Consider the following 227,754-nt stretch of genomic DNA (forward strand, 5'->3'; position numbering starts at 1 on the left):
CGCCGTCGCGCCGAAACTGTGCATGGCTGCTGAGGGAAGACCCGACTTTGCTCGATCAGCAGACCGAACAATTCTTGGGCCATCTCTATGACTGCGCGCCGGAGCTCTTGAAGGCGGGTGACCTGGCCCGACGTTTCGCTGCACTGATACGCGGCGACGACGATGCCAGCCTCGAGCAATGGATTGAGGACGCCACGGACAGCGAACTGGCTTCACTTGCAGCAGGCATCGGCCGTGACATTGCGGCTGTTCGGGCCGCAATCACCCAGCCCTGGAGCACCAGTCCCGTCGAGAGACAGATTAACCGTCTCAAGACCATCAAGCGCCAGATGTATGGGCGCTCCGGGTAGTCAGTTGCGGTGCACGCGCACGGTCTGGCGGGACGGATTCACCGAGCAATTTCTGCTCGCAATGACCCCGAGCTGCCGATACCGCCTCGCCTGGATGGGGACGCCTGAGTTCGCCATGTCTTCTGGAGAGCCGGATGCGTAACGAAAGGCGCAAGTCCGGTTCGGGAAGAGGCGGTGAGAAACCGGTCGCCGAGAGGCGACACGGCGCTTGCCGCCTACTTTTATACGTCACCGTGTTCCGCGGTGATTTAGGGGAAGGGGCCTCGGTCGCCGAACTTCAGAACCTCAGTCGCACCAAGCGCGAGGCCAAACTAGACGATCGATTCCATGAATCCGGCTTGGAAGGAACAATCAGTTGCTTGGTGGATTCCTCGTTTGCGATTGGCGAAACGAGGAGCAGCATCATGGCAGGACAGCGGCGTGTGATCGAGTTGGCGATGAACGAGGAAGAGGTTGTGCAATTGGGCGCGATATCGCGCTCGCGCACGGAACGCACGAGCCGGGTGGCGCGCGCGCAAATGCTGCTCAACTATCGTGAAACGCCGTCGTTCTTCACGGTGGGGCGAAGGCTGGGGGTTCATCATCAGACAGTGCAACGCTGCGTCGAACGGGCGGTGGACTATGGCCCGCTGGCCGCACTTGATGACCGGCCGCGACCGGGGAAGGAGCCTGTGATCACGCCGGAGGCTAAGGCTTGGCTGGTATCGTTGGCCTGTGACAAGGCCAAGGACCACGGCTATCCGCACGAGTTGTGGACGACGCGGTTGCTGGCCCGCCATGCGCGCGAGCACGGCCCGACGGTTGGACACGCCTGTTTGGCCAGTCTGGTCCAGGGCACGGTGTGCAAGATCCTCGGCAAAGAGGAAATCAAGCCGCATAAGGTGCGCTATTATCTTGAGCAACGAGACGCCGAGTTCGAACAGAAGATGGCCGAGGTTCTGTGCGTCTATCGTGAAGTCGAGGTCCTGAAAAAAGCCTCTGCCAAGTCGAACAGGCGGCGCAAGCTGGTGGCGATCATCTCGTGCGATGAAAAGCCCGGAATCCAGGCCATCGCAACGACGGCGCCGGATTTGCCGCCCGTGCCTGGCGCCTACGCCACCTTCGCGCGCGACCATGGTACAAGCGCCATGGCACGCTCAGCCTGTTGGCCGGGATTGATTTGCTTACCGGCAAGGTCCATGCGCTCGTGCGAGATCGCCATCGCAGCCGCGAGTTCGTCGAATTGCTCAAGCTCCTCGATGCTGCCTACCCGGTCGGGACCGCAATCAAGTTGATCCTCGACGATCATTCCGCGCACATATCGAGAGAGACCAGAGCCTGGCTCGCTACTCGACCGGCCGGCCGCTTCGAACTCATCTTCACTCCTAAGCACGGCTCGTGGCTCAATCTTATTGAGGGCTTCTTCTCCAAGTTCGCTCGCTCGGTGCTGCGCCATATCCGGGTGACCTCGAAACATGAGCTCAAACAGCGCATCATGGCTGGTATCGACGAGGTCAATCGCCATCCCGTCATCCACACATGGTCCTACAAACTCGCCGAGGCCGCCTGATATGATTCGAACCAAAGAAACGCAGGACTAGATGCTATCAAGGACGCCTGTACGGCCTATATCCAAGGACCGATGGCGGCGGCCTTGACTGAATTGGTACCTGCCGCCGCAGAGCGCGGGACTGCCGCTCGGAGACTTTCAGGTACGAACTGACGACGATGACAAGCAGACTCTCCTGCTTTGATATCCGACCGCAACGCCTGTTGAGAGGTATGTCCGTCCGGCAGTGAAGATTGAGTCAGGCGCCAAGTCAAGTAAGCACTCGAGCTAAATCACCCCGATCGGGTTGATACCGGCGCTACTAACGTTTTCCTTATGTGATCGTCCCGAACGGTTCTTTTTCTTTCCAAAGGCCGCTTCGAATGATAGATTCGTCCCGATAGGGATGAATATGCAGACGATAACCGACAGCAAAACCCTCGGCCTTCGGATCCGGCAGGAACGCAAATCGCAGGGCCTCACACAGGAACAGCTCGCCGGCCTTACCGGCGTCGGCGTGCGTTTCGTGCGCGAACTGGAAGGGGGGAAGGAGACCTGCCAACTTGGTCGTGCACTCCAGGTGGCCAGCGCCCTCGGCCTCTTCCTGTCGGTCGGCCGCCGAAGGGATAGCGGGTCATGACTCATCTACTGGACGTATATTTCAGGGAGACCAAGGCCGGCATTCTCAGCCAGGACGAGGACGGCGCGCTGGGCTACGCCTATTACGCCGACTATCTCGCCGGGCAGCAGCCCCGCGTCATTTCCTTCTCGATGCCGCTGCGGGAAGAACCCTATGCCGACCGGGTCGCGCGTCCGTTCTTCTCGGGCCTTCTTCCGGACGAGGGCGCGCGGCAGCGTCTTGCCGGAGCGCTTGGCCTTTCGGCTGGCAATGCGTTCGGCCTGCTCAAGGTCATCGGCGGCGAATGCGCGGGCGCCTTGTCGTTGTATCCAGCTGGTGAAGCGCCGGCTCCTTCCGACGATGACGAGGCTCTCAGTGCAGAGCGACTCAAGGAAATCATCGGCAAGCTGCGGGAGCGGCCCCTGCTCGGGGGAGAGGAGGGCGTTCGTCTCTCACTGGCCGGCGCCCAGGACAAGCTCGCGGTGATCGTCGAAGGCGAGACGATCGGGCTAGCCAAGGGCGGCCGCCCAACCACCCATATTCTGAAGCCGGTCATCCAGGCGCTGGAAGGAACCGTCGAGAACGAGCTCTTCTGTCTGCGCCTGGCAGAGCGTCTCCAACTGCCGGTTCCAAGGGTCGAGATGCGCCGTGCCGGCGACACCGCGTTTCTTCTGATCCAGCGCTATGACCGTGCGCGGACTGACGGCGGACACATCGAACGATTGCACCAGGAGGATTTCTGCCAGGCGCTCAGCGTTCCACCCGAACTCAAATATGAAGAAGAGGGCGGTCCCGGTACCAAGAGCTCGCTGGACCTGATCGATCGGGCCTGCGCACGACCGGCGGCGGACCGGTTGCGCTTCATCCGGATGCTGATCTTTCATTATCTCCTGGGCAATGCCGATGCGCACGGAAAGATACGCGCTGCTCTATGACGGCGATACGCCGAATCTCGCCCCACTCTACGACGTGGTTTGCACCGCCGCCTATCCGCGGCTGGCCAAGAAGCTCGCCATGGCGATCGGCGGACGATCCGTTCCCGACACGATCCAACTGAAGCACTGGCTGACGCTCGTTCCCGAAACCCGGGGCGCGCAACGCCTTCTCATCCGCGATATCGCAACCATGGCCGGGCGCATTGGAGATGAGGCCGACGCTTTGCTCGCGCAGCTGGCGAATGTAGGGGCGGACCACGCCATTCTAAAATCCGTGCGCGCAGTCATCGCGACCCGGGCAACGCACCTTTTGCGGATGACCGAAGGTGGATGACGCCTGAGGGTCCACAGGTAACAGACCTTGCTTCGCTCAACCCTTGTCGGTCTCGGTGGCGGAAACTGGGAATGAATCCCGGTAGATCGATCAGGACGGCAACTTCTTCCTGCTGGGCGAGGAGCCTTAATGGTCTCACCCAAAGGATACATCCAAGCGCGGAACCGCGCGTGCCTACAGGGGCCATTGTCATCGATGCGGCGGCCACGGCTGCCTAATCGGCAACGGGCAGACCACACCTATTGGCGACAAAAATGAAAAGGATCGTCGAACTCAAGAAGGTTTGGCCCCGCCTATCCGAGCCCACATGACGGAGTTCGGCATCATTGCGGCGAAGGGCGCACAGAACGTCGATCGATTGAAGGAACAACTGGATCTGCTGCCGGAAGTGGCCCGGATGCCCGTGAGTTTGCTCTTCGATCAGTTGGCTGTTAGCGGTCGTCAGGAAGTGCGCATAAACGGTGCCATGTGCTGTTTGGGGTTTTCCTGTGAGAGAGGTAGGGACCTGCTGATTTCGTTTAATCGGTCGGGGCATTGAGGTTTTGGATCTCCTGCTGGATGTCGAGGGCGTAGCATAACCAGATCTTGTCGCGCAGTTCGGTGAGGAGCTCGAAGACGGCGAGCGCCTGGTCGGGTGTCAGTGCGACGGCGTCGCCGCACACTACCAGCCTTCTCGACCACCTCATGAATATGGACCAGGCTCCCGGCCCAAGGATGCCACGGGTAAAAAAGCTCGTGCTCCGCGATCCCGTGGGCGTTCTGTCGTCGTGTTGTACAACGAGGTGCGCCCGCATGGGGCGATCGGGCACAGGTCCCGATCTCGTTGCTCAATCACGATGGCGCCGCCAGCCCGCCATCGTGAGAAAGCCGGGAAACTCCACCTTCCGGCGGTCCAGAGAATGGTATCGGAGCAGGCGCAATTGCTGGCCGCCATGTACGGCGTCAAACGTGTCGTCGATGTCGAGCACAATCCGCTTCGGCACCTGCCGGAAGGAAGCGCAATAGAGATCGACCATCGCCCGCCCCATCGCGACCAGCTCCCGCACGCCGGGCAGGTTCTCCAGCCGGCAGATCGGCGACTGGGAGGCCAGATCCCGACCCGACGGCAGCGCATCCTGGGCCATCTTGAAGACCGGATCGGAGCGCAGCCGGTTGGCGTCATTGCCATCCTCATAGCCGGCGGCGATCATCTTCATGCGAAAGCCGATCATGTCCGCCAGGCTGTGGACGACCTGGTCCGGGCAGCGCGGATCATCGATGCAACGCGCCAGACGGTCGGCCACCCGCAGTCGTTTTTCCACCTCGGCCAGCACCAGAACGCCACAGTTGGAGGACAACATGCCGCCGTTGAAACGGGCGACGACGGACTTGCCGCCCACTGATGACAAACCGCTCAGCGGCAGGGTAAGATCATTCATGGCGGGTGTGGTCTCCGGGAAATGATTCGGATCGGCTTTAGCAACCAAATCCTACGTCATTTCAATGGCTTGCGCCACATCCGCCAACCACCCTGAATTTTCGGGCTAGATAGATCACGTGTTGTTGTTGGTGGGCGCCCCGGCAACCGCTTCATCTTGTCAACCAGCCGCTCCAGCGATCCCGCGCGTTCCAACTCCGCAAAGAAATGATGCGGCGTGACGCTACCCAGCCGGTGCCTCTCGGCCAGTTTCCACACATAGGGATAGTCGACCATGAAATTGGATCGAGGCGACGCCTTGGATGGTTCAGCGTTGGTCAGGATGCCGCCGCCCACGAGCCGATCGGGAAGGAATTGCCACCGAGAGCCATGCCGCCGATGCGTTGCCGGCCATGTTCTTCCACCGATCGGGCATACTGCAAACAACGTCCCATGTGAATGAAAAAGACCGTTCAGAACAACGCTACAGCACGGGCTCTCACGGCGGGAATCCGAAGTTGTGACTGCAGGGGGAAGCGCCTTAGGCTTGGGTGGCATGCTTGTCTCACGCCAGTGGATTGCGATGTGGTGTGCCCGTCCTGACTTCCTCTGGCGAGCCGGCCCACCGCGGGTTTGGTTACCACCCCTGTTTGACATTCTCCGTTGCCCAGCAGCGTACAATGCTTCCTACGCCCAACCTGGTCGCTGCAGCAAACCAGTGTCATTGAGGGATTCGAATAATCGCCTCAAAACCATCCTCGCGACCTGGGGCAGGCGAGGCAAATTCAAGGCTGCCCCCGACGTGCTTGATAACATGATTAGCGATGGGTAGACCACGGCCTGAGTCCGCCTGAGTCGTACGACGCTTATATCGCTCTGTTATTTCGTCAAGGTCTGGGAGGGGCACCACCGGTCCTGCGTTTACAATGGCGATAGTTCCGTTAGCTCGGACGGAAACTGTTGCCAGGGTATCGGGCAGTCCATGTGTGAGTGCGTTGTCGAGTAGGAAATGAAGCGCGAGGGAAACCGCAAGGGCGTCTTCAAATTTGCGCACCAAAGGGGGGCAGCCGTCGACGTCAAGGATTAGCCGTCCGGCAAACCACGGCTTTTTCAAGAGGTCATTAACCTTTGACCGAACCTTTGGGACAAGATCGACGTGGTCTAGGACCGATTCGGCCACGAAACTGTACCCGACGCCACGCACTGTCGCTATTCGCTCCCAGTCGATCTTTTTGCGGAGCCGGCTAACATAAACCTCCACGGTGTTGCTCTCAATCTCCGAACCCAAGGAAAAGAGTACGTCCTCGATCTTCGCCTTCGAAACTAACGTTCCGGGCCGGCGCAGAAGGCAGTTGAAAACTGTCCATTCGCATGCAGTCAGGTAGACCGGCTGCCCGTCGCGCTCGCAGCGCCGCTCGGCCGAGTTTATTGACAGCGTCCCGACACAATATGGCTCCGGGAACTTCCCATGACGACGCCCCACGGCATGAATGCGCGCGGAAAGTACGCCGAAATTGAACGGCTTGGCCAAATAGTCGGCGGCACCAGCGTTGAGCCCCTCGATTTCGTCCTGATCGCGGCCTGCCACGATGATGACCGGTGCCGAATCAGGCCGCTTCTTCATCTCCCGCAGGTAGTCGATGCCGTTGCCGTCTGGCAGCTCAATGTCGAGCAGAACAAGGTCGTAGGCGAACAGACTTGCTTTATCCCGCGCTTCGGACAGGTCCTTGGCCCAGTCGACCGCGTGGCCCATCGTATGTTCGCGTACATCGCGGACAAAGTCCTCGTTGTGTCCAATGAGCAAAATATACATGCCGAGCTCCATTAATATCGCAGGGTTCATGCCTAATGACGGAACCTGACGCTACGCTGAACCCCCGTGGCGCAAATGTCCGGCGGCTTTCAAGCTGCCGTCCGGGTGTAAGAAGCCCGTTACGGAACAACCAAAAAAGGCAAATTATGGACGCCATTCTTTTCTCGGCACTTTTTATTCATGTGACCACCGTTGGCGCTGCATCGGCCGTCGGCAAATCCGACGTTGGGATCGCCGAAAGGCGACCCTGCCAAGCGGTACTGACCAAGCGTGAAGCGGCCCGAAGGCAGATCGGGCGGCGGCGCGACGCTCAGCAATTCGCGCGCGAGTGCGAGGCTGACCTTGCGAGAGCCGCCGGCGAGCAAGCCGTAGTGCCGGACGCGGTGGAAGCCACGCGGCAGGATGTGGAGCAGGAATCTGCGGGCACAGAAGAAAAGCCCGCTGCCGGGAGGAGGTGGCAGCGGGCTTGATTTGAAATGCAGCGCGGGAGGAGGTGCACTGCATTCAGCGTCGGCATCGCATCTGGGAGGAGTAGATGGCCGACAGGAGGATCATATCGGTTGCCGAAAATATTGCAATGCACAAAACTGTGTATCGCACCTGCGAACACGTTACCTGGGCCGCGCATCAGGTGGCGGCTCAGCTCAGTCCGGAAATCGCAATACCGCCTCGTCGTGACATATTCGGCCTTCCTGTAGGCGGCTTCCAGCCCCGCGGGCCGCGGCAAGCGAGCTGGTGAGTTTTCTCGCTTTATAGAACGGCCGCTTGCCGTACGAGAGGGATGGCGGCTCCCAGTCGGGATCAGGCTGTCGGCGAAGCTGAAGCCCAGCGATACGGGTCTTCTCCCATCCGGGCGTCCATCCCTGCCGAAAGTTCCGGCACGACCGCCAGGAGAGATGGAGAATGTAACTGTGCTACAGGCCGTCAGACGATGGTACGAAAAGAGGAGTGCGATCCGGGCGCCGCTGGCGACGAGCCGCACAGGTGCTCATTCTTCTCGACAAGCGCACCGCGTACTACGAAGCGCAGCGTGGCGCGGTCCCGGGCTCATGACGATGCCCGCGAATTCGTCCATAGGGCGAAAGTTGGCGCCGAGATCGCCCACATCGCGCCAGAGGCAGAGGCGGAGATGGACGTCGACGTCGTGCGAGCGGTCGACGACGACGAGCTTGATCGGCACCGACCTGGGTCAACGCACAGGATCTGACTGCGCCCGTGGCCCCAGAGCAGGCTATGGAACACGCAGCAGTTTCTCATATCTCTTGATCAGCCGATCCCGCTTCAGACGCGAGAGCTTCTGGATCCAGAAGATTCCATCGAGTTGATCAATCTCATGTTGGTGGCAGACAGCTAGCAAGCCGTCGGCTTCTTCGACCTGCTCGACGCCGTCCAAATCCTGATAGCCTACGCGAACGAAAGCATGGCGTTCGATCTCCTCAGTGACGCCTGGCATCGAGACACTACCTTCCGTGTGCCGGATCATTTCGGCGGAGGCCCAAAGGATAGCCGGATTGACGTAAGTCCGGAGCCGCGCTGGGGACAGTTCGATTACGACCAGTCGCTTCAAAATGCCGATATGCGGGGCGGTGATCCCGATGCCAGGCGCCGCTGCATGGTGTCCGCCAGGTCGATGGCGAGGTTCCGCAATTCGTCATCGAAGTCTGTTACGGGCTCGGCGACAGCTCGAAGGCGACGGTCGGGAAATCTCACGATCGGCCGGACCGTCACATGTCACTCCTTCGCCTCAGCGATCATCGTGTCGGAAGTCTGGTGATCTTCAGGCCGATCTTGCGGCGTTTCGCCGGTGCTGGCGCCGGGGGGAACTACGGGCTCAGGCACTGCTCCCTTTCTTCCTAGCCCGCTTGCCTTCGCCAGTTGAGAGCGCGCTGCCGTGTAGTTAGGGGCAACCATCGGGTAGTCCGCAGGCAAGCCCCACTTTGCGCGGTATTCATCCGGCGTCATGTATTGTAGTGAGTACCGATGTGGCGCCTAAGCGATTTGAATTTCCTGCCGTCTTCCAGGCAGATGATGAAATCTGGCGTCACCGAGTTCTTGATCGGGACCGCTGGCGCGCGCCTTTCTTCCGGCTGTGCCGCCGGTGCTTCCCGCAGCTTGCTGACCGCTGCATAGGTATCGGCAGCCACGCGGCCGAGTTCGGACGCGTGGAAAGCGGATTGTTGCTGACATACGCGGCAACGATGTTCGCGGTCAGCTCCAGGAGCTCAGTTTCGGGCGCAGCAATCTCTTCAGGCATTTGCGAATTCTCGAGATATCTCGTTCGTTGCGATCCCAACCGCGATCTCGCTACAGGAAACTTGGCCGGCCGTACAGGACCGGAAGCCGTCGGTGACGATCCGCATTGTCTGGGGAGCGATGCAGGGGCCATGGACGAGGGATTGCGCGTTATTCGCACTGGCGCCCATGGCAGGTTCCAACCCCGCTCTTATCGGCTCATTTCCCTTGGTCCAATCCCGACCTTTCCGATCAACCCGCAAGGGGTCCGCTACGCGAGCGTGCGGCCTTGAGGCTGACGCCTCTGCGGTGATCGCGGTCCGTCCCGAACCCGACGGGCGCCTGTCGAGCGGGGAATTGGTCCCCGCCACAACGGGAGCCAGACCATGTCGCACAATCTCAGCCTCGCGCAGTCCCACGCGTTCGAGCTCGCCCGCACCCTGATGGTCCCGGTGACGCTGTTCCAGGTCGACGGCGAATACGGCGTCCTGCCGAGCGACGAACTCGACGACGCCGACGTCATCGTCCTCCACGAATACGACCCCTACCAGTTCGGCCCGGCTCATTGAGCCGGGTTGCCCCGAGCGGACGTATGCCGCTTGCGAGCGGCGGCCGCAAGGGAGGCTGCGCCGCGGCTGGCGATGCCGTGGCGCTACCGCGCCCTGATCGATTCATCAGTTGCCAGCCGCGCCCTCGCCCCCATCGCTCTTCGCGGGGGGCGAGGATGGTTCCGCAAAGGCTGCGGAAACGGAAAGGCAATCGAGGAAAGGGCCGGGGAGTGTGAAGGCGATCCGGCGGAAAAACGATGGAAAAGAGAGACGTCGAGGAATTGAGGGATCGTGTGCTCTGCGCGGCCGTGCTGGAGCGGGCCGGTTTCGCGATCGATCTGAAGGAAAGCACGCGCCGGGCGGTCAAATACCGGCGCGGTGACGATATCATTATCGTCATCCACGATGGCAAGGGCTGGTTCGATCCGCTGTCCGACGCTAAAGGCGACGTGTTTTCGCTCGTGGCGCATCTCGACGACATCGGGTTCGCGGAGGTGCTGCAGCGGGTTTCGGAACTGGTCGGCTTCGTGCCGAGCGAACCAGTCTGGACGCGCCAGCCCCGCGACCACGCGCCGGACATCGGCGTCACCGAGCGCTGGCGTTTTCGTCGCAAGCCCTGGCGAGGCTCCATGACCGGGCGGTATCTGCGCAACGAGCGGGACCTCCCGGAATCCGTCATCCGGGCGGCGATGCGGCAGGATCGGCTTCGCGAGGGACCGCGCGGCAGTGTATGGGCCGCTCATGTCGACGACGACGGTGTCGTCACCGGCTGGGAAGAACGCGGACCGGAATGGCGCGGATTCGCCACCGGCGGCGGGAAGGTACTGTTCCGCTTGGGGCCACGCGAGGCCATTCGCTTCTGCGTTACGGAGGCGGCGATCGACGCGATGAGCCTTGCCGCGATCGAAAGCCTGCGGCCCGACAGCCTCTATCTGAGCACCGGCGGCGGATGGGCGCCCGCGACCGAGACGGCCATACGGACGCTTGCGACCCGCCCGAATACGCAGCTTGTCGCCGCGACCGACAACAATGTGCAGGGCGAAGCCTATGCCGAACGCATCGAGGCGATCGCCGTCGCGGCGGCATGCGGCTTTGCGCGGTTGCGGCCGGTCACGGAAGACTGGAACGACGATCTGCAGGCGATGATGAAAGAAGAAGAGGAACGGAGAGGGAAGAAGAAACCCGACTGCCGCATGCCGCCTGCCGCGTCAAGGGTGAAGCTTCGCCCGCTGCGCGGCCCTTGACCCGGCCGGACGGAGAGGCGGCCGCGGGGGAGGGGTCATGAAGGGCTGAATTGACGGCGAAGTCGGAAGGATGAGCCGCGCTCCAGCCCGACGAGGCTGAAAGGAGCCCGCCATGCACCCCGTATCCCCGATCAGAAAGGTCTTTCAGGGCGTCGCCGACCGGCGCCAGATGTTCCGCATGTTCGACCGTCACGCGCAACGGCCCAACCGCTGGGACGCGAGCGCGCTCTATGCCGGCGAATGGTTCGAGACCGGCCAGGCAGACCACGACTATATGTTCGAGATCCTGCCGCCACTCTGGATGCGCGGCGACATGTTCGCGATGCGCGAATTCCTGACCGGTAGTGTCACCAGCGTCTTCTTCGCGCTGACGATCGACAGCCAGTTCCGTCATTTCCACGGCTATTGCGATCTTTCCGACAGGGGCTCACCCGAGCGGATGCGTGCCGCGATCGTCGACCGGGAATCGCGGCCGGTGAAGGCAATGACGCGGACCGAGCGCCTCGATCACATCTGGAGCGCGACCCATGATGATTATCGCGGCTATGCCGGGGAGCGCTGGCCGGAGCCTGCACGTGGCAAGCGGACCATCACCGTCTACGGCGGCAGCCGGGGCACGACGTTGAAGCTGCTCAACGATCTCACCGACGAAGAGATCTCGGCCAAGCTTCCGGTGCATCTGCGCTACCTCCCCGACGCGATCGCGGCGTGAGGGGGGCGGCCATGTTCACGTTTCCCATTCTCGGCGTTCGCAAGGTCATCGAACGCGGAAAGACCGATGCCGCCGCCAATGGCGGATTCCGCAACCCGTATTACGGCCTCAGGCCCGGCAAGCGAGATCCCCGGCGTTTGGCTGGTCGGAGACCAGGGGGTCTACATCATGTCGAACGGAAAACTCGCCGACGGTGACCGCCCGCTCGTGGTCTATTCCGACGAGTGCCATCCGGTCGGCAATCCGGACTGGTTCCATTACAAACACCGTCATTTCGGCGGTGACGACGGGATCGAATTCATCGACGCCGAGAGGCTCATTCCGCTGTTCGATCGGAACATCCGCCGCACTCATCTGCTCGTGCAGCTGACCGAGACCGAAGTCTCGCTGTCCCTGATCGCCCGCTAGCCCCTTCACACCCTCACCAGCCCTTCACGCGGCCGACAACGCCGTCCGCGTGATCGCGCTCGCCAAAATCCAAGGAGATTTTCCATGCCCCGACGACCCCTTCACTCTCGACCTCTTCGGAAACACTGCGCTGTCCTCGGGCCTCTGCGTCGGGGTAACGGCCTTTTCGACGTCCTCCGCCGATAGTCCGGTCGATGACGATCCGTCTCCCGTCTCACCAGCCCCGGCCATGCCGATCGGCGCGGCCGCATTGCCTGCTCGGGCGCATCAGGTCCATAAGGGCGAGAACTTCAAGCTGGCAGCGACCCGCGGCCTTGCCACATCCTGGCGGGACCGGGCTCGTGACAATCTCGCCGCCATACGGCGCGCGCGATATCGTCGACCAGCAGCGGTTTGCCACGCCCGAGGAACAAGCAGCGCTGATCCGGTTCACCGGCTTTGGAGCTTCAGCACTGGCGAACGGCGTGTTCCGCCGCCCCGGCGAGCAGACGTTTCGCCAGGGCTGGGAGAAGATAGCCGCCGATCTGGAGGAGGCGGTCGACAGCCGGGACTACGCCTCGCTGGCCCGCTGCACGCAGTACGCCCATTTCACACCGGAATACATCATCCGAGCGATCTGGGCCGGCTTGCGGCGGCTCGGCTTCCGTGGCGGCAGTGTGCTGGAGCCGGGCGTCGGCACAGGGCTCTTTCCGGCGTTGATGCCAGAGGCATTGCGCGCTGCCTCGCACGTCACCGGCATCGAGATCGATCCGGTCACGGCGCGGATCGCCTGCCTCCTTCAGCCGAACGCCCGAATCCTCAACCAGGATTTCGCGCGGGTCGACTTGGCCGAGCATTTCGATCTGGCGGTCGGCAATCCGCCGTTCTCGGACAGGATCGTCCGATCCGACCCCGCATACCGTTCGCACGGCTTCCGGCTACACGACTACTTCATCGCAAAGGCCGTCTCTCGGCTGAAGCCGGGCGCACTCGCCGCCTTCGTCACCTCCAATGGAACGATGGACAAGGCCGATGCCCGCGCCCGCAAGCACATCGCCACAATGGCGGATCTGGTCGCTGCCGTTCGCCTGCCGGAGGGCAGCTTTCGCGCCGATGCCGGGACGGATGTTGTCGTCGACATCCTGTTCTTCCGCAGGCGCAAGCACGGAGAGCCCGAAGGCGATGTGTCATGGCTCGACCTGGAGGACGTTCAGCCCGCCACCGAGGACGAGAGCGCAATCCGCGTGAACCGCTGGTTTGCGATGCATCCTGACATGGTGCTCGGCGAGCATGCCCGTCGCCGCGGGATCTACGGTCCCGACGAGACCTATGCCTGCCTGCCGCATGCCGGCACGGATCTCGATGCGGCACTGACAGCCGTCGTGCATCTCCTTCCGGAAGCCATCTATGACGGCGAACCGGAAGAGATCGGAGCAGACGCTGGCGAGCATGTTGAAGCGCCGGCCCGCAACGCTGCGGACGGCGCGACAATCCGCGAGGGCAGCTACTTCATCGGCCAGAACACCGCGCTGATGCAGATGGTCGACGGCGAGCCCGTCACCATCCAGATTCGGAAGGGCGCGACCGGCGACGGCATCCCGGAAAAGCATGTCCGCATCCTCCGCAAGCTGGTCCCGATCCGTGACGCCGTACGCGAGGTGCTGAAGGCCCAGGAGTTCGACCGGCCGTGGAAGCCGGCGCAGGTCAGGCTGCGCATCGCCTGGTCGAGCTTCGTGCGCGCGTTCGGACCGATCAACTTTACCACTGTCTCGACCGCGCAAGATGAGGAAACCGGCGACGTGCGCGAGACGCACCGCCGGCCCAACATCCAGCCGTTCCTGGACGATCCCGATTGCTGGCTGGTGGCCTCAATCGAGGACTACGACCTGGAGACCAACACGGCAAAGCCCGGACCCCTGTTTACCGAGCGCGTGATCGCGCCACCCCTGGTGCCGGGAGGCGACGGGAAGCATTTTCTCGCCACAGGATGGCGTATCGCCCGTCCGATCGCGGAATGGCGGCGCGACGATTTTTATGGTCATGCCGGCCAACTCGCGGACGAGGCTACCTTCAGGGCCAAGGTGCTGAAACAGGCGGAACACCGGTGCGAGAAATTCGCGCTCGGCCGGCGTGAAGAGCGACCATCGGCAAGCACACCTTGGGGTCGTCGCAGGGTGCGACGGTCTATGCCGACGGTGTCGTTCTTCACTCGGCGGCCGGCCATGGTGGGTTTCTTCTCTCGCCCGAGCGCAACCGCAAGGTTCATCGATCGCTGCGTGTCGACGGCGGCGCCTACGAGGAGGATGAGGCCTGGGCAATCGTGGCCTTAACCTTTCCGCACCTGTTCACCAGCTTCGAGCGGCGCTGCGCGAACAGGACGATGAAGGACAGCTTCCCGGACGCCTGGGAAACGATCGCAGGCAACGTGCTGGGAACCGGTGAATCCTGGAGGAAGGACGAGCGCTCCTTCTTCGACGAGCACGCCGACGATTGGATCGTCGTGTCGGCGATCCTTTCCGGTCATCAATCCGGTTTCACGGAGGTCATCGCGACCCCCGGTGGCAAGCGCGGGCATGGTACCGAGGAGCGACGCTTCCTTGTTCCTTCGGACGAATACCGGGTCGGCCCCTTCGGCTTCATCATCGGTCCGCAGCGGCACGCCGTCTACGGCGGACCGTCCAGCTTCGTCAGCTGGCAGGGAAGGGCGGTATGATGTTGTCCAGAGATCGTCGTGCTCAGCTCTTCCGTATGAGGATGCGCGCCGGCAGACCCAGCGTCAGCTGGACATGATCAACCGCCAGATCACCCGCCGCATGGCGGCCCTGATACGGCAATATCCCGTCATACTAGGTATCGGCGGGGGAGATCGCCTGATCCAGGTGCATTCCTCGAACGGTATCGCGCCAACCTCGCTGCCGTTACCGCTGAGCGCCAGCCGGAGATCGCCGCCTTGTCGCGCAAGCTGGCGCGGCAGGAAAGCGCCATGGCGATATTGCGGCAGCGACTTCAATCGGAGACGCTCTGTGCGTGATCCGAGATGCTGGCGCCAGCCGCTGCCAAAGGTCAAGCATGGATGCGGGGGTGGCAACATCCGTGTCGAGCGAGCGACCATCATCAGATCGACGGCGCCCGGCGTCAGTGCGGCAACCCATGGGACTTTATTGCGGCGCCAGCCGAACAGGCGCCTATCCTTCGGCATGCCGGTGCCCGTGATCATCCCCTTGCCGGTCTTCCCGTCGGGTTTGCTGCGGTCTGAACCGGCGGCTGGCCACTTCAAGGCCGCTGACGCGCCGCCGGAGCGGCCGGAACCCGCCGATCTCGGCAAGGCCGGCCCGCGTCCTTCACAAGGACCAGTGAAAGGACTGGCCCCCGCTTGTCCGCAAGCCGGCCTCGCTCGCCTGGCAGGTCCCGGACCCTGAAGTGTCCAGCTTCCGCCGGTTCCTTTTGACCGCACCCGCAGGAAAGACCGGCAAGGGCCGGAACACCTGAAGGGCATCGCTAGAAAGGTAAGCTCAATGTCCAGTTCAGCCCGCTCAAGCAAGGCCAAGGCCCGCGTCGTCCAGCTCCGCAAGGGCACGACCCTCGAAATGGTCCGGCTCTGCTGCCCGGACAGCAACCAGGCCTCTCTCATATCCGAAAGCTTCGGCCTTCCTGTCCTCGACAGCGACGGCATCCGGGACTTTCATGAGCGCAGCCTGATCGAAGGCGCTGATACCCTCTCCGAGGGGCTTTCCGAAAAAGCCATGCAGATCCACCTGCAAAGGATCGTCGGCTCCTATGTCGGTTCGGCCTTTGGAGCAGGCCAGTTCTACTCGAAGGCCGTTACCGAGGCCAAGGACGCCACGGCCAAGCTCGCCAATGACACTCGCGACGAGGACATTGACGGTCCGGTCGGCTTCAACAGCAAGGCCCAGCGCAAGCGCGAATTCGCCGCCGACATGGGCCTTCAGGCACACGCCCTGCGCATGGCGGCCGAGGGCGCCGTCGCCGCCTACGAGCACATCATCGGTGAAAGCTGGAAGCCCTACGAGCGCCAGACCGAGAACCCCGGCCAGACCGTCAACCGGCAGGCAGCCGATCTCCAGATGGCGGCGCTTGGCTAACCCCCAATGGGCGGAGCTTCGGCTCCGCCCGATCTTCCTCCCTTGAGGCTGGCGTCCTACTGGACGCCGGCCTCTTCGCGTGCGCCAGGGCATCTGAAGCCAAAGAAATGGAAACCGTCGTCGAGGCCGCGCCAATCGCGGCCGTCACGAATGTTGGTCCTGCTCCGGTCCTCGGCCCCCGAAACGGCTGCGCCATCCTCCACTGACGTTGCGGCCCGCATGCAACGCTTCCCCGCCTTCCGATTCCTCTTCTGCGGGTTCGCGGACCTGCGGTCCTGCGCTTGCGGACCTCGTGACGGCCGCGATTGGCGCGGCCTCGAATGGAGGTTCGGAAATGGACAGGAAAAACAACAAGACCCGCGTCGACATCTACGCGAAAATCACCGATCGCATCGTCTCGGATCTGGAAAAGGGAGTGCGCCCCTGGGTCAAGCCCTGGAGCGGTGCGAACACCACGGGGCGTATAACGCGCCCGCTCCGCCACAACGGACTGCCGTATCAGGGGATCAATACGCTGCTTCTCTGGTCGGAGGCGGTTGCGCGAAGCTTTGTTTCCCCGACCTGGATGACGTTCAAGCAGAGCGTCGAGCTCGGCGGTCATGTTCGCAAGGGCGAGACCGGCTCCATGGTCGTCTATGCCAACCGCTTCAACCGAACCGAAACCGATGCCCAGGGCGAAGAGGTCGAGCGCGGCATTCCCTTCCTCAAGGCCTATACGGTGTTCTGCGCCGACCAGATCGAGGGGCTTCCGGCACAATATTACGGCAATCCCGCTCCGGTAGCCGATCCGGTGGAGCGGATCGAAAACGCGGACACCTTCTTCGCGAACACCGGTGCTGTCATCCGGCACGGTGGGGATAAGGCCTGTTTCAATCCAGCTCTCGACATCGGCAGTTATCTAAACAGTCAAGCTGTCTCACCGGCTTTTCACTGATCCCTTTCCATCGACGCCGAGCCTGACGCCACCCGCAAGCGGTGGCGACCCGTGCGCTCGCGTCGCTCCGAAGGAGCTATCACGATGTCTTCCAAGATGCAGTCCGGAGCGCGTGCCGATGTTTACACGCGCATCACCGCCGAGATCATAGCGGCAATACAGCAAGGTGCAGGCGAGTGGCGTGCGCCGTGGTTCCACAACGGAACGAGTAGTGCCCGCCCGACCAATATCGCTTCCGGCAAGCGCTACCGTGGCATCAACACGGTGGCGCTCTGGGTCGCAGCCATGGCCGTTGGCTACGGCGACGGCCTGTGGGGAACCTACCGGCAATGGCAGGACGCCGGCGCGCAGGTGCGCAAGGGTGAACGCTCGACCACCGTCGTGCTGTGGAAGCAGATCGCTTCCTCCGAGTCGGCTGACGACGATGACAGTGATGATGGTGGCCACCGACGGATGTTTGCCCGGGCATTCTCGGTGTTCAACGTCGCGCAGGTGGATGGGTATGAGCAGCCGCCGACGGACGTCCTGCCGGAGAGCGAGCGTCTGGCGCATGCGGAGGCTTTCATCGGCAACCTCGGGATCAAGACCGTGTTCGGCGGTACGGAGGCTTACTATCTCCCGTCATCGGACACGGTATTCATGCCGGACTTCGCTTCTTTCCGCGACGCCGCGTCGTTCTATGGGGTGTGGCTGCATGAGAATGGCCACGCCTCAGGGATGAAGCACCGGCTTGACCGCGATCTCTCGGGCCGGTTCGGCTCGGCCGCTTATGCCGCCGAGGAATGCTGCGTCGAGATTGTCAGCGGGCTTGTCCTTGCCGATCTGGGCATCGCCCACCATCCGCGGTCCGATCATGCAGCGTATATTGCCTCGTGGATCGAAGTGCTGAGGGGCGATCCTCGCGCCATCTTCATTGCCGCCAGCAAGGCGCAGCAGGCCGCCGACTGGATGCACGCGCAGCAGCCGGAACGCCCTGAAGAGCATCAGGCTTCATCCGCCATCCCTGACAAGACGGATGCGGGCCAGCCTGCTTCTCCTGTTCTCGCTGGCGCGTTGTAACAAGGCGCGGACCTGAACATGCTGGGCGATCACGTTCTCCAGCTCACGCTGGACCCGCTCCGCGTCCATCTGCGGGGAGCGGGGCTCCTTCAATCGGGATGGTCTTGCAACCTCGCCCTCTCGCAGTTCCGCCAGTATTGCCGGAGCGCGGTTTGCGGTCGCCCGGCTGACACCGGCCTCCCGTGCCAGATTGGCGACCGTCAGTCGGCCATCCGTCCGGATCGCATCCCCCGAGACAAGCCGGGTGAGCGCTTGGCGAAGCGCTTGCTCGGTCGACGTGCTAACCGGCTTCACGACCGTTCCTCCAGAAGCGGCGCGATCAGCTTGCGCATTCGATCACGGTCCTGCCTGATCGTGGCTCGCTGCACGTTCGACAATCGCTTCTCTTCCAGCATGGCATCGGCATGTGCGATCGCAGCTTGCCACGCCGGCAGGTGACGACGTGCGATACAGGAGTTCGGGCAGCGGTCAGGGGCGCAGTTCGACAGGATGGGCTGGCTTGCCGAGCCTGTCGACCGGCCAAGGCAAAGCGCTGTCGCCGGCTCGAAGAAGCAGTCGTTCAGGTAGCCGACGTGCAGCGTGCGCGCGAGGTGAGCGAGCATCGCCTTCACACGTTTTCCATCTGCGATAACGCCAGGCAGGGAGCCGATCTCCTGTCTGACACGATCGATCTCGTGCGCAATGCGGGAAGCACCCGGACCAGCCAATCGCTCGCCGCGCTGCGCCGCTTCGTAATGCACAACGATGTCGTCGAGCTGTCCCAGGTGGTGTTCTTGCTCAACCTCCTGGCGGAAGCCGGACGCCGACGAACCGGCATAGCCGTCGAACATCGCTACCGAGGCATGCTTGTATTGGATCTTGCCGGCGACCACACCGAACGGGCGGTTTGCGATGTACCAGGCCACGGTTCGGCGGAACTGCCGGGTGTTGAAGATCCAGCTTCGTCCTTCCACGAGCGGAATTGCCGGTTCTTCCGGCGCGCCGAAGCGCTGGTCCAGATGCTCGCGATACCGATTGATCCGCTTGACCACATGCGGCACGCCGCGATCAAGCGCAACGGCGCGATGCAGAACGATCCAGATACCGTCGTCCTTGCGCCGTGGCCTATGCCTTGCCGCCAGGCGTTCGGCGATCTCCACAGCACGGCCGACGGGCTCGATCGTTACCCATTCCTCCGGCTCGCCGCGCTCTTGCCGGCCCTTGTAAACGATGCTGCGGATCGTCAGCCTTTCGATCATCCCGTCGACACTGCGCTTGCGCTGAAGGCAGCTGGGCCGCATAGCTTGGACTTCACTGTCGCGCATGCCAGTCAGATAGGCGCACAGGATGTAGGCAGCGGTTTGAAGTTGCCGCTCCTCGTGCGCAAGCGCAAAGGCGTCGAAGCGAGGCCGCCATGGTTGGCCGCTAACGGGATCGATGGCGATCGGCGTGTCCATCCCGCCTTGCTCGACGCCGAGTTCCTTCACGGCGTCGAGAAGCATGGCGTAGGCGGCTTTGTTGCCCGTAAGGTTCGTGGGGCTTACCCCGCTTTGTAATGCGATCAGTCGGATGTTCAGAACATGGCCGTCCAGCCGCTGGTCGAGCGCGATAGCACCGCAGATGCCACCCATGCGCTCGGGCTCGTTCCATACTGGGACGCCTCTTCGTTCTTGTCGCCGCCGGTGCACCCAGTCAGCCACACGGGCTTCCATCGGGCGCTTCCTGGCTTGCCGTATCGTCGCCCTATAATCCGCTTCGAGCCCGTCAAGTTCGGCGCGTGCCGCGATGATGTCGGTCGAGAACAGCTCGACATAGCGCAGCGACCATCGCAGCAGCGCACCGATCACCGGCTCGGGAATGCGGGGCGTCACGTTCTCATATGCTCGCCCGCCGCAGCCCGCCACCTTGAAGGCTGGCGTCCCGTTCCAGGGAACGAAGCGCAAACCCCCAAGGGTCAGGAAGCGAGCGAGCCGGTGCAGTTGCACGGCAGGTCTAAGGCAGGCGCCAACCCGGCTCGGCAATACGGAACGGTTCTTCTGGAGAGCGAGATAAGCGTCGAGCAGGTCCTGATCGATAAGGGCGGAATCGAAGCGGCCCTCCCGTTCCCGCACGAACGCCATGAACTGACGCAGGGTGGCAAGTGCTGCGCGCGCGCTCAACGGCCGCAGCCGCCCAGAGCGATCCGGAAGGCGTTCGTTGAGCCAGGCGTAGATGTATTCCTTGGCGGTCAGCCGTTCCGCCGGACAGGCAATGTCGGTGAAGTCGATCGTCCGGAACGCATTGCGCGCGGTCACATGGAAGATTGCCGGATCGAGATTCCACACGTCGTCGCCGAAGCGCGAGAGCGTCTGCGGGTCGGTCCCTTCCTTGAGCTTCATCGAGCAGAGCACGATGTCGTTCTGGCTGCGTATGGCCGAAGAGGCTGTCGCAGGGGCAAGGTTCGATGCCGTCATCGTGCCGTCGCCTCCACCGGCAGATAGAGGAGCGTCGACCCTTCTGCAGCGCTGCGTGTCCGTGCTGCTTCCACGATCGGCGGCGCAAAGGCCGGCAGGATCTGGTTCGTGATACGATGCCAGGGGCGGCCGAACTTGATCGACCACTCGTCGGCGTTGAGGGTGGCGCGCTGTTCGGCCATGAAGGACTGGAATGCAATGAGCGCCGGGAGCTTGCGTTCGGTGATCACGGCATTCTCGCATTCAAGGCACCCCCAGAACGGGGTCGGGCAGGGTTTGCCCGCTTCCGCGAACGGGCTTTCGTAAAAGCTGCCGCATCGAGCGAGCCACACATCCTGCTCGTCCGTTGCCGGACGTGGGTCTTGCCGCTCCGCGACAAGTTCTTTCCGCTCGCTCATAGCGATCCGCGGCTTCAGCGCAGCGTCGAGGGCATCGTGGAACGCGTCGGCCAGAGTCTGCTCGTGAACATGGCGCAGGGCCGGTATGTCCGCATAGTGGCGGGCCGCGACACCGATCGAATGGCCGACGGCGAACTGCTCGAGCTGGCCGTTCGTGCGTCGATACCACTCGGCCTTCTGGGTCTTCCGCAACCGCGACAATCTCAGTCGCAGCGGCACACCGTCGTCATCGACCAGTTGGTAGCGCTCGACGAAGGTGGCGATGCCTTGTCCGCCTTCTTCATTGGCTGGACGCAAGCCGTCGATGGTCCAGAGGACCCACAAGCGATCCGACCCGGTGTGTCGTCGGGCACGATCGGTGAACGCGATCGCCATTCTGACCAGCCCACCGGGCGTAGCGCTCGATCCATCCCGCACCCGAAGGCGCTTCCACTCCGAGCCGCGTGCCCGGCGCTTGTAATACTCGATCTCGACATAGCCTCTGGTGGGATTGCGCAGGCAGTCCGCCTTCAGGTGAATCAGACATTCCATCTCCATCCCGGTCTCCAGCGACAGCAGCGCCAGGAATGCCGCAAGGTCGATCGCCGTGAGGTGGAACCCCCGGTGTGGCGCCTCGATCCTGTGATCGACCTTTCGGTAAGCCGCGAGATTGATGAAGCGCCTGAAGGCGGGGTTTCGCGTCACAATCTGTCCGGATCGCATGATCTCGACGATGATGGCATCGTGGCGCGCGCGCAGGCGTGTACATGCGGCGACCTCCGGTGGAGGCGGCGGGACATCGTCACCGAGCGCGATGCGCTGGCGGGCGTCAGTGATCTGAGCCCGTGCTGCGGCACGCAGCGCTTCGGCGATCCGGCTGCTGTAGGCGTCGCGGGGCCGGCTGCCGCCACTATCGCCATGACCGAGATAGCGCAGGCGAGATACGACGTCCGGCGTCAGCACGCCGCGGCGATCCTCAACCGCGATGCGGAGCACGCTGATCAGCGCAGCCAGGAGGTGTCGCTGGGACAGCCGGTTCCCGGCATTCTGCTCAAGCCACGCTTCATAATCGTTGATCAGCTCGACAGTGATGTCGCCCAGTTCGCGGAGGGCAATCTCCCAGGCATCCAGGAACGACCAGAACCGGCGGAGATTGAGGACCGTGCGTTGTACCGTACGTCCTATCGGCGTTGGCCCCATCTGGCGGATACGTTCCCGCAGCAGCGGGGCGATCTCGGCAACGAAGGATGGGTGCGACCAGGAACTTAGATCGACAATGAACTCGCTGCCCGCATCGATACGCACGGAGAAGCGGCGCGGATCGGCCACGATGACGGCTGCGGCGGCGTTCTCATTCGGGGGAGCCGATCCGGGCGGGAACCTTGCCCGTCTTCCCCGGCTCATGGCGCCGGCTCCACGGCGGCAACATCCAGGCCAAGATTGCCCACCGCCGCGTCGACGATCTCCTGGCTGTCCGCAAGATGATCAAGATAGATATAGGTGCTTTCGATCCTGCTGTGCCCCATCAATCTCTGGAGCTTCAGCAGTGGATCGCCGATCATCCGGCGATAGGCGGAGCCGAGATGTCGTGATCGCTCGCTGACAACCCAGCCAACCTGCTCGCGCAGAAGCAGCGTCAGCATATGGACGGCAAAGCTGTGGCGAAGCGTGTGAGGGGTCACGTGCATGTCCGCGAAGCCGAAGCGACGGCATCTCTCACTGGCGCGTCCGAACACGGCTTCCCATGATGCCATCGGCATTGGCTCTCCGTCTTCCGTCAGCCAGAGCGCCAGCGGCACACCCTTCGCGGCATCGACGAGGCGCCGCCGCTCCGCAGGCGTCAACTGATCGACGCTTACCCTCACCGCGCGGTCGCCATCGTTCAGGCGAAGAGCCCGATGCTCGTATCCGGCCACTGGAATCGGGCTGTGCGTCCGGCGGATGCGACCGCTCCGCCGCGCGCGCCCGAGAGCGTTCTCCCGCTCGATCCGGGCGTAGTCCTGCAATTGCCCAATCAGTCGGATCGGCATGAGGAAGTCCCGGCCGCGCGAACCCTTCGCGGTCGCGGCGGCCAGTCGGGAGGCGAGAGATCGGGCCGTGGAATCAGGTCGCGTGTCCACTTCCGGCAGTTCGCTCAGCAGCAGGCTCGATGCTTCCTGCAGCCGCAAGCCGGTCGTGATCAGCAGTTCCGCGAACAGCGCATTACGCGCTCCGTTGCGGCCTCGCCATGTTGGGTCTTCCCGCCCATCGGGAAGCCTGCCGCGTAGCCCGACATCGCGGAACACCAGATAGCGCGGCAGGTCGAGGAAGCGCATGTCGCCATTGCGAGCTCCGCTCTCCTTGGCGCAGTTCACTGCCACGGCCATGACCGCACCCGACGTTGACGCGCGCGACCAGAGCTGCCGATAGGTGAACGGAGCGGCGGCAATGACCTTCTCTTCGGCAGCCCAATGATAAAGCTTGTCGAGCGCCGCGATCATCCGGTTCCAGGAAGAAGCGGATATGCGGAACGGAGGCTCGGACAGACGCCGGGCTTGGTGGAATGCGGCGATGTCATCGCGGTCGGCCGACCAGAGAGATTTGCCGCCCCGGCGCTCTTCGAGGAAGCGCATCCAGACTACGATATCCCGCGCATAGGCACGCAGACTGTTCAACGAACGCACACCCATGGTCGGGCACGATCGGAGGAAGCGGTTGAGGTGATGATCGTAGGTTCCGTCTCTTCCGAGAATAAACGGCATGCCTTCGACGAGGCCGATGCTATCCGCGGCAGTTATCTCGTCAGGGGCTAGCTCCTGTGTCACGCCCTCGACCGTCACGGACCGGCGCAGGGCGGAAGATCGGTGAAGAACAACTGCGGCAATGGACCTCCAGAGGGCACCGAAGTTTTTGCCGGGGCGGGCTCGAGTCCGCCCCGGCAAAAACTTCGCACCCGCATCACTCGACGATCTGCGTCTTTGGATGTCGACGATAGCCGCCAACTCTGACGCCTGTGAGACAGGTACGCAGAGTCTGGATAATGTGCAAATGCCTCCGTTCGAGAGTTTCCGGGACGCGCCGAGTTACTATGCGACCCTTGGGCACGAACTGACCCATTGGGTCGGCGCTGAGAAGCGGCTTGATCGCAATCTCTCACGATATCACAAGGATCGTTCCTTCAGGGCGCACGAGGAACTCGTGGCCGATCTGGGCGGCTGTTTTTTGGCGGCCGATCTCGGCATCGTTCCCGAGCTCGAGCCGAGGCCCGACCACGCAAGCTATCTTGCAAGCTGGCTTGAGATTCTCAGGAACGAGAAGCGTTTCATCTTCGCCGCGGCGGCCCATGCCCAGCGGGCGGTCAACTATCTGCATGATCTCCAGCCGCAGGGGACACTGGTCGAGCACGCTGCGTGATACTGCATCTCCAATCGCATGGCGCTGGGCCATCCAGAGCGCTTAAGGGCCACGCTGCGTTCGCAGCTAGGTGTGTATAGGCCGCCTGCGCCTTGCCACCGCATGGAAGCCGCCTGCATTCTTCGCCAGCGATGCCGCGATTAGTGTGTGGTCGTCGTAGCTAGAAACAGTCATTCAAGTGCATTACATTGTGGATTCGAGACAGGAGACAACCATGGCGACAAACGCACTCGTGCAGACACGTATCGATTCCAACATCAGGGACCGCGCGGCGTCCGTGCTTGAAGGCATGGGGCTGACGGTTTCCGACGTAGTACGCATCCTGCTGACGCGCACCGCCAATGAAGGTGCACTGCCGCTGGAACTGATCAGCAACAGCGAGGCTCATGATGCATGGTTTCGCGCCAAAGTGATGCAGGCACTCGAAGATACCCGGACCGATGTCACCGCTGAAGATGTAGAGACGCATTTTGCATCCCGACGCGCTGCCGCGCTACGCAAGGCAGGAACTACCCAGTCATGAGGCTGAAATGGTCAGCGTTTGCGCTTGCTGATCGCGACGACATCTTCACCCATATCGAAGCCGAAAGCCCGCGCGCGGCGGCTGCCGTTGACGAGCATATCGCGCAGGCGGTGCTCCGCCTGGTCGAGTTTCCCGAGAGTGGACGCCCTGGACGAGTGCCCGGCACGCGGGAGCTGGTCATCTCCCGAACGCCATATATTGCAGCCTACGTTCTAACCCATGATGCTATCCGTATCCTGCGTGTTCTCCATGGTGCGCAGATGTGGCCCGAGGACTTTTCGTCCGACTAGCTTCCGTGATGCAATCGCCTGCACGGTGACGCTGATCCCGACTGAAGCTGGCACCCGATACGCCGTTGCCAGCAGCGTTCTGCTGAACCGGCGCCATAGTCTCGGCTTCGGTTGAATGCCCCGGTCATGCTGACGAGTGACGTCGAGCGCTGACATTACTATCCTGCCAAGACGTCTCGAGTTCTGATGTCGGCGTTGGTGCTTGTGAGCACGACCCTGCCTACTGGGTCTGGGCAGATTCGCAGGCTGCCGTCGTCCGGACGGACAGTTGATCACACAAGTCGCCGTCTCATGGCGATGAGGCGGTGGTGGAACGCCCGTCTTCATTCCTGTTTCCGAAAGCACGTCCATCTGCGTCCTCGATGTGACTGGTCTGACCGAACGCCGATCCCGCAGCGCGGGCTCTCGATCTTGTCCCGGCAACGGCCTGCGCGACTTTCTTCCCCTGCCGGCTGCGCCGCCATTCCTCGCGATCCAAGAAAGTCGCTCCCGGCCGCCTTCCACTTCGTTCCAGCCCTAAGGACCACCCCATTTGCGCACGCGCAACGGGGACCCCGGTGGGTGCGGGTCGATCGCCTCCGTTCCACCGACCGTCATCGAGGTCGCGATGGGCGCGGCCCGACCAACAAAGGAATGAGACAAATGGCTACCATCGGCACCTTCACCTCCACCGGCAACGGCTTCACCGGCACGATCAAAACCCTCAACCTCAACGTCAAGGCCAAGCTGGTCCGCGTCGAGAACCCCTCGGACAAGGGCCCGCACTTCCGCATCTTCGCGGCGGCGAATGTCGAATTGGGCGCCGCCTGGCAGAAGGTCTCCGCAGAAGGCCGTGACTACCTCTCGGTCAAGCTGGACGACCCGAGCTTCCCCGCTCCGATCTACGCCACCCTGATCGAAGTTGACGGCGAGCAAGGCCTGCAGCTGATCTGGTCCCGATCAAACCGGGACTGAGGATCTCGCGCGAGGGCTCCGCCGCAAGGCGGGGCCTTCAGCCTTCTTCGGCAGGTGCACTTGAACGTCAGGCACGCATAGACTAAGTTGCATGGACTAAGTCATGGAGCCAGCAATGCGCACCGTCAATATCCACGAGGCCAAGACGCATCTGTCACGCCTTATCGACAAGGCGGCCAAGGGCGAATCTTTCATCATCGCCAAATCCGGCAAGCCGATGGTGAAGGTCGTCGCGATAGACGCTCCTGCGGCCGGCGAAACGCGTCGCGTCGGGTTTATGGCCGGGCAGTTTTCCGTTCCGGACGATTTTGATCGCATGGCCGGTGAGGAAATCGAGAAGCTGTTTGGCGGCGACGCATGAAACTTCTGCTCGATACCCATCTTCTGCTCTGGGCGGCGGGCGAGCCCGACAAGCTCCCGCCTGCCGCCCTCGCTGACATCGAGAGTGCCGACAACGACCTGACGTTCAGCGCTGCAAGTCTCTGGGAGATTGCGATCAAACGGGGTCTGGGCCGCGCTGATTTCACGGTCGATGCGCGTCTTTTGCGCAGGGCCCTGATCGACAACGGCTATTATGAGCTGCCAATCACAAGCGAGCATGCCATAGCCGTGGAGGGGCTTCCCCCCATCCACAAGGACCCCTTCGATCGGATCCTGATTGCTCAGTCGATCGTCGAGGGCATTACATTGCTGACCGTCGACGATCTGGTTGCACAATATCCCGCGCCTATCCGTCGCCTTTGATAACCTCCGGCCGGAGAGCGGGGGCTTCTTCCTGCCGCACCCGCGCCGTTCATCGCCCGCCCAAGTCCTTTATTGTGAAAACGCGCCGAACAGAGACCCCAAGCACTGGACGCCCAAATATCTGATCCACTGCTCTTTCCAGGATTTTCGACGGGCCACTTCCGGACCCCATGCCATTACCCGGTCGGCCTGACCAGTGACGTCGAGCGCTCACATTGCCACCCTGCCACGACGTCTCGGTTCTGGTGTCGGCGTTGGTGCTTGTGAGCACGACCCTGCCTACTGGGTCTGGGCAGATTCGCAGGCTGCCGTCGTCCGGACGGACAGTTGATCACACAAGTCGCCGTCTCATGGCGATGAGGCGGTGGTGGAACGCCCGTCTTCATTCCTGTTTCCGAAAGCACGTCCATCTGCGTCCTCGATGTGACTGGTCTGACCGAACGCCGATCCCGCAGCGCGGGCTCTCGATCTTGTCCCGGCAACGGCCTGCGCGACTTCTTCCCCTGCCGGCTGCGCCGCCATTCCTCGCGATCCAAGAAAGTCGCTCCCGGCCGCCTTCCACTTCGTTCCAGCCCTAAGGACCACCCCATTTGCGCACGCGCAACGGGGACCCCGGTGGGTGCGGGTCGATCGCCTCCGTTCCACCGACCGTCATCGAGGTCGCGATGGGCGCGGCCCGACCAACAAAGGAATGAGACAAATGGCTACCATCGGCACCTTCACCTCCACCGGCAACGGCTTCACCGGCACGATCAAAACCCTCAACCTCAACGTCAAGGCCAAGCTGGTCCGCGTCGAGAACCCCTCGGACAAGGGCCCGCACTTCCGCATCTTCGCGGCGGCGAATGTCGAATTGGGCGCCGCCTGGCAGAAGGTCTCCGCAGAAGGCCGTGACTACCTCTCGGTCAAGCTGGACGACCCGAGCTTCCCCGCTCCGATCTACGCCACCCTGATCGAAGTTGACGGCGAGCAAGGCCTGCAGCTGATCTGGTCCCGATCAAACCGGGACTGAGGATCTCGCGCGAGGGCTCCGCCGCAAGGCGGGGCCTTCAGCCTTCCACTGGCGAACTGGTCAACCGAAAGGACACCTACATGACGAGCACCATCGCGCATCAGCAAAAGCCCTTGGTTCCGTCGACATCGCCGTCTGGCCGGGCGGTGCGTGGACCGAACTGGTCGACGTCTGGAACGGCGATGCGGCTTCGTGTCCGATACCTCGAGCCGCTTGAGTATCTGCCGTCGCTGCTCTATATGATGCGTGATGATTGATGCGAACCAAGGAGGGCGATATGAGAACGACACTGGCGATCGATGACGACGTCCTGGTCGCGGCCAAGGCCATGGCCCGGCAGCAAGATCGCAGCGTGGGCGAGATCATCACCGATCTCGCCCGGCGCTCGCTGCGCCGCCCGCAGGCCGGCGGCGAGCGCAACGGGATTCCTCTGCTGTCGCCTCGGCCGGATGCCCCTCCTGTCACGCTTGAGACGGTCAACGCCTTACGTGACGAGCTGCCGTGACCTTCCTGCTCGATGTCAATGTGCTGATCGCGCTGATCGATCCTGGCCATGTCGCCCATGACGATGCACATGGCTGGTTCGAAGTGACCGGCTACGCCGCATGGGCTACCTGTCCCATCACCGAAAACGGCGTCCTGCGCATCGTCGGCAACCAAAAATATCCTAATTCTCCCGGCTCGCCTGCAGTCGTTGCGCAAATCGTTACCAAGTTGCGAGCCCTGCATGGGCACAGCTTCTGGCCCGACGATGTGAGCCTGGTTGGCTCCGGCGACATCGATGCTGCGAAAATCCTGACCTCGGCACAGGTCACCGACACTTATCTTCTTGCGCTCGCCAAGGCGCATGGTGGCCAACTTGCGAGCTTTGACCGCAAGCTGTCGGCGGCGGCCCTGAAGAGCGGGAAGTCTTCACTGCACCTGATCACCACAAGCTAGACCGCCGGGCTCTTTCTGTCAGGGTATCCCGGCAAGATCAGCCGTTGAGCGCGTCCTTGATGGCTTTTGCCGGCGTGAAGGACAGCTTCGTCGAGGCGGAGATCTTGATGGTCGCGCCCGTCGACGGGTTGCGGCCCTCGCGTTCAGGTGTGTCCTTCACCTTGAATTTGCCGAAACCGGGCAGGCTCGTCTCGGCACCGCTCGCGGCCGCATCGGCGATCGCCTTGAACACGCTGTCGACGATGCTCCTGGCCTGCATCTTCGTCAGACCGTTGTCGGCTGCAATCTTGTCAGCGATCTCATTTGCGGTCGTCATGGAACGTGCTCCTCGCGTTGTTGCTGGTCACTGTTTGGCACACAACAACACGGGGTTGGTAGTCCGCGCGTGCGCAACGCTTGAAAATTCCCGGAATACTGCGCGATCGGCCTGATTTCCTACGGAGCCATATATCCGCGCTTACGTTTGCGGCGCTCGAGCCGGGAGAACGCTTCGTCGGAATCCGCGCGCTCATCGAAGGTTTCCATCATCACCTGGCCGTTTGTGCCGATCCGGCCCCAGTTGCGGACCAGCGACGCGCCGCCGAACAATGTCGGCTGAATGGACAGCACATAGAACCGAGACATGTTGCGAGCCGGATCGATGCGGCGAAGATGAAGCGGTTCTGTCACAGGTTTCGGCATAGTTGGAATCTTCGCTTCCTTTGGAAGCAACGTCCAACGACTTCGACGAATCGATCACGCCTGACCGATTCATGCGGCTGATGCGCCCGGCTCAATACACCAGCTGCGCCGTGATTGTTCGCCTGAAATGTCGTGCTACGCCGATCGTGTCCAATGAGTGTTCCCAATCGGTTGCCGGCGCTTCGCAGTATTGATGGAACGCATCCGCTTGCGGTACTGTCAGCGATCGACGGCTCGCGTGTTCCCCAGCCCGAAGGGCCGCCGCCCAACTTGGTGGGCGGCGAAGCGGAGGGGCTGAACGCGCTATCCAAAACGCGCCGTAGAGAAGCCCCGGAGCTTTCACAGGGAGAGAAGTCCTTGCCCGATCGGGCAGGTCATTTCTTGTTCGGCCCGAACCTGTTTGTGCCAACTCGTTCAAGCATGTCGTTGCGCCGACAGTAGATCGCGCGGCCGCAGCGCAGCGGCGGGTTGCCGGCGGTGAAGACGATCTGCTCATCGGTGCGTATTTGTATAACTTCATGAGGGGATGATCAGCGGCCGTCGAGCGATCTTCTTCCTAACGCACTGATTTACCAACATAAGATCGTGTTCCATAATGTATATTATGCAACATCGGATTGTAGCGGCAATTTAGTAATGCGACATTTGAGCAAATTAGAGATGCGACATTTGTCGTGGCTCTGATCCCCTTCAGCCGCTAACATCAGGGAAAATCGCAACACAGAGACAACTTCAATCTACGCCTAAGGACCAACAGGCCGGGCGTCATTGGAGACGTTTGCCCTACAGAACTTTCGACAAGCTGCGCTCGGTTCACAGGTCGGAGATCGTCGAGAACAAACGCCTGGACGAAGCGCTTACGATGGTGGCCGAGATGCAGGCTGAGCAAGGGGTACCCTGCATCATCAGAAGCAATGCGCCAGAAATTCTCATGGACTGGCTGCGGAGCAAAAAGGCATCCGACGGGGCGGAGCCGGGACTGCCGCTTCCGGCTGCAGCCGCGACTTTGAGCGTTTCGGTCGCGGAGATGGTGGAGATGGTGCGCGACGGAAGAGCGCGAGTGGCGGGATTGAAGGATGGGCCGGGTTAAATTCGATTGCCTTGCAACCAGACCGAGTTCCCTGCCAACATTGATTCTCCGCGATGCGATGGCCAGCACTTGACCTTCGCTATTTTTGCTTTACCTAATGGGTTAAGGATTTTCTGGTGGATATTGAGTATGCAACCACGAAGCTGGAGAAACTCTGCATCAGCAGCAAGGCCTTGGTGAAGGAGTTCGGAACCGTTGTCGCTGGGGCATTTCAGAATCGCCATGCATTCCTCGCCGCAGCGCCGGCGCTGGCCGACGTCCCTACCGACAAGCCGTTCAGGCGGCACCTTCTGGAAGGTGACCGCAAAGGCCAGTGGTCCGTGGCCGTGAAGAACGGAATCTGCATCTGTCTGGTGCCGGATCACGACCCGGTACCAGAGCTGGAAAGCGGAGGCATCGACCTCAAGAAGGTCACCAAGGTAAAGATCGTTTACGTAGGGGATTACCACTGATGGCAACTGTAACGACCAAGAAACCGGACTACATCGTTTCCCCAGGCGCAATCCTGGACGAAATCCTGGAGGAACGCGGGATCGCCAAGCAAGCGTTCGCCGAACGATGCGGGCGGACGCCTAAGTTCATCAGCGAGATCATTTCAGGAAAAGCTCCGCTCACTGAGGAGACGGCGCTCCATTTCGGCAGAGTCCTCGACATGGAACCGCTGGTCTGGGTCAATCTCGAGAGCAATTACCGATTGAAGCTGGCGGAGCGCCAGGAGGAAGAAGAGTTCGTTCGGCAGTCGGCCTGGGCGAAGAAATTTCCGGTGAAGGACATGGTCCGATACCGGATGTTCGACACCCCAAGAAGCCCAGCGGAAACAGTTCGATGCATCCTGGATTTCTTCGGGGCGGCTTCGGTCGAGGCATGCAACGACATGCTCGCCAGCCGACGGGCTTCGGTTGCCTATCGGCGGTCGCAGTCTTTCCGCGGCCACCCCGAAGCTGTCATGGCATGGCTTCATTGGGGGGCGCGCATCGCCGCGGACATTCAATGCTCCGACTACGACCCCATGAGGTTCAAGGCTTGCCTGAAGCAAGCCCGCTCGTTGACATTGTCCGGACCCGAAGAGATTCAGACCCGTCTCGGCAAGCTATGCGCCGACGCGGGTGTCGCTCTCGTGTTCTCTCCGGAGTTGCCGGGCACGAGGCTGAGCGGCGCTGCCAGGTGGGCAGGAGACACGCCTATCATCCAGCTGAGCCTTCGGCACAAGTCTGACGATCACCTCTGGTTTACGTTCTTCCACGAGGCGGGACACATCCTGTTGCACGGCAAGAAAGGCCTGTTCATCGACGACGACAAAGGTGACATTGACGATCCTAAGGAAGCTGAAGCAAATGAATTTGCGGCGTCGAGTCTGATCCCCAAGCCAATGTGGAAATCGTTCGTTGCCAACCGATGCTTCGACGAGGCTTCCATCCGAGCATTTTCCGTGGAATGCGGCGTCGCGCCCGGCATTGCAGTCGGCCGCCTTCAATACGAGCGCGTGCTTCCCTACAACACGGCGCTGAACAGGTTGAAGCAGCGGTTCGAATGGAGCGCCTAAGCAGACCGGAAGCCGATGTCTCTATGGCTTTATCAGGTCCCGTCAGGGGCCAACGCTGAAGGGCCATCAGCAATCTAAGTCAGTGTTCGGGAGCGCCTGCGCGCTATCCCCCGGGGGTACTTACCGCCTGATGGTCACGTCAGCGACGGGAACAGACCCTGTCGGCCGTCCCCGTTCTCGCCAGCAAATGCCTGAACCCTTGCCAGAGACTCGATGCCGGATGGCGGATCGGTGTTCTCAACTACGATGAACTGTCCGATGTCCGCCAGCGACGACAGGTGTTCGTAGAACCGCCGGCCGAGCGGCGTTGCGACGATCTGCTTCTCATACGAATCCAGTTCGCCGTACTTTTCGTAGAGCAACGGCCCGCGGTAGGTCAGCAACGGAGAATCCAAGAACACGAACCCCGGGTGCGGAAGGGATTTCTGGCGGCAGTAGATCAGCACGGCGACCTTGAGCGCGGAGTGGTAGATGGCCCTCACGCCTTTGCCGTTCTGCCGTCTCTGGTGACCGTTGACCTGGATGTCGTCTAAATCGCTATTCCAGACCACGCCGTCGACACGCGGGTACTCCCACTTCCGGAGCACATCGGCAACCACCATTGACAGCTCGTGCCCGATGGTGGGGGCTATTCCCATGGTGATCCCTTCGGCGCGGCCGCTCGAGGTCTTCAGTTTCTTCACTTCGTCCAGCTGGCGCTGCAGCGCGTCACGGGCGGCGACGGCTTCGTTCCTGAGGCGCGCTTGATTGAACTTGGACTGTAGATCCAGGTAGCCGCGCCGCAAGGATGCCTCATGCGGCACCGCCGCTTTTATCTGGGCGTCGACATCGTCCAGCGTATCCTTCAGTCGGCGTTCCCGCCCGCGCAGCCGCTCGAGTTGCGCCGTCAGGTAGACAATCAATTCCCGAAGGTCCTTGATGTCGCGTTCGATCTTCGCGATCTCCACGACCGAGGCCTGATGCTGCCGCTCCAGTTCACCCTGTTCGTGAGGCCGATGCTGGTTGCCGGGTTCGGCTCCGCAGACCGGACACGGCTGGTCGTCGAAGCGAAGCAGGAAATAGCCTCCTTCCTCGATCGCCTTGAGCCGCCTGATGTCGGACATGAACGTTTTCTCCAGGTCGCCGTATCGCATCAGGGACGTGTCGATTTCGCTCGCTTCGTCGCGCACGTCGTCGATATCGATCATCAGGTTCCTGCGGTCCACGCGCAGCCTGTCAAGCTTTGTCTGCGCTTCCGCGAAGGTGTCGCCCAGCGACGAAAGGACTTCGTGCTCGACGTCGTCCGAGCCTTCGTCGTCGACGACATCGATCGGCGAACTCTCGGGAAATCTGGCGATGCGGGCCTCGGCCTCCGTGATCATGGTTTCCAGGAGTTCGGACTTGGCTGCCTTGGAGGTCCTCGCCTCGTTTGAATTCTGCACCCTGACGATCGAGGTATCGTCCATACCCGTCATGATGAACCGGAACAGGTTCTTGTCGGCCCCGGGCACCGACCGCGAGTGCTGCCTCAACGGACTTTCGTCCCCGAGCATGCTCGTTTCGTCGACAAGCAGATATGGCATGAAGTTCCGGATACTGAACGTGTCCTTCTTCCCCGCCTGGGTGACTGCGATCTTCGCGTTGTGAATTCCAAGATACCCGAGAAGCTTCTCGGAAAGCGACGTCGACCCCTTGCGGGCCTTGCCATGCTTTGTACCCAGTGCCTCGGACGGCATCGACGCCGCGGAAACTTCGTCCGATGCTCCTTCGACCCATTCGATGTCGCCGCCGCGCGTGGAGCGCCGCAGCGTAACGGGCCGCCCCTCTGGCTCGAGCACGAACGAAAGGAAGACGAGTTCGTATCCCTCTGACTGCTCGATGCCCGGAAATGGGTCCCCGCTCCCCAGCATGTAGTTGACGGCTTTCAGGATGAACGACTTTCCGGCGTTGGAGCTGCCATAAAACAGCGACACGGCGCGTCCGAAATCGACGGCCGCTGCCTCTTTGTCCTTTCCTGTGAAGCTGAGGCGCGTGAGGCGCATGGCGGGGGCGGAAGTCATTGAGCTGCTCCCGGTGTTTCACGCTGCTGGAATTCGACCACCCAACGTTCGATCTTCTGCCTCAGCCCAGCTAGAAAGCCGGAGTCCTCGTAGTGACGGGAGCGCAGCCAGCGCGCGCGTTCGACCAATTCCCGGTTGTACGGAGAGCTGAGCAGGTCGACGAAGCCGGGCGCGTCGTCGCCCGCGCGAAAACAAACCCCGCGCTTCGGGTCGGCGACGACTTCGATCAACCGAACACGGATCAGCATCTTGACGCCGTCGTCGATCCGGCGGCGTCGGACGTGATACTCCGTGAAACTCGACTTGTAGGTCGGATGCATGTCGTCCGGTCCCCCCGCCTGCGAAGAATGGACGACGAAGTAATCGAGCAGCCCGAGTTGTTCTCGATCAAGCTCCATCGGGCTGAACTCGTTCAGAACGACAACCGAACGCATCCCCGTTTCGAGGACACCGTTAAAAAGGTCTTGGGAACGCGAAGCGCTCATTTCTTTTTCCACCACGGCATCGATCGCTCGTTGGCAAACACGTGGCAGGTACCCTGCCTCACGCGTGTCGTCACGCGGCTGTGCCTGTCGAAGAGTCCCCGATTCTAGCGCTGCCGGCCGCATCCATCACAGCCCTAACTCGAGGCAGCCCCCCGCCCGAGTGGTACGCTTCATGAACTGCCGAACGGAGATTGTCCTGGTACTCGCCCACCACTTCGTGGCCGACCTTGCCGATGAAGAACCTTTCAAATTCCACGGCGTCGAAATAGCGTCGACGGTGCATCTGGAAGTCCTCGCCGTGCTCCTCGTGGGCGAGGATCGCCGCCGCATCCGCATAGACGCATCCGTCGTGCTCGGAATAGACCATCCTGAGCTGCTCGCCGTAATGCTCGGACCGCAGATCGACCATGTCAGGAACCATGCCAAGCGGGGCGTCGCCGGGATCGTCGCCGAAAGCCCTTGCCGCCGCGTAGACCACGTTCGGCAGCGTCATGATCTTGCCGCTCCCCCAGGCCTCCACGCCGTTGAAGTCAAAAGAGTCGACGAGCGTCCGGATGCCGTCGCCGAGCGCTATCTTCGTGCCTTTGACGATCTTCCTGGAACACTGTTCATCCCACCCCTCGATAAGGGCCACTTTCATCCGGCTTTTCTGGTCGAAGAGCACTCGCGCGGGTCCCGACAGGTTTCCTGGCACCACGAACACATATTTGGACGGTAGGATGAACGCCCCCTCGGAGGCGTGATAAAACATCTTGCCGAGCTCGAGCAGGACATAATCCGGGCCAAGCGGCCGACGGTACTGCTTGCACTGGAAATTGTGCCACTCGCCCTCGTGCCGGCGGTTGGTCAGAAAACCCGCGACGTCGCGTCCCTTGTCGCCGGAGCCTGCGTAGATTTCATGGTCCAGATAGATCTGCGTCTCGAGCGAGACCAGATGATGCACGAAAATCTCGAGTGTCGTGTCGGAGGCCGCCGAAAGGCGACGAAGGAATGCTTCGTCGAGCGGCATGTCAGCATTCCCCCCCTTTTCCCTTTCGCGGATTCCAACAGGGTCGCATCAGGGCGGTTTCGTCGCAAGGCTTCGGATGGAGACGCCACATGATGATTCCATGCAGCACACCTGTTTCGATCTTCCTAGCGAGAACGGCAAGCGCTGCTAAGAAATCTTCCGATCCACTACTACAAAAAACTTACCTAACTTATGCGTCAAAAATCATCTTTTGTTGAACTTATGAGTTAAATCTCACGCAACTTATGGATCGAAAACGATATCGGAGTCGCTGGGATTTAAGCGGCCTGAGAGTCAGCTTATGGGTCACGGGACAGTGTCCTTTGACTCATAAGTTGCGGTTTTGACCCATAAGTTGGCTCGCTTCCCTCCGCCTTATCAGGTTCGAGAACTTCACAAGTTAGGGTCTATTCGGGTTCCATAGCTTGGAAATCGTTGAACAACTCCGTCCAGCGGTCGACGAATTCCTTTTCGAATTTTTCAACCCCGCGTGACAGTGCGCGCTTCTTTGCCAGTCGCGCGACATCGACTTTCCAACCTTCAGGCAGCCCAATCTCTTGCGACGATGCCCAGGCTTCGATCTGCGGAACAATCGGCTTCCCGGGCTCCACGACGTCGGCGAATGCCTTGTCGGCTCCGCGTCCACGTTCCCAACGGTCAATCACCTCCGCAAGAAAGGCCGGCGGGAAGAGATCCTCGATTTCCGAATTCGCGAAGCCGACATATTTGTCGGTCGAAAGAACCCGCCCCTTCGCCTTTTGGTAGAGGCCGTTCTCCATATCCCGAGCCATCTTCCGCCCGGCGTCGTCGCCGTCAAAGATCATCACAGGAAGGATTTCGTCACGCCCTGTCAGGATGCTGGCGACGACCTTTGCGTTCTTGGCGCCGTGGGACGGCGGGAACACCAACTCCCGCTTCGGGCTGATCTTCTTGCCGCCGATTAGCAGCGCCTTGATGGTAGCCAGGTAATGCTGGTCTGAAGGCCCCTCCACTATTACCGGATGGCAGCCGAGCAGAATGCTCTCGGCGACGTTCATGTTCAGAGCCGAATAGATCGCGTACGTGGCCCCGTTCTTGCGCGGATCGTCGTTACCCCTTCGCAAGTCGGCCGAGGCTTTGGTCGAGCCATCGTCACCCACATAGACTTTACGGGCCCGGTCGAGTGAGTCTGCGTCGACAAGAAAGGGAGAATGCGTCGTGTAAACGATCTGATTGGTTCCAGAGAGGTTTTCGAAGAACGCCGAGAGGTCGCGTTGGGCCAGCGGATGCAGCGACAGCCCCGGCTCATCCAGCAGTAGAATTGCGTCGCGGTGGTCGCGGCTGCTTTCGACCAGGAATATCAGATAGAAGCTCAGAAACCACTGCAGGCCGCTGCTCCTGTCTTCGAGCTCAACCTTTTCTGGGCGCTTGCTGTCGCTCACCCAAATTCGGAAATGATCGCCATCCGCCTGGAACTCAAAGGCGTAATTTCCCTGTTTCCACCAGTCCCGGAACCTCTTGGTGAGATCGGTCCCCGCCGAATTCAGTAGGATCGTCCGGTCACGCTTCTTGGTCGCGATTTCTGCGATTTCGGTCGGGTTCGGCTGACGACCCTGGGGATCCTTGAAGTCCAGGCCGAGTTCGAGGATTTCCTCGGGATGCAGCGTCACGAAACTGAATAGGACGCGAAGCGTCCGTGCCTTTGCGGCCTCCCGAGCGCCCAGGTCTTCACGTTTCAGATTCTGGACAACGTGCGGCAGGTAAATTTCGGAGTCCAGGTTTCCGTAGTTGGAATAGTAGACAAACCTAGGGAGCTTCGAGAGGATGAATTCCTTCACTTCCGCGACTTCGGACGGTCCCGGCGCAGTCAATCTGCCTCTTTTCGCCTTCAACGCGTCCAACAGTTGCTGGAACCTGGGTACTATCGAGCTGGTGGGCGCCGGAATTTCGGGGATCGCCGTTTCCAGCTTGGCCGCCACCTCGGCAATGCCTGTTGACGACCATATTTCCTGCGATTTCACACTCTCGTTCGCCTCCTCAAGCGATTTGAGCATTTCCGGTTTCAGGGAAGATTCCTTCGCGAGCGGGGAAATCGACGCGATCTCGTTCTTGGCCTCTTCAATGACTTTTCGGATTTCCTCGGAGGTCGCTTCCGTCTGCGGTTCGTGTTTCGGAAATGCGATCTCATGACGGCCGTCGAAATATCGGCTGACTTCGACGACATCCAGGTACTCCCGGCCGACTGCGGTCATGTCCGAAAGCTTGCCGGCGTGCTCGGAGATGTCGAATTCCGCAGCAACGAAACGGAAGTTCCCTGGGTTGGCGCGAACAGCAGCGTAGTTCCCCTTTGGATAGTCCGAGGTCGGTTTGAGCTCCCCCTCCCTTGCTGGGTTCAATTTCCAAAGCGGCAGCAAGAGATTCGTCTTGCCGGATTCGTTGACACCGATCAGCGCTGTCACTTGTTCCGCATCCACCCAGGCGCTGTCGACGACCGAACGGAAGTTCGTGACCTTGTACCTATTAAGCTTCATGTTCTGTCCCCTCGCCCCGTAGTCTTTACATGATTGTATATCTGAAAGGAAAGGCAACTTGCGTGCCTGGATGACTACTATACTGCCCTCTTTCCCAACTCGAGCTGCAGCCTCGGCTGCAGCTCGACAATCTCTTTGATCTCTTCGGCCGACAGCGCCCACTTGGCGAGCAAGGCTTCGACGATCCGCTCGACCTCCCTCCGATGTTCTCCAATGATGCGCTTCGCCCTCTCGAACTGCTCCATCAGCACCTTGTCGACGCGCTCCTGAAGGCCGCGGTCGAACCGCATGGCGGTGAACAGGTCGTCCTCGTTGTCGGCGGCAAGGTAAGCCAGGCTTTCGCCAAGACCGTACGAAGCCTCGAACGTCAGCGCGGACAGCGTGGCATTGTGCAGGTCGGACCCGCGCGTACCGCCTCCGCCGGCGGATTTCGCTCCGAGCAGAACCTCCTCGGCGGCAAGCCCGCCCAGAACCATGGCGATCCGGTCAAGGAACTGCGACGGCGTCCGTTCGCGCAGGCCCGGTTCGTCGAAAACAACCCCGCCGCCATCCTGTACGCGGCCGCCTGACATGTCGAACGTCTCGATAATCGACACGCGGACGATCTCGGCCGCACCGATGGCAAGGCAGACCACCGCATGCCCCGCTTCATGGACGGCGAACCTGCGCCGCATTTTCTCCGGGAGAGAAACCAGGACAGGCAGCTCGGCCGCGATATCGTCGAGCGCCATGCTCCGGCGCTCGCGCCTTGCCCGTCGCCTGCCCCGACGCACGAGCTGCTCGAGCGCCGCACCGCTCCCACCCTCCGTCCTGCCCGCGACGCCGGACAGATCGGCGCCGACAAGCAAGCCCTGCAGATGCCAGCGAAGAATCCCCTCGCGGCCCTTCAGGTCGGGCAACGGAATCCTGACATGCCTGTCGAGACGGCCGGCCCGGACGAGCGCCGCGTCGAGCCGTTGAGGGTGATTGCAGGCGCCGAAGATGACGACGCCTTCCCGTCCTTCGGCGCCGTCGATGCATTCGAGCAGTGCTGCCACCACCTCGGTGGAATACTGTGTGTTGTGACCGCTGAATTTCTCGCGATCGCCCACCGCGTCGATCTCATCGAGAAAGAGGATCGAGGGAGCATTGTCATTGGCTTCGTCGAAGGCTGCACGCATGGCCTTCAGCAAATCCCCGAGATGCCCCCTAGCCTGCCAGCGTCCGAGCGATCCAAGGACGAGATGCACGGCAGGCATGACGGAAGCATCGGCAAGCTGCTCGACGGCGTTCGACAGGCTGCCTTTGAATACGCGGCGTTCCTGTTGCCCTCGGATCGGCCGATCGACAGGAAATCCTGGCTCGGCACTGCGTCCCTGGAGAGTTTCCACTGGTCCGAACTGGCAATGCGGCTTTCGCATCTGGACACCAGCATCGTGAAGCAGGCTTGGCTCAATGCGGCAAAGGTAATCGAAGAAGAGCTACTCAGGGTATTCACGGCGAGCCGCTCGATCCTGCGCCGGGCGGACGATGGTGGCATCGAGGCGATCATCCGTCCGCGCATCTTGGGATCGCTACAGAAGGAACGGGTCCAGCTTGCTGCATTGGATCAATGGCTCATTGAAAACGAAAGCAATGTCGCCGCCCCTGTCGCGGCATCAATGCGCTCGCAGGTATCGCTGGCATTGGAGGCCAGCCTTCAACGAAACCCCACTGAGGCGGCGGGCAGACTTCTGACCGCCGCCGAAATCGCAACAAGCGGTCAAATGAGCGAGGCCGCGAAATCAGAAGCTTTGAGAACGTTGCATGCCAGCTTGGTGGACGACGATCTTACAACCGCCGACCCAATCGTAGTCGACATCTGGGAGCGGCTGAGCACAGGACTTCGCGAGAATGGCGACTATAGAAACAAGGAAATGGCACGGCGTTTCTTTGATGTGATCCTGTTCCACACGATCCGCTTTGTCTCGTCACGCGCGAACGTTAATTCGACTGCAATAAACAACATTGACTACCTGTTCAATCTTAGCAAGACGGAACCTCCCGTCGAGGAAGACCTGCACCGAGACTACTTCAGTTTTCTACAGGCCACTTCACTGCAGCCGCCTTGCCAAAAGGAACCCAGCGGTGTTGCACACGGCCGCGTCGATGTCCTTTTCTCCAAGGAGGGATTCAAGACAGTAGCGGAGCTCAAGAAAACAGCGGGCAATTACGACCTTGCGGGGTTGGTGAAAAAGTTCGGACTGCAGACTGTCGCCTACCAGAGCACAAACGTCACGTTCTGCATCTTGATGGTTCTCGATTTGGTGGACCGGGGCGGAGGCAGTGGACATCTTCGTGAAGTCATCAGCCTCGAGCATAAGACGCCAACATCCGGGAAAACGGCCTACTCCGTCGTTGTGTGCAGGGTGCAGGGACGCAAGCGGCCGCCGTCGGAAGTTCGAGACAAGCCAGCGCACCCAAAACGAACTCACAAATGAGGCACCGATATCATTGCCGCTAAGGAATGCGATCCATGAACATGGCATCTCGCACCGTTGTAGACCGTCCGGCAACTCACCCGATGACTACCGCGCCCGGAGCCAGTGCCACATCAATCAAACTGAGATCAGTCAACTGCCGTACCTCCTGCATTAGGATACCCCCTTATAGGCGCAGGTGATCCGCGTAGAAGTTCCCGCCCTCGTCTCGACGGATTCCAAGCTGGGATGCTCCGTCGGATTTTAGCTTGTCGAAGAAGACATCTCGCCCGTCGATCGATACTCGCGCAACGGGATCCCGGCGGCTGTTATCGGCTTTGTTGTCGAAGATAATTCTTTGGCCGAGGTGGATGAGGCCATCCTCGCTTCTGACCGCCTTCGGCTTGAACACAGCCTGCGGCACGCTGCCTTCGGGGCTGTGTTGCTCTGGGTCGCGATACAGCGAGATCGTCACGTCTGCCTCTGTGCCCCTCTCCGGCAATTTCAGGATTTTCGGAAGCAACATGTAGGCGTAGTTTTGGGAATATATCCGGAAGCCGATCTTCTCCCAAAAGGGTATCGAGGCCCACGGCGCACACTCAATGCCGAGTATGCAGCGACGATCGTCATCGATGGCCCTTTGCAAAGCGTCCTCTGCCAAAGCTTTGCCGTATCCAAGGTCCCTCCGGTCAGGCCGGACTTCCAGAATGCCGTTACGAATCACACCATAGGCAATGAACGCGACAGGCATGTCGTTCTCGATCAGGGCAATCATCTCGCCATCCGCGTGCGCGTCCTCGATCACTGATCGGTTGCAGTAGAATCCTTCGCCCGTCTCTTCTCGCTCCGCCCTCAGCCAGGCCATGATCTTCTGGAAATCGTCCTCGGATGCCTTCCGAATGATGGGGACCATTTTTATCCTCGCCGACATTGAATCTACCTCCGCGCGCGACCCACGAAGAAGCGTTCGGATCATGGCAATCGCCGCAGCTATAATTTGACATCTGCGGTAATTGCCATTATAAATGCACTTAACACAGTAAATCGCGTTAAATGCTATCATGTTAACATTCAATATGACATCGCCGATGGAAATTATCCAAGGTGCCGCAGCACGGATGAAGCGGCGGCGGATCGATGCCGATCTTACCCAACGGGAGCTGGCTTCCAAGGCTGGAGTTTCCTACGGCTCGCTGAGAGTTTTCGAGGAGACCGGCAAGGCATCCTTCGAAGCTGTCGTGAAGCTCGCATTCGCCTTGGAGGCGGAAGCTGAATTCGAAGGTTTGTTTCCTTCACGTCCGCCGAAAACACTCGAAGACGTAATCGGGCGCCCGGCCAGGCAGAGGGTCCGCAAGAAATGAAGTTCAGGCCAATCAGGGAAATGAAGGTAGTCCTGGATCTCGAAGGGAGCCAGCGAGAGCTAGGGACGCTTGCGTGGAGCACCGATGAACGACGGGCTTACTTCGAGTACTCGGCTGAGTTCATAACTGCGCCGCTCTTGATTTCTCCATTCAATTTGGCTGCCAAGGCGGGTCTTATTGCAGCCAAGCTCGATCCGTTCGATGGGCTGCATGGCTTGTTTAACGACAGCCTTCCAGATGGATGGGGACGCCTTTTGCTGGATCGCCGCCTTCAAAAGGCTGGCGTCGACTATCACATGCTCACACCCTTGGACCGCCTTTCCGCGGTGGGAACGACGGGAATGGGCGCGTTGGCCTACATTCCTGAACTGCCTGGCGAAGAGCCGGCTGCAGGGGACCTAGACTGGTTCGTTGAACAGGTGGAGCTTGTCCAGAACCAGATGGACACTGCTGATATCGATGCCTTGCAGGGTGCCCAAGGCGGTTCCGCAGGGGCGCGTCCAAAGATCATGATCGGCTTGAACCCGGATCAGAATACCTTCGTGATTGACTACGCCATGAATTGAAGCCCGGGTTTGATCGCTGGATGGTGAAATCGCGAAGTTCCGACGATCCAGCGGACATCGGCGTCGAGGAGCAAGCATATGCTCTCATGGCGCGCGAGGCCGGGCTGGCGATGGCCGAGACACGGATATTGCAGACGAAGAAGGGCAATCGTCTGTTCGCAACAAAGAGATTTGATCGCACGCCCGAGGGACGGCTGCACATGCATACCGCCAGCGGCCTCTTGTATGCGAGCCATCGCGAAGCCTCCCTGGACTACGCCGCCCTTCACAAGCTCACGCACATGATGACGAGAGACAGCGCGGAGGTCCTCCGCATGTTCGGTCACATGGCATTCAATGTGCACGCGCGGAACCGGGACGACCATTCGAAGAACCATGCATTCCTGATGGGACCGAATGGGCGGTGGAACTCTCTCCGGCGTACGATCTGACTTTCTCGGCAGGCCCCGGAGGACAGCACAGCGCATCGATCGCGGGGGAAGGATTGAACCCAGGACGACAGCATCTGATTGCCGTCGCCAAAGGCGCTTCCATTTCCGAACAAGAAGCGTTGAACGTGATCGAACGCATCCGCTCTGCTGTCGATCGCTGGCCACGGTTCGCGGACGAAGCAGGTCTATCCAAAGCACGAACCAATGAACTTGATCTGATCCTGAATGGACGGAGGCCGCAGCCTGCACAGGCGCTACGTTGGGACACATCCCCCGACAGCCTGGCTGTTTCCGAGCCCCTTCCGAAAAGCAACCCCGAAGCGGCCTTGGCAATCCTGGATCGCGCACCGGACATCGCGCCAGATTCAGGAGACGAGCTTGAGGAAGGAAGCTCAGCTAGTTCTAAAATGTGAGGACGACAAAAGGGCCTCCCAGCACGCGCGACCAACGCGGATACCAGACCATCCCGATTTCCGCAGGTCGGCGAGTCAACTTATGGGTCACGGGACATGCGACAGTTGCCCCAGTTAGAGATGCGACACTTCCCGCTTCCGAGGCTGGTCAACATGAAGCTGGAAAGGAAGGCTGGCGACTTCACAGAGCCTGGCGTGAGACCGGGCCCATTTGCGGAGCCGTCATGCCTTTGGTCACCTTGTCGCAAAGAGAGCTGCATCGTCTCGAAGCCATCCAGAAGATCCGCGACCGACGGCTGACCGTCGTCCAGGCGGCGGAACTCCTTCACCTCAGTCGCAGTCAGGTTCATCGACTGTTGCAGGTCTATGCCCTGGACGGCGCCGGCGGGCTGGCGTCCAAGAAGCGCGGCCGGCCGAACAATCGACGCCATGATGAGGACTTCCGCAACACCGCATTGGATCTGGTGCGCGATCGCTACCGGGATTTCGGCCCGACGCTTGCCCGCGAGAAACTGCTTGAGTGGCATCAGCACGACCCCTGCCCCGCCTGCGGCGGCTTCAGGCGTGAAAGAGGTCGAAACCGGTTGTCCGGACGAACATCCTGACCCCGATGAGCCGCTGATGTCCAAGACATTTGCTGCGTCGCGACCATTGCAGCAGCAGCCCGCAGCCTCCCACATGATCTTCAAACCCCTCCCGGTCTCCACCTTTCCGGATCGCTCGTGCGACGGCCGTGCGGGGCATCGTGATATCCTGCCGATCTTTCGCCTGCTGTTGTCAAAGACTGCCTGCCGTCATCCAGATCCCCCTTCCCCAGCCGCAAGCCTTAGGCGCGAGCGGCATGCGGATTTCTGGTCATGGCTTGGTGTTCGGTCTTTGCAGGCATTCCCGTTGATGGATCTGTCCGGAATTAGCGACGGTTGTTCTGGCCAACGCTGCTGTCTTGTCCCGTTCCTGCCCGCTCCTTCGCTGCGCTCCCGAGTTGGGGACAAGCCATCTTAGGCGCCGGCCCCTTTGGAACCGTCCTCCGGGACACAAACCATCAACCAAAGGAAAAGACCATGACAGACACTAACAACACCAAGACCAAGAAGACCGAGTCGAAATCCCCGATGTACCTCGCCTATACGGTGCGGGATGCCAAGGAAGAAGGCCAGAAGGGCTTCTGGACACGCATCGGTGCATTCTTCGCCCACGAAGATGGCGAAGGCGGCACGCTCCTCCTCGAGGCCCTGCCCCTGGACGGACGCGTCGTGCTGCGCGCCCCCAAAGTCGAAGAAGACAAGTAGGAGGCGGACATGCAGCTCTTGACTCAAGATCTGCGGGACAAGCTGCTGGCGAATGGTCGCCAGCAGCAGCCTCTCCGCGGTACCAGCGACGAGATCGATTTCGTGCCCGTCGTCAAACTGTTCACGCCTGACGCCGGCGCGACCTGGCTCCTCACGGAGATGGATCCGGATGATCCCGACATCGCCTTCGGCTTATGTGATCTCGGGGTCGGCAGCCCCGAACTCGGCAGCGTCAGCCTTGCGGAGCTCGCCGCGGTGCGCGGCAGACTCGGATTGCCGGTCGAGCGTGACCTGCACTTCCAGCCAAACCGCACGTTATCGGCCTATGCCGACATCGCGCAGCGTGATGGTGCCACCCGCACCTGACTGCCACCGAACCCCGGTTCCAGCCGGGGTTCGGCTTACTCTGTGACAGGCGTCAGTTGAGCCCAGCTTTCGGCTTAGAAAATCGCCACGAACATACGCCACGGCGGTGTTACCGATTGAAGCATAACTGAATTGTTCCTTGAGCCCTTCGATGCCGCTCAACGGCTGGCATTCCTGGTCAGATATGAGGTTTGTCTGACCATCATCGACCATCTTGGACGAGATAGTTCCTTTGGTGCTTTGAGGGCTGCTTTTCGCCTCATACGGCTGTGGGCGACATGTCCCCTCTGCATCGCGGTCCTCGCCCGGGTTGCAAGCAGGACGTGGTGCCGGCGCCGCGGCGGGAGGCGCTTTGGCCGGCGGTATCGGCGCGGTTTCACTTGTGGTCTCAAATTTCTGTTGGGGGGATGAAGTAGCCGAGCAGCTGAAGCGCCAGCTTGGCTTTACCTGTCGTTCCTGCCGTCAGATATCCAGTGACGGATCGGCCAGTGGGCGTGAGGGCTTGTAGGTCCGCAGTTTTTCCAGGCGTTCCCCCTGCCTGCAAAACGAGCGGTCAGAACTCAGCATCGCGTTAGCTGCGGCAAATTCGGCATCTCTTCTTTGGCGTTGTCGGCGCCGAACTTTGCGAACTGGTCCAGGCACTCGCCGGCGTGGATGACGGTGTCCTGGGGTCGCGCACCCTTCTGTTTCTCTCAGCCCGACAGCTTCTGCGACCGGGTCTGCCGCGCTACACGCCGGGTAGCTTCATCTTTTTTCCGGATGGCTGAGGTCAACTCGTCATAGTCGACGCCGCGCTTCTTCAGCGCCCTGCGCGCATCGTCGATCTCGAAGCCCAACAACTCGAATACGGTCATATTGAGCTTGGAAGCGATACGCTCCATCGTCTTAAGGGTCGGATTTCCGATACCGCGCAGCATCGTGTAGTAGGTCCCTCGCGCCAAACCCGTCTTGGGGAGGAAGGCTTCCATTCCGCCATTCTCGATCTCAAGCTGCTGGAGGCGCAACGCCAGCATTTCATTGAGGATGGAATGATCGACCGGCTGGGGCTTGCGGACGGGCGACATGAAATCGATGAACTCCAGATGAGGCACCTGCGCCTGCGGAGACCATCAATACCGCAATGAGGTTATCTTGTATATGAATGTTCTTATATATTGAATATTCTCTGAAGGCACGGCGTGTCGGATCTAACCTCCTAAAGCGCCGTCGCGCGCAGACATTTCCAATACGGGCCGGCTCGAGCCGGCCGTATAGGTGGTGCGAGGGACTTTGGCTTCCCACTTGATGAACGACCGTGGACTCGGGCCTTACGTTGCCAGTGACCACATACGAGATAATGTACGGACTGAGTTTCGGCCCAAGCGCTCCCATTTTCTGTCTGGCTGATGCTGATGCCGTTAGGCCCCGCGCGACGCCGCCCGCCGCAAAATGGAAGGCCCGCCCGATACTGAGTAGGAACAACCGCAAGCCTATGCATGAGCCAACGTTGCCGTTCGCCACTAAAACCAATAAGCCTGCTGGCGATAGAATGGACCTTCCTGCTCCTCTCCGGTTCTGGCTGCGCACGGCGAGCGCTTTCTGGGCGTGTTGAGTTGGAGCGGCACATCGTCCCCTGGGCGATGGCTCCAAGGCTATTTCCTTGTGCAAAGAGTATCTCTGCATGGCGGGCGGCATCTGGACGTCAAGCCGGTCCGGACGCCCTTTTCTCGGATGCCGTTTAGCGGCTTGCCGATCGAATTCGTGCTCGCGTGAGGCCTGTTGCCCTGTCTCACCGCTGTTTAAGCGGCTGTCCAGCCGCGCGAGCGGCCGAAGCGTAGCGGAGCCAGCCCGCAGCCGGACCGCGCTCCCAAATAGCGCTGCAGGTACGGCGGAGGGCTGGTGGTCAGGCGTCGTGCGAGGGCGGGAGACGTCCAATCCGTTTCAGGTAGTCGTGGAGAACACGATCGATGATGCGTAGAGGATGCGTGCGCTCCTCCGCGGCGATCTGCCGGAGGACCAGGTCGATGGCGTCGGGCAAGCGAAGTGCATAAGGGCGCGACGAACTGCGTTCGCCATAGGCATCGAACGGTTTGCGCGGATTTTCCCTCTTCGGTTTGGCCGGCGGTGCCGACTTAGGCGCCTCGATCTTGTTGGGCAGGGTTGCGTGAGGAGTTTGCGGGGCAGCGGAGGTTGACGCCTGCGTTGTCGGTTGATCGTCGTAATGCGGTGTGATGACGACGGGCTTGGTCCCGGGCGGCGGATCAGACGAGATCCGCTGGGCGCGAAAGGCGTCGCGTGGCAGGGCAGGACGGGGCGGTTTGGCGGTTTCGTTCATGCGGCATTGTCGCCGTTATTGACGCCCTGGCTCGCCGCGAGCAATTCGCGGACGACCTGGTCGGCATTGTAGCGGGCCTTGCGGATCGACTCATCCGTGTCGCTCATCTGGTAGAGTGTACCGTGGCCGCTGGTCATCGTTCGATAGGTGACGCGCCGATAGAGCGCGTTGGCGCAGATGGGCACCTGCTCGGCGTTGAGATAGGCGAGGACTTCGCGCAGCGGCCTGGTGTTGCGGTCGAGACTGTCATATTCGTTGAAGAGAACGCGGTGCTGGCTCATGGGGAGATTGGCTGCGTGGGCATGCTGCTCGAGGTTGCGGATGGAGCGCACGACCTGCGATGCGTCGAAGGTGTGAACCCTACAGGGCAAGACGACGAGGTCGGCGCGCAGCGCCGAATGGGTAAGCACTGGTCCGTAATAGCCCGGCGTGTCGATGACGACGACGTCATGGCTGTCAAGGCGCTCGAGCGCTTGTGCGAGGCTCTGTTCATCCGGCGCGCGCACGAGATCGATCCCTTTCGGACTGAGATCCCGCGCGACCGAAGATGCATGCCATTGGTAGGCGGAGCCCTGAGGATCCGCGTCGACGATGGCGACGGAATAGTCGTGATTGGCGAACTCGCCGGCAAGGATAATGGCGACGGTGGTTTTCCCGGAGCCTCCTTTTGGGTTTGCGATGGCGAAGATGCTCGGCATGAAAGGCTCCTCGTGGCGCCGCGATCGCGACAGCGAAATGACCAAAACAGTATATTAGATATTACGAGGTCAGAAATCGTGCAAGTCGTTGTTCGCGCGGTCCTCCAATGAGAGAATGCGGCGGTGCTGTGTTTCGGCAAAGCGGCAATACCGCAAGGCACGTTTGCTCCAAGGCGGCAATGACACTTCCGGGTAATGCTGTAACTCGCGTTTCGCGACATACGGCAATCTTGGAGGAGATCAATCCCGACCCCTGAGGCATAGCGGGGGGTCCTGTCAGGTGTATTCACATCAAAAGGCGTCAAATCAGTATTGCGGTAAGAACGGGTGGGGATAGCGCTATGGGGCGGATCGCGGCACAGCGCAGGGGGGCACGGCAGGGCATGGGGCGGCTGCTCTCCCTGGGCCATTGAAGTTCAGGTTAATAGATATTGGTTGACAAGATACCGGTTTGTGGGCCAAAACCGGGGAGGCTGCTGGACGCAGCCAGGGCGCTGACGCGCGTTGCCTGCCGGCGAAGCTTGAGCCCGTCGGCCGAGAAGAGAAGGGAGGACGGCTGTGGCCAGTTCCGCTGCAATGCCGAGACGCAAACCAAGGCTCCGCACGGAGCTGTCGGAGCTGGATGAGCGGCGCCTTCAGGAGGCAGTGGCACTGTTCGGCTTGCCGAAGGCCGAGGTCGTACGAAGGTTGATCCGGGCGTCGGTGCAGGCCGGCCCCGCACTTTCTGCCGAGAACACTGTGGTCATCGTGGATCTCGCCTACCAAGTCCGGATGGTTGGGCGCAATCTCTCCCAGGTCTTGAAGGCGATCCACCGTGGCCAGGCCGTGCGCATCGAGGACACGGAGGCCGTGTGGCGCGGCTTGTACGAGGTGATCGCGACGATCAATGAAGAGCTCACCGAGATGACCGTCGCCTATGGCTCCAAGCTTCGACGTGTTGCGAAGCTTACACTGTCGGAGGAAGTCCGCTCTTGAGCCGGGCCGCTCAAATCGGATGGTGGCTTGAGCAGGTCAATGCTGCGCGGCGGGCCGTCGAAACGGCGCGCGAGGAACGCGGGCGGCCACGGGTATCGAGGCCGATTGACGAGGAGCGCCAACCGAAAGCCAAACGGGTTTCGTCGCTACCAAGTACGTCGTCTCAGGCAGACATTCGTGGCGCGACGATCTCGGGTGGACAGGACGAGGAGCGGCGTCGGTTGCTGCCGGCGGCGGCCAGGGGAGGCGCTGGCGGGCTGGCGGGGAACACCGGATCTGGGTCGCCGACGGCGCCGATCGCTGGAAATCTTTCGAGCAGTGGTGGAGCGCAGGGTGGTGGGGCTATCGGCCGTGCCCGGCAACTGGCGGCGGGCTATCAGCCGGCGGTCATCAAAGTGGTGTCCTACGCCCGGGGCGTCGCGCGCGTCACGGCAACGGGCCAGTATGTGCAGCGCGAGGAGGCGGCGCTTGAGACCCACGATGGGCGCATGCTTGGCGATCGTGAAGCTGTGACCGACGAAATCAAGGTCTGGTCCACGAGTTTCGCGAAGCGTGCAGAGAGCCAGGACGTCGCTGCCATGCGCTTGAAGCTTCACGGCGTGCGCGACACACCGGCAGGGCGACAGACTTATGAGAAGGCGATGGTTGCCGGATTCGAGGGCCATCGCTATGCCTATCGTCTCGATGCGACACCGTCGGGCGAGCTGGAGGCGCGGCTCGTTGTGGCGATGGCTGGATCCCCCAAGGAGCGGTTGCGAGTCCGGGAGGAACGGGTTGGCAATGCGGAGGTTGGGTTTACTCAGCGCCGGCTCAATATCCGATCGGAGGCGACGGTGAAGGCGCGGATAGAGGCGGCGGCCGGCCATCCGAGGCATGCCGTGAGCGTTGATCCAGGCCCCACCACCCACGGTCGAGACGGTGTGACCTATCGACTAAACAAGCTGATCGAGAAGGGCGCCGTGGTCGACGATCGTGGCAAGGTTTTGTCGAATGTCGCCGATGCGCGCGTCGCCGCGCGAGAATGGGGACCGTCGCTGCGGTCGCAGTCCGCGCGCGACACAATGCACCTGATCATCTCGGCGAAGACTGGGGCGGATGTCGCGGCTCTAACCGACGCCGTCCGCGCGTTCTTGCATGACCGGTTCGCCGACCACAAGTTCATGTTTGGCGTTCACACCGACAAGCAAGCCGACGGGCATATCCATGCCCACGCCATCATCACGGTGAGAAATGAATCCGGACAGAAGATCCACCCGGGCCGTGAGACGTTCCGAGAATGGCGCGAGGTGTATGCTCAGCACGCCCAGGCGCATGGGCTGAAAATCGTCGCCACTTCAGCGAAGGAACGGGCATCGTCGCAGAGTTACGGCCCGAAGGACAAGGCGATCGTCGACGTGGCCGAGCGGCCACGGCCGACGCGGGAAGCACGCGACCGCGCTTATGCGGAAGATCCTGCTAACCAGCGACTCATCCACAATGCCAGGAACCGGATCCGTGTCGCTCGGGCGAACCCCATCAAGCTTCCCGCCTCGAAGCCTGATCGTCGCGCTGTCAACGAAAGCGTCGCCGCCTGGCGAACTCTCGCTCGGGAACATCCGGACAATGCGCTGGCGAAGCAAATGTTTGAACGACTGGCGATGGCCCAGACGTTAGGCAATGTCCTCGACATGATCGGGAAACGAGTTGACCATTTTACGAAGGAGACTAACGACATGCCGGTCACATCGGCGCAGATGACGAAGGATCTTCGCCTCATGAACGAGGCGGTTTCGCGCACAAGCGATCTCCTCGATGGGGAGACCAAGCAACAGTTTCGAGAGGCATCGTCACGGTACCTTGAGACACTCGCAAGCCGAATCGATCTCCAGCGCGCACAGGAGCGCGGCGCGCAGGAGCTCTCTCGTTCCGAAGTCGAGGCCATTGCAGGGGTCAATGCCGATCGCCTGATCGCGCGTGCTCAACAGGTTAGCCTGAAGGAACAGCGGGAGGCCGTCTCTGCGGAACGGATCGTCGATCGCGCCGTCGAGATGGAGCGCCGACAAGAGGCCCGTGGCGGGATCGACCCGGCATCGCATCGCGAGCTTGGTGTAGATCGGGCCATCGTCGCGAACTCGCAACAATCCGCCGCCCGTGAGGCACGCGAAGCTGCGGCCGCCATCGAGGCCTCGCGTGTGCTCGCCGATCATCCCGCACAGCCGCTGCCGCAGTCGCTGCTTCAGACCGATGCGATCGTGGCGCTCCAATTGGAACAGGAAAAGGTGCTTCAAGAAATCGATGCTGACAAAGCCGAAGTACAGGCAACCAAGGGCCAGAGGATAATTTGACGATCGCGCGATCTGCTTTGCAAAGGTCGGACGCGGTCCGGATGAGGGATCGCGCAGCCGGCGCAGGATTCAGGAAAACACCTCGAATGGTCGCGTCCGCGCCAAGGCCAATGGCTTCCAGTTCGGCCGCAAACCCAAACTTTCGCCACAGGGACGTCGCGAGGCCTAGCCAGATTAGCAGCGCCGAAGAAAGGAGGTGTGCATGAACGGATCGACTTCAGCCCTATGGTACCGAGGCCAAGGCGATCAACAACGAGATTGAGGTTCTTGCTCGTCTCCCTGCCGAGAGGATGCAGACAGTTCACGGCGGCGAGTAACGCATCCATGTTGACCATGAAAGCGAGTTCGTGATGGTGGTGCCGAGGGGGGCGGCAATGACGCCGGCCATGTTCGGGGCGATATTTGGGGGCGGCTAAGCCGCCTCCAACTCCATGACCTTCTGGGTTGCCTGGGCAATAAACCCCGAGCGGGTATATCCATGGGCTTCGGCAAAGGCATCGATCCGATTGAGGACATCTTCGGGAAGCGTGACATTGACACGCACTGCCTTCTTCGCCTCGGTCTTGACCGCCACCAAGATTGCAACACCGCGACGGTTCTCGGCGTCGGCCATGACATTCTCCAAGCTGGAGGGCTCTGGAATAGCCTCACCATCTTCCGCGAGCCCCTCGATATGAAAGGCCAGCGCCTCCTCGGCCATAGCGCGAGCATCATCTAGATCTGTACCGGCCGTGACGACGCCGGGGAAATCGGGAAAGGACACGCCGAAGTCGCTCTCGGCATCCTTATGGATCAGTCCGATATACTGCTTCATTGTCTCTACCTCAGTTTTAGACCGGATTGACGTTCAATGCTCCGCAAAGTTCCCAAAGGGATATCCCTTTTAGGATGCGGGACTGTGACTCGGCCCGGCTTCTTTTCATGTTTGAATTGTGCGTGACTGCCCTTTCGAGCGACTTCATACCAACCATCAGCCTCTAGGGCCTGGATCACTGCTGCACTTTTCATGTGTATAAATACACATCGATCGTGAAACATGCAACAAGAAAGTGGGCCGAGGGTTCTGGCCACCCCGGGTTTGAGATGTCCATGAGTAACGAGCCAGTCGCGGATGATCCGGCGGATGGGCTTCGGCGGCGCATTCGCTGGCGTTAAGATATTCCTCTACACCGCCTCATTTGAAGCTTTGACGGTGATGCGTAGAACACGGGCTCATCGGCCATGCAGGATGGCGACTAGCGTCACATCGGGACGGTTCGAAAGATTGGGAACAGCCATCTCCCATGCTTATGAAGCGAAGGCGAAAGGATTTACGGTGTACGGATTCAATCCGTACTATATTATCGGGCCAAAGGAGATACCTATGCCCCGCAATGTCAGTGACAATGGCCGAATCGATTTCCGGATTCCGCCAGAAGCAAAAGCCGTGATCGCACGTGCAGCGGCCTTGTCGAATGTCGGTCTAACCGAGTTTGTCACGCGCTCAGCGCTGCGTGACGCCCAGGCCGCGATCGAACGCGCCGAACATCTCGCGCTGTCAGAACGCGACAGCCTGCGCGTCCTCGACCTGCTCGAGAATCCGCCGGCGCCTACCGACCGTCTTATCCGTGCCGCCAAGGCCGGTCAGACCCTCGCGTGAGTTCCGTCATGTGGCAGGAAGTGCCGATCAGTAAACAGCACGATCGTGCCGCCTTCAACTGTGGCGACGCGGACCTCAATACCTATCTACAGCGCTTCGCGCGTCAAAACCAAGAAAGCGGCGGCGCAAAAACGTTCGTCGCCGTGACGGCGGAAGATTCTTCGCACATCCTCGGGTTCTATTCCCTGAGTCCCGCCTCGATGGACTATGCCCGCACACCAACGGTCGCCAGGCGTGGCCTCGGCCGCAACAACGCGCCGGTCTACCGTCTCGTTCGCCTCGCAGTGGATCGTAAGATACAAGGCCGCGGGCTCGGTGGCGGTTTGCTACTCGCCGCAGGGAGACGCTGCATAGCAGTCGCGCAGGAAGTCGGCGGCGTCGCCCTGCTTATCGACGCCAAAGGCGACCAGGCCGCACGCTGGTATGAGGGCCTCGGTGCTGTCCGTCTCGATGACGCGCCGCTATCCCTGGTCCTGCCTTTCGCCGCGATCGCCAAGGCGATAGCCGCGATATGAACGCAGCAGCAAATCGTCTGCCATGCATGTCCCAGCGCTCGCTTCGGTCAAGAAGCCCATGGCAGTGTTGGCACCAATGTGGATGAGCTGCGCAGTGGCGACGGCCGTTGACAACGGCGGACCTCGCGTCGACGATAAGGAAATTTAGTCATCCCCAAACTGCTCCTGCAAGGTGGCGAGCGCCGATAAAGCTTCCTCGAGTTTCGGCGCTATGGACGCGGTGCGAGCTGATGCCGCCATTACATCGAAGTCGTCTCGTTGGGTACGCTCGCTAGCGGCCAGCAGGTCACGAATATTGCAGTTCTCGTCTTGCGGGGCGTTGGGCTCCTCGCCGAGCGCCAAAACCTTTCGGGATTGCTTAACAGGGATCTTTTTCGCGACGATTGGTGGCGTGGGAAGGAAAGCAGGCTCGGCCGGAGACTTAACGCTGCCGCGAGCATATTCGTTCTTCGGTGCAGCTTCAGGCGGTGTTTTTTCGGCGTTGCGTTGGAGCTGCGGAGGCTGAGCCTCGTCTTCGGCCGCCTCCAGGCTCGGCGCCGGGCTGATGGCACCGTTGAGAACCTCATCCTGCCATTTACGCAGCGTGGGCAAGCTGGGCGGATGTGCCTTAGCTGTTTGGTAAAGCCGCCGATATGGCTGATCCTGATAGTGCCGGATCTTGGTAAGCTGAAAGGAGCGCGAGTTCTTGACCATCAGGATCGAGGTCCGCGCGGACATCTCGCGCAACTCGAGTGGACTGCACAGCGGTCGCGGGGTGTAGTGTGGGGCCCAGAGGCGCGGCGCGAAGATCCCCTGCCCCGGTCGCATCACCGGCGTCTTGTAGACCTGCGTCGTCTCGCCCAGCATCTCAGATACGAATTCCGAGGTCTCCAGATCGTTGATCTGGATGAAGAGCTTGATCTGCGAACCGGAGACGGTGGTGATGCGCTTGTTCTTGCCATAGAGCTCGTCGAGCTGGGCAATGTCTTGCATAACGATCGCCATGCGAAAACCATATCCCGCGCTGATCGTGATCTTCGAGATCAAGGAATCCATGCGGCCGACGTGGTAGAATTCGTCGAGCATGAGCAGCACCTGATGCGGCTCGTCCTCGCCCGGGATTTTCACCATCATCAAGTCGTGGATTTGCTGGAACAGGATGCGGATCAGCGGTCGGAAGATCGACAACTCGGCGATGGTGCAGCCGATGAAGATCGTCATCCGATGGCGCCTGAGCTCGCGGATGTCGAAATCAGATGTCTCCGTAGCGGCCGAGATCAGACCGTTGTTCCACAGCGACATTGCCATGTTGACGTTGAAGACCGCCGAATTCCTGGTTTCCGGCTCCAGGGCGATATATTGGTTGAAGCTATCGACGACCCATGTCGGCAGGTGCAGGCGCTCGGTCTTCACGATGGCGCGCAGCACGGAGGAGATATCCTTACCCGTCGTCGTCATGCGCGCAACGCTACGCATGTGCTGCGCGCCAGCGATAAGCGGCGAGGAGAGCACGTAGCCGATCAGCGCAGAGAGCAGCAGGCGTCCGGCACCCGCCCAAGTATCGTCCGCCTTCTCCGGGATGACGAAGGAGGCGACGACCAGACAGTCGGTCGCCATCCGCTCGTCGCGCCGCACGAAGTCGAGTGGATTGTAGCGATGTGTGTCGTTCGAGCCAGGCGAAAACATAAAGACCTTGTTGCCCATTGCGCGACGATGGTTCGCGAGCGCCTCAAAATTCTCCCGCTTCGGGTCGAAGAACACGGCCGAGCCTTGCCAGAGATAGCCATTCGGCAGAACGAAGCCCGTGCCCTTGCCCGAGCGCGACGGACCGACGACGAGAATATGAGCGGGCTCGTCGGAGCGGATCGTGGCCCCAGCGAGCTTGCCGAGGATGATCCCTTGCTTTGCTGTCAGGCCCTGTTTCGCCGCTTCCAGCACGGTGCCGAAACGGGCCTCGCCATAGGGCATCTGCCGGCGATTGACAGTCGCGAAAAGCCAGACGGCGAGCCCCAGCACCACGACGCTGCCGACGGCGATGCCGGCGCGGATCAACGCCTCGACCTGCGTCAGCGGAAAGAAGACGCGCGCGTAAAAATGCTTCCAGGCGATCAGGAAGACGCTCGCGGTGCGATCATTGTTCTGCATGCGCAAAAGTGCCCAGCGGGTTGCGCCCTCGCTCGGGAAGCGGGCCGGTGCCCAGCGCGACGCTACGACGATTTCATAAGCCAGGCTCCACAGGAGCCAGAACCCGATGAGCGCCAGAAGGGCAACGCCGATCCTAAAGGCGACGACGCGTGCCATGGACGGCCTTCCTCTCACCCCTGCCTTCGCGCCACTCCGCCATGCGCGCGAAGTAGATGGCCGAGGTGCCGCGCCATCCGCCTATCTTTTGCTGCTGAATGACGATCGGCAGCACCGATTTGATATAGCTGACTATTTCCTCGCGCCTGAGGCCGAGGCTGGCCTGCATGACCATCAGGGCAAGCTGTTCAAACGCGCCGGCCGGGTTGTCGGCATGGACGGTGGTGATGCTGCCGGGATGGCCGGTGTTAATGGCACGCAGGAACGAATAAGCCTCGGCGCCGCGGATCTCGCCGAGGAAGATGCGGTCCGGTCTCAAGCGCATTGAGGCCTGCAGCAGTGTCTCCACGGTGACGCGGGCCTCGCCCTGGTCGCCCTTCGAGGCAACGAGCGGCAGAAAGTTCTTCTGGATCGGTTTAACCTCGCGCGTGTCCTCGATGGTGATGATGCGCTCGTCGACCGGCACCTCCTTCAGGATCGCGTTGAGAAACGTCGTCTTGCCCGAGCTCGTGCCGCCAGAAAGCAGGATCGAATAGTGGTTGACGACAGCGAGGCGGATGAAATCCTCGATGCGGCCTGCGTCGAGATGCGCGCATAGGGCCCGGTCGACCTCGGACAACGCGCCGTCAGTCGTGGTCACAACCTTGTCGAAGGAGCCGAGCTTGCGGTAGTCGACGAGGCGCATTTCTTTGATGACCTGCTTGCGAATGGCGAAGGCCCCTCCCCCGGGGGTCGCCGGCGGCATCACGCCTTGGAACCGCTCGCCTGTGGGAAGTGCTGCCGACAGAAGCGGGTGTTCTTCGTTGATGCTCTGGCCGGAGAACCCCGCGACGCGCTCGGCCAGATGCCGGATCGCCGTTTCGGTCATTTCCGGAACGTCATGACGCTCCATGGCGGATTGGCCGAAGCGCTCCACCCAGACCGCGCCCGGTCCGTTGACACAGATCTCGACCACCTGATCGTCGTCAAGCCAGGGCCGGATGGGGCCGAGCGCCCTATCGAGAAAGATCGTCTGGTTTCGAGCCGGAACGTTCACGTTTGAGCTCCTGAAGCGCTTCCTTCACCGGATCGGGATAGAGTGCGGAGAAATCGAGGTCGCGCCTGACGAAGACGATGATCCGCGTTCCCTGGTCGAGGTAGATTGTCGGGGGGATGTTGATAGAGTTTTTCAGCGCCTCCTGCGCGATGTTGGTGAGGGTCTGCGAGACATTCTGCGCGGCGATTTGGCGGGCCTGGAGCGCCTGCTGGTTCTGATTGGCGCCGGTTTGCGTCGTCGTGACCAGACCGGTCACCGGATCAGTGGTGGTGATCGTCGTGCCGCCGGCGTTGCCGGTGTTTTGGCCAAGGCCGCTCAGGAACTGGGAGAAACCGCCGACGACCGAGAGCATGATCGCCGAACCAAACCGCTCGACATAATGGTTGTCGAGAAATCCGGCATTGCCGGCGCGGCCGAGATCGTCGGTGCCGGTCGATCCGAGCTGCACGGACACCCCATCCGATCGCAGCATCCGCGTCCAGACGATGAAGACGCGGGTCTGGCCCTGGGTGATGCCGGATTTGTATTCGCCGACGAGATGACTGCCGGCTGGAATCAGGATCCGCCGGCCGTCGAAGGACCAGACATTCTCGGTGGTCACCGCGCGCACCATGCCAGGAAGGTCGCTTTGCACCGCGGTCTCGAGGACGCCGCGGATGAGGGTCCCCTGCGCCACGAGTGCGTCGATGCGGTCGTTCTTGATTGCTTTCGCCACTTCGACACCCGCGTTCGCTACGGAGGCCAGGAACCGCCGGTTCGGGTCGTCCTCCTGCTGCCCCGCGCCGTCGCGCGCGCTGTCGCCCGGATTTGCTGTCCCGTCGCTCGCAGCAGCATTGTCGGCGATCACCTGCGGCGCGCGCAGCCGTTCCCATTTGCGCCGCTCCGCCTCCTGGCGCTGACGCTCGAGTTCGGCGAGGCGACGGGCTTCGTCATCGTTTGGTGGCGCCTCGACCAGCGGCGGCTCGGGAGGTGGCGGTGCCGGTAGGGCGATTGGTGGCGCGACCGGCGGCGGAGGCACAGTCGGTTCCGGGGCGGCCGGGGCCGCCGGAACAACAATTGTGCCCTGGTTGGTCCGCGTCTGCGGCGCTGCGAGCGACGGCGCGGGAAACTGTGTCGTGGTGAACTCCTCCTTGTCCGGCGACGTCATGTTCTTCGGCGTTCGCTGGAGCGACCCATAGATCAGCCAGCCGGCGATCACGAGCGCGCCGACCGGCACGGCGAATTTCAAGATCCGGCCAAAGCCGGTCGAACCGCGCGCGACCGTCGTGGCGGCTGCGGCATCGAGCTCAAGCGAGCGATAGTCCTGCGGGCTCGGCATGGCGCCTCAGCCTCCCGTCGCGGGCGACGGCATTCCGACGCGCTGGGGAGCATAGGGCTCCAATCCGTTCGGCTCATGCACATTGGTGAGCCGCCGGTTGAAGATGCAGGTCGCAACGCTCCCGTTGCGTAGGGTCCATTGCCGGCTGACCTTGTCGACGACGACATAGGGACCCTCGGTCCGGAAATTTGCCAGGCTCTCGTTGCGACCGCTGTCGACGATGTAGATCGCCGGCGTCTCGCCCTCGAAGCGGAACCACGTCTTGGTGCCGTCGTCGAAGACGGCGATCGGCTTGTTTGCCGACGAGCCCTTGTAACCGTAGTCGCTGTTGGCATTGGCGATGTTGAGGGCCTTGAGGTTCGGGTTCGCCGCTCGTTCCTTAGCAGTCGCCAGGAGCTGCGCACTCGCCTCGTCCTCGGGGTAACGGAAGCGCACGACAAAGATCTGTGTCGCCGGTGGGCGGGTATTTGATCGCAGCAGGAAGGAATAGATGCGCTTGTCGGTCACGACATTGAGGTTCGACAGCGCCTCCTTCTCGATCGGTTTGACGAAAATGATGTCGCCCTTGTGGTTGGGTTCGACCTTCCAGGCGGTCGAGTCGCCCAGCGCCAGCGTCTCGATCTTCTCATCGCCCTGCAACTCGATCATGGTCGAAGTGCCGAAAGTGGCGTCGATCGCGGTGACATTGTCCTTGTTGTAGACGACATCGCGGACGCGACTGTCGACGCGCCCGGGCTTCGGGATAGCCTCCGAGACGGCCGGTCCGACCCCGAGCCAAAGGATCAAACCGACGACGGTGCTGTGCGGGACAAACCGATTCATTGCTGCGTCCCCATGGTTCCCGGGGACGGCGCTGTTTCCTGGTCGCGTCGGTACTCCAACGCTTGAAAACCGAGAGGATTGTCGAAGCGCCATTCATTGCGCATCGGCGCCGAGGTGTAGCGGAATCGCACAAGCGAGACCCAGTTCGCTGTGACGATGTTGGTGGCGGACTTGGTGTCGGTCGAGAAGCGTACCAATGCCGTCCGGTTGTTCGGGAAGGTTACCGATTTGATTGATACGGACACCACCGTGTTCGTGCCATTGATCTTGATCGGGTTCTGCGGGTTGGCGGGGGAATAGATCTCTGTCAGCTCGCGGGCGGCGTCGCCCGCGGCCAGCAGTTGCGCAAGGTCGAAATTGTCCTTGAGCGCCTTGGGGTCGTACGTCTCGCGCGCCTTGACGTAGCGTACCACATTGAAGGTGGTGACGGCCTCGTCCTGCGTCAGCGGCCCTTCCGCCATCGGCCGCTTGACCTCGACGAAGCCCGTCGCCTTGTCGACGACGACCATGTAGGGCTCATAGGTCTTGAGCGGCACGAGCAGCGCCAACGTTGCGAGCGAACCGACCGCGACCACGGTCATCACCGCCGCGACGATCCAGGCGAGCGCTCGTGAATTGCGATTGCGACGCGCGATGTCCTGCTCCCAGGTCATCCCTTCCGAATAATAGCGCGGGTCGACGCGTCGCTCCGCTATGGCTGCACTTGCCTGCGTCATGATGATGAAGATGTCCTGTTGTCACGGGCCGTTGGCGTCACGGCGGGATTGCTGATCTGGGCTGCAAGGCGCCGGAACTCCGGTGTCTCGGCCCAAGCGGCGGCCCTGAGGCCAACGCGTGCCCGCTGTCTCGCGGCGAGCTCCTCGCGCCGTGAGACCGAGGCCGGATTGAAAGGATTGCGGAACGCCAGCCGGCCGCGGTTCGCAACAAGCGCGGCCCGGGCGCCGGTGACGCTGGCGTAGAACCGACCTATCCGCGGTGAGCCTATCGGCACGCCACCTGCGATCGCTGCCGCCACATTGTTGATCTGCGCGAGCAGGAGAATGCCGATGATGGCAAGCAGCACGACCGGGCCAATCGTTGCCCAGGTCGGGCTCTTGGTGTTGGCGACGCCGTTTAGCGTGTCGATCGTCTGCTGGATGAGCGAGACGTAGAAGGCGAGGAACGCATAGACGAGGACCTGCACCAGAAAATACTGAACCAATGCGCTGAGCCAGCCCGAGAAGAAGCGTGTTGTGACGCCGAACAGCAGGAGGATGATGAAGATCGGCGCTAAGGCGAGCAGCAGCCACATGAACATCTTCGACAGCATGATGAGGAACAGCGCAAAGCCGATCAGCACCGCCATCACGACGTAAAAGACGGCGGCAAAGATATAAGGTCCCCAATTGGTGATGCCGGCGTTCTGGAGGAAGGCCTCTGTCGCATTGTTCGTCGTGTCCCACATGTTCTGAAGCGCGTTCTGAACACCGTTTACGGAGGTAAGGTTCACCGCGGTGCCGGTGTTGTTGGCTGTGGTGACAGCGCTCAAGAGCGCATTGCCAATTGCGGAAGGCCCGTCGTTCATCAGGTTATAGACGAGCGTCTGGAAATCGTTCCAACTCGTCGCAAGGGCATAGATGGTGAAGGCCCGCAACAACCGAAAGGCATGATCGGCCGGCCCGCCGCTCGCCGTTCCCTGCCAGATGCCGACACCCCAGAAGATGACGTAGAGGGTGAGAAGCAGCCCGGCGACGCCCGTGCCACCGCCCGATGTCGCCGCGTTCGCGAGCGCCCGATAAGCCGTCGAGACGTAGTTTTGCCCGAGCTGATCGACCGATTGGAGCAACGTGGTGATGCTGAACGACCCCATCCGCGCGCTCAGATCGGTTTCATCGGGCCGCAGCTGTCGGGCAACCGCAGCGGTGGCGGGAGCGCCGGCGCGGCGACCGGGTCGCCATATGCGAGCGGCGCGCCACTTTCATCCGAGGAGCACGGCGCCTTCAGAGGCTTATAAGCGCAGCCTAAGAGAGCTGCCGCCAGCGTGAGTGTGAGGGTCAAACCGATCGCAGCCTTCACTTTTTTGGCTCTTTCGGCTGGCTGAACGTCATGGCGCGCGAGGCGGCTTTCGCCGCATCATCCTGCGAGACCGGCCCGGCCGCCATCGACGATGGGTTCGGCTGCTCGCGCGGCCTCCACACCGCCAGATATATAGTTTCGGCGATAAGGATTCCGGCAACGAGGAAGCCAATGGCTTGTTTTGACACATGTCCTCCGGTCGTTCTCTTGGAATTCAGGGTCGGGGAAATCAGGGTCGGGCTTTACTGCGTGAACTTCATCGCCCGCGCCGCGGCGGATTCGGCGGCGATACGGTCGAGGTTGGCCTGGTTGGCTGCCGCGGCGGCGTTGTTCACGACGCCATTCAGTTCATTGATCGTCTGGCCCGTCTGAACCTGGACCTGGGTGTTCTGGTCAACGCTGCCCTTGAGATCGGGGGCCTGGCCGATTTGCTGGCCACCTTGTGTGAAGGCCGCCGACCTCGTTTGCACTGCGGTCTGCGTCGACGTGATCAGCCCGGAGAGCGTCGCGGCAACATTGACGGAATTCTGGTAAGCCGTGTCGACCGGATGGGTCTGGCCTGCGGTGAGACCAGTGATGGTCTTTACCAGCTGCAGCCCATTGATCAGCGTCGAGACGATGTTCTGGGACCCCGGGCTCATCCCTGCAAACGATAGAGCACCGCCGGAGATGACTGAGCCGAGCGAGGGCGCCTGCGCCATCGAGAAACCGCCACCGAGCGCCATTTGGGCAAGGCTGCCCTGGGCGACGGAAGCGCGATCGCCGGTGACGGCCTGCAGTGTCTTTTGGGTGAATTGGAGGATCTGCTGATCTGCGGCGAGGATCTGCCGCGTGCTGGTCGCGATCTCCTGCGCCTTAGCAAGATTGGTATTGTCGATGACGGGCACTTGCGCACGGGCCTCGGCACAAATGAGACCGAAGATTGCGGTGAGGACAAAGGCGAACGAGCGGGATATCGACATGGCGGGGTCCTAGCGTGCGTTTGCTTGCATGGCCGCGAGAGCGGCATTGACGTCGGTGGCGGAGAGAGCGCTCGGGGCGGGAGTGGCCGATTGGGCCGCGTCCTGGTTGCGTGCCAGGAAGAAGGCAACGTTGCCGGTGCTATCGGTGGCGCGTGCAGAGACGCAGGCCGGGTCGGGCGGGGTCCCGGGCGGTGTGGTCGAGCAGGATGCCGGCTGACGGCAGGGGTCGGCTGCGGTACCCGATCCGGCCATTCCGGCTGGGCACAGGAGCCCGCTGACCGGCATCGATGTCCCTGGGCTCGAGCGCATGCCAATAGCTGCCCGGCTCATGTCGCTGGTTTGCGCGAGATTGGGCGCATTCAGCGCTGTCACCCAGAGATTGGCCGAGCCGATGGCGCTGTTCCAGGCGAGGTTGTTTTGCAGGCGCGCGGCGCTGTTCATGTCAAACGCGCCCATCACTGTTGGCGCCGTGCCGACCTGTTGACCTGCCGCCTGGAACATGGTTCGCGCGGCGCTGAGCGACTGACCGCTGGCATCAAGACCGGCGACCACATCGCCGCTCGATTTGAACAGCGACTGGCTGTTCAAGGCCGCGCCTCGCGCCGTCGCGTCGGGCGTTGCTGGCATATCCGGCGCATAGCCCTGGATCGCCTTGGCACCGGCGCCCATCTGCGGCTGTAGGGTTGGGTCGCTGACATTGGCCTTCTTGCCGGTGGTCATGGCGCATTTGACGCCGCTGTTGGCGTCCTGGCGCTGCGTCGTGATCGGCACGAGATTTACCGTCGCGCTCGCGGTCTGCGAGTGTTCGGTAAGCTGCGCGGCATCGATGGTCGGAATATCCGCGCAAGCCGGCGCGGTGAAACTGCAGGTGGTTATAAGAGCGAAGGCGGCGAAAACTGCTTTCATCGCGTGGTCCTTCCCAGGAAGATCGGCAGCCAGACGGCTGGATCATCGCCGACGCGCGCCCGCAGCGCCTCGAGCTCGGCCACGGTCTCCGTGCGTCCCGATAGAACCTTGATCAGGTCCGGCATGCCGGCGAGATTGAGCTTGGCGATGACGCTGTCGCGTCCGTGCTTGATCAGGAAGGATCGGCTTTCCGGAACCGTGCCGCGAATCCAGGCCACCTCCCGCTCCGATAGGCGGAATGCGCGCGCGTAGCTCTCATCATCGGCCTTTGGATTGGGAAAGAACACGTTGGTGGCGGTCTGTTCGATCAAGGTGCTCGCCGAGCTCGAGCGCACGATGTCGGCGGCCGACTGCGTACCAAAGCCAATGATACCATTCTGCTTACGGATCGTCTTGAGCTTGTCTTTGATGAAGAAGGCGAAGACGGGGTCGTCGAGCAGGCGCCATCCCTCGTCGAGAAAGATCATCACCGGGTCCCCGGTAAGAAGCTCTTGCGTGCGATGGAAGATGTACAGGAGCGCGGCGGTGCGTATGACCGGGTCGTCGAGCACCCGCGTCATGTCGAAACCGAAAATGCTCGAGAGCGAGAACTGATCCGTCTCGTTGTTGAAGAGCCAGCCGCGCTGGTCCGGTCGCATCCAGCTTTCCAGGCGCGCCAGCAGATCTCCCTCGCCCGCTCGGATGCGGCCGCGGAGCAATGTTGAGAATGCTTGCAATGTCCGACCGTCCGGACCGGCACTGAGTGCTGCCGCAATCGCGTTGCGGATGACTTGCTCCTCGGAGGCCGTGAGGTCGCCGCCATTCGCCGGCCGCAGCATGAAACCGAAGAGCTGGAACAGGAACTCCCGGTTCGGCGCTGTGTAGGGCATGGAGAGCGGATTGAACCCGGTCGGTTCTCCAGGCACCAGGACCTCGTATTGCCCACCCATGGCACGGATGAAGATCTCCGCTCCGCGATCCTTGTCGACAAAGAGAAGTTTGGGACGCGGCGTGACGCGCTGTGACTGCGCCGAGATGAAAGACAGGAACACGGTCTTGCCGCTGCCCGAAGGGCCGACAACCGTGAAGTTGCCGAGGTCGCGGACGTGATGGTTGTAGTAGTAGGCGGTCTGCGACGTCGTCTCGAACACGGAGATCGCCGGGCCCCAGTGATTGTTGTCGGGACGGCCGCTCGGATAGTTATGCAGAGAAACAAAACCGGCAAAATTCTTTGAGGAAATCACCGCCTTGCGGGCGATGTAGGCAAAGTTGCCGGGCAGCTGCGACCAGAACGCGGGTTCGCAGTTGAGATCCTCGCGCGTCCAGATCACGGAGCGGTCGGTGAGCGCTGCGCCAACGGCCGTGACAGTCGCGTCGACCTCGGACATGCTGCGTCCAAGGCACATCACCGTCATATGATGTTCGCCATAGATCGCCTCGGAGGCCAGGAGCTCGTCGCGGGCGTCGTCCAGGTGCTCGGCGACGATTGAACCCGCCTCGTCCGACATGTCGACCTGGCGGGCGACGCGGTCCACCTGTTTGGCCGCCTCGGGGCGATCGATGATAGCAAAACTTTGGCTGGCGATGAATTCGTGCGGGACGCGCAAGAGATTGTCGAAGGATCCGGGCCCGGTCTGCGCGGGATATTCACGAATTGAGATCATGGCGCCAAACCGCGTGTCGTGCGCGCCGGCGCCGCGGATCTCGATGGCGTTCTTGCCGAAGAAGACCCGTTTCATCGACAGCGCGTCGCTCAGCGCCATGCGCGGCAGCAGCATCGGGCGAGGCAGGCCGCCGTTGACGATTTGCACGAGGAATTCCAATGGTTCCGAATGCCAGACGCCATCGCGCGAGACCACGCCAAGCTGACGGGCGCCGTAGGCGGCGAGGTTCTCCCGCACGGCGGTCGCGGCGTCGCGCAGTTCGGTCAAAGCCGTCTGCGCGGCGACAGTTTGGCCGGTCGCATCAGTTCGGCCGAGGAGTTTCGTCAACAAGGCGTCGAAGGTGCCGGCCTGGCCCTGGAGCGGCCTGCGGACGATCGTCAGATAAATGTCGTTGACGAACATCCGCCGCTGCGACAACGCCGCGTCGTAGCGTTCGTCGATCTCGCGGCAGAGCGCATTGTCGAAGGTGGACGCGATCCGCGGTTTGACCTCGCGCCGGATGATGTGGCCGACCAGGGCGAAGCGGGAATTCGCGAGCGTGCGGACAATGTCGTTACGGGCCAGAAGGCGAGCGTTGATCTCCGACATGTCAGCGGTCTCGAAGGAATAGCCTTCGAGCTTGAGCACCGTCAGGACCAGGCCATCGCGTGTCTTGAGAACGTGATCGTCCACGTGGCGGGTAAACGGGATGTGCGACGCGACCGGGCGCTCGCGCCGCGATACCGCGCCAAAGGTCAATTCATCAAGCAGCGCCCGCGCGACCATGCTGCCTCCTCATGCCGAATAGCTATCGGCGCCCCAGAAGGCGCGCGAACGTGGAGGACATCTGGTCGACTTGACGAAGAGGATTTCGAAGATCCGATCATCCCTCAGCGTCATCACATAGCCGAAGAGATGCAGCGGGATCGCAACCAGCAGCATCATGAGATCGTGCGAGAGGAGAAAGCAGACGGACGAGGCGACGCCGTTGAACATGAAATACATGTAAGGCACGCCCATAAGCGTCGGCGCGCGCGTCAAGGCCTTGACGAGCGGCGTGATCAGCGGTTCCTCGAGCTGGCGTTCGTCCATTGGATTTTCCTCACTGCCCGACGGCGGACTGGAAGAAGTCGACGATCTGGGCCGAGCCGAAGACGAGCACGATACCGAAGATCACGCTGCCGGCGATGCCCCAGGTGAGGCGGCCCGACCAGGCGAAGAAGCCGCAAGCAATCACGGCCAGGGTCGCCAGCGCAGTGGCTATCGGTCCGGTCAGCGCGGAGACGAGCTGCGTCAGCGTCGATTGAACCGGCTGCAATGTGCCGCCCGATTGGGCGACCGCCTGATTGGCCAGGACCAGGAGAAGTGCGCCGGCTGGGAGAGCTCGCTGGCGCAGCGTGTGTCGTAGTCGCATAAGTAGCTCCTTCATTGGACGTGCATCACGAAACCGTCGCTCCATTCGGAGGCGGCGGGTTGCTCGGCCTCCGCCGCAACCGGAGGCGCGAAATTTCTGGCTGGTTCGATCATGTCGGGTGTGCTTGCCGGGCTTTTGCGCGCGGGCGGGCGGGTGCTGCCTGCCGGATCGGGCCAGGCATAGAAATCGTTCATGACGTCGGCGACGAAGCGCACCGTCTCCGGATAGGGCGGTACGCCACGGCTTTTCTCAACTGCGTCCTCGCCTGCGTTGTAGGCGGCCAAAATGAACAATGGATTCCGGTAGCGCTCATGCAGCGCACGCAGAAAGCGGACGCCGCCGCGCACATTGGCTTCAGGATCGCAAAGGTCGACCTTGAACCGGCGCGCCGTGTCCGACGTCAACTGCATCAGGCCGTAGGCGCCCTTTTGCGACAGCGCCGTCGAAACGTCACGGCTTTCGACCTTGGCGACCGATTGGACAAATTCTGGAGAGAAGGCTTCCTCGTTGGCGACCCGCAGCACAAGCGCCTTCGCCGCATCGATCGGCATCGCCACCGTGTCTTGACATGGGGACTGCGGCGCACCCGTGGCAGACTGCCCAACGACCTCGACCGGACGATCCAGCGGTGCGATGGGTTTGACGCGACCGTCGGCGTCCACGATCACGGTCATCGGCACCGTGGGTGAAGTGACGGTAACGGTCTGCGCCAGGGCAGAAACAGCGCTGGCCAATAGCGCACCCCCAACACACATGCTTCTGCGCCGCATTTCGCCTCCGGCATCGATTCACTATGGACAATATAATAGATATTGTTATGTTGGCAACAGCGAAACGAAAATTGAGCAAACTTGTTATGAGAGCCTTCATGCAGGGAATCGGGGTTCACTTTGCGACCATCGCGGCGGGGCTCGTTTGCCTCGTCCCACCTCAGGCACGAGCCCAAGACGCCTCTTTCGGCTGCAAGGTCCTGCTGTGTGCCGCCGCCAGTGCGCCGAGTTGGTCGGGAATTCCCTACTGCGTCCCTGTCATGCATGAACTCTTCCGCAGTCTTGCCCATGGCGGCTCCTGGCCAACTTGCCCGGAAGGCAACGCCGGTGGCCTTGGCCACGAGCCCTACTATCCCTGCCCGGCCGGCATGACGGCGATGCGATCGGGATTAGATGGCAATGCCGGCTTGATTGCCTCGCCCAACGGCAACCTCTGCGCCGACACGAAGAAACCGAGCAACCTCTGCACATGGGGACGTGACAGCTCCTGCCAGGCGACTTATCCGACAATTCCCCGCCAGCCGCGCAGCGATCCCGACTACGTCGACATATCTACCGGCAACGGCGTGCAGCGCTTCTATTTTTCGTTGAGGGGGTATTGATGCGCGGCGCGGCGGCGGCGCTTCTGACGGGTATAGCCATGGCTACGCCGGCGATGGCTCAGCCGACGGCAAAGGGTTGGTTTCCGGTGCCGCCGACCGCCGTCTACCAGACTGGCGACAGCTGGACCGATGGCGAGACCACCTTTCGCCTGTACGGCGTGCAATCCTGCCTACGTGGCACGAGTTTCACCAATGCCCACGGTCTGATTCGCGATTGCGGTGAAGCCTCGCTCGCCATGCTCATCGCTCTCACCCGGGATCTGCGGCCGCAGTGCTACGACGCGGCGGAGACGCCGCAGATGAAGACGATATTCGTCTTCTGTGTCGCGACGCGCGCGACCGGCGCGGGTGTTGGATCACGCATCGATCTCGGCACCGCGCTGATCTCGACCGGCTATGCCTTCGCGGCATTCAATCCGCAGGGACAGCCGGTGCACGCGCCCTACTTCGTGGCGCAACTTGTTGCCGAGCGAGCCAAGGCTGGCCTCTGGGCCTTTGCCGATCTGCCGGATCCGAACGTGATTATTCTGCGCGCCCTCAGATCCCCGACCTCGTCCTCAACATCGCAATCCCCTGCGGCAACAACCAGCCCGCCCCCGCGGTAACATCGACCTCGATCCCACCAAGGAGACCTGCTTTGAGAACGACCAACCTGTTCATCCTGCGCGGCCGCGTCGGCCAGGCGCCGAAGGCCTTCGGCAAAGCCGCGAAAATCAATGTGGCAACCGATCGGGCGTGGACCGACAGCAAGGGCAAGCGCCAGGAAGAGACCGATTGGGTCACGGTGACGCTGCTCAACGAAAAGGTCGCGGAGTGGGCGCTGGCCAATGTCGGCAAAGGCGACGCGGTCTACGCCGAATGCCGTATTGCCGACGGCTCTTACAAAAAGGATGGCGAGACCGTCTACACGACGGACATCATCGCCAACGCCTTCCACAAGCTCGATCTAGGCCATCGCGATGACGCAGAGATTTGATGTTGGCGCACGCATGACGTTGCTCGTTATGGCGATCGCGGTGTCCCCACAGGCGAGCGCCCAGTCGCCCTCGATCGGTTCGCCGGGCCTGTATCGCCCAAACCAGGCTCTCCAATCGCCACCGTTGCGGGTCGAGGTGCTCGCCGGCACGCGGTTCCGCGATATCGAGACGAGGGCGATCTATCGCCTCATTGGCATCGATACCTGTGCCCCTGATCAGACCGCACTGCTCGGCCGCCAGCCGTGGCCCTGCGGAACCATGGCAGCGGCTTGGCTGGTAAGGGCTACTTTGAACAAATGGGTTGCCTGCAACATCCTGCGCGAGGAGAACGGGGAGCATCTGGCCCGCTGCGCTGCTGCCGATCACGCCGATATCGGCGCCGACATGGTGCGCGACGGGGTCGCCGTCACGTCGCCGCCGACGAACCGCGATCCAGCAATCCGCGCCTACGCTTCAGCAGAGCAGGAAGCGCGAAAAGCCTACCGCGGATTGTGGTCGAGCACATTCCAGATGCCATGGGAGTTTCGCGCCAGTCCCGAGCGCCACGCCATAGCGGCAGTCAGCCGACGGGGCGCGCCGTGATGTCCCCGTCGGCTTTCCTCCCTTTCTGGATAGCACTCGTCCTGGCGGGGTGCGCCCAACCCGTCGCGACGCCCGTCACCGACGCGACGCTGCTGCCGGCGTCGGATCCTTTGTATCGACCTGAATGGATTCAGCCCGGGCGGCTCGAATACGCCCCGGATCGTTCGACCTTCGCGCCGGTTCTGACGGAGCGCTTTGCCTATCCGACACAGCCGCAAGCCAACGACGCCTATCGTCGGCTCGTCGTCCTGACGCCAGGCGCCTCGCGCCCCTATCCCGCCTCGATATGGCTCTTCGGCTGCAAGCCTGGCGCTCTCGACGCACAGACAGCGCGCGTGACACGCTATCGCGGTCCAGTCGTCCACTGTGCCACGGATTTTCTCGACCCATCGGGGCGACGTGTCAGTCGCGAGACAGTGAACTTCTACTATTACCGCTCGGCCTGGAACATGCAGCCGGTCTACCCGCCGGTCACCGCCGTTCCCTGGCGAACTGGAGAGCACTCGCCCAAGGACAGGTGGTGGTGGGTGCCCGGCCGAAGCCGCTACGAATAGCAACGAAGCGATCAAGCCGGATGCTGCATGATGGCAGGCAACCGAGAATATATTATATTAGATGTCAAAATGACAACATATGAAACTCGTCCGAGGACCTTCGACCGCTTTGCCGTGACGATCGTCGCCGCTGCGCTGGTCTCGCTTGCGTCAACATCATCAAGTAGCGCCCAGGAGCGAACGTCCGACCCCTCCGCCTGGCGCAACGTTTCCTATGCAGACATGCAACGGCCATCCGCCGATACCGCAACCTATGCTGATATCTGGAAGGATGCGATCGAAGCCAACAACCGCGCCTATGTCGCTCGCGGCGATACGCGATTTGCGGGCGCCAATGCGCCGGCGGTCGAGGCGCATTTTGTCATCTGGAGCACCAAACGGTCCGTGGTCTTTAGTGTCCTCGATACCGCGACGGGTTGCACACCCAAGGGCGTGCCTGCCGCCGGCGTGGCCGTAAAGCTCTGCCCGCTGCGCATCGCGATCTACGATGGTCTGCTGGTCCGCACGCTGGATGGCGGGCGCGCCTGCTTCCTTGAGATCGAGCCGAAGGTGGTAGGCGGCAATCCCGTCGGTTCGGGCTCTTACGTCTCCTATGACATCAAGACCAAGACGCTGAAGACCGGCACGATCGTCGCCCATCAAGCTGTCGAGGGCTGCTCGCTCACGCTCGCGCTCCCGCCTCTGTGAACTTGGCCATGGTTCATTTCTCTCTCACCCTACCTTCAGGAGTGTCGTATGACCCGCCCCCCCATCATCGAACTTGCCCTGGCATGCGCGGTCGCACTCATGCCCACCGCGCCGGCCAAGGCCGCCGGTGCCACGTTCGCCTACAAGATCTCCTACCGAAACATCGCCAAGGATCCTGACGGCATTTGGGCCGGGCCCGCTTTGTCGCCGTCACCGACCGGGACCGTCACCATCCATGAATACACGTTGAAGTCAGCACAAGGCGACTGGCTGATATCCCAAATCTGGAACGCTGATTGTGGCTCGGCGACCTGTCCGACACGGCTGGTTCGGACATCAGCCGATGGGAAGAAGACCGTCGTGGTCGACGACATGATGCATCAGGTGATCCCGCCGGATGATCCGCGTTTTGCGGCTTTACCGAAATCGGAGGCGCAGGCGGCCTTCGCAAAGGCTCCCTTTCATCTGAGTGCGGACGGCAAGGAGCTTTTGAACGGCGATTTGAGGTTCGAGATAGGCGGAGAAAAGCCATGAGCACGCGAACCGCTCTCCGGCAAATCCTGTTCGACGCCGGCCTCATTCTCTCGCTGTCGGCCGCGGCCGCCTTCGCCGGGCAATCGGCCGCGAGCCTCATCGACGCGGGGATGCCAGCGAATTGCGCGAAGTTCGCCGCCAGGGTCTCCGGCAGCGAGGGCAATTTCGGAACGACCAACCAATACGGCTGCCTCGGCGCCTTCCAGTTCTGCCCCGGTACGTTCGAACGCTACTACAGCGGTAGCGCACAGAGCTTTCTGGACAATCCATCGGCGCAGACAGCGGCGTGGACGAAATACGAACAGGATTCCTGGGCTCAGGCGCAGAAGAATGGCCTCGTCTCCCTCGTCGGCCAGCAGGTTTGTGCGGGCGGCCAATGCGCAACGATTGACCAATCGGCGATCCTGATGGCCTGCCAATTCGGCTGCGGCGCCAAGGGCAAGCTTGCCAACTATGCGGCGGGCGGCGACTGTAATGCCCGCAATGTCAAAGACGGCAATGGCGTCAGCGTCTGTTCCTATCTGGTCCGAGGCTCGGGTTACGATGTGTCCTGTTTTACCGGTCAACAACTGTGCGCTCAACCGCAGATCGGTCCTGGCGACTTCCCGACCTCGACGGGTATCGCGGCCTATGCGCCGACCCCCGCCAGCGCGTCGATCGTCGTCGCGCCGAGCGATGTCTGACAACGAGTTGAGGTAATTTTCGTCAGTTCGACTCGGATTCATCGCGCAGGATGAATTCCGAGAACGCTGCAAGCTGCTCTTCCACCGGTGCGCAGAGGTCGCCGCCGCGATAGTGGGCATGGACCAGAGCCCAGAAGACGACTTCGTCAGAAAGTCCGGCAAACAGGGCCTTTAACAGAAGGCGGCCCATGATCGTCACCGCCCGCGGGGGATCGTAACGGGATCTAAGTTCGCCGGCGAGGGTTTTCGTATCGGCAATTCGGATCAAAGCCAGTTCTCCTCTTGCACTATTCTTGGGTTACGCTGCCGCCGGCAGCGGTGCACCCTGGCCGAGGTCGTTCTCTCGAAGCAGTCCTCATGGATCGCACGGATGCCGCCTCTCCTACATTCTCCGGGTGTCAAAATCAGGCTCGCCCAAGCTAAGAGCGACGACATCCCGTCCGGCTTTCCGTAGCGAAACGGCGCGGCTGTCAGGGTATCAGTTTCGGAAGGCCGAACCTGGGAAAGGCGCCTTGAAACAAACATCTCGGCAATTTCTGTATATTGTTCAGCGCAGGAAGCACTTTTCGTCCCCCTTGACCTTGTCCATTTTCTGTAGCCGGAAGATCTCCTCGACCGAAACGATGTCCTTATGGACGTTCTGCACCCCGCCATCGGCAATGATCCGTCGGAAGGCATCCTGCATTGCGGTGGTTGCGGCGCGGATCCCGTAGTTGCCATAGACCGTCATTTGGATGTTGGCGAGCGCGCGGATCCGAGTCCCGTCGAGTTCCGGATAGGCGTTGGGCACGATCACAAGCGGGACGATGCCCTTCCAGGCGCGGGAAAAGCTTTCGATCTCTGCCGGGTCCTTTTTCTTAGAATGGATCAGGATCATATCGGCACCTGCCTCGACATAGGCCATGCCGCGCTTCAGGGCCTCCGCCTCGTCCAACCCGGCAATCAGGGCTTCCGTGCGGGCTATGACGAGGAAATCTGGGTCGCTGCGGGTGGAGACCGCAGCTTCGATCTTGCCCTGGAATTCCTCAATACGCAGAAGTTCTTGGCGCCCAGTGGCGGCAAGGCTGGTGACTTTGGGGAAAGTCTTGTCCTCGATCACGACGGCAGCCGTGCCCGCCTTTTCATATTCGCGGATGGCATGGATGACGTTCACGGCATTGCCGTAGCCCGTATCGATATCGGCGACGATCGGCAGCGAGGACTGACCGGCGATCGCCCGCAGCATGTCGAGATGCTGGGTCATGGTGATCAGGCTCATATCGGCAAGACCGTAAAGCGCCGAAAGCTCGAAGCCGGAAGCCCAGAGGCCATCGAAGCCGGCCTCTTCGGCCAAGATGGCCGACAGAGGACTGTGAGCGGCCATGATGTGAACAAGGCCGCGTTCGGCCATGCGGTCACGCAGTTGCTTTGCTTTGCTCATAGATACTCTCACTTTCTGACAGGGCTTCGCAGGCTGCAAGAATGCGGTCGCAGGCATGCTGGAGATCCTCGATCGACGCGGCGTAGGAAATGCGGATATAGGGCGAGGCCATGAAGCCGCTGCCCGGCACAACGGCGACGCCGAAATGCTCCAGAAGATACATGGCGAAAGCCATGTCGGTCTCGATCACCTTGCCCTGAGGACTTGTCTTGCCGATCACACCGGCGCAATTGACGAATACATAGAAGGCGCCATCCGGGGTCCGGCATTTGAGGCCTTGGGCCTCGTTGATCTTCTCGACGACGAGATCGCGGCGCTTGCGGAAGCTGGAGACGAAATCGTCGATGTAGTCCTGGTTGCCACCGATCGCTTCGATCGCTGCATATTGCGAGATCGAGCTGGTGTGGGACGACGTCTGCCCCTGGATCGTATTCATCGCCTTGATCAGATCCTTCGGCCCGGCGCCGTAGCCGAGGCGCCATCCGGTCATGGCGCTGGACTTGGAAACGCCGTTGACGGTCAGCGTCCGGCCGATGAGGTCTGGCGCGGCTTCGGCCATCGTCGCGAAACGCACGCCATAAACGAGTTTTTCGTAGATATCGTCTGCGAGCACATGAACTTGAGGATGGCGGCGCAGAACGACGGCGAGCGCCGCAAGCTCGGCCTTGGAATAGACCGCACCGGTCGGATTGTTGGGTGAATTCAGCATCAGCCACTTGGTGCGCGGCGTCATCGCCGCCTCCAGATCTTGCGGCTTCAGCTTGAAGCCGAAACGTTCGTGGCAGGCGACGAGAACCAACTCGCCGCCGGCAAGCCGCACCATGTCCGGATAGGACACCCAGCAGGGTGTCGGGATGATGACCTCATCGCCCGGATCGAGACTGGCGAAGAGCGCATTGAAGACCACCTGTTTGGCGCCGCAGCCGATGGTGATCGCGTCGATGTCGTAGTCGAGGCTGTTGTCGTGCAGCAGCTTCTGACGGATTACCTCACGTAGCGGCTTTACGCCGGCGACAGGCGTGTAGCGTGTCTTGCCCTCACGAATGGCAGCTATTCCAGCTCTTTGCACCACGTCGGGCGTATCAAAATCCGGTTCGCCCTGGCTGAGCGCAATGACATCAATGCCCTTCTCGCGCAAAGCGGCGGCAGCGGCAGTCATAGCCTTGGTTTGAGAGGGACGGACGGCTTGTAGTCTTTTGGCGATGAGTGACATACCACTCTCCTCGAAATTCCGGGTTTATCCCAGAACTAGCCAAAGTAACTGCAACTCGCCAATTACGGCATCGCGTAAAACGAGGATAATGATCGCATTTACAGATGGCATCAGAAGCGCGCGACCTATTTGGCTGGGACGTCTTCCTCCGTCATCTTCCGGCAAAGTCGGGTCAGCCAACGGCAAAAGGCGCGGGCGACATCCGGCTTGTCGCTGCGATCGATTGCATAGGCACGGTACTGCATGCCGCTTGGCGCGCGTGACCCGGCAAGCACTTCCAGAAGGCCCTGCCTGATCAGCTCCGCAACCACGATATGCGGCGTCACCAGCAGGCTCTGCCCGGTCGTTACCGCCGGCAGTGCGAGATAGTGCTGATCGTAACGGGCGCCTGAGGTGATATCGGATGTCTTCAGGTTCATTCCGCGCAGCCAGGTGGGCAGAATGTCGGGCCGGGACGTCACCGTAATAATCGGGGTGCTCCGCAAGGCCTTGAGGCCGCGGCCAGCGACACAATCCGGCGCCCCGACACAGACGAGTTGCTCGTCATAGACGTCCCAGCGGTCAGCCGGCTCGGTCAACATCAAATCTCGAGTCAACAGTACGTCGAAGCTGTCGGTCGAAGCGGGTGCAGACAAGGTGCTGATGACGTCGACCGTGACGCCGCCCATTTCTTTCGAGAATTCGCGTAGATTGGGGATGAGGACCGTATAGGCGAAGGTGGAAAGCGACGTCCGCACGACGAGACGATTGGCGTCCTTCCTGTCGCTGCGACGCATCCGCTTTGCGGTGAAAAGGATCGTATCGAGCGGCTCGGCGACGGCATCGGCGAACAGTCGCCCGAAGTCCGTCAACTGGCTCTGTCGGCCGAACCGTTCGAGCAGCTTTGCCCCGAAGTATTCCTCAAGCACCGCAAGATGGCGGCTCACCGAGCTCTGGGTGATGCCCAGCGTTTTCGAGGCGCGGGTGACGCTGTTGTCGCGTGCGACCTGCACGAAAGCCCGAACAGCATTGAGCGAAAGATTTTTGCTATCTGCCATGGCCGGTTTAGTCGCCTTTCTGTGATTCATCCAAAAGAGCGCGTTTGTTATCGCATTATTCGATGATTGTCATGCTTTTGTAGCATATGAGGGTGAGTAATCCCGCTCGTTCTCGCCGGGCACCGAGAAGTGCCCACGGACAGAGAAAGAGATCCCACAGCCCGAAGCAACATCGTTGCTTCGCGAAGCTACACAGGAGCCAAGTACGCACATGTTTTCGATAACGCGACGTAATCTATTGGTAGCCGGGGCGGCAAGCAGTCTTCTGGCAATGACTGGAGTACCTTCGGCGAAGGCCCAGGGCGCCGCTCGCCGCACCCTTAGAATCGGCATGTCCGGCTTCCCGCCCGCCGTCGAGCCTGTTTTGTATGCTCACACCGCGACACGGCGCATAGCACCGCAAATGTTCGACACTCTGATCGCTTTCGACCAGACACCCGACATGGCGTTGCGCCCAGCCCTGGCAGAACGTTGGGAACGGGTGAACGCCAAGTCAGTTCGCCTTTTCCTGCGCAAGGGTGTAACGTTCCATGACGGCGGCCCATTTACCGCGGACGATGTCGCTTTCAGCTTTAGCCCGGAGCACCTGCTTGGCCCCGACATGGCAGGGAAGGCCACCGCCATGGAGACTCTGGACACGATCGAAAAGGTCGACATCGTCGATAGCCACACCGTTATCGTTCATGCCAAGGGCGACGATGCATTGCTTGAGAAGCGGCTGGCGTCGTGGGGCGCCGAAATCGTCAGCAAACGCGCTTTCGAAACTGCGGGTTCCTGGGACGCCTGGACGGCAGCGCCGGTCGGAACAGGCCCGTATCGGATCGTCAGCCAATCTCTTGATGTCGAAGTCGTTCTGGCTGCGCACGATGGCTACTGGGGTGGGCTGCCGCCTTTAGAAGGGATTCATTTTAGGATCATCCCGGAACTGGCTTCACGGATGAACGCGCTCATCGCAGGCGAAGTGGACTTCATCACGGATCTCTCTCCGGACATGTTCTCGGAAATCGAGAAGCACCCCAAACTCGAAGTCTCCGGCGGCCCCGTTCAGAATATCCGCGCACTGAATATCGATACGACCGGTCCGATCCTCGGCAAGGTAGGCGTCCGCCGCGCCCTCAGCCTCGCCCTCGATCGCAAGGCTATCGTTCAGGCGCTCTGGCAGGACAGGCTGCTCATTCCCAACGGCTACCAACTCCCCAGCTTCGGCGAAGCCTATATCGAGGACTTCCCAGCCTTGGCCTACGATCCCGACTTGGCGCGCAAGCTCCTCGCCGAAAGCGGGTATAAGGGCGAAACCATCAGCTACCGATTGCTCAACAACTATTATCCCAACCAGGTTGCCAGTGCGCAGATAATGGTCGAAATGTGGCGAGCGGTCGGCATTAATGTCGAAATCCAGATGATGGAGAACTGGGCCCAGATCGAAAGCAAGCCGATCAACGCAATCTACGACGATTCAAACACCGCTACCTTCCCGGACCCGCTCGGCCACGCTTGGCGCGTCTTCGGATCATCTGGGGCGAACGTCAAAGAGGGTATCTGGAGCAACGAAGAATATTTTGGACTTGGCGAAAAGCTGAAGGAAACCGTCGATCCACAGGCGCGCCGGTCGATCATCCGCCGGATGCTCGAGATCGTCGACCGGGAGGATCCGCCTTGCGTGATCCTCCACGGTTCCGGTCAGTTCTATGGCAAGCGCAAGGATATCGCCTGGGTCCCGGGTCAGACACTCGACCTGAACTTCGGTCCTTTCAACGCCGCCTATACGCAGAACTGATGACCACGCCAGCAGGGACGGCGATGGCAAATCTCGTCGGCACCGCTCCAGCATCCGCGTTCCCGGCGACTTCGTCGTCGCAACCATTGCTCTTGGTCGAAGGCCTGACCGTCGACTTCAGCGGCGTCCGGGTAATTCGGGGGATCGACCTCACGCTTTCACGGGGCGAGTCACTTGGTATTGTGGGCGAATCAGGTAGCGGCAAGTCCGTCACCTGGCTTGCCGCGCTCGGGCTGCTGCCGCGCACGGCCACCGTGTTGGGAAGCGTCCGTCTGGACGGGGAGGAATTGCTGGGTGCAGCAGCCTCGCGGCTCGACCGGATCAGGGGCGGGCGCGTGGCGATGATCTTTCAGGATCCGTCGAGCGCACTCAATCCTGTCATCCGGATTGGGAGACAGGTTGGCGAAGTTCTCGCGCGACATCAGGGGGTGTCGGGATCGAGCATTCGGGCCGAAACGAAACGTCTTTTGGACCTCGTGGGCCTGCCGGACACGGGGCGTCGGCTCGACGCCTATCCCCATGAGCTGTCTGGCGGCCAGAACCAGCGGGTCATGATTGCCATGGCGCTCGCCGGAAAACCGGACGTCCTGGTTGCCGACGAGCCGACCACCGCGCTCGACGCCACGATCCAGGCACAAATACTCGACCTCCTGAACACCATCAGGCGGGAGACGGGCATGGCCCTTGTTCTCATCAGCCACGATCTCGGCGTCGTTTCCGAAACCTGCGAGCGCATCATGGTCATGTATGGCGGCCGTGTCGTCGAGACGGCGCCGTCAGACTCCATCTTTGCAAACCCGCTGCATCCCTATACGCAAGGTCTCCTTGCGGCTGTACCGCCTTTCGACGGCGCGTTGCATCGGCTCATTCCCATTGAAGGGCAGGTGCCCGAGCCGACAAACATGCCTCCAGGATGCCCGTTTGCGCCCCGTTGTGCGCACCGTATGGCGGTTTGTGAAGAAACCATCCCGCCACTCGCGCAAACCGAAGCCGGCCATTTCTCCGCCTGCGTTGCAGGGGCCGCCACAGAGGCCCAGCAATCCCCGAACGTCAACAAAAGCGTGCTGGCATGACTGCAAACATTCTTGAACTGCACGGCATTTCCCGAAGCTATTCGACGCGGCAGGGTCTCTTCGCAAGAAAGGTGCCTGTCCATGCCGTCGATGAAGTATCGCTGTCGCTGCAACAGGGGCAGACGCTGGGGCTCGTCGGCGAATCCGGTTCAGGAAAATCAACCACAGGACGGATCGCGCTTGGTCTTGAACGGCCGAACAGCGGATATGTGCTCTTCCGCGGGTCTGAACTGCCGACCACTGATACACCAGCGTGGCGCCGCATGCGCACGCAAATGCAGATGATCTACCAGGATACACTCGCCGCGCTGGACCGCCGGCTGTCCATCCTCGACCAGGTCCGCGAACCACTCGACATTCACGACATCGGATCTGCATCGGAGCGGAACGACAAGTCTCTGGCGATGCTCGACGCGGTTGGCCTGAATCCAAGTCATGCCGCAAGTCTGCCGCATCAGCTGTCGGGTGGGCAGCGTCAGCGGGCTGTTCTTGCCCGGGCGCTGATCATGCAACCGGCGTTGCTGGTCTGCGACGAGCCGGTATCGGCTCTGGACGTATCGATCCAGGCCCAGGTGGTGGACCTTCTCATGGACCTCCAAAAGGAACTGCGTCTCAGTCTTCTCTTTATCAGTCACGATTTGAAAGTGGTTCGCCAGGTCAGTCAGCGTATTGCTGTGATGTATCTTGGGCGCATCGTCGAATATGGCGAGACAAATCTTGTGCTCTCGAACCCTACGCACCCTTACACCAGGGCCTTGGTATCGGCAGTCCCTGTTGCTGGCCGGCGCACACGAGAGCGCATCATACTCAAAGGCGAACCACCCAATCCAGCGGCCCGTCCGACCGGCTGCGCGTTCCACCCTCGTTGTCCCGTCGTGCGGCCGGAGTGCATGAGCGTTTCCCCCACATTCTCAACTCTGCCGGACGGACGCTCCGTCGCTTGTCATGCCGTCGATGCCGCCCAACCGACCAAGGAGGTTGGAATCTGATGCTTCGGTTCGCTGCTACCCGTATCCTCCGCGCCGTTCTGACAGTCGTGCTGGTGATCACATTCGCCTTCATCGTCCTCAGGCTTTCCGGAGATCCAGCCCGCAGTATCATGGGCGACGATGCGTCGCCCGAGGCCATGGCCGCCTTTCGCCGGGAGTGGGGTCTCGATCAGCCTCTCTGGATGCAATATCTCCACTACTTCGCAGCGATTTTCCAGGGCGAACTCGGCCGCTCGATGCGTGGAGGCGGGCCAGCGCTTGACCTTGTCCTGGGACGTATCCCGGCAACGCTCATGCTGACCCTGCCTGCACTTGTGATGAAATTGGCGATCGGCATTCCAGCCGGTATCTATGCCGCTTTGCACCGGGACAGCGCCATCGACCGCGCCGTTATGGTCACGGCGGTCGCCGGCTATACGGTACCAAGCTTTGTCCTCGGACTCGTCTTGGTTCAAGTCCTGTCAATCTGGTTTGCCTGGCTGCCGACCGGCGGCAAGGGCAGTCTACAGCATCTCATCCTGCCGATTATCACTCTCGGCGTTGGCGGCGCCGCCGTACTCGCCCGCTTCGTGCGAAGCGCGATGTTGGAAGTGCTGGGGCAACCCTACATCCGCACTGCCAGTGCCAAGGGAATCCCTTGGGCTGCGGTTGTGCGTGGTCACGCCCTGCCGAACGCCGCAATTCCAACTGTTACCGTAGTCGGCTTCATGGTTGGCAACCTGATCGCGGGTGCGGTCGTGGTCGAAAGCGTGTTCTCTTGGCCGGGTCTTGGCAATCTGCTGGTCGTATCGGTAACTGCGCGGGACCTGGCGGTCGTGCAATGCATTCTCCTGCTGGTCGCTGTCGCAATGGTGCTTTCCAATCTCGTCGTGGACTTTCTCTACGGCTTCCTCGATCCACGCCTGGCCGAAGCCAATTCGACCGGAGGACGCTGAGACATGAACATGATAGAAAACGTGACCGAAACAGCAGCTGGCAAGCGGAAGAACACTAAACATCGTCGGATCCCATTCTCCGTCATCGCCAGCGTGCTCTGGGTTGTTTTTGTCGTCGCCGTAGCGCTGCTCGCCGATGAAATCACCCCTTACCAGTACACTGCACTTGATCTACCCAACCGGCTGGCCTCGCCATTCCACCCGCAGCATCTGCTCGGAACAGACGAACTGGGACGCGATATTCTGTCGCGATTGATCGTGTCCGTTCGTATCTCGGTTCTGGTCGCGCTGGGGGCGACGCTGATTTCGGCTTGCTTTGGCACGACGATGGGATTTGCTGCGGCCCACTTTCGTGGTCGCGTCGGGCAATTCATCCTGATGCTAGCTGACTTCCAGGCGGCCATGCCTTTCCTCATTCTTTCGCTCTCGGTGCTTGCGTTTTTCGGGAACGCTTTGCCGTTGTTCATTGGACTGATGGGGCTTTACGGCTGGGAGCGCTATGCACGTATCGCACGCGGGCTTGCGATCGCCGCCAGTGCGCAAGGCTACGCCGGTGCCGTCCGTCAATTGGGTGCGAGCCCAACGCAGGTATATCTGCGGCACATCCTCCCGAATATTTCATCAACGCTCATTGTTTCCATGACGCTGACCTTCCCGGAGATCATCCTCATGGAAAGCAGCCTGTCCTTTCTGGGCCTTGGCGTTCAGCCCCCGATGACGAGCCTCGGAAACATGCTCGGCTATGGCCGGGAGTATATGACACGTGCGCCATGGATCATGTTTGCGCCAGCTGCGCTGATCGTTACGACGACGCTCTCCATCAGCCTGTTGGGCGACTGGCTGCGCGACCGGTTGGACAACGGACTGCAGTAACGTGGGAGCGAAGGCTGCGGCCTGCCAGGCGCAAGAATCCAACAGATCGCAGGGTTTCACGAATGAGAACGATTGTTATTGGAGCGGGGCGATCGGTTGCTCCGTTGCTTATCACTTGGCCAAAGAGGACGACCGCATATGAGTTGCCCTGGTATGTCCGCGGTCTCGGAGCGTTCATGCTAATCGGCGCCGACGCTTCCGACCCATGCTAGTCTTTGTCGCGTGATCTCGCGATATGCGACTGCTAGCGAAATGGCGTATTTGTCAAACGTGAACTGCGAGATACACGGCATGCACTTCCTCATCGTCAGCTTCGACGGCCTGCGTCCTGACCTGGTCGAACCCGACCTGACTCCGAACCTCTGCCGTCTACAGGCCCATGGCATCACCCTGTCGAACCATCGCACGGTCTATCCAAGCGAAACCCGCTCGGCCTTTCCCAGCTTCGTCACCGGTTCGACCACGAGCCGGCACGGCATGGTTGGGAACCAATATGTCGACCGTTCAGTCACTCCGTCCCGCTACATCGACACAGCAGACGCCGCTCTCCTGCGCAAGCTTGACCTGGAAAGTGGTGGGCGGCTGATGTCCACACAGACACTAGGGGAAGTCCTCGCTTCGGCCGGTCGGAGTCTTGCCGTCTTGGCCACCAACTCGCCGGGCACGACGCGCTTTTTCCACCACAAGGCGGAGGATTTCGGGCAGGTTCGGCTCTCGGGGCATTTCCGCGAGGCCTGCACGCCGGACGATCTGCTGGCTGAAGCCGAAGAGCTTGTCGGGCCGTTGCCGCCAAGACCGCCCAGCAATGAGCCTGACAAGGCCGGGCAAGACTGGATCACTTCAGCATTTCTCGATGTCATCTGGCCGAAATACCGGCCGGACGTCACGGTCCTCTCCTACGGCGAGCCAGACATCACCTCGCACTTCCATGGCACAGGCGCTGAGGCGACTCGCGCCATCATCGCGCATTGCGACCGGCAGTTTGGCCGGGTGCTCGACTGGTGGGAAGCGGAGGGACGTGCTGAAGGCGTGCAGATCATCGCGATCTCCGACCACGGACACATTACGGGTCATACCCAGGTTTCGGTCGTTGAGTGCCTGCGTGATGCGGGCTACCGACCGGGTACCGCACCCACACCGGATGTCGATGTCGTGGTGGTGCCCGGGCAAGTCGGCGCGCTCTACCTCGCTGAGCCAAGCGACGAACGGATCGCCCGGATCGTGGCGACGATCACCGGCGAGCCGTGGTGCGGGCCGGTCTTTACCCGCGCTAAGAATGATATCGAGGGGATCGCCCTCGGCAGTCTCGGCAGCCACCTTGTTTTCATCGATCATGTCCGCGCTCCGGACGTGTCCTTTTCGTTCCGCGCGAATGACAGTGTCGATCCATTCGGCCTTGTCGGCGGCACGTTCTACGAAAACAACCGTTGTCTAAGCGTCCATGGTGGCTTGCATCCGAAGGAGTTGACTGCTCTCGGAATTGTCGCCGGTTCAGCTTTCCCGGCCCAACGTTCCGTCTCCACGATCCCTTCCGGTATCTGCGATTTTGCACCGACCATTCTGCATCTACTTGGAATAGCGCCGCCTGAAAGGATGACCGGCCGCGTTCTGACCGAAGTTGTGGAGCCAGGACAGAAGGCCGCCCCCGAAAGTCGCAGTGAAGCTTTTGATGCCGGGCTTGGCCGTTTCAGGCAGGTTCTTCGGCGTGTCCAGGTCAGAGCATCGACCTACATCGAGAGCGGAACTGCAGAAGGGTAGGGCCGCATGTTTGCGCAGAGGCAGCCTTCGACGAAGGAAAAGGCGACCATGAACGTGATGCGCCGATGCTTGTTGCGCCTTTCCCACGCGTTGGCACGCACGACTTCACGCTCAAGTCACGGTGCGGATCTGAACAGGATCCCAGAGAGATTATCAAAATACATGTCTAACCTGCTTAACAAGTTCGCTTGAATCCGCCATTCGAAGCTGACAGTTGGAATTCGATCGCACGTAACGGTGGTTGCACCCTCCCCAGCCATCTTAACTGCTCGCGGCGCAGGTTTTGATTTTGATACTGCTCCCGCAAGCAAATGCGTCAGATGCCATTCGACGCTTTGCAGGAGTTGCAGAAAGATTGGGAGAGGCATTCATGGCTGATTCCCCGGGGGCGTCGGCGGTGAAGTCGATTCTCGAATCTGCGTGCTCAGGTCGCCCAGCGCCATCGCGATCTCGATGCCCGGGTTCCTTTAAGAATAGTAGAGTCAATTCTGACCTCCTCAACCGCAAATTTGATCGATTGCCTATTCGACAGGCCGCGACGCGACGGCCACGACCTCCACTCGTATGCCATGTTCCAGCTCGGCCTGGACGCATGCGCGCTGAGGCAATAGGCAGAGTTTCCGGACCAATCCCACTCCACCCAGATATCGTCGAAAACAGGCTTCTCTTTGAGGTCGCTGAGATAGATTGGGATGGAAAGGAGATTCTGCTTGCCAGTCCCTTGTTCCTGCAACAATCGATCCAGCTCAAGAAGTGTCGATTTCTTTCTCGGCGATGTCGCCGTCGTAAACGCCGGCGGTCCCGACCGACCACGTCAGCGGGCCAAAAGCCGATCCCGAGCTTCTCCGCGGGGCCACACCTGAGATACGCTGGATTTTCCATTGGTTTTCCATTTTTCTTTCTCGTTTCGTACCGACACTATGTTTCGGCGACCTCCTGAAGGCGCTCTACAAGAAGCCTGTTTTCGTCGAACGTCCGCGCAGCAATACGCAGGTACCGAGTTCCCTTGCTGAGCGTTTTAGCCCCACTGTGGCGGATCAGGACTCGATGGTGCGCGAGGAGCTTTTCCGCGAGCGCGGCTCCATCTGGCCAATCATCTGGAAGGCGGCAGAAGACGAAGTTTGCATCGGGCCGTAGTACATGCATATCAGGGATCTTCGCGAGTTCTGAATAGAGCTGGTCGCGATCCCGGCGCACCTGAGTCCAGCTTTCCTCTGCTTCGCGCTGATAGCTCGGCAGAGCGTGGAGGAAAAACTCTCCTAAGGTATTTACATTCCAAGCCGGCAAATTTCTTCGCACGGACGATATCAGCTTGTGATCGCTTGCGAGCATGTAGCCGAGACGTAGCCCACAAACGCCGAATATCTTCCCAAGACTTTTGAATATCACAAGATTTGGATATTCGTGGATTGTGCCCTCGATACTTCCGGAAGCACCCTCGGGGGTGAATTCGACGAACGATTCATCGACGATTAGTCGGATATTTCGCGCTAAGAGTATTTTTGTGAGATGGAGAAGCTCCTGCCGTGACACTCCCCTAGAGGTTGGATTGTTCGGCGAAATGACAACGACCGCGTCGGCGTTATGCGCTATCGCATGCCAGGCGAACTTCTCGACATCGAGCTCGAAGTCCGGAGCAGGTAAAGGAAACCGCGCCAGCCGTTCGGGCGACACCACCTGCTCGTATGGATTGAAGGACGGTGTCGGAACGGCCAAGCGCCAGTTTAGCGCTTGGATGCTCGCATGAATCAGTTCCGCAACGCCGTTGCCAACAGCGAGGTTCTGCGGATTTTGGGAAATCAAGCTGCCCAACTGCTCAGCAATATGAGGCTGCGGTGACGGATAGCAACTGATGAGCTCCGGAAGCCGCTCGCCAAGCGCGGTATAAAAACCATGGGGTGGAAAGTATAGATTTACCAGCAGAACATGATCGGTGACACCATAGCGCCAATATCCGCCGGGAAAATCATGAACGAGTGAACGACTAAGCGGCTCGCTAGGCAACGGTGTAGGTTTCATGATCTAGGCCCCCATATCTATCCACTTTTGGTCCGGTTCAGATTGACCGAACCGTGCCTGCATGAGTGTGATGACCTCGGTTTTCCCAGCTACGCGATCAGCAATCAGGTTTAAGATTTAACCCCAGCGTTCGGAGCCGATTTGGCTCCGGACGTTGTGGTAGGATCTCCACATGTCCAAGCAGGTGGCTGCCATCATCGCCTCGGAATGCGGCATGGCAATCGAAAAGCACTCGCCGAATCCGCCCGGTTCAGTGAGCACCATCTCGATTTGGCCAAAACAATTTGTAGATGTTTTTTTGAACCCGTTGGAGGCCCGGGGCGCGCCTCTCAATCTCCGCTTCGATTTCTTTCATCTTGATGCCGGAAAGGGTATCCGCATAAGGTGAGAATATGTTCTCTGCAGTTCTTAGATCGGCCTCGGTGTCTATCTCGTACCATCGCAGCTCATCGCAGCGGGCAGCCGCAAGCCGGAGGCCGCGGCTTTTGATGAGATGAGCAAGAAGCTCCTCCATGTAAGCCTCGATCGCACCGGAACCGATGAGATCATCAAGGGCAGGCACGATTATCGTGCGGAGCGTGGCGTCGGAGAAGCGAATGAGGTTCATTGTCTTGAAGAGAGCCGGGCCGCCGGAAAGTAGGTCCGCAGCTGTTTGTTTAAGCCGAATCTCCGAAATAAATCCGCCTTCGGATAAGATTACTGCAGAGCCCTCCATCGACGGATTGAAAGGCGCTACTGCGGCTGAATTCGCCGCGTCATCTATCGTCAAGCGCCGAAGCGCGTCCCCCTCAAAGAAGACGTCGCCTTCGAGCAGATAGGTGTCCCCGGCCAAAAGCGCATCGCGCGCCAGCCATAGCGAGTAGGCGCTGCCCGTCCGGTCGAAGACCGTCGACTCGACATAATTGATATCGAGCCCACCGAAGCGTCGGCCGCAGGAATATTGGATCGCGTCTTTGAGATAGCCGACGACGATCGTCACCTCCCGCACGCCGACTGCCTCGAGGTTCTGCAAGGCGTTGTGAAGGATCGGCGTGCCATTGACTTCGACCAGCGGCTTCGGCCGCAGATCGGTGAGCGGACGCAGGCGCGAGCCAAACCCGGCGGCAAGAATCACCGCCTTTCTCGGAGCAATTGCACCCATGGGTCTAAGCCCCTCTTATTTTGGTTGTTGCGACGGTTCCTTCGGTCCAGGCGTTAAGGACGCCGACCACACGCTCTAGGCCCGCCTCGAGTTGCCCCGGCAGAATGCCATAGGAGAGCCTGAGCCCCATGGGATCGCCGAAGGCAGTGCCTGACACGCCGGCCACGCCGGCCTGCGCGAGCAGCGCGGCCACGATGTCGTCGGCTGTCCTGGCGTCATCATTGGCGAGCGTCGGCCGCAACAGGCCCGACAGATCGAGATAGAAATAGAACCCGCCCTGTGCTTCAAGCATCGGCGCGCGCTGCAGCCCGGATAGGGCGGAAAGCCCACCCTGCCGCGCCGCCGTCAATTGACCCTTGAGCCGGGCTTCAAAGGCGCCATCTCCCTCACGGAGGTGGTGCAGCACGGCGTGCTGGGCAACGACATTCGGGTTCGATGTCGTGTGCGACTGCAGCGCCTTGACAGCCGAGATCAGTTCCTTCGGCGCAGCGAGATACCCGATGCGCCAGCCAGTGAGGGCCAGGCTTTTGGAGAAGGCATTGACGATCACCGTCCGGGCCCGGACCTCCGGGACGAGCGACACGATCGGATGATGCCGATGGCCATCATGGGTGAAGGGGCAGTAACATTCATCGAAGATGATCCAGAGGTCCCGATCCATCGCCAAATAGGCGATGCCCGCAAGGGTCTCCGCGTCGTAGACGGCGCCGCTGGGGTTGGCGGGCGTGTTGACGACGATGGCCCGGGTCAGCGGCGTGATGACGCGTTGGATGTCGTCGATCCGTGGAACGTAGCCGTTTCCTCGCGTGTCGATATGGACTGGGGTGCCGCCGGCGATCTGGACCTGCGCTGGGAATGTCGTCCAGTAGGGTGCGGGAATGATGACCTGGTCGCCGGGACTGATCAGCGTCATCGCCACGTTGAAAAGAGCCTGCTTGACGCCGTTCGTCACGGCGATCTCGTCTGCCCGCCAGAGCTGCCCCGTCTCGACCGATACCTTCGGTCCCAGCGCCTCGCGCAACTCCATCAAGCCGATCGTGTCAGTGTAGCGGTTCAGGCCTTGTCGGATCGCCTCGATCGCTCCGTCCCGGATCGTCGGTGCCAGGTCGCTCCAAATCTCGCCGGCCGTGAGATCAACAATCTCCATCCCGGCATCAGCGGCAGCCTTCGCCGCGGCGCGGGCGGCCGCGGTCCCCGACGAGTTGAACAAGTTTGTCCGTTGCGCCAACATGCGCGTCCCCATCTTTTTCGGCAAAACCGCCTGCCGCGGCTATCCTTTGTCGTTCACTGCCCGAGGAAGGTATTTCTCTTCTGCCGCTGAGAGCTCGCCGTAGTTCATCAATTCGAACAGCTCGTCGAGCGTCGCTACCTCATCTTCGATACCGGTAATGCTCTCTTCCTGGATGATACGGTCGCACACCTGACGCATCGCCGAGATCGCCGCGCGCATGTTGTGGTTGGCCCAGATGACCGTGGAAATACCGACCGCCCGATAATCGGCGACGGGCGTGCGGTGGTATTTTGTCGGTACGATCACGACGGGCAGTCGGTTCTGCCAGGCTCGCGCGAAGGCGAAGATCTCCTCCGCGTCGGACTTGCGGGAGTGGATCAGGATCGCATCGGCGCCGGCGTCCGCATAGGCGTGCGCTCGTGCAAGCGCCTCCTGCTGACCGTATCCGGCGATCAGCGCCTCGATTCGAGCGACGAGAACGAACTCCGGATCCGGAACCTGGTCCTTGACGGCCTTAAGGCGACCGCAGAACTCGCCGATCTCCGCCAGCGGATGGCGGTCGCCGACGAAGGAGTTCATCTTCGGGAACGCGGTGTCTTCGAGGCAAACGCCGCTCGCACCGTGCTGCCGCAGCTTGCGAGCGACCAGACGGGCATTGTTGAAATTGCCGAATCCGTTCTCTCCATCGACGAGGATTGGAATTTCCGCTGCGTCCGCCATCCGTTCCACGACCTCGACCAGCTGGGTCCAAGAGGCCTCGTTCGCATCGCGGTAGCCGAGGCTGGAGGAGATCGAGAGGCCGGACGCCCAAAGCGCCTTGAAACCGGCCCGCTGCGCGATCGCTGCGGAGAGCGCGTCATGGGCTTCCATAAGGAATGACGGTCGGTCACGGATGCAAATGAGGTCACGAAGCGTAGATATACCTTCGCTTGCATTGCCGCTTGGATTCCGCAGGTGACGCCCTTTTTCCGATAGTTTACGCAATCGACGCAGATCTGACATGCTGCTTTCCTCCCTTCGTTCCATAATCGCGATATCAATGAAATCAATCAGCAGCGCCTGCCGCCTTTCTAGGAGGAAGTCTCAAAAGTCGTGCCAACTGCGCAGGAAAAGCCTCAAAAAGGCGCTCTCGATATTTATCAATGACTTGAATGATGATGGGAGCAGGAGCCAAGCCGAACAGCCCGTGTCGCTCACTCGACAAACCCGGCAGTAGTGTCGGCCCACCGTCTTCCCTGGAATGGCGGACAGAATTCCTCCGCGAGAAGCGGAGTTCACGCGTCATTCGACTGCTATCCGCGCTGTCCGATGTACGACGATGTCGTGGCGTCTTCTAAAATCGCTGTGAACAGTCAGGTTGTAGAGACTGCATCCGCATCGGCTGTTTTCTGCGCCGGCGACGTTCTGATATACCCGCATCGGAATCGCTTCTGCTCGGAAGGAGTCTGGCGTTGCGCGACCGCATGCATAACCAATCAGTGATCCTGCTGTGCGTACGCTGAAACCTGGCCTACCATCTGAGCCTGCGCGATCTTGAGGAGATGATGGCCGAGCGGGGCATTGCGGCACGACCATCCACCGCTGGACCGTTCGTTTCTCGCCCTTGTTGCTGGAGCGTTTCAACCGGCGCAAGCGGGCCGTCACCGGCAGGTGGCGCGTCGGCGACACCTACATCAAGGTCCGGGCCAGTGGATATATCTCTATCGCGCTAACGACAGTGTCGGCGACACGGTCGAATTCTATTTCAGCGAACGGCGTGACTTGCCGGCGGCCGAGCGCTTCTTCAGAAAATCGCTGCACCGTCATGGCCAGCCCGCTCGGGTCGTTATCGACGGGAAGCGATCGCCTTCCGGTTGGTCTGGCTTAGATGACGGCATCCGACTATGTCGGACATGCGACACAGCCGCGTTCGAGCTATCGTATTGTTCCGAAATGATTTCTCCTTTGGCACGGCATATGCTTGGTCATCCGCAGATGAGAGCGGTAACTTCTCCTTGTCCACTCCAAACAGAAGACGCCGGACGAAGTCGAGAGCTTCGTGCGCGCCTGGAGCGGAAATGTGCCGATCGTGATCGTGCCCACGGCCTATCCGGAGATGAACGAGGAACGCGATTGCCAGGAGGAGCAAATGCTCGCGCACAGGACAGCTTTATTCAAAGGGTCGGGAACCGCAGCGGCCCGCGCTGCGGCGAAAGAAGCAGCCGATGCAGGCATTGAAATCGTCGATCTAACTGCCGGCGAAATCTGGTCCGACCTCGCGCCAACGATCCGTGACGGGGCAATCGACGCCATCAGCAAGGGCGCAAACCGGTATACCGACACAGTTGGCATTGTGGAATTACGTGAGGCGTTGGCCAAAAAGGTTGCAGTTGAGACCGGCCTGGCGTGGTCTGCCAACGAGATCGCGGTCACGACCGGTGCCAAACAGGCTCTCTTCAACGCCGCCATGGTGCTGTTCAATCCGGGCGACGAGGTCATCATCCCGGCGCCCTACTGGACGACATTTCCCGCCCAAGTGCGGATCGCTGGCGGTACTCCTGTTCATGTCGATACTCGGTCCAATGGCTACGCGCTGCGCATCGAGGACATTGAATCAGCGCTCACCGCGCACAGCCGTGCGATTGTAATCAACACGCCAAATAATCCTACCGGCACCGTTTACAACGCCAATATTCTGCGCGGGATCGGGGAGCTTGCGATAGAACATGACCTCTGGATCATTTTCGATGAATGCTACGCAGATTTCGTCCATGCCGACGTGCACCATCATCCGATCGTCTCGGTGCTTCCGGAAGTGCGATCCCGGACGCTGATCGTCAACGCTTTCAGCAAGTCGCTTGCTCTGACGGGTTGGAGGATCGGTTACCTTGCGGGTCCGGAATACGTTATCAGTGCCGTGAAAGCGCTCCAGTCGCATACGACATCGAACCCGAACGTGATCGCCCAGCACGCCGCGCTTTTCCATCTCCAAAACACCGACGGCAGCTATGAACACCAGCTTCGGTCACAGCTCACCTCTTCCCGACAGGTGGGGCTGAGAGCACTTTCGGATCTTTCGAGGATTCCAGCGCCGACGGCCATGGGTGGATTCTATTTCTATCTCGACATCAAAAGCCTTCTGGCTCCGGAACCTTGGAACCTGGTGATTGGCGACGGCGACGCGGACAAGCTGGTTCGGGAACTGATCGCTAAGGCCGGAGTCGCGGCGGTGTCCGGCACGGCGTTCGGCGACCCGTTCGGTCTTCGCCTCTCTTACGGCGTTCCGCCGGACAAGCTCGAGATGGGCCTTAGCCGGCTCGTCAAATTCCTCAACGCCTGGGACTACGGGGAGACGCGTCAGCGTCAATAGGAAGAAGGGAAATGCTATGACAACGAATTCTCCGACGAGAGCTTCATTGGCTGCAGGCTTCGGCTCTCGCCTTCGACCGCTCACCGACCTTGGCCGAAACGCTTGGTCGAGGTAAATGGAACACCTATCCTTCACAACGCTCTGCACAACCTTGAGACCGTTGGCGTCGAGGATGTTACCATCGTCGTCGGCTATCGTAGGGACGCGATCCAGTATTCGTGCGGCAGTCGGTTCGGGAACATCGACATCAACTATGTCGAGTCTCCGGTCTTCGACAAGACCCGCAGCGCATACTCGCTTTAGCTGCTCGCCACGCCTTGTCGTCATGCGATACCTATCTGCTCGAAGGCGATGTGTTCTTTGAGCTCGACGCCCTTCGCAACCTGACGCTGTGCGTGCGGGGAATGTCGCCGCGGATGCTCCATTTGAACGATCGATGGAAGGTTCTGGGGTCGTTCTTAATGACAATGGCTACATTGCCGTGGTCCGGATGAAGCAGACTGCGGCAGATCTCAACGACGCGTCGCAACCGCTCTTCAAGATGATGAATCTCATCCGTTTCTCCGGCGAAGACCTGCGACAGACCATCGTTCCGTATCTCGACGGTCTCATCGGCTGCGGAGGCGTGGCCTCCTATACCGAAGAGCTGCTGTCGCAGCTTATCGAGCGCAAGGGCCTCCAGATCGCCGCCGCCAGACGCGATGAAGTCAGGTGGTATGAGATCGACACCAAGGCCGACCTGCGCATCGCAGAGGCGATGTTCATCACCGCCCGCGAAATTTGCTCGCCGTTCGAGCCTGGAGACCGATTATGCTTCGCTACCTCGTCGACCCTGCCAATGCGATAACCACAGTCGGTTTGCTGTGCTCATCGGTCTCCTTATACCTCGCGCTCAATGGCCATATTGAGATAGCGGTCGCGGTCGCTTTGTGGGCCGTTCTTGCGGATCATTTGGATGGGGTGGTGGCCGGACGCACATTGAATCGCCATCCGGATGTGGCGAAAATGGGTAAGAGTCTCGACGGGTTCGGCGATATAATTTATGGCGCGATCCTTCCTGCCGTGCTGATCCTGCAGTTGAACGAGGTCTCGCTGCTCTCTCTATTTATCGCGTCTGCACTTATTCTGGCTGGTGCGATCCGGTTAAGCTACTTCGCAAACTTCGGAAAATCCGAGGACGGCTGCTTTGCAGGGGTACCGCTGTCTTATGACATTCCCTTGCTGGCGGCGCTGGTCCTAGTCCAGCCTTTCATGGCCCTGGAAATATTCGTTGCCGTCATGAATGTCGTTTTCGTCCTTCTTAGCATTGCCCACGTTGCTTCAATTCGTGTGCCTTCACCCAACCGGGCGATGTATCTGGCGATCACGGTCTTCGCGATCTGCGCTTCGGCGATCCTGCTTCAGCGGGGAGTATCGTAATGCGGTCGCACCCTCACCATCGGGCTATGCATCGACCTTCGGCTTCCACGCCGACCACACGGCAGGGAACATCTACCGTTCTCTTGGAGTAGAGCCACTCATCAACTGTGCGGGCGTGCGTACGATTACGGGGCAAGCAATCCAGCTTCAGCGGTAATCTCGCGGCGAATGCCGCTGTGGTGGCATTCGTCGACCTTGATGCATTATCCGAGGCTATCGGAAAAAGGCTTGACCGGCGCGGAATGGGGGCTGGTCACAGCTGGGACCGCGGCGAGCACTCGCCAGCGGCCTGTATCGCGGGGAACAACCCAGAGAGACTGGTAATTTCGCTGGGTCAGGCGGCGCGTAGGAGTGGCGGTTTGGGGTTGAACAGGGGAGGCACGTTCGGTTCTGGCTGTCGGAACGGTGCCCGCAATCGACCGCGAAGCTCACCGTTCAGATCTGCCGTCCGGACCTGCATGAGCATGTGAGCGCCGTGAAGCGACCAGCGCATCTGCTGTTTCCTGACCATCCGCTTGCCGACGAGTGAATTCACTGCCGATTCGGCGAGGCTGCTGGCGACCCGAAGCCGGGCTCGGTAGCGCTCTCCGTAATGGGGCGGCAAGGCGGCAGGTGATGCCGGAAGTCGAGCACTGGTCGCACAAAGGATTGAACAACCCCGCTGAGAATTCCCATGTGCCGTTGCGAAAACGGGAGCGAACGATGCAGGGCTTCCGATCAGCGGAAACCCTTCAGCGCTTCGTCTCGATCTTCTCCGCCCTGCGCTACCTCTTCGTTCCACCTAGCTCAAGACATTGCGCGTTTCAGATCCATCTTCACCGTCTACGCAATGGCGGAGTGGAAGGCCGTGACTGCGCTCTGGTGACAGCAGCGCACACCGCTTCAGCGCGTTCATCGCAGACAACGTGACAGCGTCAGCCGGTGTCCGGCTACTCACCTCGATTATCGCCGATTTAAATCAAATCCGTCTGTGGATATTGACGATTGCGCGACCCTCACCTCGTAGACGGCTAATGCGGGCGGCTACTGAGAGGGTCATATGACAAGCGATTTTTCCGCCGCCCGAGTGCATTTAGATCGAGCGTATCACTACCTTCGTGGCGATGATCCGATCAGCCGAAGGGGGCGCGAAGCCTTGGACCTGTTAATTGAGGCGGTTGCCGCCGAAGAGTTCAAGCAGCCACGCCAAAACGCGAAGGTGCTAACGTTTCCGATTGGGCGCCGCCTCTGAGGCGAGCTCCATGGCCTCCACTCTGAACCATGGTGAGCAAATTCTCCCAGAACGCAAAGAAGCCCGCCCCGGCATGAGCCGAGACGGGCAATAGAAATGGGAAGTCCCAAGCGCGCGTCCACGAAACAGCGCCGGCAGGTGAAATTCAGCAGAATGTCCATCCTGGCGCAACGTCATGTTCCCCGAACTGAGAAATTGACCGATGCCGTAAAAAAACTCGATTGCGATCCCTGTCTGCCTGTCTGGAGGAGGAACGGCGGTCGGTTGAATGGCGCGTGTATCTTGGCTCATTGACGAGAATTCTACGGATTGGCCTCCATCGTGTTTGTGCCGGCACCGTTGGCGTGGTCAGCCGCACCAGGCGTCGCAGGCGTGATGGCGGCCACAAGGAACTCGTCACAAGCTCCGCTCAGGCCGTGTAATCTCCTGCGTTCGAAGCGGAGCGCGGTCTTCAGGTGTACGAAGAGCATCTCGACTTTTTGCGTTCGTTGCGCGACCGTCCGAACATGGGCGTATCCGCTTTGACGGGCGTGTCGCGTGCCTCCTCGTGGACGCAGCGCAGCACATCGCGCACCGGCGTCTTTGGATAGCAGCGGCGCTTGAGTTTACACCTCTGGCAGCCTCGTTTGCTGGCCCGGGATCCGGTTTCCAACGCTGACACTGCGTGTGCGCGGGACCGCGAAGTTGCGACGATACTGCCTTGTCGGCGGGAAAGATGAACTTGTTCTGGACCGCATCGAAGATGAAGTCCGCGCGGCTGAAGGTTACGTCATCACGCTGGCTCTTGTCCCACACCGGAATGTGCGGCGCGATGTTCTGACCGACGAGCCATCCGAGGAACTTGCCGGTGCCCTATCCGCGCGCTCTTCGCCGAAAAAGCACACTGGGCGAACTGCCGTTCTGGCCCTTCCCCGCCGGCCACACCAGGCAGGCGCCGCAGGCGGAGATGTTTGAGCCGGTGGGGACGAGCGACTGGCAACAAAGATGCGGAAGAGCTTTCTCCTCACGTAAAGGGGGCGGCACTTCCGCGCCGATTCCGAAATCTTTTGCTCTTCGCCCGTCCCCTCTTCCGTCTTGACTAGTGCCAGCCGACGGCCTATCTCACCGCCATGTTAGCACTCGCCTCTGGTGAGTGCTAACAACTCTCCGGCGACGGAGAACCGTTCAACATCCGAACCAGGGACATCCAAAAAATGGCAAAGTCGAATTTCCGGCCGCTTCATGACCGCGTGGTCGTTCGTCGCGTCGAGTCCGAAGCGAAGACCGCCGGCGGGATCATCATCCCGGACACGGCAAAGGAAAAGCCGCAGGAAGGCGAGATCATCGCCGTCGGCTCCGGCGCCCGCGACGAAGCCGGCAAGCTCGTCCCGCTGGACGTCAAGGCCGGCGACCGCATCCTGTTCGGCAAGTGGTCGGGCACCGAAGTCAAGCTCAACGGCGAAGACCTTCTGGTCATGAAGGAAGCCGACATCATGGGCATCATCGGCTGACACGCCGCCGCCTTTCATCCGCACCATCCAATCTGAATTTCGGGCGAAATGCCCAGGAGTAAAAAATGGCTGTCAAAGACGTAAAATTCTCCCGTGATGCCCGCGAGCGCATGCTGCGCGGCATCAACATCCTCGCTGACGCGGTGAAGGTCACGCTCGGCCCCAAGGGCCGCAACGTCGTTATCGACAAGTCGTTCGGCGCGCCGCGCATCACCAAGGACGGCGTCACCGTCGCCAAGGAAATCGAACTTTCCGACAAGTTCGAGAACATGGGCGCGCAAATGATCCGCGAAGTCGCGTCCAAGACCAACGACATCGCCGGCGACGGCACCACGACCGCGACCGTTCTGGCGCAGTCGATCGTCCAGGAAGGCCACAAGGCGGTTGCCGCCGGCATGAACCCGATGGACCTGAAGCGCGGCATCGATCTGGCCGTGACCGAAGTCGTCGCTCACCTCGTCAAGAACGCCAAGAAGATCAAGACCTCGGAAGAAGTTGCCCAGGTCGGCACGATCGCCGGCAATGGCGATGCTTCGGTCGGCAAGATGATCGCGGAAGCGATGCAGAAGGTCGGCAACGAAGGCGTCATCACGGTTGAAGAAGCCAAGACCGCCGAGACCGAACTCGAAGTCGTCGAAGGCATGCAGTTCGACCGCGGCTACCTCAGCCCTTACTTCGTCACCAATGCCGACAAGATGGTTGCCGAGCTCGAGGACGTCTACATCCTCCTGCACGAGAAGAAGCTGTCCAACCTCCAGGCCATGCTGCCGGTTCTCGAAGCCGTCGTGCAGACCTCGAAGCCGCTGCTGATCATCTCGGAAGACGTCGAAGGCGAGGCCCTGGCCACGCTGGTCGTCAACAAGCTGCGTGGCGGCCTGAAGATCGCCGCCGTCAAGGCGCCGGGCTTCGGTGATCGCCGCAAGGCCATGCTGGAAGACATCGCCATCCTCACCGGTGGCCAGGTCATCTCGGAAGACCTCGGCATCAAGCTCGAGAACGTCGGCCTCAACATGCTCGGCCGCGCCAAGAAGGTGTCGATCTCCAAGGAGAACACCACCATCGTCGACGGCGCCGGCAAGAAGGCCGAGATCCAGGGCCGCGTCGCCCAGATCAAGCAGCAGATCGAAGAGACCACCTCGGACTACGACAAGGAGAAGCTGCAGGAACGTCTCGCCAAGCTGGCGGGCGGCGTTGCGGTCATCCGCGTCGGCGGTGCGACCGAGATCGAAGTCAAGGAAAAGAAGGACCGCGTCGATGACGCCCTCAACGCGACCCGCGCGGCCGTCGAAGAAGGCATCGTTCCCGGCGGCGGCGTCGCCCTGCTGCGCGCTTCGCTGGCCATCACCGTCACCGGCGCCAATGCCGATCAGACGGCCGGCATCGCCATCGTCCGCCGCGCCCTGCAGGCTCCGGCCCGCCAGATCGCCGCGAATGCAGGCGCAGAAGCTTCGATCGTCGCCGGCAAGATCCTCGACAACAAGGATGCAACCTTCGGCTACAACGCCCAGACCGGCGACTATGGCGACATGATCGCCATGGGCATCGTCGATCCGGTCAAGGTTGTCCGTACCGCTCTCCAGGACGCGGCCTCGGTCGCCGGCCTGCTCGTCACCACCGAAGCCATGATCGCGGAGGCTCCGAAGAAGGAGTCGGCTGGCGGCGGCATGCCTGGCGGCATGGGCGGCGGCGGCATGGGCGGCATGGGCGGCATGGGCGGCATGGATTTCTAATCCACGCTTCCATCTGCTTTCAGAATACGGAAAGGGCGGCAGCAGTGCCGCCCTTTTTCTTTGGGCGAACCTTTTTGCCCACAGGGGGCCGGCGTCTTCTAGAATGCGGAGGGGCAGGCCCGATCACGGGCATCATACGGCGGCACTTTCATGGCGGACACCAATGACTGAATTCATTCTGTTCGCCATAGGCGGCTTTCTTGCCCAAGCGGTGGACGGCGCGCTCGGCATGGCCTACGGCGCGGTCTTGTCGACGGTGCTGCTTTCGTTCGGCGTTCCGCCACCACGCTATCACACCTGATCTGCGAGCATGGCGATCAGCCACAATTACAAGCCCATGCTCGACGAGACGGGATCACTTCTCCCCGATATCTCGTGCTCAATGCGCTCGGGGCGGCGGACGGCATGTCGGTCGGCATCATCGCGTGCATGCTGGCGCTGGAATCGAGCGCGGTGATACCTCTGGTCGGATGGAACAGGCTGGCCTGGTCATCCGCCAGCTCGGTTCCGCGACGAACGCCAGGTGCAGTTCACCTTTCCGTCGCCGGCCGGGCGCTGCTTGCCCAGTGCAACTCGGCTTGGCGACACGCTGATCGAGCTCTCGCGAATGAGCCTTGCTGAGATCAAAGCCTCACCCGGCAGATCCTGGTGTTGCGCGACGCGTGCCGGTCACAACTCCTTTGCGTGCTCTTTTACTGCCAAATCGATCGCCTGGTTCAGAGGCACCGCCTTGGAGAACAGGAAGCCCTGAGCGGTTCTGCAGCCAAGCTTGAGCAGAGTTTGCCGATCCGCCTCTGTTTCGACGCCCTCGGCCATGACGTCGATCCCGAGCGTCCTGCCAAGATCGATGACCGTTTTGACAAGCAGCCGGTCCTCTCGGGACTTGGCCAAGCCGCGAATGAAGCCTTGGTCTATTTTCACCTTGCGTATCCGGCTGTCATTGAGCGATGCCAAGGTGGAAAAGCCGGTGCCGAAGTCATCGAGCGCGATGGAAATGCCGGCATGGGAAAGCCGTCCGAGCTTTTCATCCACTCTGTCCGGGTCCACCGGGGATTCTTCAGTAATCTCGATTTCGAACATCGTTGCAGGGAGATCTTTTGCCGCCAGACCATCCAGAACCATGTCGTCGATATCGCCGGCTTCCAGTTCGCGCGGTGATACATTCATCGCCACACGAAGATCACGACAGTCAGCTTTCACCATGCCGTCGATAAGTGCACAACAGTCAGCGAAGACCGTTTGGGTCAGCAGCTGAAGCATTCCGGTTTGGCGCGCGGCTGTGACGATTTCGGGTGGAGAGATAGAACCATGAATCGGATGGGACCACCTTAGCAAGGCTTCAAAACCGACCACGGCCTCGGTGTCGAGTTTCACGATGGGCTGGAACCAGGGTGCCAAGCTTCTCGTCTTTATCGCTGAATGAAGGTCGCGTTCGATGGACTGGCGGCGTTGCAGGTCCCTGTCGAGGTCGGCATCGAACAGGCAAAACTCGTTCCTGCCACGACGCTTGGCTGTGTAAAGGGCGATATCCGCCCGCAACAACATTTCTGTCAGTCCCGGGCTCTCCGCCAAGTATATTCCTATCGATGCCCCGACCCGGACGGACGCGACCTCAGGATAGGGGCGGGCAATTTTGGCTATGATATTGGAGGCGAGATCGCTGGCAGAAAGCGAATCCCCCAGTGAGGGAAAAAACAGCACGAATTCATCGCCGCCGATTCGGGCGAGCGTTGAGCCTTCCGGTGCTTCCTGCTCTATCCGGCGGGCGATCCTGACAAGCAGATCATCACCGGTCCTGTGACCGTACGTATCGTTGACGGATTTGAACCCGTCTAGATCAATCAGCATTGCAACGAAGGGGCCGTCTGCAGTCTCGAACCGACCGATAGCGTGTTCGAGGCCACGCCTGTTGAGAAGGGCCGTCAGGTGGTCCTGCCTGGAATTGGCCTCCATTTCGGCCGCAAGCCGCTCGGCCTCATGCCTCAGGCGGCTCGCTTCGCGGAAGCGCGCTTGTCCAACAAACGCGGCTCGAACCAGGCCGCCCAGGAAGAGCAGAACGGCGAAAGAAAGAACGTACCCTTCAAAGTTGCCTTTCGCCAGCAAGCACCCCGCTGTGATGAGGAGCGGGGGTGTGATGAAGTTGGTCGCTGCCGCGGAATATGAACTGCCGTATGTAACAGCACCAGCTGAGATGCCCGCCAGAATAATCAGATGCAGCGGTGCGTGAGGTGTCGTGTATCCAACCGTAAGGACGGCAAGAAAGGACCAGGCAAACCCTGCCAGAAGAGCAAGGATGCCAAACCAGCGAAGCCGCGGTATAGCGCGACAATCTGGGAGAGAAGCGCGCGACAATCTGGATGAGAATCTGGTATCGCGGCGCTGGTGATGATCGCGGCATTGATTGTCGCGCGCAAGAGGTTTTATCGGTTTGATTGTCGCGGCGCGTCAATCAGGAGCGACGTTCGCGGGCGTCGCATATGACGGCGGCCTGCCTGGCCCTCGCTTTCGCTCCATGGCCTCGCGGCGCCTGTAGCTCTCGACATTCAGTTCGAAGATTGTCGCGTGGTGGACAAGGCGGTCGACCGCGGCGAGCGTCATGGCGGGATCCGGGAAAACCTCCCCCCATTCGCCGAAGGGCTGGTTGGCGGTGATGAGCATGGAGCGCCGCTCGTAGCGGGCGCTGATGAGCTCGAACAGCACGCTGGTCTCGGCCTGGTCCTTGGTGACATAGGCAAGGTCGTCGAGAATCAGCAGGTGGAAGCGGTCGAGCCGATTGATGGCGGCTTCGAGACCGAGCTCCCGGCGCGCGACCTGAAGCTTCTGAACGAGATCGGTGGTGCGAGTGAACATGACCCGCCACCCGTTCTCGATGAGGGCGAGGCCGATGGCCGAGGCGAGATGACTCTTCCCGCCGCCGGGCGGGCCGAACAGAAGCAGGTTCGCTCCCTTCTCGAGCCAGCTGTCGCCGGCGGTGATCGCCATCACCTGCGCCTTTGAGATCATCGGCACCGCCTCGAACTCGAAAGCATCGAGGGTCTTTCCCGGCAACAGGCGGGCTTCGGCGAGATGCCGCTCGATGCGGCGTCGATCGCGTTCGGCCATCTCGTGCTCGGTGATCGCGGCGAGAAAGCGGGCGGCGGGCCAGCCTTCCTTGTCGGCCTGTTCGGCAAACAGCGGCCACATAACCTTGATGGCCGGCAGGCGCAGTTCGTTGAGGAGCAAGCTCACCCTGGCGGAATCGACAGCGGGGTTCGTCTTCATGCCGCATCTCCTGTCAGGTTGGGGCCAAGCAGGGCTTCATAGGCGTTGAGCGGAGCAAGACGCACGACGACACTCGGCAGCCGGGCGGGATCCGGCGCGAACCGTTCCCGCAAAGCAGCCATGTTGGGCAATCGCCGTGCCTGTAGCGAGGCGGTCAGTTGATCAGCCAGTTCGCTCTCGCAGCCGCGCTCGTGCGCCATTGCGAGAAGCTCGACCATGGTGCGGCAGGCCTGCCGCTCAGGCAGTCGCTCTATGAGCACGTCGAAGGTTCGCCGGTAGGCCTCGCGGGGGAAGAGCTGGTCACGATAGACGAGGTTGAGCAGCGCCATCGGCTTGCGGCGCAGCGAATGGATGACATGCCGATAATTGACGACCTGGTCGTGCTTGCCGTTTGAAGAGGCGCGCCCGCGCGGCAGCGTCATGAGCTGCGTGCCGCCGATGAAGATATCCAGCCGATCATCGAAAAGCCGCACTCTGAGGCGGTGGCCGATCAGGCGTGAGGGCACGGTGTAGAACACCTTGCGCAGCGTGAACCCGCCCGATGACGTGATGCGCACGGTGACCTCCTCGTAGTCGGAAGTGCGCCGGACGGGCAGTTCCTGGAGTTCGGCCCGCTCGACGTCGATGCGCTTGGAGTTGCGAGCATTCACGCGGCTGACGATCTCGTCGACAAAGCGACGATAGGCTGCCAGGTCGTCGAAATCGCTCGATCCCCGCATCAGCAGCGCGTCATTGATCGCCCGCTTGAGATGGCCGTGCGGGCCTTCGACGGAGCCGTTCTCATGCGCGATGCCGCGATTGTTGCGGGAAGGGGTCATGCCGTAGTGGCCGCACAGTTCGTCGTAGCGGCGCGTCAGGTCCTCCCGGGCGTCCTTATCCAGGTTGCGGAACGCCGCCGACAGGCTGTCGCTGCGATGCTCGCGGGGAGCTCCGCCGAGCGACCACAGCGCGTTCTGCAGGCCTTCCGCCAGAGCGACGAAACTCTCGCCGCCGAGCACGACATGCGCATGCTCGAAGCCGGAATAGGCGAGCCGGAAATGGTAGAGCCGGTGATCGAGTGGCTGGCCCACGATCGTGACGCCGGCGGCGGCCATGTCGGTGAAATCCGACAATCCCATGCGCCCGGGTACGTGAACCTGCCGGAAAATGACCTCCTGTTCCTCGCCATGGACGGCGCGCCAGGCTCGGACCCGGCGCTCGATCGTGCGGCGAATGCCGGCTCCAAGCTCGGGATGACGCCGGATCATCTCGTCGAAGATGGCGATCGCCCGAATGCCCGGAGCTGCCCTCAGCATGGGTACGACCTCGGCTTCGAAAATATCGGCGAGAGGGTCGGCACGGCGCCGTTGCCGCGGCGCCTTCTTCTGTGAGGGCAGTCTCGAATCCTTCTCGATGCGATAGGCCGTGGCGATACTGATCGACGCCTTCGCCGCCGCGACTGCCGTCGTATTGGTCTGCCGGAACTTCATGAAAAGCCTCATCTGGTGATCGGTTACATGGCGGCCGGGCACAAAGTGATTCCTCCAAATCGGAAAAACCACCGGCATACCCGGTCGACCGTGATCACCAGACGAACGCCCCCGATAAGGAGCGCGCCGCCGGCGGATTGAAACTCCGGTCGGGCTACGCCCTCCCTGCGTTCCAATCCGCCGGCATTCTCATCCTGATTGACGCTGCGCTCTCACGTTGATTGCCGCGCCGCACCGCGGCGAAATCCCTGTCAGATCGTCCTGGTGTCCCGTTTGCTTTAGCTGATAACGGGCGAGTGCAAGGCGGCCGACATTTATCGCATTGATGACCAGGAACCAGATCGCGGCGCCAAAGCCGCCGCCAGAAAGGGCCTGCACCGTCAAAATAAGGCTTGAGAGGACGGTGCTGATAGGCATTGACACGAAGAGACCAGCCCTCAGGTCAGCAAGCTGATCCTGACGGATTTTGGCCTCCAGCGTGTCTTCTTTCTTCAGGTCCATGGACGGCTAGCTTGCTTCCCAGGCTTCTTCGCAGCGCAAGCCTATGCAAGCCCACTGAAGGACGGGTTAACTAGGACGCAGCATTGCTAACGGCAGGAGTCGAGACTGTCTGTGATTTCATCGCCTAAGCATGGCCGAAATGCCATGGCGGACAAAGGGAAGATATTGGGCAAAGCGAAGCCCCGCATGTCTTGCAAGCCGTGCCGCCGGGTGCTCGCCTGAGTAGAGCCCGACGAGGATGTTCGTAGCATGATAGAGCGGTGCCGCTGACCGGCGCAGGCAGCTTTCGTATCTGTGGAGCATGTCGGGATCGGCAATGTCGCGCCGGTCGCGACATGCTGTCAGGATTCTATGGGCGAGTTGCTTCTGGCCACTGAGGGCGATGTTAAAGCCATGCGCGGTCACCGGGTGCATGCCAATGGCAGCGTCGCCGATGAGTGCGGCGCTCGGTGCCCAGAACTTGTGCGCCCACGTCGTGACCAGCGGATAGCTATGGTGGGTGCTTGCCAAGGTCATTTCTCCGAGGCGCCCTCGACACCGGTTCGTCAATTCCATCAGGAACAAATCGTCGTCGAAAGCAAGCAGTCTATCGGCTTCGTTTAACGGCAAAGTGAGTAGCAGCGACGACACGCCTTCCGTGAGCGGCAATATCGCTATCGTCTGATGGTGATCGAACCATTCGACTGCGATCTGCTGATGGACGCGCTCGTGCCTTACCCGGCAAATCAGCATCGCCTTGCCGAGCCGATTGATATCGGCGCCGATGCCGAGCAGGTCGCGCGTGGGGGAAAACGCGAGTCCGCTGCAACGAGAAGCCGAGCGGTCAATTGCCTGCCATCGGAGAGCGTTATGACTGCTCCTTTGTGGCTGTTTGTTGCACCGACGACCGAGTGGCCGCATATCAGCCGGGCATGATCCTGCAACCGGATGATCTTGAACAGGGCATCACGGATGCGACAATTTGGGACCAGAAACCCGAGTGGTTCCCCAGATCCCCTGGGAGGATCGAAACACAGAGCGAAAGGGCTCGATCCGTTGAGCACGCGCGCGCCTTGCAGTGGTGATTTGTGCGAAGCGGGGATGGCATCCCAGGCGCCGAGCTCGCGAAGGATTCTAATCGAGGCGTAGGTCAGCGCGATCTCGCGACCGTCGAAAGCTGGACTCGCCAGCCGTTCCAAGGACTGCTGTTCAACAACTGCCACCTTCAGATCGCTCTGCCCCAGCGACGCGGCGAAGGAAAGACCGACCGGCCCGCCTCCGACGATAACGATGTCGAAACTCTCGTCGGAGCCGGCCATCAGGGTGCCGCCATCGCGTCGGCTATCTGCGTGAGATGCTGGTGGAGTTGAGCCGCAAACTGTGGACGGATTGCGCGGGGTTCCAGTGCCCGCCGCGTCGCCTCAAGCCACTGTGCATGAACGTCCGCAACCAGGGCACGGATCGCTGGACCGCGCCCGAGATGAGGGAAAATGCTATCCGAGACTTTTCTTGACTGCATCTTGACGGCATTCTTGATTTGAGACGAGGGCTCTTCATGCGGCGACAGCGCCGAATTCAGCTTTCCAGCAGCCACACTTGCATCGAGCCTTTCGCCCGATTGTTCCAAAGATAGTATGGCAGGGCGATTAGCCTGCAGTCGGAAACGACGGGCGGCGCATTCCTATACAGGCTGTCTCCCCAACCTTGGTCTACGACGCGCTTCGCGGGGGCGGTCAGCGTGACCACGCCATCGAAGAGGTCGCCCCGTTCCTCCGTTTCGATCCAGGCGTCTCGCGGCAATTTGAGCTGCTGCACTCGCCCCCCGGGGTTGTCTACGTGTTCGACGCAATAGACCAACGGTCCCCGCTTGAGCGCCACCCGGCCGATGTCCTGACTGACCTTGGGATGAGCATAGATGCGCACGGGAGGCATCGGCAGCTCGAGGGTGATCGTGTCTCCGGCATTCCATAGCCGCGAGATCGAAAGATAGCCGTTGCTGGTGCATGCCTGCACGTCGATCGGATGTCCCTCGACCGAGGCTTCGGCTTCGTGCGCCCATCCGGGAATGCGAAGCTTCACGGCGAACTCGGCCGGGGCGTCAGGGCTGACCTCGATCCTGATCGAGCCGAACCATGGATAGGCGCTGGTTTCCCGCAGGAACACATTTCCCGTAGCAAGCCGGATGTTCGTCGAAATGCCGCCATAGAGATGGAAGGCGATTGCGTCTTCGCTGGCCGAGACGAAATAGCCTCCGACCGAAGCGATGAGACGCGACGAATTCATCGTGCAGCATGGGCATGTGTGCCAGGCCCATCGGCTGTGTCGCCCATCGCTGTCCAGCGGATTGGAGTAAAAATAGTGCTCGCCATCGCGCGACAGGCCGGTCAGCGCGCCGTTGAACAACGCCTGTTCCATTACGTCGGCATAGCGGCCGTCGAGATCGAGATGCAGCATCCGATGCGCCCAGAAGATCAGCGCTACCGAGGCGCAGGTCTCCGCATAGGCCGTATCGTTCGGCAGGTCGTGGTCTTCAGTAAAGCCTTCATTCGCGGCAGCCGAACCCAAGCCGGAGGTGATGTAGATCTTCGAGGTCATGACATCGGCCCAGAGCACCTCGCATGCTTTCTTGAGGCCGTCGTCGTTCAGTTCCGCCGCGAGGTCGGCCATTGCGGAAAACATGTACATAGCCCGAACGGCATGGCCGACCACCTTGGTCTGCTCGCGCACTGGCCTGTGCGATTGGTTGTACTCATACCTCTTCGCCCAGAACTCACTAGGGTTCTCCCCGCGCGCGACCGCTTCCTGATCGAAGTAGTGCGGCTGGCGGCCGCGCTCGTTGATGAAATAGGCCGCGAGTTCGAGGTGCTTTCTCGCTCCCGTCAAGCGATAGAGCTTAACGAGGGCAAGCTCGATCTCCTGATGGCCACAATAGCCGTGCTTCTGGCCGGGGTTCGGACCGAACGTCTTGCGCACATGGTCGACATAGCGCTCAAGGATGTCAAGGAGTCGGCGCCGGCCCGTCGCAAGGAAGTAGGCGATGCCGCCCTCGAGCAGATGTCCCAGATTGTAGAGTTCGTGATAGTCGCGCAGGTTGGTCCAGCGCTTGTCCGGCTCGCGCTGCAGGTGCCAGCAGTTCAGATAACCGTCGGCAGCCTGTGCATTTTCGAGGTCGTCGACGATCTTTTCGATCCTGGCCTCGATGTCGGCGTCGGGCCTGTGTGACAGCGCATAGGATGCCGCCTCGATCCACTTGCCGGCGTCGGAATCCCAGCACACCTGCACGAAATTGTGCTGGTTGGGCGCGGAGCTCAGCGGCGGCGGGTTCGGCAGTGTCAGGGACTGCAGGATACCGTGCTTGCCAAGCTGGACGTGCTGGGTGGGGATGGTCCGCGTCAGCACAGTCTCAAGCCGCTCGCGCCAGAATTGCCCCTCCAGCGCGACATCGACGAACTGAACCGGCTCGAACTCGTTCATTGGAACGCATCCGTTCCTGCAATGAAGTGCATTGGCGTGCTCACGGCTTCGACGATGCCCGCACGACCAGTGAACACGGCCGACGCCTGACGCACGCGCTCGGCGATCATCTCCAGCACGCTGTCACCAGCGTCGCGTCCGAGCGCGTTCAGGTTCTCATCGAGGCTGGCCAGCCGCGGCCGCGTCGCAAGCACCATCACGTCCCAGTTGTTAAATCCGACGATGGCCACGTCGACAGGTGCTGCCAGGCCAATCTCGCGCAGCGTGTCGCACGCGCCGCCGGCGATCTGATCGTTGCCGCAGAAGATCGCGTTCGGCGTTTGCGGTCCCGAGAACAATCTGGCCGCCGTGTCGCGCCCCAACGCCTCGGCTGACTTTTGGCTTTGGCCGTTCTTCGTGTCGGTCTTGATCCAGACCGGTCGCCGAGGTGTTGGGCGGCGCGATCCATTGAAGGAGTCGACCACTATCATGAAAAGACCCAAAAACCGCCAAAACGCTGATGGTGACGACTAAACTGTCCGTTAGACATGCGTTCTCCCTTGAAAGGCTAGCCGACGAAACCACGCCGATGAGGAGATAACCTTGATCTGGATCAGCCAGACACGACAAATCCGGGCGACGCAGTCCTTCGAGCGACAGGGCTTTTCACAAATCTACGTCAAGCGCGGCTTAGCCAAGCTAGCTGTGGAGCCTCAGCACTTTGTTCCCGAACAAGCCGTCTCGGCTGACGACCGGCATCCGCACAGTCGTCCACACAGCGATCTGGGTCAGCGTTCCGGCTTGTCGTCCCGGTCGATGAGGATGCGCTCGGCGGCCCCGTGAAGATCCTCATATTGACCACTCCTTAAGGCCCACAGAAAACCGGACAGCCCCAGCGCGCCAAGGAACAGAGCTGCTGGTATGAGGTAGACGAGCGTCGTCATGACGGCTGCACCGATGCGCGAATGCCCGAACGCGTTGCCGAGGGAGCCCCCGTCACCTCGGCGAGCACAAAACCCTGCAGGCGCAACGCATTTCCGATGACAAGCAGCGACGAAGCAGACATCGCGATTGCCGCGATCAGCGGCGTGACGTGCCCCAGAATGGCGATCGGCACAGCAATGGTGTTGTAGACGATCGCGATGGCGATGTTCTGGCGGATCAGCCGTCCGGCCTTCCGGGAGACGTCCAGGGCAAGGGGTACGGCCAAAAGGCTTTCGCGCAGGAACACGAAGTCCGCGGCGTTGCGGCCAATATCGGCAGCGGTGGCCGGCGCGATCGAGACATGTGCTGCGCTCAGCGCAGGCGTGTCGTTCAGGCCGTCGCCAACCATTAGAACCTTGTGGCCAGCTCTCGCCAGCGCTTCGATGCACTCGACTTTGCCGGACGGAACCAGGACTGGAACAAAGCGGTCGATGCCCAATGCTTTTGCGACATCGGCACAAGCGGCTGCTGTATCGCCCGACAGCATCTCCATGGACACCCGGGCATCGTTCAACTGCACAATGGCTGCCCTGGCGTCGGCACGCAGTGCGTCCTCGAAAACGAAGGACGCGACAATGATCCCGTCTTTCGTCAGAACCGTTCCGCCATAGCCATGATTGCCTTCGCCACCGGTTCGGGCCCTCCATCCAGCCCATCCGCGCCGGCCCAGTCGCCAAGTGCTGCCCGCCGCGGTGGCTTCGATCCCGAAGCCCGGATGCTCGCTGACGGATTCGAGTTTCGGCTGACCGGCAAAGCCCGCGAAGCCGGCTATGGCCCTTGAAAATGGATGGCGGGAATGCGCGGCCATTTCGGCCGCGATTGCCAGCATGGCCGGCTCGATCGACGGCGCATTGACGAGATGGGGCTGTCCGAGCGTGAGCGTTCCGGTCTTGTCGAACACCGCCGTATCGATTGCCGCCAACCGCTCCATAGCGGAGCCGTCCTTGACCATGATCCCACTTTCGAACAGGCGCCGCGCGGCGACCACCTGCACGATCGGCACGGCGAGGCCGAGCGCACATGGGCATGTGATGATGAGGACGGCGATGGCGATCGTCATCGCCCTGTGCCAGTCGCCAGTCGCCGCCATCCAGCCCGCGAACGTTACGAAGGCGGCAAGGTGAACCACTGGCGCATAAAGCGCTGAAACGCGGTCGGCAATCCGGCGATAATGCGCGCGACCGCCCTCGGCGGCTTCCATCAGCCGAACCATTTCTTCCAGGAAGGAATCTTTTGCGGAGGCTGTCGCCTGGACGGTCAGCGGGCCGGTGAGATTGAGAATGCCGGCCTGTACCGCCTCCCCTGACGCCACGGTTCTGGGAGTGCTCTCACCGGAAACCAGCGAACAGTCGAGATCCGAAGATCCCCGAATGATCTTGCCGTCGACGGGGATCCTTTCGCCGGCCGCGATCAGCAGCTGCATGCCAGGTTCGATCTCGCCAACCGGCAGATAGTCGCGCGCGCCATCGCCGCGCAGCACCATGGCGCCACGCGCCGCCAGCTGCGACAGGCCCTTCACGGCGGTTCGGGCTCGTTCGCGCATCACATGATCCAGCGTGCGGCCGATCAACAGGAAGAACAGCAAGGATACCGACGCGTCGAAATAGGCGTGGTCGCCATGGTTGATGGTCTCGTAAAGGCTCATGGCGTAGGCGAGCGACACCCCGACCGCGATGGGCACATCCATGTTCATGCGGCCGTGGCGCAGCGCATTCCACGCCGAACGGAAGAAGATGCCGCCGGCGAAGGCAAGTGCGGGAATAGCGATTAGCGCCGAGACCCAGTGGAACAGATCGCAGGTCGCGCCTGCGGCGCCCGACCAGACCGACACCGAAAGCAGCATGATGTTGCCGGCCGCAAAGCCGGCAACCGCGACGGCGCGGATCAGCTCCGACAGCGTCTTGTCCTTGCCGTAAGCCTCGGGTTCGAACAGGTGTGCGTCATAGCCCAGCCGTCCAAGTGTGGCGACGAATGGCGGAACCTCGTCGCCGCGCCACCGGACCGAAACCCGTTTCGTCGACAGGTTGACGCGGGCGCCCTCGACCCGGTCCAGCTTTCCAAGCGCCGTTTCGATCGCCCGGATGCAGGCTGCACAATGAACCGCCGGTACTGAAAGATCGGTCTGATACAGGTCGCCGCCCAGCGAACGGCTCGCCAGTTTGACTTCTTGGCTCGACGGCAAAACGGATGCGGCGCCAGCGACATCCAGCGCCATTTCGGCGCCCGGTGCACAGCAGCTCATTGCAGCACACCTTGGGAAATGATGATACGGTGAACTTCCCGATAGGGCTCCGCGAGACCGGCGTCGGCATCGACTTCGACGATCCAGACGCCGTCCTTGGGCGTGTGGTACGCAGCAAATTCCTGATCCGTTGCGAAAGTTAAAATGATGGACTTGTCCTCGGCCTCATAGGCAGGATGACGGAACAGGACGCTGACGCCGTGCAACGGGACCGGCTTGCCGACGGCGTCGCTGAGGCTGTAACGGACTTCGCCCGCCGCGATCGTCAGTTTGCCAGTCCAGCCGAGCGCGGCCTGCGCGCGCCCTTCCTCGGCCCTCCTGTTGAATTGCTGGCTGGCCACATAGGTGTTTTCGACGACGAGGCCGGTCCAACTCGTATTGGCGAGTGTCGCCATGGTCAGATTGACGCCGATGACCACAGCGAAAAAGGCGAGAATGGTGACCAACATATGCCTGCCGGTGAATTCGCGGGATTTCTGCGGATTGGCGCTCATCTGACGATCTCCGGTGCGTTGAAAGTGGCCGTGTATTCGTCCGACTCGAAGCTCGCCTTGTCTTCGACCCGGAATTTGAATGTTTGCGCTTGGCCCTTGATCTGTTCCGCCGGCTGGCGAACGAAAACCTTCAGCATCTTCAGCCGGTCGGGTTCGACCGGAATGGCAAAGGAGCGATCCGCAGGCAGGTCGATCCCGACGACGCTCATCTCGGCCTCCGGCAGGCCCTGCATGGTGACGACGATCGTCCTCGGCTCGGGGATCATGTTGAGCAGCTTGACGGTGTAGCCATTGCGGATCGAACCGTCGGACAACGCGACGAACTGCGGATTGCGGTCGTGCAGAACGTTGACCTCGAGCCGCTCGCGCGTCAGCAGCGAATAGAGCAGGGCGAGACCGACCGCCGACCACGCACCCATGTAGACGAACGTGCGCGGCCTGAAGATCTTGCGAATGTGGAAATGGGCCAACCTGTCGGCGAAAGCGCCGTCGGCAGTGCGCACCAGCGAAGGCTTCGCCGCGCTGGAGCCGCCCCCGGTCGCCACCGCCATGTTGGCGTTGTAGTCGGACAGCGTCGCATAGGAGATCAGCCCGCGCTCCTTGCCGAGCTTGGCCATGACGCTGTCGCAGGCGTCGATACAGAGCGCGCAAGTGATGCATTCGAGCTGCTGGCCGTCGCGAATGTCGATCCCCATCGGGCAGACCGCGACACAGGTGTTGCAATCGACGCAGTCTCCGACCAGCTGCCCAGCGGCCTGAGCCTTCTTGGCGTGACGCGAACGAGGTTCGCCGCGCCAATCATTGTAGGTCACCGTGAGAGAATTCTCGTCGAGCATGGCCGCCTGAATGCGCGGCCACGGGCACATATAGGTGCAGACCTGCTCGCGCATCAGTCCACCGAATGTGTAGGTAGTCGCCGTCAGCACCGCGATGGTGATGTAGCCGACGGGTGCGGCGGTGCCGGTGAAGACTTCGCCGATCAGCTTTGGCGCGTCGGCGAAATAGAAGATCCAGGCCCCCCCGGTCGCCGTCCCTATGACCAGCCATATGGCGTGTTTCGATACGCGCAGCATAAGCTTGCGCGCTGTCCAGGGTCCGGCGTCGAGTTTCATGCGCGTGTTGCGATCTCCTTCGATCGCGCGCTCGACGACCAGAAACAGGTCGACCCATACGGTCTGCGGGCAGGTATAGCCGCACCAGGCCCGACCAACTGTGGAGGTGACCAGGAAAAGGCCGATGCCGGCCATGACCAGCAGGCCAGCCACGTAGTAGAATTCCTGCGGCCAGATTTCGATGAAGAAAAAGTAGAAGCGCCGGTTGGCAAGATCGACCAGCACGGCCTGATCAGGCGCGAACGGCCCTCGATCCCACCGCAGCCAGGGCGACAAGTAGTAAATGCCCAGCGTGATTGCCATCACCACCCACTTGAAGCGGCGAAAGCTGCCTGAAGCGCGCTTCGGGTATACCTTCTTGCGCGGGGCATAAAGCGGCTGACGGGCCTTGGCGGAGTTGACCGATTCGGCTTCGAGCCGTTCAATTTGCGTGTTTTCAAGCACGAGAAGCTCCAGTCACCAGCGACGATTTCGCGGCGGAAGCCCGACCGATCGGTTCTGGCTGATGGCCACGTTGAGCACGCTTTGCCGCATGGCGAATTGCACCGCGTTGATGCAAGTCATTCGCCGGATGCCGGAATGGTGTCGAGGCCCGGCGCAAGCCGGGCCCCGTCGCTTGGCGGGGAGGGCCGAGAATAGGCTTCCGTTCCTATTCTCCGCCGCCAAGCGAATGGACATATACTGCGAGTTCTTTGACCTTGGTCTCGCCGAGACGCCCGATCCAGGCCGGCATAACGCCGTGCTTCGGCGCTCGGACCTGCGCAGCAATAGCCGTCTCGCCCGGTCCATAGAGCCAGATGGCGTCGGTCAGGTCGGGCGCGCCGAGTTCCCTGTTGCCCTTTGCTGTGTCGCCATGACAGGCGACGCAATTTTCCGCGAAAACCTTGGCGCCGGGCTCGATCAGACTTGCGTCCCGGACCAGGCCGGACAGGCTGGCAACGTAGGCGCTGACCTGTGCGATCTCGTCCGCCGTGATGATGTCGCCAAAAGCCGGCATTTCCGACAGGCGCGTATCCGGGTCTGACGCGAAGCGGATGCCGTGGGTGATCGTCTGCTGGATCTGCTCAGCGCTGCCGCCCCACAGCCAATCGTCGTCGTTGAGGTTTGGAAAACCCTTGGAGCCTTGCGCGCCGGAGCCATGGCACTGCACGCAATTGACCCTGAATGCCGCACCGCCGGCAGCGACGGCGAACTCGCGCAATGCGTCGTCGGCAGCAATCTCCGAGGCGGTTTTCGATTCCACCGCTGCGACATATTTGGCCTTGGCGGCTTCGGCGGCCGCCAGTTCATTCTTGACGTGATTGCGGCTCGAATAGCCGAGCACACCTCTGGTCGCGGAAGTAAGCATTGGCCATGCGGGATAGGCGATGGTGTAGCCGATCGCCCAGACAATGGTGATGTAAAATGTCGTGACCCACCAGCGCGGAAGTGGGTTGTTGAGCTCCCGGATGCCATCCCACTCATGGCCGGTCGTTGAGATGCCCGAGACCTCGTCGATGTGCTCGCTGCTCATGATCAATCGTCCTTGAGAGGAATTCGAGCGGCTTCGTCAGCTTGCCTGCGGCCGCCAGGGCGAAGCGCGAAGGCAACGCATCCGACGAAGAACAGCGCCATGGCAAGCAGGCCCCAGCTGTCGGCGAATTCCCGCATCAAATTGTAGTCCACGATCACACTCCTCAGCGGTAGCCGGCGGCTTCGTCGTAGGTCTTGAAATCGACCAATGTGCCAAGCATCTGGAGGTAAGCGACCAAGGCATCCATTTCGGTGACCTGCTGCGGATTGCCGTCGAAGTCGCCGAGCTTGGCCCTGGGGTAGCGCGCTTCAACGCCGGACGTATCGATGTTGGGATCCGCCTGCGCCATCAGATCGACATTGGCGTTTGCGATCATGTCATCGGAGTAAGGGACGCCGACACGCCTGTTTGCGATAAGATGCGTCGAGAAGTCTTTCACCTCGATCGGCGTATTCTTCAGGAACTCGTAGCTCGGCATGATCGATTCCGGCACCACCGAGCGCGGATCGGCAAGATGCTGTACGTGCCATTCGTTCGAGTAGCGGTCGCCAACCCGGGCGAGGTCCGGTCCGGTGCGCTTCGATCCCCACTGGAAAGGGTGATCGTACATCGACTCGGCCGCCAGGCTGTAGTGCCCATAGCGCTCAACCTCGTCGCGGAACGGTCTGATCATCTGGCTGTGGCAGAGGTAGCAGCCCTCGCGCACATAGATATTTCGTCCAGCAAGTTCGAGCGGCGAATAGGGCCGCATGCCTTCAACCTTCTCGATCGTATTGTCGAGATAGAAGAGCGGCGCGATCTCGACGATGCCGCCGACCGTCACCACCAGAAGGGAGCCAACGAGAAGAAGCGTGGCGTTCTTCTCGATGATGGCGTGTTTGTCCATCAAGCCCATTTTCCGGCTCCTGATCGCGCACGCTCGAGGGCGGGGATGGCGCCCGGCATCGGATCCTCCTCGCGTTGGTAGCCAAAGATGGTCATGGCGATGTTCCAGGCCATGATAAGGGCGCCGGACAGATACATCGCGCCGCCGATGGCACGCATGATGTAGTAGGGATGCATGGCGGCGACGGTTTCGGCGAAGGAGTAGATCAGGAAGCCCTGCTCGTCGTATTCGCGCCACATCAGGCCTTGCATGACGCCGGAGACCCACATCACCGCCGCGTAAAGGACGATTCCGAGCGTCGCCAGCCAGAAGTGCCAGTTGACCAGCCGCAGTGAATAGAGCCGCTCGCGATTCCACAGCTTCGGCACCATGAAATAGATCGCGCCGAACGAGATCATGCCAACCCAGCCAAGCGCGCCGGAGTGGACGTGCCCGATCGTCCAGTCGGTATAGTGCGACAGCGAGTTGACCGTCTTGATCGCCATCATCGGGCCTTCGAAGGTCGACATGCCATAGAAGGCGATGGCCATCACCATCATGCGGATGATCGGATCCGTGCGCAGCTTGTCCCAGGCGCCGGACAGCGTCATCAGGCCGTTGATCATGCCGCCCCAGGAGGGCATCCAGAGCATGATCGAAAACACCATGCCAAGCGTCTGCGCCCAGTCGGGCAGAGCGGTGTAGTGCAGGTGATGCGGACCAGCCCAGATATAGAGGAAGATCAGCGCCCAGAAGTGGATGATCGACAGGCGGTAGGAATAAACTGGGCGGTTCGCCTGCTTGGGCACGAAATAATACATCATGCCGAGAAAGCCGGCGGTCAGAAAGAAGCCGACGGCATTGTGGCCGTACCACCACTGCGTCAGGGCGTCCTGTACGCCGGAGAAGGCGGAATAGCTTTTTGAGCCAACGAACGAGACGGGCATCGACAGATTGTTGATCACATGCAGCATCGCGATGGTCACGATGAATGACAGATAGAACCAGTTGGCGACGTAGATATGCGGTTCCTTGCGCTTCAGGATCGTGCCGAGGAACAGGATGAGATAGGCGACCCAGACGATGGTCAGCCACAGGTCCACATACCATTCGGGTTCGGCATACTCGCGGCTCTCGGTGATTCCGAGCAGGTAGCCTGTCGCAGCCATGACGATGAAAAGCTGATAGCCCCAGAACACGAACCAGGCGAGATCGCCGCCAAACAGCCGGGCGCGGCAGGTGCGCTGCACGACATACAGGGATGTGCAAAGCAGTGCATTGCCCCCGAAAGCAAAAACGACGCCCGACGTATGCAGCGGCCGCAAGCGACCGAAATTGAACCAGGGCTCGATGTTGAGATCCGGATAGGCGAGCTGCAGCGCGATGACCACACCGACCAGCATGCCAACGACCCCCCAGAGCACCGTTGCGACGGCCCCGTAGCGTATCGGCCCATCCATGTAAGCGGCGGGGTGGATCGGAACTGCTGGCGTGAACTCCGTGTTGCGCAACAGGATCGCAGTGAAGCCAGCCACGGCGAAGAACAAAACCCACATATGCTGGCGAAAAGGTTCATCTACGCCGAAGCCGGCAGCCACCAGGGCCGCAAAAGCAAACAGGCTTAGAAGGACGATCTCTGTGCCGAATTTCATCGCAAGTACCGATCTCCAATTCCGGCGGACCCAAATCCGCAGTGCATTAATTGCGCAGCCGCCGCCTGCTCGCCCTGATCCATGTCAGATCGCACGATTTTGCTTCGGGCAGCATCGAGTTCGGTGCGATCAGAAGGTGGCGATTGAACGAGGAAACGCAGCACGGGCCGCCCCGCTCATGGACAAGTCCGGCGTCCGCGGGCCGGCCGGCGTGGAGGATTCCGTGCGATGTGATGAAGCGCGCGCACAGGGAAAACTGCAGCTCTGCAATGCTTAGGAAAATATCGCTGATGCGCTGCCCAGCGTCGATCGCCTGAAGTGCCTCGGCACGGCCAACGCAATCCTCCCATTGTTGCGCAAGCGTTCATCAATATGAAGAAACGATCGTCTTTCCCGCCTACGAGGCCGCCGTCGTCGGCGGTGACGCCAGCCTCGCTTCTACCCGGCGGTTGCGCGCCGAACACGTCGAAGACGAGTGCTTTGCTGGTGAGGTGACTGAATTCTGCTAGCGATCGGCCATGGCGAGACGGTGGAGAATGCGGACGCCGTCGGTTTCATTCTGCGCGGCTTCTTCGAAGGCTTGCGGCGACACACATCGCTTTCGAACGCGAACAAATCCTGCTGCGGGTCGGAGTAGGCGACGGCCCCGCGCGCTTAGGTCTTATCTAAAGGGCGGTTGCGCCTCGGCCGCCGCAGCGCTGCTCCAGCCGGCTGACGCTGTCCACCGTGACACGGCGATTGTTCTCGATCCGGATCACGCCGTCCATTCTCAGTCTGGTCAGCTGGCGGCTCACAGTCTCGTTTGTAAGTCCAAGGAAATCAGAGATCTCGGCACGCGTCAGCGGCAGATCGAAGCACGCCGACCTGGCCGCCGGGCCAACACTGGAATCGATATTCCGGGCGATCATGAGGAGAAAGCTGGCCACCTTCTCCGGTGCGGTCTTGCGCCCCAGAGTCACCATCCATTCGCGTGCCTCGTCGAGTTCGTTCAGCGTCTGCTTGAGCAGGCGATGCTCAAGTTCCGGTGATTCCTTCATCATCCGGTCGATGGCCGCCCTCGGAAACGAGCACAGCGAGACAGCGGTTGCCGCTTCCGCATTGATCGCGCTTTTCACCTTGAAGGGCCGTCCCAGAAAATCCGGTGCGAACTGGAGGCCGACGATTTGCTGGCGGCCGTCCGAAAGGCTCTTCGTCAGCTTCACCACGCCTGAAAGCACGTTTGAATAGCTGTCGACGGCCTCGGCGTCGCCGATCAGTTCGACCCCCGGCTCGATCTTGTGCCGCGACGAAGTCTTGGCGAGCCGCGCCAAATCGTCTGGATCGAGCGCACCGCAGACGCCGCGGTGCCGTGCCTCGCAAGGTAGGCAAAGAACGGGAATGCCGGAACTATGAATATCTTGCCGTACTGTCATTCCATCGCTCTACCGATCCCAAGTGCCGGCAGGATAGCAATCGGCGGTAGAAAAATCGTTGCGGCAGTTTGTCCGTGCTGGAGGTTGACCGAAATCAGGGCTTTGGCTGTTCGACGCGTCCAGAGTTCCGGCGACTCAAAACACGGTGGACCACGACATGCGACCGGAATTAACTGCCAGACTTGGCGAGAACGTCCCCCGCTACACCAGTTACCCGACCGCGCCGCATTTCCATCCGGGCGTCGATGCGGCGGTCCAGAAAGGCTGGTTGGAGGCCCTCGAAGGCGGTGACGAGATATCGCTTTACCTGCATATTCCCTATTGTGACAGACTCTGCTGGTTCTGTGCGTGCCATACCAAGCAGACGCGCCACTATGAGCCGGTGACCGCTTATCTGCGCTCGCTACGCGCGGAGATCGGGACGGTTGCCGCCCTTATCAGCGGCAAGGTCTTCGTCCGCGCAATCCACTTCGGCGGCGGCTCGCCGACAATGCTGAAGCCTGAGGATATGGTGGCTCTAGGCGCGTTCATGCGGGACAGCTTCGATTTTGTTCCAAATACGAAAATCAGCATCGAGATCGATCCGAACGATATGGACGAGGCACGCCTTGATGCACTTGCCGAAATCGGCATGACGCGGGCGAGCCTCGGCGTGCAGGATTTCGATCCGAAAGTGCAAAAGGCGATCAACCGCGACCAAAGCTTTTTGCAGACCAAGGCAGTCGTCGACGGAGTTCGTTCCCGCGGCGTCGAGTCCGTCAATCTGGATCTGCTCTACGGCCTGCCGCATCAAACCAGCGAGAGCCTGTGTTCTACCGTCGCGCAGGCGCTCACCCTGGAACCGGACAGGATGGCGCTGTTCGGCTACGCTCACGTGCCCTGGTTCAAGAAACATCAGACGATGATCGACGAGGCCTGGCTCCCCGGTCCCACGGAGCGGTTCGCGCAATCGCAACTCGCCGCGCGGGCGATTTTGGACAAGGGATATGAAGCAATAGGCCTCGACCATTTCGCCAAGCCGGGCGATGCGCTGGCGGTGGCGGCCTCCACAGGGGCCCTGCATCGCAACTTCCAAGGCTACACAGCGGATCGCTGCGAGACGCTGATCGGTGTCGGTCCTTCGTCCATTAGCCGGTTTCGCCAGGGCTACCTGCAGAACAATCCTTCGACCGCTGAGTACGGACGTATGGTCGCCAATGGCGGGCTGGCCGCCGTCCGCGGCATCGCCTTTTCCGACGACGATCGCGTCCGTGGCTGGATCATCGAGCGGCTGATGTGCGATTTCGCCTTCTCGGCGATCGACCTGGTGGAGAGCTTCGGGGAAGCCGGCCAAAAGCTCCTTTTCAGGCAAGCTCAATCGCTCTTCGGGATCCTGCTCGACTGCTTGAACTCCAAGGCGACAGTTTCGTCGTGCTGGCGGAAAGCCGTCCCTTCGTGAGGAGCGTTGCGGCGAAGTTCGACAAATATCTCGAAAGTGGAACGGCCAGGCACTCGGTGGCAGTCTGAGCACCGCAGAGGAACGGTCACGGTTTTCAATCGATCGTGAACCGATTGCGCTACGTTTTGACCATTCACCGGCTACCGTCGCATTGCGGACCAGACGAAGGTCTTTGGCCATAAGCGTCCGGGCTGGCGCGAGGTCGAGGACGATAGCAACTATATGTTCCGCCTCCAACGGGGTGAGAGGAACTTCTTGTCTCTAGGGGAGCTGGAGTTGTGGGTTATCGCCGAATGGCCTGATCGCGCTGGTAGACTGCAACGTCTGCAGAACCTCAAGAGACGCCGTACCATCCATGCTTGGAAATCCGGCCCAAAACGATCTCCCAAGGGCTGCAAATGGCCGCTAAGACGCAAACTCGCATTTCCCGTCGACCACAGGGAGTGGCCGGCTGCCAAAGGATCGTCGAGGAACTCGGCGCGGGCGTCTCATGCGCCCGCCGGCCTTCCCGAGCATCGCCTCATGCAGCTAGTTGCCGGAAATCATTCGTCCCCCACAGCTCACGCTGCGCGAAATCGCCAACCGGCACGAGGCTTCATGACGGGCACCGCGCGGCGCAAGGAAATGGGCGCCTTCATCCGTCAAGAACCTCCTCGACCGGGCGAGGCGGAACGGCTTGCTCAGTCAGGCCTCGGTGCAAGGATCGAGAAGTGTTATGGCGCGAACGCAGTACCCATCGCGCATCTCAACCCTAGCCCGAATGGGCAAACAAATCGTAAACGCGGGAGCGCGCATTGATGGAAACCAGGATCATCGACAGCCGGGACGATTTTGCGCAATGGGCGATCGATCGGGCCAATGCGATCCTGACGGATGAGGGTTCGGAACTCGCCACCGCCGCGCGCAACGGAAACGAAGCCCAAATGGGTGAGGCGGCACAGGCGCTCGGCCAAGCGATCGTCGAGGCGCTGCTTGAGGCGTTCGACGGTCTCGTAGGCGACGAATAAGCCACTGGCTTGGCCTGCATGACTGGCTCGCCAACGGAAACGGCCGGTACGCGGGCTCACACATCGATCCAGCATCATGATTCCTGCGCAGGCTCGGGACAAGCGTTTCCGAGACCCTCGAACCGCCCTTCCCTCCGATTGCCATCATCCGGCGGCCCATCGGTCTCCGCGGGCGTCTTTTCGGCATCGAGTTTGGCCGAAGCAGCGACGCCAAGATCATCGGCCAGGCCGAGAATTTCCCGTCCCCAGCGCGGTCCGTCAGGCAGCGCAAATAACCGCCGGCGCTGTTGATCTGATCAGCGCGTTGATAGATCGCGGTCAACGTGATCGCGGCCTGTTGCTCGCCCTGCACCTCGCAGGCCTCCCGCCACGCGCTCGGGGTGATCCCAACATGGGCCGGACAAGCTCGGCCGCGGCCAGAAAATCCCGCCGGTAGCGAATTTCGTCGCCCGGGCGAGTTCCCGCATGCTCGGGCAGGCGGCCAGCAGGATCCCCATCGAAGCCGAAAGCCTGCTCGATCTCGCCTCCCCGACGCTACCTCGCATGTCTTTTGCCGTTGGGGGGTGTCCTGGCGAATGATCAGGCCGCATTCGACCAGAACCGCGAGATGACGGCGAAGGGTGGTCTGCGGCATGCCGTTGGCGCACCATCGGGTTGCCGACCATATAAGAGACGTAGCCCGGCACGACAGGCAGCACGCATGGCGAGAGGAACGAGATTGCACCGGCCGCCAGTGCTGTCAAAATGCCGATATTGGAATTTCAAACACCGTCTCAACCCTCCGGCTTTGCTCGCGCATCGGCGATGGAGCGTTGCAGCGTGGCAACATCGACCATCCCAGGGATCACTTCATCGCCGACCACCAACGCCGGCGTGCCGGTGATGTACAGATCGCCGGCGAGCGCGCCATTGCGCGCAATGGCGTCTGCGATGCCGGGTCTTCCATGTCCCGCTTGAGCTGCTCAACGTCGAGGCCCACATCTGCTGCGATGGTCAAGGTGGACCTTTCGTTGACGAGGTCGTGGAAACCCATGAGGGCACGGTGGAACGCCTCGTATTTTCCCTGTTTGTGGGAGGCGAGCGCCGCCACCGCGGCGAATTTGGAAGCTGGTCCCAGGATCGGAAACTCTTTGAACACAAGCTTCAGACTCCAATCCTCCTTGATGGCTTGCTGGATATTGAGGGCTGCGTTCCGGCAAGGTGGGCAGTTGTAATCAAAGAAGGTGACCAGAGCGACGTCGCCTTCCGGATTGCCAGCGGTTGGCGCAGCGGGGTCATTGAACAGTGCGTCGCGCCGCGCGGCAATGAGCATCTTCAATTCCGCCGCGAGCTGGCGTCGGTCTTCGAGCTGCTGCAGGTAGTCTATGACAACAGGATGATGTAGCGCCCCCAGCGCGGAAAAAAGGCAGGGCGAGGGCTAAAAGAGCGAACGAGACGACAAGGCCGGGGGTTGGCTTGGACATGGGGCGGTTTCCGATTAACAGTGAACAGCAGGGCAGCAACGGTGCCTTTGGCGTAAACCCGGGCATCGCTTTTGATCGCTTGCCCGGCACTTCCCGGAGTACGGGAAGTTGCGGGGCTCTCTCGGTGCCGATGCCAGCTGGCAATGCCTCTAGGACGGCTTCACGCCCTGCCCCCAATGGCTGAGCGGCGCTCGCGCGAGCTGGCCGGCCGCAACCGCCCTTCGCCGGGCCGGACGTCTTGATCCTCCACGTTCAAAGCGTCGAGGGGCCGCTCGCGACGGCCTTGGCCGATCGAACTTCATCCGGCTCGCCCCCCAGCGGGCGAGGACGAGCGAAGCCACCGCATTGCCAACGACATTCGTCAGCGCCTGGCATTCGAACATGAAGCGGTCGACGCCAAGGATCAGCGCCATGCCGGCGAGCGGGGCGGTCGGGATGACAAAGAGCGTTGCAGCCAAAGTGACGAAGCCTGCAGCGGTGATGCGAGTTGCTCCTTTCGAAGGGAGCATGGCGACGAGAAGCAGCAGGATCCGATCGCCAATCGAGAGATCGACGTTCGTCGCCTGGGCGATGAAGAGGGCCGCCAGCGTCATGTGGATATTGGTGCCGTCCAGGTTGAAGGGATATCCGGTCGGGCCGACGAGTCCCACGACGGAACGCTTGGCGCCGGCCTTCTCCATCTTCTCCATGATCGAGGGCAGCGCGGCCTCCGAGGAGGACGTTGCCAGGACAAGCAGCAGCTTTTCCTTGATGTAGCGAATGTGAGAAAAGATCGAGAACCCGTTGTAACGGCAGACCGCGCCGAGAACGCCGAACACGAAAAGGAAGGCGGTGAAATAGAACGTCCCGACCAGCATCGCGAGGTTAACGATCGACCCGATGCCATATTTGCCGGTGGTGAAGGCCATCGCGCCGAAAGCCCCGATCGGGGCGGCCTTCATCAGCAGGCTGACGAGCTTGAAAATGGGGGCGATCAGTGCCTGAAGGAAGCAAACGACAGGCTTGCCCGTCTCTCCTACCGTGGCCAGGGCGATGCCGAACAGAACCGAGAAGAACAGGACCTGCAGGATGTCGCCTTGCGCGAAGGCGCCGACGATCGTCGACGGGATGATGTTCATCAGGAAGCCGGTGACGGACTGCTCGTGGGCCTTCGCGGCATAGGTATTCACGGCCTGGACGTCGAGCGAGGCCGGATCGATGTTGAGGCCGGCGCCCGGCTGAACGACATTGGCGACGACAAGGCCGACGATAAGTGCGAGCCTCGAGAAGGTGAGGAAATGGACCATCGCCTTGCCGGCAACTCGGCCGACGTTCTGGAGATCGTTCATGCCGGCGATGCCGGTCGCAATTGTCAGGAAAACGACAGGCGCGATGATCATCTTGACAAGCTTGATGAAGGCATCACCGAGCGGCTTCGCGCTTTCGCCAATCCCCGGATAGAAATAGCCGAGTGCGACGCAAAGGGCGATGGCGGCAAGCACCTGCACATAGGGCTTGGCGTAGAAGGCCTTGCGAGGCGCCGCGTCCGCGCCGCGGACATGTGGAGCTAACACCATTTCTCTCCCCAACCGGATAGGGACCGGGCGCTTCGTCCCATCCCAGGCTTCTCGCATCGCGGCACTCCGGTCGAACGCAGCTGCCATGTCGTTCGCAAGCGCCGTGCCAAATTGCGGCGGCGCGAGACACGCGCCGGTCCTCACGCCGTGCTTGTGCGGATTTCTGCACACGCCGCTGGCGCGTGCCCTTATCGAGAGAAGGGCCGAGTGTCGGGGATTGGAGGTCGCTCTGGGCGTTACAGGCAGCCTGGCAGCGGCCAAGCGATTGCCGCTGCGACCCCGTATAGTCTGGCGCTACACAAAATGACGGAAGTCGACCGGCCGCGTCGCGACATAGGCCCCAAGCTGCGCTCCTGGCGCGCGATCGCTGTGCTGCCGCCGCACCGCGGTAGCGCCGCGCCAACCTTTGGGTGGGCGCAGTGGTTGTCGGTCGTGGACCTGCATGCGGTGATGGACATGGAGTTCTCGCGCCAGGTTGCCAACGGTCTTGTGATTTGTGCCGTAGCGTTGCCCGCGTCCTCAGGCCGTCTTGACCATGATGTATTGCTCTATGGATCGCCTCTGTCGTCGTGATGCTCCCATGCACAATCTGGCCCATCGCGCATCCCTGAATTCGGACCACGAGGATGCCCCATCAAAGTCGGATCAAACTCGGCTGGCCACGCTCTTTGTGCCGGTACCATAAGTCCGCAAGTACCCCGACAACGCCGTCAATGGGGGCCGACCCGGCTAACCGAAGATCCGCAGACGCAGTTCCAGTGCGAAAGACGCAGGCTAGACGGCCCTCTTGTTGCCCCACAGCAGAACGTGCAGCTGCGGCAGCACGCGGGCGTCGAACCACCTGTCGCCGGTTACCTTTTCAACCAGCCACTCCATGCGTTTCATTATTCCGTCCAGATCGACAGACGCGTCTTCGTTGCCAGGACGGGGCGGCGTGTGATTGCCGGGTTGCAGGTAAACCGGGAGGCGCGGAAATCGCTCCGCGGCGCCTTTCGCGTAGGCGTAGTCGCTCTCGTCGAAAACAACGAGCTTGAGCACGATCTGCGGCTTCTCTTGCGCCGCATCGACGCACGCCTCCAGAGTGGCCCAATCGGTCCTCATTTCGCTTGAAGGCGGCTTAGGGCTGAGGATCAGCACGTCAAGGTCGGCAAACCAGTCCCTGACCACCGAACCTTGGGTCTCGAGCGCAAAACGGTAACCTTCACCATGGCCTCGCTCGATGAGCGCACTAAACGGCTGAATGGCCGGATTGCCGCCTGACAGCGACACCATCATTGGCCGGCCACCGGAAAGCGTAACGACGGTTTGCCATACCGCGTCGATTGGCATCATCTCCCATTCATGGCGGAATTGATTGTCCACCGCATGGAGACTGTCGCACCAGGAACAGCGATAGTCACACCCGCCGGTTCTGATGAAGACCGTCGGCAAACCGATGAGCACGCCCTCGCCCTGGATCGTCGGCCCGAAAATCTCGCTCACGCGGATTGCGGGATGCGTATCGGTCATGGCCGGTATTCCGCCCAGGTTTTCGGCGTTTCGCTCACCCGCACGGCCGAGGTTTCGGGCAGGCGTGCCTTGCACCATAGATAAAAATGTCTGGCTAGGCATTCCGCGGTGACTTGCTCATGTCCGAGCACGTCGTTGAGATGTCGGTGGTCGAAGCTCTCGTCGATATAGCGTTTGAATGGCGCCAAATCGTGATAGTCGCGCACGAAACCGTTGTCGTTCAGTCCATTCGCTGAAAGCTCCACTTCGACGATGTAGTTATGCCCGTGCAGGCGCGCGCATTGGTGATCGGGCGGCAACGAGGTGAGCTGATGCGAGGCCGAGAAGTGGAATTCCTTGGTGATGCGGAACATTATGCGGTCCTCCTTCGCAGCGCATCGAGCCAGAAGTCGGGGTCCTCGTAGTCGGTGGGGTCCAGGTCCCCAGAGAGATGAAACGCCTCGCGCCGCTCGACGCAGGTCCCGCACCTCCCGCAGTGACGCTCGGCGCCCTTGTAGCAGGACCAGGTCTGTGCAAATGGCGTGCCGTATGTTGCTCCATCCCTAACGATGTCCGCCTTCGTGAGATTCACATAGGGCGCATAAAGGCGAACCTTCGCGTAGCCGTCGAGCGCGCGGTCTTGCATCATCTGGAAAGCGTCGATGAAGGCCGGACGGCAGTCGGGATAAATGAAATGATCCCCACCGTGCACGGCAGTCGCCACCGCTTCGACCTTGTGCGCGGCGGCGAGACCGAAGGCGGTGGCCAACATGATGGCGTTCCGGTTCGGCACTACCGTGACCTTCATCGTGTCTTCGGCGTAGTGCCCATCCGGCACATCCACACTATCGGTCAGCGCGGAGCCGGAAAGGCCGCGGCCGATTTGGCGGATGTCGATGCTGCGATGCGGGACGTTCAGGCGTTCAGCGCAAAGGGCGGCGAATCCCAATTCCTTCCGGTGCCGTTGGCCGTAATCGAAAGATAGGAGGCCGGCGAGCTCGTACTCCGCTGCCACCTTGTGAGCAAGAGTAACGGAGTCCAATCCGCCGGAGCAGATGACGAGAGTTTTCATCGTTGGGTCCTTGTTTTAACCGGGTAGGCTGCGACCGGAGATTTCTCTGCGCTCCTAGTACTTCAGGAAATCCATTTTGTGAAGTGAACGGGGGGACAAGTTTCATGCGCGGACGTGCCGCTGTGTGCAAGGCGCGCTCAGGCGGTGAGCCTATAGGGAACACGGACTAGAAACGGACGCTTCAGTGGATGTTCAAAGGCGAGCGTACCAGAATATGCTCTGAAGGAGGTCCCGGATCTTCGGAAAACAGGGTTCTCGACGCTTCGATCAAGCGCCCGGCGGTGCCGAGCTTCGAGGGACGCCATGCGAGGGTTTCATGTAAAAGACGGCCCGAGGATGGGCTTGCCGCAAAGAACGGATTTACCAGGTGGGATTTTTTCGCAGCCGCGCCGAAATGCAGATGTCTGGAATGATCGACATCAATTGTCGCGGCAACTTGGCTGGCCGGCTCTTCGGGTTCCGTAGATCCCGCGCATTCCGCTTCAGGATCGGTTCGAACCGGAGCACGCCCTCGGTCAGTGGCCAACCGGCAAACCCAAACTAAATGATCGGTCGTGAGCCGACATCGGTGAACAAGCCGTGTGCGTCGATTGCAATGACCCCTGTGTTACGTGCAGTTACCTTATGGCCGTGAATGAACTGGATTTGATGGTTTTCCAGATGGCGGTCGAAAGCGTCCGCTCTCTCTCCTTAAGCTTCGCTGAAAAAGCCGCGGAGATAGCCACCAGGAGCCGCGGTATCCTGCTTTTCGACGTACGGGTCGACGGTGACGCGGAGGTCCAGCGGGTCGCAGCCATCCGATATCTGGGCGACCAAACCGGCGTACTGGCGTTGGACAGACAGGGCCTTGTTACCCACCGTTGCATCGTCAATGGTACTTTCTCACATCTCATTGCGCCATTGGAAAACTGGAACAGCATGCCTTTGTCGATGCAGGCCAAGATCGATGCCAACGGCCATGCCAGTCTCTTCCTAGGGGCCTTGCGAAATGCCGGACATATGCTGGGCAGCTAGCATTTGGCTAGAACCATCTGTGGATTTTTGCATGCGGCATCGTTGCCGGCACTGCCGGCATGATTGTCGTGCTCGAAAACGGCTCCGGCGGCCTATTTTTTTGCAAAGTCGAATGTCCCGATTCCGAAGCCAAGGAAGACACCGACCACAGCGAAGAATAGTAACAACAGGGGCGACGCAAGCCGCCCTGCCCTTTTCAAGCAGGGAGGTGCTTCCGGTGCTCTCACCGACACGAGATCGCAAATGGCACGTGGGTGAGCATCAGAACTGGCGGCACCCATGGTGATCGGCTTTCCTCGCTGGAGGAAGCGCCTCGGGCGCCAGGCAGAGGCGGAAGCGACGGTCGAACACTGGCTGGCAGCTCGGGATCTGATCGAGGCGTAAGTCGGACAAGGAAACGTTGTGCCCTATGTCTACGTTAGAAGCGCGCCGGCAGCCTGGGCGGGGGGCTTGGGGTTAGACTGCCGGCGCACGCCACTCATGAAGAGCGGCCCCTTTTCGCGGTTCCGACACCCATAGTCAACCCGGCAGTGTCTGGGTGCCCGCTGTGCTCTTGTCAGAGCGGCGCGATGTCGGCCGTGTCGGCCGATCCTGCCCAACTTGGTGGGCCGCTCTCGTCGGCCAACCTGATGCTCCAGCCGGTATCGCGTTGCCGACCAGCATGAGTTCGCCGTTAGCAATCCTTCGTCACGAGCCGATGCTATCGTGCACGTGTCGCAGCACTCCGGGCGGCGATATCGCCTAAGAGCCTGACTCGGAACTCGGTTACGCACGACGCGGAGCTGCCATGCGGCGAAGCATGAGGCGGATCGACGCGATGAAGATCCACGCCTCGGCGCTGGCGATGGTCGCCTCGAAGTCCTTGGCGAGCCGGCGACAACGTCCCAGCCAGGCGAAAGTTCGCTCGACGACCCATCGTCGCGGCAGCACCTCAAAGCCTTTGGCCGTGTCGGAGCGCTTGATGATTTCGATGGTCCATGTGCCGAGATTGGCCAGAGCCTGCGTCAGCTTTTCTCCGGCATAGCCGCCGTCGGCGAACAGATGGCGCAACCAGGGGTAAAGCCGTCGAATGGAGGCGATGACGCCGACTGCCCCATCCCTGTCCTGGATGTCGGCCGTATGCACCGTCAGCCCGACCAAGTGCCCCTCGGTGTCGGTAATGATATGGCGCTTGCGGCCTTTGAGCTTCTTGCCGGCGTCGTAACCACGCAAACCGGCAACGTCCGTGGTCTTTGCCGATTGGCTGTCGATGACGCCGGCGCTCGGGCTCGCCTCGCGACCGAGGGCGAGGCGTGCCGCAGCCACCAAGTGGAAGTTGATGGTCTTCCACAGCCCGTTGTCCCGCCAGGCATAGAAATAGCGTTGAACCGTCGAAACCGGCGGGAACCGGTCCGGCAATGCCCGCCACTGGCAGCCCGTCCAGGCGATGTAGAGGAGCGCGTCCACGACCGCCCGAAGTTCTGTCGTCCGCGGTCGTCCCGTCGCCTTCGTTCCCGGCAGGAACGGCTCGATCAACTCCCATTCCTTGTCCATCAACGCGTTTGCATCCCGCTGCCCCGCGCGGCAATATCGCCGGCGGGTGGTCTCCGTCCAACCCATGTCGTGATCCCGTTCAAGTCTAGACAACTCAAGCGAATCACAACGGACGGGGCCACTCAACCGCTTCCACGCCCAATCCTGAGTTTCGGGTCAGGCTCTAAGACAGTATGAAGATGAAGCGTTCCAACTTCATATTCGGCGAACCCTTGTGCAATTCCTGACTCGGACAGTTGGACGAGAATCTCTTGGCGGTACTGCGCCAGAAGGCATTCGCGTCTCCCCGTTCTTCGTTTCCAGGACCCGGGCGCTCTTTTTTGACGTTCGACTATCCGTCGCAAATTACACATCACAAGGAGCGGATCTTCCACTCATTTGCAGATTATCCGACATCACGCGGCGTCCGATATGTCCGACTCTGCCTCAAGAATTCCCACAGGTATGGACAGTGATCTCGCTATCCGATCCCGATAACCCTTGTTGTACCTCAGACCCGACTCGATGTTTTGGATTTCCTCAGCGGCAAGCCCGCACGCCACTGCGAGGTCCTCGATCGAATATCCAAGGTGCTCACGATAAGCGCGGATGATGTGGGTCCCCTGCGACATAGCCGTCAAGACTGGCTCGGGACTGCGCGAATCCTTCATAGACACCTCCAAGAAGATAAGGAGCGCCTGATAGATCGGGAGATTTCCTCCCGGACCTGGCGCGCACCCAGCAAATCAAAAAAATGGACGTCGATTCGGCCGGACCGGCCTCATCCATAAAATGGGCCACCTGAAATGGACAGCCAGGTCGGAATATGGCGACTCACCTGCTTCTGATCAAGTTTCAAGAACCTGCCTGCCCTGAGATGGCCCGATCAACTGTACCGCATTCGTCCTGCGATCCCACGCGACTCATCCTCGCCGATGGCATTCTTGAACAGCACTCGAACTCCCCCTGCCTCCGCCTCCAGCACCGTCCACCCAGCCTAGCGGACGCTGATACCTTCGACCAATGTCCGCCGCCGATGCAGCGAAAAACGCGCTATGTTTGAATCACACATCGATTACCGCTGTTAACCAAATTTTTTAAGCCGCCGATGCTTATTCGCAAACTGAAAGGATGGGGCGGCCGAGGATACAGCCGAAAGGGCCGCGGGCTTCTGTGCTGACGTCGGCTTGAGCAAGCTCAATCCGGCTGCCCTGCGCAATTGCCCGACCTGCCGAAAAAAGGATGGCGATTGTTGGATTTCATCCGAGCTTCAGTTCTAGACACGTGTTGGCGCTTTCGGATGGACGAGCATCGCCACCTATAAAAACGTCACAGTCATTCGACGGTGACCGATTTTGCGAGATTGCGCGGCTGGTCGACATCCGTGCCCATGAAGAGCGCCGTGTGGTAGGCAAGAAGCTGTATCGGCAGCGAGAAAATCATCGGAGCGATAATCTCGTCGACGGCCGGCAGCACGATCGTGTGCATAGTGTCGAGTGTCGATGCGGCCGCCCCTTTTTCATCGGTGATGAGGATAATCCGCCCGCCACGGGCAGCCACTTCCTGCATGTTGGAGACGGTCTTTTCGAAAAAGCGATCATGTGGCGCGATAACGATAACTGGCATGTTCTCGTCTATCAATGCGATCGGACCGTGCTTCAACTCACCCGCCGCGTAGCCTTCGGCGTGGATGTACGAAATCTCCTTGAGCTTCAGCGCACCTTCCATCGCCAGCGGGAAACTGGTGCCGCGGCCAAGATACAGGACGTCACGACACTTTGACAGTTGACGCGAGAGGAACTCGATCTGTGGCTGGATGCTGTTGAGTACCTGCCCCATGACGCGCGGCACTTCGGCGAGGCTCCTGACGAGCGCCTGCACCTCGTCTTCGGTTACGGTTCCGCGGGCCCTGGCGGCGGCGATGGCGAGTGCGGCAAGAACGGCAAGCTGGCAGGTGAAAGCCTTGGTGGAGGCGACGCCGATCTCCGGTCCGGCAAGGATCGGGAAGACCGCATCGGCCTCCCGAGCGATGGTCGATTCGCGGGCATTGACGATGGCGCCAATTTTCAGCCCAAGCTCCCTGCAGTATCTCAGCGATGCCAGCGTATCGGCGGTTTCGCCGGACTGCGAAATGAAAAGAGCCGCCGACTGCGGCGACAACGGGATTTCGCGGTAACGGAATTCGGACGCAACGTCGATTTCAACCGGCAGGCGCGCATAGCGCTCGAACCAGTATTTTCCGATCAATCCGGCGAGATAGGCGGTGCCGCAGGCGGAGATCGCCAAGCTCGGGATTCTGGCGAAATCGATGCCAGAAACCATGTCGGCGCGATTCTCTATGATGTTGATATAGTGACCGAGCGCATGCGCGATGACCTCGGGCTGCTCGTAAATTTCCTTCTCCATGAAGTGGCGATGGTTGCCCTTGTTGGCGAGATCGGCCGCGGCCGTGGAGGTCTGTCGCGGACGCTCGACAGGATGGCCGTCGAAATCGAAGATATCGGCGCCCGTCTTACCGATTACGGCCCAGTCGCCGTCGATGAGATAGGTAATTTCATTGGTGAAGGGAGCAAGCGCGATCGCATCGGAGCCCAGGAACATCTCGCCGTCACCGTGACCGATCGCCAGCGGCGGTCCATTGCGCGCCGCCATGATGGTCGATGGATCATCCTCGAAGAGAATGGCAAGCGCGTAGGCGCCCCTGACGCGTTTCAACATGGCATGCATCGCCTCACCTCGCCCCATGCCCTCCCGGCGGTGTCTTGCCAAGAGATGCGCGACGACCTCGGTGTCGGTGTCGGTCTGGAACTCGGCTCCCTCCGCCGCCAATTCGTCCTTCAACTCGGCGAAATTCTCGATAATGCCGTTATGGACGACGGCCACACCATCGCTAAAGTGCGGATGCGCGTTGCGTTCAGTCGGTGCCCCATGGGTTGCCCAGCGCGTGTGGCCGATGCCGATGTTGCCGCTCAGCGGCTCTTCCTTCAGTCTCGTCTCGAGATTGACGAGCTTGCCCTCGGTGCGCCGGCGGTGCAAGGCGCCCTCGGTGATCGTCGCAACGCCGGCCGAGTCATAGCCGCGATATTCCAGACGCTTCAACGCGTCGACCAACCGCTCCGACACCGGCTGTTGCCCAGCAATGCCAACAATCCCGCACATGCTCGTCTCCGCATTCTTCCCGGCAGCTTCAGCCCACGTGAAACGACACCCACCCGGCCCGCTTTCATTCAGGATCTTGTAGTAGTATTTGGTAATATCGGTACAATTGATTGTAAGGATAGCTACCATCCACCCTATGGATAGACCAAGGCGCCGGGCCCTGATCTAAACTCCTCGTTGCGCCTGACACTCTCATGACCGAACGCAAGCTCACACCCGCGGCACTAAGCAACAACCTCGGTCGGCCGGCAATGCGCGGCCATCCCGGCTACGCACCTCCCCACACAACCGCCGACGCAGTCCTTTCCCTGAGGTTTACAATCCACTCGCGTCGGCAGATCGTTGAGGCGCGACGCGCGCTCTGAAGACGCTTTCCATCCAGCTTGACGACGCGGGACTTGAAGACGACGCGCGCTGCCGGAAGTCGGCGAAGCGGTCGCGCCAGCAAGCACGCGGCCGACGCCAGCACCGCGCCCGATCCGGTTATCGTTACAGGCGCCCGTACGCCTGCGTTAGCCCCGCGCCGCCACGCGCGAGATCGGCCGTTGGCAAGACCTGATGCGGATATTTTGGCGCGAGAGGAGCCGGTTGCATGCATCATTCCGAGCTCGGTTTAAGGTCGTCGTCGCGCATCGACGCCCGGTTTGAGATCGATTCATTCAAGTTTGGCAGCTCAGCCGGTCCGCGGAAATCGGCGCCATCGCACCTCGATTCGAACATGCGCTGGCTGGCGCCATGGCGAGACCCATAGCGGCCAGCCACATCCAACGGATGTGCAGACAACCGCTTTGGCGCCGAACAGACTGGAATGGCGCCATAGCCTTATTCTTTTCGTGACTTTTCGAAATCAGCGGATCACAGGCTCGCCATGGAAGCGGCGGCGCGATGGAGGAGAAACGCCGAAGCCGACTTCCATCATCAGCCGTGGCCTGCGGGCCGGCACGGTGCCCATATGGAATCCGAACGGATCCTCGACGAAACCGAGACCGGCCTCCCCGGTCAGCGTGACCGGGCTCTGCTCACCGTAGACGTCCAGAACCTCTTGCGCGGGATGGCCGACGAGAAGCGTAAGCTGGTGCTTGAGGGCGCGGCGGTTATGACTGCCTCGGACATAGACATGGGGGCCGGTGCCCTCGTCGACGGGCATCAGGTAGAAGAAGAACTTCAGCATCCGCCAGTCGTCGAGGTCGAAGTGGTATTTGCCAAGCGAAGCCAGGTTCTTGTCGGCGTCGGAGGCTTGGTCGGTCGGGAAACTCCACCAGACACGCGTGGTGATCAACTTCGCCTGGCCGCCGAGATAGTGCGCGGCGATATCCATGAGCAGCGGATCGTTCTGGATAGCGAGTGCCGCCTTGCAGCCCAGAATGCGCTCGAAATAGTGGCCGCTGAGCAACGGACGGCCAAACCGGACCTCAGCCTCCGCATGCTCCGTCGGCATGAATTCGAGGCGGCGGTCGAAATTGCCGAAGCAAGGTGTGCACCTGGCGAATGCAGCTACATCTTCAGAGACCATTGTTGGCAAGACGAGACCGGAAAAAAGCCCATCCGACCGCAGAGCATCGACAACATCCTGGCGATTGACGCCAGCAAACATCGTGTCCTGGGCTTTCTGCGACACTCGAACAGGCTTTGCACCACGCCAGTGCATTCTCCGTGCCGGCATGGTGCGGGCGAGCATGAACATCGGCAGCCACGCCGGATTCTCTCGAAAAGCCGAGAGATAGGTCGGGATACGCACAGCGATGCGATGGAGCATGCTGCCGTTTCGCGCGATCGCCTCAAGGCTTGCAGCGCCGGCTTTGTCGGGGTGCGTATCGGTCATCAGGGTCCTCGGGGTATGAATGCACTATCAACGAAGCCTTGGTTCTCAGTGCTTCGTCCGTATTACCCAAACCCAATTCCCGCAGCGGAAAGACTAACCGCGCGTCAGGTTTTGTGCAATGCACAATAAGCCCGTCATGGGCGGATGCGGACAGATCCCTGTGTGTTTTGGAATAAGCCAAAATACTGGGCTGTCACCACAATTACACCAGGAACTGTCTGTAGCCGCCGCCCATCAGGTAGCGGCCACTTTGGACGGCGCGACGCACCTGATCGCGAAGATGGCTGCCCGGATGAGACCAATCTTCTTCGACACGCCGTCTCCCGAACAGGGCAATGGCGATCTCCTGGGATGCTCCGGCAAGCGAACCATCCAAAGCCTGGAGAACTACGCAGACGCCCTCTGCGGGGTTCCGGCGGAAGGCAAGCGGCTGCCAGGCGGCCGCAACCATTGATGTTATTCAGAAACTACGGGCAGCGACATGGAACTTCAGGTGCCGCGGCGGCACGATTGCGTCGACATATAGCCGCAACGGGCGGAGAACGGAGGCACCGGAAACGGCGATCTGCAGACTCCGACAGTCCTCCCTCAGCAGCACGAGCTGCACGCCGGCAGGTGTCAGCAGGATGTCCTTGCCGCATGGGAGCGGAGAAAGATCAAGCGGTTCAAAATAGTGGTCGAGCCCAACCGGCTCCGCGGCCGCTCGTAGAATACGAGCGCAGTCGCGCGGATCCCAAAAAGAACCTTGCCGACGTGGCGTCCGATTGTGACGCTTCCGCGAAAAAGGAGGAAGCGATCTCAACGCTAGGAGGCGGCCTGTGCGCCGTGTCTTCCTTGAGGATGATGTTCAATTGAACGAGTTTCACCGCCGTGTGAGAGCTGATCGCAGGCCTTTAAGAGATTGAGGAATCTCGTGCTTTCTTCGCCTAAGGGGCAGATTTTGTTGGAGACCAATGAACTTCGGCGTTTGGCGCAAGTGGTGCTTACTAGACTAAGACTAGGGCTGCGAATCTGGACGTATCTGATCTCCCCGCGCCCCGGCATTGACGCTTTTTTCCGCAGTTTGTCAGTGCTGGGAAAGTTGGACAACCTATGATGCTCGAAGTGGGCTTGGATAGCTGCCTTTGCCGTTCTCGACTCCGGCCAAGAGGGATCTTTCGCAGGGCGCGTTGATCGGCTTAGCGACCGTCCGGCGTGCGCAGGCCGATCCACTTGTCCTTGACCGCGTTGTAATGGTCTTCAGGCTTGTACTTTGTCACGTTCAGGCCAAGGCGCTCGACCGACAGACGGCCGGTCGCCTGTAGGATGGCATAGCTCGCTACCACCACGTCGTGCTCGGCGCTGGCAAGATCGATCTTGCCGGTGATGAGGTCGTTCTGGGCGTTCAACACGTCGAGCGTAGTGCGCTGGCCGACATTGCGCTCCTCGATGACGCCGTTCAAGGCAAGTTGCGCGGCCGCGATCGCCTGCCGGTTGGCCGCGACGCTCTGCTGGGCGGCGGTATAAGCGGTCCATGCCGCGGTCACGGCTTGGCGCACCTGGTCGCGGCTGACGTCGACCTTGATCCTAGCCTGGCTGAGCGATTCCTTGGACTGGCGCACCAGTGCTGAAGTGCGGCCACCAGAATAAATGGGGACGGTCAGCGTCGCCCCGATGCTGGCCGAATTGGTTGTGCCTTCCGTTCCCGAGGTGATCACACCGGGCACGGTGTTGCGATAAGCGCTCGAGACGCCGGCGCTTGCGGAAAGCTGGGGCAGCAGCGCGCCTTCGGCCGATTTCACTGAAAACGCCGCCGCGTCAACCAGAAGCTGGGTGGCGAGGATGGCCGGATGCTCGGCTGATGTGATCGCGATTGCCGCATCGAGGCTCGACGGCAGCAATTTTGCCACCGGCGCCGCCGGCCTGAGCTTCCCCGGCTCGCCCCCGACGATCTGACGATAGGTTGCCGCACTTGCCAGCGCCCGCGCGCGGGCGGCACTCAACTTCGCCACTGCGTTGGCGCGCTGGGCATCGGCCTGCGCGACGTCGGTGCGCGTGCCTTCCCCAACCTCGAAGCTCGAACGCGCAGCACGCGCCTGTTCGGCCAGGAACTGTAGGTTCTGCTCCGTCAGCACGGCAACTTGCCGGTCGCGAATTACGTTCATATAGGCCTGAGCCGCGTTGAACAGGGTGTCTTGTTCGGCGTTGCGTAAGCTCTCGACCGAAGCGCCGACCTTCGCTTCGGCAGCCGCGACATTGTTCCTGGTCTGAAAACCGTCGAACAGGGTCTGATCGATTTCGACGCCGAAGTTGCCTTGGGTTAGGCGCACGCTCCGGTTCGAGCCGTTAAGGTGGCTGCTGGAATACTCGATGTCCGCGGAGCCGTTGATGGTCGGACGCCAGCCCGACTTGGCGATGGCCACGCCCTCGTCCGTGACGCGTGTGCCGGCGCGGGTCGAATTCAGCGAAGAATTGTTCTGATAGGCCTTAGATAGGGTTCCGAAGATAGTCTCTGCCGACGCCGTTAACGGTGGGAGGATGGTAGCAGAGCAAAAAATAATGGCAAAAATGCTGTTGCGTACAGTCGGCACAAACATATCCCTCATTTTATTTCGTCATGGCAACTGCGCCGCATCGGCGCTCGCGATTAACAGCCGACACGACGTCTGAGGGCCCTTCAGGCCCTATGCTTGCGCATAGAGAGAGCCTCCGGAGCGACCCTTTTCATTCCGGTCATTCTGCGTAAAATCGATTGTTTTGATGGAAACCCATCTACATGATGGATATCAACGGAACCAACCGCAAGCTGGAGGCATAGCGGTACAGCGGATCGGCGATCGCAATAAAGTTCACTATCCGAGAGACCGTCATTCGCCTCCGACGGCGGGACTGGTTCGAGAACCAAGGTCGCCAAAATCGCCGAGCGCATTGCCGCCCGCTGGGCCGATTTTCGCAAGATGCCGCAAATGCCTTCAAGCGGGACGGGACAAAGCACGGCAACGCCGCACGGTTTCATGCGCAACGACGATACGCCGCAGGTCTTGCCGACTGGTGTCGCGGTCTTCCCCCGCTGGAATCGGGCCAATCTTGCCGACAAGGCGCGCAAGGTCGGTATCCCGGTGTGGCGCATCGGAGGCGGCAGCGCTTAGCCTTGGCCTTGCACTAAGTGCCGCCGCCAAGAATCTGCGAGCTTCTGCTGGCGATCAGCCAGGTGCGGGACGCTTCGGCGTAAGTTCACGCTTTGCTGCCCTTCGTGAGCCCAATTCACCATCTGGTCGCCTCCGTGCGGGGTGTGTTTCCGCCATCGAAGGACAAAGCCGCTGGTGATGCAGCCTGTAGACGTTTACAGCTATCGCGGTGGAAGGGATCAGAACTCGCCTGACCGGAGGCAGCCAGCCGTGCGACGGCCTGGTTGACCGTTCCCACGCCGAGCTTTGCTTTGGCGTTTTCAGATGGAAGGTCAGGTGCGCTTTGAGACGCCGAGGATCTGGCTGACGTCCCAAGGCGACTTGCCGCGCGCCGTCCATTTCAGGCATTCGAACTCTCGCGGGTTGAGCGTTGCGCCATCCACCACGTGATCGTTGGCGAGCCTGCGCCGCACATGGATATGAAAGTTGATCGCCACCAGCTGCGATGCCTTTTCATAACGTGGCAGTGACCGCAAAGAGGCGGACGCGACTCGTCGGAAGCAAAGGTCAGCGCCTGCAAACCGGCCGCGATGAGGTGCTGTCACATTGATTGAGGGGTAAGGAAATTGAGGTAGCAGCGCGCCCATGACCGTGAGTGCACCGACCTACAAGAACCACCGCTATCCGATCGAAATCGTGGCCCGTGCTGTCTGGCTCTACTTCCGCTTCAATCTGAGCCTGCGCGATGTCGAGGAAATGCTGCTCGATCGCGGGATCGTCGTTTCCTACGAGACCATCCGCCGATGGTGCCGAAAGCACGGCCCTGATTATGCGCGCCGCATACGCCGCAAGTCGCCGACGAAAGATGATGTCTGGCACCTGGATGAAGTCGCGGTGCGCATCAACGGTCAGAAATGCTGGTTGTGGAGAGCGGTTGATCAGGACGGATATGTGCTCGACGAGATTGTCCAGACGCGCCGCAACACCAAGGGCGCCAGGCGCCTGCTGACGCGACTTCTGAAGAACCAGGGTCTGCCGCCAAAGCGTATGATCACCGACAAATTGCGCTCCTACGGGGCGGCCAAACGCCAGCTCATGCCGAACCTGGAACACCGCTCGCATAAAGGCTTGAACAACCGGGCGGAGAATTCTCATCTGCCGCTCCGAAAACGGGAACGAACGCGACAGGGTTTCCGGTCGGTCGGCTCATTGCAGCATTTCGTGTCGATCTTCTCCGCCGTCCGAAATCTCTTCGTCCCCTCCCAGACCAACCGCTCGGCAGCACAAATTCGAACCCATCGACGCCAGGCAATGGCCGCGTGGGAAGCCGTGAGTGCACGGCCTGCCTGAAAAGCGCGGTGTCGGCCTCACGCGGCCACATTTCAAACAACGTGACAACGCCCTATCGGGTTGAGAGACAGGCGCGGGACGAAAAACCGGACAGCGGTGAAACGCAGGCCGACTGCATTCGCCGCTTTCGCCAGAAACACAGCGTCCCCATCCTCAATGCTCTCAAGGAATGGCTCGACGAAATCGCCCCGAAGGTCTTGCCCGACAGCAAGCTCGGCGATGCCGTATCCTACACCCTGAACCAGTGGGAGTATCTGACGCGCTACACCGAAGATGGCAGGATGCCGATCGACAATAATCTTCTGGAGCGTGACATCAGAATTTTTGCAACGACCGATTCATACTGCACCTCCTCCTCAAACGTCTGGAAACAGGGACTTTTGGTTTTCCATTTTGATGCGACACGGGCCCCTGTGACGCGGAAACTGGGTTACTTGATCCTTTTCCAGGTCAGTGGCTCGTATTTGGTGCGGCGCATCCGGAACAACCTGCTCGGTAGGGAGCACGCCCTCCTTGATCAGTCGACGGACACGATGGGCTGTAACTCCAAGCTTTTTGGCAGCTTCGGTCAGCGTGAGCCATTCGCCATTCTTTTCGGCGGATCGGTAGCCGTGGATTTTATGGACCGTGCGCAGTGCCCCGACACGGCGCGCCGTCCAGGTTTTGCCTTGTCCGGTCTGCATTCCCATCCGGTTGAGAGTGGCGGCAATGTTTGCGTCGGACCAGCGGGTAGCCATAGACCGCATGACGGCAAGGGCTGCCTCCGGAGTACTCTGGCCATGTTCGCCCGCTTTGGGTTTGCGAATACGCAGCTGGGAGTGTTGCCCACCCCTCCAGTGGATCGTCAAAATGACTTCACGTTGTTCTTCATCGACGTCAGCGATGATATCAGACACGAGGGTGCGAAGGAGCTGCTGACGACAACGCATATCGACGTCAGGTGCGCGCCAGGCAGCCTCCAGGTCGGTGGCAATGCCAGCAAAATCGGGAACTGGGGTGACAAGATCGATTTGTCGCGCTTGGGCCAAACCCGCTTCACAGGCTTCCACGCGCCTGAGCGTTGCCTCCCAGCTCTTCTCAAGTTGGGCAGCGATCAGCCGGTTGTCGGGGTCGCAAGCGGCATAGCGACGTTCAGCGAGAGATGCCTCGTATCGGGCTTGCTGCAAGTCCAGCTCCACCATACGGTGTCGTTCTTCCAGATTATCCCGATGCGCACGGTCAGCTTCCATTGCGGCCTCGATCGCCATTGGCGTCACGGCCCTCAATATCTCTTTGCCGATGGCAGGGTCGATGCGAGATGCGCCAAAAGTCATGCATCGTGGCTTGGCCAGCATCTGGTTGATACGTTCGCAGCGGTAATAGGGATGACCCGGAGGCCGGCCCGAATAGACAACGCCCAACCGCCTTCCACATCGGCCGCACGTGAGCAGGCCCGCAAGCAGCGCCCGGCCGCCACGACCCGACTTGATGCCGCCTTTCTGTCCAAAGGCATTGACGGCGATATGGCTCTGGTTCCTCTCAAACTCACTCCAATCGATATAGCCTTCATGATGATCCTGGAGCAGCACTTCCCACGTTCCAAAGGGCTTGTCGTGGCCGTAGCTTTTGCGAGCCCTGCCATCGACAATCTCCGTTCGCTTCTCGCTTTTACCATAGACGTAGACCCCGGCGTAGAATGGGTTCTTCAGGATCGAAATAACACTTCGATAGCGAACCGGCACCCAGTCGAAGGACACCGTTTTGCGCCCGTCAGAAGGACGGGGAAAATGGAAATTATCAGCCGTCAGCGAAATCAGCACCTGACGGGCGCTGCCAAGCTCGCGGAAGCGCGAAAAGATGAGGCGGATCGCCTGCTGTACCCGAAGATCAGGATCAAGCCCCAGACCGTATTCACGATGCCAGATATAGCCGATCGGAACACTGAGGCGCAGTTCCCCCCGCCGCGCTTTGGCGCGAGCCGCGTCAAGCATGCGCGTTCGCAAAATGCCGAGCTCAAACTCGCTGATACTGCCCTTCATGCCCAACAACAATCGATCGTTCGGCCGACAGGGATCGTACACCCCGTCGAGATCTATGACGCGCGCTTCAACCAGGCCGCACAGTTCCAGGAGATGGTGCCAATCCCGACCATTGCGAGAAAGGCGCGATGCGTCGAGACAGAGCACTGCGCCAATTTTGCCCGTGCACAGGCCGCTGACCAGTCGTTCGAAACCAGGGCGGTCTACAGCACCGCTGGCGGTACGACCAAGGTCATCGTCGATCACATCGACGTCACGGAAACCCCAGCGGCGCGCGACATCGACAAGTTCATATTGTCGCCGCTGACTCTCCAGGTTGTTCTGGACCTGACCGGGGGTCGACTGTCGAACGTAGACCACAGCTTTGCGCTTCAGCACCGTGGCTGGAAGGAGATCATTGCCCATCATCGCTCGTCTCCTTCGTCGCGACGCCGGCCGCGGCCATCAGGAGGGTCGCCAGCCTGGCGACAACAACGCTTCGTTCCGCGTCGCTCAGGCCTCGCATCTGCGGCGTATCGAGCGGCATGCTCAGCTGCTGGGTCAGCAGCGGTAGCGACGAGGGTCGTGGTAGTGCCTTCATGGCGCGCCTCCTGGATGGCCGTGAGTCCATCCGTCGAAGTCTGCCTGAAACCGCGCTCGGTAAGCAGTCTATGAAGCTCTGCAAGCCCAACCACCGCAACGCGCGGTTCGCCCATCTCCATGTCGGCGCAAAACGCCCGATCCAGCATCCACTCCGCCACCTGGATGATCTCACCCGGCCTGATCTCTACCCGGATGATCGCGCCATTGGCCCGGTCCTCGCGACCTTCATGCCGAAAACGACCGCCGTAATATGGATGCCAGCGATAATGAAACTCTACCATCTGCCCGACATGGGCAGAATGACCCTGCGATGGCCACTGGCCGAAAAAGTTGGTTGTTCAGCGACACCGTCGAAGGAGCCAAGGCCAGCGCTCTCATCTGCAGCCTGATGTTGACCTGTCGGGCCTGCGGCGTCGAGCCCTTAGCGTGGTTGCGCCGCGTCCTCACCGAATTGCCTCAGCGCGCCGAAGACGCCGATATCACCGATCTTCTGCCCTTCAACTTCCCCAAAACCGCCGCAGCCTGATCCGACATCATGCGTCCGTCTGAAGGCGATCGGGCATCGCAAGAGACGTCAACGTGCGTGGAAATGAGCGTTTACCCTTGAACCAGACGACAACATGCAGCCCGGCATCGGCGCCCTCAATAGCGATCCTGTGTCCGAACCCGTGTCGGAGGGATGTTCAGCAGAGTCTCTCGGCACTCACCATTCAGCGGCGCACGCGGCGCACTGACTTCCATAGGCGCCGCCCTCGATAAGAGAGGCCAGTGCTTGCTGCTCGGTCATCCGAGAAGGCCTGTCCAACAGCTGTTTGGCTATCGCGAAGACCTTCAGCAAATCCGGCGGCAACGCGAGATAGCCGATGCGCAACATGGGTAAGAGCGTCTTGAAATCGTACCCAGATAAATGACATTGCTGCCGCGCTCCAGACTATGCAGTGGGGGCACCGGATTGATGTCGTAGCGGTACTCGCTGTCGTAATCATCCGTCTATCACATAGGCGTCGTTGCGCCGCGCCCAGTCCAGTAGCTGATGCCGGCGCGAGATCGGCATAACGCCGCCCAGCGGGAACTAATGTGAGGCGTGACATAGGCCAGCCGCGCCTCGAAGCTTGCCAGTTGATCCGTCTCAAGACCATCACCATCGAGAGCAATCGGGATCGGCGATGCACCTGTGCTGGCGAAGATTTGACGCGCCGTCCTGTAGCACGGGTTCTCCACGAAGAATCGGTCGGCTGGATCAAGCAGCAGGCGCGCGCAAAAATCCAGTCCGATCTGCTCAAAGGTCGCAGCTCAACGTTCGGGTGCGCCAAAGATAGCCCTGCAATGCCTGGCGCAATCCTTGCGATCCGCGCGGATCGCACTCAGTTCGATCGCCAGATTGCGGGATGACGGCAACGAACTGTCGATTTCATCGACACGGCCAAGTATCTGATCGCTGAGCTGGTAGATCTGGCGCCGTCGACGAGGACCTCCTCCGCCTCTCGGTCTCGGTAAGGCAGCGCAGGACTCGGTGCCTTTCGAACGTCGTTGTTGACATGCACTTTGAGCCCGTCCTGGATCAGATTAGCAGGCGAAAAACGAGCTCGACCAATTGAGCAAATTCGGGTTGGCGCGCGGTCGCGCAGCCGCCGCTTCACCTGGCCTGGCCTTTCCGGCACCACCGCCGATCGTGTTCCCTCAGACCAGCAAGTGCCGACGCCCAGACCCGTGCCCATGAGCTCTCAGATTGCGCGTCGGCGAAGAATAGGCTGTCGCTCGGATCTGCGATTCAGCGTTATTACAGCCCCAGCTTCCTCTTCAGTTCCGTGTTCTCCTTGCGCAGGCGTTCCGCGAGTAGGCTCTTCAGTCGCTTGTTTTCTTCCTCGAGCGCGACCAGGTCCTTCAGATTGTCACCATCCGATGCAGGCGCCGCAGCCTTCTTCCATTGGTAGTAGGTCTGTTCCGAGATGCCGGCCTGCTTTACGGCGTTCTTGTGAGTGGCGCCGCCACTGATAGACTTCTCGATCTGCGCGAGCTTCTGGGCGCGATCCCTTTCAGAGTAGATCTTCCGCCTGGTCGGCACGGCCGCTGCTGGTGCTTCCTCCGTCTGAGACGCCGTATTGGCGCCATTCTTCCGAGCAGGCAGCTTAGGCTCAGCCTTCGCCTTCCGCGACCGTGGGGCTTTCTTCTTTTTAGGCGTCTCCACTTTGGCTGCCGGTTCCGTTGCAGTTTTTACTGATTCAGCGTCCAGGGGATTTGCCATGAGGTGCTCCGCTCGCGGTATGTGCATGTGTTCAGCATCAAGCGCTACGACACTAGAGTCAACAAGGCGACGATTTGGCAACTCCATCTCCTTGAGTTCCCTTGTTGTCTCGGCCATTGCTGCGGAGAGATCGACATCGCTCCAGAGGGAACGACCCCGTTTTTGAGAACTGCGCTTCTGTCTGATCTCCACAGTGAACGGTCGAGTCTGCCGCCTCATAGTTTCTTCCTTGTTAGACACGAATTGTGCAGGAAGTCGCGGCGGACGACGGTTGAACGTCTGGCGCTACCTCTGTCGCCCCGAGCTATATGGATCCGACCGCCCGAGCAAGCCTGCTGACGACACACACCCTGAACAGACCGGTCCCTATGAGCAGGCAGGCTACTCCATCTCGGGTCGTGTCCCATCAGGTTCTCTTGTCTTATGACTTTCCAAGCCGTTTGGTCCAGTAAGAGATGCCCGATCCGGGGTGGCCACTCCGGATCGGGCGGGAGGGGATGGATCGAAGTTGTCTAGGTCGTTGAGGACCGTCGATTAGTGTGATCACCCCTTTCTTTTCCATCAGGCCTGAACGGAAACCGGGGCTTTGGGCCCGGATGACAAGAATAGGATAGCGGAAAAGATGAGTTACACCCTACCACAAACCATCGGCATCGATATCTCAAAAGCAACACTCGATGCTCATGCCTATCCTGCAGGCAGCAACCAGCAGTTTGCCAATACTGCCAGTGGCCATAAAGCCTTAATTGCATGGCTTGGACAATGGTCAGTCGAGCGCGTGGCATATGAGGCGACTGGTGCTTACCACCGGGAACTCGAGCAAGCTCTGGCTGATCTGCCTTGCGTCAAGCTCAATCCCGCTCGTGCGCGGCGCTTTGCCCAAGCAGCTGGAACCCTGGCCAAGACCGACCGGATCGATGCAGTGATGCTGGCCCGCATGGCTAGCACAATGCAGCCACCCGTGCGCCCGGCTATGAACCCCGAACAGGCAAGGTTGGCCGAACTGATCAGCGCCCGCGATGGTCTGATGCGCGACAGAACCGCGCTTAAAAACCAGGAGAAAAACCTGACGATTCCGCTTCTAAAGCGTCAGCACAAGCAACGCCTCAATCAGATCGATCAGCATATAACCGCTCTCGATGCCGAGCTCGCAACAAGCATTGCGGCCGATCCCCAGCTTGCCCGTCGGCATGAAATTATCTCCAGCATAGCTGGCCTCGGCCCACGCACTGCCAACCAGTTGGTCGCCACTATGCCAGAGCTCGGATCACTTGATAACAAACAGGCCGCATCCCTGGCAGGACTCGCTCCCGTCGCCCGCCAATCAGGACAGTGGAAAGGCAGAAGCTTCATCCAGGGTGGAAGGGCCAACGTTAGACGCGCACTCTACATGCCCGCTCTCGTCGCTGCCCGCTTTAACCCCGACCTCAGGGAAAAATATCAGCACCTCATTGCATCGGGAAAGCCCGCCAAAGTCGCCATCGTCGCGGTTATGCGCAAGCTTCTCGTCACCGCCAATGCGCTCGTCAAAGCCGATCGCATGTGGGTCGAAAAACATGCTTGATCACAACGGAAACTAATCGCCTTTGTCAACGGGCTCCTTTCTCCTCGGTGATGCAGCGCGTGCCGGGCTCAGGGTTCTCTCCGGGGTCGATCGCAAGGATCGACGCATGTTTGCGTTGGAACGGGTGGGTCGAAGTGGTGTTCGCGGTTCCGTTGGACCGCATGCGTGGGAGCGACCTCATCCGTGCAGCGTCCCGGCAAGGACGCATCTCGGGAATTGGAGTTGTTAGGGAATCGAAAGCTCCTCCTCAGGCTGCAGCAGCAGAGTGGAGGAACGGCTCGTTCGTCTTCCACATGGCGTGGAGGATAACGGCGAGCTTGCACGCCACCGCGATCTTCGCCTTCTTGAAGCCTGCGCCCTTGGCGGCTAGTCTTGATAGACCGGAATGCCGAGCTACCGGAGCATATCAAAGCCATTGCCCGCTCCGACCGAATATGTGCGGCGATGTGACGATCCAATTCTTGCGCGTCCGAGTTCTTCGCGCTCACACTCGCGCAGGCGCCAACGATCATCAAGGATCTCGCCACGTGACTGCGATCTGGCGCGATGTTGCCAAGGCGGTGGCCGCCCGATCGGTAGATGAACCCGAGGCGAGCGCGCCTTGATGCGTGATGATCTCAAGAGGGCATTGGCGCTGTAGGCCTCCTCCGCTATTTCGGACCACCAGGGGCCAATCCCGGCTCGGCTGCTGCTAACGTTGATATCAAAATCTTGATGATGGGCACCGACACTGACCGTTCAGGAGGGTGGCCATCCCTCGTCTGAGTCGCTCACCATTCCATCATCTTGAATAAGGTGTCGCTATCCGATGCTGGCCTCCGCCCGCCAGCATTTACACCCTCGTGAATTCCAATTTGATTCTGCTCAACCGCAGCATGCCCTAAATCGCCACCTGCGTCCCGATCTCGACGACACGTCCGGTCGGGATCTGAAAATACTCCGTTGCGTCGGCCGCCGTGCGCGCCAGTCCGATGAACAGCTTGTCCTGCCAAACCGGCATGCCGGAATTGGGCGAAGCCTTGAGCGAGCGCCGCGACAGGAAGAACGATGTCGTCATGATGTCGAACTTCCAGCCCTGCTTGCGGCAGATCGCCAGCGCGCGCGGGATGTTGGGCTGCTCCATGTAGCCGAACGTCAACGTCACTCGCATGAACAGCTCGTTGACCGTTTCCATCGTGACGCGCTCGCTGTCGGGCACGACAGGCTGAGGTGCCGTCACCACCGAAAGGATGACGTTCTGCTCATGCAGCGCCTTGTAGTGCTTCAGGCTGTGCATCAGCGCGGTCGGTGCACTGAGCGGGTCGCTGGTCAGGAACACGGCGGTGCCGGACACCAGCTGCGGCTTCTTCTTCAAGAGATTGCCGGCAAGGAAATCGAGCGGGATCTCGTTGCGACGGGTCTTGTCAAACAGATAGCGGCTGCCCCTCAACCACGTCCACATAGCCAGCACAATGGTGAAGGCCGCGGCCAGCGAAGCCCAGCCGCCCTCGAACACCTTGACGATGTTGGAGGCAAAGAAGCCGACATCGATGAAGCCGAACAGCGCCGTCAGCGAGACTGCCAGCCACAGCTGCCATTTCCAGATGCGCGTCATGACGACATAGAGCAGCACCGTCGTCACCAGCATGTTGCCGGTAACCGAAATACCATAGGCCGACGCCAGCTTGCTGGACTCACCGAAACCGACGACCAGCATCATCACCACCAGCGCCAGCAAGAGGTTGACGCGCGGCATATAGATCTGGCCGGACTGCCTTTCCGATGTGTGCAGGATTTCCAGGCGCGGCAGCATGTTGAGCTGCACCGCCTGCCTGGTCAGCGAAAAGGCGCCAGAGATGACCGCCTGGCTGGCGATCACCGTCGCGGCCGTTGCCAGCACGACCATCGGGATCAGCGTCCAGCCCTCGTTCATCTCGAAGAACGGATGGCCGACCACGCCGTTCTTTGCCAGCACGAAGGCGCCTTGCCCGGCATAATTGAGCAGCAGGCAGGGAAACACGATCGCCAGCCAGGCGAGCACGATCGGCTTGCGGCCGAAATGGCCTAGATCGGCATAGAGCGCTTCGGCGCCGGTGACCGCGAGGAAGATGGCGCCGATGGTAACGAAGGCGACGTCGGGCGAATTAATCAGAAAGGCGACGATGTAGTGTGGGCTCACCGCCCACAGGATTTCAGGATCGGCGATGATGTGGTTGAGACCGGAAAGGCCAATGGCCAGGAACCATACTGCGGTCACCGGGCCGAACACCACCCCACCCCGCCCGTGCCAAAGCGCTGCACCGCAAACACCATGGTGCGGGTTTCACAAAGTTCGGGACACAGATTTCAGTAAGTCGCGGCCAAGGATTTCAGTAAGTACGGGACATCCGTTTCAGTAAGTCGCGGACAAGCTGATGACGGGTTTAGAGATCGATTTTCGTAAGCGCCAATCTGGCATTTTGCCCTCGCATTTTAAGCGAGGACATAATGCCGAGACGGAAGCAAGCGAGACATACGAGCGTGAAGGACATCCGATCGATATTGCGGCTGACGTTTGAGCAGGAGCTTCCTGTGCGCGCCGTTTCGGACCGTTTGAAGATCAGCAAGACATCGGTTTCAACGTATCTGCTGCGAGCGCGGGAAGCTGGCCTTGCGGTTTGGCCGCTGCCCGCTGGGCTGGATGATGATGAGATACTGGAACAGCGGCTATTTCGTCGGATGGGACGGCCGCCGCGCGAGACCGCTGAGCCGGACTGGCCGAAGATGGCGAGCGAGCTGAAGCGCAAGGGGGTGACACTCAATCTGTTGTGGCAGGAATACCGTGAGACCCATCCGGACGGCTATGGTTACACTTGGTTTTGTGGCCGATTCGCTGAATTCGAGAGCCGCGTCAAGCCAACCTATCGCAGTCGTCACGTTGCTGGTGTTGCGATGGAATGCGACTATGCCGGGCACACGATCCCCGTCATCGATCCGTCGACAGGAGAGATCCGCGCGGCGCAGATTTACGTTGCGGTGCTGAGCGCGTCGCAATTGACGTTCTCTTATGCGAGCTTCAGCCAGAAGCTGCCGGATTGGATTGAAGCCAACCAACGGGCTTTCAGCTACTTCGGCGGGGTAACGAAGACAACGATCTGCGATAATCTCAGGTCGGCCGTCGCCAAGGCTCTGTGGTTCGAGCCGACGATCAACGCGACATTTGCCGCTTTTGCCGAGCATTACGACACAACAGTGCTTCCAGCACGGCCGAAACGTCCGCGGGATAAACCCTCCGCCGAAGGCTCGGTTTTAATCGTGGAGAGGTGGGTCCTGGCCAGGCTGAGAAACGAACGCTTCTTCAGCCTTGCCGATCTCAATGCTCGGATCAGCACTTTGATCGAAGACCTGAACGGCCGCATCATGCGCCGCTACGGCAAGTCCCGGCGCGATTTGTTTGATGAGATCGAGCGTGCGCAACTCAAACCACTGCCGGCAACACCGTTTGAATATGCCGAGTGGAAAGCGGCCAAGGTCCATCCTGACTATCATGTCGAGGTCGACAAAAGCTTCTATTCCGTGCCGCACGGCCTGATCGGCAAACGGGTCGATGTGAGGCTGACGTATCGGGTGGTCGAGATCTTCCACGACCATAAACGTGTTGCCAGTCACATCCGAAGCTCGCAGCGCTCAGGCCACATCACCGTCAATGAGCATATGCCGAAGTCGCACCAGCGCTATGCCAACACGACGCCTCACACATTGAGGATGGAAGCGGCAAAAGTCGGCAGCAACACAGCGATCTTTATCGAGCGTCTGCTGAGTGATCGCCCACATCCGGAACAAGGGTATCGGTCCGCACAGGGCATCCTTTCCCTGGCGCGACGCTACAAATCCGACCGCCTGGAAATGGCGTGTGAGCGGGCGCTGATCATCAATGCTCTCAGCTATTCGTCCGTCGCCAACATTCTCAAATCGGGTCTCGACCAAGCCCCGCCTATGAGTGAGGCCGTCAAGCCGGCACCGCCGCACGGCAACATCCGCGGCAAAACCTACTATCAATGAGAAAGGATACCAGATGCTGACCCATCCAATGCTTGATCAAATGCACACGCTCGGTCTTGCCGGAATGGCTGCCGCCTATCGCCAGCTTGGCGAGCAGAGCCATGGAAGCGACCTCAGCTTCGACGAACGGCTCGGCCTGATGCTCGATCGCGAGATCGCACTGAGAACAGACAAGCGGCTGACCAATCGATTGGCAACGGCAAAGCTGCGGTTTGCCAATGCTTCGATCGAAGACATCGACTTCAGCACCCACCGCGGTCTTGATCGCCGCAACGTCTTATCCCTAGCGCAAGGAGCATGGCTGAAGGCAAACGAGAACTTGATTCTGACAGGCCAAACGGGCACCGGAAAGACTTGGATCGCCTGCGCCTTCGCTCGACAGGCGGCCCGTCTCGACTATTCCGTGCTCTACGTCAGAATGCCACGCCTGTTCGAAGACCTGGCACTGGCGAGGCTAGACGGGCGCTTCCCGCGCCTCATCGACAAGCTGGCCCGTGTTCAGTTGCTGGTGCTCGACGATTGGGGAACGCATACGCTGAGTGACAGACAAAGGCTCGATCTTCTGGAAATCTTCGAGGAGCGTTACCGGCGCAAATCGACCCTGATTACCGCTCAAATTCCCGTGGCCGCATGGCATGAAATGATCGGAGAGGCCACTTTAGCCGATGCGATCCTGGACCGTATCGTTCACAACGCCCACCGCATAACCCTCGAGGGCGATAGCATGCGAAAGCAGAAAACAGCGACGCTCTTGACCGGCGACGAAATAACCGAAATCAATCGCTCCTGACAGAAACAAGGCAACCGGAATCGATCCCCTTCCCTTGTCCGCGACTTTGCGAAACGCTTGGCCGCGACATACCGAAATCGCTGTCCCAATTTAGTGAAATCCGCAACCATGGCAAGGATGACCAGCGTCAGCGGCACGACATAAGGCTGGAAGGTCGGCGTGACGACATTCATGCCCTCGACCGCCGACAGCACCGAAATCGCCGGCGTGATGACGGCGTCACCGAAAAACAGCGATGCCCCGACGATGCCGATGCCGAGCATCAGCGCCGAGCGCTTCGGAAAACTGCCCTGCGCCAGCGCCATCAGCGACAGCACGCCGCCCTCGCCGCGGTTGTCGGCGCGCAGCACGAACATGATATATTTGATGGTGACGATGATCGTCAGAGACCAGATGATCAGCGACAGAACGCCGAGAATATCGCCGCGCTGGGCGACATTGCCGCCCGACGACGCCACCAGCGCCTCGCGAAAGGCGTAGATCGGGCTGGTACCGATATCCCCATAGACGACACCGAGCGCGCCCAGCATCAGAACCTTGGTGCTGTGCTGCTCGACTTCCGAATGGCTCGATTGTTCGACGGGTTCTGCCTCACTACCAGTATTGGTAAGGGCCATGGACGACACTCCGATAAGCGCGCGGTCCTCTACGCTTGCTGCACTGCAATATCAAGTGCCGTCGCGTAATGACTCCGTTCTGGCATTGCCAGTCTTCCGCTTGGCAGACTCATCAACCTCGAAGAGAGCGTGAGATCATTGTGAGACCATACTAAAGCTGCGGCTAGGACGCGCTCACCATGCTGTCTTGGCGGGCACGTTGTCGTCAGGTTCTCGACAGCTTCCCTATGTCAGATCCAAGCCCAGCTTCAAACGGGCTTGTATTGCTGAAAGTGAGAACGGATGGATTTCACCTCGACCAAGCGGGTGCGCGGACAATCGAACAGGACCGGCCTGCAAGAGAGCTCACGTGCGGCTCCGTCCGCAGGTGCGGCGGCATTTGAGCGGCAACTGAGCGAGATCGCCAATTCAGGTGGAGGTGGTGGAGCAATGCCGGCCGGCTCGGCGCCGCAGACGGCTCAGTCAACTCGATCCAGAAGGCTCAACAAGCGCCCTCTTCATCCCGAGGATGCTCTGCTTATTTCGGGGTTTGAGGAGGCCCTCATCAAGAGCAACGCCGCCGAGGGCACTGCCAGGACCTATGTAGGTACTCTTCTCAGCTTTGGCCGCTGGCTCTTCGCAAACAACAAAGATCCCATTAAGGATCGACTCGACAAGCAGTCATTGGCCGATAATGCGCGCGAGTTCATCGGAAAGGGCGATCCCGTGAGACTCCTTACGGCAATAGGTCATCTCCGGACCTCGCAGTCGACGGGGAGCGTCTTGCCGATCGCAGGCCGCGCTAAGTTGACTCCATATCCTCAAGACGCGGCTCTCATCGAAGAGTATAAAAACGAAGCCCCGACACATAGTAGCAGGAGGAATGGAACTGCTCTTAGGAGCTTCAGTGACTACCTGCGTCAAAACAACAAGAAGGGCATTTCTGGTCGGCTTTCCGACGGGGCGTTGGATGGAGATGTCAAGGGCTATAAAAAGAACGCCGATGATCAGAGCATCGGCGCCGCACTCGCCCATCTCCGAAAATCGCACGCCGGCGCTAAAGCGATGGCGCTCGAGCGCCATATTCCCTCCGTTCCTGATCCCGAGGACGCGGCGCTGATGGAGCCGAGGCGGGTCGGCGAGGCGATTGCGCAGCACAGCGCGTCGCCCGAAGCTGGCATTTGGCCAAAGGAGCTTCCTGCGGCAGCCCACGATCAGGATGTGCGTTTGGAGCTGATTGATGAACCCGGCCCGTCGTCTTCAGCGCCGCAGCCGGCTCAGTCAGTTCGGCTTCGCAAACAGCCTCTCTATCCCCAGGATGCTCCGCTTATTTTGGGGCTTAAGGGCGCCCTCCTCAAGGGCAATGCCTCTGAGCACACCGGCAAGAATACCGTACGGTCTCTTCTCAGCTTTGGCCGCTGGCTCTTCGCAAACAACAAAGATCCCATTAAGGATCGGCTGGACAAGCAGTCGCTGACCGATGATGCGCGCGAGTTCATCGGAAAGGGCGATCCCGCGAGACTCCTTACGGCGATAGGTCATCTCCGGACCGCGCAGTCGACGGGCGGAATCGTGCCGATCCCAGGCCGCGCTGAGTTGACTCCTTATCCGGAGGACGCGGCTCTCATCAGGAAGTACAGAGACGAAGCAGCGATACAGACCGGCAAAAGGAATGCGACTGCTCTTAGGAGCTTCAGTGACTACCTGCGTCAAAACAACAAGAAAGGCATTGCTGGTCGGCTTTTCGGCGGGGCGTTGGATGGAGATGTCAAGGGCTATAAGGAGGACGCCGATGGTGATCGGATCATCGATGCCGCACTGGATCATCTCCGAAAATCGGAGGCCGGCGTTAAAGCGATGGAGCGCGAGCGCCACATTCCCCTCGTTCCTGATCCCGAGGACGCGGCACTGATGGAGCCGAGGCGGGTCGGCGAGGCGATTGCGCAGCACAGCGCGTCGCAGGAAGCTGGCAGTTGGCCAAATGAGCGTGCTGCGGCAGCCCACGATGAGGATGTGCGTTTGGGGCTGAGGGACGAACAGGGCCCGTCGTCTTCGGGGCCGCAGCCGGCTAAGTCAGCTCGGCTTCGAAGGAACCAGCCTCTTTATCCCCAGGATGCTCCGCTTATTTCGGGCCTCAGGGAAGCCCTCATCAAGGGCAACGCCTCCGAGCACACCGCCAACGACTATGTAGGTTCTCTTCTCAGCTTTGGCCGCTGGCTCTTCGCAAACAACAAAGATCCCATTAAGGATCGGCTCGACCACGGGTCGCTGACCGAGGATGCGCGCGAGTTCATCGGAAAGCGTAATCCCAAGACACTCCTTCCGGCAATAAATCATCTCCGGACCTCGCAGTCGACGGGCGGAATCGTGCCGATCGCAGGCCGCGCTGAGTTGACACCGCATCCGGAGGACGCGGCTCTCATCGCCGCTCTCATCAAAGAGTACAGAGCCAAAGCAGCGATAAAGACCGGCAAAAGGAATGCAACTGCTCTCAGGAGCTTCAGTGACTACCTGCGTCAAAACAATAAGAAGGGCATTGCTGGTCGGCTTTCCCGCAAGGCGTTGAATGGAGATGTCAAGAGCTATAGGAAGGACGCCGGTGGTGATCCAAGGATCGGTTCCGCACTGAATTATCTGCGACAATCGGACACCGGCGCTAAAGCGATTGAGCGCGAGCGCCACATTCCTCTCGTTCCTGATCCCGAGAACGCGGGATTGATCGAGCCGACGCGGGTCGGCGACGCCGCTGCGCAGCGCAGCGCGTCGCAGGAAGCTTTCAGTTGGCCAAAGGAGGTTGCTGCGGCAGCCCACGATCAGGATGTGCGGTTGGAGCTGATGGACGAACCCGGGCTGTCGTCTTCGGCACCGCAGCCGGCTCAGTCAGCTCGGCTTCGCAGGAAGCAGCAGCCTCGGCCGCAGCCGCCTCTCTATCCCCAGGATGCTTCTCTTATTTTGGGCCTTGAGCAGGCTCTCATCAATGGTGGTGTCGCCGAACTCACCGTCAAGAATAATGTAAGTATTCTTCGCCGGTTTGGTGGCTGGCTCTTCGCAAATCACAAACCGAGCCTTGTTGCTCGGCTCGACAGCAAGTCGCTGAGCGATGGCGGTGAGGTGCTCGAGTTCATCGGAAAGGGTGATCCCAGGAAACTCGTTGCGGCAATAGGTCATCTCCGGACCTTGCGGTCGACGGGCGTCGTGCCGATCGCAGGCCGCGCTAAGCTGAATCCTCCCCCCCAGAACGTGACGCTCATCAACTCCGAAAACGCGGCACCGATGGAGCGGAGGCGGGTCGGCGACGCCGCTGCGCGGCACAGCGCGTCGCACCGGGCTGGCAGTTTGGCAAAAGAGCTTCCTGCGAAAGCGCACGATCAGGATATGCGTTTGGGGCTGATGGACGCACCTGGCCCGTCGTCATTTCTAGAGCCCGCCGCGCGCCATGACCAGGCACCGAATCCCGGAGAGTCCAATCACCAGCGGTCCCGGAACGAGCTGATGGGTGCACCTGCCTGGAGCAACCTCCTGCCAAGCGAGGAGGCCTTCATCGACGATGAGCATGACACAGCTGGGTTGAGGCCAGCGAAGAGGCAGAGGACCCTGGACGTTCCGCAAGGCCTTGCTGCAGAGCCGCAGCTGAACGGGATCGCTAATTCAGGCGGTCGCCTGCTGACGCCGGGCCCCACCCATCAACTGGGTGCATCGCCATGGGAGGCACGGCCGATGATGCAGGGGAGCGGGTACGAAGACGCCGCGGCGCCGCATGCGGTCGCGACGGCCGTCGGGGACGCCGCTGCGCAGCAGGGACCTGCTATTTGGCCATTGGTCCGCCCGGAAGGTTACGATCAGGATCTGATGGTTGAAGACGGCCCACCATGGTCCGGGGTTCCCCCTGAGCTGGCGCAGGACATAATCCAAGCTGGACGGCAGGAACCTGCCAGGTCCACGTCAACCTGGTCGCTGCAGATGCCGCTCAACATTGATTGGAGTATGTGGCCAGCGTCGGAAGCAGCGCCAGTGCACTATGTCAGGGCTCGCTCAGACGCCTACGGCGATTTTGAGGCAGCGGTTAATCCCAATCCGCCCGGGCCAGTACCGGGTCATCACCAGGGCGCTCGACAGCCCGGCTCGCCGCTGGCGCTTTCTCCGCTGCCGGCCTCCTCGGACGACGAAGCTATGGCGTGGTTGAGCGAGGAGTTGGAGCGGCGGCAGATGCTCCGCGAGACGGAGTGGCAGCCCATGATGCAAGGGACAGGGTCCGCCGCCGTCTTCAGGCCGGGAGGGCCCGATGACGTTCAGCTCATCCATCGCGGGCAACTTTCGCCGATGAGTGAAGCTGCGCCAGCGGCAGCGCCACCGGCAAGAACTACCCAACCCGCCTCGCCAGCAACCGCTAGGCTGCCAGAAACCTACCGCGGTCTTCCAGTGGTTGATCTGACGAGGCCAACCACCACCTCCTCCGATGCCCAGATCGGGGCGTCGCATCCGACAGCCTCTTCCAATGTCCCCGTGGGGTCGGTGCTTGGCGCCGACGAGTGGCTGAGCACCGACCATATCCAGAGGGATTACGATTTGCTGGAGGAGCGGCTGCGGGGGATCGATCCGAGGCTCGCCGGCCAGACGCAGTTGGTGGATCCCCTCATAGCCAATGGTCCCCTGCGCTTGCGCGGTTTCAGCGAAATCGATAGGGAATACGCATTGCACCGCATTGTCTATGATCAGGATGGCAACGACACAGCCGATTTCCTGTTCCTGCCCGTGAACAATGCCACTGAGCATAGCCTCGGCACCCATTGGTCGCTGCTGCTGGTCCCCGTGGGTCGGTCAAAATCCCCCGGGTATGGTCACTTGAAACTCCCCCACCTGATGGTCACCGGCAGCGCTACTGAACAGCGGTAGCCGGGTAAGGCAGGACGTTTATTTTCATCCCCTTTCATACAGCGAGGGGACCGGGAGTTGTACGTCTTGAAGGCACATCTGCAAAGCACCGTACTAACATTACTTGATCGCAACACCAGCCAGCGCGAGATTCAAAGGCTGACGGGTGTCGATCGCAAGACGATTCGGCGGTACCGAGCGCAACGGGCTGCTACGGAGGCAAATTCCCCCGGGGAAGTGACCACCGGCTCGGCAAGCGCGGAGGACCGAATTCCTCCACCCCGACCTGGCTTCTGGGGTGTCGGGAGCGACGGTCACCAGCAGCCTGGCCCGCTCGGCCTGCGAAGTGCATCGGGCGTGGATCGAAGAACAGGTCCGCCTGAAGCGAAATGCACAGGCGATTTACCAGGACCTGGTCGATCAGTTTGGCTTTCCGTCCAGCTATCAAAGCGTCAAGCGGTTTGTGCGCACGTTGCGAGAAAGCGATCCCAAGCAGTTTGATCGTCTTGAGTTCCTCCCCGGCGAGGAGGCTCAGGTCGACTATGGCGAGGGCGCGCTGACGATCGATCCCAAGAGCGGCCGGTACCGTCGCCCCCGCCTGTTCGTGATGACGCTGCGCTATTCGCGGCGCAGCTTCCGGCGGGTGGTCTGGCAATCCAGCCAGCAAGTCTGGGCGCAGCTTCACGAAGAAGCGTTTCGGTATTTTGGCGGGGTGGTCAGCTATGTGGTGCTCGACAACCTTAAGGAAGGCGTCCTCAAGCCCGATCTGTACGAGCCCGAGCTCAATCCGATCTACAGTGCGATGCTGGCTCATTACGGCGTCGTCGCCGATCCGGCCCGCGTGGCGGACCCCAATCGAAAGGGGAGCGTCGAGAATGCGATTCAACATACCCAGGGGACCGCGCTGGCCGGACGGCGCTTCGAGACGCTGGAAGCCCAGAACGAGTTCTTGAGGCACTGGGAGGAGAACTGGGCTTCCAAGCGCATCCACGGCAGCACTCGCCGTCAGGTCGAGGCCATGTTCCAGGAAGAGAAGCCGCACCTGCGGCCGCTGCCTGTCGCACCCTTCCGCATCTTCACTGAAGTCGTTCGGACCGTCTGCGACGACACCACCGTACGCGTCGACAGCAGCTATTACGCCGCGCGGCCCGCGGCCATCGGCAGTCTGGTCGTCGTGCGCATCTACACTTCCACGATCGAGATCCGTGATCGCCACACCCATGCGCTGCTGCGGATTCATCCCCGGATGACGCACCCCGGTTCTGTCGTCCTGCCGATCAACGAACGGCCGTTCAATCCGTCACGGCAAACCGCCGTGCTGCTGGCGAACGCCGGTCGCATCGGCCCACAAACCAAGGCCCTGTGCCAACACATGTTCGATGCCGAGGGACGCCCCGGACAGCGCGCGATGTGGGGCATTGTCGGGCTGAGCCGGAAGTATCCGACACGGATGGTCGAGCAGGCCTGTGCTCATGCCATCAGCAACCGCATCTACCGTTACAAGCACGTACGCGCGACTGTCGAGCGGCTGTTTGAGCAGGCGCTCCAACAGGTTGAAGAAGTCCCACAGCCGGCATCGCAGCTCACCCAGGATCATCCACTGATCCGCGCCCCCGCGGAATATGGCGACCTCTTCAGCCGTGCTGTGCGGCACGATGCCGGCAACAATGGCCGGCAGGCCGGGGCTGACGACGACCGCGCCTCTCCACCCCGCACTCGTGGCGCCTGCGCAACCCCGACCAGCTTCGCCGCCACGAGCGCTCCCGCTACCCCTTCTCACCTCAAACTGGAGACCCAACCCCATGATGACCATACCCGAAATTGAACGCTGCCTGCGACAGCTGCGCCTGTCGGGCGTCCGCGACACGCTGCAGACGCGCGTGCTGCAGGCGCAGGGCGCAAACCAACCCTTCCTCGAGACCTTCTCCCTGATCCTGCAGGACGAACTGGATCGTCGCCAATCCCGCCTTATCGAGCGGCGATATCAGCAATCCGGGCTCGATGAAAAACTGACGCTCGCCGAATTCGACTGGTCCTTCAATCCCAAATTGCCGCGCCAAACTTGCTTCCAGCTCCACACCTTGGCCTTCGTCGCCGCCGGCGAGAACGCGATGCTGGTTGGCAAACCGGGCACCGGGAAATCCCACATCGCCAAGGCGATTGCCTATCAGGCGATCCTGCACAGCCACAAGGTCCAGTATCTCGAGACCGATGACTTCTTCCACCGCCACGCTCTGAACGCCCCCGCGCAACGCGAGGCCCGGATGCGAACAATCATCGACTGCGATCTCCTCGTGCTCGACGATCTGTTCCTCGCACGCGCCATCCCCGACGACGCCGGCGCATGGCTGCAGACCCTGATCCATCAGCGCTACAAACTGCGCCGCAGCGTCATCGTCACCTCCAATCGGGTCGTGCAGGACTGGGGGACATATCTGCGAGACAACACCATGAGCACGACGATACTCGATCGGCTGATGCATCATTGCCATCTGCTTGAGTTCGATGGACGCAGCTATCGCCTCAAAGAGGCCGCTGAAGCCCTTGCTCGGGAAACAAAGTCAAACTAACAAGTCCACTTCTGTCCTGTCTTGCGGGTGGGGGATTTTGACTGACCCTACCCGGGGGAATTTGAAGTGACCCGCGGGGTGGTTGATCGCAGCAACCGGGAAAGGCCGGTCGCCTATCACTACGACTCCCTCCAGCGAGAGGGATACAACGACGCGCCTGCAAGACAGCTCGCAGGGCTGCTGAACGCCACCTTGGCGCCAGCCCGCATGGCCAGACAGCCGAACCGTTATGATTGCGGCGTCTTTGTGGTGGACGGCACGCGGGCGCTGGTTCAACGACTGGTGGACGGGCAGCGGCCGGACCACGAGCCGCTGCACCTCGACAACCTCGTCGCCGATCGGCAGGCGCTGCAAGACCGGCTGAGCTTGCCGCCGGAGCTCCGGCCGCTGTTGGCATTCGAGCCAGCGGAAATCTGGCGACTGTTGGATGATGAGCCTGCCTCCCCTTCGCCGCCAATTAGTTCGACCTCACATGCGCGAACGGACGGTGTTCATCAGCCGACCCAGGCGCCGTGGCTCCCTGAACGCAAAAGATAACTATTAACCGCGACCATGCGCGTCCTGGTTCGCATGCTCGGCTTTGATTGGCCTCCGGAGGGGCGTTGGTGCATGGGTCCGGACTTGAGCGGATGTCGATCTTTGAAGCGGCAGACTATGCCGTGGCCGCCTTGCGGGGGGCGGATTTCGGGCGTGCGCAGGCAAGCATGCGGTTGAGGACGGCGCAGCCGATGGCGACTTCGGTCTGCTGAACGGGAAGCGACCGTGCCCGCAAACGCCGCCCGATGGTGGACTTGTATCGCCCTATGGCGGTCTCGACCAGCGAGCGTTTGCCATAACCGTTGGAGACCTGCCATTTCATCCGGCCGTCTCTGCCGATTGCGGCGATATGCTGGTCCCTTTGGCCGGCAGGTCTATCGTCGAATGGTTCGACCGCGTTGACGCGAGGCGGAATGACGATTGCGGCGGCAGCGCTGTGATCGATGACTGCGTCGTAAGTCGGTTTTCCGTCATAGGCGCCGTCAGCAGTAAACTGTCCGATCGGACCGCCAATCTGGTCGAGCAGTGGCTCAACTTGAGAGACATCGCCAGTGTCCTGATCAGTCAGGGTATGGGCAATGATCTCGCCGCTGTCGGCATCCAGTGCCAGATGCAGCTTGCGCCAACTGCGACGGGATCTGGCGCCGTGCTTCTCCTCCAGCCACTGACCCGCGCCGTAGACCTGCAGGCCGGTGCTGTCGACAAGAACATGCACTGGTCCCTCCGGCGCAACCTGGCGATCATGCCGTTTGTTGGGCGATTGCCATGTCCGCGCCCGACGGCTCAGGGTGGTATGATCGGGGACAGTGAGCGCCAGCCCCATCAGTTGCAGCACCGATTCCAGCAAGCCTTCTGCCTGGCGCAGCCGCAGGCCAAACACAAGGCCCAGCGTCAGGGTGGCCTCGATCGCCAGATCAGAATAGCGGTGCTGGCCGCCACGTGTCTTGCGTCTTGGCGCTTGCCACCTGGACAGGGCTTCCGGCGTCACCCACAGGGTCAAACTGCCGCGATGACGAAGTCCTGCCTCATATTCTGGCCAGTTCGTCACCCTGAACTTCATCTTCTCAATATGATGGCGGCGGCTGGTATTGGGGTCGGAACAAGATGGGGTGGTTGCCGCCCTCCCCAGACGGCATCGCAGTGTGCCAGAGTTGTGATCCATAAAGGTCACACAGCGGAGAGGACGGCAAATGAAGAATATAATGATCGGGATTGATCTGGCAAAAAATGTTTTACAGCTCCACGGGGCGTCGATGACGGGCGAGGTACTGTTTCGCAAGAAGTTGTCGCGCGGGCAGTTTCTGCGTTTCATGCAGAGCCAGCCGACGGCTGTTGTCGTCATGGAGGCTTGCGGCAGCGTCCACTACTGGGCACGCGAGTTGATGTCGCTGGGCCATGAGGTCAAGCTGATCGCACCACAATATGTGCGCCCTTTCGTGAAAATATGGTCAGGTGAGCATATACTGCGGCAGTGCAGATCGCTATGCGCGGTCTGAAATTCGCGGGCCACAACTCCCTCGTCCGAGTACGTGTGGCACCGTCGCTCCTAGAGGCGGTCCGCAACCGGTTAGACGAGATCCCCCCGACCGCGACATCGCGCGCCGTCGTCGACCTGATCGCCGACGCGCGCGTAAAGGATGCGGGATGCATTCTCGAGACCGATGCCGGACTGGTCGACGCCACGATCGAGAGCCAGCTTGCGGCGATCGAAAGCGGCCTGCGTAGCGCCCTACTAGACTCTGCAAAGCCAAACCATAGTGATGTCGGAACACCAAGGTGATGTCCGAGCCAGCCGAGCCGACGGACGCTATTTCCCCCGAGCACGAGAACATCGATCGTTTCTTCCAGCTCGCAAAACGAGCAGTTGCGCAGGCTTCGACAATGCACGTCCGCGGCCGTGTCCTCCAGATCGTTGGAACGGTTAAGCGTGTCTGTGATTGCTGCGCCGTCGGCAGCGACGATTTCGCAGGCCCCACATTCGCGGTGACCGGCAGTGTTTTGTGGCTGTAGCGACGCGGCGCCCAACTCGCGGCCATTCTCAAGGTTATCGCCACGCGCAAGTCAGGTTTGCCCATGACTGCATTGACCGCTGCCGTCATGTCCTTCTCAGCCTTCGCGTGGGTCAGGCTGCCGCGCTTGAAGCCTTGAATGACAGTGCGCTCGTCTGGTTGGTCGTCGAACGGACGTGTGCCGATGGTCAGTGGAGCAGGCGAGTGAGAGAGAACATCAATAGGCGTGCCGCCAATATTTTCGCAATGCTCTAATCGATTAGAGTTGTGAAGAGCAATTTTATCCCGTTTACTTGCGGCTCAAGTCACGCATAAAAGAAGGTGGCACCGAATCGGTAGCTTATCCCCTGTCTTTTGCGTACCCGCGGTCCGTGGCGCCGAGTGGACGATTGAAGACCGCCGGTCTCACTAGCAGGTGGGCACAAGGGCTTGGGGCCGGTTGGCAAGCCACAGGAGTAGGACAAATGTCGAAGGATTCGGGTAAGGGCGATAATCACGGCGGCGGGCCAGGCAAGATCGAGATCACGGTGGTGGTGAACGGCCAGCCCACGCAGGTCGAAGCCAATCCCAACCAGCCGCTTCACGTCGTTCGTACCAAAGCCCTTGAGAACACGCAGAACGTCGCCCAACCGGCCGAGAATTGGGAATTCAAGGACGAGGCCGGCAACCTGCTCGACGCTGACAAGAAGGTTGGCGATTTCGGTTTCGCGAGCATTGTGACCCTGTTCCTCAGCCTGAAGGCGGGTGTAGCAGGTGCCTGAAATCCAAACTGTGGACCCTGCGGTCTCGCGAGCGAAGTTCGATCGGCAGATCGGCTGGTTCCAAACACAAGCAGGTGCTTACCGGGCTCAGGGTTGTTTCCTGATCGAGGCGAGCTTCCCTACGGCCTTCTTCATCTTCGCACCGCCCAAGATAACGCCCCAGATAATCGGTGCAGCTGTCCAGATTGACTTCTCCAATTACGACCTCCGACCTCCGTCGGTGGTCTTCGTCGACCCCTTTACGCGCCGGCCGATTGCCCGGAAGGATTTACTGTTAAGGATGCTAAGACGACCGCATCTACCCGGAACCCCACCGGATATGATTTCGGTCCTCATGCAGCAGAACGCTCTGTCGCTATCGGACTTCATCCAGGCCAATAGTGCGGAACACACCCCATTCCTGTGCATGGCAGGCGTCCGGGAATACCACGACAATCCAGCCCATTCAGGTGACTCATGGCTTCTCCACCGGGGTTCTGGCGAAGGCTGTTTGGCCTTTATCCTGGACAAGATCATCAAGTACGGGACCGGCCCCGTGGAGCAGCTTCAGTATCAGTTCCAAATCTCAGTGGGAGCCATGGTAGTACCCCTACCGGCCATCCCGGAATGAGCGCTTTGACGGATGTAACGACCGTGACTCTCCCGCGCGGCTGCATCTCGACCACGCATGCGCATCTGCGCTCGGTTGGTCGCGAGGGCAATGAGGGGATGGCGCTCTGGGTCGGCGTTCAGGAAGACCAGTATTTTGCCGTAACAGAGACGGTTATCCCGGCGCAGCGTCACATTCGGACGGGCGATGGTGTTTGCGTGATAGTTCCGGCCGAGGAACTACACCGGCTCAATGTCTGGCTCTACAAGAGCGGCCTGAAACTCTTGGCCCAGATCCATAGCCATCCGGGCCGAGCCTACCATTCGACGACCGACGACGCTTATGCGGTTGCTACCACGGTTGGGTGTCTGTCGCTGGTAGTGCCGAATTTCGCCCGCGAGCCTTTCGATTTTGCTCGGGTGGCCGCCTATCGGCTTGACGGAAAGGCCAACTGGAATGCGCTCCCTTCCGCGGCACTGTCGCGAATGATCACGATAACGAGTTGAACAATGGCATTCGCTAACTTCATCGACCGTGCCGCCACGGCGGCATCGCAGGTCCTGGCCAATTTTCATCTGGAAGACTTCAAAACAGCTCTTCAAAAGCAGGTCGTGGCCGTCGCCTTCGACGATCAGGCCGCTTCGTGCGCCGAAGGCCAGGCGACACTAGATCTTGCAGTGAGATTGCTCGCCAGGCTCTATCCCGTTCTGGCGATACTCCCGCTGGACCGCGCGGCGAGCTCTCAAGCCCAAGCGCTGGAGCGCTTGGCAAAGTCGATCAATCCAAAAATCGGCATCCGGCGTTCCGGCAAGTCTGCCACGGTCTGCGTAGTTGCAGGGGTGTCGCGCCCATCACTCCGGTGCCCGACCTTTTTCATGGGATCGGACGGTTGGGCGGCAAAGCTGTCGCTTACGGACCCGGTGGGCTCTGGCCCGAGTTTGCTGCCCTATGGAGCTGGCGCCGCCAGTTGCTTCGGCGCCGCCAACGTCTTTCGAACCATCTTCGCCGCCCAGCTGACCGGCGCCGAGTTGGACGAAAACATCGACCTCTCCTTATACAGCTACGACAAGACCAAAGCCGGCGAGGCAGGCCCGATCGACTTCCCTGTCGACCTTGGCGAAACGCACCTCGTTGGGCTCGGCGCGATAGGCCATGGCTCGCTTTGGGCCCTAGCGAGACAGCCCGGCCTGTCGGGTCGCCTGCATGTAATCGATCCCGAAGCGATCGAACTCTCAAACCTGCAGCGCTACGCATTGGCCGGCCAGGCGGAGATAGGCATGTCCAAGGCGGTCCTTGCAACCACCGCCCTTCGATCGACCGCCCTCAAGGTCGAGGCGCATCCGCTGACGTGGGCAGAATATGTTGCGCGCCGGGGCGATTGGGTCTTCGACCAAGTGGGTGTGGCGCTTGACACCGCCGCCGACCGTCTGGCTGTCCAAGGGACTCTGCCCCGATGGATCGCGAATGCCTGGACCCAGGAGCACGATCTCGGGATCTCCCGGCATGTTTTCGATGACGGCCAGGCTTGCCTTTGTTGCATGTACCTGCCGTCCGGGAAATCCAAGGACGAGCACCAGTTGATTGCCGAGGAACTCGGAATACCGGAAGCACACGAGCAGGTGAAAACGCTCCTGCAGACCAATGCCGGAGTTCCCAACGACTTTGTAGTTCGGGTGGCTACAGCGATGGCTGTGCCGTTTGAACCGCTAGCCCCGTTTGTTGGCCAGCCCATGCGCTCCTTTTATCAGCAGGCTATCTGCGGCGGTCTGGTGTTCCAGCTCAGCGATGGAAGTCGCCTCGTTCGAACCGTAGTTCCGATGGCCTTTCAGTCAGCGCTTGCCGGGATTATGCTTGCCGCGGAGATGGTCAAACATAGTGCGGGTTTTCCCATGAGCCCGACGACGAGCACTCGGGTGAATCTTCTGCGCCCGCTTGGCTCTCACTTGCACGATCCGAAGGCCAAAGATTCCAGCGGCCGCTGCATCTGTAGCGACGACGATTTCATTGCCGCTTACAGGCGCAAATACAGCAAGAGCGTTGAACAGCTAATACCAAGTTTCACTGAGGCTGACTCTAGAGGGGTTGCCAGCAGCGGCTTGAATTGATTCAACATGGCAACCGGACCGGAGTTCGCCATGCCCATCGCGCTTCGCACAGATTTTGACGCCGCCACGGTGAGAGCAGCCGCGCGTAGATCAAAGGCTGGAGCACAGGCTCGGCGTCTGCTCGCGTTGGCGGCGATCTATGAGGGTGCGAGCCGGACGGAGGCAGCGCGGATCGGCGGAGTAACGCTGCAGATCATCCGGGACTGGGTAGTGAAGTTCAACGCGACCGGACCTGACGGATTGATCGACCGGAAGGCGCCAGGGCAGCCGTCGCTGCTGAATGCGACACATCGCGCGGCTCTGGTCGATGCGATCGAGAGGGGCCCGACACCGGCCGTTCACGGGGTCGTGCGCTGGCGGATCATCGACCTGGCGCAAATGCTCTGGGACGAATTCTCGCTGTCGGTTTCGAGGTCGACGCTGAGCCGCGAGCTGCGAGTGCTCGGCTACCGCAAGCTTTCAGCGCGGCCCAAGCATCATGCTCAGGATCCAGACGCGATCGAGGCCTTCAAAAAGGGGGCTTTGCCGCCGAGTTGGACAAGGTCAGAGCGTCCCTCCCGCGCGGCACGCCGATAGAAGTTTGGTTCCAGGACGAAGCCCGGATTGGGCAAAAGAACAAGATCACGAGGCGTTGGGCGAAGCGAGGAACGCGGCCATCCGCACCGCATGATCAACGCACCAAGTCCGCCTATATCTTCGGGGCGATATGCCCGCAGGAGGGCAAGGACAGGACGTGGCTCACCACCGCCAGCCCTGCTCCGAGCACGGACGCACGCGTTGGCAAAGGCTGCGGTCTGCGCGACGATGTCCCCGGGTTTGGCGCTGAGATCCGCCACGACGTAGAAGTGCCGCGCCGAGCGTTCGCCTTTCACAATCAAAGGCACTTCAGCCAGCCCGCTGAGCTTGGCGAAGTCGTCCTTGATAAGGCGCGACAGGTTGTTCTTCTGGAGCCTTCCCTCGCGAAGCAGCAGCAGACGTCCCAGCTCGTCGCAACCCAGCACTGTTGTCGGCCCTTTGTCGTGGCGGGACGCTTTCGGCTGCACGATCTTGACGACGCCGTCCCCATATTCTGGATCGGCTCCGAGCATCACCTGTGTGGTGATATCTCCCCCCTCGCCGTGACCGTAGTTCGTGAACACCACCCCGGTGCCCTCAATGACCCACCCATAATCCTTGGCAAGCGAGTTGGCGGTCAGTGTGCCAGCCCATTGCACCGAAAGGCGCGGCTGCAAGCGCGCTGGTTAGCGACGATCTTGATCATGATCCCCCGGTGCCTCTCTGCGCTGCATGTCTCGTCGGCTTATAGGGAAAGTGCGGAACATTCGGATCGCCACCTTCAACGTGAACGGCGTCAATGGTCGGCTGCCCGTGCTCCTCAAGTGGCTCACGGCTACCGACTACGACATCGTCTGCCTCCAGGAACTGAAAACGTCCGACGAGAAATTTCCGGTCGAGGCTATCCGGGAAGCGGGATACGGCGCCATCTGGCATGGCCAGAAATCCTACAACGGAGTGGCGATTCTGTCTCGGGGGACGGATCCGGTTGAACGCCGGCGCGGCTTGCCAGGCGATCCCGATGACACCTACAGCCGCTACATCGACGTGAACGGGCTCGTTGTCGGTTGTCTCCACCTGCCGAATGGGAATCCGGCGCCTGGTCCCAAGTTCGACTACAAGCTGCGCTGGTTCGACCGCCTCATCAGCTACGGGCAGGACCTGCTCGAAGCGGGCGCGCCGACTGTGCTGTGTGGCGACTACAACGTCGTGCCAACCCCGATCGACGCGGTCGCGCCGGGACGATAACTCGGCGATGCGGTTTTCTTCCCAGAGAGCCGGCAAGCCTATGCGAAGATGAAGCAGGATGGATCGACACAGTTCGCCGCATTCATCAGTGTACACCTATTGGAATTTCTCCTATCAGGGCGGCTATGATCGGAGCTCGGGTCTGCGGATGGACCAACTCCTCATTAATCCCTCACTATCAGATCGCCTAGGCAACGCCGGCGTCGATGCAGAGTTGCGATCGTGGGAGAAGCCGAGCGACCATGCGCCGGCATGGATCGATCTCGATTGAGCATCGATGAACACCCGCGAGGCGGAATTAGGCACTGACCAAAGTTTGAATACAAATTCTGGTCACAACGATGTTGTCGATTGCTACTGACCAATTTTTATATATAATCTTCGGTCAGAAAGGCGGCCCAGATGCCAGACCCGACGTCCGACACGCTCGATCGCATTCACGACCGGATCACCCAGGCGGCGCCGGCCGGCGTATGGTCGCGCGCCGACTTTCTCGACATTGGGACACCTAATGCCGTCGAGAAGGCGCTGCAACGGCTGACCCTGCGGGGTGACATCCGCCGGCCCTATCGCGGCCTCTACGACAAACCCAGCGTCAGCAAGCTGACCGGCAAGATGGTGTTTCCGCCCCGCGCCTCGTTCATCGACGCTATCGCCCGGCGCGACAAGCTGCGCGTGCTGGTCGATGGGATGACCGCCGCGAACGACCTCGGCCTGACGACAGCCGTCCCGGCGCGCTCGACGATCTATGCCGACACCTATCCGCGAACGATCGAGATCGAGGCGAGCGCAGGCGATCCGCTGGCGACCAGGCCGGTCATCTACAGACTCGACTTCAAGCGCATCTCGGCAAAGACGGCATTCTGGGCCGGCCGGCCCGCCATGCGCGTGATCCAGGCGCTGACGTGGTTTCGGGATGAACGATCGAGCTTCGATGCGGCCGTCAACGGGATCGTCCGACATCTGTCGCGCAATCCCGATCGAGACAAGATCGCTCAGGACCTGCGCGACAACATTCATGCGGTCCCCGCGTGGATGTATTCGCTGGTAGAGACAATCACGCGCAGGATCGTCGAGGATCAAACCGAAAGCGCGCCGAAGTCAGAACCCACGAAGGGCGATCATGCAGAAGACGTTCATTGAGATCCTGCGCTCGAGCGTCGACGAACGCCGTACGCTCTTCGAGACGGTCGCCGCCCATTTGGGCACCCAAGCGCCAAATATCGAAAAGGACCTCTACGTCTGCTGGGTGCTCGACTTTCTGTTCAACCGCCGGCCGAACGATCCGGTTGGTCTATATTTCAAGGGCGGCACCAGCCTGAGCAAGGCGTATGGATTGGTGCGCCGGTTCTCCGAGGACATCGACATCGGCATGTACAAAGCTGATCTGCATGTCCCGCTGGAAGCGGACATCGCCGCCCTGCCCTCCGTCAATCAGCAGCAACGCGCGCTCGCTGAGAAGGTCGACGAGGCAGCGCGGCAGTACATCTCCGGACCGCTCAGAGAACTGCTGACCAGGGAGCTCGCGATCGTCGAAGAGGCGGCCGGACGTCCTGGCCATTTTTCGTTGGGCTTCGGCTTTGATCTCTACCGCAATAAGGAAGCGCTCGACATCCTGGTGCTTGGCTACAAGAGCGTCTTTGAGTCCGCGGGCAGCTATGTGCAGGCGGCGGTCCGGATCGAAGGCGGTGCGCGCCCCGATCCCGAGCCGGCCGAGTCACGCGAGATCGTGCCCTACATCGTTGCCGAAATGCCGGACGGGAAAGCCTCGCCTTTCGGAACGTGACGACGGTGAGGCCCGAGCGGACCTTCTGGGAGAAAGTGCTGATCCTGCATGCGATGACGGAGATGACAGAAAAGCGGCGTCAGGATGCCAATCCCGAGCGGCCCGGGCCTGATCTCAATCGGTACTCACGCCACTACTACGACGTCCATCAGATCTGGACGCACCCCGATTACGGCGTCGCGACGGCATCCATGCGCGAGCTTGCCGAGGCCTGCCGACAGCATAAGGCGCTGATGTTTCGCGCGCCCGATCATCGTTACGACCGCGCGGTGCCGGGCAGCTATCGCCTGGTTCCGACGGAAGATATGCGGGCCAAGCTCGCGACGGACTACCAGCGGATGTCATCGATGATTTTCGGAACGTCGCCTGCTTTCGCGGAGGTAATGGCGAGCATCAAGGCGCTCGAGCAATATCTCAACGTCGCGCCGGCCGAGCAGAAAGATGCCTCCAGTCACTGAACATGTCGGTGAGAGGAGGGCATAGGGGAAAAGTCGACACGGCCGTGTTCTGGGGGAGTGGAATGGCATGACATTGATCCGAGTGCTCGAAATCGAGAACTTTCGCGCTATCAAGAAGCTCCGTTGGTTGCCGGGTCCAGGCGTGAATTGTCTGATTGGGACGGGCGACAGCGGGAAATCCACCGTCCTCGACGCCATCGATCTGTGCCTCGGCGCACGGCGATCGCTGTCCTTCACGGATGCGGATTTTCATGCGATCGATTTTGATCAACCCATTCGCATTTCCGTGACCCTTGGTGCCCTCGATGAACCGCTCAAGAGCATCGACACCTATGGCGATTTCCTCGTAGGGTTCAACGCCGGCACCGGCATTGTCGAACCCGAACCGGGAGCCGGGATCGAAACGGGCGCTGACCCTGCAACTCACGGTGCAGAGTGATCTCGAGCCGGAATGGTCACTTGTATCCCCGCGCGCTCAGGCAGCGGGACGCACCCGCAATCTCAACTGGGCCGATCGCACCCGAATTGCGCCTGCGCGTCTGGGTGTTACCGGGGACACCCACCTGACATGGCGGCGCGGCTCGGTGCTGAGCAAACTCTCAGATGGCAAGGCGGATACATCGAGCGAGCTTACCCGGTTGGCCCGCCAAATGCGGGACGCCTTCGACCAGAAGGAACTCAAGGAACTCGAAGGGTCCCTGAAGCTGGTCACGACCGCTGCAGGCGAGATGGGTGTGCCAGTCGGCGCGGCGGTGCAGGCATCTCATCGATGCGGGCTCGGTCACCTTCACGGGCGGCACGATCTCTCTTCACGATGAGAATGGCATACCGCTCCGATCTCTCGGCCTGGGCTCGTCGCGTTTGCTTATCGCGGCGTTGCAGCGAAAGGCTGCTGACAAGGCGTTGGTGCACGGATCTTTTATTGGTGTGGGTTTAGGCAAGCGGTCACCGCAATAGCCTTTGTAGCGTAGCCATGCCTTTCAAACACAATACCAGCCGCCGCCATCATATTGAGAAGATGAAGTTCAGGGTGACGAACTGGCCAGAATATGAGGCAGGACTTCGTCATCGCGGCAGTTTGACCCTGTGGGTGACGCCGGAAGCCCTGTCCAGGTGGCAAGCGCCAAGACGCAAGACACGTGGCGGCCAGCACCGCTATTCTGATCTGGCGATCGAGACCACCTTGACGCTGGGCCTTGTGTTTGGCCTGCGGCTGCGCCAGGCAGAAGGCTTGCTGGAATCGGTGCTGCAACTGATGGGGCTGGCGCTCACTGTCCCCGATCATACCACCCTGAGCCGTCGGGCGCGGACATGGCAATCGCCCAACAAACGGCATGATCGCCAGGTTGCGCCGGAGGGACCAGTGCATGTTCTTGTCGACAGCACCGGCCTGCAGGTCTACGGCGCGGGTCAGTGGCTGGAGGAGAAGCACGGCGCCAGATCCCGTCGCAGTTGGCGCAAGCTGCATCTGGCACTGGATGCCGACAGCGGCGAGATCATTGCCCATACCCTGACTGATCAGGACACTGGCGATGTCTCTCAAGTTGAGCCACTGCTCGACCAGATTGGCGGTCCGATCGGACAGTTTACTGCTGACGGCGCCTATGACGGAAAACCGACTTACGACGCAGTCATCGATCACAGCGCTGCCGCCGCAATCGTCATTCCGCCTCGCGTCAACGCGGTCGAACCATTCGACGATAGACCTGCCGGCCAAAGGGACCAGCATATCGCCGCAATCGGCAGAGACGGCCGGATGAAATGGCAGGTCTCCAACGGTTATGGCAAACGCTCGCTGGTCGAGACCGCCATAGGGCGATACAAGTCCACCATCGGGCGGCGTTTGCGGGCACGGTCGCTTCCCGTTCAGAAGACCGAAGTCGCCATCAGCTGCGCCGTCCTCAACCGCATGCTTGCCTGCGCACGCCCGAAATCCGCCCGCCGCAAGGCGGCCACAGCATAGTCTGCCGCTTCAAAGATCGACATCCGCTCAAGTCCGGACCCATGCACCAACGCCGAGTATATCGACGGCGAGATGAAGCGGCTTTTCAATGCGCTTCCGTCGGTGATCGGAGCAGAGACCGCTGAGGCTTTCGTGACCGAGGCGGCCCATTTCCTGGGCGAACTGAATGCGATCCATCCCTTCCGAGAAGGCAATGGCCGTTCGCAACTTTCATTCATGGCGATGCTCGGCGAGCGCTCGGGATATCCCATGGATTTTAGTCGCGTCAGAAGAGAAACATTTTTGCCAGCGATGATCGCAAGCTACGCGGGCGATCTCACCCGATTGGTCCTGGAGCTTCGTCATCTGCTCCGTTGAAAACTTGGGTGTGCGCCGTTCAAGACGAGCGTCTACCGCGTGCGCCTAAAACCGGGCTGAGGCATGTGCGACGAGCGTGCCTGGAGAGCATGAGGAACTGTGGGGCGGTTGGTTACGGAGTACGCATACGACGAAGGCCGCATGATTGGCACGCGCGCGTGCGCGCGGCGGGCTCTATGATTGCGTGAGGTCAGGCGGCCTGCTGATTGGCGGGCTTGTCGGCTTCGCGCAGGCGCTTCCAGTGCCAGGGCAGTAGTTCGTGCAGACGATCGCGCTCGCGGAGCAACCAGGCGTGCATGTCGTCGAGAAGTGGTTTGCTTTTCTCCTGCCGCACGGCATACCGCTCGTCCGCGCTGCGGCCGTTGATGGCGCGCTCGATCTCGAACAGCGCGTCGAGGCGCCTGACCGGCACCGTAAACTTAACGCTGTGAAAACAAGATCTGGGAGTGAGGCTTTGGTTCATTCGGCGTGAAGGCGCGCGATTTGGCGCCATGCTTGCATGGCAGTTGCTCGCAGTTCTCGATGGTGGGTGGATGGAATATCGTGGCGGGGAACGTTAAAGAGGTTGGCGATCGGGTCGTGGACGGAAACGAAACGCTGAAGATGTCGCGCTGACTTGAAGCGCTTCATGATCCTCTCCCGCCGTCGGACGGGTTGATGAGAGTTCTCCGCCCGATTGTTCAGGCCCTTGTGCGAGCGATGCTCGACGCCTGGCATGATCTCCCGCTTCGCCGCACCGTAGGATCGAAGCTTGTCGGTGATCATCACACGCGGCGAACGGCCTTGCCCTTTCAGAAGCTTTCGCATCAAGCGCTTTGCCGCCTTGGCATTGCGACGGCTTTGCACCAACACGTCGAGAACAAACCCGTCCTGATCAACGGCGCGCCAAAGCCAGTGTTTCTTTCCACCGATGGTGATGACAACCTCATCGAGATACCATTTGTCGCCGAGCTTGCCGGCCGATCGCTTCCGGATATCATTGGCAAAGTGTCTGCCAAATTTCTCAGCCCAAAGTCGCACGGTCTGGTGAGAGACGATGACGCCACGAGCTGCCAGCATATCCTCGACCATCCGCAGGCTGAGCGGAAACCGGAAATAGAGCCAAACGGCATGGGCAATCACCTGCGCCGGAAATCGGTGGCGACGATAAAGAGGGTCACGGGAAAATCTGGTCATGCCGCCAGATCCCACATTTTGATCGATGCCCGGTTAACGTTACGGTGCCGTACAAAGAGTTCCTCACTTGAAAAGTAGTCCGCCCTGTGCGTCAGCCGGCGAATAGTTCGGAGCCAAAACCCGGTCAATACCAGTTCGCCCGGTCAACATGGCAGCGAACGACATTGCCGGTGCGGTCTGGTTCAAGCGTCCGTCGAGCCGCGAGGCAGGGTCGGTATTGTCAGATAGCCGACAATGTCGAGTACGCAACGTAAAGGAAGCTGACTCTCGGATGTTTTTGAACGCTTTTTGCCTTGGCACGGAACATGCACACTATTCAGCAAAACGCACCGACTGAGTGGTCATGAGAGTCTCTGACTTACGCCACCTCCCAAGGCGTACCCGGCCCGGCAGGAGCTCAGTCTCCTGCCGGGCATACATTTCAGACGCTCGTGTTCAGAACTTCAAATGCGGGTCATGCAAAGGCGAACCACCAGTCAGACGCCATGCACGCTATCGATTCAGGGAGGTTCGAAGTGGGATCGGATGACTCACCAGCGGCTGCAGGGGGCGGACGGTTTCTAGAAAAGGCCGATCAGGACCGTATTGGAGGAGTCCGCAAAAGGCGTCGTCGCATCCGCGACCTATGTGGGCTGCTGCCATGAAGAACCTGGCCCATAGTGCATCCTTTGATTCGGAGGATAAACAGGAAATAACGTCATGATCCCAAAGAACGGTAACTTCAGTCCGGCGCCCCGGGCTTTCCCGCAGGCCCTGACGGGGCTCAATCCACCGCCCGCGGATCCGGTTAGCACGATCGGACTGGCCAGCTTTCCAGACAACGTGCCAGCGACGGATGGGCCCTCGCCGCAGAAGCCCTGGGGCATCCTCGGGGAGCAGTTGCCGGAGACAAGGTGGGAGTTGGCGGAGTCTTCGCTCGCCTTGGAGGAGGACTTTTCCGGACAGGCATGGCGGATCGTCGCGCAGTTCAGGGGAGACCTGCCGCCAGCGAGCCCGGACGAACACGATGCGCCCACTCGCGCCGGCAGCCTTGTTGTGCCGGCGGATGAGGACGCGGCCAGCGCGACATATCCGCAAACCAACGCGCATCCGCGGCAAGACCTCTCGTTGGACGCTATGGACGAGGCTCTGCCACGGGAGGGGGTACAGCAGCTTCTGGAGCTCTCCCCGCAGCCCCTTGCCGGCCCAAGCCACAGCACTGCAGGGTTTCCCGCCGTCGACGGGGGAGCACGTGAAAGAGCGGAAGACTACGAGCAGGCCCTGGGCATCCTCAGGAAGCACTTGCCGGAGACGTTTTTTGGGGTGGCGAAGTCTATGCTCGCCGAGGGGGGGGACTGTTGTGAACAGGCATGGCGGATGGTCGAGCAGTTCCGGGAAGACCCGTCCTCAGCGAAGTTTGGAGAGGCGACAGGGTGGGAATGCGAGATGGCGCAGCAGAGGAACGGATATGACTGCGGTGTATCAGTGCCGGCGGCCACACACGAACTGGTGACCAGACTGGCGAACCGCCAATCGTCCGAGAGCGCATCGCTGGATCTTCGAGACGTCATCGCCGATCATACGGCGTTGCTGGCGCGGCACGGGGCGCAACCGGCAATCGCCTTGGAGGAGAGTCATACGGAGGCGCGGTCAAGCTCGAAAGGGAAACGCGGGGCTCGCAGGGCCGGCGGCGCCTGGGAAAACGCGGATGCGCTGGCGGAACTCAAGTTCGGCGGCGACACGTTCGGCAAGGGCGACATCGGTCGTGTCCCATCAGGTGGTGTAGCTCGGCGGTTACGAAGCCGCTCGCGAGCGCGCCGTTAGTAGCGCTGTAGCGAGTGAGCGGCGTGTCGGTGGTCATCGGCGCTTTCCGGTAGGGTTGGGTTGTTGACGCCAACCCGTTTCGGAAGGACCACCGATGACCGACGACATGATGAACCTGCGCACGCTCGTGGAGAAGACCCCCGACGCCGATATCTTGCGCGAGATGATCGGCTTTGCCGCCGAGCGGCTGATGGAGCTGGAGGTGGGCGCCGCCACCGGCGCCGGCTATGGCGAGAAGAATGCGCTTCGGCTGGCTCAGCGCAACGGCTACCGCGACAGAGACTGGGAGACGCGGGCCGGCACCGTCGAACTGCGCATCCCCAAGCTCAGGAAGGGCTCTTACTTTCCGGGCTTCCTCGAACCGCGTCGCATGGCGGAGAAGGCGCTGACCGCCGTCATCCAGGAGGCCTACGTCCAGGGTATCTCGACCCGCTCGGTCGACGACCTGGTCAAGGCCATGGGCATGAGCGGAATCTCCAAGAGCCAGGTCAGCCCGCTGTGCGAAGAGATCGACGGCAAGGTCAAAGCGTTCCTTGAAAGACCCATCGAGGGCGACTGGCCATACCTGTGGATGGCACCGTAACGTTAACCGGGCATCGATCAAAATGTGGGATCTGGCGGCATGACCAGATTTTCCCGTGACCCTCTTTATCGTCGCCACCGATTTCCGGCGCAGGTGATTGCCCATGCCGTTTGGCTCTATTTCCAGTTTCCGCTCAGCCTGCGGATGGTCGAGGGGCACTGTAAACTTAACGCTGTGAAAACAAGATCTGGGAGTGAGGCTTTGGTTCATTCGGCGTGAAGTCGCGCGATTTGGCGCCATGCTTGCATGGCAGTTGCTCGCAGTTCTCGATGGTGGGTGGATGGAATATCGTGGCGGGGAACGTTAAAGAGGTTGGCGATCGGGTCGTGGACGGAAACGAAACGCTGAAGATGTCGCGCTGACTTGAAGCGCTTCATGATCCTCTCCCGCCGTCGGACGGGTTGATGAGAGTTCTCCGCCCGATTGTTCAGGCCCTTGTGCGAGCGATGCTCGACGCCTGGCATGATCTCCCGCTTCGCCGCACCGTAGGATCGAAGCTTGTCGGTGATCATCACACGCGGCGAACGGCCTTGCCCTTTCAGAAGCTTTCGCATCAAGCGCTTTGCCGCCTTGGCATTGCGACGGCTTTGCACCAACACGTCGAGAACAAACCCGTCCTGATCAACGGCGCGCCAAAGCCAGTGTTTCTTTCCACCGATGGTGATGACAACCTCATCGAGATACCATTTGTCGCCGAGCTTGCCGGCCGATCGCTTCCGGATATCATTGGCAAAGTGTCTGCCAAATTTCTCAGCCCAAAGTCGCACGGTCTGGTGAGAGACGATGACGCCACGAGCTGCCAGCATATCCTCGACCATCCGCAGGCTGAGCGGAAACCGGAAATAGAGCCAAACGGCATGGGCAATCACCTGCGCCGGAAATCGGTGGCGACGATAAGAGGGTCACGGGAAAATCTGGTCATGCCGCCAGATCCCACATTTTGATCGATGCCCGGTTAACGTTACGGTGCCGCCTGAAGGCTTCCGGTCGCTCAGACTTCCGGCTCGGTTACGCCACGCCGCATGACGTTCATGCTTCGTTCGACCTTAGCGTGTCGGGCCTTTATCAACCAAAGACAGCTACGGCTGATTTGATGACGATGCCGCCATGCGGGCTTCGGCGCATCTGACGACCCGTGGCGGTGCGAAAAACATTCGTCAATTGCAGCGCAGGCGGCACGCGCGACCACAAGGTTCGCACGCTCTCCCGGCCATGCCGGGTTTTGCGAATGACGTTTCCTGTGACGACGCGCTGCGACCATCGGAAGCCGATCTCGTGGAAATACAGGTCGGCATGCTGCGGGCTGATATGATGAAAGACGCCGGCGATGGTGCGGCGGACGCGGGAGTTGAAGCCCTCCACCGAATTGACGTGGACGGCGTCGCGAACATACTCACCGCTGGAATGCTTCACGGTCTCGTGCTTGGCAAAGCTCTCACCAATGGCCATGAATGCCTTCCACTCGTCGCTCATCAAATGAGCTCCCGATTCGATCTGCGCTTCAATGACGCGTTCGCTTGCTCGCGCCGAGAGACTGGTCACGACCGCGGCACGCGCGTCACCGGACGGAGCGCCGGGCGTGACGTCGGTCGGCCGCTGCACCATGGCCATGACCGGCGCCTTCTCCGTATTCGCCTGACCTTTCCGGCCCCGTCCCGGAGGTGGGTCATCCGGCCGCTTTCTGGGCCTTCCACCGAGATGGAAATGGTCGATCTCCACCGTGCCGGCGAGCATGTTCTCCCGCGCCACCATGAGACGCAGCGCATGTCCCATCCGCCAGGCCGTTGGCTGGCTCACCCCGAGCGCCTCGGCCAGGCGCACCGACGACAAGCCCTTGTCGGATTGCAGTAACAGCCACATGGCCTTCAGCCAAACACGCAAGGGAAGCTTCGTGGAGTGCAGAGGCGTGTGTGTCGTCACCGTGAACTGGAACCGGCAATCGCCGCTGGAACATTGATAAAGACCTGGTCGGGCGCGCCGCTTGCCGGTATCGCGGCCGGCAATCGCAATCGAACGTTTGTATCCGCAGGCGGGGCAGATCCGGCCATCCGGCCACACCATGCTTTCCAGCAACCGACGGCAATGCTGCTCATCCCGGAAGGCCGCGATCATTTCTTCAACAGTCCGAATGTTGGAAAGCGCTGCAAGCATTTCAGGCATTCTCACCTCCTTCAGATAGCCCGAAGAATCGCATGAAAGGCCATAGGTCACAAGGATATTGCTGTCTTTGGTTGATAAAGGCCGCGTGTCGCTGGGAACAGTTCTTGTTCCGACTCCAGGGAAAGGATGCCCTGTGCGGAGATACCTTTGTTCCGGATGTGGGCGATCACTCAGCAGACGCTCGATAAAGATCGCTGTGTTGCTGCCGACTTTTGCCGCTTCCCTCCTCAATGTGTGAGGCGTCGTGTTGGCATAGCGCTGGTGCGACTTCGGCATATGCTCATTGACGGTGATGTGGCCTGAGCGCTGCGAGCTTCGGATGTGACTGGCAACACGTTTCGACCACCCGATACGTCAGCCTCACATCGACCCGTTTGCCGATCAGGCCGTGCGGCACGGAATAGAAGCTTTTGTCGACCTCGACATGATAGTCAGGATGGACCTTGGCCGCTTTCCACTCGGCATATTCAAACGGTGTTGCCGGCAGTGGTTTGAGTTGCGCACGCTCGATCTCATCAAACAAATCGCGGCGGGACTTGCCGTAGCGGCGCATGATGCGGCCGTTCAGGTCTTCGATCAAAGCGCTGATCCGGACATTCAGATCGGCAAGGGTGAAGAAGCGTTCGTTTCGAAGTCTGGCCAGGACCCACCTCTCAACGATTAAAACCGAGCCTTCGGCGGAGGGTCTATCCCGCGGACGTTTCGGCCGTGCTGGAAGCACTGTTGTGTCGTAATGCTCGGCAAAAGCGGCAAATGTCGCGTTGATCGTCGGCTCGAACCACAGAGCCTTGGCGACGGCCGACCTGAGATTATCGCAGATCGTTGTCTTCGTTACCCCGCCGAAGTAGCTGAAGGCCCGTTGGTTGGCTTCAATCCAATCCGGCAGCTTCTGGCTGAAGCTCGCATAAGCGAACGTCAATTGCGACGCGCTCAGCACCGCAACGTAAATCTGCGCCGCGCGGATCTCTCCTGTCGACGGATCGATGACGGGGATCGTGTGCCCCGCATACCTCATCAAGATGCCAGACATCGTCTTTCGATGGCGCCTTGTGGCGCAGGCGACGTGGATAATCGGGACTGTGCTTCTTTCCCCAGCGGCGGATGGTCTCGTAGGAGACGACGATCCCCCGCTCCAGCAGCATTTCTTCAACATCGCGCAGGCTCAGCCCGAACCGGTAATAAAGCCAGACGGCATGAGCAACGATTTCGATCGGGAAGCGATGGTTCTTGTAGGTGGCGCATGCTTCGACCATGCCAACCTGACTTATCGTCAAACCGTTAAGCCAAAATCAATGTGACAGCACCTTAACGTGACATCCCCCGGCCTTCAGGCGTCTTGAGGGTTATGGATAAGATAAACTTGTCTGAGTTGGCCAAAGACCACGTCGGATTTCGGTGTTAGCTTCACCTCGGCCGTGTAGTGCTCACCGTTAATCTCGAAGTGTGCCGGCTGCTCTTGGTTGCGCTGGCCCGGTAGGAACCCAAGTTTCCCCAATTCAAGAATGATTTCACGCGGCATTAGTTGGCCGCCATTGTCCCAGCGGTGGTGGTGCCATAACGGGCCAACGAGATATCCGATGTCATCTGAGCGGAGAACCGACGAGGACGCCTTGCCAGACGCCTGCGCCGATCCGCTAGAGGGCTTTCCGACGCAACATTCTCCAACCGCTTTCCTAACTGCTGACTTAACGCGCGACCACAGTGAACCGTCTCTGCTATGCAGGCCGGATCGCGGCGGCATCCGCATCGACCCGCCGATGTCAGGGTGCCCTCCATGGTCATCTGCGGGCGTCGCATCAGGCGGAATGAGTTGCAAGTTGCCTGGGTGCTGTTCTTGCACGGCAGTGTACTCCTGCATCGAAGCTGCCATGCTGAATTGGTCGATCGAATTGAGTTTCAAACCACTCTCCTTTGAACGTGGACTTTTCGTAGTCTCCGAAGCTAGTAGCGTCTGGTATCCAGCCTCCGGACATTCCTGCCACAATAAAACTCTTCCGCCGCCTTTTGACAGACATCCGAGGAGGAGGCACGCTATAATTACAATGACCTCTTCCCTTCAGAGACATTGCTGTCCGCATGAAGCGCTTCAAGTCAGCGCGACATCTTCAGCGGTTCGTTTCCGTCCACGACCCGATCGCCAACCTCTTTAACGTTCCCCGCCACGATATTCCATCCACCCACCATCGAGAACTGCGAGCAACTGCCATGCAAGCATGGCGCCAAATCGCGCGCCTTCACGCCGAATGAACCAAAGCCTCACTCCCAGATCTTGTTTTCACAGCGTTAAGTTTACGGTGCCATCGCCATTGTAAACGCAGGACCGGTGGTGCCCCTCCCAGACCTTGACGAAATAACAGAGCGATATAAGCGTCGTACGACTCAGGCGGACTCAGGCCGTGGTCTACCCATCGCTAATCATGTTATCAAGCACGTCGGGGGCAGCCTTGAATTTGCCTCGCCTGCCCCAGGTCGCGAGGATGGTTTTGAGGCGATTATTCGAATCTCTCAATGACACTGGTTTGCTGCAGCGACCAGGTTGGGCGTAGGAAGCATTGTACGCTGCTGGGCAACGGAGAATGTCAAACAGGGGTGGTAACCAAACCCGCGGTGGGCCGGCTCGCCAGAGGAAGTCAGGACGGGCACACCACATCGCAATCCACTGGCGTGAGACAAGCATGCCACCCAAGCCTAAGGCGCTTCCCCCTGCACTCACAACTTCGGGTTCCCGCCGTGAGAGCCCGTGCTGTAGCGTTGTTCTGAACGGTCTTTTCATTCACATGGGACGTTGATCCGTCATCTCACCCCAACGTTCGTCTCCAGATCAACAGGCTTGTCCCGGTCAGCTGTGCCGAAGCCTCAAGATCGATGGCAATAATCTATCCTGCTCGACAGAACTGAGGCCACTCAGGACCGCCGTCGCGAAAATCGCTGGTAGCGTTCAGGCTACTGTCAGCTAGCTCTGCCAGAAGGGTTGTTGTTGGGACTACCAGTCAGGAGATCCGAAGTGCCGATCATCGCCAAATGGCAGACGACACCGGATTATCAACAAACACGTTACGAAACAGGAGAAAGACATGCGATGATGTCCCCCTGGCACCGTAACGTTAACCGGGCATCGATCAAAATGTGGGATCTGGCGGCATGACCAGATTTTCCCGTGATCCTCTTTATCGTCGCCACCGATTTCCGGCCCAGATCTTGTTTTCACAGCGTTAAGTTTACGGTGCCTGAGGGTGGGATATGTATTTTCCAAGATTTCTTGTGGGAGCGACAATCACTCTGCTGGTCGTCGTGGGCTGGGTTTACCATGCAACCGATTCGATCTGGCGTACGGTAGGTTGGGCGGTACTCATCGCTATCATTCTCCAGGTTGGGTATTTTGCCGCCGTAGCGTTACTGGTCTATCTCGGCGTGTCAAAGCGCGCGGAGACTATTGATACCAAGGGTCATGAAGCTCGACCGGTGCCGTCGCAGGAGTGGTTGGAATTGAGAGTTGGCGTAGTCTCCGGGGTGTCAAACCTCGAATCATCTGGCGTTAGAGCGCCGGACAGGAGACTACGCCATGACAAGGACTACCATGAATGCGGAAGCCGTTCATCCTGGGGATGAGGCGACGAGCTATCTTTTCGACAACTGGTTTGATCCGATTGAAGCTGGCCTGCGCGAGCGGGTGCGCGGCTTCATCGAGACGATGCTCGAGACCGAGCTGGACGCGGTGCTTGCCCGCCCCCGTTATGGCCGGCAGCCGGCGGCGCGCAGTGATGAGACCACCGGTGTCGCCGGCCACCGCCACGGCAGCCGGACGCGCACGCTGACGGGGACCTTCGGCACCACCGAGATCACGGTTCCGCGGGCGCGCCTCGATGCCGGCGAGGACAAGACGGTGGAATGGAAGAGCAAGGCCTTGCGCGCCTATCAGCGGCGCACGATGGCCGCCGACGCGCTGATCGCGTCGAGCTACCTGGCGGGCACGAACACCAGGCGCGTGCGGCGTGCGCTCGCCGCGCTGTTCGGCGGCGCGATCGGCAAGGACGTCGTCAGCCGCACCTGGCGCAAGGTGAAGACGGACTGGGACGCCTGGAATGCCCGCTCTCTGGCCGACGAGCCGATCGTGCGCCTCATCCTCGACGGGACGGTGGTTCGTGTCAGGCTCGACCGCAAAGCGACCTCGATCTCGCTGCTCGTGGTCATCGGTGTGCGCGCGGACGGCCAGAAGATCCTGCTCGCGGTCAAGAATATGGGTGGCGAGACGACGGAGGCCTGGCGGGCCATTCTCGACGATCTCGTCGGGCGCGGCCTGCGCCGACCTGAGTTTCTCATCGTCGATGGCGCACCTGGCTTGGACAGGGCGATCGCCGCGCTGTGGGACGGGTGCCGGTGCAGAGATGCCCATGCTCCCGAGCGGCTGCACGAGGAGATCAGCGCCGATTACACCGACATGATCTACGCGGCCACGCCGGAGGAGATCGAGAGCCGCCGCAAGGCGTTCCTGCGCAAATGGCGGCTCAAGTGCCGGGCGGTGGCCGACAGCCTGGAGGAGGCCGGCGAGCGTCTCTTCGCCTTCACCCGGCTGCCGCCGAGCCAATGGAAAAGCGCCAGAACAACAAACGCGATTGAGCGTCTGCATGAGGAGTTCAAGCGGCGCATCAAGACCCAGACCGTTCTGCCTTCGGCCGAAACCGCGGCAATGTTGTTCTGGGCGTTGATGGCGTCCGGTCAAATCTCGATGCGAAAGATCGACGGCTGGCAGACGCTTCCTACGAAGCCACTCGATCAGCAGATTGACCTCGCCGCATGAGCCGATAATCTTAACCTACCGGAGGCTGCTCCGCCGAATTCCAACACGACCCGCTACGGCACCGCTCGACCGACGTGAGCCCACTCTCGCATTCCGATTGATGTGATTGTTTCGGGTTGGGCGATGAGCTTCTGCCAAGCCTCGCAGGCGGCGTCGATGATGGCGTCTGTCGAAGACCCGGTTGGAGAGCCAGTTGGCACGCAGATATTGCCAGACGTTCTCGACCGGGTTGAGTTCCGGGGCTCGCGACGGCAGCAGCAGCGGCGTGATGTTTCTCGGCGGCACCGTAACGTTAACCGGGCATCGATCAAAATGTGGGATCTGGCGGCATGACCAGATTTTCCCGTGACCCTCTTTATCGTCGCCACCGATTTCCGGCGCAGGTGATTGCCCATGCCGTTTGGCTCTATTTCCGGTTTCCGCTCAGCCTGCGGATGGTCGAGGATATGCTGGCAGCTCGTGGCGTCATCGTCTCTCACCAGACCGTGCGACTTTGGGCTGAGAAATTTGGCAGACACTTTGCCAATGATATCCGGAAGCGATCGGCCGGCAAGCTCGGCGACAAATGGTATCTCGATGAGGTTGTCATCACCATCGGTGGAAAGAAACACTGGCTTTGGCGCGCCGTTGATCAGGACGGGTTTGTTCTCGACGTGTTGGTGCAAAGCCGTCGCAATGCCAAGGCGGCAAAGCGCTTGATGCGAAAGCTTCTGAAAGGGCAAGGCCGTTCGCCGCGTGTGATGATCACCGACAAGCTTCGATCCTACGGTGCGGCGAAGCGGGAGATCATGCCAGGCGTCGAGCATCGCTCGCACAAGGGCCTGAACAATCGGGCGGAGAACTCTCATCAACCCGTCCGACGGCGGGAGAGGATCATGAAGCGCTTCAAGTCAGCGCGACATCTTCAGCGTTTCGTTTCCGTCCACGACCCGATCGCCAACCTCTTTAACGTTCCCCGCCACGATATTCCATCCACCCACCATCGAGAACTGCGAGCAACTGCCATGCAAGCATGGCGCCAAATCGCGCGCCTTCACGCCGAATGAACCAAAGCCTCACTCCCAGATCTTGTTTTCACAGCGTTAAGTTTACGGTGCCGCGCGACCGTATTCGCCGTGCCGTCTCTCGTGGCCGCGCCCTCATGAACGGAGGGTACAGAGATTTCCTCACTTGAAAAGTGACAGTCCGCCCTGTGCCTCAGCCGGCGAACAGTTCAGAGCTAAACCGGTCACCACTTGTTCGCCCAGTCGACATGGCAGCGAACGGCGGTGCGCTCTGGTTCAAGTGCCGGTCGATGCCGAGAGGCACGTTCGGCATTGTCCGATAGCCGACAATGTCGAGTACGCGACATAGAGGAAGCTGGCTCTCGAGTGTTTTTAAATGCTTTTTGGCTTGGCACGCTACATGCACGCGATTCAGCAATACGCGCGGACTGAGTGGTCGCACCGCCACGAGAGCCGCTGACTTACGCCACCTCCCAAGGCGTACCCGGCCCGGCAGCGAGCTCAGTCTTCTGCCGGGCATGCCTTTCAGACGTACTCGCGTTCAGAACTTCAAATTAGGCCCGCGCGCAATGTCCGTATTCCATATGCACTGGATATGACATCACCGCTAGTGTGACACCGAGCGAGCAGGCAAGGGCGAGGGTCATTGCGCGGCGGCATTACGGGTCATGCAAACGCGAACCACCAATCAGGCGTCATGCACGCTATCGAACAGCGAGGTTCGAAATGGGATCGGATGACTTACCAACGGTAGCAGGGAGCGCACGGTTTCCAGGGAAGGCCGAGATCAGGGCCATATTGGAGGAGTCTGCAAAAGGCGTCGTCGCATCTGCGAGCTATGTGCTGCTGCTGCTGCTTATGATGCCTTGTCACAGCTTGGTCACGGCTTGCGCGTCAGCAAGGCGATTGAACCGCATTGTGACCAAGTGGACCTGGAAAACGCGCAGATCTGGATCTCCCCAATTTGAAGAGCGGCCTGTCGGTCTAGGAGCATATAGCGCCGACGAGTTCGGCGCCATCTGCCGCTGGCCGGCGATAAGCCTTTTCGTCCCGAATGCCCAGCCCTTCACCCGACAGGCGGCGAGGTATTTGCTGGCCCGAGCCGAACACGCGCCCGACATGTTTGGTTCATCACCACATCCTCGTCATTCCAATGGCTTCTCTCTAGAAAGTACGGGCATGACCTGCCCCAGTATTCGCGCCGGATTCCTGTTCCACCGTCCTACAGTCACATCGCTGCACGATTCGACGACCTTTGGACCCTTGATGGCGCTGTTCTACAACCCTGCCCGCTGCCGTCGCGATCGATTTGAGGTGCGACAGGGATCACCGAAGAAACAGGAAATGGCGTCATGATCCCAAAGAATCGTGACTTCAGTCCGGTGACCTGGCGTTTCCTGCAGACCCCGCCCGCGGATCCGGATAGCACGGTCAGTCTGGTCAGCCTTCCAGACAATCTTCCAGCGACGGATGAGGACGTGGTCAGCGGGACATATCCGCAAATCGACGCGCATCCGCGGCAAGACCTCTCGTTGGACGCTAGGGGCGAGGCTCTGCGACGGGAGGAGGTGCTGCAGTTTCTGGGGCTCTCGCCGCAGTCCCTTGCCGGGTCAAGCCGCAGCACTGCAGGGTTTTCCGCCGACGGGGAAGCGAGTGAGAGAGGGGAGGACTACGATCAGGCCCTAGGCATCCACAGAAAGCCGTTGCCGCAGACGCCATGGGAGATGGCGGAGTCTTCGCTCTCCTTGCAGGAGGACTTTTTCGGACAGGCATGGCGGATGGTCGAGCAGTTCGGGGGAGACCGGCCCCCAGCGAGCCCGGACGAACACGATGCGCCCACTCGCGCCGGCAGCCTTGTTCTGCCGGCGGATGAGGACGTGGCCAGCGGAACATATCCGCAAACCGACGCGCATCCGCGGCAAGACCTCTCGTCGGACGAGAGGGACGAGGCTCTGCGATGGGAGGAGGTGCAGCAGTTTCTGGGGCTCTCGCCGCAGTCCCTTGCCGGGTCAAGCCACAGCACTGCAAGGTTTTCCGCCGACGGGGAAGCGAGTGAGAGAGGGGAGGACTACGATCAGGCCCTGGGCATCCTCAGGGAGCAGTTGTCGCAGACGATGAGCGACGTGACGGAGTATTGGCTCGCCTTGGAGAAGGACTCTTCTGGACAGGCATTGCGGATGATCGAGCAGTTCGGGGGAGACCGGCCGCCAGCGAGCCCGGACGAATACGATGCGCCCACTCGCGCCGGCAGTCTTGCAGCGGCGGATGAGGACGTGGCCAGCGGGATATATCCGCAAACCGACGCGCATCCGCGGCAAGACCTCTCGTCGGAGGCTATGGACGAGGATCTGCCATGGGCGGAGCTGCAGCAGCTTCTGGAGCACTCGTCTCAGCCCGCTGTCGGGCCCGACAGCACTCCAGCGTTTCCAGCGGTCGACGGGGGAGCGAGTGGGAGAGTGGAGGACTATTGTGGACAGGCATGGCAGAGGGTCAAGCGGTTCCGGGGAGACCCGCTCCCAGCGAATTTTGGAGGGGCGACAAGGCGGGTAGGCGAGATGGCCCAGCAGAAGAACGGATACGACTGCAGTGTTTCGGTGCTGGCGGCCACGCACGCACCGTTGACCAGACTGCCCAACCGCCAATGGCTCGACAGCGCATCCCTGGATTTTCAAGCCGTCGTCGCCGATCGTACGGCGTTGCTGGCGCGGGACGGGGCGCAACCGGCAATCGCCTTGGGGGAGAGTCATCGGGAGGCGCCGCCAAGCTCGAAACGGAAACGCCGGAGTGGAACGGAGTTCGAGAAAGACTTTAGTGAGTTGGCGAGTAAAGCCAGGGGGGCGAGTTCTTTGGTGTCATTCAAGGAGCGCCAACCAGTTGGCGAACGCTTGGAACCCTTTACGGACGACGCGGATGCCCTGGCGAAGCTGGAGTTCGGCGGCAAGAAGGTCGGCAAGGACGACATCCTGAACCTGCGCCACAAGGGCGGGCCGCGGGTGGTGGCGGCTCTCATGAAAAACGCGGTGGCGCTGGCGAAGCTAGAGTTCGGCGGCCGGAAGTTCGGCAAGGCCGATATCCTCAAGATAGTGGGCACCGTTGGCGCGGCGAAGGTGGTGCATGCCCTGCTGGACAAGGCGGAGGCACTGGCGAAGTTGGACGTCAGTGGCCAGAAGCTCAGCAAGGACGATATCGTCAAAATCTTGGGCAAGAAGGGTGCCGCTCCGGCGCTGCCGGCCCTGCTGGAGAAGGCGGAGGCGCTGGCCAAGCTAGAGTTCAGCGGCGGCCAGAAGCTCAGCAAGGATGATATCGTCAAGATCGTGGGTCAGGCTGGCGCGGCGAAGGCGGTGCCGGCCCTGCTGGAGAACGCGGGAGCGCTGGGCGAACTCAAGTTCGGCGACGACACGTTCGGCAAGGACGACATCCTCAAGATCATGGGCAATGACGGCGCGGCGCAGGCAGTGTCGGCCCTGCTGAAAAACGAGAAGGCGCTGGCCAAGCTAGAGTTCAGCGGCGGCCAGAAGCTCAGCAAGGACGATATCGTCAAAATCCTGGGCAATGTTGGTGGCGCCCAGGCGGTGCAGGCCCTGCTGGAGAAGGCGGAGGAGTTGGCTAAGTTGGAGTTCAGCGGCGGCCAGAAGCTCAGCAAGGATGATATCCTCAAGATCGTGGGTCAGGCTGGCGCGGCGAAGGCGGTGCCGGCCCTGCTGGACAAGGCGGAGGCACTGGCGAAGTTGGACGTCAGTGGCCAGAAGCTCAGCAAGGACGATATCGTCAAAATCCTGGGCAATGTTGGTGGCGCCCAGGCGGTGCAGGCCCTGCTGGAGAAGGCGGAGGAGTTGGCTAAGTTGGAGTTCAGCGGCGGCCAGAAGCTCAGCAAGGATGATATCGTCAAGATCGTGGGTCAGGCTGGCGCGGCGAAGGCGGTGCCGGCCCTGCTGGAGAACGCGGGAGCGCTGGGCGAACTCAAGTTCGGCGACGACACGTTCGGCAAGGACGACATCCTCAAGATCATGGGCAATGACGGCGCGGCGCAGGCAGTGTCGGCCCTGCTGAAAAACGAGAAGGCGCTGGCCAAGCTAGAGTTCAGCGGCGGCCAGAAGCTCAGCAAGGATGATATCGTCAAGATCCTGGGCAATGTTGGTGGCGCCCAGGCGGTGCCGGCCCTGCTGGGCAACGCGGAGGCGCTGGCCAAGCTGGAGTTCAGCTGCGGGCACAAGCTCAGCAAGGATGATATCCTCAAGATCATGGGCAATGTCGGCGCGGCGCAGGCGGTGCCGGCCCTGCTGAGCAAGGCGGAGGCGCTGGCCAAGCTGGACTTCAGCGGCGGCCAGAAGCTCAGCAAGGACGATATCGTCAAGATCCTGGGCAATGTTGGTGGCGCCCAGGCGGTGCCGGCCCTGCTGGGCAACGCGGAGGCGCTGGCCAAGCTGGAGTTCAGCTGCGGGCACAAGCTCAGCAAGGATGATATCCTCAAGATCATGGGCAATGTCGGCGCGGCGCAGGCGGTGCCGGCCCTGCTGAGCAAGGCGGAGGCGCTGGCCAAGCTGGACTTCAGCGGCGGCCAGAAGCTCAGCAAGGACGATATCGTCAAGATCCTGGGCAATGTTGGTGGCGCCCAGGCGGTGCCGGCCCTGCTGGGCAACGCGGAGGCGCTGGCCAAGCTGGAGTTCAGCTGCGGGCACAAGCTCAGCAAGGATGATATCCTCAAGATCATGGGCAATGTCGGCGCGGCGCAGGCGGTGCCGGCCCTGCTGAGCAAGGCGGAGGCGCTGGCCAAGCTGGACTTCAGCGGCGGCCAGAAGCTCAGCAAGGACGATATCGTCAAGATCCTGGGCAATGTTGGTGGCGCCCAGGCGGTGCAGGCCCTGCTGGAGAGCACTGACCACTTTAAGAATATGCCTAAATCGGAAGTTTTGGCAGCGGCGAGCAAACCACGAAACGCTTCCGTCGCAATCAGAAAACTGAAGTAGATGGCACTCGGGACTCTCATCCATTTTTACGATAGGCGACTCCCGGCCAGGCGCCAGACACGCTTACTCGACAAGCTTCAGACGCCGATGAACGATTTCTGCAAGCGGATTGGGGTCGGAACAAGAGCAGTGCGAAATCGTACGCGGCCTTTATCAACCAAAGACAGCTACGGCTGATTTGATGATGATGCCGCCATGCGGGCTTCGGCGCATCTGACGACCCGTGGCGGTGCGAAAAACATTCGTCAATTGCAGCGCAGGCGGCACGCGCGACCACAAGGTTCGCACGCTCTCCCGGCCATGCCGGGTTTTGCGAATGACGTTTCCTGTGACGACGCGCTGCGACCATCGGAAGCCGATCTCGTGGAAATACAGGTCGGCATGCTGCGGGCTGATATGATGAAAGACACCGGCGATGGTACGGCGGACGCGGGAGTTGAAGCCCTCCACTGAATTGACGTGGACGGCGTCGCGAACATACTCACCGTTGGAATGCTTCACGGTCTCGTGCTTGGCAAAGCTCTCACCAATGGCCATGAATGCCTTCCACTCGTCGCTCATCAAATGAGCTCCCGATTCGATCTGCGCTTCAATGACGCGTTCGCTTGCTCGCGCCGAGAGACCGGTCACGACCGCGGCACGCGCGTCACCGGCCAGAGTGCCAGGCATTACATCGGTCGGTCGCTGCACCATTGCCATGACCGGCATTTTGTCCGTATTCGTCTGGCCTTTCCGGCCGCGGCCCGGAGGCGGGTCGTCGGGATTCTTTCTGGCCTTCCACCGAGATGGAAATGGTCGATCTCCACCGTGCCGGCGAGCATGTTCTCCCGCGCCACCATGAGACGCAGTGCATGTCCCATCCGCCAGGCCGTTGGCTGGCTCACCCCGAGCGCCTCGGCCAGGCGCACCGACGACAAGCCCTTGTCGGATTGCAGTAACAGCCACATTGCCTTCAGCCAAACACGCATGGGAAGCTTCGTGGAGTGCAGAGGCGTGTGTGTCGTCACCGTGAACTGGAACCGGCAATCGCCGCTGGAACATTGATAAAGGCCCGGTCGGGCGCGACGCTTGCCGGTATCGCGACCGGCAAGCGCGATCGAACGTTTGTATCCGCAGGCGGGGCAGATCCGGCCATCCGGCCACACCATGCTTTCCAGCAACCGACGGCAATGCTGCTCATCCCGGAAGGCCGCGATCATTTCTTCAACAGTCCGAATGCTGGAAAGCGCTGCAAGCATTTCAGGCATTCTCACCTCCTTCAGACCAGCCCGAAGAATCGCATGAAAAGCCATAGGTCACAAGGATATTGCGGTCTTTGGTTGATAAAGGCCCGACACGCTAAGGTCGAACGGAGCATGAACATCATGCGGCGTGGCGTAACCGAGTCGGAAGTCTGAGCGACCGGAAGCCTTCAGGCATCTGATGTTCTGCATCCCAGGTGTAGATGCCGGTCAGATTGATGTGTTCCCAGCTAAGCGGCGAGACGTGCTTGAGCAGATGATCCGGAATCTCGCGGTGCATTTTGCGCAAGTGGGTGACGGCCCGTTCGATATAGACCGTATTCCAATGCACGATCGCGCTAACGACGAGATTGAGGCCGGAGGCGCGGAACGCCTGGCTTTCGAATGATCGGTCGCGGATTTCGCCGCGCTCGTGGAAGAAGACAGCGCGCTTCAGTTTATGCGCAGCTTCGCCCTTGTTGAGGCCGGCTTGGCAGCGCCGACGCAATATCGGACTTGAGTACCATTCGATCATGAACAGCGATCGCTCGATCCGACCGAGTTCCCGTAGCGCCCTTGCGAGCTGGCTTTCCTTCGGAGATGCGGACAGCTGGCACCGTAAACTTAACGCTGTGAAAACAAGATCTGGGAGTGAGGCTTTGGTTCATTCGGCGTGAAGTCGCGCGATTTGGCGCCATGCTTGCATGGCAGTTGCTCGCAGTTCTCGATGGTGGGTGGATGGAATATCGTGGCGGGGAACGTTAAAGAGGTTGGCGATCGGGTCGTGGACGGAAACGAAACGCTGAAGATGTCGCGCTGACTTGAAGCGCTTCATGATCCTCTCCCGCCGTCGGACGGGTTGATGAGAGTTCTCCGCCCGATTGTTCAGGCCCTTGTGCGAGCGATGCTCGACGCCTGGCATGATCTCCCGCTTCGCCGCACCGTAGGATCGAAGCTTGTCGGTGATCATCACACGCGGCGAACGGCCTTGCCCTTTCAGAAGCTTTCGCATCAAGCGCTTTGCCGCCTTGGCATTGCGACGGCTTTGCACCAACACGTCGAGAACAAACCCGTCCTGATCAACGGCGCGCCAAAGCCAGTGTTTCTTTCCACCGATGGTGATGACAACCTCATCGAGATGCCATTTGTCGCCGAGCTTGCCGGCCGATCGCTTCCGGATATCATTGGCAAAGTGTCTGCCAAATTTCTCAGCCCAAAGTCGCACGGTCTGGTGAGAGACGATGACGCCACGAGCTGCCAGCATATCCTCGACCATCCGCAGGCTGAGCGGAAACCGGAAATAGAGCCAAACGGCATGGGCAATCACCTGCGCCGGAAATCGGTGGCGACGAGAGGATCACGGGAAAATCTGGTCATGCCGCCAGATCCCACATTTTGATCGATGCCCGGTTAACGTTACGGTGCCGCGACGAGGCCACTCTGCGGACGGAAATCCGCCGCGCCAACGACGTCTGCGCGGTCCATCGCTGCCAACTGATCGTCAACGACTATTGGCGGCTCGCCATTGAAAAAGGCTGCGACTTCGTCCATCTCGACCACGAGGATTTGGCCGCGGCCGACCTGCTGGCGATCAAGTACGCCGGATTGAAGCTCGGACTTTCGACCCACGATCACGCCGAACTGGAAACAGCCCTCGCAGCCGAACCGGACTATATCGCGCTCGGCCCCATTTACCCGACCATCCTGAAGAAGATGAAATGGCGCCCGCAAGGGGTCGAACGGATCGGCGAATGGAAGCGCCGGGTCGCGCCGATCCCATTGGTTGCCATTGGTGGCCTCAACCCTGACCGTCTCGACGGTGTCTTCGCAGCTGGTGCCGACAGCGCGGCGGTGGTCACCGACATCACATTGAATGCGGATCCCGAACTGCGCACGCGGGAATGGATCGAAAAGACGGATCCATCGCGCTGAAGCGAGAACCCCATGTGCTTGTCGTTGGTGGGTCGGACTCCAGCGGTGGGGCTGGAATTGCGCGCGCGTGCGCACCTGCCTTGCCGTCTCTGCGCTGACGGTGCAGACGCACAAAGCCGTCATGGAAATCAGTCATTCGTCACCGGGTCTGGTGGCCGATCAGATGCGGGCGGCGCTGCAGGCCAACAAGGTGGCGGCCATCAAGATCGGCAACGGCCGAGATCATCGTGGCCGTTGTCACAGTGCTGCGTGAAAATCCGCACGTGCCGGCAATACTGGACCCGGTGCTGGCGTCGACATCAGGCCGGACGCTTCTGGAAGCCGGCGCCATCGCCGTCATGAAGCGCGATCTGATGCCACTTTGCTGTATTGTCACATCCAATCTCATCGAGTTGGCGCTCCTTGTTGGCTCGGAACTGGCGGTGGATGAGGACGGCGCAGTGTTGCAAGGCCAGGAATTGCTGAACGCTGCAGCGCAGGTCCTGCTGATCAAGGGCGGCCACGCATCGGGACATCGATCAACCGATGTTCTGTTGCGCTTCGATCAAGAACCAATCCGCTTCGACACACCGCGCCTGATCTCATCGATGCGCGGGACGGGTTGCATGCTTGCCAGCGCGATTGCGGCGCATCTGGCCAATGCGAGATCGCTTCAAGATAGCGTGCGCGAAGGCAAGCTGTTCGTGTTCGAGAAGCTCCGGAAACATGCAGCCGAAAACAGCGAGTGACCGTTTTGCGGCGGTTTGCCGACCACCACATGGGAGCGTCTGACGAGCGATCTCCCTACTCCAAAGAAAGCGAGTTCGAGGGGCCTCTGAAGGAGCGGAAGAACTCGCGTTTCCTTTTTTCACGGTCCGCTGAAAAGTCTTCAGCCTAAACATGACTATTGTGGTTCGCCTGTCGTATTTCCGAACGCCATTGCACGGTAGAGTGACCGAACCTCACTGGCGTGGCACGGAAGGCCAGGAGGCCATCGTACAAGCTGAGGCATAGGACGGCGCAGACCGTCCGCTCTTCAAAGAAGAATATTCTCCAGGGGGATCGTCATCATTGATCCGGCTGTCAGGAGGCCTGGGCAGCTGAAAGAGGGCGATGGCTATGATATGGTCAGGGACGGGATTGCATGGTTTGCGTCAGGCACCTGCACGGATCACCTCTCAAAAATGGCAGGCCGGTCCCGGCATCGAAGCGCCGTCGCGAGATTTTCGCGGCCGCGGTGGCTTCGCTGTCAATTGTCCGCAGGGCGAAATCCGCAGCAAATGAGTGTGCGCTAAAAGGCATAGCCGCCTCCGCAAGCGGAGGCGGCTACAAAAGCGCAATCGATGCGAATTTCGTGACGATCACCGTCGTGTCCTTCAGCAGGATTTTGCAGAATGCCGCCACTTTCCGCGCGTGCTGCGGCTCAGACTGCTCGTCGGTAAGTCCAGAGCTGTGCGGGCGGGATGTTGCGGACGACGAAATCATAGTGAGACACGACGTAGCGGTCGGGCATTTTGATCACCGGCGACAAAGGTCCGTAGGTGATCTGAATGACAGGTCTCCCGCGAGGGATTCGGGCAAGCAAATCCTCAAGCAATGCAATGCGCTGTTCCATCGGAAAACTCAGCAACGGCACCGCACTTATCACACAGTCGAATTGCTCCCCGCGCCGCTCGGCCAGCACTTCCTCCAGCGCGAACGCATCTCCCAATCGAAAATTCACGCCCGGAAAGGTTCGCGTCAGGCGCTGATAGAAATCCTTGGAATATTCGACCGAAATCAGCTGACGCGGCTTGATGCCCCTTTCCAGGATTGCCTTGGTGATGACGCCTGTCCCTCCGCCCAGCTCAAGAACCGGCAATCCGGATGCCGGATTGATAACGCTTGCCATACGACGCGCGGCATGAACGGACGTTGGCATCAGCGCGCCCACTCGTTTCCTGTCCTTCTGCCAGCCCTTGAAGAATTGCACTTCTTCTTCGAACTTCCTGCCGAGGCGCTCCTTCAATCGAAAGACCATATCCACTCCCTGCTACGCTATTTGTCTGGGTCATTTTGACGACGCACTCTATCCCCTTGCCGGACTGGAGACCGCCGACAGCGGTGCTGTCGCAATAGACGGCTAGCCGGTGCATGGCGTCGGCGCCGAGCGCGCGGTGATCTTCCAGGAAACCGCCTGCTGCCTTGGCCGAGCGTACTCGGCAACGTCGCTTTCGGCCTCGAGGTACGGGGCATGGCCAACCAAGAAGCCGAAGAAAGGGTCCGCTTCCATATTGCACTGGTGGTCGGCCTCGCCGAATTCACCGATGCCTGGCCAAGGCAGCTTTCAGGCGGCAGCGCCTCTCCACCGCTATATATCTGAGTTAAGCGCAATTCAGCAAAGCCAGTGGTTTCCAAAAGGGCTGACCAGAGCGTCGGAACGCATCGTGGGGCTTTGCGGTCGCAATAGGTTGGGCGGGGTCGCGGTATGATGCTCATCTTGTTGCTCTGGCCCGGGCGCGTAGGCTATCTCGTCGTCGGTCCAGCCGGATTCCGCTGCGCGCTCAACCAATTCCTGAAGGGCCGGTTCCAAGGCGAGCTGGCATTGAAGGCCGCGGTCCGTATGTCGACTGGGCACCTTGGTTCGGCGATCGCAATGCTTGATCTCTTCGTTGCAGGCCATGGGCTCTCGCCCCTCCCCTTTCGCCATACAAGGCGCGCCAGCTCACGCGTTGTTCGTGCGCGCCTCGGCAATCGCTTCATCAACCAGCCGCTCCAGCGATCCGGCGCGTTCAAGCTCCTTGAAGAAATAATGCGGCGTGACGCTACCGAGCCGGTGCAACTCGGCTGCCCGTTTCGCATCGAGCAAGACAACCGGCGGCGGGTTGACCGTCACGCTCCAGCGCTTTCCTGAAGAAGCGCTTGGCCGCCGGACAGGTGCTCGTCGACCTGCCATTTGCGGGTCACGAGCCGCTTGCGCCGGGTGAAGCGTCCCAGGCGCAGTGGGGCGAAATGAACGACCCCGCGGTATCGTGGAATGGCGATGCTGATGCGGCGCTACTATTGCACCTCCTGTAGCCTCGCCGTCATGAAGTCTATGAAAGTGCGGACCTTGGCGGAAAGGTATTTTCGGCTCGGATATACGGCATGTAGCGTGTTGGTGAACCCGATCGCGTCTGGAAGCACCATCTCCAGCCGGCCTGCTTCGATATCCGGCTCAACCATCCATTTCGGTAGAAAAACAAGGCCCATGCCCCGCAGCGCTGCAAGCTGCAAAATCGTCTCGTTCTCGCTCTGCATCACGCGACGGAATGTGACCCTGTGCCGTCCATCCGGACCTTCCAGCGACAGGCTGTCGCCGAGGTTGATCCCGCTGAACCAAAGCAGCGCGTGGCCATTGAGATCGGTGATACGTTGGGGTCGCCCTGTTCGCTCCAGATATTCCGGCGATGCCATGAGACGAAACTCGATCTGGGTCAGCGGACGGGCAACAAGGCCCGGATCGAGCCGCTCGCGCGACGTTGCCCGCAGAGCCAGGTCGAAACCTTCGTCCACCAGATTGACGATACGCCCGCTTAGATCCACATCCAGGCAGACGTCGGGATAGCGCTGATTGTAGGCGGCCAGTATGTCTACAAAGCAGGTGCTGGCTGCCCAAACCGGCGCACTCAGTTTCAGGGTCCCACGGGGTGCCACGGTGACGTTGCCGACAGCCGCTTCCACCTCGTCAAGCCCTTCAAGCATCTGTTTGGTTTGATTGAAATAAAGCGCACCAGACTCTGTGAGGCTGACTCTTCGGCTCGTCCGGTTGAGCAACCGGGTGCCCAGGCGGTTCTCCAACTGCATTACGTGTTTGCTGGCCATTGCCGGCGAAATGCCGAGGCGATCTGCGGCAGCGGTGAAGCTTTTTAGGTCGGCGACGGTGCAAAACACCCGCAGGCTCGTCAACGTATCCATTTATCATCAACATCCAGGAAATGGTTCTTCAATATCAGCCAGATTGATCATTGAAGGAGAAAAAATCAAATTCTTCCGCAACGGACGCCCTTGGAAGGCAAGCTTTTCAAACGGCGCCCCAGCCGCGGATTTTGCGGTCACCTCATGAAGGACAAACCTGGTGACAGATTCCTTGCTCCCGACCTACTTCATCAGTCATGGCGGCGGACCCTGGCCCTATATTACGGGCGAGTTCCGCCGCAATTTCGACGTGCTTGAGAAGTCGCTGGTGGACATGCGCGCCGAACTCGGCAGCGCGCCGAAGGCGGTCCTCGTGATCTCGGGCCACTGGGAAGAGACTGGTTTTGCCATCTCGTCAGGTGTCAAGCCGGGCATGGTCTATGACTATCACGGCTTTCCGGAATACCTCTATAGCATCGCCTACAATGCGCCCGGCTCGCCGGAGCTTGCGAACCGTGTTCAGCGGCGACTCCTCGCAAGCGGCATCGAAGCGGCACTTGATCCAACACGCGGTTACGATCACGGCACCTTCAGCATCATGAAGCCTCTCTATCCGGACGAGGACATTCCTTTGGTCCAGCTTTCGCTGGATATGGGTTACGATCCGGCGCTGCATATCAAGGTCGGCCGAGCTCTCGCGCCTCTGCGCGCCGAGGGCGTTCTGATCATCGGCAGCGGCCTCAGCTATCACAACCTGTCTGCCATGCGCGGCACGGACGGATACGAGCCGTCCCGTCGCTTTGACGCCTGGCTCCAGGAAACTCTGATGCATTGTCCTTCCGAGAAGCGAACCGAACGGCTCATCGAATGGGAACGGGCGCCAGCGGCCCGCGCGGCGCACCCCCGTGAAGATCACCTCATCCCGCTGATGGTGGTGGTCGGTGCCGCCGAAGACGAACCGGGTGCCACGATCTATCACCAGAAGGACTTCGCGGGCGGGCTCACCGCATCGAGTTTCCGCTTCGGTCTCGCCCCTTCAGCCGCCCAAGCAAATGGAGATGCGCCATGATCAGCGAAACGTTCAAACCGATCGTCTATCTCAAGGAGAACTGCCCCTTCTGCTTGAAAGTTCGCCTGTTTCTTCTGGAATCAGGCCTGGCTTCGGAAGTTGAAAGCCGCGACTTCGTTTCCGGCACCGCGGGGGAGCAAGAAATCCGGACAGAGCTGCTGCCGCACCTCGATGAGGTGAGCTTTCCGTGCGCGCAGCTTGAGCCCGGTCGTTACGTCACTGAATCCGACGACATTGTTGCATTCTTCGCGGCAAAGGCGGGCCGCGATCCGGCCAGGCTGCCGGTCTACCGGAACTATGTCGAAGGCGTCTTTGCCATGTCGATGAAGCTCTGGAAGGAAAACCAGGAACTGAAGAAGGCGGTTTCCGCCGCCTGACCACCCATCAACCAAATTGGAGATGTCATGCTTGATACCGTCAAATGGACGCCGCGCGTTCTTGCGATCCTTCGCATCATGACCGCACTTCTGTTCCTCGAACACGCGACCATGAAATTCCTGCAGTTCCCGGCCGCGATTCCGGGCGTACCCTATCCGCTGCCCGCCATCATGATCGTTGCCGGCACAATCGAGGTGATCACCGCGCTGTTGATGTTCGTCGGATTTTACACGCGCCTCGCCGCCTTCATTGCTTCGGGTGAGATGGCAGCCGCCTATTTCATGGCACACGCGTCGCAGGGTTTCTGGCCGGCTCTGAATTTCGGCGAACCCGCGATCCTGTTCTGCTTCATCTTCCTTTATCTCGCCCTCGCAGGCGGTGGGGCATGGGCCCTCGAGAACGCTCGCCGCCCGGCCATGGCGTAAACGGCAGCATCTGGAAAAAGCAAGTGCCAAACCAGACGACCAGAATTTTGGAGACCGCAATGAAAGCCGCACTTCTCAAATCCTACGGCGACGTCGATCACTTCGAAATCGCCGATATTCCGACGCCGCAGCCGGGGCCGGGCGAGGTCCTCATTAAGATCGAGGCATCCGCGGTCAACCCATTCGACCTTGTTCTCCGCCAGGGCTTCATGGCCGAATTTATACCGCTGCCGCTGCCGGCTGTGCTTGGCGGAGACGCCGCCGGCGCCATTTCGGCGCTCGGCGAAGGCGTGACCGGTTTTGCGGTCGGTGACCGGGTTGTGGCCGATTTTCCGGCAAACGGCAAAGGCGCGCACGCCGAATATGGCGTCGTTGCAGCCACATCTGTCGCCAAGCTGCCTGCTGAACTAAGTTTCGAGCAGGGTGCCTCGCTCGTCAAAGCTGGCCTTACCGGGCGCCAAACCGTCGAAGCGCTGGGAGTCAAGGCTGGCGATCGGGTTCTGGTCTCGGGCGGCCTTGGCACGGTGGGACGGTCCGCGATCCAGTATCTCAAACAGATCGGCGCCAAGCCGGTGGCGGGCGTCCGGCGTGAGCGGCTGAGTGAAGGCCGCGACGTGGCGGGCGAAGCGCTCGATATCACGATCCCAGCCGCAGTTCCGAGTTTCGACTATGCCATCAGCGCCGCCGGCCCCGTAGCCGGAAATCTCATCAGCCATGTCCGCGACGGCGGCCATGTGGCCAGCGTTGTTCCGGTGCCCGAGGGCGCCAATGCCGGAAATCGCTTGGCTATCATTGAACTCTACCACCGCACCGATGCCGCCACGCTTAATGCAGTGCTGGATTCCGCCGTACGTGGGCAGCTGGTGATCCCGATTTCCCACACTTTCACCCTGGACCAGATTGGCGCGGCCCAAAAAGCGGTTGCAGCGGGCGCTCCCGGGAAAGTCGTGCTGAAGCACTGACAGCAAGAATATGGCCTCGCCGTATGTGACATTCGATTTTGGATGGCGCGTGTGAGGCCGCGAAGTCCATGTGGCGCGGGCGGCGAATTCCTGCTTGCACCAGGAAGCGTACCCGGCGCGTAAGGGCGTGCGCCGTCGACGACGTGGACGAGGACGAGGAGGACGTGATCCGCTTTGACCACGCCGGAGCAACCTACGCGATCTATCGCAGTCCAGAAGACGAGTTTTTCGCGACCGACGGCCTGTGCACGCATGAGTGCATCTGGCCGACGGCCTGGTGATGGACAATATTGTCGAATGTCCCAAGCACAACGGCAGGTTCGACTACAGGACTGGAGCGGCAAGAGGCGCTCCGGTTTGCGTGAACTTGAGGACCTATCCGACACGCGTCGACGGTGGCGAGTCTTTATCGAAATCGATTGAGATTTGGGGCCATGATCTTCAAGGAACAGGTCAGGTGGGAGTTCCTCAAGCCCCAGGAATTTCTCGAGCGCCAGAAACAGAAACCGGTCGTCTACCTTCCGATGGGCCTTTGTGAGCCGCATGGGCATGTCGCACCTTTCGGTCTCGACACGATCAAGGCCGACTGGCTGTGCGACGAAGCCGCTGACCGGTTCGGTGGCGTCGGCGCACCGACCATGGCCTACCACACCCATGAGACCGGCTATCACGCGCCTTGGCTTAAGGAGGTCATGGGCGGGGTCAATCCCAGGCTCGCGGCGCTGCCGCCGCATCTCCTGCTCGAGACGCTGCTCTACCAGCTGCGGGCTTTCCGCAACGCCGGATTCCAGGCGGTGGTTGTCGTCAGCGGTCACCATGGAAGCCAGGACGATCTCAGGATGATTGCGGAGGCATTCGCTGGCGCCTTCCCCATTCAGCACTTTGTCAGGACAGACCCCGAGCTCGTCAGCGGGAAATTCACAGGCGATCATGCGGGTCGATACGAGCTTTCGCAGCTTCTGGCGATCCGACCGGACCTCGTGGCGCTGGACAGGGCTGACCGGATCGGCATGGATCCGCTGGACGTTTCGCGCAGAATCCTGACCCCACTTAAACACCGCCTGTAAGAATATGTTATTATATCAGCACGTTAGGCGCGCGCCGGCGCGTGTTACCACTACATTTTGGGGATGATCTCAGGCGAGTTGTTCGTCGAGGTTGTGTGGCAGAGCGATGCCAGATGCCTTGAAGACGTTGCCCACTTGGCCCGTAACGTGGGTTCTGGTGGTGACGATGCGACCATCCTTTTCGATGGTGGCTTCCTGGAGGCGGTCGAGATCGCGTAGAAGCGGCTGCCATTCGGGCGTCAGGCCTTTGGCCCGGCAGAGGCGGTACAGTTCCTTGCTGAGTACGAGCCCCAGGAACGAGCAAAACACATGCCCGCGGATGGCGGCATCGGATTGGTGGAAGATCGGCCGGGTATTGAAGGTTGCCTTGGCGGCGCGGAACAGGCTCTCGACCTCGAGCAAATCGCGATACCGCAGCACGGCCTGGAGCGGGGTCACCTTCGCGTTGGTCCGCACCACGGTGATGCCGTCGTAGCGGGCTTCCTCGGCAAGCTTGCCGACATCGATCTTGAAGTTCTTGCCGCTGGCCTTGAGGTAACGCCGGTAGGCCGAGTTGCCGACCAGTGCCTTGTCGCCCTTCTTGAGCTGTGCCTCGAGGCCGGCGATGATCGCCTGGCGGTCGGCCTTGTCCTTCTCGGCCTCGGCGTCATTGCGGCTGACGATATAGCGGTCTTTACCGACCTTGACCTCTTTGACCCACAACTGAGTTTCACCGCGCTGGCGCTCGAGAACGAGCGGAACCATCGGTGCCGCGTCATTGAGCACGACGTTGTGGATCACGCTGCTCGAGCCTTCGCGGGCCCCCAGAATGTATTCCATGCCAGCTTTTCGAGCGCGGCGATGGTATCGGCGCTGATCATGCCGCGATCGGCGACAACGCAGGCGCGTGTGACGCCGAAGCGCGTTCGCAGCCGATCGACCACCGGCAACAGGACGGTCACGTCAGCGGTGTTGCCGGGCACCATCTCGGTGCAGATCGGCCGGCCCTCGGCATCAACGACCAGCGCCAGGATCATTTGCGCCAGATCGGGGCGGAAGTCCTTGGAATGCCCGCGCTTGCCCAGCGTCTCGCCGCCCGCGCCGTAGAAGGACAACGAGGTGGTGTCCATGAACACAAGGCTGAGGTCGGTGAACAGGTCCTGCCGGCGCGCGAAGAGCTTTTCCTCGATCACGTCTTCACGCAGCGCGCCACCAGCGCGCCTTGCGCCTTTTCGCCGAGTTCCTCGCCCAGCCACGCCATGGCCCGGTAAAAGTGATGGAGCGCCAGACCCTCGGCGCCCTCGATACCATAATCGGCCATCCAGTTCGCGCAGTCGCGGTCCGAGCCCGAGACGAACAGCCGATGCAGCGTGCCAACGAACACCGCCCGTTCCACCGCAAAGCCGAACTGGCGCCCTTCCAGCACCTCTTCCAGCACCTCGCCGATCCCGAGCCGCTCCCACAGCCGCCCGAACAACAGCGGACCGCCGATGCGGCGAGAGGCAATTCGCCCCGCGTCAATGTCGGACAGGATGAGGCTGCGTTCGCCATGGCGCGCAATCGAGGCCGCCAATCTGTCAAGTTCGCCGCTGGCAACCAGCGCATCCTTGCGGCCCAGCGCCTTTATCGTGCGCTGGCGAACGGTTTTGCCGTCGCGGACACTTTCCACGAGGTAGAGATAGCGGTGGCCGCGCGCGACTCTCTCAACGACAAACATGCCAGCGTTGTTAGCGAATAAATGCCATAAAATCCATACAACATGCGGCTAGCAGATCAAATGTTGTTACCACACATTTTCGCGCCGAAAACTCGAGGCGAGTGAATTCAATAGCTTAACGGACAGCGTTCGCCATCCGTTCACCTCCAACTGTTCAAGTCGGGCCTGACGTGACAGAAGCGACCGCAGAGAAGGACACCGCATCCTTGAGGCTTCCCTCGACGCGCTCGGAGCCGCAACCAGTGCTTTTCGCTTCACGGAAAACGCCCCAGATTTTAGCCTGATGAAGGCCATGGTCGACGTCTGGGAGGGAATTGACCGTCGCCGCGCGCAGTGGAAGACACACAACCCCTGAACATCGACATCGCATTTGCGTCCCCGCCCAAGCCGGGCGGCAATCAATGGAGGAGAACGAACTTGGGCGGCACGATCAAATTTGCACTCAACCACATGACAGCCCCAAAGCTGACCAGCAAAAAACTGATCGACCTGGCATCCCGACTTGGCTGCATCGGTATAGAACTTCGGAACGACCTTGCAGACAAGGGTCTCAGCACAGGCGAATTTTTCGATGGCGAGAAGCCCTCGGCGATTGGCGAATATGCCCGCAGCAAAGGCATTCGCCTTCTGGGCCTTTCCGAGGCCTATGGCTTCAATCGCTGGTCGGACGCGATGAAGGACAAGATCAAGCTCTTGATCGCCCAGGCGAAGGAAGCCGGAGCAGAATCTATCAGCCTCATACCGAGCAACGATGGGGCCATCGAACCTGACGAGAAGCGGCTCTCCGATCTCCGCGGCGCACTCGCCGTCATACTGCCGATGCTTGAGGAGGCGGACCTGGTCGTCCTTCTGGAACCGCTGGGCTTCACGACCTCTTCGTTGCGTCGCAAGCGCGAAGCTGTCGAGGCGATCGAGGCCGTCGGGGGGAAGGATCGGTTCCGGTTGGTGCACGATACGTTCCACCATCACATCGCTGGCGAGGCCGAATTTTTCCCGGAATGGACAGGCATCGTGCATATTTCCGGCGTCGTTGATCCATCCCTTGCACCCGAGGAGATGAAGGACGGTCACCGCATCCTGGTCGATGAGGCCGACCGACTGTGGAACGTTGAGCAGATCAAGACGCTTGTCGCCATGGGCTACAAAGGCGCCTATTCTTACGAATGTTTCGCGCCTTCGGTCCACGCGGACGAAAATATTGAGGCGAGCCTGAAGACGAGCATAAAGCTCATCGAGAACTCGGCGGCTCAATGAGCCTGAGTTAGCCACACCGGACTCCGCGCGAGCATTTAACAAGAGGTGCGCATCCGCCTAGCCCCCCGTTCCACACTGCCCTTTATGCGACCCAGGTAAACGTCTTTGCTCTCCGATCCAGAGGTCAGCCTCGTCGGAGGGACGGCGATCAGCATCGCGGCAATAAAGGTCTTGATTGGAGCCGACTGCGGACTGTCCTCTTTCGGCTGTGAATTGGCGAATAGCTTCCATTAGATGCTGGTAGGAACCACCGCTTTTGACCCCACGTCGGATGCTTTCCTCAAGTTGTGTCATGGTTTGATGATGTACCGCCCCCATCCTCTGTCTCTTTCCTCCAAGGCTAGTCGCCGCCGCCGATCGACAGGCTGAAGAACGGCGACGCGATCCTGCTCGTGGTTTCCCCGAGGATATTGTCCAGCTGCGCCATTTGCTTGAGCATGTCTGAAGCTGGACTTCTGACTTCCTGCCTAAGGCATGCGACATTGGCTTGAACGCCTACCGAGCCCGAATTCGATCTTGCTAAAAATGTGGGATATCGCCGACCAGGGGCCGAGCGGATTAGCGCAACGCCTTGAGCTCGCGGTGGGCAGGGAATTCGTCCAGCGCCGCGTCGATCAGGCTCTCGCGCGAAATGCTGCCGCCGCCGCCCAGGGAGATCAGGCGGAGCGCGGCGAACCACTGCGCTCGTCCGTTGCCGCTCAGCCTGAGGCGCGAGACGTCGCCGCCCGCCCGCAGCCAGATGTCCTGGTCCGTCGGGCCGAGCGGGAAGAGGTCCGGCATGATCTGCTCGAGGTCCCGGTGGCGCTGATTGACGCCCGGCGAGATCGACTTGGTGCCGCCGAGCGCGAGTGCGACGGGGAAGTTCTCCTCAAGGTCGCTAGCCTTGAACACTGGGTGCTGCCTTCCCGGGACGGACTGCCTGACCGTCTCGGACACGTGGTTGAACAGGTCAAATACCCGGATGGTCCCGTCGCTGGCGGCGGTGGCAGCGCCCTTGAGGCCGGAGAGCATCGCGGTCGTGAACACGCTGTTCCGCTCGCGTCTGAGCACCAGAGACGTCTCGGTCGCGCGCGACGACGCGAGCACAACCCGGCCGGTCCCCCGCGCCAGTTGCTGCAGCGACTTCTCGTCGAACCCTTCGTCGATCCCGTCCTCCCCATCCTCGCCCAGGCCGGACTTGAGCGTGGCGGTGCCGGCGGCATGGCACGCGTCGACGACGAGGATGACCCGCGGCGCCTTGATGGCGGCGATCGCGGCGGACAGCTCGGCCTCGCCGAGCGACGTTCCTGCGACGTCCGTGAGCTTGCAATCGTAGGGGACGAGCGCGCTCGTCGCCTCGGCGCCACTGCCGATGCGCGCCCCGTGGCCCGAGAAGAAGATCGCGACGGTGTCGTCGGCGGTCGCGGTCGCCGCGAGGTCGGCAAGCGCTTTTCGGATGTTTTCGAGCGTGGACGCGTCGTCGGTGAGGACAGTGACGTTCGCCTCCGGATAGCCGCAGTACGCGGACGACTTGAGGGTCTCGGCGGTGTCGAGCGCGTCATTGAGCACGGCGGCGGGAAGACCCCCGACCGCCTCATAGTTGGCAACGCCAATGATCAGCGCCCGGCCTTGGTCGAATTTCATTAAGGACTCCATCGGGTGTCTTCCGCCGCCGACTCAGTTCCGGAACAGCGGGTCGTTGGCCATCAGCCTAAGGTTGGGATTCTCGGGGAAGTCGGCTCGCATCTGCTGGATCAGCCTCGAGACGCGGGGTTGCCTTCCGTTTTGGATGTCGCGGATCGCACCACGCCAACGCTCCTTGCCGGTACCGTGGTGACGAAGGTCGGCGTCCCGTCCGCCGGACCGCTCCCACATCGCGTCCTGGTCCGGCCCGTTTGGAAAGAGCTCGGCGGCCAGCTCGGTGAGCACGTCCCACTTCTCACTGGCGCTGACGGGCGAGAGCCCGAGGAACCAGCGCTCGACGAGGCCGATCAGGCCGAGGCAGTGGCGGAGCACCGGCGCGACGTCGTTCCGGCCGGCCCGGTAGATCGAGATCAGGTCGTCGACGATGTCGCTTCGTCCGCGCGATGCGACGGCCCGTCCGAGCAGGTCGGCATCGGCAGGGGTGATCGACCGGACCGCGCGGACCGCGGTCGAGACCCACCGCCGGAAGCGCGCGTGGTCGAGCCCGCCGAGTCCGTCGATCACGTGGAGACCTTCCGCGAGCGTCCCGGCCGCGAGGCGCATAAGGAGCTGGTCGAGCCGCGGATCGCGGACGATCCGTTCAACCAGTTCAGGCTCGATCGTGGTGTTCTGCTGACCGGCTCCCGCGCTCGCGAACCAGGCGTCAGTCGTCGCCGCGAGCAGACGATCCCGGGTGGCCGTCGGCACCTTATCCCAGACCTTGCTCCTCCGCGGGTAAGTCGTCAGGTCTGCAAGCGGCGATACGGACAGGAGGTGGAGGAGTTCCGCCGGCGGCCTGCCGCCGTCGATCTGCTCGTCGAGAAGCTGGTTGAACGCCTTCCGCGGGTCCTCAGGCCCACGCCACGCTCCCGTGTCAGCCTTGAGTGCTGCCACCCAGATGCGCCGGTTCGGGGCGGTCGACATGTCCCGCCTCCCCAGGAGCGTCGGGTCCTTCGCCACCGCCTCGCCCGCGATCGTGAGCACCCGTGCGTCGGGAACCCTGGCCACCGCGTCGAGGATCTCGCCGGGCTTCGCGCGGCGCATCGCGAGCCGCATCGCGGTGACGTCGGCACCCGGCTCCACGGCGCTCTGGGCGCTCGCCGCGTCCGCGGGCTTCATGCTCGCGCCGGCCGCGATGGCGTGCAGCCGAAAGAGCTTCTGCTTGGCGGCAGAGGCGATGATCGGCTTCGCGGTGGCGGTATCCAGGTCTGTCGGGGCCGCGGCCTCGAGCGCCTCCAGTCCCTTCCGGTCGCTCGCGACCAGCGCGACGAGCGGCGCGGAGACGCGGGGCTCGGACTTCGCCCAGCGCCAGAACCCAGCGGCAAACTGGCCACCCGTCGCAACGGCCGAGCGGTCCAGGCCCCGCCTCGCGGCCTCGCGCCAGGGTGCGATGGCATCGTCGTCGATCAGCGCGTCGGCGACGATGGTCACTATGTCGGCATCGTCTGAGGGAAGATAGTTGTTTTGTTCGAACCATAGCTCGAGCGCCTGCCAGACGAGGCCGCTCGTCTCGAGACCCGGGAGCGCGAGGTTGCGCAGCGTCAGGATCTCCGATGGCTGAGCCGTCGGGAGTACTTCGACGAGCCGCTCGACGATGGTGCGTTTCTCGACCTCCCCCCGCGCGGGATCCGGCGAGAGCCGCTCGATCAACCGGGTGGCCGAGACAAGCCGCGCGACGGTGTTGGGCGTCGTGGATGCGATGGCGTGCGCCTGCTCGAGCAGCTGGAGCTCCTGGAAATCGTCAAGGTTCGCGCCGATCCTGTCGCCGAACTCCCGCAGCTCGGCGCCGTCGGCCGAGCCGTCGATCATTCCAGCGGCCTGGGGCCGCTCGGCGCCGCTCCGGCCAACGATCCGCTGCTGCTGTTGCCACCGCCCGACGAGGGAGGCTGGCGTGCAGACGATCGTCGGCTCCGGCTTTTCCACCACGTCCTTCGGGCCGAAGCTCAGCCGGAAGTAGAGCTTGCGCCGCAGGGCGGGCCATAGGCGTCCCCACAGCGCGACCATGAGCTTCTCGAAGCCGTCCGATCCGATGCGCACCACCGGGCCGGAGCCGCGGCTGACGAGCGCCTGCGCCGTGTCCGCGAGATCGGATGTCGCGGGCGGCATTCCCGGTACCGGAGTCACCTCGAGCGCCTCGACGGCTGCCGGTGCCGCGTCAAACGACGTGATGAGGTGCGCGAGCAGCGGGCGGAGGTCGTCCAACGCGGCGATCTCCTCCAGGTCGCAGATCAGCGCGTGGGTGACTACCATGCCTGACCGTCCAACCGACGGATCGCTGAACGTTCGAGCGACAACGTACCAGTCGCGCACGGCGAACCCCGACGTGACGGGCGACCAGTCGGCGCCTTGGGGCTCCGTGTCCGGCAGGTCGAGGCGCTGCGCCAGCTCGCCCGCGAGCTTGCGGTCGCCGCTCGCGTACCTGAGGGCGTGCCCAAGTTTGACAGTGCCGTAGATCGCCTGGTCGACGCGCATCCTCCGCTTCCCGTCCGCTCAGTCGCCGGCGTCGAGCAGGTGGTAGATCGGCAAGGCAAGGTCGCCGCTCTTCGTGCCGTTCGCCTCGACGACGTAGCCGAAGTGCTCGGGACCCTTACTGGCGTATTCCATGTCGCGAGTCGTGGGGCTGAGCGGGCGTTCGAGCGCGGAGAGGCCCATGATCAGCGGCTGCCGCCAGTTCGACCGCACGAACGCCGAAACGAGCGGCAGTCGCGCTTCCAGAGCCTCCGACGGGGTCTGTGCGATCCCCGCCTCGTCCCAGCAGGTCAGGAGCACGCCGAGGCGCGGAAGGCGGTGCAACCTGGACGTGGACCGATGGGAGAAGATGAGCATTTGGAGCAGCTCCACCAGCCTGGCCTGGTCGGAGGGATGCACCTCCCTGTTCTCGACCGAGACGCCCTTCAGACCGGCCAGTGGCTTGGAGAACATGTCGTCGCCGACGCTCGTCTGCTGGGGCCGGATGAGCAGCAGCCACGCGTCGGCCTCGTCGACGCGCTTTTGCCAAGTGTCGGGGAGTCGCCGGTTCTCGATCACGGACTTGATCTGCTCGCCGCCATATTCAGGCCAGACCAGGTCGGCCTCGCGGCCGTTGGCATCGACCACCGGCCAGACGCTGTCGACGTTGACGGACCGTGCGGTGTGACCCGCGGCCCGTCCCTCGTCGAGGCTCTCGAGCGCGGCCTCGAAGGCCTCAAGGTTGGTGGCCGCGCCGTTCATGCGCAGCGCTCCCGGGATCCGCATGAGGCGGCGGAGCAGCTGTGCCCCGTAGTGCGTCTTACCGACGCCGCTCTCGCCGACGAGGAGGATCGAGTTGGACGTCTGGCTCACGGCTTGTTGTTCCCGTAGATGAACAGGGGGTCGTCGGATGTTGATGCCGGCGGCGGCAGCCGGACGCCGGGCCGTCTGACGCCAATCGCCCACTGGAGAAGCTCGACCAGCCCAGCGCCCTTGTTCAGCAGCGGATCGCCGTCGGGCGCCCCGACCACGCTGACCGAGTGCTCGACCGTGTCGGACATCGCGTCGGTGACGGCACCGCGGACGGCCACCTCCATCTCCGGAGGAATGTCGACGTCGGACTTGGTCCAGACGAGAGCGACGGGGCGGCCGCCCCGTTCCGCGCCCAGGCGCTTCGCGATGCGCTGCAGCGAGCCGCGCGCCGTGCCCATCAATTCGCCGGCGAGCGCATCGCGGTCGGCCACGATCATGAAGGCGTCGGCGTTATCCGACACCCAGCGCGCGCCTGCCCCCTCGTCAGAATCCCTGTTGATAGCCCATCGCTGGAACCATTCGCCGGGCGCGTCGGTGAAGAGGTAGTCGACCGGCCGGTCGCCGTTCTCGTCGCGAAAGGTCAGGTGCAGGAGCCCCGGCGCCCTTCCGCCGCGACTGGTCGTGTGGGCGGGGAAGCCCGGCGGCTGGCCCGGCGCCCACCGCATCGAACCCGCGACCGCCTCCCACCCGGAGAGCGTGTAGGATCCGGCGAATAGCTGGCCCTTGGTGCCGGCCAGGCCTCGACCGAGCAGTAGGTACCATGCCGCGAGCAGGGTCGTCTTGCCAGCGTTCTGCGGCCCCACGACGCCGATGACGATGGGCTTGCCGCGCCCCGACACGAATCCTAGGTCCGCGAAGCCCAACGCGCTGCCGGACCACGGCATCAGCATCTCGCCCGAGAGTTCCTCGTCGGCTGTGTCGGTTACCTTGGCCCCATGCCAGATCGGGCACTTCGACAGGTCCGTGTGGCCGAGGTCGCAGCCGGTGTCGGGGACGAAGCACGTCGCCTGCGCGCACTTCTCCACGGGTCAGCCCTTCTTCGCGGAGCGACGCTTGGCAGGCGAGGCGTCTGTCGCCGCCTTCGAGGCCTGGAGCTCTCGGAAGAGCCATCCTGCCCACGCCACCGCGTCGAGCTCGGAATTGGCCGGGACGCCGGTGAGCCGCTGAAAGTCGTCCGCGTTCCGTGCGCCGGTGTGCGCAGGGTGGCCGATCAGGGCGAGCAGTGGCCCGCGCCCGTCCGGCGCCGCCGCGAGGTTGCCGGCGGCGGCTCGGAGCGAGGCGAGTCCGTCGTGGTCCTGGGCCTCAGCGACGAGGTCCCCCACGGGCCGCTTGCCGCCACCCGCTGTACCGTTCAGGCGGAGGACCGCCTCGCCCAGGAACGCCGACACGCTCGCGGGCGAGAACAGCGGGACCGTTTCGAACAGGTCGAGCGCCATGAGTGCGGCGGCGACTGAGGGCGGGAGTTCACGGTAGCTCTTACGGGCCGAGGGCGAGTACAGCGCCTCGCGCCACCAGAGAAGATTGGTGCGGCGCTGGAGCCCGGCGGTGGCGGCGCTGATCGACTTTAGCGTGTCGTCAACGTAGCCGGAAACCGCTGTGGCCAACTTGCTGAAAGGCTCGGCCAAGTCCGGCTGGCTGACTTCGATCTCGGACATGGCGGCGTTGATCGCGGCGGCGATCGCCGTCCCGGACCGCTTCCCGAATTCGTAGACCCACTGCTGTTGCTGTTGCGGCCAGTGCGGATTGCCACCTGTCGCGACGCCACCTTGCTGAGGGTGGTGAGACGATGGGCCAGCGGCCGCGGTCATGCCGTTCTGCAGGTCGGTCTGGGACGCCTCGCCGATCTTGACATCTGGTACGGTGAGGGTCGGTACCTGGTACTTCATCGGCTGGACCGAGATGGTCTCCGGCGTCGCCCACTCTTCTTCCGCGCGGGCGTCGACGCGGCGCTCGACCTGCTCGACGATGCCGATCCAGATGTCGCGCTCGTTATCGACGGGCAGGAGCGGGAGCGCGTTGCGCGCCGACGCGATGAAGCACACGCCGACGCGGTCGTCCTCTGCGGCGGCATTGACCAGCGCGTCGAGCAGAATGGCGCGGATCACCGCGATCGGCGTCGCCGCGAAAGTGTTGCGGTAGGTTGTCCACCTGTTCTGGAGCGCCGCCAGCGCCTCTTGGACCACGGGATCGTCCTCGGGCGCGTTGGGGTCGAACGCGATGAGGGAGTAGCTCAGCGCTTTAGACGGGTTCTTTTTCAGCGCGTCGCCGAGGTCCTTTGCGGCCTGCGAGAGCTTCTCTAGCTTGGTGTCGTCCCCGCCGACGTCGATCAGCCCCTTGTTCAGGAACCCTTGAAGTGTGGCGTTGTCCACGCACTCATCCCCCTGTACCGATCTCACTTTGTTTTAGCGGACCGAGCGACCATGCCAATACGAAAAATATCTTCTATTTCCAAACTAAAAAGAGGAGGATCGATTCGTTCCGGGTCGCTTATTCGGACTAACGTCGTGTAGCATGCTGCCAGCGTGGGGTGGATTGAAAGTACATGTAAAAAGTTCACAGGGGCAGGTCGAAGGGCAATTGTTTCGGCACGAGTGGCGCAGGCCGGTCGTCCATGTCGAGTTCGTACTTTCCAAATCGGCGAATGTGCCGACGGGTGTAGGGACTGAGGGCAGCAGCAAGCTTCGGAGTGACGTGCAGGCCGTCATTGGCCATGGAAGCAAGAGCCTCGGTCAAGTCGGCGACATTTGAAAGCATGATAGCGTTCGCGACCAGGCTGGCATATTTGACCTGCTTTTCCTGCTCGACCGGATCCCCGCTCTTGATGATTGGACCGCCGAATGTGATCCAGTCGAGGAAATCATTGAAGGATTCGATTTTCGTGGTTTCGGCGCGGATGGTGCACCGGATCTCGGGATTGGCGATATAACGCAGCAGGAACAGCGTACGCTCGACCCGACCGAGTTCGCGGAAGGCTTGGTATAGCCGACTTTTCCGGTTGTGCGATCCGAGTTTGCGCAGCAACATGGAGGGTAGGACCAAGCCGGCCTGAATGGAGAGGACGACCTGCATCATGTCCTGCCAATGCGTCGAGATCAAGCTCCAGTCGATTTCGCGGGTGAAGAGCCTGTCAATATGCTGGTAGCGCACCGATTTGTCGGGCCGATAGAAGGTGGCGTCACCCCAATTGCGCATACGCGGCATCAGCATGATGCCGAGAAAGCGGGAAAGACCAAAGACAGGCTCGCTTTGACCCTGGGTGTCGGCATGGAGGATGTCCGGCTGGATTGTCGATCGGTTCTTCATGAGGCCGTCCAGGATATGGACCGCTTCCCAGACGCCGCAGGGGATGAAGGTGGTGAACAACGCGATATAGTTGTCAGCGATGTGATGATAGGCGATGCCACCATAGGCACCGTAACGGATATGCTGAGCACCCAGGAGGTTGTTTTCGCGAAGCGGGACGTGCGTGCCATCGGCGATCGCCGCCCGGCCGGCGCCCCAGATTTTCGGCAAGGGGAAGCGATTGTAGGCGTCGATCAGGTCCGTCATTGCGGCTTCGAGCTTGGACGTATTGATATGCTGGGCATTGAGGCGACGCAACGTATCGGCGCTGGCGATAGCTGGAGCATGGCGGGCGGCCTGGACGGGGCCGAGATTGCAACCATAGCCAAAAGTCGTGAAGACATAGCGCTGCTCGGCTCTTGTGAGCTTCGGATCGGCTCCGGAAGGCGGGCCGAAGTGGCGCGTGAAGTTGGTCCAGAAAGTCCCGTCCCTGAGAATATCGAGCAGGTGGCGTTCGCGCATGCGAGCATGGACTTCCATCTCGAAGCCCTGCAATCCCTCGGGCAGCGACTTGGCCCTGAGCTGTTTGAGGTGCGGCACGCCGTCAGCGTCAATGGTCAGTTCCGCGTTGGAGGGGAAGTCCGCATCGACCGCCACTGCTGTCGCCGTCAGTTCTCGCCGCAATTGATCGACAAGGTGTTCACCGCTCCCGGGAAGGCCAAGCGCATCGCAATATTCTGCCAGCCGCGCTTCGCAATCCGGCCAAGGCAGGAGCTGAGTCCTGTAATCATCGAAGGTTTCGGCGCCGACAACGAACAGATCCGTTGCTTGCAGCGCGTCCGCCAGATGGATGAAGACGCAGACTTCGAGCGCGCGACGATCGACCACTGTACTGCCACCACGGCGCTTCGCCACGAAGCTTTGCCATCGCTGCGAGGCAAAGCTCAGCTCAAGCGGTCCAGCCAATTCGTCACGGCGGGCGTGACGATGTTCGATCACGATCGACAATGCGTCAAGCAGGCTGCGATCCTGTGTCGCCGAGCGAATCTCCATCAAGTCCAGCAGCTGGAACAAGAGGCTGCGGGTTTTGGCGTGGATTGGCCACAGCAGCGGCAGATCGTTGTTGCGATGCCAGGCGCTGACCGTTTCACATTGCTGCGACAACGCCTCGACGCCGCCCTGCTCGGCCAAAAGAGCGCGGATGCGACGTCCAGTATCGGTGTCGCTCTCGCCTTCCTTAGCCGTTTCCAGCACCTGTCCCAGAACAGCGATCAGTTTCTCCTCGACGTCACGGTGCTGCTCCTGGAACGCTTTGAGCTTTTCCTTGGCGGCGGCCTGCGTCTTTCGGACACGGCGCAACAACATCTCGATCAGTTCGTCACGGCATTGCGCGTGGACCTGTCGCAGAAGGCTCAGGACCAGAAGGTAGCGCCGTCCTGGCCGGGCAATGGCAAGAAGTTCGCTCACCTCCAAAGCCCGGGCCTCGGCGGCGAATTGCCGGAGCTTGGTGTGGGTTATGTCTGCCAGAGGCGGATCAGGATCAATCAAATTGTTCAGCCAGTGGAGGCGCTCGATCCACAGCCTGATTGTCTCTGGGCGCGCTGGCCCAGGCGTCTGTTTCAACCGGTTGAAAGGGGTTGTCGCGGCTCCCGGCGGGACCGTCAGCAATCCATCCAGAGCCGCGACAACATCTGCGGTCAGCCGAACTGCAACCTGGTCGTACATGCGCGTGTGGACCTGGGTTCGCAAGTGGTTGACCAGCCGGTCCAGTGTGCTGAAGGCCGGCAAATCAATCGAAGCCTTCCCCAGAGCTTCAATGCCTCGATTGATCAGGTCCGCCGGATCGCTCATCGTTTCGGCTGCCGCAAGCACGGTGACCGATACCAACTGCTCGGCAGTTTCGGAATAAGCCGCCACGCCGAGATGAATGCGTACCGCCGTCCGATAGCGGTGGAGCGTCGTCTTTTGACGGGTCTCGTCGAGCAACGGGGGCACGGCGTCCAGATCAAGTTGCGCCGCCAGATAAGCGAGCGTACCGACGTGAACGTCGCTCACCGATGGAAAGTAGCCAAGGTCCTGCCGGCCCTTCAGCACCGTCGCCAGTGTCAGGCGACCGGTATCGGTGAGCGCCTTATCACGAACGAAGAAGAGATCGGCTTCATTCAGGAGGTAGCGGACGTTCAGTTCCTCAGCCGTCAGAGGGTCGCCAGGACGCGGGTAAGCGGTGCGGTCAATCGAGGTCATGAGATGTCCAGAAAAGGGTCCGCCGAAGGGGCGACGGAAAGTGTATGAATTGAAGGCGTTAGGACATAGCGATTCGCCGTCCCGCAATCATCGTCACTTCCATGCCAAAAACCGCACGGCACTTTACCTGCGCGTCTCCACGCCGGAGCAGAAGCCCGATCTGCAATATGATGGGTTGCATGGCTACGCTGCGCGCGCCGGACTGGAGATCGTCGGAGACTACTGCGACATTGCGGTGTCAGGCCGCCGCGAGGGACGCCCCCGGCTCAACGCCTTGATGGCGAGTGTTCGTAACCGTGAGGTCGATTGTGTCCTGGTCTGGAAATTCGACCGTTTCGCCCGCTCCACACGTCACCTTCTGATCGCCCTCGAGGAATTCGATCACCTCGGCGTGCGCTTTATCAGCGTTCAGGATCAGATAGACACCGCAAGCCCCATGGGGCGGGCCATGTTCACCATCATCGCAGCCATGGCAGAATTGGAGTCCTCTTTGATTAGCGAGCGCGTCACCGCTGGAATGCAGGCGGCGCGATCGCGCGGCAAGCATCTCGGACGGCCAAGTCTCCCAATTCTGTTGGTTGAAGAGATCGAGGTGCTTGCCGCATCAGCCGATCTGAGCATTCGAAAGATTCAAGAGAAAATCGGAGGAAAAGCCAGTCGAGGCCGCGTTGGTGAAATCGTCAAACGCGTCCGATCGGCAAAAGCGTCGACCGGGTGAACTTTTTACACGTACTTTCAATCTACCCCCGCAAGGACTCCATCATGCAAATCAAAACCGCAAGCCTTGGCCCTAACGCGCATCCGCACGACCCGGTTGCGGGCGACGGATCGTCACCCGCCGACCGCAGCATCGAGATCGAAGCGGGACACGGCAGCGGCACTCTGTGGCCCACGGACGGCACGCAAGCACGCGCGTGCCCGAGACCGGCTTCGGAAACCACGATGTGCCTCGCGGACCTGCTGTCGATCTCCAGCCAGCGGCCTTCGAGGCCCGAAGTCATACCGGCCATTGTGCAAGCCGGGGACGATGAAGGCGTCCCGGATTTGCTTCCGCAACCGGCCCGTTCCGGGGCGAGCCAGCCGCGCCTGGCCAATCCCGGCGAAGCGAGGGACGTCGAGAGCGGGTTGCTCATGCGCGATTGCTCGTCGCGGATCGCCGCCTTCCTGGGCAACCTGTCGGTCGTCCAGGAGCTTCGGCAGTTCGATGACAGCGAGTTCGTGGGCAAGCTGCGTAACGAACTGGTCACCGAGCCCGGATGTCGAGAGCCGAAGACGCTGCTGGCCGCCATGGGCGAGAAGGTCGATGAACTGCGGTCGCACCTGGACAAGCAGGCGTCGACACCAGAGGAGGCGGAGTTCCTGGCAGAGGCCCGGCGCTATCTCGAGCCGGTCATGACCAGCTTCGAGACCGACATCCACACCTTGCAGCACGACGCGAGTGCCGCGAAGCGGATATACCAGGGAGCGCTGACGCTTCTGCTCTACCCCTTGCCGCTCGCCACGCTGTTCACCCAGAAGACTGGCACCTACGCTGCGTTCAACATTGCTTCCTACACCTATACGGCGATACAGCTGGTCTCGCTTATGCGACGCCCGACAACGGACGCCAAGCTGTTCATGAAGCACGCCATCAACCGGCACAGCCTGGTCTTCTTCATCTCGCTGATCTATGCCGTACCCACCTTCTACGCCAAGGCCGCGCCGCTGCAGCGCAACGCCGGCTTCGTCGCCGGCGCAGCGGCAGCGCAAGGGGCGATGATGTTCGGCCTGCGGCTGGGGCAGGACCTGATGGACTCGATGCGGCTGCGCTTCAACGGCGCCTTCAACCGCAGGCGTGATCTTCCCGACGGCTTCAGGGACGCCATTGAGGGAGTCGTGGGCGATCTGCGCGCGGGTCTGAGCAACGTCAACCGCTCCGTCGGCGAATTCCAGAACGACCGGCGGATCACGCCGCACATGGATCGGCAGCTCACCTTCTTCAAGCAGGACCTGTCCAGAATCGTGACGGGCCTTGAGCGGCTCGTAGCGACCGGGACGCGGCAGGAGAGCCCGGTCGCCGCAAGCGATGACCCACCAGGCCCCCTAGAGGCGGTGCGCCGGACCCTGGACGCATCGTTCGCAAACAACCCCGACCTGAAGGGAAAGCTCGCGCTGGCGACCGTAGCCTTCGCCGTCCTCGGGTCAAACATCGCCCTGATGCGCAACAACGGGCTGGCCCTACCTGACTTCATCGCCGATGCGGTCGTCTCGTCGACGTTCCTGCTCCGTGAAGCGCTGAGCCCGCACGTCACGCACGCGGGGATGAACGACAGCGTGAGCGACACCGTCGGCGGTATGACGATCGGCCTGCCCTTCTCCGTAGCCGCTGTGATGAGCGGCTACATGGACGACCCCAGGGCCAACCCATCGGGCTTCATAGCCGGGACCGTCGGCTACACGGCGGCCTACCTGCTCTTCGGCCGGGTGGCCGGCGACGTCATGTCCAAGGGCCTCATGGCTACGAGCGGAGCGCTCGGCTGGGGCCAACAGCAGGCGATCCGACTCGGCCGGAGCGCGATGGCCTTGGGTTTCGAGCTGGTCGCCGGGCACCGCTCGCCGGCTGCAGCGGATGTGCACGACGTAGCCGGGGTCGAGATGGCGGGTGTGCCGCATGAGCCGCTGTTCTTCAGCCCCTCACAGCGGGCGTCCGCCGAACGCACCCTGGTCGGCACGCTTGAGCAGATCGGCGACGAGTGGTACGAGGCGCGCGACGAATGGGAAGGCGAATCGGAGGGGACGGCGGGTAGGGACGACCCCTGGGTCGACGCACCGGCGGAGCTGCCCATGCAGCCGGCGCCTCAGTCGGAATAAGCAGCCCTGCACGCGTATGGGGTCGGGCGGGATTCCTGAGCGGGAGGGTCGGTAGGGATTCGTGTAAGAAACCTTTACTGACAGCGAGTTAGCTCACTTTTGGCTGTTTTGTACACAAATCCCTGCCAAGCCTCTATAGAGGCTCGAGAATCCCGCGCGTCAATGCTTCGTCGTCCCAGCTATGACTTCGGTGAGCCAGCGCGAATCGGAGAGTTTCTCGCCAAACTTGCTCCTACAGTCACTGTAGGAGATCAACATGGGTCTATGCGTTTCAAAGCCGAGCGTGGCAGGCTCACCTGAGCATTATGCAGCCCACGCCACAGAGCAGGCCACGCCCTCTACGCCGTCATCTCCCGAGGCGTCCATGTCACCCAGCCTGTATGGCTTGGCGTCACTCGGGTCTCCCGGAGCGAGCTCGAGCCGCCGTCCATTAAGTCCACTGCTGGAGTTGAATACCAGCGATCTGGTAAAGCAAAAAAAGCGACTTTGGCAGCGGATCCAACACGATGGGTCGCAGTTCCGAACCACACCTGAAGAACGAAAACAGTTCAAGACTGCGCTCATAACTCTTTGGGGCTAACAATCCCGCCCACAGAGGCAGCAGCAGTGGAATGGGATGATGCAAAGAATGGCACAGATGAAGAGGAACCACCCAGAACTCGAACACATGGCAACCGAGGATCTCGTGGCGCTGCAGGCATGGACGACGGACGATTATGAAGTAGTACAGGATGTTCTGGAGAAAGAAGCGACGCCCACTGCTCATGGCCTTGCATTTGCAAAATGCATCATTTCCGCCCTGCACTCGCTTCCCGAAGAATATTCATATCAAGGGACTGTCTTCACCGGCGAAGATCAGTTGCCGGACTGGGTGTGTCGGAGCGATACCAAGAAGGAAGCATCACCACGGACCGCCGATTCTTCGCGACCTCAGAAACCAAGAATGCATCCTGGCAAGGAATGGCAGTCGAGTGGGAAAGCAATTCAACAACTGGAAAACGCATCTCCATGTTTTCAGAGCGCCCGAATGAGCAGGAAGTTCTCTTCCCTCCTGGCACCCGCTGGTAACACGAATTGAAGAGAACGAGACTCATCCCCGCCTGAAGATTTATCAAAGCCAGATCGCGTAGGCATTCTGAATCGCCCTGGAGAAGTATTCACCAGAAGTACGGATGTGGGCGGTGTGGATGGTGTTCGAGCGGACTGAACTTCGCAGCAACAGGCTGCTGAAGAATCATCTGCCACGCGAAACGGCAAACGGACGGCTCGACAAGGGGTTCTCAGTTCACAGGCCAAGCGCGCTGCTGACAGGCAATGCGCTTGCCTGTCAGTTGCGGTCACTTTGTGCCAGTCGCAGCGCTGCGCCATGACAGCAGCCGTACGTCCCTGGCGCAGGCAACGCGCACTAAGAGCGGCGATGGCCACCGCCGTACAGATCTACGACCAGGTCACCAACGGCTGCCGGCGATCGCCCATAGGCTCCGTGAGAATCCCTCGCTAGCGACATCGCAGCCGGCCAGCCCTCCCGCAGGCCCGCTGGGCGCTCTGTAAGTGCTGCCTCTGACCAGCAGCAGGCCAGCGGCGCTGTGCGAGTTGCATCCTCCTTGCCTGGCTGCGCTGACTTTGCCAATTCACAACCGTCCAGCCTAAATGACGCCGCCGTCCAGTTTGACTGATAGCTTTGTCCAGTTTATTTAGTGCCGGCGTCCACTTGCTTGGCTGTATGTAGTAACATGCTGACCCCAGCGAGCACGTGGTACTCACTACCTGCTGCGTTCAGGCCCGCCGAACCGGCAACAATCGCGCCAACGGAAATCGCTCCAACTACGATCCGCCAGACGGCAAAGAACCGAAACCCGTAGCGTCGTTGAGCAAGAGTGTTGAATTGCACTACTGCGCCCAGCCCAAGGAAGGCTGCAACAGCGATCGCGATATAGGTCAGCGTTTCCATGTTGCCTCCTCGTGCACTTTAGGTAGCATTATGCTACCGCGATAGCCGGTGGGTTTCAATGGGTGTGGGCAACGAGGCCTGGACGTCTCAGCTACCTACCTTGATCCTGTTCGCGGTCCTGATCCTTGCGGCGTATATCCGGGAGGGTTTCACCACGCTCTATACGGCCCGCCAAGTCTTCGCGCACCTTTTTGGCTACCCCAGCAGCCGACGCAGGCTGGGAGGCCGCTACGCGCGCTTCTACGGCCCTCACGTATGCGTAGGAGGGAGCTAAGTCGGGATACTTCGCGACGGCCTGTTTGGCGGGCAGGGACCGGAACGCGTCAGCCCTGTCCTTCGCTTCCGACGCTTCCCTAGCAGAGCGAAGTGTGGCGGCTCCATCTTTGCCATAGCGAATTTCAACGTCATCGCCGACACGTGGAGGGCGACCTAACTTGTCTCTGAAATGCGCAATGGCAGAGCGTGCACCGATCTGCTGCACCAGGTGCAGGTCGGTTTCGCCAATGACCTTACCGCTGTACTCGCTGTTCGGCCGTGGAATGAATGTCCGGCTCTCCTGTCCCAAGGCCCGCTCCGCGATCGCCTTGGCATCCGCAAAGCTCGCAGCCGCCCGATGTTGGCGGCTCTGTGAGAAGTTCTGCAGTTCGTCCTTGTAGAGCATCCGAGCCCAGGCCGGCACATTCTCGCTGGCGCGAATTGCCTTGCCGCGCTCCAATATCACCGACAGTTCGTGGGGCTTGCCCAGCTGCGAGTTGTCGAAAATGTACGCCCGGTCAGCAAGCTTGGCAGCCTCGCGGATCAGCGGTTGATTGCGGTCGTAACGCTGACGGATCTTGTCTTCCGGGACGGGATGCCCACCCTTGTTGACGCGATCGGCGACACGCATCACTGACAGGTTCGGGCTTCGGACGTTGACGTGGTAAAGCACCACCTCGTAACCGGCAGCTTTGGCGTCACGCACCAGGTCTACCTTCGACGGATGTGAGAACGTGGATTCAGTGACCAGGCTCTTGCGTTCGGCCATGAGTTGCCGGCGACGTTCCTCTGCCAATTCCTGGCCACGTGCAGACTCCGACTTTGTTTGCGCTGGGTGACCAAACTCTCGCAACGCCAGCTCGTCGGCGTTTACAAACTCGGCGTCCGGATAGCGCTTTTCCAGTCGATTCCTGTAAAGCGTTGTCTTCCCTGCGCCGTTAGGCCCAGCAATGACGTGCAGTGTCGGCGTTCTTTCGTCAGTCACTCTTCGATCACCACAGTGTTCCCGTCGCCCGCAACCCGAACAAGCCGGCCATGCGCGTCATACCCTGCAGCACCGGCAGAGCGACCCAACAAGGCCATCGCAGCTGTTTCCTCGCTGCTCGGTGCAAGCATCACGTCATCAAGCAGGTCGTAGTAGTGCGTGCGTTCCTGGTCGGCCAGCAAAGCCGGATCAAAGCGACCCTCCAATGCGGCGCGAACGCGATCGAGGGTAAACCCTGGCGCTTGCTCGATGGCGCGCCCGATCCGCGCCCAGTGCTCGAGCTGGCCACCAATGGAACGCGAGAACACCGGTGCATCTTCCCGCGCCAGGTTGACGAGGGCGCTTGACAGTTTCACCGACGCGAAATCGATCTTAGGCTGACGGGCAGGGGAGTTTGGCGAAGGTTTGGTCTTTGTGGGCATCACGTTGCTCCTATTTGAGTAGCAAAATGCTACCCGAAATGCTGCCTAAAATCAAGCCGGGTGGCAAAGTGACACTCAAACAAAAAGCGCGGCCTGAGCCGCGCTTTCGTTCCTACATCGGTGGGAATTACCGCGCCTGTGTCTGCTGCCCGTTGCCAGGCTGCGTGCCCGCTGCGCCTCCACCACTGTTGCCACCGGGGGTGCTGCAATCCTGGTAAGCCGAATTGCATTTGCCCTTGACGATCGATTCCACCAGGTCATCTTGTCCGGACGGGCACATCTTGAGGAAATTGCGCCTCTTCTTGCGCTCGTCGCTGGGCTTGTCCGCCCTGATACTGAAATAACGTCTCAGCGGCGGAGTACATTCCGATGGAGCTGATCCAGCCACCAGGCACAGAAGTGCCTCGCACGCGTCCTTCTGGTCTCCCTGCATCGTCTCTTGCGCAGCTACGCTTCCTGTGCCGCCGGCGATGAAGCTTGCCACCATTAAGATCCAAAGCTTTTTCATAGTCGTCACCTGATTGGTCATTATCGTTCCGCGCCGCGATCCTGCCGGCGTTCTGCTTCCTGCCGTTTACGGACTTCCGGCAGAGAATTGCCCTTAGCCAAGCCGCGCTCGATATTCTCACGCAGCGAAGCTAGGCCCTGTCGGCTCGAAGCCGGGATTTTGGCCAAGTTGAAGAACGTTGTGGGAACATTGTCTCGCTAATTGACGAGTGCTTTGCTGGGGAATGACAGTCTGCTCCAATTTTAGGGATTGGAGTGACGGGTTTGCATATTTCGCGAGAGGATTTGATCGGGCGCTGGAGCCTGAGCTATTCGGATATTGAATTTGTGAACGGCAAGCCGGTCCCGGCGCGACTGGGATTGGCGGTTCAGCTTAAGTTCTTCGCCGCGCACGGCTTCTTTGTACAGGACCATGCCTCGATCCCGGCCGACAGCGTTTCCTGGCTGGCCGAGCAGCTTGGCGTCGGATCTGGCGCCATGACCGAGTATGATTTCTCCGGTCGGACTGCGCGCCGGCATTGTGCCGAGATTTTGCAGTACCTCGGCTTTCGGCGCCTGAAACGGTGCGATCGGGAAGAGCTGACATTATGGATCGCTGGCGAACTGTGTCCGACCGGGCAATCGGTCGGCGCCATGCTCGAGCAGGTTTTTCTGTGGTGCCGGGACCGTTGCATATACGGCCCGTCGCACAAGGAACTGGAACGCCTGGTGCGTTCGCAACGGCAACACTATCTCGACGACTGGTTGACCGGGGTGAGCGCTCGCCTTTCAGCAAGCACGGTCGCATTGCTGGAAGCTTCTATTGCTGAGGCAGACGGCCAGACCGGCTTCAATACGATGAGAGGTGATGCTGGCCAAGCGTCGCTCGACAACATCCTCAGCATGACGGCGAAACTTGCCTTCATTCAGAAACTTGATCTGCCACGGGATATGCTGTCGGCGACCGGCAAGGCATGGGTGGAACAGATTGTCCGCCGTGTCGCCGGCGAAAAGGCCTGGGAGATGCGGCGGCACCCTTCGGCCAAACAAATCGGACTGTACGCAATTTATCTTTCGTCACGGCAAGCGCAGCTCACGGACGCGATGGTCGATTTGCTGCTCGAGACGGTCCACAAGATCGGGACGCGCTCGAAACGCAAGGTGGTCGGCGATATCGCGAAGGATATCGAGCGGGTTTATGGCAAGGAAAGATTGCTGGTTGAGATTGCCAGTGCTTCGATCGACGAGCCCGCGGGGCGCGTCTGCGATGTCATTTTCCCGATCGTCGGCAAGGACAAGCTGGCGGCGATCGTCAAGGAGAGCCAGGCGAAAGGGGCTCTCGACCGGCGCATATATAAGGTGATGCGCTCGTCCTGGGCCAATCATTACCGGCGCATGCTGCCCAGTCTGCTTTCGGTTCTGGAATTCCGGTCGAACAATACCGCGTGGCGTCCGGTGCTAGTGGCGCTGGATTGGATCAGGAGCAAGGTGGATGATGGCTGCCGGTTTGTGCCGATGCAGGATGTGCCGTTTGACGAGGTTATTCCGGCCAGATGGCGCAGTTCGGTCAATGACGATGGCCGTGTGAACCGGATCAGCTACGAGCTTTGCGTCCTCACCCAGTTGCGTGATCGCATCCGCTCCAAGGAGATCTGGGTTGTCGGCGCGGACCGCTATCGCAATCCTGACGACGATCTTCCCAGGGACTTCGAAATCCGGCGTGACGCCTATTACACAGTCCTCAACCTGACCCCGAACGCGCGAGCGTTCACAGCCGGCATTCGCAAGGAGCTTGAGCATGAGTTACTGCTTCTGAACGAAACGATCCCACGAAACGGCAAGGTCCGGCTGCTGTGGCGGGGCGAAAACCGCATATCGATTACACCGTTCAAGCCTCTGCCGGAACCGAAGGGGCTGGAAGCAATCAAGGGCGAGATCGGTCAGCGCTGGTCGATGACAGGATTGCTCGACGTGCTGAAGGAAGCCGCACTCGATACCGGTCTGCTGGAGTCCTTCGAAACATCGGCGTCGAGAGTTGCCCTGTCGCGCGAGGCGCTGGATCGGCGGCTTCTGTTGTGCCTTTATGGTCTCGGCACGAATGCCGGGCTCAAGCGGATCGCCGGCGCAACACCTGATGTCAGCTACGACGAGTTGCTGCATGTTCACCGCCGCTTTATCCACGCGCCGGCGCTGAGGGAGGCGTGCGCGAGGGTTGCAAACGCGACCCTGGCCATCCGCAACGCAGCAGTCTGGGGTGACGCGGGTACGGCGTGCGCATCTGATTCGACAAAGTTCGGAGCGTGGGATCGCAATCTGATGACGGAATGGCATGCCCGCTACGGCGGCCGTGGTGTCATGATCTATTGGCATGTCGAAAAACGTGCGACCTGTGTCTATTCGCAATTGAAACGGTGCTCGTCCTCGGAGGTCGCCTCCATGATCGAGGGCGTGCTGCGTCATTGCACCGATATGGAAATCCAGCGCCAGTATGTCGACAGTCATGGTCAGAGCGCAGTCGGTTTCGCATTTTGCCGCCTTCTCGGCTTTGAACTCGCCCCACGCCTGAAGGCGATAGCCCGTCAGAAGCTTGCCATCCCGGAAGCCTCGCTGCGCACAAGGCTGCCGAATCTCTTGCCGATCCTTTCCAGCGCGATCGACTGGGAGGAGATCGAGCAGCAATATGACGAGATGGTCAAATACACCGCCGCCATGCAGACGAGAACGGCGGACCCTGAGGCCATCCTGCGCCGTTTCGCCCGTGCCGAAGTGATGCACCCGACCTACAAGGCGCTGAGCGAGCTCGGCCGCGCGGTCAAGACAATATTCTTGTGCCGCTACCTTCGCCAGGAGGCATTCCGCCGGGAAATCCACGAGGGGCTGAATGTCGTCGAAAACTGGAACAGCGCTAATGGCTTCGTGTTTTTCGGCAAGGGCGGCGAGATCGCCACGAACCGGATCGATGAGCAGGAGATTTCCGCTCTGGCTTTGCACCTGCTGCAGGCGTCACTGGTCTATGTGAACACACGCATGCTTCAGACCGTGCTGGTGGAACCGAAATGGGCCGCACGGATGGCGCCGGAAGACTATCGCGGCCTCACGCCTCTGATCTACAGTCACGTCAATCCTTATGGCCGTTTCGATCTCGACTTGAATAGTCGGATCGATTTTGATCGGCTGGCGGCATAATTTTTGGAGATACCAATGGTTAAAATTGCTGAATCATGCCTGAATGTTCTCTACCAACATGGGCTGTCGTCGGCGCAGTTCCAGTTTTATTTCGAGAGAGCAAAGCATGATCTTCTGGCCAATGACATGGCCTGCGACGCCATCGTTGCGGAGGTTATGCAGTCCATGGACGATCATCCGGATGTGGCAACCTTGTTCGGATTGCTGCTGGATGAGGCACGAATGGGCATCGAGAATGACAGCCCATATGGAAAGGCCTTCCTGGAAAATGCGGAGAAGGCGATCAAGGCTCGCATTGCTGCGGGCGCTGGCGAGCCGCTTCACGGTTTGAAAATTGCTGGCTTGTATCGGCGTGCCAGTCTGCCCGTGCCAGACATACTGATGCTTGACCCGGTTGGGGAAAGCCCCGCCGAGGAGATCCCGATGCCGGATCTTGATGGCGCGCTTGCCGTTTTAGCGGCAGAAGTTGAAGCTGAAGGCGGCGGCGCGTATGAGTTCTTCAGGGGCCTGGATGAGATGTCGGCAGGAATGCCGGAGGAGTTCAAAGCCGAGTTTGTCCATCATCTGTTGAGCCTCGACAATCCCTTTCTGGAGCGCTGTGCACTCTATTGGCTGGTATCCGGCACATCATTGACGGGAGAGGCCGTGGCCGCCGGCCTACGAGAAAGGCTCATGCGCGGGAAGCTGGAGCCTGAAACCTTATCCTATCTGCCGATCATTCGCGGCTGGCTGTCGGCGAGCGCCGCCCGGGCGGCTATCGATGACATTGGCAAGCTGGCGCTGCGACAAGGTCTCGCTGATGTTTCCAAACAAAACAGGGCGGAGCCGATCGTCAGCGACATCCTGGCGACCACCGCTGACGGGGTCGGAGCGCAAGGCCTAACGATTGTGGGAAAACTGCAAGCCCAGACATTTGTCGCGATGATCCTGTTAAAGACCGGATACGGCATCAAGGATGCCTTTGTCATTCGTTGCCGTTCAAAGCGCGAAGCAACCAGCATCGTCTCTTATGCCCGCCAGGAAGCAAACAGCGTCCGAATAGATCGAATGTCTGCCGAGCTTCTGCTGGAAGCGGCTCTGGCGGATGGGATAGAAAACGGCCATCCACCAGCGCCGGCCTTCATTGACGTCATGGAGGCTTGTAGCTTGAGCCAATTGCGGCCCCAGGAAAGGGATCTGCAGGCTTTGCTGGATCACGTCGATCCGCAAAAGGAAATCCAGAATGCGACAGCGGCACAACTGGATCGGATGCTCCGCAATGAGCCCGCACTGGATGCGCTTGTCCCGTTCACCGACAGCTGGTTTGAAGACACAGGAGAAACACGCGATATCATTCGGGGATCCCGCTCGGCGCGGACTGTTGAAAAAAGAATCTGGGCCTTTCTCGAAGGCCGACGAGACATCTGGGCAAGGCGATTTCTGCAAACCGCGATCATTCTCAAATCGGCTAAAAAGGAGCGACTGTCAAAAGCACTGGCAGCCGCAGCCTTTGCACTGATACACAAGCATCCCCTACAGGGCATCCCGCTCATGGAAGATATCGTTATGACCACACTGGATGCAGGCGGTGCACCTTTGTAGTGAATATTTTTGGTACCCATGGAGAACATCGTCAATGAACGGGTTGCGGCCGTTGAATCCTGTTTATTGTGGGTCGGAAACGAGATATTGAACAACTCGGCATGACAGCACACGCAAATTGAACAGTTAGCATGGTTAGGACATGGCTCGTATCGGATATGCCCGTACATCCACAACAGACCAAAACCTCGCCGCGCAAATCGCCGCGCTCAGGAACGCCGGCTGCGAGGTCATCCGCGAGGAGCAGAAAAGTGGTGCATCGCTCGAAGGTCGTCCGCAACTGATGACCATTCTCGACTTCATCCATGCCGGCGAAACTCTTGTCATCACCCGCATCGACCGGCTGGCCAGATCGTTGCGAGATCTTCAGGTGATAGTCGACCGACTCAAGGCCAAGGGCGCGCATCTGGTGGCCACCGAGCAGCCCGTCGATACCTCCACAGCCGCCGGCAAGGCGTTCTTCGACATGCTCGGCGTCTTCGCGGAATTCGAAACTAACCTGCGGCGCGAGCGGCAGGCTGAAGGTATCGCCGCCGCCAGGAAACGTGGCATCTACAAAGGTCGCCCACCGAAGATTGACCGCGCAGAAATCCTGCTTCGCCTCCAAAAGGGTCAGGGACCCAGCAAGATCGCCCGCGATCTCGCCATATCACGTGGCACGGTCTATCAGGTACGCAACGGTGCTTCCGAATGAGCAAGGCCAACCGCATCACCCGTTTAACATCCGCCGCCTGCGAGCAGATTCAGGCCCGCATGCTTGAGGCTTGCAGAAAGATCGCCTCAGATCACGGACTGGTCATCGAAAGTACCGGGTGGCGTGGCCTGGAACCTGGCTTCTCATTCGAACCAGCATTCCGCATCAGTATTCCCGCGCCAGACGGCAAGACGCTCAATCTGGATAAGGAGATGTTCGCCCTGCTGGCCGAACAGTACGGCCTGGAGGCTGCTGACTTCAAACGCGAGTTTATCGCTGGTGGCGAGCGTTTCCGGATCACCGGCATTGATCCACGAAGACCTAAATATCCCATCTCCGTCGAGCGTATCCCCGATCGCCGCGGCTTTCAAGTTCACCGCCGACAATGTTGCCATGTTGCTCAAAGCTCAGGTCGAACCCTGACGTTCACCAATCGTTCTTCAACTTGGCCAAAATCCCGGCTTCGAGCCGACAGGGCCAAACTGGCAGCACGATCGAGGCCGGCGCAACGCGAGTCGCCGAAATCATCGCGCCCGTGGTGCTGTGCAGCAACGGCGGCGGCATCACCCTGCTCGATGAGCGGGGCATCAAGGTGCATGGCGTTTCCTATCCGAAGGAACAGGCCCAGCAGCCTGGCCGTACCATTCCGTTTCAAAGCTGAAGGACGCGATGGTGAAGAACCCGGCAGAGCGCGTACGGCTCGACTATGCGGCGGCCGCCTCGCAGGATCTGCTGCACAATCTGTCGGGGTTAGCGGCCGACGGCAGCTTGCTGTGGACCGTTTCGGACGAAGGACGGACCTTCGAGTGCCTAAAGGCGCTCGAAGCCGGGTATGTGCTGGCCCGCCAGTATCGAATTGACGACTTGATCGCGCGCTGGCCCGGCGCCGGGGAGAGCAAGGGCGGCGCGGAGCTCGACCTGGAAGCGGTCGATATCGTTCAAGGAGCACTCTGGCTTTGCGGCTCGCACTGCCATGTCCGTCTGGCCTCCGACGACGACAACGAGGACCAACTCCGGTCGAAAATCCGCGCGCGGCCAAGCCGGCATCTGCTGGCGCGCATCGCCCTCATGGACGAGGCATCGCGCCTGGGCAAGGTGAAAGTCGCCCCAAGAAGGCGATGCCTGTCGCGTTGCCTCAAGGAAAATGTTACCGCGCGGCTTGGTTGCCTCACCTAAAATGTTACCCGTGAAGGGGAATACCGCCATGATGCTCTCACCACGATGGAGGCATCATGAAGACGAGGATGACGCATGCTATTTGCATGGTGTCGCCAATGGGGTCAGGGTTCGCTATGCGGCCGCAGCGAACAAGGACAAGCGCAGGATCTTGGAGGAGTTCATCGCGGCGACGGGGTATCATGAAAAGTCCGCAATCCGTGTCCTGAACAGCCCCTGCAGCCGAGGAGCCGGGCAGACCCGGCAACGCCCGTCGCTCTATGACGAGGCCGCGCGGGGCGCGTTGATTGTGCTGTGGCAAGCGCCTAAAGGCACTGCTGCCCATTTCTATTTGCCAGCGCAGGAACGCAACGATCATTTGATACGCCACAAGATCCTGTCGATGAGCGCCGCGACGGTCGACCGCTTGCTCCAGATGCCGAGGCGCACCATGCGGACGAAAAAGAAGCCAAGGGTTGTTGCCAGAGCCCCGGCGGCGCGTCAAAATGCGCACCTTTGCCGACTGGAACGAGCCGCTTTCCCGGCAGCATGGAAATGGACTTGGTCGCTCATCGGCGGGTAACATTCCTGATGAGGCAATCGGTAACAAAATTAGGTGAGGCAACACGTTGCCAGCACGCCGCGAATGGAACCCGGCCCCTTTGGACTTGGTCGCTCATCGGCGGGTAACATTCCTGATGAGGCAATCGGTAACAAAATTAGGTGAGGCAACACGACATGGCCGACCGGCAGCGAAAAACCGGAGGGCTTATGCTTTCTCGAGCGTAACGGGAAGCCCGGCCATCTGATCGTCTACGACCGGCCCGACAAGAGCCGGATCAAGGGTAGTGCCTATGCGGCAGACTGGATGCCGATCGACTAAGCGGCGTTGAGATTGATCGCGAGTCTGGGAACGACAGCGGCGATAGCGAGTGAACAGAGCAGTGGGAGCGCGACAATGGGCATTAAACTGGTCACGGCATGTCTCTGGCTGATCGTTGGCGTGTTGCCGGGATACGCCAAAAGCGTCGAGCTGCCGGCTACCGTTATTCCCAAAACCATCGAAGGGATCGAGATTAAGTTCCCAGTCGGCATCACCGCCAGCAGAAATGATCCCGCTCAGCCCGTCGCCATCGTGTTGACGATTGACCTGTCCGACCTTGTGGCCAAGGTCGATCCCTTAATCGGGGCCGTTTGGACAAAGCGACACATCGACCTCGGCGGCAAGCTGACACACAACGGCACCCTCCTCTCGATTGAAGGTCCCGCACTTCGCGCCAAGGTGCATTTCCGCGTGCGCCCGGGACTCGTGCCTGACTCCAACGGCAGCGTTGTGGCCTATTTCGAACCCACGGTGGCCGACAATCGTGTCGCGCTCACGGGTCGTATCGCGGAGTTCAACATTTCCAATGATATAACGCGGCACGCCGCTGAGGCGTTAAATCTCGACGATTTGGTCAGGGACAAGTTGGGCGCGCTGTTGAACGAGGCCCTGTCTGCACCTGGTGCGGGTCTGGCACTGCCGCCGGCGGTGCAGACCCTTGGCGTGCATCTTTCGACCGCTCGTGTCGTCACCATCAACGGCAAACCAAGTCTCGTTGTCGAAGGCACCTTGCCGGCGGTGGCCGGACTGTTGCTCAACCTTTGAAGAGAGACGCAGATGAATTCGAAGCTGACCGCACCGGAGAGGCACCCGAGCGATGATCCTACGATATATGGAATTACGCTTGCGACAACGCAGAAGCTCTAGCTCTCGCTCGCCCTTGCGACAACCCTGTTTGCCATTGTCGCGCATGGCCAGACACAAGGTTCCGACATCGACCCCAAGCTGAGTGTCGTCGTCGGCTTTTCGTTCGTGCCAGGCCTTCTGGACTCGATCGTTGCGATGTGGGGCATCCTGATCCTGTCGATCTTGCTCATCCTCAACGCGGCGGTCATGCGCGAGCATGCCCATCGCTCGGGCCCGACCTGGTACGAGCGATATCCGTTCCGGCTGTGGGATGCTTCGCCATCGATCGGTCTGGGGCGAAAGGGCCAGATTCTTGCCTGTGTGTTCTTCTCGATCCTGCCTCTTTTTGCGTTAGGACATTTCTGGCGTGTATTCCTTGGCGAGGGCAAGCTTTGCAGTAGCGAAATCAGCAAAGACAATTGGTCTCCGCTGGCCGTCGGCGAACATGATTTTTTCCGGTTTCCGGCAGATGCCACCTTTGGACGTATCTTCGGTGACTCCTATCGGCTGGCCGGCGAAGTCGTCGGGCCAGGTGCTTGCAATGACGCGACAACTTTCTTTCCATTCATCCAGCCGGTTGTCATGCTGCTGCTGAGTGTGTTGGCCATATTTGTCACGTTCCGCGCCCTGTACGTCGTCTGGCGAGGCAAGTAGCCGCGAGCGCTCCGGCGATGTTCTGGATGACCGCCACTGTATTCAATGCCATGACGCGCAGCTACTTCGGGGCCAAACTGAATGGATGGAAAACATTTAATCGATGCAGTCAATTCGGCCGGCGACGCTATGCGGACAACCTGGGTCACGCTGGTGTCACTGGTCACATATTTGTTTGTCACCTTGGGTTCGACAACGCATCTCGATCTGTTGCTGGAAAAACCCCAGGCTCTCCCGATCCTGAGTATCGATCTTCCGTTGGCTACTTTCTATGCAGGTGCACCACTGTTGTTATTGATTATTCACGGATACTACCTGTTGCAGGTGCATCTTACAGAAACGCGCGTTGCTGAACTGCGGACTATGTGAGGGCCGAATCCGGCGGCCGAAACACGAAGAAGGTCCATGACGAGCGAAGAGACGAAGTTCGCTCCGGGCTGAACGCAGCTTTGGTGGTCCAGAACCTAGCCGGCGATCTGGTTCTGAACGGCTGGGCGCGGCGGATCGTTGCCTGTGCGGTTTCCGCGACTTCGGTCATCGCGCCAGTGATGTTGCTCATTGCTTTCCAGATTGCGTTCCTCCCCTACTATTCCGTGCCCATCACGTGGTGGCATCGCATCATTTTGGTGGTCGATATCGGAATGCTGCTTTTCATTTGGCCTGGCTGGATGCGTCGAAGTGTACGCCGCGGGGATCTGAAGGCGCCCAAACGCAGGAGCTTTTGGCGCCAAGCCGCACCCGCAAAGGCACCTGAAGGGATGGCCCCTGATGTTGCTCCAAATGACAGCGCCTCTTCGCTTGCGCGGCTTGCCGCATTTCGCGCTGCCCTTCCGATCGCGCTGGCACTTTGCCCGATCTATTTTTCAATTGGCGTTGCGACAATACCCGATGAAAAGACGGAGTCCCTCGGACTACCTGGTTGCTCTAAGGTCTATTTGTGGTGGTACGAAATCAAATGAAGCACGACCTTCGCAAAGACTGTGGCGAAATCCGGATAGTCCTTCCACATTTCTTGACGCAGCAGTGCTGCGGCAATGCTGGGATGTGAGACGTTCGGGGCACCAGCCTGTGGCACGCAGGCTATGCCAACAAACGTTCGCAATCGTGCTGCCACATCGGCTTCGCTTGGTTGCCGCGCACCGTCACCTTGACCTTGATGGCGATCATTGTCCGAACGCCAAGGGTATGCCGCGACGTACGAAAGCAGTACAGGGAACTCTCTGAACGGGTCGTCCCGACAGATAACTCACTATTTCAGCCAGAGACGTATTACACCAAGGCAGGAAAATCCTAATTTCTGCTTCCCCCGGCTGGCCGCGCGCTGGCATATGAGAGGGTGGAGGGGCCTAAAGCCGGCATGTCTGCTCCGTACGCACTGTACCGAGGCTGCGACAGCTGTTTGCACCTCTTCGATTGTGCCGCGCGGTACAGTGCGCCGCGAGTTCCAGTGCGTTCGGCGAGGTCGCGACCAGCGCGCGGTCGGTCATTCCGTGGCGCTTCGCGCACGGACTATCACTGCGGCAACAAAAGCTGCTGTGCGCATCAGCCAAGCGCTGTCGATGGGTAGGGAAATTCCGAGGGCGCGGCGACGCCCGTCGACCAATAGCGCCGGATGCCAGCATCGGCAACGGCATAGCCCCAGTTGATAAGGCGCTCCTGCTGGCCGTCGTCCATCCGGCGCAGCCGCGTGGGGATGGCAGCGAGTAGCGCGGTCTTTGCGTGCGGGCAAGGCAGGGTGTCGGCCAGACCGTAATCCGCTATATCAGTTCGTGCACTCCAGAAAGCGCCGTGACGCTCCTGTCGCCCGAGCGAACCCACCACCTGGATCATACGAAGGTTCCGGACCTGTTGGTCGATTACCTCGAGCACCCGCAACGACTGGCGCGCCCAGTCTCCGGGCGGCGATGGATTGTCGGAGATATGACCGCCGCCGTCTGACACGAGCACGGTCTTGCACTGCCCCCACACCTGTTGAAGGCCGAGATTGTCGTACACGCCGCCATCCGACAGGGTGATCTCGCTCCGAAACGCATCGTCTGCGATCTGGCCCGGCGCGAGCGCGTCGAAATCGCTCGGATCAACATCAAGAATGAACGGCGACAGCACCGGCGGAAAAGCCGAGGATGCGGCTACCGCGTCGGCGATCCGTACTGTAGGCGAAGCAATACGCCCGACCCGCCAGTCGCGCATTTCGGCTCGCGAGAAGCGGAACAGCGATCCCGTCTCCAGATTGGGGTCGGAACAAGAACCGTTCCCGCAGACACGCGGCCTTTATCAACCAAAGAATTGGCATTCACATATATTAACAATTGTTTTGCACTTATTTTTCAAATTGGCAGATTTGACGTGGTATCTCACATCCGCTGTGGCGAATAGCAAGGCCACAGTCGCAAGAGAGGCTTTGCATGTGCGATGAAGGACCCGATGCGCGCGACGCCATGAACACAGGGAACAAGACGGGACAAGTATATGGTCGACTCAAGTCGGGGATAGTTCTCCAGAAGCTTCCTCCACGCACACCTCTTGAGATGAAGAACATCGCCGAACGCTTTGGCGTCAGCGTCACCCCGGTGCGAGAGGCGCTGATCGTGGTTCGGACACAGGAAGGTTCGCCAAGAGACGGACGGGGAGTACAAACGAAACCTCAAGCATGCAAGCGCCGCAACCCGAACCGAACACCTGCGCCTGCCTGGGGAAGGCGTTCCATATTGAGATCTAGCCAACCAAGCGCTTGGCATTGGAGCAGTGGCAGGCGAGATCCCGTTCTTGATGCGCCAACAGCAAGTGATCGAGCGTGCCGAGCATGCCGCCGCGATCATCCGGGTCACCGTACGTCAACGTCGGATCGCCTCGATCCCGGCTGGAGCGCTGGGGCCGCAACGCCCGCCGGAAACCGATGCTCGAGCCTGCACTCGGCTCGCCGCCGTCAAGCTGACAACCGCCTGTCCTGACAACGTCCGATAACCGACACCTACGGCCGGTTTTGTCGAGTCCGCGACACGGGGACTGTCCGGCCTGACCCCTGCTGCACTTCATTTAAGTCATTGAATGATATGCAGAACACTTTCTTGAGGCTCCTTCTGCGCTGTTGGCATGATTTTTGAGGCTCCCTCGTCGCGAGGCGGCAGGAGTTGCTGAGTCGAAATTCTCACCGCGGGTGACAATTCCGTCGCCCCGCGCGGCGACCGCCCGAACTGCCGTGGACGGCCGGGTCAGTGACGCAGTGCCGGCGGGGTGGCGGCCGACCGAACCAAGCAGGCCTTGAGGCACCCTTTCCCGCCGTTTTCTAAAGGCGGCCGTATTTAATAGCGGAGCATATGTGTGAAGCTTACATACGATAGAGTCGATACTGACATCTGTAGTCCGGAGATTATCGATGCGACGCTGAATAAACTTAGCAGGAAATTCTCTGATAGACGTGAAAAACACCTAGGATATCCATATAATCTCGACTTTGACGCCGGAGCAATCTCTCAGTTCGGCGAGTTTCTAATTAATAACTTGGGCGATCCATATGTCGGATCGCATTATGGGACGGAGGTCTCTGGCGTAGAGCGCGAAGTGGTCGACTGGATCATGCGGGCCTGGGAATGTGGCGATCCAGAAGAATACTGGGGAGCTGTGGGCGCGAGCGGGACCGAGGGCAATCTCTGGGCCATGTACCTTGCCCGCGAGACCCTTGATAATCCGGTTCTGATACACTCCACAGAGGCGCATTATTCGGTCCCAAAGGCGGCGAAAATCCTCCGGATCGAGGCTTTGACGTGCGAGGCCGACCATACCGGCGCCATCTGTCCGGATGCTCTGCGGGAAGTCGTCCAGGCAAATCGCCATCGCCGCATCATTCTCGCAGTGACCTGTGGAACGACCATGAAAGGAGCGCACGATGATATCGCGTCCTGCGTTAGCGTTCTGGACCAAGTCGGGATCGATCAGAGCCGCCGCTTTGTCCACGTTGACGGCGCCCTGAATGCAATGGTCCTTCCCTTTGTCGATGACTTGCCGAGTGGAATCCGCCCCTCCTTCCGGCACGGGATCGATAGTATGTCAACCTCAGGCCACAAGATGATTGGCACGCCGATGCCCTGCGGCGTCCTCGTAGTCCGACGCGAACATGTCCGTCGCGTGGCCTCTACCGTCAGCTACTTGCGTTCTGATGATACGACCTTGATGGGTTCGCGAAACGGCCACGCCGTTCTCGCGATATGGAACCGGCTGATGCGCCTCGGTATCGCCGGTTTCCGTCATAGTGCCCGAACCTGCATGGAGCGCGCGGATGGCTTTGCGGACGCCCTACGCTCAGCCAGCGTCCCGGTATTGCTCAATCCATATTCCTTGACGGTTGTGTTTCCGAAACCATCCGAGAGGCTCGTGAATGAATACCAGCTCGCATGCCATGGCAACTGCGCCCATGCGATTGTCATG

Annotated in this window: 195 protein-coding genes and 48 pseudogenes (2 of these 243 running past the window's edge); 130 read left to right on the plus strand and 113 right to left on the minus strand. The window is 60.8% G+C overall.

What is annotated here, in order from left to right; genetic code table 11:
- From AC0V8S_RS37350 to AC0V8S_RS37375, 6 genes and pseudogenes are all read left to right on the plus strand, one after another.
- On the plus strand, positions 1-350 hold the final stretch of the coding sequence (locus AC0V8S_RS37350) for an ISL3 family transposase (protein WP_413776963.1). It extends 1,159 nt beyond the left edge of the window; only the last 350 of its 1,509 coding nucleotides appear in the window; its start codon lies off the left edge, out of view; it ends in the stop codon at positions 348-350.
- 404 nt (positions 351-754) lie between these two features.
- Positions 755-1,899 (plus strand): annotated as a pseudogene (locus AC0V8S_RS37355) (IS630 family transposase).
- A 391-nt stretch (positions 1,900-2,290) separates the two neighbouring features.
- Positions 2,291-2,518, plus strand: coding sequence for a helix-turn-helix domain-containing protein (locus tag AC0V8S_RS37360; protein WP_258598928.1), 228 nt, complete (start codon positions 2,291-2,293; stop codon positions 2,516-2,518).
- Positions 2,515-3,432, plus strand: a complete 918-nt coding sequence (locus AC0V8S_RS37365) for a HipA domain-containing protein (protein WP_475438785.1) — start codon at positions 2,515-2,517, stop codon at positions 3,430-3,432. The genes AC0V8S_RS37360 and AC0V8S_RS37365 overlap by 4 nt, the downstream gene beginning before the upstream one ends.
- On the plus strand, positions 3,401-3,766 hold the full coding sequence (locus tag AC0V8S_RS37370) for a hypothetical protein (protein ID WP_475438786.1): 366 nt from the start codon (positions 3,401-3,403) through the stop codon (positions 3,764-3,766). The genes AC0V8S_RS37365 and AC0V8S_RS37370 overlap by 32 nt, the downstream gene beginning before the upstream one ends.
- A 265-nt stretch (positions 3,767-4,031) precedes the next feature.
- A pseudogene (locus AC0V8S_RS37375) lies at positions 4,032-4,193 on the plus strand (IS110 family transposase); the annotation flags it as partial.
- Positions 4,194-4,284: 91 nt separating this feature from the next.
- Here the strand turns inward: AC0V8S_RS37375 and AC0V8S_RS37380 are convergent.
- The 7 genes and pseudogenes from AC0V8S_RS37380 to AC0V8S_RS37410 form a co-directional block, all read right to left on the minus strand.
- Positions 4,285-4,428, minus strand: a complete 144-nt coding sequence (locus AC0V8S_RS37380) for a hypothetical protein (RefSeq protein ID WP_183455085.1) — start codon at positions 4,426-4,428, stop codon at positions 4,285-4,287.
- A gap of 237 nt (positions 4,429-4,665) precedes the next feature.
- A pseudogene (locus AC0V8S_RS37385) lies at positions 4,666-5,184 on the minus strand (transposase); the annotation flags it as partial.
- A gap of 56 nt (positions 5,185-5,240) precedes the next feature.
- On the minus strand, positions 5,241-5,519 hold the full coding sequence (locus AC0V8S_RS37390; RefSeq protein WP_475438787.1) for a hypothetical protein: 279 nt from the start codon (positions 5,517-5,519) through the stop codon (positions 5,241-5,243).
- Positions 5,520-5,883: 364 nt separating this feature from the next.
- Positions 5,884-6,975 (minus strand): ATP-binding response regulator, encoded by a 1,092-nt coding sequence (locus tag AC0V8S_RS37395; RefSeq protein WP_475438788.1) that lies wholly within the window; start codon positions 6,973-6,975, stop codon positions 5,884-5,886.
- A 308-nt stretch (positions 6,976-7,283) separates the two neighbouring features.
- Positions 7,284-7,397: pseudogene (locus AC0V8S_RS37400) on the minus strand (transposase); the annotation flags it as partial.
- Positions 7,398-8,206: 809 nt separating this feature from the next.
- A pseudogene (locus AC0V8S_RS37405) lies at positions 8,207-8,703 on the minus strand (peptide deformylase).
- A gap of 3 nt (positions 8,704-8,706) precedes the next feature.
- Positions 8,707-9,229, minus strand: a pseudogene (locus AC0V8S_RS37410) (Ros/MucR family transcriptional regulator).
- A gap of 364 nt (positions 9,230-9,593) precedes the next feature.
- Here AC0V8S_RS37410 and AC0V8S_RS37415 point away from each other — a divergent pair.
- From AC0V8S_RS37415 to AC0V8S_RS37460, 10 genes and pseudogenes are all read left to right on the plus strand, one after another.
- Positions 9,594-9,776, plus strand: coding sequence for a hypothetical protein (locus tag AC0V8S_RS37415; RefSeq protein ID WP_183455088.1), 183 nt, complete (start codon positions 9,594-9,596; stop codon positions 9,774-9,776).
- 236 nt (positions 9,777-10,012) lie between these two features.
- A complete protein-coding gene (locus AC0V8S_RS37420; RefSeq protein ID WP_258598936.1) occupies positions 10,013-10,999 on the plus strand; it encodes a DUF3991 and toprim domain-containing protein in 987 nt (328 codons plus the stop codon).
- Between the two features lie 112 nt (positions 11,000-11,111).
- Positions 11,112-11,711: a DUF1419 domain-containing protein gene (locus AC0V8S_RS37425; protein ID WP_475438789.1), complete on the plus strand. Its 600-nt coding sequence runs from the start codon at positions 11,112-11,114 to the stop codon at positions 11,709-11,711.
- Between the two features lie 11 nt (positions 11,712-11,722).
- A pseudogene (locus AC0V8S_RS37430) lies at positions 11,723-12,119 on the plus strand (DUF3085 domain-containing protein).
- A 49-nt stretch (positions 12,120-12,168) separates the two neighbouring features.
- Positions 12,169-14,053: pseudogene (locus tag AC0V8S_RS37435) on the plus strand (N-6 DNA methylase); the annotation flags it as partial.
- Positions 14,045-14,811: pseudogene (locus AC0V8S_RS37440) on the plus strand (DUF7007 domain-containing protein); the annotation flags it as partial. The pseudogenes AC0V8S_RS37435 and AC0V8S_RS37440, both read left to right, overlap by 9 nt.
- Positions 14,811-15,129, plus strand: a pseudogene (locus tag AC0V8S_RS37445) (hypothetical protein). The pseudogenes AC0V8S_RS37440 and AC0V8S_RS37445, both read left to right, overlap by 1 nt.
- A 484-nt stretch (positions 15,130-15,613) precedes the next feature.
- Positions 15,614-16,201 (plus strand): BAR domain-containing protein, encoded by a 588-nt coding sequence (locus AC0V8S_RS37450; protein WP_183455092.1) that lies wholly within the window; start codon positions 15,614-15,616, stop codon positions 16,199-16,201.
- A gap of 334 nt (positions 16,202-16,535) precedes the next feature.
- Positions 16,536-17,090 (plus strand): annotated as a pseudogene (locus tag AC0V8S_RS37455) (ArdC family protein); the annotation flags it as partial.
- A 129-nt stretch (positions 17,091-17,219) separates the two neighbouring features.
- A complete protein-coding gene (locus tag AC0V8S_RS37460; RefSeq protein ID WP_475438790.1) occupies positions 17,220-18,194 on the plus strand; it encodes an ArdC family protein in 975 nt (324 codons plus the stop codon).
- A 290-nt stretch (positions 18,195-18,484) separates the two neighbouring features.
- Here the strand turns inward: AC0V8S_RS37460 and AC0V8S_RS37465 are convergent, their stop codons facing one another.
- The 3 genes from AC0V8S_RS37465 to AC0V8S_RS37475 form a co-directional block, all read right to left on the minus strand.
- Positions 18,485-20,332 (minus strand): site-specific integrase, encoded by a 1,848-nt coding sequence (locus AC0V8S_RS37465; RefSeq protein ID WP_475438791.1) that lies wholly within the window; start codon positions 20,330-20,332, stop codon positions 18,485-18,487.
- Positions 20,333-20,622: 290 nt separating this feature from the next.
- Positions 20,623-22,332, minus strand: a complete 1,710-nt coding sequence (locus tag AC0V8S_RS37470; RefSeq protein WP_475438792.1) for a hypothetical protein — start codon at positions 22,330-22,332, stop codon at positions 20,623-20,625.
- 71 nt (positions 22,333-22,403) lie between these two features.
- Positions 22,404-23,822, minus strand: a complete 1,419-nt coding sequence (locus tag AC0V8S_RS37475) for a tyrosine-type recombinase/integrase (RefSeq protein WP_475438793.1) — start codon at positions 23,820-23,822, stop codon at positions 22,404-22,406.
- A 190-nt stretch (positions 23,823-24,012) separates the two neighbouring features.
- Here AC0V8S_RS37475 and AC0V8S_RS37480 point away from each other — a divergent pair.
- The 10 genes and pseudogenes from AC0V8S_RS37480 to AC0V8S_RS37525 form a co-directional block, all read left to right on the plus strand.
- Positions 24,013-24,396, plus strand: a pseudogene (locus AC0V8S_RS37480) (zincin-like metallopeptidase domain-containing protein); the annotation flags it as partial.
- A 214-nt stretch (positions 24,397-24,610) separates the two neighbouring features.
- On the plus strand, positions 24,611-24,919 hold the full coding sequence (locus tag AC0V8S_RS37485; protein ID WP_183455093.1) for a type II toxin-antitoxin system RelB/DinJ family antitoxin: 309 nt from the start codon (positions 24,611-24,613) through the stop codon (positions 24,917-24,919).
- The gene (locus AC0V8S_RS37490) at positions 24,916-25,209 is read left to right on the plus strand and encodes a type II toxin-antitoxin system RelE/ParE family toxin (RefSeq protein WP_183455094.1); all 294 of its coding nucleotides are present in this window, start codon (positions 24,916-24,918) and stop codon (positions 25,207-25,209) included. Before AC0V8S_RS37485 ends, AC0V8S_RS37490 begins: the two co-directional genes overlap by 4 nt.
- Before the next feature lie 642 nt (positions 25,210-25,851).
- Positions 25,852-26,163: a DUF736 domain-containing protein gene (locus tag AC0V8S_RS37495; RefSeq protein WP_183455095.1), complete on the plus strand. Its 312-nt coding sequence runs from the start codon at positions 25,852-25,854 to the stop codon at positions 26,161-26,163.
- A gap of 115 nt (positions 26,164-26,278) precedes the next feature.
- Positions 26,279-26,524, plus strand: coding sequence for a type II toxin-antitoxin system Phd/YefM family antitoxin (locus tag AC0V8S_RS37500; protein WP_183455096.1), 246 nt, complete (start codon positions 26,279-26,281; stop codon positions 26,522-26,524).
- Entirely contained in the window at positions 26,521-26,907 is a 387-nt protein-coding gene (locus AC0V8S_RS37505; RefSeq protein WP_475438794.1) for a type II toxin-antitoxin system VapC family toxin, read from the plus strand. Before AC0V8S_RS37500 ends, AC0V8S_RS37505 begins: the two co-directional genes overlap by 4 nt.
- 700 nt (positions 26,908-27,607) lie before the next feature.
- Positions 27,608-27,919, plus strand: coding sequence for a DUF736 domain-containing protein (locus AC0V8S_RS37510; RefSeq protein ID WP_183455095.1), 312 nt, complete (start codon positions 27,608-27,610; stop codon positions 27,917-27,919).
- Between the two features lie 80 nt (positions 27,920-27,999).
- Positions 28,000-28,176, plus strand: a complete 177-nt coding sequence (locus AC0V8S_RS37515; RefSeq protein WP_183465713.1) for a hypothetical protein — start codon at positions 28,000-28,002, stop codon at positions 28,174-28,176.
- A 20-nt stretch (positions 28,177-28,196) separates the two neighbouring features.
- Positions 28,197-28,424, plus strand: a complete 228-nt coding sequence (locus tag AC0V8S_RS37520) for a ribbon-helix-helix domain-containing protein (RefSeq protein WP_183455098.1) — start codon at positions 28,197-28,199, stop codon at positions 28,422-28,424.
- Positions 28,421-28,858, plus strand: a complete 438-nt coding sequence (locus tag AC0V8S_RS37525; RefSeq protein WP_183455099.1) for a TA system VapC family ribonuclease toxin — start codon at positions 28,421-28,423, stop codon at positions 28,856-28,858. The genes AC0V8S_RS37520 and AC0V8S_RS37525 overlap by 4 nt, the downstream gene beginning before the upstream one ends.
- A gap of 37 nt (positions 28,859-28,895) precedes the next feature.
- Here the strand turns inward: AC0V8S_RS37525 and AC0V8S_RS37530 are convergent, their stop codons facing one another.
- The 3 genes and pseudogenes from AC0V8S_RS37530 to AC0V8S_RS37540 all read right to left on the minus strand — a co-directional run.
- Positions 28,896-29,174 carry an HU family DNA-binding protein gene (locus AC0V8S_RS37530; protein WP_475438795.1) on the minus strand — a complete coding sequence of 93 codons (279 nt, stop codon included), beginning with the start codon at positions 29,172-29,174 and terminating at the stop codon, positions 28,896-28,898.
- A gap of 119 nt (positions 29,175-29,293) precedes the next feature.
- The gene (locus AC0V8S_RS37535) at positions 29,294-29,539 is read right to left on the minus strand and encodes a WGR domain-containing protein (protein WP_183465712.1); all 246 of its coding nucleotides are present in this window, start codon (positions 29,537-29,539) and stop codon (positions 29,294-29,296) included.
- Positions 29,540-29,913: 374 nt separating this feature from the next.
- Positions 29,914-30,094: pseudogene (locus tag AC0V8S_RS37540) on the minus strand (type IV secretory system conjugative DNA transfer family protein); the annotation flags it as partial.
- Between the two features lie 223 nt (positions 30,095-30,317).
- On the opposite strand from AC0V8S_RS37540, the gene AC0V8S_RS37545 reads away from it, so the two are divergent.
- The 3 genes from AC0V8S_RS37545 to AC0V8S_RS37555 all read left to right on the plus strand — a co-directional run bounded on the left by AC0V8S_RS37545 (position 30,318) and on the right by AC0V8S_RS37555 (position 32,172).
- Positions 30,318-30,629, plus strand: coding sequence for a hypothetical protein (locus AC0V8S_RS37545; RefSeq protein ID WP_475439190.1), 312 nt, complete (start codon positions 30,318-30,320; stop codon positions 30,627-30,629).
- A 116-nt stretch (positions 30,630-30,745) separates the two neighbouring features.
- A complete protein-coding gene (locus AC0V8S_RS37550) occupies positions 30,746-31,081 on the plus strand; it encodes a system killer suppression protein (RefSeq protein ID WP_258598948.1) in 336 nt (111 codons plus the stop codon).
- Positions 31,081-32,172, plus strand: coding sequence for an ImmA/IrrE family metallo-endopeptidase (locus tag AC0V8S_RS37555; RefSeq protein ID WP_258598949.1), 1,092 nt, complete (start codon positions 31,081-31,083; stop codon positions 32,170-32,172). Before AC0V8S_RS37550 ends, AC0V8S_RS37555 begins: the two co-directional genes overlap by 1 nt.
- A 134-nt stretch (positions 32,173-32,306) precedes the next feature.
- Here AC0V8S_RS37555 and AC0V8S_RS37560 read toward each other — a convergent pair whose 3' ends face one another.
- From AC0V8S_RS37560 to AC0V8S_RS37580, 5 genes are all read right to left on the minus strand, one after another.
- On the minus strand, positions 32,307-34,211 hold the full coding sequence (locus tag AC0V8S_RS37560; RefSeq protein WP_475438796.1) for a hypothetical protein: 1,905 nt from the start codon (positions 34,209-34,211) through the stop codon (positions 32,307-32,309).
- Complete coding sequence (locus AC0V8S_RS37565) at positions 34,208-34,696, minus strand: ABC-three component system middle component 2 (protein ID WP_475438797.1); 489 nt, start codon at positions 34,694-34,696, stop codon at positions 34,208-34,210. Before AC0V8S_RS37565 ends, AC0V8S_RS37560 begins: the two co-directional genes overlap by 4 nt.
- 70 nt (positions 34,697-34,766) lie before the next feature.
- Positions 34,767-35,705 (minus strand): ABC-three component system protein, encoded by a 939-nt coding sequence (locus tag AC0V8S_RS37570; RefSeq protein WP_475438798.1) that lies wholly within the window; start codon positions 35,703-35,705, stop codon positions 34,767-34,769.
- Positions 35,706-36,112: 407 nt separating this feature from the next.
- Positions 36,113-38,215, minus strand: coding sequence for an AAA family ATPase (locus AC0V8S_RS37575; RefSeq protein WP_475438799.1), 2,103 nt, complete (start codon positions 38,213-38,215; stop codon positions 36,113-36,115).
- Between the two features lie 77 nt (positions 38,216-38,292).
- Positions 38,293-39,453, minus strand: coding sequence for an AAA family ATPase (locus AC0V8S_RS37580; protein ID WP_475438800.1), 1,161 nt, complete (start codon positions 39,451-39,453; stop codon positions 38,293-38,295).
- Here AC0V8S_RS37580 and AC0V8S_RS37585 point away from each other — a divergent pair.
- Positions 39,439-40,674, plus strand: a complete 1,236-nt coding sequence (locus tag AC0V8S_RS37585) for a hypothetical protein (protein WP_475438801.1) — start codon at positions 39,439-39,441, stop codon at positions 40,672-40,674. The genes AC0V8S_RS37580 and AC0V8S_RS37585 overlap by 15 nt on opposite strands.
- A 166-nt stretch (positions 40,675-40,840) precedes the next feature.
- Here the strand turns inward: AC0V8S_RS37585 and AC0V8S_RS37590 are convergent, their stop codons facing one another.
- Positions 40,841-41,566 carry a GNAT family N-acetyltransferase gene (locus AC0V8S_RS37590; protein WP_475438802.1) on the minus strand — a complete coding sequence of 242 codons (726 nt, stop codon included), beginning with the start codon at positions 41,564-41,566 and terminating at the stop codon, positions 40,841-40,843.
- Between the two features lie 175 nt (positions 41,567-41,741).
- Here AC0V8S_RS37590 and AC0V8S_RS37595 point away from each other — a divergent pair, with 175 nt between their 5' ends.
- The 7 genes and pseudogenes from AC0V8S_RS37595 to AC0V8S_RS37625 all read left to right on the plus strand — a co-directional run bounded on the left by AC0V8S_RS37595 (position 41,742) and on the right by AC0V8S_RS37625 (position 45,079).
- Complete coding sequence (locus tag AC0V8S_RS37595) at positions 41,742-42,014, plus strand: helix-turn-helix domain-containing protein (protein ID WP_244662166.1); 273 nt, start codon at positions 41,742-41,744, stop codon at positions 42,012-42,014.
- Positions 42,011-42,580 carry a HipA N-terminal domain-containing protein gene (locus AC0V8S_RS37600; RefSeq protein ID WP_475438803.1) on the plus strand — a complete coding sequence of 190 codons (570 nt, stop codon included), beginning with the start codon at positions 42,011-42,013 and terminating at the stop codon, positions 42,578-42,580. Before AC0V8S_RS37595 ends, AC0V8S_RS37600 begins: the two co-directional genes overlap by 4 nt.
- A gap of 20 nt (positions 42,581-42,600) precedes the next feature.
- The gene (locus AC0V8S_RS37605; RefSeq protein WP_475438804.1) at positions 42,601-43,011 is read left to right on the plus strand and encodes a HipA domain-containing protein; all 411 of its coding nucleotides are present in this window, start codon (positions 42,601-42,603) and stop codon (positions 43,009-43,011) included.
- Between the two features lie 53 nt (positions 43,012-43,064).
- Positions 43,065-43,424 carry a hypothetical protein gene (locus AC0V8S_RS37610; protein ID WP_475438805.1) on the plus strand — a complete coding sequence of 120 codons (360 nt, stop codon included), beginning with the start codon at positions 43,065-43,067 and terminating at the stop codon, positions 43,422-43,424.
- 224 nt (positions 43,425-43,648) lie between these two features.
- Positions 43,649-43,954: pseudogene (locus tag AC0V8S_RS37615) on the plus strand (helix-turn-helix domain-containing protein); the annotation flags it as partial.
- Positions 43,955-44,485: 531 nt separating this feature from the next.
- Positions 44,486-44,713, plus strand: a complete 228-nt coding sequence (locus tag AC0V8S_RS37620) for a hypothetical protein (protein ID WP_183455492.1) — start codon at positions 44,486-44,488, stop codon at positions 44,711-44,713.
- Between the two features lie 9 nt (positions 44,714-44,722).
- Positions 44,723-45,079, plus strand: coding sequence for a DUF2958 domain-containing protein (locus AC0V8S_RS37625; RefSeq protein ID WP_258598955.1), 357 nt, complete (start codon positions 44,723-44,725; stop codon positions 45,077-45,079).
- Positions 45,080-45,771: 692 nt separating this feature from the next.
- Here AC0V8S_RS37625 and AC0V8S_RS37630 read toward each other — a convergent pair.
- The 3 genes from AC0V8S_RS37630 to AC0V8S_RS37640 form a co-directional block, all read right to left on the minus strand.
- Entirely contained in the window at positions 45,772-46,170 is a 399-nt protein-coding gene (locus AC0V8S_RS37630) for a helix-turn-helix domain-containing protein (RefSeq protein WP_244662164.1), read from the minus strand.
- A 791-nt stretch (positions 46,171-46,961) separates the two neighbouring features.
- Entirely contained in the window at positions 46,962-47,393 is a 432-nt protein-coding gene (locus AC0V8S_RS37635; protein WP_475438806.1) for a hypothetical protein, read from the minus strand.
- Positions 47,390-48,091 carry a ParA family protein gene (locus tag AC0V8S_RS37640; RefSeq protein ID WP_183465709.1) on the minus strand — a complete coding sequence of 234 codons (702 nt, stop codon included), beginning with the start codon at positions 48,089-48,091 and terminating at the stop codon, positions 47,390-47,392. The genes AC0V8S_RS37635 and AC0V8S_RS37640 overlap by 4 nt, the downstream gene beginning before the upstream one ends.
- 645 nt (positions 48,092-48,736) lie before the next feature.
- On the opposite strand from AC0V8S_RS37640, the gene AC0V8S_RS37645 reads away from it, so the two are divergent.
- Both AC0V8S_RS37645 and AC0V8S_RS37650 read left to right on the plus strand, forming a co-directional pair.
- Entirely contained in the window at positions 48,737-49,066 is a 330-nt protein-coding gene (locus tag AC0V8S_RS37645) for a hypothetical protein (RefSeq protein WP_244662163.1), read from the plus strand.
- Positions 49,063-51,390: a relaxase/mobilization nuclease domain-containing protein gene (locus AC0V8S_RS37650; protein WP_475438807.1), complete on the plus strand. Its 2,328-nt coding sequence runs from the start codon at positions 49,063-49,065 to the stop codon at positions 51,388-51,390. The genes AC0V8S_RS37645 and AC0V8S_RS37650 overlap by 4 nt, the downstream gene beginning before the upstream one ends.
- 412 nt (positions 51,391-51,802) lie before the next feature.
- On the opposite strand, the gene AC0V8S_RS37655 is transcribed toward AC0V8S_RS37650, so the two are convergent.
- On the minus strand, positions 51,803-52,204 hold the full coding sequence (locus tag AC0V8S_RS37655) for a type II toxin-antitoxin system HicB family antitoxin (protein ID WP_183455109.1): 402 nt from the start codon (positions 52,202-52,204) through the stop codon (positions 51,803-51,805).
- 5 nt (positions 52,205-52,209) lie between these two features.
- On the minus strand, positions 52,210-52,398 hold the full coding sequence (locus AC0V8S_RS37660) for a type II toxin-antitoxin system HicA family toxin (protein ID WP_183455110.1): 189 nt from the start codon (positions 52,396-52,398) through the stop codon (positions 52,210-52,212).
- A 355-nt stretch (positions 52,399-52,753) separates the two neighbouring features.
- Here AC0V8S_RS37660 and AC0V8S_RS37665 point away from each other — a divergent pair, with 355 nt between their 5' ends.
- Together AC0V8S_RS37665 and AC0V8S_RS37670 are read left to right on the plus strand one after the other, a co-directional pair.
- Positions 52,754-53,029 (plus strand): type II toxin-antitoxin system TacA family antitoxin, encoded by a 276-nt coding sequence (locus tag AC0V8S_RS37665; RefSeq protein WP_183455111.1) that lies wholly within the window; start codon positions 52,754-52,756, stop codon positions 53,027-53,029.
- Positions 53,030-53,037: 8 nt separating this feature from the next.
- Positions 53,038-53,544 carry a GNAT family N-acetyltransferase gene (locus AC0V8S_RS37670; RefSeq protein ID WP_475438808.1) on the plus strand — a complete coding sequence of 169 codons (507 nt, stop codon included), beginning with the start codon at positions 53,038-53,040 and terminating at the stop codon, positions 53,542-53,544.
- 144 nt (positions 53,545-53,688) lie between these two features.
- On the opposite strand, the gene AC0V8S_RS37675 is transcribed toward AC0V8S_RS37670, so the two are convergent.
- The 13 genes from AC0V8S_RS37675 to AC0V8S_RS37735 all read right to left on the minus strand — a co-directional run bounded on the left by AC0V8S_RS37675 (position 53,689) and on the right by AC0V8S_RS37735 (position 66,693).
- Complete coding sequence (locus AC0V8S_RS37675) at positions 53,689-55,824, minus strand: type IV secretory system conjugative DNA transfer family protein (protein ID WP_183465706.1); 2,136 nt, start codon at positions 55,822-55,824, stop codon at positions 53,689-53,691.
- A complete protein-coding gene (gene virB11 / locus AC0V8S_RS37680) occupies positions 55,802-56,860 on the minus strand; it encodes a P-type DNA transfer ATPase VirB11 (RefSeq protein ID WP_475438809.1) in 1,059 nt (352 codons plus the stop codon). Before virB11 ends, AC0V8S_RS37675 begins: the two co-directional genes overlap by 23 nt.
- On the minus strand, positions 56,820-58,178 hold the full coding sequence (gene virB10 / locus AC0V8S_RS37685; protein WP_475438810.1) for a type IV secretion system protein VirB10: 1,359 nt from the start codon (positions 58,176-58,178) through the stop codon (positions 56,820-56,822). Before virB10 ends, virB11 begins: the two co-directional genes overlap by 41 nt.
- 6 nt (positions 58,179-58,184) lie before the next feature.
- Complete coding sequence (gene virB9 / locus AC0V8S_RS37690; protein WP_475438811.1) at positions 58,185-59,000, minus strand: P-type conjugative transfer protein VirB9; 816 nt, start codon at positions 58,998-59,000, stop codon at positions 58,185-58,187.
- Positions 58,997-59,716: a VirB8 family type IV secretion system protein gene (locus tag AC0V8S_RS37695; RefSeq protein ID WP_475438812.1), complete on the minus strand. Its 720-nt coding sequence runs from the start codon at positions 59,714-59,716 to the stop codon at positions 58,997-58,999. The genes virB9 and AC0V8S_RS37695 overlap by 4 nt, the downstream gene beginning before the upstream one ends.
- A complete protein-coding gene (locus AC0V8S_RS37700; RefSeq protein ID WP_475438813.1) occupies positions 59,713-60,849 on the minus strand; it encodes a TrbL/VirB6 family protein in 1,137 nt (378 codons plus the stop codon). The genes AC0V8S_RS37695 and AC0V8S_RS37700 overlap by 4 nt, the downstream gene beginning before the upstream one ends.
- Before the next feature lie 202 nt (positions 60,850-61,051).
- Positions 61,052-61,243 carry a hypothetical protein gene (locus AC0V8S_RS37705; RefSeq protein ID WP_183455118.1) on the minus strand — a complete coding sequence of 64 codons (192 nt, stop codon included), beginning with the start codon at positions 61,241-61,243 and terminating at the stop codon, positions 61,052-61,054.
- 54 nt (positions 61,244-61,297) lie between these two features.
- Positions 61,298-61,942, minus strand: a complete 645-nt coding sequence (locus tag AC0V8S_RS37710; RefSeq protein WP_475438814.1) for a type IV secretion system protein — start codon at positions 61,940-61,942, stop codon at positions 61,298-61,300.
- 84 nt (positions 61,943-62,026) lie between these two features.
- Complete coding sequence (locus AC0V8S_RS37715) at positions 62,027-62,923, minus strand: hypothetical protein (RefSeq protein ID WP_475438815.1); 897 nt, start codon at positions 62,921-62,923, stop codon at positions 62,027-62,029.
- Positions 62,920-65,331, minus strand: a complete 2,412-nt coding sequence (locus tag AC0V8S_RS37720) for a VirB4 family type IV secretion/conjugal transfer ATPase (protein WP_475438816.1) — start codon at positions 65,329-65,331, stop codon at positions 62,920-62,922. Before AC0V8S_RS37720 ends, AC0V8S_RS37715 begins: the two co-directional genes overlap by 4 nt.
- Positions 65,332-65,340: 9 nt before the next feature.
- Positions 65,341-65,637, minus strand: a complete 297-nt coding sequence (locus tag AC0V8S_RS37725) for a VirB3 family type IV secretion system protein (RefSeq protein WP_183455121.1) — start codon at positions 65,635-65,637, stop codon at positions 65,341-65,343.
- 10 nt (positions 65,638-65,647) lie between these two features.
- On the minus strand, positions 65,648-65,959 hold the full coding sequence (locus AC0V8S_RS37730; protein WP_258598984.1) for a TrbC/VirB2 family type IV secretion system protein: 312 nt from the start codon (positions 65,957-65,959) through the stop codon (positions 65,648-65,650).
- 11 nt (positions 65,960-65,970) lie between these two features.
- Positions 65,971-66,693 (minus strand): lytic transglycosylase domain-containing protein, encoded by a 723-nt coding sequence (locus AC0V8S_RS37735; protein ID WP_475438817.1) that lies wholly within the window; start codon positions 66,691-66,693, stop codon positions 65,971-65,973.
- Positions 66,694-66,800: 107 nt separating this feature from the next.
- On the opposite strand from AC0V8S_RS37735, the gene AC0V8S_RS37740 reads away from it, so the two are divergent.
- Genes AC0V8S_RS37740 through AC0V8S_RS37775 form a run of 8 tightly spaced genes read left to right on the plus strand, consistent with a single transcriptional unit; the run spans position 66,801 to position 71,348 of the window.
- Complete coding sequence (locus AC0V8S_RS37740) at positions 66,801-67,331, plus strand: hypothetical protein (protein ID WP_475438818.1); 531 nt, start codon at positions 66,801-66,803, stop codon at positions 67,329-67,331.
- A complete protein-coding gene (locus tag AC0V8S_RS37745) occupies positions 67,331-67,936 on the plus strand; it encodes a thermonuclease family protein (protein WP_475438819.1) in 606 nt (201 codons plus the stop codon). Before AC0V8S_RS37740 ends, AC0V8S_RS37745 begins: the two co-directional genes overlap by 1 nt.
- 32 nt (positions 67,937-67,968) lie before the next feature.
- A complete protein-coding gene (locus AC0V8S_RS37750; RefSeq protein ID WP_183465919.1) occupies positions 67,969-68,307 on the plus strand; it encodes a single-stranded DNA-binding protein in 339 nt (112 codons plus the stop codon).
- Positions 68,308-68,335: 28 nt separating this feature from the next.
- A complete protein-coding gene (locus AC0V8S_RS37755) occupies positions 68,336-68,890 on the plus strand; it encodes a thermonuclease family protein (RefSeq protein ID WP_475438820.1) in 555 nt (184 codons plus the stop codon).
- The gene (locus AC0V8S_RS37760) at positions 68,890-69,444 is read left to right on the plus strand and encodes a hypothetical protein (RefSeq protein WP_475438821.1); all 555 of its coding nucleotides are present in this window, start codon (positions 68,890-68,892) and stop codon (positions 69,442-69,444) included. Before AC0V8S_RS37755 ends, AC0V8S_RS37760 begins: the two co-directional genes overlap by 1 nt.
- A gap of 27 nt (positions 69,445-69,471) precedes the next feature.
- The gene (locus AC0V8S_RS37765) at positions 69,472-70,131 is read left to right on the plus strand and encodes a hypothetical protein (RefSeq protein ID WP_475438822.1); all 660 of its coding nucleotides are present in this window, start codon (positions 69,472-69,474) and stop codon (positions 70,129-70,131) included.
- A gap of 48 nt (positions 70,132-70,179) precedes the next feature.
- Positions 70,180-70,665, plus strand: a complete 486-nt coding sequence (locus AC0V8S_RS37770) for a hypothetical protein (RefSeq protein WP_475438823.1) — start codon at positions 70,180-70,182, stop codon at positions 70,663-70,665.
- Positions 70,662-71,348 carry an acyltransferase gene (locus AC0V8S_RS37775; RefSeq protein WP_183465696.1) on the plus strand — a complete coding sequence of 229 codons (687 nt, stop codon included), beginning with the start codon at positions 70,662-70,664 and terminating at the stop codon, positions 71,346-71,348. Before AC0V8S_RS37770 ends, AC0V8S_RS37775 begins: the two co-directional genes overlap by 4 nt.
- 22 nt (positions 71,349-71,370) lie before the next feature.
- Here the strand turns inward: AC0V8S_RS37775 and AC0V8S_RS37780 are convergent, their stop codons facing one another.
- The 4 genes from AC0V8S_RS37780 to AC0V8S_RS37795 form a co-directional block, all read right to left on the minus strand.
- The gene (locus tag AC0V8S_RS37780; protein WP_183455128.1) at positions 71,371-71,616 is read right to left on the minus strand and encodes a hypothetical protein; all 246 of its coding nucleotides are present in this window, start codon (positions 71,614-71,616) and stop codon (positions 71,371-71,373) included.
- Positions 71,617-71,895: 279 nt separating this feature from the next.
- Positions 71,896-72,768 carry an isocitrate lyase/phosphoenolpyruvate mutase family protein gene (locus AC0V8S_RS37785; RefSeq protein WP_183465695.1) on the minus strand — a complete coding sequence of 291 codons (873 nt, stop codon included), beginning with the start codon at positions 72,766-72,768 and terminating at the stop codon, positions 71,896-71,898.
- Entirely contained in the window at positions 72,743-73,981 is a 1,239-nt protein-coding gene (locus AC0V8S_RS37790) for a pyridoxal phosphate-dependent aminotransferase (RefSeq protein ID WP_475438824.1), read from the minus strand. The genes AC0V8S_RS37785 and AC0V8S_RS37790 overlap by 26 nt, the downstream gene beginning before the upstream one ends.
- Before the next feature lie 125 nt (positions 73,982-74,106).
- Positions 74,107-75,018, minus strand: a complete 912-nt coding sequence (locus AC0V8S_RS37795; RefSeq protein ID WP_475438825.1) for a LysR family transcriptional regulator — start codon at positions 75,016-75,018, stop codon at positions 74,107-74,109.
- A 211-nt stretch (positions 75,019-75,229) separates the two neighbouring features.
- Between AC0V8S_RS37795 and AC0V8S_RS37800 the strand changes: the two genes are divergently transcribed.
- The 6 genes from AC0V8S_RS37800 (at position 75,230) to AC0V8S_RS37825 (ending at position 82,423) form a co-directional block, all read left to right on the plus strand.
- The gene (locus tag AC0V8S_RS37800; protein ID WP_475438826.1) at positions 75,230-76,795 is read left to right on the plus strand and encodes an ABC transporter substrate-binding protein; all 1,566 of its coding nucleotides are present in this window, start codon (positions 75,230-75,232) and stop codon (positions 76,793-76,795) included.
- Positions 76,796-76,818: 23 nt separating this feature from the next.
- Entirely contained in the window at positions 76,819-77,868 is a 1,050-nt protein-coding gene (locus tag AC0V8S_RS37805; RefSeq protein WP_475439173.1) for an ABC transporter ATP-binding protein, read from the plus strand.
- Positions 77,865-78,857, plus strand: coding sequence for an ABC transporter ATP-binding protein (locus AC0V8S_RS37810; RefSeq protein WP_475438827.1), 993 nt, complete (start codon positions 77,865-77,867; stop codon positions 78,855-78,857). The genes AC0V8S_RS37805 and AC0V8S_RS37810 overlap by 4 nt, the downstream gene beginning before the upstream one ends.
- Entirely contained in the window at positions 78,857-79,792 is a 936-nt protein-coding gene (locus tag AC0V8S_RS37815) for an ABC transporter permease (protein ID WP_183455133.1), read from the plus strand. Before AC0V8S_RS37810 ends, AC0V8S_RS37815 begins: the two co-directional genes overlap by 1 nt.
- Before the next feature lie 9 nt (positions 79,793-79,801).
- Positions 79,802-80,665: an ABC transporter permease gene (locus AC0V8S_RS37820; RefSeq protein WP_183455474.1), complete on the plus strand. Its 864-nt coding sequence runs from the start codon at positions 79,802-79,804 to the stop codon at positions 80,663-80,665.
- Positions 80,666-80,956: 291 nt separating this feature from the next.
- Entirely contained in the window at positions 80,957-82,423 is a 1,467-nt protein-coding gene (locus tag AC0V8S_RS37825) for an alkaline phosphatase family protein (protein ID WP_183455134.1), read from the plus strand.
- 746 nt (positions 82,424-83,169) lie between these two features.
- Here AC0V8S_RS37825 and AC0V8S_RS37830 read toward each other — a convergent pair.
- The 5 genes from AC0V8S_RS37830 to aepX form a co-directional block, all read right to left on the minus strand.
- Complete coding sequence (locus tag AC0V8S_RS37830) at positions 83,170-83,316, minus strand: hypothetical protein (RefSeq protein ID WP_475438828.1); 147 nt, start codon at positions 83,314-83,316, stop codon at positions 83,170-83,172.
- Between the two features lie 25 nt (positions 83,317-83,341).
- A complete protein-coding gene (locus AC0V8S_RS37835) occupies positions 83,342-84,442 on the minus strand; it encodes a pyridoxal phosphate-dependent aminotransferase (protein WP_183455136.1) in 1,101 nt (366 codons plus the stop codon).
- 250 nt (positions 84,443-84,692) lie between these two features.
- Complete coding sequence (locus AC0V8S_RS37840) at positions 84,693-85,583, minus strand: phosphocholine cytidylyltransferase family protein (RefSeq protein WP_475438829.1); 891 nt, start codon at positions 85,581-85,583, stop codon at positions 84,693-84,695.
- A gap of 4 nt (positions 85,584-85,587) precedes the next feature.
- Positions 85,588-86,814, minus strand: a complete 1,227-nt coding sequence (locus AC0V8S_RS37845) for an aminotransferase class I/II-fold pyridoxal phosphate-dependent enzyme (protein ID WP_475438830.1) — start codon at positions 86,812-86,814, stop codon at positions 85,588-85,590.
- 39 nt (positions 86,815-86,853) lie between these two features.
- Entirely contained in the window at positions 86,854-87,816 is a 963-nt protein-coding gene (aepX, locus tag AC0V8S_RS37850) for a phosphoenolpyruvate mutase (RefSeq protein WP_475438831.1), read from the minus strand.
- A 503-nt stretch (positions 87,817-88,319) separates the two neighbouring features.
- Between aepX and AC0V8S_RS37855 the strand changes: the two are divergent.
- The 4 genes and pseudogenes from AC0V8S_RS37855 to AC0V8S_RS37870 form a co-directional block, all read left to right on the plus strand.
- Positions 88,320-88,659 (plus strand): annotated as a pseudogene (locus AC0V8S_RS37855) (IS6 family transposase); the annotation flags it as partial.
- Positions 88,660-88,942: 283 nt separating this feature from the next.
- Positions 88,943-90,163, plus strand: a complete 1,221-nt coding sequence (locus tag AC0V8S_RS37860) for an aminotransferase class I/II-fold pyridoxal phosphate-dependent enzyme (RefSeq protein WP_183455475.1) — start codon at positions 88,943-88,945, stop codon at positions 90,161-90,163.
- A gap of 16 nt (positions 90,164-90,179) precedes the next feature.
- Positions 90,180-91,010 (plus strand): annotated as a pseudogene (locus AC0V8S_RS37865) (phosphocholine cytidylyltransferase family protein).
- Entirely contained in the window at positions 90,974-91,582 is a 609-nt protein-coding gene (locus AC0V8S_RS37870) for a CDP-alcohol phosphatidyltransferase family protein (RefSeq protein ID WP_475438832.1), read from the plus strand. Before AC0V8S_RS37865 ends, AC0V8S_RS37870 begins: the two are co-directional and overlap by 37 nt.
- Before the next feature lie 334 nt (positions 91,583-91,916).
- On the opposite strand, the pseudogene AC0V8S_RS37875 reads toward AC0V8S_RS37870, so the two are convergent.
- Positions 91,917-92,174 (minus strand): annotated as a pseudogene (locus AC0V8S_RS37875) (ISKra4-like element ISCot1 family transposase); the annotation flags it as partial.
- Between AC0V8S_RS37875 and AC0V8S_RS37880 the strand changes: the two are divergent.
- The 5 genes and pseudogenes from AC0V8S_RS37880 to AC0V8S_RS37900 form a co-directional block, all read left to right on the plus strand.
- Positions 92,168-92,447: pseudogene (locus AC0V8S_RS37880) on the plus strand (DDE-type integrase/transposase/recombinase); the annotation flags it as partial. The pseudogenes AC0V8S_RS37875 and AC0V8S_RS37880 sit on opposite strands and share 7 nt — an antisense overlap.
- Before the next feature lie 174 nt (positions 92,448-92,621).
- Positions 92,622-92,813, plus strand: a complete 192-nt coding sequence (locus AC0V8S_RS37885) for a hypothetical protein (RefSeq protein WP_475438833.1) — start codon at positions 92,622-92,624, stop codon at positions 92,811-92,813.
- Positions 92,814-94,006: 1,193 nt separating this feature from the next.
- On the plus strand, positions 94,007-94,303 hold the full coding sequence (gene groES / locus AC0V8S_RS37890) for a co-chaperone GroES (protein ID WP_183455141.1): 297 nt from the start codon (positions 94,007-94,009) through the stop codon (positions 94,301-94,303).
- Between the two features lie 65 nt (positions 94,304-94,368).
- Positions 94,369-96,033: a chaperonin GroEL gene (gene groL, locus AC0V8S_RS37895; protein WP_475438834.1), complete on the plus strand. Its 1,665-nt coding sequence runs from the start codon at positions 94,369-94,371 to the stop codon at positions 96,031-96,033.
- Positions 96,034-96,196: 163 nt separating this feature from the next.
- Positions 96,197-96,316 (plus strand): annotated as a pseudogene (locus tag AC0V8S_RS37900) (sulfite exporter TauE/SafE family protein); the annotation flags it as partial.
- A gap of 386 nt (positions 96,317-96,702) precedes the next feature.
- On the opposite strand, the gene AC0V8S_RS37905 reads toward AC0V8S_RS37900, so the two are convergent.
- The 16 genes and pseudogenes from AC0V8S_RS37905 to AC0V8S_RS37980 all read right to left on the minus strand — a co-directional run bounded on the left by AC0V8S_RS37905 (position 96,703) and on the right by AC0V8S_RS37980 (position 114,970).
- Positions 96,703-98,136, minus strand: coding sequence for a putative bifunctional diguanylate cyclase/phosphodiesterase (locus AC0V8S_RS37905; RefSeq protein WP_475438835.1), 1,434 nt, complete (start codon positions 98,134-98,136; stop codon positions 96,703-96,705).
- A gap of 342 nt (positions 98,137-98,478) precedes the next feature.
- Positions 98,479-99,294, minus strand: coding sequence for an IS21-like element helper ATPase IstB (gene istB, locus AC0V8S_RS37910; protein ID WP_475438836.1), 816 nt, complete (start codon positions 99,292-99,294; stop codon positions 98,479-98,481).
- A complete protein-coding gene (gene istA, locus AC0V8S_RS37915; RefSeq protein ID WP_475437506.1) occupies positions 99,291-100,805 on the minus strand; it encodes an IS21 family transposase in 1,515 nt (504 codons plus the stop codon). Before istA (AC0V8S_RS37915) ends, istB (AC0V8S_RS37910) begins: the two co-directional genes overlap by 4 nt.
- Positions 100,806-100,952: 147 nt before the next feature.
- Positions 100,953-101,264, minus strand: coding sequence for a hypothetical protein (locus tag AC0V8S_RS37920; RefSeq protein ID WP_475438837.1), 312 nt, complete (start codon positions 101,262-101,264; stop codon positions 100,953-100,955).
- A gap of 117 nt (positions 101,265-101,381) precedes the next feature.
- Positions 101,382-102,562, minus strand: a pseudogene (gene ubiM / locus AC0V8S_RS37925) (5-demethoxyubiquinol-8 5-hydroxylase UbiM).
- 256 nt (positions 102,563-102,818) lie between these two features.
- Positions 102,819-104,717 (minus strand): glycoside hydrolase family 127 protein, encoded by a 1,899-nt coding sequence (locus AC0V8S_RS37930; protein ID WP_475438838.1) that lies wholly within the window; start codon positions 104,715-104,717, stop codon positions 102,819-102,821.
- Entirely contained in the window at positions 104,714-105,187 is a 474-nt protein-coding gene (locus AC0V8S_RS37935) for a substrate-binding domain-containing protein (RefSeq protein WP_475438839.1), read from the minus strand. The genes AC0V8S_RS37930 and AC0V8S_RS37935 overlap by 4 nt, the downstream gene beginning before the upstream one ends.
- A gap of 297 nt (positions 105,188-105,484) precedes the next feature.
- A complete protein-coding gene (gene ccoS, locus AC0V8S_RS37940) occupies positions 105,485-105,640 on the minus strand; it encodes a cbb3-type cytochrome oxidase assembly protein CcoS (protein WP_095496053.1) in 156 nt (51 codons plus the stop codon).
- Complete coding sequence (locus AC0V8S_RS37945; RefSeq protein ID WP_475438840.1) at positions 105,637-107,922, minus strand: heavy metal translocating P-type ATPase; 2,286 nt, start codon at positions 107,920-107,922, stop codon at positions 105,637-105,639. The genes ccoS and AC0V8S_RS37945 overlap by 4 nt, the downstream gene beginning before the upstream one ends.
- Entirely contained in the window at positions 107,919-108,416 is a 498-nt protein-coding gene (locus AC0V8S_RS37950) for a FixH family protein (RefSeq protein WP_183455147.1), read from the minus strand. Before AC0V8S_RS37950 ends, AC0V8S_RS37945 begins: the two co-directional genes overlap by 4 nt.
- Positions 108,413-109,972 (minus strand): cytochrome c oxidase accessory protein CcoG, encoded by a 1,560-nt coding sequence (gene ccoG / locus AC0V8S_RS37955; RefSeq protein WP_475438841.1) that lies wholly within the window; start codon positions 109,970-109,972, stop codon positions 108,413-108,415. The genes AC0V8S_RS37950 and ccoG overlap by 4 nt, the downstream gene beginning before the upstream one ends.
- A gap of 205 nt (positions 109,973-110,177) precedes the next feature.
- Complete coding sequence (gene ccoP, locus AC0V8S_RS37960; protein ID WP_475438842.1) at positions 110,178-111,041, minus strand: cytochrome-c oxidase, cbb3-type subunit III; 864 nt, start codon at positions 111,039-111,041, stop codon at positions 110,178-110,180.
- Between the two features lie 2 nt (positions 111,042-111,043).
- Positions 111,044-111,193 (minus strand): cbb3-type cytochrome c oxidase subunit 3, encoded by a 150-nt coding sequence (locus tag AC0V8S_RS37965; protein WP_095496049.1) that lies wholly within the window; start codon positions 111,191-111,193, stop codon positions 111,044-111,046.
- A gap of 11 nt (positions 111,194-111,204) precedes the next feature.
- Positions 111,205-111,936: a cytochrome-c oxidase, cbb3-type subunit II gene (gene ccoO, locus AC0V8S_RS37970; protein ID WP_183465673.1), complete on the minus strand. Its 732-nt coding sequence runs from the start codon at positions 111,934-111,936 to the stop codon at positions 111,205-111,207.
- Entirely contained in the window at positions 111,927-113,558 is a 1,632-nt protein-coding gene (ccoN, locus tag AC0V8S_RS37975; RefSeq protein ID WP_475438843.1) for a cytochrome-c oxidase, cbb3-type subunit I, read from the minus strand. Before ccoN ends, ccoO begins: the two co-directional genes overlap by 10 nt.
- Positions 113,559-114,223: 665 nt before the next feature.
- Complete coding sequence (locus tag AC0V8S_RS37980; RefSeq protein WP_475438844.1) at positions 114,224-114,970, minus strand: Crp/Fnr family transcriptional regulator; 747 nt, start codon at positions 114,968-114,970, stop codon at positions 114,224-114,226.
- Positions 114,971-115,127: 157 nt separating this feature from the next.
- On the opposite strand from AC0V8S_RS37980, the pseudogene hemN reads away from it, so the two are divergent.
- Positions 115,128-116,476: pseudogene (gene hemN, locus AC0V8S_RS37985) on the plus strand (oxygen-independent coproporphyrinogen III oxidase).
- A 729-nt stretch (positions 116,477-117,205) separates the two neighbouring features.
- Positions 117,206-117,415, plus strand: a complete 210-nt coding sequence (locus AC0V8S_RS37990; RefSeq protein ID WP_475438845.1) for a hypothetical protein — start codon at positions 117,206-117,208, stop codon at positions 117,413-117,415.
- A 262-nt stretch (positions 117,416-117,677) separates the two neighbouring features.
- Here AC0V8S_RS37990 and repC read toward each other — a convergent pair.
- The 4 genes and pseudogenes from repC to AC0V8S_RS38010 form a co-directional block, all read right to left on the minus strand.
- Positions 117,678-118,049: pseudogene (gene repC / locus AC0V8S_RS37995) on the minus strand (replication initiation protein RepC); the annotation flags it as partial.
- A 1-nt stretch (position 118,050) separates the two neighbouring features.
- A pseudogene (locus AC0V8S_RS38000) lies at positions 118,051-118,167 on the minus strand (cytochrome c biogenesis protein CcdA); the annotation flags it as partial.
- Between the two features lie 92 nt (positions 118,168-118,259).
- Positions 118,260-118,727 carry a DsbA family protein gene (locus AC0V8S_RS38005; protein WP_475438846.1) on the minus strand — a complete coding sequence of 156 codons (468 nt, stop codon included), beginning with the start codon at positions 118,725-118,727 and terminating at the stop codon, positions 118,260-118,262.
- 300 nt (positions 118,728-119,027) lie between these two features.
- Complete coding sequence (locus AC0V8S_RS38010; RefSeq protein ID WP_475438847.1) at positions 119,028-120,434, minus strand: dicarboxylate/amino acid:cation symporter; 1,407 nt, start codon at positions 120,432-120,434, stop codon at positions 119,028-119,030.
- Positions 120,435-120,737: 303 nt separating this feature from the next.
- Here AC0V8S_RS38010 and AC0V8S_RS38015 point away from each other — a divergent pair, with 303 nt between their 5' ends.
- Complete coding sequence (locus AC0V8S_RS38015) at positions 120,738-121,007, plus strand: hypothetical protein (RefSeq protein WP_475438848.1); 270 nt, start codon at positions 120,738-120,740, stop codon at positions 121,005-121,007.
- A 201-nt stretch (positions 121,008-121,208) separates the two neighbouring features.
- On the opposite strand, the gene queE is transcribed toward AC0V8S_RS38015, so the two are convergent.
- The 4 genes from queE to AC0V8S_RS38035 all read right to left on the minus strand — a co-directional run bounded on the left by queE (position 121,209) and on the right by AC0V8S_RS38035 (position 123,520).
- Positions 121,209-121,943 carry a 7-carboxy-7-deazaguanine synthase QueE gene (gene queE / locus AC0V8S_RS38020; protein WP_475438849.1) on the minus strand — a complete coding sequence of 245 codons (735 nt, stop codon included), beginning with the start codon at positions 121,941-121,943 and terminating at the stop codon, positions 121,209-121,211.
- Positions 121,940-122,296: a 6-carboxytetrahydropterin synthase QueD gene (queD, locus tag AC0V8S_RS38025; protein ID WP_123169385.1), complete on the minus strand. Its 357-nt coding sequence runs from the start codon at positions 122,294-122,296 to the stop codon at positions 121,940-121,942. Before queD ends, queE begins: the two co-directional genes overlap by 4 nt.
- A complete protein-coding gene (gene queC / locus AC0V8S_RS38030; RefSeq protein WP_475438850.1) occupies positions 122,296-122,994 on the minus strand; it encodes a 7-cyano-7-deazaguanine synthase QueC in 699 nt (232 codons plus the stop codon). The genes queD and queC overlap by 1 nt, the downstream gene beginning before the upstream one ends.
- A 181-nt stretch (positions 122,995-123,175) precedes the next feature.
- The gene (locus AC0V8S_RS38035; protein ID WP_475438851.1) at positions 123,176-123,520 is read right to left on the minus strand and encodes a hypothetical protein; all 345 of its coding nucleotides are present in this window, start codon (positions 123,518-123,520) and stop codon (positions 123,176-123,178) included.
- A gap of 98 nt (positions 123,521-123,618) precedes the next feature.
- On the opposite strand from AC0V8S_RS38035, the gene AC0V8S_RS38040 reads away from it, so the two are divergent.
- Positions 123,619-124,008, plus strand: a complete 390-nt coding sequence (locus AC0V8S_RS38040; RefSeq protein WP_475438852.1) for a hypothetical protein — start codon at positions 123,619-123,621, stop codon at positions 124,006-124,008.
- A gap of 765 nt (positions 124,009-124,773) precedes the next feature.
- Here AC0V8S_RS38040 and AC0V8S_RS38045 read toward each other — a convergent pair.
- From AC0V8S_RS38045 to AC0V8S_RS38070, 6 genes are all read right to left on the minus strand, one after another.
- Entirely contained in the window at positions 124,774-125,607 is an 834-nt protein-coding gene (locus AC0V8S_RS38045; RefSeq protein WP_475439174.1) for an IS5 family transposase, read from the minus strand.
- 329 nt (positions 125,608-125,936) lie between these two features.
- Entirely contained in the window at positions 125,937-126,191 is a 255-nt protein-coding gene (locus AC0V8S_RS38050) for a helix-turn-helix domain-containing protein (protein WP_183465667.1), read from the minus strand.
- A gap of 664 nt (positions 126,192-126,855) precedes the next feature.
- Positions 126,856-128,679, minus strand: a complete 1,824-nt coding sequence (glmS, locus tag AC0V8S_RS38055; RefSeq protein ID WP_475438853.1) for a glutamine--fructose-6-phosphate transaminase (isomerizing) — start codon at positions 128,677-128,679, stop codon at positions 126,856-126,858.
- A gap of 847 nt (positions 128,680-129,526) precedes the next feature.
- A complete protein-coding gene (locus AC0V8S_RS38060; RefSeq protein WP_475438854.1) occupies positions 129,527-130,501 on the minus strand; it encodes a hypothetical protein in 975 nt (324 codons plus the stop codon).
- A gap of 202 nt (positions 130,502-130,703) precedes the next feature.
- Positions 130,704-130,952: a DUF2285 domain-containing protein gene (locus AC0V8S_RS38065; RefSeq protein WP_475438855.1), complete on the minus strand. Its 249-nt coding sequence runs from the start codon at positions 130,950-130,952 to the stop codon at positions 130,704-130,706.
- A 727-nt stretch (positions 130,953-131,679) separates the two neighbouring features.
- A complete protein-coding gene (locus AC0V8S_RS38070) occupies positions 131,680-133,071 on the minus strand; it encodes a TolC family outer membrane protein (protein WP_475438856.1) in 1,392 nt (463 codons plus the stop codon).
- A gap of 321 nt (positions 133,072-133,392) precedes the next feature.
- Between AC0V8S_RS38070 and AC0V8S_RS38075 the strand changes: the two are divergent.
- A pseudogene (locus tag AC0V8S_RS38075) lies at positions 133,393-133,629 on the plus strand (hypothetical protein); the annotation flags it as partial.
- A 311-nt stretch (positions 133,630-133,940) separates the two neighbouring features.
- Here AC0V8S_RS38075 and AC0V8S_RS38080 read toward each other — a convergent pair.
- Positions 133,941-134,105, minus strand: a complete 165-nt coding sequence (locus AC0V8S_RS38080) for a helix-turn-helix transcriptional regulator (RefSeq protein WP_258580847.1) — start codon at positions 134,103-134,105, stop codon at positions 133,941-133,943.
- A gap of 148 nt (positions 134,106-134,253) precedes the next feature.
- On the opposite strand from AC0V8S_RS38080, the gene AC0V8S_RS38085 reads away from it, so the two are divergent.
- Complete coding sequence (locus AC0V8S_RS38085; protein WP_475438857.1) at positions 134,254-134,958, plus strand: IS6 family transposase; 705 nt, start codon at positions 134,254-134,256, stop codon at positions 134,956-134,958.
- 53 nt (positions 134,959-135,011) lie between these two features.
- Positions 135,012-135,290: pseudogene (locus tag AC0V8S_RS38090) on the plus strand (IS66 family transposase); the annotation flags it as partial.
- A gap of 24 nt (positions 135,291-135,314) precedes the next feature.
- On the opposite strand, the gene AC0V8S_RS38095 reads toward AC0V8S_RS38090, so the two are convergent.
- Together AC0V8S_RS38095 and AC0V8S_RS38100 are read right to left on the minus strand one after the other, a co-directional pair.
- Positions 135,315-137,384 (minus strand): recombinase family protein, encoded by a 2,070-nt coding sequence (locus AC0V8S_RS38095; RefSeq protein WP_475438858.1) that lies wholly within the window; start codon positions 137,382-137,384, stop codon positions 135,315-135,317.
- On the minus strand, positions 137,371-137,556 hold the full coding sequence (locus AC0V8S_RS38100; RefSeq protein WP_475438859.1) for a hypothetical protein: 186 nt from the start codon (positions 137,554-137,556) through the stop codon (positions 137,371-137,373). The genes AC0V8S_RS38095 and AC0V8S_RS38100 overlap by 14 nt, the downstream gene beginning before the upstream one ends.
- Positions 137,557-137,871: 315 nt before the next feature.
- On the opposite strand from AC0V8S_RS38100, the pseudogene AC0V8S_RS38105 reads away from it, so the two are divergent.
- Positions 137,872-138,084, plus strand: a pseudogene (locus AC0V8S_RS38105) (transposase domain-containing protein); the annotation flags it as partial.
- Between the two features lie 79 nt (positions 138,085-138,163).
- Here AC0V8S_RS38105 and AC0V8S_RS38110 read toward each other — a convergent pair.
- Positions 138,164-138,918 (minus strand): annotated as a pseudogene (locus AC0V8S_RS38110) (aminotransferase-like domain-containing protein); the annotation flags it as partial.
- A 420-nt stretch (positions 138,919-139,338) separates the two neighbouring features.
- Entirely contained in the window at positions 139,339-139,803 is a 465-nt protein-coding gene (locus AC0V8S_RS38115) for a transposase (protein WP_258580850.1), read from the minus strand.
- Positions 139,804-140,425: 622 nt separating this feature from the next.
- Here AC0V8S_RS38115 and AC0V8S_RS38120 point away from each other — a divergent pair.
- Positions 140,426-141,367: an IS110 family RNA-guided transposase gene (locus AC0V8S_RS38120; RefSeq protein WP_475438860.1), complete on the plus strand. Its 942-nt coding sequence runs from the start codon at positions 140,426-140,428 to the stop codon at positions 141,365-141,367.
- Positions 141,368-142,247: 880 nt separating this feature from the next.
- On the opposite strand, the pseudogene AC0V8S_RS38125 reads toward AC0V8S_RS38120, so the two are convergent.
- Positions 142,248-143,656: pseudogene (locus AC0V8S_RS38125) on the minus strand (potassium transporter Kup); the annotation flags it as partial.
- A 177-nt stretch (positions 143,657-143,833) separates the two neighbouring features.
- On the opposite strand from AC0V8S_RS38125, the gene istA (AC0V8S_RS38130) reads away from it, so the two are divergent.
- Positions 143,834-145,387, plus strand: coding sequence for an IS21 family transposase (istA, locus tag AC0V8S_RS38130; RefSeq protein ID WP_475434991.1), 1,554 nt, complete (start codon positions 143,834-143,836; stop codon positions 145,385-145,387).
- Positions 145,388-145,400: 13 nt separating this feature from the next.
- On the plus strand, positions 145,401-146,177 hold the full coding sequence (gene istB / locus AC0V8S_RS38135; protein WP_475434993.1) for an IS21-like element helper ATPase IstB: 777 nt from the start codon (positions 145,401-145,403) through the stop codon (positions 146,175-146,177).
- Positions 146,178-146,260: 83 nt separating this feature from the next.
- On the opposite strand, the pseudogene AC0V8S_RS38140 reads toward istB (AC0V8S_RS38135), so the two are convergent.
- A pseudogene (locus tag AC0V8S_RS38140) lies at positions 146,261-146,794 on the minus strand (KUP/HAK/KT family potassium transporter); the annotation flags it as partial.
- A 282-nt stretch (positions 146,795-147,076) separates the two neighbouring features.
- Here AC0V8S_RS38140 and AC0V8S_RS38145 point away from each other — a divergent pair.
- From AC0V8S_RS38145 to AC0V8S_RS38160, 4 genes and pseudogenes are all read left to right on the plus strand, one after another.
- Entirely contained in the window at positions 147,077-151,666 is a 4,590-nt protein-coding gene (locus AC0V8S_RS38145) for a Ulp1 family isopeptidase (RefSeq protein WP_475438861.1), read from the plus strand.
- Positions 151,667-151,723: 57 nt separating this feature from the next.
- Positions 151,724-153,470, plus strand: a pseudogene (istA, locus tag AC0V8S_RS38150) (IS21 family transposase).
- Complete coding sequence (gene istB, locus AC0V8S_RS38155) at positions 153,448-154,215, plus strand: IS21-like element helper ATPase IstB (protein WP_183455162.1); 768 nt, start codon at positions 153,448-153,450, stop codon at positions 154,213-154,215. The pseudogene istA (AC0V8S_RS38150) and the gene istB (AC0V8S_RS38155) overlap by 23 nt, the downstream one beginning before the upstream one ends.
- A 66-nt stretch (positions 154,216-154,281) precedes the next feature.
- Complete coding sequence (locus AC0V8S_RS38160; protein ID WP_475438862.1) at positions 154,282-154,752, plus strand: hypothetical protein; 471 nt, start codon at positions 154,282-154,284, stop codon at positions 154,750-154,752.
- Between the two features lie 115 nt (positions 154,753-154,867).
- On the opposite strand, the gene AC0V8S_RS38165 is transcribed toward AC0V8S_RS38160, so the two are convergent.
- Positions 154,868-155,812 (minus strand): IS5 family transposase, encoded by a 945-nt coding sequence (locus tag AC0V8S_RS38165; RefSeq protein ID WP_475439175.1) that lies wholly within the window; start codon positions 155,810-155,812, stop codon positions 154,868-154,870.
- A 193-nt stretch (positions 155,813-156,005) separates the two neighbouring features.
- Between AC0V8S_RS38165 and AC0V8S_RS38170 the strand changes: the two are divergent.
- The 15 genes and pseudogenes from AC0V8S_RS38170 to AC0V8S_RS38240 all read left to right on the plus strand — a co-directional run.
- Positions 156,006-156,194: pseudogene (locus AC0V8S_RS38170) on the plus strand (IS110 family RNA-guided transposase); the annotation flags it as partial.
- A gap of 41 nt (positions 156,195-156,235) precedes the next feature.
- Entirely contained in the window at positions 156,236-156,532 is a 297-nt protein-coding gene (locus tag AC0V8S_RS38175; protein WP_183455338.1) for a FliH/SctL family protein, read from the plus strand.
- Positions 156,532-156,762 (plus strand): hypothetical protein, encoded by a 231-nt coding sequence (locus AC0V8S_RS38180; protein ID WP_183455339.1) that lies wholly within the window; start codon positions 156,532-156,534, stop codon positions 156,760-156,762. Before AC0V8S_RS38175 ends, AC0V8S_RS38180 begins: the two co-directional genes overlap by 1 nt.
- A gap of 463 nt (positions 156,763-157,225) precedes the next feature.
- Positions 157,226-157,522 carry a DUF2604 domain-containing protein gene (locus AC0V8S_RS38185; RefSeq protein WP_183455340.1) on the plus strand — a complete coding sequence of 99 codons (297 nt, stop codon included), beginning with the start codon at positions 157,226-157,228 and terminating at the stop codon, positions 157,520-157,522.
- A complete protein-coding gene (locus AC0V8S_RS38190; protein WP_475438863.1) occupies positions 157,515-158,132 on the plus strand; it encodes a putative metal-binding protein in 618 nt (205 codons plus the stop codon). Before AC0V8S_RS38185 ends, AC0V8S_RS38190 begins: the two co-directional genes overlap by 8 nt.
- On the plus strand, positions 158,129-158,617 hold the full coding sequence (locus AC0V8S_RS38195; protein ID WP_183455342.1) for a Mov34/MPN/PAD-1 family protein: 489 nt from the start codon (positions 158,129-158,131) through the stop codon (positions 158,615-158,617). Before AC0V8S_RS38190 ends, AC0V8S_RS38195 begins: the two co-directional genes overlap by 4 nt.
- A 3-nt stretch (positions 158,618-158,620) precedes the next feature.
- Positions 158,621-160,216 (plus strand): E2 ligase fold family C protein, encoded by a 1,596-nt coding sequence (locus AC0V8S_RS38200; protein ID WP_475438864.1) that lies wholly within the window; start codon positions 158,621-158,623, stop codon positions 160,214-160,216.
- Between the two features lie 6 nt (positions 160,217-160,222).
- Positions 160,223-160,938, plus strand: a pseudogene (locus AC0V8S_RS38205) (IS630 family transposase); the annotation flags it as partial.
- 598 nt (positions 160,939-161,536) lie between these two features.
- Positions 161,537-162,290 (plus strand): annotated as a pseudogene (gene xth, locus AC0V8S_RS38210) (exodeoxyribonuclease III).
- A 131-nt stretch (positions 162,291-162,421) separates the two neighbouring features.
- Positions 162,422-163,162, plus strand: a complete 741-nt coding sequence (locus AC0V8S_RS38215; RefSeq protein WP_475438865.1) for a DUF6088 family protein — start codon at positions 162,422-162,424, stop codon at positions 163,160-163,162.
- Positions 163,143-164,263: pseudogene (locus AC0V8S_RS38220) on the plus strand (nucleotidyl transferase AbiEii/AbiGii toxin family protein). The gene AC0V8S_RS38215 and the pseudogene AC0V8S_RS38220 overlap by 20 nt, the downstream one beginning before the upstream one ends.
- Positions 164,264-164,330: 67 nt before the next feature.
- Positions 164,331-164,702, plus strand: a complete 372-nt coding sequence (locus AC0V8S_RS38225; protein WP_475438866.1) for an ATP-dependent nuclease — start codon at positions 164,331-164,333, stop codon at positions 164,700-164,702.
- Complete coding sequence (locus AC0V8S_RS38230) at positions 164,635-165,081, plus strand: hypothetical protein (protein ID WP_475438867.1); 447 nt, start codon at positions 164,635-164,637, stop codon at positions 165,079-165,081. Before AC0V8S_RS38225 ends, AC0V8S_RS38230 begins: the two co-directional genes overlap by 68 nt.
- 155 nt (positions 165,082-165,236) lie before the next feature.
- Positions 165,237-166,226, plus strand: coding sequence for an IS5 family transposase (locus AC0V8S_RS38235; RefSeq protein ID WP_475438868.1), 990 nt, complete (start codon positions 165,237-165,239; stop codon positions 166,224-166,226).
- Positions 166,227-166,298: 72 nt separating this feature from the next.
- Entirely contained in the window at positions 166,299-166,583 is a 285-nt protein-coding gene (locus AC0V8S_RS38240) for a Fic family protein (protein ID WP_475438869.1), read from the plus strand.
- Between the two features lie 190 nt (positions 166,584-166,773).
- Here AC0V8S_RS38240 and AC0V8S_RS38245 read toward each other — a convergent pair.
- A pseudogene (locus AC0V8S_RS38245) lies at positions 166,774-166,989 on the minus strand (IS66 family transposase); the annotation flags it as partial.
- Positions 166,990-167,042: 53 nt separating this feature from the next.
- On the minus strand, positions 167,043-167,759 hold the full coding sequence (locus tag AC0V8S_RS38250) for an IS6 family transposase (protein ID WP_183455349.1): 717 nt from the start codon (positions 167,757-167,759) through the stop codon (positions 167,043-167,045).
- A gap of 699 nt (positions 167,760-168,458) precedes the next feature.
- Here AC0V8S_RS38250 and AC0V8S_RS38255 point away from each other — a divergent pair.
- The 3 genes and pseudogenes from AC0V8S_RS38255 to AC0V8S_RS38265 form a co-directional block, all read left to right on the plus strand.
- Positions 168,459-169,562 carry a hypothetical protein gene (locus tag AC0V8S_RS38255; protein ID WP_475438870.1) on the plus strand — a complete coding sequence of 368 codons (1,104 nt, stop codon included), beginning with the start codon at positions 168,459-168,461 and terminating at the stop codon, positions 169,560-169,562.
- 94 nt (positions 169,563-169,656) lie between these two features.
- A pseudogene (locus AC0V8S_RS38260) lies at positions 169,657-170,136 on the plus strand (transposase); the annotation flags it as partial.
- Between the two features lie 48 nt (positions 170,137-170,184).
- Positions 170,185-170,298 (plus strand): annotated as a pseudogene (locus tag AC0V8S_RS38265) (IS6 family transposase); the annotation flags it as partial.
- A 53-nt stretch (positions 170,299-170,351) separates the two neighbouring features.
- Here AC0V8S_RS38265 and AC0V8S_RS38270 read toward each other — a convergent pair.
- The 5 genes and pseudogenes from AC0V8S_RS38270 to AC0V8S_RS38290 form a co-directional block, all read right to left on the minus strand.
- Positions 170,352-171,014: an IS6 family transposase gene (locus AC0V8S_RS38270; RefSeq protein WP_475438871.1), complete on the minus strand. Its 663-nt coding sequence runs from the start codon at positions 171,012-171,014 to the stop codon at positions 170,352-170,354.
- A gap of 196 nt (positions 171,015-171,210) precedes the next feature.
- Complete coding sequence (locus AC0V8S_RS38275; protein WP_475438872.1) at positions 171,211-172,305, minus strand: IS1595 family transposase; 1,095 nt, start codon at positions 172,303-172,305, stop codon at positions 171,211-171,213.
- Between the two features lie 116 nt (positions 172,306-172,421).
- Positions 172,422-173,314 (minus strand): annotated as a pseudogene (gene istA / locus AC0V8S_RS38280) (IS21 family transposase); the annotation flags it as partial.
- 93 nt (positions 173,315-173,407) lie between these two features.
- Positions 173,408-173,558 (minus strand): annotated as a pseudogene (locus AC0V8S_RS38285) (IS6 family transposase); the annotation flags it as partial.
- A 74-nt stretch (positions 173,559-173,632) separates the two neighbouring features.
- Entirely contained in the window at positions 173,633-174,205 is a 573-nt protein-coding gene (locus AC0V8S_RS38290; RefSeq protein WP_475438873.1) for a hypothetical protein, read from the minus strand.
- A 176-nt stretch (positions 174,206-174,381) separates the two neighbouring features.
- On the opposite strand from AC0V8S_RS38290, the pseudogene AC0V8S_RS38295 reads away from it, so the two are divergent.
- The 4 genes and pseudogenes from AC0V8S_RS38295 to AC0V8S_RS38310 all read left to right on the plus strand — a co-directional run.
- Positions 174,382-174,552, plus strand: a pseudogene (locus AC0V8S_RS38295) (IS6 family transposase); the annotation flags it as partial.
- Between the two features lie 757 nt (positions 174,553-175,309).
- Positions 175,310-175,450, plus strand: a complete 141-nt coding sequence (locus AC0V8S_RS38300; protein ID WP_475438874.1) for a hypothetical protein — start codon at positions 175,310-175,312, stop codon at positions 175,448-175,450.
- Between the two features lie 95 nt (positions 175,451-175,545).
- Positions 175,546-175,914: an exopolysaccharide production repressor protein gene (locus AC0V8S_RS38305; RefSeq protein WP_475438875.1), complete on the plus strand. Its 369-nt coding sequence runs from the start codon at positions 175,546-175,548 to the stop codon at positions 175,912-175,914.
- Positions 175,883-177,103: an IS256 family transposase gene (locus AC0V8S_RS38310; RefSeq protein WP_475439176.1), complete on the plus strand. Its 1,221-nt coding sequence runs from the start codon at positions 175,883-175,885 to the stop codon at positions 177,101-177,103. The genes AC0V8S_RS38305 and AC0V8S_RS38310 overlap by 32 nt, the downstream gene beginning before the upstream one ends.
- Positions 177,104-177,156: 53 nt before the next feature.
- Here AC0V8S_RS38310 and AC0V8S_RS38315 read toward each other — a convergent pair.
- Positions 177,157-177,382, minus strand: a pseudogene (locus AC0V8S_RS38315) (transposase); the annotation flags it as partial.
- A 50-nt stretch (positions 177,383-177,432) separates the two neighbouring features.
- Here AC0V8S_RS38315 and AC0V8S_RS38320 point away from each other — a divergent pair.
- The 3 genes from AC0V8S_RS38320 to AC0V8S_RS38330 all read left to right on the plus strand — a co-directional run bounded on the left by AC0V8S_RS38320 (position 177,433) and on the right by AC0V8S_RS38330 (position 183,074).
- Positions 177,433-178,149, plus strand: coding sequence for an IS6 family transposase (locus tag AC0V8S_RS38320; protein WP_183455349.1), 717 nt, complete (start codon positions 177,433-177,435; stop codon positions 178,147-178,149).
- Between the two features lie 864 nt (positions 178,150-179,013).
- Entirely contained in the window at positions 179,014-179,463 is a 450-nt protein-coding gene (locus AC0V8S_RS38325) for a hypothetical protein (protein WP_183455361.1), read from the plus strand.
- Positions 179,460-183,074, plus strand: coding sequence for a hypothetical protein (locus AC0V8S_RS38330; RefSeq protein WP_475438876.1), 3,615 nt, complete (start codon positions 179,460-179,462; stop codon positions 183,072-183,074). Before AC0V8S_RS38325 ends, AC0V8S_RS38330 begins: the two co-directional genes overlap by 4 nt.
- A 153-nt stretch (positions 183,075-183,227) precedes the next feature.
- Here AC0V8S_RS38330 and AC0V8S_RS38335 read toward each other — a convergent pair.
- The 3 genes and pseudogenes from AC0V8S_RS38335 to AC0V8S_RS38345 all read right to left on the minus strand — a co-directional run bounded on the left by AC0V8S_RS38335 (position 183,228) and on the right by AC0V8S_RS38345 (position 185,621).
- Positions 183,228-184,321: pseudogene (locus tag AC0V8S_RS38335) on the minus strand (IS1595 family transposase).
- 115 nt (positions 184,322-184,436) lie between these two features.
- A pseudogene (locus AC0V8S_RS38340) lies at positions 184,437-184,907 on the minus strand (Tn3 family transposase); the annotation flags it as partial.
- Positions 184,908-184,958: 51 nt separating this feature from the next.
- Positions 184,959-185,621 (minus strand): IS6 family transposase, encoded by a 663-nt coding sequence (locus tag AC0V8S_RS38345; RefSeq protein WP_475438877.1) that lies wholly within the window; start codon positions 185,619-185,621, stop codon positions 184,959-184,961.
- Between the two features lie 68 nt (positions 185,622-185,689).
- Between AC0V8S_RS38345 and AC0V8S_RS38350 the strand changes: the two genes are divergently transcribed.
- The 3 genes from AC0V8S_RS38350 (at position 185,690) to AC0V8S_RS38360 (ending at position 186,954) form a co-directional block, all read left to right on the plus strand.
- The gene (locus tag AC0V8S_RS38350; protein WP_475438878.1) at positions 185,690-186,226 is read left to right on the plus strand and encodes a thiamine phosphate synthase; all 537 of its coding nucleotides are present in this window, start codon (positions 185,690-185,692) and stop codon (positions 186,224-186,226) included.
- A 67-nt stretch (positions 186,227-186,293) separates the two neighbouring features.
- Positions 186,294-186,479, plus strand: coding sequence for a hypothetical protein (locus AC0V8S_RS38355; protein WP_475438879.1), 186 nt, complete (start codon positions 186,294-186,296; stop codon positions 186,477-186,479).
- Positions 186,469-186,954: a bifunctional hydroxymethylpyrimidine kinase/phosphomethylpyrimidine kinase gene (locus tag AC0V8S_RS38360; protein WP_475438880.1), complete on the plus strand. Its 486-nt coding sequence runs from the start codon at positions 186,469-186,471 to the stop codon at positions 186,952-186,954. Before AC0V8S_RS38355 ends, AC0V8S_RS38360 begins: the two co-directional genes overlap by 11 nt.
- A 674-nt stretch (positions 186,955-187,628) precedes the next feature.
- Here the strand turns inward: AC0V8S_RS38360 and pmtA are convergent.
- Positions 187,629-188,225 carry a phospholipid N-methyltransferase PmtA gene (gene pmtA, locus AC0V8S_RS38365; RefSeq protein WP_475438881.1) on the minus strand — a complete coding sequence of 199 codons (597 nt, stop codon included), beginning with the start codon at positions 188,223-188,225 and terminating at the stop codon, positions 187,629-187,631.
- A 55-nt stretch (positions 188,226-188,280) separates the two neighbouring features.
- On the opposite strand from pmtA, the pseudogene AC0V8S_RS38370 reads away from it, so the two are divergent.
- A pseudogene (locus AC0V8S_RS38370) lies at positions 188,281-188,546 on the plus strand (ABC transporter ATP-binding protein); the annotation flags it as partial.
- Positions 188,547-188,909: 363 nt separating this feature from the next.
- Here the strand turns inward: AC0V8S_RS38370 and AC0V8S_RS38375 are convergent.
- The 3 genes and pseudogenes from AC0V8S_RS38375 to AC0V8S_RS38385 form a co-directional block, all read right to left on the minus strand.
- Positions 188,910-189,080 (minus strand): hypothetical protein, encoded by a 171-nt coding sequence (locus AC0V8S_RS38375; RefSeq protein WP_244662179.1) that lies wholly within the window; start codon positions 189,078-189,080, stop codon positions 188,910-188,912.
- Positions 189,067-189,214 (minus strand): annotated as a pseudogene (locus AC0V8S_RS38380) (IS6 family transposase); the annotation flags it as partial. The pseudogene AC0V8S_RS38380 and the gene AC0V8S_RS38375, both read right to left, overlap by 14 nt.
- A gap of 30 nt (positions 189,215-189,244) precedes the next feature.
- Positions 189,245-190,141: a LysR family transcriptional regulator gene (locus tag AC0V8S_RS38385; protein ID WP_183455364.1), complete on the minus strand. Its 897-nt coding sequence runs from the start codon at positions 190,139-190,141 to the stop codon at positions 189,245-189,247.
- Positions 190,142-190,301: 160 nt separating this feature from the next.
- On the opposite strand from AC0V8S_RS38385, the gene AC0V8S_RS38390 reads away from it, so the two are divergent.
- The 6 genes and pseudogenes from AC0V8S_RS38390 to AC0V8S_RS38415 all read left to right on the plus strand — a co-directional run bounded on the left by AC0V8S_RS38390 (position 190,302) and on the right by AC0V8S_RS38415 (position 193,982).
- The gene (locus tag AC0V8S_RS38390; protein ID WP_183455365.1) at positions 190,302-191,150 is read left to right on the plus strand and encodes a DODA-type extradiol aromatic ring-opening family dioxygenase; all 849 of its coding nucleotides are present in this window, start codon (positions 190,302-190,304) and stop codon (positions 191,148-191,150) included.
- Positions 191,147-191,527: a glutathione S-transferase N-terminal domain-containing protein gene (locus AC0V8S_RS38395; RefSeq protein ID WP_475438882.1), complete on the plus strand. Its 381-nt coding sequence runs from the start codon at positions 191,147-191,149 to the stop codon at positions 191,525-191,527. Before AC0V8S_RS38390 ends, AC0V8S_RS38395 begins: the two co-directional genes overlap by 4 nt.
- A 27-nt stretch (positions 191,528-191,554) precedes the next feature.
- On the plus strand, positions 191,555-191,953 hold the full coding sequence (locus AC0V8S_RS38400) for a DoxX family protein (RefSeq protein ID WP_475438883.1): 399 nt from the start codon (positions 191,555-191,557) through the stop codon (positions 191,951-191,953).
- Between the two features lie 59 nt (positions 191,954-192,012).
- On the plus strand, positions 192,013-192,915 hold the full coding sequence (locus AC0V8S_RS38405) for an NADP-dependent oxidoreductase (protein ID WP_183465771.1): 903 nt from the start codon (positions 192,013-192,015) through the stop codon (positions 192,913-192,915).
- Positions 192,916-192,983: 68 nt separating this feature from the next.
- Positions 192,984-193,324, plus strand: a pseudogene (locus tag AC0V8S_RS38410) (MocE family 2Fe-2S type ferredoxin); the annotation flags it as partial.
- 25 nt (positions 193,325-193,349) lie between these two features.
- Entirely contained in the window at positions 193,350-193,982 is a 633-nt protein-coding gene (locus tag AC0V8S_RS38415; RefSeq protein WP_183455369.1) for a creatininase family protein, read from the plus strand.
- Positions 193,983-194,051: 69 nt separating this feature from the next.
- Here the strand turns inward: AC0V8S_RS38415 and AC0V8S_RS38420 are convergent.
- Positions 194,052-195,678: pseudogene (locus AC0V8S_RS38420) on the minus strand (IS1634 family transposase).
- Between the two features lie 417 nt (positions 195,679-196,095).
- Between AC0V8S_RS38420 and AC0V8S_RS38425 the strand changes: the two are divergent.
- Positions 196,096-196,932, plus strand: a complete 837-nt coding sequence (locus AC0V8S_RS38425) for a TIM barrel protein (protein WP_475438884.1) — start codon at positions 196,096-196,098, stop codon at positions 196,930-196,932.
- A 558-nt stretch (positions 196,933-197,490) separates the two neighbouring features.
- Here the strand turns inward: AC0V8S_RS38425 and AC0V8S_RS38430 are convergent.
- The 6 genes from AC0V8S_RS38430 to AC0V8S_RS38455 all read right to left on the minus strand — a co-directional run bounded on the left by AC0V8S_RS38430 (position 197,491) and on the right by AC0V8S_RS38455 (position 207,381).
- The gene (locus tag AC0V8S_RS38430) at positions 197,491-198,555 is read right to left on the minus strand and encodes a caspase family protein (protein ID WP_183455372.1); all 1,065 of its coding nucleotides are present in this window, start codon (positions 198,553-198,555) and stop codon (positions 197,491-197,493) included.
- A gap of 33 nt (positions 198,556-198,588) precedes the next feature.
- Positions 198,589-201,066: a GAP1-N1 domain-containing protein gene (locus AC0V8S_RS38435; protein ID WP_183465773.1), complete on the minus strand. Its 2,478-nt coding sequence runs from the start codon at positions 201,064-201,066 to the stop codon at positions 198,589-198,591.
- Positions 201,067-201,084: 18 nt separating this feature from the next.
- Positions 201,085-201,915 carry a TRAFAC clade GTPase domain-containing protein gene (locus AC0V8S_RS38440; protein WP_183465774.1) on the minus strand — a complete coding sequence of 277 codons (831 nt, stop codon included), beginning with the start codon at positions 201,913-201,915 and terminating at the stop codon, positions 201,085-201,087.
- Positions 201,912-202,880 carry a TRAFAC clade GTPase domain-containing protein gene (locus tag AC0V8S_RS38445; RefSeq protein WP_475438885.1) on the minus strand — a complete coding sequence of 323 codons (969 nt, stop codon included), beginning with the start codon at positions 202,878-202,880 and terminating at the stop codon, positions 201,912-201,914. The genes AC0V8S_RS38440 and AC0V8S_RS38445 overlap by 4 nt, the downstream gene beginning before the upstream one ends.
- 3 nt (positions 202,881-202,883) lie before the next feature.
- Positions 202,884-204,224 carry a GTPase-associated system all-helical protein GASH gene (locus AC0V8S_RS38450; protein WP_475438886.1) on the minus strand — a complete coding sequence of 447 codons (1,341 nt, stop codon included), beginning with the start codon at positions 204,222-204,224 and terminating at the stop codon, positions 202,884-202,886.
- Positions 204,225-204,408: 184 nt separating this feature from the next.
- Positions 204,409-207,381 carry a Tn3 family transposase gene (locus AC0V8S_RS38455; RefSeq protein ID WP_475438887.1) on the minus strand — a complete coding sequence of 991 codons (2,973 nt, stop codon included), beginning with the start codon at positions 207,379-207,381 and terminating at the stop codon, positions 204,409-204,411.
- Between the two features lie 40 nt (positions 207,382-207,421).
- Between AC0V8S_RS38455 and AC0V8S_RS38460 the strand changes: the two genes are divergently transcribed.
- From AC0V8S_RS38460 to xopAI, 3 genes and pseudogenes are all read left to right on the plus strand, one after another.
- Positions 207,422-208,099: a recombinase family protein gene (locus tag AC0V8S_RS38460; RefSeq protein ID WP_475438888.1), complete on the plus strand. Its 678-nt coding sequence runs from the start codon at positions 207,422-207,424 to the stop codon at positions 208,097-208,099.
- Between the two features lie 44 nt (positions 208,100-208,143).
- On the plus strand, positions 208,144-210,231 hold the full coding sequence (xopAA, locus tag AC0V8S_RS38465; protein ID WP_475438889.1) for a type III secretion system effector XopAA: 2,088 nt from the start codon (positions 208,144-208,146) through the stop codon (positions 210,229-210,231).
- A gap of 256 nt (positions 210,232-210,487) precedes the next feature.
- Positions 210,488-211,361 (plus strand): annotated as a pseudogene (gene xopAI / locus AC0V8S_RS38470) (type III secretion system effector XopAI).
- Positions 211,362-211,921: 560 nt separating this feature from the next.
- Here xopAI and AC0V8S_RS38475 read toward each other — a convergent pair.
- From AC0V8S_RS38475 to AC0V8S_RS38490, 4 genes are all read right to left on the minus strand, one after another.
- Complete coding sequence (locus AC0V8S_RS38475; RefSeq protein ID WP_258597196.1) at positions 211,922-212,182, minus strand: hypothetical protein; 261 nt, start codon at positions 212,180-212,182, stop codon at positions 211,922-211,924.
- A 91-nt stretch (positions 212,183-212,273) separates the two neighbouring features.
- Positions 212,274-213,422, minus strand: a complete 1,149-nt coding sequence (locus AC0V8S_RS38480) for an ATPase (RefSeq protein ID WP_183455379.1) — start codon at positions 213,420-213,422, stop codon at positions 212,274-212,276.
- Complete coding sequence (locus tag AC0V8S_RS38485; protein WP_183455380.1) at positions 213,419-213,844, minus strand: TA system antitoxin ParD family protein; 426 nt, start codon at positions 213,842-213,844, stop codon at positions 213,419-213,421. Before AC0V8S_RS38485 ends, AC0V8S_RS38480 begins: the two co-directional genes overlap by 4 nt.
- 127 nt (positions 213,845-213,971) lie before the next feature.
- Positions 213,972-214,373: a TrbM/KikA/MpfK family conjugal transfer protein gene (locus AC0V8S_RS38490; RefSeq protein ID WP_183465778.1), complete on the minus strand. Its 402-nt coding sequence runs from the start codon at positions 214,371-214,373 to the stop codon at positions 213,972-213,974.
- 248 nt (positions 214,374-214,621) lie between these two features.
- On the opposite strand from AC0V8S_RS38490, the gene AC0V8S_RS38495 reads away from it, so the two are divergent.
- The 3 genes from AC0V8S_RS38495 to AC0V8S_RS38505 all read left to right on the plus strand — a co-directional run bounded on the left by AC0V8S_RS38495 (position 214,622) and on the right by AC0V8S_RS38505 (position 219,791).
- Positions 214,622-217,516, plus strand: a complete 2,895-nt coding sequence (locus AC0V8S_RS38495; protein WP_475439177.1) for a Tn3 family transposase — start codon at positions 214,622-214,624, stop codon at positions 217,514-217,516.
- A 15-nt stretch (positions 217,517-217,531) separates the two neighbouring features.
- A complete protein-coding gene (locus AC0V8S_RS38500) occupies positions 217,532-219,097 on the plus strand; it encodes a hypothetical protein (RefSeq protein WP_475438890.1) in 1,566 nt (521 codons plus the stop codon).
- Positions 219,098-219,239: 142 nt separating this feature from the next.
- The gene (locus AC0V8S_RS38505; protein ID WP_183454862.1) at positions 219,240-219,791 is read left to right on the plus strand and encodes a recombinase family protein; all 552 of its coding nucleotides are present in this window, start codon (positions 219,240-219,242) and stop codon (positions 219,789-219,791) included.
- A gap of 143 nt (positions 219,792-219,934) precedes the next feature.
- Here AC0V8S_RS38505 and AC0V8S_RS38510 read toward each other — a convergent pair whose 3' ends face one another.
- Positions 219,935-220,195, minus strand: coding sequence for a hypothetical protein (locus AC0V8S_RS38510; protein WP_475438891.1), 261 nt, complete (start codon positions 220,193-220,195; stop codon positions 219,935-219,937).
- Between the two features lie 41 nt (positions 220,196-220,236).
- Here AC0V8S_RS38510 and AC0V8S_RS38515 point away from each other — a divergent pair, with 41 nt between their 5' ends.
- The 7 genes from AC0V8S_RS38515 (at position 220,237) to AC0V8S_RS38545 (ending at position 224,288) form a co-directional block, all read left to right on the plus strand.
- Positions 220,237-220,452, plus strand: a complete 216-nt coding sequence (locus tag AC0V8S_RS38515; RefSeq protein WP_475438892.1) for a hypothetical protein — start codon at positions 220,237-220,239, stop codon at positions 220,450-220,452.
- Positions 220,453-220,460: 8 nt separating this feature from the next.
- Positions 220,461-220,967, plus strand: a complete 507-nt coding sequence (locus AC0V8S_RS38520; RefSeq protein WP_475438893.1) for a DUF3616 domain-containing protein — start codon at positions 220,461-220,463, stop codon at positions 220,965-220,967.
- Positions 220,968-220,995: 28 nt separating this feature from the next.
- Entirely contained in the window at positions 220,996-221,529 is a 534-nt protein-coding gene (locus AC0V8S_RS38525; RefSeq protein WP_475438894.1) for a hypothetical protein, read from the plus strand.
- Positions 221,530-221,904: 375 nt separating this feature from the next.
- The gene (locus AC0V8S_RS38530) at positions 221,905-222,594 is read left to right on the plus strand and encodes a hypothetical protein (RefSeq protein ID WP_475438895.1); all 690 of its coding nucleotides are present in this window, start codon (positions 221,905-221,907) and stop codon (positions 222,592-222,594) included.
- A 237-nt stretch (positions 222,595-222,831) separates the two neighbouring features.
- Positions 222,832-223,329, plus strand: coding sequence for a hypothetical protein (locus AC0V8S_RS38535; RefSeq protein ID WP_475438896.1), 498 nt, complete (start codon positions 222,832-222,834; stop codon positions 223,327-223,329).
- Between the two features lie 81 nt (positions 223,330-223,410).
- Positions 223,411-223,698, plus strand: coding sequence for a hypothetical protein (locus tag AC0V8S_RS38540; RefSeq protein WP_475438897.1), 288 nt, complete (start codon positions 223,411-223,413; stop codon positions 223,696-223,698).
- On the plus strand, positions 223,695-224,288 hold the full coding sequence (locus tag AC0V8S_RS38545; RefSeq protein ID WP_475438898.1) for a hypothetical protein: 594 nt from the start codon (positions 223,695-223,697) through the stop codon (positions 224,286-224,288). Before AC0V8S_RS38540 ends, AC0V8S_RS38545 begins: the two co-directional genes overlap by 4 nt.
- A 583-nt stretch (positions 224,289-224,871) precedes the next feature.
- Here the strand turns inward: AC0V8S_RS38545 and AC0V8S_RS38550 are convergent.
- On the minus strand, positions 224,872-225,558 hold the full coding sequence (locus AC0V8S_RS38550; protein ID WP_475439178.1) for a patatin-like phospholipase family protein: 687 nt from the start codon (positions 225,556-225,558) through the stop codon (positions 224,872-224,874).
- Positions 225,559-225,767: 209 nt separating this feature from the next.
- Here AC0V8S_RS38550 and AC0V8S_RS38555 point away from each other — a divergent pair, with 209 nt between their 5' ends.
- Positions 225,768-226,280 carry a GntR family transcriptional regulator gene (locus AC0V8S_RS38555; RefSeq protein WP_475439179.1) on the plus strand — a complete coding sequence of 171 codons (513 nt, stop codon included), beginning with the start codon at positions 225,768-225,770 and terminating at the stop codon, positions 226,278-226,280.
- Positions 226,281-226,650: 370 nt separating this feature from the next.
- Positions 226,651-227,754: the 5' portion of a histidine decarboxylase gene (locus AC0V8S_RS38560; protein WP_475438899.1), read on the plus strand. 90 nt of this gene lie beyond the right edge of the window; the window shows 1,104 of its 1,194 coding nt (coding positions 1-1,104); the start codon lies at positions 226,651-226,653; its stop codon lies off the right edge, out of view.

It is taken from the genome of Mesorhizobium oxytropidicola (genome assembly GCF_056174625.1).

What these genes read in the sequence shown, in the direction of transcription:
- AC0V8S_RS37935 (WP_475438839.1), bottom strand. Translation starts at nt 105,187, where the DNA reads ATGATAGTGGTCGACTCCTTCAATGGATCGCGCCGCCCAACACCTCGG.
- AC0V8S_RS37675 (WP_183465706.1), bottom strand. Translation starts at nt 55,824, where the DNA reads ATGGCACGCGTCGTCGCCTTTAGGATCGGCGTTGCCCTTCTGGCGCTC.
- AC0V8S_RS37570 (WP_475438798.1), bottom strand. Translation starts at nt 35,705, where the DNA reads ATGCCGCTCGACGAAGCATTCCTTCGTCGCCTTTCGGCGGCCTCCGAC.
- AC0V8S_RS37785 (WP_183465695.1), bottom strand. Translation starts at nt 72,768, where the DNA reads ATGAGCAAAGCAAAGCAACTGCGTGACCGCATGGCCGAACGCGGCCTT.
- pmtA (WP_475438881.1), bottom strand. Translation starts at nt 188,225, where the DNA reads ATGGTCTTTCGATTGAAGGAGCGCCTCGGCAGGAAGTTCGAAGAAGAA.
- AC0V8S_RS37575 (WP_475438799.1), bottom strand. Translation starts at nt 38,215, where the DNA reads ATGAAGCTTAATAGGTACAAGGTCACGAACTTCCGTTCGGTCGTCGAC.
- AC0V8S_RS37840 (WP_475438829.1), bottom strand. Translation starts at nt 85,583, where the DNA reads ATGGGTGCAATTGCTCCGAGAAAGGCGGTGATTCTTGCCGCCGGGTTT.
- AC0V8S_RS37515 (WP_183465713.1), top strand. Translation starts at nt 28,000, where the DNA reads ATGACGAGCACCATCGCGCATCAGCAAAAGCCCTTGGTTCCGTCGACA.
- AC0V8S_RS38305 (WP_475438875.1), top strand. Translation starts at nt 175,546, where the DNA reads ATGTATTTTCCAAGATTTCTTGTGGGAGCGACAATCACTCTGCTGGTC.
- AC0V8S_RS38530 (WP_475438895.1), top strand. Translation starts at nt 221,905, where the DNA reads ATGGGCATTAAACTGGTCACGGCATGTCTCTGGCTGATCGTTGGCGTG.
- AC0V8S_RS37640 (WP_183465709.1), bottom strand. Translation starts at nt 48,091, where the DNA reads ATGCCGAGCATCTTCGCCATCGCAAACCCAAAAGGAGGCTCCGGGAAA.
- AC0V8S_RS37370 (WP_475438786.1), top strand. Translation starts at nt 3,401, where the DNA reads ATGCGCACGGAAAGATACGCGCTGCTCTATGACGGCGATACGCCGAAT.
- AC0V8S_RS38525 (WP_475438894.1), top strand. Translation starts at nt 220,996, where the DNA reads ATGATGCTCTCACCACGATGGAGGCATCATGAAGACGAGGATGACGCA.
- AC0V8S_RS37580 (WP_475438800.1), bottom strand. Translation starts at nt 39,453, where the DNA reads ATGCCTGCCGTGCATCTCGTCCTTGGATCGCTCGGACGCTGGCAGGCT.
- AC0V8S_RS37555 (WP_258598949.1), top strand. Translation starts at nt 31,081, where the DNA reads ATGGCAACTGTAACGACCAAGAAACCGGACTACATCGTTTCCCCAGGC.
- AC0V8S_RS37535 (WP_183465712.1), bottom strand. Translation starts at nt 29,539, where the DNA reads ATGCCGAAACCTGTGACAGAACCGCTTCATCTTCGCCGCATCGATCCG.
- AC0V8S_RS38405 (WP_183465771.1), top strand. Translation starts at nt 192,013, where the DNA reads ATGAAAGCCGCACTTCTCAAATCCTACGGCGACGTCGATCACTTCGAA.
- AC0V8S_RS37720 (WP_475438816.1), bottom strand. Translation starts at nt 65,331, where the DNA reads ATGGTCGCGCGGGCGCTGCTTGATGAATTGACCTTTGGCGCGGTATCG.
- AC0V8S_RS37795 (WP_475438825.1), bottom strand. Translation starts at nt 75,018, where the DNA reads ATGGCAGATAGCAAAAATCTTTCGCTCAATGCTGTTCGGGCTTTCGTG.
- AC0V8S_RS38505 (WP_183454862.1), top strand. Translation starts at nt 219,240, where the DNA reads ATGGCTCGTATCGGATATGCCCGTACATCCACAACAGACCAAAACCTC.
- AC0V8S_RS37530 (WP_475438795.1), bottom strand. Translation starts at nt 29,174, where the DNA reads ATGACGACCGCAAATGAGATCGCTGACAAGATTGCAGCCGACAACGGT.
- AC0V8S_RS37520 (WP_183455098.1), top strand. Translation starts at nt 28,197, where the DNA reads ATGAGAACGACACTGGCGATCGATGACGACGTCCTGGTCGCGGCCAAG.
- AC0V8S_RS37660 (WP_183455110.1), bottom strand. Translation starts at nt 52,398, where the DNA reads ATGAAAAGTGCAGCAGTGATCCAGGCCCTAGAGGCTGATGGTTGGTAT.
- AC0V8S_RS37620 (WP_183455492.1), top strand. Translation starts at nt 44,486, where the DNA reads ATGACAGACACTAACAACACCAAGACCAAGAAGACCGAGTCGAAATCC.
- AC0V8S_RS38180 (WP_183455339.1), top strand. Translation starts at nt 156,532, where the DNA reads ATGTCCGAGCCAGCCGAGCCGACGGACGCTATTTCCCCCGAGCACGAG.
- ccoS (WP_095496053.1), bottom strand. Translation starts at nt 105,640, where the DNA reads ATGACGACGCTCGTCTACCTCATACCAGCAGCTCTGTTCCTTGGCGCG.
- AC0V8S_RS37395 (WP_475438788.1), bottom strand. Translation starts at nt 6,975, where the DNA reads ATGTATATTTTGCTCATTGGACACAACGAGGACTTTGTCCGCGATGTA.
- AC0V8S_RS37655 (WP_183455109.1), bottom strand. Translation starts at nt 52,204, where the DNA reads ATGAAGCAGTATATCGGACTGATCCATAAGGATGCCGAGAGCGACTTC.
- AC0V8S_RS37790 (WP_475438824.1), bottom strand. Translation starts at nt 73,981, where the DNA reads ATGTCACTCATCGCCAAAAGACTACAAGCCGTCCGTCCCTCTCAAACC.
- AC0V8S_RS37670 (WP_475438808.1), top strand. Translation starts at nt 53,038, where the DNA reads ATGTGGCAGGAAGTGCCGATCAGTAAACAGCACGATCGTGCCGCCTTC.
- AC0V8S_RS38400 (WP_475438883.1), top strand. Translation starts at nt 191,555, where the DNA reads ATGCTTGATACCGTCAAATGGACGCCGCGCGTTCTTGCGATCCTTCGC.
- AC0V8S_RS38195 (WP_183455342.1), top strand. Translation starts at nt 158,129, where the DNA reads ATGAGCGCTTTGACGGATGTAACGACCGTGACTCTCCCGCGCGGCTGC.
- istB (WP_183455162.1), top strand. Translation starts at nt 153,448, where the DNA reads ATGATGACCATACCCGAAATTGAACGCTGCCTGCGACAGCTGCGCCTG.
- AC0V8S_RS37425 (WP_475438789.1), top strand. Translation starts at nt 11,112, where the DNA reads ATGCACCCCGTATCCCCGATCAGAAAGGTCTTTCAGGGCGTCGCCGAC.
- AC0V8S_RS38310 (WP_475439176.1), top strand. Translation starts at nt 175,883, where the DNA reads ATGAATGCGGAAGCCGTTCATCCTGGGGATGAGGCGACGAGCTATCTT.
- AC0V8S_RS37725 (WP_183455121.1), bottom strand. Translation starts at nt 65,637, where the DNA reads ATGGACGAACGCCAGCTCGAGGAACCGCTGATCACGCCGCTCGTCAAG.
- AC0V8S_RS38475 (WP_258597196.1), bottom strand. Translation starts at nt 212,182, where the DNA reads ATGGAAACGCTGACCTATATCGCGATCGCTGTTGCAGCCTTCCTTGGG.
- AC0V8S_RS37810 (WP_475438827.1), top strand. Translation starts at nt 77,865, where the DNA reads ATGACTGCAAACATTCTTGAACTGCACGGCATTTCCCGAAGCTATTCG.
- AC0V8S_RS38520 (WP_475438893.1), top strand. Translation starts at nt 220,461, where the DNA reads ATGGTGAAGAACCCGGCAGAGCGCGTACGGCTCGACTATGCGGCGGCC.
- AC0V8S_RS38120 (WP_475438860.1), top strand. Translation starts at nt 140,426, where the DNA reads ATGAGTTACACCCTACCACAAACCATCGGCATCGATATCTCAAAAGCA.
- AC0V8S_RS37765 (WP_475438822.1), top strand. Translation starts at nt 69,472, where the DNA reads ATGATGGCAGGCAACCGAGAATATATTATATTAGATGTCAAAATGACA.
- AC0V8S_RS37755 (WP_475438820.1), top strand. Translation starts at nt 68,336, where the DNA reads ATGGCGATCGCGGTGTCCCCACAGGCGAGCGCCCAGTCGCCCTCGATC.
- AC0V8S_RS37695 (WP_475438812.1), bottom strand. Translation starts at nt 59,716, where the DNA reads ATGACGCAGGCAAGTGCAGCCATAGCGGAGCGACGCGTCGACCCGCGC.
- AC0V8S_RS37490 (WP_183455094.1), top strand. Translation starts at nt 24,916, where the DNA reads ATGAGGCTGAAATGGTCAGCGTTTGCGCTTGCTGATCGCGACGACATC.
- glmS (WP_475438853.1), bottom strand. Translation starts at nt 128,679, where the DNA reads ATGTGCGGGATTGTTGGCATTGCTGGGCAACAGCCGGTGTCGGAGCGG.
- AC0V8S_RS38045 (WP_475439174.1), bottom strand. Translation starts at nt 125,607, where the DNA reads ATGGGTTGGACGGAGACCACCCGCCGGCGATATTGCCGCGCGGGGCAG.
- AC0V8S_RS37360 (WP_258598928.1), top strand. Translation starts at nt 2,291, where the DNA reads ATGCAGACGATAACCGACAGCAAAACCCTCGGCCTTCGGATCCGGCAG.
- AC0V8S_RS38395 (WP_475438882.1), top strand. Translation starts at nt 191,147, where the DNA reads ATGATCAGCGAAACGTTCAAACCGATCGTCTATCTCAAGGAGAACTGC.
- AC0V8S_RS37730 (WP_258598984.1), bottom strand. Translation starts at nt 65,959, where the DNA reads ATGCGACTACGACACACGCTGCGCCAGCGAGCTCTCCCAGCCGGCGCA.
- AC0V8S_RS37485 (WP_183455093.1), top strand. Translation starts at nt 24,611, where the DNA reads ATGGCGACAAACGCACTCGTGCAGACACGTATCGATTCCAACATCAGG.
- queD (WP_123169385.1), bottom strand. Translation starts at nt 122,296, where the DNA reads ATGTTCCGCATCACCAAGGAATTCCACTTCTCGGCCTCGCATCAGCTC.
- AC0V8S_RS37885 (WP_475438833.1), top strand. Translation starts at nt 92,622, where the DNA reads ATGACAAGCGATTTTTCCGCCGCCCGAGTGCATTTAGATCGAGCGTAT.
- AC0V8S_RS38005 (WP_475438846.1), bottom strand. Translation starts at nt 118,727, where the DNA reads ATGCTCATTGCCGCGCGGCGCGACGCACTGTTCAATGACCCCGCTGCG.
- AC0V8S_RS38065 (WP_475438855.1), bottom strand. Translation starts at nt 130,952, where the DNA reads ATGGTTGCGGCCGCCTGGCAGCCGCTTGCCTTCCGCCGGAACCCCGCA.
- ccoO (WP_183465673.1), bottom strand. Translation starts at nt 111,936, where the DNA reads ATGGGCTTGATGGACAAACACGCCATCATCGAGAAGAACGCCACGCTT.
- AC0V8S_RS37715 (WP_475438815.1), bottom strand. Translation starts at nt 62,923, where the DNA reads ATGAAAGCAGTTTTCGCCGCCTTCGCTCTTATAACCACCTGCAGTTTC.
- AC0V8S_RS37760 (WP_475438821.1), top strand. Translation starts at nt 68,890, where the DNA reads ATGTCCCCGTCGGCTTTCCTCCCTTTCTGGATAGCACTCGTCCTGGCG.
- ccoN (WP_475438843.1), bottom strand. Translation starts at nt 113,558, where the DNA reads ATGAAATTCGGCACAGAGATCGTCCTTCTAAGCCTGTTTGCTTTTGCG.
- AC0V8S_RS38320 (WP_183455349.1), top strand. Translation starts at nt 177,433, where the DNA reads ATGACCAGATTTTCCCGTGACCCTCTTTATCGTCGCCACCGATTTCCG.
- AC0V8S_RS37820 (WP_183455474.1), top strand. Translation starts at nt 79,802, where the DNA reads ATGATAGAAAACGTGACCGAAACAGCAGCTGGCAAGCGGAAGAACACT.
- AC0V8S_RS38540 (WP_475438897.1), top strand. Translation starts at nt 223,411, where the DNA reads ATGGATGGAAAACATTTAATCGATGCAGTCAATTCGGCCGGCGACGCT.
- AC0V8S_RS37745 (WP_475438819.1), top strand. Translation starts at nt 67,331, where the DNA reads ATGCGCGGCGCGGCGGCGGCGCTTCTGACGGGTATAGCCATGGCTACG.
- AC0V8S_RS37930 (WP_475438838.1), bottom strand. Translation starts at nt 104,717, where the DNA reads ATGAACGAGTTCGAGCCGGTTCAGTTCGTCGATGTCGCGCTGGAGGGG.
- AC0V8S_RS38535 (WP_475438896.1), top strand. Translation starts at nt 222,832, where the DNA reads ATGTGGGGCATCCTGATCCTGTCGATCTTGCTCATCCTCAACGCGGCG.
- AC0V8S_RS37665 (WP_183455111.1), top strand. Translation starts at nt 52,754, where the DNA reads ATGCCCCGCAATGTCAGTGACAATGGCCGAATCGATTTCCGGATTCCG.
- AC0V8S_RS37635 (WP_475438806.1), bottom strand. Translation starts at nt 47,393, where the DNA reads ATGAACGAAACCGCCAAACCGCCCCGTCCTGCCCTGCCACGCGACGCC.
- AC0V8S_RS37500 (WP_183455096.1), top strand. Translation starts at nt 26,279, where the DNA reads ATGCGCACCGTCAATATCCACGAGGCCAAGACGCATCTGTCACGCCTT.
- AC0V8S_RS38095 (WP_475438858.1), bottom strand. Translation starts at nt 137,384, where the DNA reads ATGATGGGCAATGATCTCCTTCCAGCCACGGTGCTGAAGCGCAAAGCT.
- xopAA (WP_475438889.1), top strand. Translation starts at nt 208,144, where the DNA reads ATGCAAATCAAAACCGCAAGCCTTGGCCCTAACGCGCATCCGCACGAC.
- AC0V8S_RS37835 (WP_183455136.1), bottom strand. Translation starts at nt 84,442, where the DNA reads ATGAAACCTACACCGTTGCCTAGCGAGCCGCTTAGTCGTTCACTCGTT.
- AC0V8S_RS37495 (WP_183455095.1), top strand. Translation starts at nt 25,852, where the DNA reads ATGGCTACCATCGGCACCTTCACCTCCACCGGCAACGGCTTCACCGGC.
- AC0V8S_RS37870 (WP_475438832.1), top strand. Translation starts at nt 90,974, where the DNA reads ATGCTTCGCTACCTCGTCGACCCTGCCAATGCGATAACCACAGTCGGT.
- aepX (WP_475438831.1), bottom strand. Translation starts at nt 87,816, where the DNA reads ATGTCAGATCTGCGTCGATTGCGTAAACTATCGGAAAAAGGGCGTCAC.
- AC0V8S_RS38235 (WP_475438868.1), top strand. Translation starts at nt 165,237, where the DNA reads ATGCCTTTCAAACACAATACCAGCCGCCGCCATCATATTGAGAAGATG.
- AC0V8S_RS38115 (WP_258580850.1), bottom strand. Translation starts at nt 139,803, where the DNA reads ATGGCAAATCCCCTGGACGCTGAATCAGTAAAAACTGCAACGGAACCG.
- AC0V8S_RS37450 (WP_183455092.1), top strand. Translation starts at nt 15,614, where the DNA reads ATGTCCAGTTCAGCCCGCTCAAGCAAGGCCAAGGCCCGCGTCGTCCAG.
- AC0V8S_RS37950 (WP_183455147.1), bottom strand. Translation starts at nt 108,416, where the DNA reads ATGAGCGCCAATCCGCAGAAATCCCGCGAATTCACCGGCAGGCATATG.
- AC0V8S_RS38385 (WP_183455364.1), bottom strand. Translation starts at nt 190,141, where the DNA reads ATGGATACGTTGACGAGCCTGCGGGTGTTTTGCACCGTCGCCGACCTA.
- AC0V8S_RS37860 (WP_183455475.1), top strand. Translation starts at nt 88,943, where the DNA reads ATGCTCGCGCACAGGACAGCTTTATTCAAAGGGTCGGGAACCGCAGCG.
- queC (WP_475438850.1), bottom strand. Translation starts at nt 122,994, where the DNA reads ATGAAAACTCTCGTCATCTGCTCCGGCGGATTGGACTCCGTTACTCTT.
- AC0V8S_RS38215 (WP_475438865.1), top strand. Translation starts at nt 162,422, where the DNA reads ATGCCAGACCCGACGTCCGACACGCTCGATCGCATTCACGACCGGATC.
- AC0V8S_RS37825 (WP_183455134.1), top strand. Translation starts at nt 80,957, where the DNA reads ATGCACTTCCTCATCGTCAGCTTCGACGGCCTGCGTCCTGACCTGGTC.
- AC0V8S_RS38275 (WP_475438872.1), bottom strand. Translation starts at nt 172,305, where the DNA reads ATGCCTGAAATGCTTGCAGCGCTTTCCAACATTCGGACTGTTGAAGAA.
- AC0V8S_RS37590 (WP_475438802.1), bottom strand. Translation starts at nt 41,566, where the DNA reads ATGGTCCCCATCATTCGGAAGGCATCCGAGGACGATTTCCAGAAGATC.
- queE (WP_475438849.1), bottom strand. Translation starts at nt 121,943, where the DNA reads ATGACCGATACGCATCCCGCAATCCGCGTGAGCGAGATTTTCGGGCCG.
- AC0V8S_RS37585 (WP_475438801.1), top strand. Translation starts at nt 39,439, where the DNA reads ATGCACGGCAGGCATGACGGAAGCATCGGCAAGCTGCTCGACGGCGTT.
- AC0V8S_RS38145 (WP_475438861.1), top strand. Translation starts at nt 147,077, where the DNA reads ATGGATTTCACCTCGACCAAGCGGGTGCGCGGACAATCGAACAGGACC.
- AC0V8S_RS37775 (WP_183465696.1), top strand. Translation starts at nt 70,662, where the DNA reads ATGAGCACGCGAACCGCTCTCCGGCAAATCCTGTTCGACGCCGGCCTC.
- AC0V8S_RS37420 (WP_258598936.1), top strand. Translation starts at nt 10,013, where the DNA reads ATGGAAAAGAGAGACGTCGAGGAATTGAGGGATCGTGTGCTCTGCGCG.
- AC0V8S_RS38050 (WP_183465667.1), bottom strand. Translation starts at nt 126,191, where the DNA reads ATGAAGGATTCGCGCAGTCCCGAGCCAGTCTTGACGGCTATGTCGCAG.
- AC0V8S_RS38330 (WP_475438876.1), top strand. Translation starts at nt 179,460, where the DNA reads ATGATCCCAAAGAATCGTGACTTCAGTCCGGTGACCTGGCGTTTCCTG.
- AC0V8S_RS37605 (WP_475438804.1), top strand. Translation starts at nt 42,601, where the DNA reads ATGGTGAAATCGCGAAGTTCCGACGATCCAGCGGACATCGGCGTCGAG.
- AC0V8S_RS37565 (WP_475438797.1), bottom strand. Translation starts at nt 34,696, where the DNA reads ATGAGCGCTTCGCGTTCCCAAGACCTTTTTAACGGTGTCCTCGAAACG.
- AC0V8S_RS37830 (WP_475438828.1), bottom strand. Translation starts at nt 83,316, where the DNA reads ATGGAAAACCAATGGAAAATCCAGCGTATCTCAGGTGTGGCCCCGCGG.
- AC0V8S_RS37945 (WP_475438840.1), bottom strand. Translation starts at nt 107,922, where the DNA reads ATGAGCTGCTGTGCACCGGGCGCCGAAATGGCGCTGGATGTCGCTGGC.
- AC0V8S_RS37415 (WP_183455088.1), top strand. Translation starts at nt 9,594, where the DNA reads ATGTCGCACAATCTCAGCCTCGCGCAGTCCCACGCGTTCGAGCTCGCC.
- AC0V8S_RS37770 (WP_475438823.1), top strand. Translation starts at nt 70,180, where the DNA reads ATGACCCGCCCCCCCATCATCGAACTTGCCCTGGCATGCGCGGTCGCA.
- AC0V8S_RS38500 (WP_475438890.1), top strand. Translation starts at nt 217,532, where the DNA reads ATGGTTAAAATTGCTGAATCATGCCTGAATGTTCTCTACCAACATGGG.
- virB10 (WP_475438810.1), bottom strand. Translation starts at nt 58,178, where the DNA reads ATGCCGAGCCCGCAGGACTATCGCTCGCTTGAGCTCGATGCCGCAGCC.
- AC0V8S_RS37920 (WP_475438837.1), bottom strand. Translation starts at nt 101,264, where the DNA reads ATGGACCTGAAGAAAGAAGACACGCTGGAGGCCAAAATCCGTCAGGAT.
- AC0V8S_RS38250 (WP_183455349.1), bottom strand. Translation starts at nt 167,759, where the DNA reads ATGACCAGATTTTCCCGTGACCCTCTTTATCGTCGCCACCGATTTCCG.
- groL (WP_475438834.1), top strand. Translation starts at nt 94,369, where the DNA reads ATGGCTGTCAAAGACGTAAAATTCTCCCGTGATGCCCGCGAGCGCATG.
- AC0V8S_RS38175 (WP_183455338.1), top strand. Translation starts at nt 156,236, where the DNA reads ATGCGCGGTCTGAAATTCGCGGGCCACAACTCCCTCGTCCGAGTACGT.
- virB9 (WP_475438811.1), bottom strand. Translation starts at nt 59,000, where the DNA reads ATGAATCGGTTTGTCCCGCACAGCACCGTCGTCGGTTTGATCCTTTGG.
- AC0V8S_RS37510 (WP_183455095.1), top strand. Translation starts at nt 27,608, where the DNA reads ATGGCTACCATCGGCACCTTCACCTCCACCGGCAACGGCTTCACCGGC.
- AC0V8S_RS38085 (WP_475438857.1), top strand. Translation starts at nt 134,254, where the DNA reads ATGACCGTGAGTGCACCGACCTACAAGAACCACCGCTATCCGATCGAA.
- istB (WP_475434993.1), top strand. Translation starts at nt 145,401, where the DNA reads ATGCTGACCCATCCAATGCTTGATCAAATGCACACGCTCGGTCTTGCC.
- AC0V8S_RS37595 (WP_244662166.1), top strand. Translation starts at nt 41,742, where the DNA reads ATGGAAATTATCCAAGGTGCCGCAGCACGGATGAAGCGGCGGCGGATC.
- AC0V8S_RS37805 (WP_475439173.1), top strand. Translation starts at nt 76,819, where the DNA reads ATGGCAAATCTCGTCGGCACCGCTCCAGCATCCGCGTTCCCGGCGACT.
- AC0V8S_RS38185 (WP_183455340.1), top strand. Translation starts at nt 157,226, where the DNA reads ATGTCGAAGGATTCGGGTAAGGGCGATAATCACGGCGGCGGGCCAGGC.
- groES (WP_183455141.1), top strand. Translation starts at nt 94,007, where the DNA reads ATGGCAAAGTCGAATTTCCGGCCGCTTCATGACCGCGTGGTCGTTCGT.
- AC0V8S_RS37700 (WP_475438813.1), bottom strand. Translation starts at nt 60,849, where the DNA reads ATGGGGTCGTTCAGCATCACCACGTTGCTCCAATCGGTCGATCAGCTC.
- AC0V8S_RS38455 (WP_475438887.1), bottom strand. Translation starts at nt 207,381, where the DNA reads ATGACCTCGATTGACCGCACCGCTTACCCGCGTCCTGGCGACCCTCTG.
- AC0V8S_RS37460 (WP_475438790.1), top strand. Translation starts at nt 17,220, where the DNA reads ATGTCTTCCAAGATGCAGTCCGGAGCGCGTGCCGATGTTTACACGCGC.
- istB (WP_475438836.1), bottom strand. Translation starts at nt 99,294, where the DNA reads ATGAAGACGAACCCCGCTGTCGATTCCGCCAGGGTGAGCTTGCTCCTC.
- AC0V8S_RS37625 (WP_258598955.1), top strand. Translation starts at nt 44,723, where the DNA reads ATGCAGCTCTTGACTCAAGATCTGCGGGACAAGCTGCTGGCGAATGGT.
- AC0V8S_RS38435 (WP_183465773.1), bottom strand. Translation starts at nt 201,066, where the DNA reads ATGCGCGTCGACCAGGCGATCTACGGCACTGTCAAACTTGGGCACGCC.
- AC0V8S_RS38100 (WP_475438859.1), bottom strand. Translation starts at nt 137,556, where the DNA reads ATGAAGGCACTACCACGACCCTCGTCGCTACCGCTGCTGACCCAGCAG.
- AC0V8S_RS38015 (WP_475438848.1), top strand. Translation starts at nt 120,738, where the DNA reads ATGACGGAAGTCGACCGGCCGCGTCGCGACATAGGCCCCAAGCTGCGC.
- AC0V8S_RS38555 (WP_475439179.1), top strand. Translation starts at nt 225,768, where the DNA reads ATGAACACAGGGAACAAGACGGGACAAGTATATGGTCGACTCAAGTCG.
- AC0V8S_RS38165 (WP_475439175.1), bottom strand. Translation starts at nt 155,812, where the DNA reads ATGAAGTTCAGGGTGACGAACTGGCCAGAATATGAGGCAGGACTTCGT.
- ccoP (WP_475438842.1), bottom strand. Translation starts at nt 111,041, where the DNA reads ATGAGCAGCGAGCACATCGACGAGGTCTCGGGCATCTCAACGACCGGC.
- AC0V8S_RS37505 (WP_475438794.1), top strand. Translation starts at nt 26,521, where the DNA reads ATGAAACTTCTGCTCGATACCCATCTTCTGCTCTGGGCGGCGGGCGAG.
- istA (WP_475434991.1), top strand. Translation starts at nt 143,834, where the DNA reads ATGCCGAGACGGAAGCAAGCGAGACATACGAGCGTGAAGGACATCCGA.
- AC0V8S_RS38040 (WP_475438852.1), top strand. Translation starts at nt 123,619, where the DNA reads ATGGCCGTGAATGAACTGGATTTGATGGTTTTCCAGATGGCGGTCGAA.
- AC0V8S_RS37815 (WP_183455133.1), top strand. Translation starts at nt 78,857, where the DNA reads ATGCTTCGGTTCGCTGCTACCCGTATCCTCCGCGCCGTTCTGACAGTC.
- AC0V8S_RS37560 (WP_475438796.1), bottom strand. Translation starts at nt 34,211, where the DNA reads ATGACTTCCGCCCCCGCCATGCGCCTCACGCGCCTCAGCTTCACAGGA.
- AC0V8S_RS37990 (WP_475438845.1), top strand. Translation starts at nt 117,206, where the DNA reads ATGGAAACCAGGATCATCGACAGCCGGGACGATTTTGCGCAATGGGCG.
- AC0V8S_RS38255 (WP_475438870.1), top strand. Translation starts at nt 168,459, where the DNA reads ATGATCCCAAAGAACGGTAACTTCAGTCCGGCGCCCCGGGCTTTCCCG.
- AC0V8S_RS38060 (WP_475438854.1), bottom strand. Translation starts at nt 130,501, where the DNA reads ATGACCGATACGCACCCCGACAAAGCCGGCGCTGCAAGCCTTGAGGCG.
- AC0V8S_RS37800 (WP_475438826.1), top strand. Translation starts at nt 75,230, where the DNA reads ATGTTTTCGATAACGCGACGTAATCTATTGGTAGCCGGGGCGGCAAGC.
- AC0V8S_RS38490 (WP_183465778.1), bottom strand. Translation starts at nt 214,373, where the DNA reads ATGACCAATCAGGTGACGACTATGAAAAAGCTTTGGATCTTAATGGTG.
- AC0V8S_RS38485 (WP_183455380.1), bottom strand. Translation starts at nt 213,844, where the DNA reads ATGCCCACAAAGACCAAACCTTCGCCAAACTCCCCTGCCCGTCAGCCT.
- AC0V8S_RS37980 (WP_475438844.1), bottom strand. Translation starts at nt 114,970, where the DNA reads ATGACAGTACGGCAAGATATTCATAGTTCCGGCATTCCCGTTCTTTGC.
- AC0V8S_RS37600 (WP_475438803.1), top strand. Translation starts at nt 42,011, where the DNA reads ATGAAGTTCAGGCCAATCAGGGAAATGAAGGTAGTCCTGGATCTCGAA.
- AC0V8S_RS38240 (WP_475438869.1), top strand. Translation starts at nt 166,299, where the DNA reads ATGAAGCGGCTTTTCAATGCGCTTCCGTCGGTGATCGGAGCAGAGACC.
- AC0V8S_RS38225 (WP_475438866.1), top strand. Translation starts at nt 164,331, where the DNA reads ATGACATTGATCCGAGTGCTCGAAATCGAGAACTTTCGCGCTATCAAG.
- AC0V8S_RS38200 (WP_475438864.1), top strand. Translation starts at nt 158,621, where the DNA reads ATGGCATTCGCTAACTTCATCGACCGTGCCGCCACGGCGGCATCGCAG.
- AC0V8S_RS38430 (WP_183455372.1), bottom strand. Translation starts at nt 198,555, where the DNA reads ATGAAATTCGACCAAGGCCGGGCGCTGATCATTGGCGTTGCCAACTAT.
- AC0V8S_RS37365 (WP_475438785.1), top strand. Translation starts at nt 2,515, where the DNA reads ATGACTCATCTACTGGACGTATATTTCAGGGAGACCAAGGCCGGCATT.
- AC0V8S_RS37845 (WP_475438830.1), bottom strand. Translation starts at nt 86,814, where the DNA reads ATGTTGGCGCAACGGACAAACTTGTTCAACTCGTCGGGGACCGCGGCC.
- AC0V8S_RS38010 (WP_475438847.1), bottom strand. Translation starts at nt 120,434, where the DNA reads ATGGTGTTAGCTCCACATGTCCGCGGCGCGGACGCGGCGCCTCGCAAG.
- AC0V8S_RS38415 (WP_183455369.1), top strand. Translation starts at nt 193,350, where the DNA reads ATGATCTTCAAGGAACAGGTCAGGTGGGAGTTCCTCAAGCCCCAGGAA.